This window comes from Faucicola mancuniensis, from assembly GCF_046523945.1.
GTDB lineage: Bacteria > Pseudomonadota > Gammaproteobacteria > Pseudomonadales > Moraxellaceae > Faucicola > Faucicola mancuniensis.
In genome coordinates, this window is the sequence record NZ_CP171363.1 from 2,364,158 (window position 1) to 2,594,843 (window position 230,686).

At 40.7% G+C, this 230,686-nt stretch carries 220 protein-coding genes, 1 other RNA gene and 4 pseudogenes (2 of these 225 cut by a window edge); 89 read left to right on the top strand and 136 right to left on the bottom strand.

Annotation, left to right across the window (positions count from 1 at the left end; genetic code table 11):
* The 7 genes from ACGTJS_RS11650 to dacB form a co-directional block, all read left to right on the top strand.
* On the top strand, positions 1–952 hold the 3' portion of the coding sequence (locus ACGTJS_RS11650) for an adenylosuccinate synthase (protein ID WP_410472189.1). Its footprint begins 338 nt before the window's first position; the window shows 952 of its 1,290 coding nt (coding positions 339–1,290); the start codon falls outside the window, past its left edge; its stop codon occupies positions 950–952.
* A gap of 93 nt (positions 953–1,045) precedes the next feature.
* A complete protein-coding gene (locus tag ACGTJS_RS11655) occupies positions 1,046–2,419 on the top strand; it encodes a Na+/H+ antiporter family protein (RefSeq protein WP_410472190.1) in 1,374 nt (457 codons plus the stop codon).
* 4 nt (positions 2,420–2,423) lie between these two features.
* Entirely contained in the window at positions 2,424–3,176 is a 753-nt protein-coding gene (locus tag ACGTJS_RS11660; protein ID WP_410472191.1) for a sulfite exporter TauE/SafE family protein, read from the top strand.
* 173 nt (positions 3,177–3,349) lie between these two features.
* Positions 3,350–4,090, top strand: a complete 741-nt coding sequence (locus ACGTJS_RS11665) for a hypothetical protein (protein ID WP_410472192.1) — start codon at positions 3,350–3,352, stop codon at positions 4,088–4,090.
* Positions 4,091–5,257 (top strand): DUF294 nucleotidyltransferase-like domain-containing protein, encoded by a 1,167-nt coding sequence (locus ACGTJS_RS11670; RefSeq protein ID WP_410472193.1) that lies wholly within the window; start codon positions 4,091–4,093, stop codon positions 5,255–5,257.
* A 45-nt stretch (positions 5,258–5,302) separates the two neighbouring features.
* Entirely contained in the window at positions 5,303–5,824 is a 522-nt protein-coding gene (locus ACGTJS_RS11675; RefSeq protein ID WP_410472194.1) for an exonuclease domain-containing protein, read from the top strand.
* 181 nt (positions 5,825–6,005) lie between these two features.
* Positions 6,006–7,487, top strand: a complete 1,482-nt coding sequence (gene dacB, locus ACGTJS_RS11680; RefSeq protein ID WP_410472195.1) for a D-alanyl-D-alanine carboxypeptidase/D-alanyl-D-alanine-endopeptidase — start codon at positions 6,006–6,008, stop codon at positions 7,485–7,487.
* Between the two features lie 41 nt (positions 7,488–7,528).
* Here dacB and ACGTJS_RS11685 read toward each other — a convergent pair.
* The 8 genes from ACGTJS_RS11685 to ACGTJS_RS11720 form a co-directional block, all read right to left on the bottom strand.
* Positions 7,529–8,348, bottom strand: a protein-coding gene (locus tag ACGTJS_RS11685) for an IS5 family transposase (protein WP_410471559.1) whose coding sequence is annotated in 2 segments (ribosomal slippage) — positions 7,529–7,964 and positions 7,963–8,348 — 822 coding nt in all. Because the reading frame shifts where the segments join, the coding sequence is not laid out codon by codon here.
* A 45-nt stretch (positions 8,349–8,393) separates the two neighbouring features.
* A complete protein-coding gene (locus ACGTJS_RS11690) occupies positions 8,394–9,242 on the bottom strand; it encodes an RsiV family protein (protein ID WP_410472196.1) in 849 nt (282 codons plus the stop codon).
* Positions 9,243–9,285: 43 nt separating this feature from the next.
* The gene (locus ACGTJS_RS11695) at positions 9,286–9,738 is read right to left on the bottom strand and encodes a hypothetical protein (protein WP_410472197.1); all 453 of its coding nucleotides are present in this window, start codon (positions 9,736–9,738) and stop codon (positions 9,286–9,288) included.
* A gap of 16 nt (positions 9,739–9,754) precedes the next feature.
* Entirely contained in the window at positions 9,755–10,192 is a 438-nt protein-coding gene (locus ACGTJS_RS11700; RefSeq protein ID WP_410472198.1) for a DUF6636 domain-containing protein, read from the bottom strand.
* Between the two features lie 27 nt (positions 10,193–10,219).
* The gene (locus ACGTJS_RS11705; protein WP_410472199.1) at positions 10,220–10,729 is read right to left on the bottom strand and encodes a hypothetical protein; all 510 of its coding nucleotides are present in this window, start codon (positions 10,727–10,729) and stop codon (positions 10,220–10,222) included.
* 4 nt (positions 10,730–10,733) lie between these two features.
* Entirely contained in the window at positions 10,734–11,600 is an 867-nt protein-coding gene (locus ACGTJS_RS11710; RefSeq protein WP_410472200.1) for a tetratricopeptide repeat protein, read from the bottom strand.
* Positions 11,601–11,680: 80 nt separating this feature from the next.
* Positions 11,681–12,501 (bottom strand): IS5 family transposase gene (locus tag ACGTJS_RS11715; protein WP_410471559.1). Its coding sequence is split into 2 segments (ribosomal slippage): positions 11,681–12,117 and positions 12,117–12,501, totalling 822 coding nucleotides; the frame shifts between segments, so codons are not numbered across the junction.
* Between the two features lie 84 nt (positions 12,502–12,585).
* Positions 12,586–13,284 carry a hypothetical protein gene (locus ACGTJS_RS11720; RefSeq protein ID WP_410472201.1) on the bottom strand — a complete coding sequence of 233 codons (699 nt, stop codon included), beginning with the start codon at positions 13,282–13,284 and terminating at the stop codon, positions 12,586–12,588.
* A 247-nt stretch (positions 13,285–13,531) separates the two neighbouring features.
* On the opposite strand from ACGTJS_RS11720, the gene ACGTJS_RS11725 reads away from it, so the two are divergent.
* The 4 genes from ACGTJS_RS11725 to tgt all read left to right on the top strand — a co-directional run bounded on the left by ACGTJS_RS11725 (position 13,532) and on the right by tgt (position 17,873).
* Positions 13,532–14,635 carry a hypothetical protein gene (locus tag ACGTJS_RS11725; RefSeq protein WP_410472202.1) on the top strand — a complete coding sequence of 368 codons (1,104 nt, stop codon included), beginning with the start codon at positions 13,532–13,534 and terminating at the stop codon, positions 14,633–14,635.
* Positions 14,636–14,732: 97 nt separating this feature from the next.
* Entirely contained in the window at positions 14,733–15,896 is a 1,164-nt protein-coding gene (gene mnmA, locus ACGTJS_RS11730; RefSeq protein WP_410472203.1) for a tRNA 2-thiouridine(34) synthase MnmA, read from the top strand.
* Positions 15,897–15,909: 13 nt separating this feature from the next.
* Positions 15,910–16,665, top strand: a complete 756-nt coding sequence (locus ACGTJS_RS11735) for a response regulator (protein ID WP_410472204.1) — start codon at positions 15,910–15,912, stop codon at positions 16,663–16,665.
* Positions 16,666–16,739: 74 nt separating this feature from the next.
* Entirely contained in the window at positions 16,740–17,873 is a 1,134-nt protein-coding gene (tgt, locus tag ACGTJS_RS11740; RefSeq protein WP_410472205.1) for a tRNA guanosine(34) transglycosylase Tgt, read from the top strand.
* Positions 17,874–17,886: 13 nt separating this feature from the next.
* On the opposite strand, the gene ACGTJS_RS11745 is transcribed toward tgt, so the two are convergent.
* Positions 17,887–19,086: an enoyl-CoA hydratase/isomerase family protein gene (locus tag ACGTJS_RS11745; RefSeq protein ID WP_410472206.1), complete on the bottom strand. Its 1,200-nt coding sequence runs from the start codon at positions 19,084–19,086 to the stop codon at positions 17,887–17,889.
* A gap of 332 nt (positions 19,087–19,418) precedes the next feature.
* On the opposite strand from ACGTJS_RS11745, the gene ACGTJS_RS11750 reads away from it, so the two are divergent.
* Positions 19,419–20,918 carry an alanine/glycine:cation symporter family protein gene (locus ACGTJS_RS11750; RefSeq protein ID WP_410472207.1) on the top strand — a complete coding sequence of 500 codons (1,500 nt, stop codon included), beginning with the start codon at positions 19,419–19,421 and terminating at the stop codon, positions 20,916–20,918.
* 298 nt (positions 20,919–21,216) lie between these two features.
* Here ACGTJS_RS11750 and ACGTJS_RS11755 read toward each other — a convergent pair whose 3' ends face one another.
* The 16 genes and pseudogenes from ACGTJS_RS11755 to ACGTJS_RS11830 form a co-directional block, all read right to left on the bottom strand.
* Positions 21,217–21,699: a hypothetical protein gene (locus tag ACGTJS_RS11755; protein WP_315042516.1), complete on the bottom strand. Its 483-nt coding sequence runs from the start codon at positions 21,697–21,699 to the stop codon at positions 21,217–21,219.
* A 100-nt stretch (positions 21,700–21,799) separates the two neighbouring features.
* The gene (locus tag ACGTJS_RS11760) at positions 21,800–22,246 is read right to left on the bottom strand and encodes a hypothetical protein (protein WP_410472208.1); all 447 of its coding nucleotides are present in this window, start codon (positions 22,244–22,246) and stop codon (positions 21,800–21,802) included.
* 90 nt (positions 22,247–22,336) lie between these two features.
* On the bottom strand, positions 22,337–23,203 hold the full coding sequence (locus ACGTJS_RS11765; protein ID WP_410472209.1) for a DNA adenine methylase: 867 nt from the start codon (positions 23,201–23,203) through the stop codon (positions 22,337–22,339).
* Between the two features lie 71 nt (positions 23,204–23,274).
* A pseudogene (locus tag ACGTJS_RS11770) lies at positions 23,275–24,225 on the bottom strand (DNA cytosine methyltransferase).
* Between the two features lie 158 nt (positions 24,226–24,383).
* Positions 24,384–24,902, bottom strand: coding sequence for a D-Ala-D-Ala carboxypeptidase family metallohydrolase (locus ACGTJS_RS11775; protein ID WP_410472210.1), 519 nt, complete (start codon positions 24,900–24,902; stop codon positions 24,384–24,386).
* A gap of 21 nt (positions 24,903–24,923) precedes the next feature.
* Entirely contained in the window at positions 24,924–25,379 is a 456-nt protein-coding gene (locus ACGTJS_RS11780; protein ID WP_315042506.1) for an enoyl-CoA hydratase, read from the bottom strand.
* A complete protein-coding gene (locus ACGTJS_RS11785) occupies positions 25,372–25,953 on the bottom strand; it encodes a DUF4376 domain-containing protein (protein ID WP_315042503.1) in 582 nt (193 codons plus the stop codon). The genes ACGTJS_RS11780 and ACGTJS_RS11785 overlap by 8 nt, the downstream gene beginning before the upstream one ends.
* Positions 25,953–28,286, bottom strand: a complete 2,334-nt coding sequence (locus ACGTJS_RS11790; protein WP_410472211.1) for a hypothetical protein — start codon at positions 28,284–28,286, stop codon at positions 25,953–25,955. The genes ACGTJS_RS11785 and ACGTJS_RS11790 overlap by 1 nt, the downstream gene beginning before the upstream one ends.
* 18 nt (positions 28,287–28,304) lie before the next feature.
* Positions 28,305–28,919: a phage tail protein I gene (locus tag ACGTJS_RS11795; RefSeq protein ID WP_315042498.1), complete on the bottom strand. Its 615-nt coding sequence runs from the start codon at positions 28,917–28,919 to the stop codon at positions 28,305–28,307.
* Positions 28,879–30,018, bottom strand: a complete 1,140-nt coding sequence (locus ACGTJS_RS11800; RefSeq protein WP_410472212.1) for a baseplate J/gp47 family protein — start codon at positions 30,016–30,018, stop codon at positions 28,879–28,881. The genes ACGTJS_RS11795 and ACGTJS_RS11800 overlap by 41 nt, the downstream gene beginning before the upstream one ends.
* A gap of 24 nt (positions 30,019–30,042) precedes the next feature.
* Entirely contained in the window at positions 30,043–30,393 is a 351-nt protein-coding gene (locus tag ACGTJS_RS11805) for a GPW/gp25 family protein (protein WP_410472213.1), read from the bottom strand.
* Between the two features lie 89 nt (positions 30,394–30,482).
* Positions 30,483–31,028: a phage baseplate assembly protein V gene (locus ACGTJS_RS11810; RefSeq protein ID WP_410472214.1), complete on the bottom strand. Its 546-nt coding sequence runs from the start codon at positions 31,026–31,028 to the stop codon at positions 30,483–30,485.
* The gene (locus ACGTJS_RS11815) at positions 31,012–32,070 is read right to left on the bottom strand and encodes a phage late control D family protein (RefSeq protein ID WP_410473269.1); all 1,059 of its coding nucleotides are present in this window, start codon (positions 32,068–32,070) and stop codon (positions 31,012–31,014) included. The genes ACGTJS_RS11810 and ACGTJS_RS11815 overlap by 17 nt, the downstream gene beginning before the upstream one ends.
* Before the next feature lie 21 nt (positions 32,071–32,091).
* Positions 32,092–32,307 carry a tail protein X gene (locus tag ACGTJS_RS11820; protein WP_410472215.1) on the bottom strand — a complete coding sequence of 72 codons (216 nt, stop codon included), beginning with the start codon at positions 32,305–32,307 and terminating at the stop codon, positions 32,092–32,094.
* A 14-nt stretch (positions 32,308–32,321) separates the two neighbouring features.
* The gene (locus ACGTJS_RS11825; RefSeq protein WP_410472216.1) at positions 32,322–33,209 is read right to left on the bottom strand and encodes a phage tail protein; all 888 of its coding nucleotides are present in this window, start codon (positions 33,207–33,209) and stop codon (positions 32,322–32,324) included.
* Positions 33,209–35,998, bottom strand: a complete 2,790-nt coding sequence (locus ACGTJS_RS11830) for a phage tail tape measure protein (RefSeq protein ID WP_410472217.1) — start codon at positions 35,996–35,998, stop codon at positions 33,209–33,211. The genes ACGTJS_RS11825 and ACGTJS_RS11830 overlap by 1 nt, the downstream gene beginning before the upstream one ends.
* A 48-nt stretch (positions 35,999–36,046) precedes the next feature.
* Here ACGTJS_RS11830 and ACGTJS_RS11835 point away from each other — a divergent pair, with 48 nt between their 5' ends.
* Positions 36,047–36,229, top strand: a complete 183-nt coding sequence (locus ACGTJS_RS11835; RefSeq protein ID WP_410472218.1) for a hypothetical protein — start codon at positions 36,047–36,049, stop codon at positions 36,227–36,229.
* Here ACGTJS_RS11835 and ACGTJS_RS11840 read toward each other — a convergent pair.
* From ACGTJS_RS11840 to ACGTJS_RS11945, 22 genes are all read right to left on the bottom strand, one after another.
* Positions 36,226–36,456, bottom strand: a complete 231-nt coding sequence (locus ACGTJS_RS11840; RefSeq protein ID WP_410472219.1) for a GpE family phage tail protein — start codon at positions 36,454–36,456, stop codon at positions 36,226–36,228. The genes ACGTJS_RS11835 and ACGTJS_RS11840 overlap by 4 nt on opposite strands.
* A complete protein-coding gene (locus ACGTJS_RS11845; protein WP_410472220.1) occupies positions 36,407–36,706 on the bottom strand; it encodes a phage tail assembly protein in 300 nt (99 codons plus the stop codon). The genes ACGTJS_RS11840 and ACGTJS_RS11845 overlap by 50 nt, the downstream gene beginning before the upstream one ends.
* 105 nt (positions 36,707–36,811) lie before the next feature.
* Positions 36,812–37,324 carry a phage major tail tube protein gene (locus ACGTJS_RS11850; protein WP_410472221.1) on the bottom strand — a complete coding sequence of 171 codons (513 nt, stop codon included), beginning with the start codon at positions 37,322–37,324 and terminating at the stop codon, positions 36,812–36,814.
* 11 nt (positions 37,325–37,335) lie between these two features.
* Positions 37,336–38,724: a phage tail sheath family protein gene (locus ACGTJS_RS11855; protein WP_410472222.1), complete on the bottom strand. Its 1,389-nt coding sequence runs from the start codon at positions 38,722–38,724 to the stop codon at positions 37,336–37,338.
* Between the two features lie 29 nt (positions 38,725–38,753).
* Positions 38,754–39,260: a Gp37 family protein gene (locus ACGTJS_RS11860; protein WP_410472223.1), complete on the bottom strand. Its 507-nt coding sequence runs from the start codon at positions 39,258–39,260 to the stop codon at positions 38,754–38,756.
* Entirely contained in the window at positions 39,250–39,723 is a 474-nt protein-coding gene (locus tag ACGTJS_RS11865) for a gp436 family protein (RefSeq protein ID WP_410472224.1), read from the bottom strand. The genes ACGTJS_RS11860 and ACGTJS_RS11865 overlap by 11 nt, the downstream gene beginning before the upstream one ends.
* Positions 39,724–39,726: 3 nt before the next feature.
* A complete protein-coding gene (locus ACGTJS_RS11870; RefSeq protein ID WP_410472225.1) occupies positions 39,727–40,047 on the bottom strand; it encodes a hypothetical protein in 321 nt (106 codons plus the stop codon).
* Between the two features lie 11 nt (positions 40,048–40,058).
* Positions 40,059–40,388, bottom strand: coding sequence for a DUF2190 family protein (locus ACGTJS_RS11875; RefSeq protein ID WP_410472226.1), 330 nt, complete (start codon positions 40,386–40,388; stop codon positions 40,059–40,061).
* Positions 40,389–40,400: 12 nt separating this feature from the next.
* Positions 40,401–41,330, bottom strand: a complete 930-nt coding sequence (locus ACGTJS_RS11880; RefSeq protein ID WP_410472227.1) for a hypothetical protein — start codon at positions 41,328–41,330, stop codon at positions 40,401–40,403.
* Between the two features lie 26 nt (positions 41,331–41,356).
* Positions 41,357–42,424, bottom strand: coding sequence for a hypothetical protein (locus ACGTJS_RS11885; protein ID WP_410472228.1), 1,068 nt, complete (start codon positions 42,422–42,424; stop codon positions 41,357–41,359).
* Positions 42,425–42,667: 243 nt separating this feature from the next.
* Complete coding sequence (locus tag ACGTJS_RS11890) at positions 42,668–43,009, bottom strand: Mor transcription activator family protein (protein WP_410472229.1); 342 nt, start codon at positions 43,007–43,009, stop codon at positions 42,668–42,670.
* Between the two features lie 15 nt (positions 43,010–43,024).
* Positions 43,025–43,498, bottom strand: coding sequence for a gp16 family protein (locus tag ACGTJS_RS11895; RefSeq protein ID WP_410472230.1), 474 nt, complete (start codon positions 43,496–43,498; stop codon positions 43,025–43,027).
* 67 nt (positions 43,499–43,565) lie between these two features.
* Positions 43,566–43,841: an HU family DNA-binding protein gene (locus ACGTJS_RS11900; protein WP_410472231.1), complete on the bottom strand. Its 276-nt coding sequence runs from the start codon at positions 43,839–43,841 to the stop codon at positions 43,566–43,568.
* Positions 43,842–43,866: 25 nt separating this feature from the next.
* The gene (locus ACGTJS_RS11905; protein ID WP_410472232.1) at positions 43,867–44,382 is read right to left on the bottom strand and encodes a host-nuclease inhibitor Gam family protein; all 516 of its coding nucleotides are present in this window, start codon (positions 44,380–44,382) and stop codon (positions 43,867–43,869) included.
* A 23-nt stretch (positions 44,383–44,405) separates the two neighbouring features.
* Positions 44,406–44,651, bottom strand: coding sequence for a hypothetical protein (locus ACGTJS_RS11910; protein ID WP_410472233.1), 246 nt, complete (start codon positions 44,649–44,651; stop codon positions 44,406–44,408).
* 9 nt (positions 44,652–44,660) lie between these two features.
* Positions 44,661–44,876, bottom strand: coding sequence for a hypothetical protein (locus ACGTJS_RS11915; RefSeq protein ID WP_410472234.1), 216 nt, complete (start codon positions 44,874–44,876; stop codon positions 44,661–44,663).
* 10 nt (positions 44,877–44,886) lie between these two features.
* Positions 44,887–46,026: an ExeA family protein gene (locus ACGTJS_RS11920; RefSeq protein ID WP_410472235.1), complete on the bottom strand. Its 1,140-nt coding sequence runs from the start codon at positions 46,024–46,026 to the stop codon at positions 44,887–44,889.
* A gap of 9 nt (positions 46,027–46,035) precedes the next feature.
* Positions 46,036–47,817 carry a hypothetical protein gene (locus tag ACGTJS_RS11925; protein ID WP_410472236.1) on the bottom strand — a complete coding sequence of 594 codons (1,782 nt, stop codon included), beginning with the start codon at positions 47,815–47,817 and terminating at the stop codon, positions 46,036–46,038.
* A gap of 24 nt (positions 47,818–47,841) precedes the next feature.
* The gene (locus ACGTJS_RS11930) at positions 47,842–48,747 is read right to left on the bottom strand and encodes a hypothetical protein (protein WP_410472237.1); all 906 of its coding nucleotides are present in this window, start codon (positions 48,745–48,747) and stop codon (positions 47,842–47,844) included.
* A 59-nt stretch (positions 48,748–48,806) separates the two neighbouring features.
* Positions 48,807–49,094 carry a helix-turn-helix domain-containing protein gene (locus ACGTJS_RS11935; protein ID WP_410472238.1) on the bottom strand — a complete coding sequence of 96 codons (288 nt, stop codon included), beginning with the start codon at positions 49,092–49,094 and terminating at the stop codon, positions 48,807–48,809.
* Positions 49,084–49,437, bottom strand: coding sequence for a DNA-binding protein (locus ACGTJS_RS11940; RefSeq protein ID WP_410472239.1), 354 nt, complete (start codon positions 49,435–49,437; stop codon positions 49,084–49,086). Before ACGTJS_RS11940 ends, ACGTJS_RS11935 begins: the two co-directional genes overlap by 11 nt.
* An 81-nt stretch (positions 49,438–49,518) precedes the next feature.
* Positions 49,519–49,716 (bottom strand): hypothetical protein, encoded by a 198-nt coding sequence (locus tag ACGTJS_RS11945; RefSeq protein WP_029103634.1) that lies wholly within the window; start codon positions 49,714–49,716, stop codon positions 49,519–49,521.
* A 110-nt stretch (positions 49,717–49,826) separates the two neighbouring features.
* On the opposite strand from ACGTJS_RS11945, the gene ACGTJS_RS11950 reads away from it, so the two are divergent.
* The 13 genes from ACGTJS_RS11950 (at position 49,827) to ACGTJS_RS12010 (ending at position 58,471) form a co-directional block, all read left to right on the top strand.
* Positions 49,827–50,258, top strand: a complete 432-nt coding sequence (locus ACGTJS_RS11950; protein ID WP_410472240.1) for a helix-turn-helix domain-containing protein — start codon at positions 49,827–49,829, stop codon at positions 50,256–50,258.
* 44 nt (positions 50,259–50,302) lie between these two features.
* Entirely contained in the window at positions 50,303–50,764 is a 462-nt protein-coding gene (locus tag ACGTJS_RS11955) for a hypothetical protein (protein WP_410472241.1), read from the top strand.
* Positions 50,761–51,240, top strand: a complete 480-nt coding sequence (locus tag ACGTJS_RS11960) for a hypothetical protein (RefSeq protein ID WP_410472242.1) — start codon at positions 50,761–50,763, stop codon at positions 51,238–51,240. The genes ACGTJS_RS11955 and ACGTJS_RS11960 overlap by 4 nt, the downstream gene beginning before the upstream one ends.
* A gap of 3 nt (positions 51,241–51,243) precedes the next feature.
* Entirely contained in the window at positions 51,244–51,969 is a 726-nt protein-coding gene (locus ACGTJS_RS11965; protein WP_410472243.1) for a hypothetical protein, read from the top strand.
* 206 nt (positions 51,970–52,175) lie between these two features.
* Positions 52,176–52,403, top strand: coding sequence for a hypothetical protein (locus ACGTJS_RS11970; RefSeq protein ID WP_410472244.1), 228 nt, complete (start codon positions 52,176–52,178; stop codon positions 52,401–52,403).
* The gene (locus ACGTJS_RS11975; RefSeq protein WP_410472245.1) at positions 52,400–52,624 is read left to right on the top strand and encodes a TraR/DksA C4-type zinc finger protein; all 225 of its coding nucleotides are present in this window, start codon (positions 52,400–52,402) and stop codon (positions 52,622–52,624) included. The genes ACGTJS_RS11970 and ACGTJS_RS11975 overlap by 4 nt, the downstream gene beginning before the upstream one ends.
* Positions 52,617–52,922: a hypothetical protein gene (locus ACGTJS_RS11980; RefSeq protein WP_410472246.1), complete on the top strand. Its 306-nt coding sequence runs from the start codon at positions 52,617–52,619 to the stop codon at positions 52,920–52,922. The genes ACGTJS_RS11975 and ACGTJS_RS11980 overlap by 8 nt, the downstream gene beginning before the upstream one ends.
* An 11-nt stretch (positions 52,923–52,933) precedes the next feature.
* The gene (locus ACGTJS_RS11985; RefSeq protein ID WP_410472247.1) at positions 52,934–53,239 is read left to right on the top strand and encodes a hypothetical protein; all 306 of its coding nucleotides are present in this window, start codon (positions 52,934–52,936) and stop codon (positions 53,237–53,239) included.
* Between the two features lie 8 nt (positions 53,240–53,247).
* Complete coding sequence (locus tag ACGTJS_RS11990) at positions 53,248–53,793, top strand: DUF3486 family protein (protein WP_410472248.1); 546 nt, start codon at positions 53,248–53,250, stop codon at positions 53,791–53,793.
* Between the two features lie 31 nt (positions 53,794–53,824).
* Positions 53,825–55,144, top strand: coding sequence for a terminase large subunit domain-containing protein (locus ACGTJS_RS11995; protein ID WP_410472249.1), 1,320 nt, complete (start codon positions 53,825–53,827; stop codon positions 55,142–55,144).
* Complete coding sequence (locus ACGTJS_RS12000; RefSeq protein WP_410472250.1) at positions 55,145–56,632, top strand: DUF935 domain-containing protein; 1,488 nt, start codon at positions 55,145–55,147, stop codon at positions 56,630–56,632.
* Position 56,633: 1 nt separating this feature from the next.
* Positions 56,634–57,860 carry a phage minor head protein gene (locus tag ACGTJS_RS12005; RefSeq protein ID WP_410472251.1) on the top strand — a complete coding sequence of 409 codons (1,227 nt, stop codon included), beginning with the start codon at positions 56,634–56,636 and terminating at the stop codon, positions 57,858–57,860.
* Between the two features lie 128 nt (positions 57,861–57,988).
* On the top strand, positions 57,989–58,471 hold the full coding sequence (locus tag ACGTJS_RS12010) for a phage virion morphogenesis protein (RefSeq protein WP_410472252.1): 483 nt from the start codon (positions 57,989–57,991) through the stop codon (positions 58,469–58,471).
* A gap of 171 nt (positions 58,472–58,642) precedes the next feature.
* On the opposite strand, the gene ACGTJS_RS12015 is transcribed toward ACGTJS_RS12010, so the two are convergent.
* On the bottom strand, positions 58,643–59,293 hold the full coding sequence (locus ACGTJS_RS12015) for a substrate binding domain-containing protein (protein ID WP_410472253.1): 651 nt from the start codon (positions 59,291–59,293) through the stop codon (positions 58,643–58,645).
* 11 nt (positions 59,294–59,304) lie between these two features.
* Between ACGTJS_RS12015 and ACGTJS_RS12020 the strand changes: the two genes are divergently transcribed.
* Positions 59,305–59,658 (top strand): DoxX family protein, encoded by a 354-nt coding sequence (locus ACGTJS_RS12020; protein WP_410472254.1) that lies wholly within the window; start codon positions 59,305–59,307, stop codon positions 59,656–59,658.
* A gap of 72 nt (positions 59,659–59,730) precedes the next feature.
* Here the strand turns inward: ACGTJS_RS12020 and ACGTJS_RS12025 are convergent, their stop codons facing one another.
* Both ACGTJS_RS12025 and ACGTJS_RS12030 read right to left on the bottom strand, forming a co-directional pair.
* Entirely contained in the window at positions 59,731–60,084 is a 354-nt protein-coding gene (locus ACGTJS_RS12025) for a BrnA antitoxin family protein (protein WP_410472255.1), read from the bottom strand.
* A 100-nt stretch (positions 60,085–60,184) separates the two neighbouring features.
* On the bottom strand, positions 60,185–62,125 hold the full coding sequence (locus ACGTJS_RS12030) for an ATP-binding cassette domain-containing protein (protein WP_410472256.1): 1,941 nt from the start codon (positions 62,123–62,125) through the stop codon (positions 60,185–60,187).
* Between the two features lie 52 nt (positions 62,126–62,177).
* Between ACGTJS_RS12030 and ACGTJS_RS12035 the strand changes: the two genes are divergently transcribed.
* Positions 62,178–62,426, top strand: a complete 249-nt coding sequence (locus ACGTJS_RS12035) for a SlyX family protein (RefSeq protein ID WP_315042864.1) — start codon at positions 62,178–62,180, stop codon at positions 62,424–62,426.
* A gap of 63 nt (positions 62,427–62,489) precedes the next feature.
* Here ACGTJS_RS12035 and ACGTJS_RS12040 read toward each other — a convergent pair whose 3' ends face one another.
* Together ACGTJS_RS12040 and ACGTJS_RS12045 are read right to left on the bottom strand one after the other, a co-directional pair.
* Positions 62,490–63,161: a carboxylesterase gene (locus tag ACGTJS_RS12040; RefSeq protein ID WP_315042863.1), complete on the bottom strand. Its 672-nt coding sequence runs from the start codon at positions 63,159–63,161 to the stop codon at positions 62,490–62,492.
* 36 nt (positions 63,162–63,197) lie between these two features.
* Complete coding sequence (locus tag ACGTJS_RS12045) at positions 63,198–63,905, bottom strand: SIMPL domain-containing protein (RefSeq protein WP_315042862.1); 708 nt, start codon at positions 63,903–63,905, stop codon at positions 63,198–63,200.
* Between the two features lie 230 nt (positions 63,906–64,135).
* On the opposite strand from ACGTJS_RS12045, the gene ffs reads away from it, so the two are divergent.
* From ffs to ACGTJS_RS12060, 3 genes are all read left to right on the top strand, one after another.
* Positions 64,136–64,232, top strand: an RNA gene (gene ffs / locus ACGTJS_RS12050) — signal recognition particle sRNA small type.
* Positions 64,233–64,443: 211 nt separating this feature from the next.
* Positions 64,444–65,264 (top strand): IS5 family transposase gene (locus tag ACGTJS_RS12055; protein WP_410471559.1). Its coding sequence is split into 2 segments (ribosomal slippage): positions 64,444–64,828 and positions 64,828–65,264, totalling 822 coding nucleotides; the frame shifts between segments, so codons are not numbered across the junction.
* Positions 65,265–65,296: 32 nt separating this feature from the next.
* The gene (locus tag ACGTJS_RS12060; protein ID WP_410472257.1) at positions 65,297–66,727 is read left to right on the top strand and encodes an L-serine ammonia-lyase; all 1,431 of its coding nucleotides are present in this window, start codon (positions 65,297–65,299) and stop codon (positions 66,725–66,727) included.
* A 52-nt stretch (positions 66,728–66,779) separates the two neighbouring features.
* Here ACGTJS_RS12060 and ACGTJS_RS12065 read toward each other — a convergent pair whose 3' ends face one another.
* Complete coding sequence (locus ACGTJS_RS12065; RefSeq protein WP_410472258.1) at positions 66,780–68,474, bottom strand: sigma 54-interacting transcriptional regulator; 1,695 nt, start codon at positions 68,472–68,474, stop codon at positions 66,780–66,782.
* A gap of 48 nt (positions 68,475–68,522) precedes the next feature.
* The gene (locus ACGTJS_RS12070; protein WP_410472259.1) at positions 68,523–69,719 is read right to left on the bottom strand and encodes a two-component system sensor histidine kinase NtrB; all 1,197 of its coding nucleotides are present in this window, start codon (positions 69,717–69,719) and stop codon (positions 68,523–68,525) included.
* A gap of 197 nt (positions 69,720–69,916) precedes the next feature.
* Between ACGTJS_RS12070 and rimO the strand changes: the two genes are divergently transcribed.
* Both rimO and ACGTJS_RS12080 read left to right on the top strand, forming a co-directional pair.
* Positions 69,917–71,380 carry a 30S ribosomal protein S12 methylthiotransferase RimO gene (gene rimO, locus ACGTJS_RS12075; RefSeq protein WP_315042855.1) on the top strand — a complete coding sequence of 488 codons (1,464 nt, stop codon included), beginning with the start codon at positions 69,917–69,919 and terminating at the stop codon, positions 71,378–71,380.
* A gap of 81 nt (positions 71,381–71,461) precedes the next feature.
* The gene (locus tag ACGTJS_RS12080; RefSeq protein WP_410472260.1) at positions 71,462–71,650 is read left to right on the top strand and encodes a hypothetical protein; all 189 of its coding nucleotides are present in this window, start codon (positions 71,462–71,464) and stop codon (positions 71,648–71,650) included.
* 384 nt (positions 71,651–72,034) lie between these two features.
* On the opposite strand, the gene acnB is transcribed toward ACGTJS_RS12080, so the two are convergent.
* A complete protein-coding gene (gene acnB, locus ACGTJS_RS12085) occupies positions 72,035–74,659 on the bottom strand; it encodes a bifunctional aconitate hydratase 2/2-methylisocitrate dehydratase (protein WP_410473270.1) in 2,625 nt (874 codons plus the stop codon).
* A gap of 630 nt (positions 74,660–75,289) precedes the next feature.
* On the opposite strand from acnB, the gene lipA reads away from it, so the two are divergent.
* Positions 75,290–76,318 (top strand): lipoyl synthase, encoded by a 1,029-nt coding sequence (lipA, locus tag ACGTJS_RS12090; RefSeq protein WP_410473271.1) that lies wholly within the window; start codon positions 75,290–75,292, stop codon positions 76,316–76,318.
* Positions 76,319–76,461: 143 nt separating this feature from the next.
* On the opposite strand, the gene ACGTJS_RS12095 is transcribed toward lipA, so the two are convergent.
* Positions 76,462–77,295, bottom strand: coding sequence for an HpcH/HpaI aldolase/citrate lyase family protein (locus ACGTJS_RS12095; protein WP_410472261.1), 834 nt, complete (start codon positions 77,293–77,295; stop codon positions 76,462–76,464).
* 195 nt (positions 77,296–77,490) lie between these two features.
* Here ACGTJS_RS12095 and ACGTJS_RS12100 point away from each other — a divergent pair, with 195 nt between their 5' ends.
* Genes ACGTJS_RS12100 through pgeF form a run of 4 tightly spaced genes read left to right on the top strand, consistent with a single transcriptional unit; the run spans position 77,491 to position 79,527 of the window.
* A complete protein-coding gene (locus ACGTJS_RS12100) occupies positions 77,491–77,757 on the top strand; it encodes a hypothetical protein (protein WP_410472262.1) in 267 nt (88 codons plus the stop codon).
* 31 nt (positions 77,758–77,788) lie between these two features.
* A complete protein-coding gene (locus ACGTJS_RS12105) occupies positions 77,789–77,986 on the top strand; it encodes a MipA/OmpV family protein (RefSeq protein WP_410473272.1) in 198 nt (65 codons plus the stop codon).
* A gap of 56 nt (positions 77,987–78,042) precedes the next feature.
* Positions 78,043–78,720: a putative quorum-sensing-regulated virulence factor gene (locus tag ACGTJS_RS12110; RefSeq protein WP_410472263.1), complete on the top strand. Its 678-nt coding sequence runs from the start codon at positions 78,043–78,045 to the stop codon at positions 78,718–78,720.
* 12 nt (positions 78,721–78,732) lie between these two features.
* Entirely contained in the window at positions 78,733–79,527 is a 795-nt protein-coding gene (gene pgeF, locus ACGTJS_RS12115; RefSeq protein ID WP_410472264.1) for a peptidoglycan editing factor PgeF, read from the top strand.
* A 19-nt stretch (positions 79,528–79,546) separates the two neighbouring features.
* Here pgeF and ACGTJS_RS12120 read toward each other — a convergent pair whose 3' ends face one another.
* Complete coding sequence (locus ACGTJS_RS12120) at positions 79,547–80,911, bottom strand: peptidylprolyl isomerase (protein WP_410472265.1); 1,365 nt, start codon at positions 80,909–80,911, stop codon at positions 79,547–79,549.
* A 47-nt stretch (positions 80,912–80,958) separates the two neighbouring features.
* Positions 80,959–83,745, bottom strand: a complete 2,787-nt coding sequence (locus tag ACGTJS_RS12125) for an LPS-assembly protein LptD (RefSeq protein ID WP_410472266.1) — start codon at positions 83,743–83,745, stop codon at positions 80,959–80,961.
* A gap of 388 nt (positions 83,746–84,133) precedes the next feature.
* On the opposite strand from ACGTJS_RS12125, the gene ACGTJS_RS12130 reads away from it, so the two are divergent.
* The gene (locus ACGTJS_RS12130) at positions 84,134–85,156 is read left to right on the top strand and encodes an aminoglycoside phosphotransferase family protein (RefSeq protein ID WP_410472267.1); all 1,023 of its coding nucleotides are present in this window, start codon (positions 84,134–84,136) and stop codon (positions 85,154–85,156) included.
* A gap of 136 nt (positions 85,157–85,292) precedes the next feature.
* Positions 85,293–85,979 (top strand): N-acetylmuramate alpha-1-phosphate uridylyltransferase MurU, encoded by a 687-nt coding sequence (gene murU / locus ACGTJS_RS12135; RefSeq protein ID WP_315041635.1) that lies wholly within the window; start codon positions 85,293–85,295, stop codon positions 85,977–85,979.
* Between the two features lie 49 nt (positions 85,980–86,028).
* Here the strand turns inward: murU and ACGTJS_RS12140 are convergent, their stop codons facing one another.
* Both ACGTJS_RS12140 and ACGTJS_RS12145 read right to left on the bottom strand, forming a co-directional pair.
* Positions 86,029–86,334: a hypothetical protein gene (locus ACGTJS_RS12140; RefSeq protein WP_315041633.1), complete on the bottom strand. Its 306-nt coding sequence runs from the start codon at positions 86,332–86,334 to the stop codon at positions 86,029–86,031.
* Complete coding sequence (locus ACGTJS_RS12145; protein WP_410472268.1) at positions 86,318–86,761, bottom strand: hypothetical protein; 444 nt, start codon at positions 86,759–86,761, stop codon at positions 86,318–86,320. Before ACGTJS_RS12145 ends, ACGTJS_RS12140 begins: the two co-directional genes overlap by 17 nt.
* 180 nt (positions 86,762–86,941) lie before the next feature.
* Between ACGTJS_RS12145 and ACGTJS_RS12150 the strand changes: the two genes are divergently transcribed.
* Genes ACGTJS_RS12150 through ACGTJS_RS12180 form a run of 7 tightly spaced genes read left to right on the top strand, consistent with a single transcriptional unit; the run spans position 86,942 to position 92,571 of the window.
* Entirely contained in the window at positions 86,942–87,829 is an 888-nt protein-coding gene (locus tag ACGTJS_RS12150; RefSeq protein ID WP_410472269.1) for an ATP-binding protein, read from the top strand.
* Between the two features lie 15 nt (positions 87,830–87,844).
* Positions 87,845–88,126, top strand: a complete 282-nt coding sequence (locus ACGTJS_RS12155; protein ID WP_315041629.1) for a hypothetical protein — start codon at positions 87,845–87,847, stop codon at positions 88,124–88,126.
* A gap of 3 nt (positions 88,127–88,129) precedes the next feature.
* Positions 88,130–88,537, top strand: coding sequence for a type II toxin-antitoxin system VapC family toxin (locus ACGTJS_RS12160; RefSeq protein ID WP_410472270.1), 408 nt, complete (start codon positions 88,130–88,132; stop codon positions 88,535–88,537).
* Between the two features lie 14 nt (positions 88,538–88,551).
* The gene (locus ACGTJS_RS12165; RefSeq protein ID WP_315041624.1) at positions 88,552–89,913 is read left to right on the top strand and encodes a DUF2868 domain-containing protein; all 1,362 of its coding nucleotides are present in this window, start codon (positions 88,552–88,554) and stop codon (positions 89,911–89,913) included.
* 23 nt (positions 89,914–89,936) lie between these two features.
* Positions 89,937–90,452, top strand: a complete 516-nt coding sequence (locus ACGTJS_RS12170) for a hypothetical protein (protein ID WP_410472271.1) — start codon at positions 89,937–89,939, stop codon at positions 90,450–90,452.
* A gap of 40 nt (positions 90,453–90,492) precedes the next feature.
* Positions 90,493–90,966, top strand: a complete 474-nt coding sequence (locus ACGTJS_RS12175) for a hypothetical protein (protein ID WP_410472272.1) — start codon at positions 90,493–90,495, stop codon at positions 90,964–90,966.
* Between the two features lie 33 nt (positions 90,967–90,999).
* Positions 91,000–92,571 (top strand): DUF3482 domain-containing protein, encoded by a 1,572-nt coding sequence (locus ACGTJS_RS12180; RefSeq protein WP_410472273.1) that lies wholly within the window; start codon positions 91,000–91,002, stop codon positions 92,569–92,571.
* A gap of 11 nt (positions 92,572–92,582) precedes the next feature.
* Here ACGTJS_RS12180 and ACGTJS_RS12185 read toward each other — a convergent pair whose 3' ends face one another.
* Positions 92,583–93,269: a ribonuclease HII gene (locus ACGTJS_RS12185; protein ID WP_315041617.1), complete on the bottom strand. Its 687-nt coding sequence runs from the start codon at positions 93,267–93,269 to the stop codon at positions 92,583–92,585.
* Between the two features lie 58 nt (positions 93,270–93,327).
* Here ACGTJS_RS12185 and purD point away from each other — a divergent pair, with 58 nt between their 5' ends.
* Together purD and ACGTJS_RS12195 are read left to right on the top strand one after the other, a co-directional pair.
* The gene (gene purD, locus ACGTJS_RS12190) at positions 93,328–94,611 is read left to right on the top strand and encodes a phosphoribosylamine--glycine ligase (RefSeq protein WP_410472274.1); all 1,284 of its coding nucleotides are present in this window, start codon (positions 93,328–93,330) and stop codon (positions 94,609–94,611) included.
* Positions 94,612–94,769: 158 nt separating this feature from the next.
* Entirely contained in the window at positions 94,770–96,302 is a 1,533-nt protein-coding gene (locus ACGTJS_RS12195) for an acetyl-CoA hydrolase/transferase family protein (RefSeq protein WP_410472275.1), read from the top strand.
* A gap of 77 nt (positions 96,303–96,379) precedes the next feature.
* Here the strand turns inward: ACGTJS_RS12195 and ACGTJS_RS12200 are convergent, their stop codons facing one another.
* On the bottom strand, positions 96,380–97,363 hold the full coding sequence (locus tag ACGTJS_RS12200; protein ID WP_410472276.1) for a mechanosensitive ion channel family protein: 984 nt from the start codon (positions 97,361–97,363) through the stop codon (positions 96,380–96,382).
* 176 nt (positions 97,364–97,539) lie between these two features.
* The gene (gene glnA / locus ACGTJS_RS12205; protein WP_410472277.1) at positions 97,540–98,949 is read right to left on the bottom strand and encodes a type I glutamate--ammonia ligase; all 1,410 of its coding nucleotides are present in this window, start codon (positions 98,947–98,949) and stop codon (positions 97,540–97,542) included.
* Positions 98,950–99,426: 477 nt separating this feature from the next.
* Here glnA and ACGTJS_RS12210 point away from each other — a divergent pair, with 477 nt between their 5' ends.
* The 4 genes from ACGTJS_RS12210 to ACGTJS_RS12225 all read left to right on the top strand — a co-directional run bounded on the left by ACGTJS_RS12210 (position 99,427) and on the right by ACGTJS_RS12225 (position 102,552).
* On the top strand, positions 99,427–100,038 hold the full coding sequence (locus ACGTJS_RS12210) for an anthranilate synthase component II (protein ID WP_410473273.1): 612 nt from the start codon (positions 99,427–99,429) through the stop codon (positions 100,036–100,038).
* Between the two features lie 35 nt (positions 100,039–100,073).
* The gene (gene trpD, locus ACGTJS_RS12215; protein ID WP_410472278.1) at positions 100,074–101,192 is read left to right on the top strand and encodes an anthranilate phosphoribosyltransferase; all 1,119 of its coding nucleotides are present in this window, start codon (positions 100,074–100,076) and stop codon (positions 101,190–101,192) included.
* A 22-nt stretch (positions 101,193–101,214) separates the two neighbouring features.
* Positions 101,215–102,024 (top strand): indole-3-glycerol phosphate synthase TrpC, encoded by an 810-nt coding sequence (trpC, locus tag ACGTJS_RS12220; protein WP_315041606.1) that lies wholly within the window; start codon positions 101,215–101,217, stop codon positions 102,022–102,024.
* A gap of 105 nt (positions 102,025–102,129) precedes the next feature.
* Positions 102,130–102,552: a prolyl-tRNA synthetase associated domain-containing protein gene (locus ACGTJS_RS12225; RefSeq protein WP_410473274.1), complete on the top strand. Its 423-nt coding sequence runs from the start codon at positions 102,130–102,132 to the stop codon at positions 102,550–102,552.
* Between the two features lie 61 nt (positions 102,553–102,613).
* On the opposite strand, the gene ACGTJS_RS12230 is transcribed toward ACGTJS_RS12225, so the two are convergent.
* From ACGTJS_RS12230 to ACGTJS_RS12255, 6 genes are all read right to left on the bottom strand, one after another.
* Complete coding sequence (locus ACGTJS_RS12230; protein ID WP_410472279.1) at positions 102,614–103,747, bottom strand: ABC transporter permease; 1,134 nt, start codon at positions 103,745–103,747, stop codon at positions 102,614–102,616.
* Positions 103,747–105,054, bottom strand: coding sequence for an ABC transporter permease (locus tag ACGTJS_RS12235; protein WP_315041601.1), 1,308 nt, complete (start codon positions 105,052–105,054; stop codon positions 103,747–103,749). Before ACGTJS_RS12235 ends, ACGTJS_RS12230 begins: the two co-directional genes overlap by 1 nt.
* A gap of 31 nt (positions 105,055–105,085) precedes the next feature.
* On the bottom strand, positions 105,086–106,177 hold the full coding sequence (locus tag ACGTJS_RS12240) for an HlyD family secretion protein (RefSeq protein ID WP_410472280.1): 1,092 nt from the start codon (positions 106,175–106,177) through the stop codon (positions 105,086–105,088).
* Between the two features lie 63 nt (positions 106,178–106,240).
* The gene (locus ACGTJS_RS12245) at positions 106,241–107,905 is read right to left on the bottom strand and encodes a TolC family protein (protein ID WP_410472281.1); all 1,665 of its coding nucleotides are present in this window, start codon (positions 107,903–107,905) and stop codon (positions 106,241–106,243) included.
* A 154-nt stretch (positions 107,906–108,059) separates the two neighbouring features.
* Positions 108,060–108,368: a septal ring lytic transglycosylase RlpA family protein gene (locus tag ACGTJS_RS12250; protein ID WP_410472282.1), complete on the bottom strand. Its 309-nt coding sequence runs from the start codon at positions 108,366–108,368 to the stop codon at positions 108,060–108,062.
* 83 nt (positions 108,369–108,451) lie between these two features.
* The gene (locus tag ACGTJS_RS12255) at positions 108,452–109,981 is read right to left on the bottom strand and encodes a CHAD domain-containing protein (protein ID WP_410472283.1); all 1,530 of its coding nucleotides are present in this window, start codon (positions 109,979–109,981) and stop codon (positions 108,452–108,454) included.
* Positions 109,982–110,137: 156 nt separating this feature from the next.
* Here ACGTJS_RS12255 and ACGTJS_RS12260 point away from each other — a divergent pair, with 156 nt between their 5' ends.
* The 9 genes from ACGTJS_RS12260 to ACGTJS_RS12300 all read left to right on the top strand — a co-directional run bounded on the left by ACGTJS_RS12260 (position 110,138) and on the right by ACGTJS_RS12300 (position 118,570).
* A complete protein-coding gene (locus ACGTJS_RS12260) occupies positions 110,138–110,854 on the top strand; it encodes a hypothetical protein (protein ID WP_315041588.1) in 717 nt (238 codons plus the stop codon).
* Positions 110,855–110,864: 10 nt separating this feature from the next.
* Entirely contained in the window at positions 110,865–112,682 is a 1,818-nt protein-coding gene (locus ACGTJS_RS12265) for a monovalent cation:proton antiporter-2 (CPA2) family protein (protein WP_315041585.1), read from the top strand.
* Positions 112,683–112,815: 133 nt separating this feature from the next.
* The gene (locus ACGTJS_RS12270; RefSeq protein WP_315041641.1) at positions 112,816–113,811 is read left to right on the top strand and encodes a lipid A biosynthesis acyltransferase; all 996 of its coding nucleotides are present in this window, start codon (positions 112,816–112,818) and stop codon (positions 113,809–113,811) included.
* A gap of 52 nt (positions 113,812–113,863) precedes the next feature.
* Entirely contained in the window at positions 113,864–114,922 is a 1,059-nt protein-coding gene (trpS, locus tag ACGTJS_RS12275) for a tryptophan--tRNA ligase (RefSeq protein WP_410472284.1), read from the top strand.
* 76 nt (positions 114,923–114,998) lie between these two features.
* On the top strand, positions 114,999–115,289 hold the full coding sequence (locus tag ACGTJS_RS12280; RefSeq protein WP_410472285.1) for a hypothetical protein: 291 nt from the start codon (positions 114,999–115,001) through the stop codon (positions 115,287–115,289).
* Between the two features lie 112 nt (positions 115,290–115,401).
* On the top strand, positions 115,402–115,719 hold the full coding sequence (locus tag ACGTJS_RS12285) for a hypothetical protein (protein ID WP_410472286.1): 318 nt from the start codon (positions 115,402–115,404) through the stop codon (positions 115,717–115,719).
* On the top strand, positions 115,706–117,148 hold the full coding sequence (locus ACGTJS_RS12290; RefSeq protein ID WP_410472287.1) for a sodium:solute symporter family protein: 1,443 nt from the start codon (positions 115,706–115,708) through the stop codon (positions 117,146–117,148). The genes ACGTJS_RS12285 and ACGTJS_RS12290 overlap by 14 nt, the downstream gene beginning before the upstream one ends.
* A 28-nt stretch (positions 117,149–117,176) precedes the next feature.
* Entirely contained in the window at positions 117,177–117,791 is a 615-nt protein-coding gene (locus ACGTJS_RS12295; RefSeq protein ID WP_315041575.1) for a nuclease-related domain-containing protein, read from the top strand.
* Complete coding sequence (locus ACGTJS_RS12300; protein WP_410472288.1) at positions 117,788–118,570, top strand: segregation and condensation protein A; 783 nt, start codon at positions 117,788–117,790, stop codon at positions 118,568–118,570. The genes ACGTJS_RS12295 and ACGTJS_RS12300 overlap by 4 nt, the downstream gene beginning before the upstream one ends.
* Before the next feature lie 41 nt (positions 118,571–118,611).
* Here the strand turns inward: ACGTJS_RS12300 and ACGTJS_RS12305 are convergent, their stop codons facing one another.
* The 8 genes from ACGTJS_RS12305 to ACGTJS_RS12340 all read right to left on the bottom strand — a co-directional run bounded on the left by ACGTJS_RS12305 (position 118,612) and on the right by ACGTJS_RS12340 (position 124,902).
* Entirely contained in the window at positions 118,612–119,301 is a 690-nt protein-coding gene (locus tag ACGTJS_RS12305) for a hypothetical protein (protein WP_410472289.1), read from the bottom strand.
* A 122-nt stretch (positions 119,302–119,423) separates the two neighbouring features.
* On the bottom strand, positions 119,424–119,960 hold the full coding sequence (locus ACGTJS_RS12310) for a GTP-binding protein (protein WP_315043200.1): 537 nt from the start codon (positions 119,958–119,960) through the stop codon (positions 119,424–119,426).
* Between the two features lie 55 nt (positions 119,961–120,015).
* A complete protein-coding gene (locus ACGTJS_RS12315; RefSeq protein ID WP_410472290.1) occupies positions 120,016–121,248 on the bottom strand; it encodes a hypothetical protein in 1,233 nt (410 codons plus the stop codon).
* Positions 121,249–121,312: 64 nt separating this feature from the next.
* On the bottom strand, positions 121,313–122,032 hold the full coding sequence (locus ACGTJS_RS12320) for a hypothetical protein (protein WP_410472291.1): 720 nt from the start codon (positions 122,030–122,032) through the stop codon (positions 121,313–121,315).
* Between the two features lie 154 nt (positions 122,033–122,186).
* Positions 122,187–122,933 (bottom strand): PhnD/SsuA/transferrin family substrate-binding protein, encoded by a 747-nt coding sequence (locus tag ACGTJS_RS12325; protein WP_315043204.1) that lies wholly within the window; start codon positions 122,931–122,933, stop codon positions 122,187–122,189.
* Entirely contained in the window at positions 122,930–123,427 is a 498-nt protein-coding gene (locus ACGTJS_RS12330) for a PAS domain-containing protein (RefSeq protein ID WP_410472292.1), read from the bottom strand. The genes ACGTJS_RS12325 and ACGTJS_RS12330 overlap by 4 nt, the downstream gene beginning before the upstream one ends.
* 55 nt (positions 123,428–123,482) lie before the next feature.
* Positions 123,483–123,845: a roadblock/LC7 domain-containing protein gene (locus tag ACGTJS_RS12335; protein WP_315043206.1), complete on the bottom strand. Its 363-nt coding sequence runs from the start codon at positions 123,843–123,845 to the stop codon at positions 123,483–123,485.
* A 190-nt stretch (positions 123,846–124,035) separates the two neighbouring features.
* Positions 124,036–124,902: a lysophospholipid acyltransferase family protein gene (locus tag ACGTJS_RS12340; RefSeq protein ID WP_315043207.1), complete on the bottom strand. Its 867-nt coding sequence runs from the start codon at positions 124,900–124,902 to the stop codon at positions 124,036–124,038.
* Between the two features lie 187 nt (positions 124,903–125,089).
* Between ACGTJS_RS12340 and hflX the strand changes: the two genes are divergently transcribed.
* The 5 genes from hflX (at position 125,090) to htpX (ending at position 130,065) form a co-directional block, all read left to right on the top strand.
* Positions 125,090–126,496 (top strand): ribosome rescue GTPase HflX, encoded by a 1,407-nt coding sequence (gene hflX, locus ACGTJS_RS12345; RefSeq protein WP_410472293.1) that lies wholly within the window; start codon positions 125,090–125,092, stop codon positions 126,494–126,496.
* A gap of 248 nt (positions 126,497–126,744) precedes the next feature.
* Entirely contained in the window at positions 126,745–127,167 is a 423-nt protein-coding gene (locus ACGTJS_RS12350; RefSeq protein WP_410472294.1) for a CidA/LrgA family protein, read from the top strand.
* A 78-nt stretch (positions 127,168–127,245) separates the two neighbouring features.
* Complete coding sequence (locus tag ACGTJS_RS12355) at positions 127,246–127,917, top strand: LrgB family protein (RefSeq protein WP_410473275.1); 672 nt, start codon at positions 127,246–127,248, stop codon at positions 127,915–127,917.
* Between the two features lie 403 nt (positions 127,918–128,320).
* Positions 128,321–128,980 carry a lytic transglycosylase domain-containing protein gene (locus ACGTJS_RS12360; protein WP_410473276.1) on the top strand — a complete coding sequence of 220 codons (660 nt, stop codon included), beginning with the start codon at positions 128,321–128,323 and terminating at the stop codon, positions 128,978–128,980.
* A gap of 194 nt (positions 128,981–129,174) precedes the next feature.
* Positions 129,175–130,065 (top strand): protease HtpX, encoded by an 891-nt coding sequence (htpX, locus tag ACGTJS_RS12365; RefSeq protein WP_315043210.1) that lies wholly within the window; start codon positions 129,175–129,177, stop codon positions 130,063–130,065.
* A 65-nt stretch (positions 130,066–130,130) separates the two neighbouring features.
* Here the strand turns inward: htpX and ACGTJS_RS12370 are convergent, their stop codons facing one another.
* The 4 genes from ACGTJS_RS12370 to ACGTJS_RS12385 all read right to left on the bottom strand — a co-directional run bounded on the left by ACGTJS_RS12370 (position 130,131) and on the right by ACGTJS_RS12385 (position 133,112).
* The gene (locus ACGTJS_RS12370; RefSeq protein ID WP_410472295.1) at positions 130,131–131,480 is read right to left on the bottom strand and encodes a glyceraldehyde-3-phosphate dehydrogenase; all 1,350 of its coding nucleotides are present in this window, start codon (positions 131,478–131,480) and stop codon (positions 130,131–130,133) included.
* A gap of 225 nt (positions 131,481–131,705) precedes the next feature.
* Positions 131,706–131,846 (bottom strand): hypothetical protein, encoded by a 141-nt coding sequence (locus ACGTJS_RS12375; RefSeq protein WP_410472296.1) that lies wholly within the window; start codon positions 131,844–131,846, stop codon positions 131,706–131,708.
* Between the two features lie 16 nt (positions 131,847–131,862).
* Complete coding sequence (locus ACGTJS_RS12380; RefSeq protein ID WP_410472297.1) at positions 131,863–132,045, bottom strand: hypothetical protein; 183 nt, start codon at positions 132,043–132,045, stop codon at positions 131,863–131,865.
* A gap of 83 nt (positions 132,046–132,128) precedes the next feature.
* Complete coding sequence (locus ACGTJS_RS12385) at positions 132,129–133,112, bottom strand: NUDIX domain-containing protein (RefSeq protein WP_410472298.1); 984 nt, start codon at positions 133,110–133,112, stop codon at positions 132,129–132,131.
* A 248-nt stretch (positions 133,113–133,360) separates the two neighbouring features.
* On the opposite strand from ACGTJS_RS12385, the gene hemP reads away from it, so the two are divergent.
* Positions 133,361–133,522, top strand: a complete 162-nt coding sequence (hemP, locus tag ACGTJS_RS12390) for a hemin uptake protein HemP (protein WP_410472299.1) — start codon at positions 133,361–133,363, stop codon at positions 133,520–133,522.
* A 61-nt stretch (positions 133,523–133,583) separates the two neighbouring features.
* On the opposite strand, the gene orn is transcribed toward hemP, so the two are convergent.
* Positions 133,584–134,135, bottom strand: coding sequence for an oligoribonuclease (gene orn, locus ACGTJS_RS12395; RefSeq protein ID WP_410472300.1), 552 nt, complete (start codon positions 134,133–134,135; stop codon positions 133,584–133,586).
* Positions 134,136–134,246: 111 nt separating this feature from the next.
* Here orn and rsgA point away from each other — a divergent pair, with 111 nt between their 5' ends.
* Entirely contained in the window at positions 134,247–135,338 is a 1,092-nt protein-coding gene (rsgA, locus tag ACGTJS_RS12400) for a ribosome small subunit-dependent GTPase A (protein ID WP_410472301.1), read from the top strand.
* A 55-nt stretch (positions 135,339–135,393) separates the two neighbouring features.
* Here rsgA and ACGTJS_RS12405 read toward each other — a convergent pair whose 3' ends face one another.
* From ACGTJS_RS12405 to rpiA, 4 genes are all read right to left on the bottom strand, one after another.
* Positions 135,394–136,338 (bottom strand): branched-chain amino acid transaminase, encoded by a 945-nt coding sequence (locus tag ACGTJS_RS12405; RefSeq protein WP_410472302.1) that lies wholly within the window; start codon positions 136,336–136,338, stop codon positions 135,394–135,396.
* A gap of 303 nt (positions 136,339–136,641) precedes the next feature.
* The gene (locus ACGTJS_RS12410; protein ID WP_315043190.1) at positions 136,642–136,869 is read right to left on the bottom strand and encodes a hypothetical protein; all 228 of its coding nucleotides are present in this window, start codon (positions 136,867–136,869) and stop codon (positions 136,642–136,644) included.
* A 38-nt stretch (positions 136,870–136,907) separates the two neighbouring features.
* Complete coding sequence (glnE, locus tag ACGTJS_RS12415; protein WP_315043191.1) at positions 136,908–139,700, bottom strand: bifunctional [glutamate--ammonia ligase]-adenylyl-L-tyrosine phosphorylase/[glutamate--ammonia-ligase] adenylyltransferase; 2,793 nt, start codon at positions 139,698–139,700, stop codon at positions 136,908–136,910.
* A gap of 141 nt (positions 139,701–139,841) precedes the next feature.
* Positions 139,842–140,519 carry a ribose-5-phosphate isomerase RpiA gene (gene rpiA, locus ACGTJS_RS12420; RefSeq protein ID WP_410472303.1) on the bottom strand — a complete coding sequence of 226 codons (678 nt, stop codon included), beginning with the start codon at positions 140,517–140,519 and terminating at the stop codon, positions 139,842–139,844.
* Between the two features lie 130 nt (positions 140,520–140,649).
* Between rpiA and ACGTJS_RS12425 the strand changes: the two genes are divergently transcribed.
* The 5 genes from ACGTJS_RS12425 (at position 140,650) to htpG (ending at position 146,384) form a co-directional block, all read left to right on the top strand.
* Positions 140,650–141,470 (top strand): IS5 family transposase gene (locus ACGTJS_RS12425; RefSeq protein WP_410471559.1). Its coding sequence is split into 2 segments (ribosomal slippage): positions 140,650–141,034 and positions 141,034–141,470, totalling 822 coding nucleotides; the frame shifts between segments, so codons are not numbered across the junction.
* A gap of 367 nt (positions 141,471–141,837) precedes the next feature.
* Positions 141,838–143,376 (top strand): threonine ammonia-lyase, biosynthetic, encoded by a 1,539-nt coding sequence (gene ilvA, locus ACGTJS_RS12430; RefSeq protein WP_410472304.1) that lies wholly within the window; start codon positions 141,838–141,840, stop codon positions 143,374–143,376.
* Between the two features lie 106 nt (positions 143,377–143,482).
* Positions 143,483–143,953 carry a pyrimidine dimer DNA glycosylase/endonuclease V gene (locus tag ACGTJS_RS12435; RefSeq protein WP_315043194.1) on the top strand — a complete coding sequence of 157 codons (471 nt, stop codon included), beginning with the start codon at positions 143,483–143,485 and terminating at the stop codon, positions 143,951–143,953.
* 83 nt (positions 143,954–144,036) lie between these two features.
* Positions 144,037–144,363 (top strand): hypothetical protein, encoded by a 327-nt coding sequence (locus ACGTJS_RS12440; RefSeq protein WP_315043195.1) that lies wholly within the window; start codon positions 144,037–144,039, stop codon positions 144,361–144,363.
* Positions 144,364–144,461: 98 nt separating this feature from the next.
* A complete protein-coding gene (gene htpG / locus ACGTJS_RS12445) occupies positions 144,462–146,384 on the top strand; it encodes a molecular chaperone HtpG (RefSeq protein ID WP_410472305.1) in 1,923 nt (640 codons plus the stop codon).
* A gap of 40 nt (positions 146,385–146,424) precedes the next feature.
* Here the strand turns inward: htpG and ACGTJS_RS12450 are convergent, their stop codons facing one another.
* From ACGTJS_RS12450 to sohB, 4 genes are all read right to left on the bottom strand, one after another.
* The gene (locus tag ACGTJS_RS12450; RefSeq protein WP_410472306.1) at positions 146,425–147,513 is read right to left on the bottom strand and encodes a type I glyceraldehyde-3-phosphate dehydrogenase; all 1,089 of its coding nucleotides are present in this window, start codon (positions 147,511–147,513) and stop codon (positions 146,425–146,427) included.
* 105 nt (positions 147,514–147,618) lie between these two features.
* Positions 147,619–148,125, bottom strand: a complete 507-nt coding sequence (locus ACGTJS_RS12455; RefSeq protein WP_410472307.1) for a hypothetical protein — start codon at positions 148,123–148,125, stop codon at positions 147,619–147,621.
* Positions 148,079–150,004 carry an AAA family ATPase gene (locus ACGTJS_RS12460; protein WP_315043678.1) on the bottom strand — a complete coding sequence of 642 codons (1,926 nt, stop codon included), beginning with the start codon at positions 150,002–150,004 and terminating at the stop codon, positions 148,079–148,081. The genes ACGTJS_RS12455 and ACGTJS_RS12460 overlap by 47 nt, the downstream gene beginning before the upstream one ends.
* Before the next feature lie 135 nt (positions 150,005–150,139).
* Positions 150,140–151,096, bottom strand: a complete 957-nt coding sequence (sohB, locus tag ACGTJS_RS12465) for a protease SohB (RefSeq protein WP_315043675.1) — start codon at positions 151,094–151,096, stop codon at positions 150,140–150,142.
* Positions 151,097–151,287: 191 nt separating this feature from the next.
* Here sohB and aspS point away from each other — a divergent pair, with 191 nt between their 5' ends.
* Genes aspS through ACGTJS_RS12495 form a run of 6 tightly spaced genes read left to right on the top strand, consistent with a single transcriptional unit; the run spans position 151,288 to position 157,987 of the window.
* A complete protein-coding gene (aspS, locus tag ACGTJS_RS12470; protein WP_315043673.1) occupies positions 151,288–153,066 on the top strand; it encodes an aspartate--tRNA ligase in 1,779 nt (592 codons plus the stop codon).
* Positions 153,067–153,105: 39 nt separating this feature from the next.
* The gene (locus ACGTJS_RS12475; protein WP_410472308.1) at positions 153,106–154,029 is read left to right on the top strand and encodes a lysophospholipid acyltransferase family protein; all 924 of its coding nucleotides are present in this window, start codon (positions 153,106–153,108) and stop codon (positions 154,027–154,029) included.
* Between the two features lie 32 nt (positions 154,030–154,061).
* Positions 154,062–154,832, top strand: a complete 771-nt coding sequence (locus ACGTJS_RS12480) for a glycosyltransferase (RefSeq protein ID WP_315043671.1) — start codon at positions 154,062–154,064, stop codon at positions 154,830–154,832.
* A complete protein-coding gene (locus ACGTJS_RS12485; protein ID WP_410472309.1) occupies positions 154,829–156,427 on the top strand; it encodes a glycosyltransferase family 2 protein in 1,599 nt (532 codons plus the stop codon). The genes ACGTJS_RS12480 and ACGTJS_RS12485 overlap by 4 nt, the downstream gene beginning before the upstream one ends.
* A gap of 2 nt (positions 156,428–156,429) precedes the next feature.
* Positions 156,430–157,212, top strand: coding sequence for a glycosyltransferase family 25 protein (locus ACGTJS_RS12490; RefSeq protein ID WP_410472310.1), 783 nt, complete (start codon positions 156,430–156,432; stop codon positions 157,210–157,212).
* The gene (locus ACGTJS_RS12495; protein WP_410472311.1) at positions 157,199–157,987 is read left to right on the top strand and encodes a glycosyltransferase family 25 protein; all 789 of its coding nucleotides are present in this window, start codon (positions 157,199–157,201) and stop codon (positions 157,985–157,987) included. Before ACGTJS_RS12490 ends, ACGTJS_RS12495 begins: the two co-directional genes overlap by 14 nt.
* A gap of 91 nt (positions 157,988–158,078) precedes the next feature.
* Here the strand turns inward: ACGTJS_RS12495 and ACGTJS_RS12500 are convergent, their stop codons facing one another.
* Positions 158,079–158,885 carry a glycosyltransferase family 25 protein gene (locus tag ACGTJS_RS12500; protein WP_410472312.1) on the bottom strand — a complete coding sequence of 269 codons (807 nt, stop codon included), beginning with the start codon at positions 158,883–158,885 and terminating at the stop codon, positions 158,079–158,081.
* Between the two features lie 32 nt (positions 158,886–158,917).
* On the bottom strand, positions 158,918–159,709 hold the full coding sequence (locus ACGTJS_RS12505) for a hypothetical protein (protein ID WP_410472313.1): 792 nt from the start codon (positions 159,707–159,709) through the stop codon (positions 158,918–158,920).
* Positions 159,710–159,840: 131 nt separating this feature from the next.
* On the opposite strand from ACGTJS_RS12505, the gene msbA reads away from it, so the two are divergent.
* A complete protein-coding gene (gene msbA / locus ACGTJS_RS12510; RefSeq protein WP_410472314.1) occupies positions 159,841–161,691 on the top strand; it encodes a lipid A export permease/ATP-binding protein MsbA in 1,851 nt (616 codons plus the stop codon).
* 34 nt (positions 161,692–161,725) lie between these two features.
* Positions 161,726–162,778 (top strand): annotated as a pseudogene (locus ACGTJS_RS12515) (GDP-mannose 4,6-dehydratase).
* A gap of 148 nt (positions 162,779–162,926) precedes the next feature.
* Here ACGTJS_RS12515 and ACGTJS_RS12520 read toward each other — a convergent pair.
* From ACGTJS_RS12520 to ACGTJS_RS12540, 5 genes are all read right to left on the bottom strand, one after another.
* Positions 162,927–164,909 (bottom strand): extracellular solute-binding protein, encoded by a 1,983-nt coding sequence (locus ACGTJS_RS12520; protein WP_315043231.1) that lies wholly within the window; start codon positions 164,907–164,909, stop codon positions 162,927–162,929.
* A 9-nt stretch (positions 164,910–164,918) separates the two neighbouring features.
* On the bottom strand, positions 164,919–165,704 hold the full coding sequence (locus tag ACGTJS_RS12525) for a ParA family protein (RefSeq protein WP_315043230.1): 786 nt from the start codon (positions 165,702–165,704) through the stop codon (positions 164,919–164,921).
* Between the two features lie 39 nt (positions 165,705–165,743).
* On the bottom strand, positions 165,744–166,382 hold the full coding sequence (gene rsmG, locus ACGTJS_RS12530; protein ID WP_315043229.1) for a 16S rRNA (guanine(527)-N(7))-methyltransferase RsmG: 639 nt from the start codon (positions 166,380–166,382) through the stop codon (positions 165,744–165,746).
* Between the two features lie 26 nt (positions 166,383–166,408).
* Positions 166,409–168,010: a Si-specific NAD(P)(+) transhydrogenase gene (gene sthA, locus ACGTJS_RS12535; protein WP_410472315.1), complete on the bottom strand. Its 1,602-nt coding sequence runs from the start codon at positions 168,008–168,010 to the stop codon at positions 166,409–166,411.
* A gap of 62 nt (positions 168,011–168,072) precedes the next feature.
* A complete protein-coding gene (locus tag ACGTJS_RS12540) occupies positions 168,073–168,948 on the bottom strand; it encodes a pyruvate, water dikinase regulatory protein (RefSeq protein ID WP_410472316.1) in 876 nt (291 codons plus the stop codon).
* Positions 168,949–169,151: 203 nt separating this feature from the next.
* Here ACGTJS_RS12540 and ppsA point away from each other — a divergent pair, with 203 nt between their 5' ends.
* Positions 169,152–171,530, top strand: coding sequence for a phosphoenolpyruvate synthase (gene ppsA, locus ACGTJS_RS12545; protein ID WP_410472317.1), 2,379 nt, complete (start codon positions 169,152–169,154; stop codon positions 171,528–171,530).
* A 16-nt stretch (positions 171,531–171,546) separates the two neighbouring features.
* Here ppsA and ACGTJS_RS12550 read toward each other — a convergent pair.
* The 4 genes and pseudogenes from ACGTJS_RS12550 to ACGTJS_RS12565 form a co-directional block, all read right to left on the bottom strand.
* Positions 171,547–172,366: pseudogene (locus ACGTJS_RS12550) on the bottom strand (IS5 family transposase).
* A 149-nt stretch (positions 172,367–172,515) separates the two neighbouring features.
* The gene (locus ACGTJS_RS12555; RefSeq protein WP_410472318.1) at positions 172,516–172,761 is read right to left on the bottom strand and encodes a transposase; all 246 of its coding nucleotides are present in this window, start codon (positions 172,759–172,761) and stop codon (positions 172,516–172,518) included.
* 213 nt (positions 172,762–172,974) lie between these two features.
* Positions 172,975–173,148: a hypothetical protein gene (locus tag ACGTJS_RS12560; protein WP_315044014.1), complete on the bottom strand. Its 174-nt coding sequence runs from the start codon at positions 173,146–173,148 to the stop codon at positions 172,975–172,977.
* A gap of 91 nt (positions 173,149–173,239) precedes the next feature.
* Complete coding sequence (locus ACGTJS_RS12565; RefSeq protein ID WP_410472319.1) at positions 173,240–173,437, bottom strand: hypothetical protein; 198 nt, start codon at positions 173,435–173,437, stop codon at positions 173,240–173,242.
* Positions 173,438–173,621: 184 nt separating this feature from the next.
* On the opposite strand from ACGTJS_RS12565, the gene ACGTJS_RS12570 reads away from it, so the two are divergent.
* A complete protein-coding gene (locus ACGTJS_RS12570; RefSeq protein ID WP_315044012.1) occupies positions 173,622–174,536 on the top strand; it encodes an RDD family protein in 915 nt (304 codons plus the stop codon).
* 51 nt (positions 174,537–174,587) lie between these two features.
* Here the strand turns inward: ACGTJS_RS12570 and ACGTJS_RS12575 are convergent, their stop codons facing one another.
* The 4 genes from ACGTJS_RS12575 to ACGTJS_RS12590 form a co-directional block, all read right to left on the bottom strand.
* Complete coding sequence (locus ACGTJS_RS12575; protein ID WP_410472002.1) at positions 174,588–175,430, bottom strand: integrase core domain-containing protein; 843 nt, start codon at positions 175,428–175,430, stop codon at positions 174,588–174,590.
* Positions 175,431–175,464: 34 nt separating this feature from the next.
* The gene (locus ACGTJS_RS12580; protein WP_410472320.1) at positions 175,465–176,292 is read right to left on the bottom strand and encodes a hypothetical protein; all 828 of its coding nucleotides are present in this window, start codon (positions 176,290–176,292) and stop codon (positions 175,465–175,467) included.
* A 65-nt stretch (positions 176,293–176,357) separates the two neighbouring features.
* Positions 176,358–177,479 carry an ISAs1 family transposase gene (locus ACGTJS_RS12585; protein ID WP_410473277.1) on the bottom strand — a complete coding sequence of 374 codons (1,122 nt, stop codon included), beginning with the start codon at positions 177,477–177,479 and terminating at the stop codon, positions 176,358–176,360.
* Positions 177,480–177,500: 21 nt separating this feature from the next.
* The gene (locus ACGTJS_RS12590) at positions 177,501–178,343 is read right to left on the bottom strand and encodes an integrase core domain-containing protein (protein ID WP_410472002.1); all 843 of its coding nucleotides are present in this window, start codon (positions 178,341–178,343) and stop codon (positions 177,501–177,503) included.
* Positions 178,344–178,507: 164 nt separating this feature from the next.
* Here ACGTJS_RS12590 and repM (ACGTJS_RS12595) point away from each other — a divergent pair.
* Positions 178,508–179,338 (top strand): annotated as a pseudogene (gene repM, locus ACGTJS_RS12595) (replication initiation protein RepM); the annotation flags it as partial.
* A 104-nt stretch (positions 179,339–179,442) separates the two neighbouring features.
* On the opposite strand, the gene ACGTJS_RS12600 reads toward repM (ACGTJS_RS12595), so the two are convergent.
* The 11 genes from ACGTJS_RS12600 to ACGTJS_RS12650 all read right to left on the bottom strand — a co-directional run bounded on the left by ACGTJS_RS12600 (position 179,443) and on the right by ACGTJS_RS12650 (position 197,275).
* The gene (locus ACGTJS_RS12600) at positions 179,443–179,922 is read right to left on the bottom strand and encodes an Imm42 family immunity protein (protein WP_410472321.1); all 480 of its coding nucleotides are present in this window, start codon (positions 179,920–179,922) and stop codon (positions 179,443–179,445) included.
* A gap of 121 nt (positions 179,923–180,043) precedes the next feature.
* A complete protein-coding gene (locus ACGTJS_RS12605; RefSeq protein WP_410473278.1) occupies positions 180,044–180,094 on the bottom strand; it encodes a hypothetical protein in 51 nt (16 codons plus the stop codon).
* A 21-nt stretch (positions 180,095–180,115) separates the two neighbouring features.
* Positions 180,116–180,831 (bottom strand): IS1 family transposase gene (locus tag ACGTJS_RS12610; RefSeq protein ID WP_410472322.1). Its coding sequence is split into 2 segments (ribosomal slippage): positions 180,116–180,468 and positions 180,468–180,831, totalling 717 coding nucleotides; the frame shifts between segments, so codons are not numbered across the junction.
* Complete coding sequence (locus ACGTJS_RS12615) at positions 180,794–180,925, bottom strand: hypothetical protein (RefSeq protein ID WP_410472323.1); 132 nt, start codon at positions 180,923–180,925, stop codon at positions 180,794–180,796. Before ACGTJS_RS12615 ends, ACGTJS_RS12610 begins: the two co-directional genes overlap by 38 nt.
* Positions 180,926–181,055: 130 nt before the next feature.
* Positions 181,056–184,037: a Tn3 family transposase gene (locus ACGTJS_RS12620; protein WP_410472324.1), complete on the bottom strand. Its 2,982-nt coding sequence runs from the start codon at positions 184,035–184,037 to the stop codon at positions 181,056–181,058.
* A 62-nt stretch (positions 184,038–184,099) separates the two neighbouring features.
* Positions 184,100–184,711, bottom strand: coding sequence for a recombinase family protein (locus ACGTJS_RS12625; RefSeq protein ID WP_410472325.1), 612 nt, complete (start codon positions 184,709–184,711; stop codon positions 184,100–184,102).
* 217 nt (positions 184,712–184,928) lie between these two features.
* On the bottom strand, positions 184,929–185,480 hold the full coding sequence (locus tag ACGTJS_RS12630; protein WP_410472326.1) for a polymorphic toxin-type HINT domain-containing protein: 552 nt from the start codon (positions 185,478–185,480) through the stop codon (positions 184,929–184,931).
* 106 nt (positions 185,481–185,586) lie between these two features.
* Entirely contained in the window at positions 185,587–186,021 is a 435-nt protein-coding gene (locus tag ACGTJS_RS12635) for a hypothetical protein (protein ID WP_410472327.1), read from the bottom strand.
* 471 nt (positions 186,022–186,492) lie between these two features.
* Positions 186,493–189,588: a hemagglutinin repeat-containing protein gene (locus ACGTJS_RS12640; RefSeq protein ID WP_410473279.1), complete on the bottom strand. Its 3,096-nt coding sequence runs from the start codon at positions 189,586–189,588 to the stop codon at positions 186,493–186,495.
* Positions 189,483–190,553: a hypothetical protein gene (locus ACGTJS_RS12645; RefSeq protein ID WP_410472328.1), complete on the bottom strand. Its 1,071-nt coding sequence runs from the start codon at positions 190,551–190,553 to the stop codon at positions 189,483–189,485. The genes ACGTJS_RS12640 and ACGTJS_RS12645 overlap by 106 nt, the downstream gene beginning before the upstream one ends.
* A gap of 53 nt (positions 190,554–190,606) precedes the next feature.
* Positions 190,607–197,275 (bottom strand): filamentous hemagglutinin N-terminal domain-containing protein, encoded by a 6,669-nt coding sequence (locus ACGTJS_RS12650; RefSeq protein WP_410472329.1) that lies wholly within the window; start codon positions 197,273–197,275, stop codon positions 190,607–190,609.
* Between the two features lie 408 nt (positions 197,276–197,683).
* Here ACGTJS_RS12650 and ACGTJS_RS12655 point away from each other — a divergent pair, with 408 nt between their 5' ends.
* Positions 197,684–199,504: a ShlB/FhaC/HecB family hemolysin secretion/activation protein gene (locus ACGTJS_RS12655; RefSeq protein WP_410472330.1), complete on the top strand. Its 1,821-nt coding sequence runs from the start codon at positions 197,684–197,686 to the stop codon at positions 199,502–199,504.
* Positions 199,505–200,018: 514 nt separating this feature from the next.
* Positions 200,019–200,951, top strand: coding sequence for a replication initiation protein RepM (gene repM, locus ACGTJS_RS12660; RefSeq protein ID WP_410472331.1), 933 nt, complete (start codon positions 200,019–200,021; stop codon positions 200,949–200,951).
* A gap of 97 nt (positions 200,952–201,048) precedes the next feature.
* Here the strand turns inward: repM (ACGTJS_RS12660) and ACGTJS_RS12665 are convergent, their stop codons facing one another.
* The 15 genes from ACGTJS_RS12665 to ACGTJS_RS12735 form a co-directional block, all read right to left on the bottom strand.
* A complete protein-coding gene (locus ACGTJS_RS12665; RefSeq protein WP_410472332.1) occupies positions 201,049–201,591 on the bottom strand; it encodes a hypothetical protein in 543 nt (180 codons plus the stop codon).
* Between the two features lie 17 nt (positions 201,592–201,608).
* Positions 201,609–202,004, bottom strand: a complete 396-nt coding sequence (locus ACGTJS_RS12670) for a hypothetical protein (RefSeq protein ID WP_410472333.1) — start codon at positions 202,002–202,004, stop codon at positions 201,609–201,611.
* A gap of 214 nt (positions 202,005–202,218) precedes the next feature.
* A complete protein-coding gene (locus ACGTJS_RS12675; protein ID WP_410472334.1) occupies positions 202,219–202,713 on the bottom strand; it encodes a hypothetical protein in 495 nt (164 codons plus the stop codon).
* 102 nt (positions 202,714–202,815) lie between these two features.
* A complete protein-coding gene (locus ACGTJS_RS12680) occupies positions 202,816–203,331 on the bottom strand; it encodes a hypothetical protein (protein WP_410472335.1) in 516 nt (171 codons plus the stop codon).
* Between the two features lie 17 nt (positions 203,332–203,348).
* Entirely contained in the window at positions 203,349–203,690 is a 342-nt protein-coding gene (locus tag ACGTJS_RS12685; protein WP_410472336.1) for a hypothetical protein, read from the bottom strand.
* Positions 203,691–203,766: 76 nt separating this feature from the next.
* The gene (locus ACGTJS_RS12690; RefSeq protein WP_410472337.1) at positions 203,767–204,183 is read right to left on the bottom strand and encodes a hypothetical protein; all 417 of its coding nucleotides are present in this window, start codon (positions 204,181–204,183) and stop codon (positions 203,767–203,769) included.
* The gene (locus tag ACGTJS_RS12695; protein ID WP_410472338.1) at positions 204,180–204,542 is read right to left on the bottom strand and encodes a hypothetical protein; all 363 of its coding nucleotides are present in this window, start codon (positions 204,540–204,542) and stop codon (positions 204,180–204,182) included. The genes ACGTJS_RS12690 and ACGTJS_RS12695 overlap by 4 nt, the downstream gene beginning before the upstream one ends.
* A gap of 177 nt (positions 204,543–204,719) precedes the next feature.
* Positions 204,720–205,145, bottom strand: coding sequence for a hypothetical protein (locus tag ACGTJS_RS12700; RefSeq protein WP_003668954.1), 426 nt, complete (start codon positions 205,143–205,145; stop codon positions 204,720–204,722).
* 3 nt (positions 205,146–205,148) lie between these two features.
* On the bottom strand, positions 205,149–205,577 hold the full coding sequence (locus ACGTJS_RS12705; RefSeq protein ID WP_410472339.1) for a polymorphic toxin type 47 domain-containing protein: 429 nt from the start codon (positions 205,575–205,577) through the stop codon (positions 205,149–205,151).
* Between the two features lie 45 nt (positions 205,578–205,622).
* Positions 205,623–206,285 carry a hypothetical protein gene (locus tag ACGTJS_RS12710; RefSeq protein WP_410472340.1) on the bottom strand — a complete coding sequence of 221 codons (663 nt, stop codon included), beginning with the start codon at positions 206,283–206,285 and terminating at the stop codon, positions 205,623–205,625.
* Complete coding sequence (locus ACGTJS_RS12715) at positions 206,282–207,550, bottom strand: polymorphic toxin-type HINT domain-containing protein (protein ID WP_410472341.1); 1,269 nt, start codon at positions 207,548–207,550, stop codon at positions 206,282–206,284. Before ACGTJS_RS12715 ends, ACGTJS_RS12710 begins: the two co-directional genes overlap by 4 nt.
* The gene (locus ACGTJS_RS12720) at positions 207,537–208,016 is read right to left on the bottom strand and encodes a VENN motif pre-toxin domain-containing protein (protein WP_410472342.1); all 480 of its coding nucleotides are present in this window, start codon (positions 208,014–208,016) and stop codon (positions 207,537–207,539) included. The genes ACGTJS_RS12715 and ACGTJS_RS12720 overlap by 14 nt, the downstream gene beginning before the upstream one ends.
* Positions 208,017–208,027: 11 nt before the next feature.
* On the bottom strand, positions 208,028–208,384 hold the full coding sequence (locus ACGTJS_RS12725; RefSeq protein WP_410472343.1) for a hypothetical protein: 357 nt from the start codon (positions 208,382–208,384) through the stop codon (positions 208,028–208,030).
* The gene (locus ACGTJS_RS12730; RefSeq protein ID WP_410472344.1) at positions 208,381–212,601 is read right to left on the bottom strand and encodes a hemagglutinin repeat-containing protein; all 4,221 of its coding nucleotides are present in this window, start codon (positions 212,599–212,601) and stop codon (positions 208,381–208,383) included. Before ACGTJS_RS12730 ends, ACGTJS_RS12725 begins: the two co-directional genes overlap by 4 nt.
* Before the next feature lie 53 nt (positions 212,602–212,654).
* Entirely contained in the window at positions 212,655–219,320 is a 6,666-nt protein-coding gene (locus tag ACGTJS_RS12735; RefSeq protein ID WP_410472345.1) for a filamentous hemagglutinin N-terminal domain-containing protein, read from the bottom strand.
* Between the two features lie 409 nt (positions 219,321–219,729).
* Here ACGTJS_RS12735 and ACGTJS_RS12740 point away from each other — a divergent pair, with 409 nt between their 5' ends.
* Positions 219,730–221,550: a ShlB/FhaC/HecB family hemolysin secretion/activation protein gene (locus tag ACGTJS_RS12740; protein WP_410472330.1), complete on the top strand. Its 1,821-nt coding sequence runs from the start codon at positions 219,730–219,732 to the stop codon at positions 221,548–221,550.
* A gap of 513 nt (positions 221,551–222,063) precedes the next feature.
* Entirely contained in the window at positions 222,064–222,996 is a 933-nt protein-coding gene (gene repM / locus ACGTJS_RS12745; protein WP_410472346.1) for a replication initiation protein RepM, read from the top strand.
* Positions 222,997–223,036: 40 nt separating this feature from the next.
* Here the strand turns inward: repM (ACGTJS_RS12745) and ACGTJS_RS12750 are convergent, their stop codons facing one another.
* The 5 genes from ACGTJS_RS12750 to ACGTJS_RS12770 form a co-directional block, all read right to left on the bottom strand.
* The gene (locus ACGTJS_RS12750) at positions 223,037–223,174 is read right to left on the bottom strand and encodes an IS630 transposase-related protein (protein WP_410472347.1); all 138 of its coding nucleotides are present in this window, start codon (positions 223,172–223,174) and stop codon (positions 223,037–223,039) included.
* 5 nt (positions 223,175–223,179) lie between these two features.
* Positions 223,180–223,401, bottom strand: a complete 222-nt coding sequence (locus ACGTJS_RS12755) for a hypothetical protein (RefSeq protein WP_410472348.1) — start codon at positions 223,399–223,401, stop codon at positions 223,180–223,182.
* Positions 223,402–223,485: 84 nt separating this feature from the next.
* Positions 223,486–223,905 carry a hypothetical protein gene (locus ACGTJS_RS12760; RefSeq protein WP_410472349.1) on the bottom strand — a complete coding sequence of 140 codons (420 nt, stop codon included), beginning with the start codon at positions 223,903–223,905 and terminating at the stop codon, positions 223,486–223,488.
* Positions 223,902–227,549: a polymorphic toxin-type HINT domain-containing protein gene (locus ACGTJS_RS12765; RefSeq protein WP_410472350.1), complete on the bottom strand. Its 3,648-nt coding sequence runs from the start codon at positions 227,547–227,549 to the stop codon at positions 223,902–223,904. Before ACGTJS_RS12765 ends, ACGTJS_RS12760 begins: the two co-directional genes overlap by 4 nt.
* On the bottom strand, positions 227,527–230,686 hold the end of the coding sequence (locus tag ACGTJS_RS12770; RefSeq protein ID WP_410473280.1) for a filamentous hemagglutinin N-terminal domain-containing protein. Its footprint extends 4,109 nt past the window's final position; the window shows 3,160 of its 7,269 coding nt (coding positions 4,110–7,269); its start codon lies beyond the right edge, outside the window — the gene reads right to left on this strand; the stop codon is at positions 227,527–227,529. Before ACGTJS_RS12770 ends, ACGTJS_RS12765 begins: the two co-directional genes overlap by 23 nt.

The following is a 230,686-nucleotide window of genomic DNA, read 5'->3' on the forward strand; positions in this document are numbered from 1 at the left end:
CCTAGACCAGGCTCGTGAAATCAAACGTGGCAATGCCAAAATCGGTACAACTGGGCGTGGCATTGGCCCTGCCTATGAAGACAAGGTCGCTCGCCGTGCGTTGCGTTTTGCCGACCTATTGCGTGCAGATTTTGCCGATAAATTAAAAGCCAATTTGGAATATCACAATTTTGCATTGACCCAATATTATGGCGTGGAAGCGGTGGATTTTGACAAAACTTTAGCCTTAGCCAATGAATGGCGTGATGCGTTAAAAGACTTGGTCGCTGATGTAACAGGCGAATTAAACACCCTTCGCAAACAAGGCAAAAACTTGATGTTTGAAGGGGCTCAAGGCACACTACTTGACGTTGACCACGGTACTTATCCGTTTGTTACTAGCTCAAACACGACCGCAGGTGGCGTGGCGACTGGTACAGGTCTTGGCCCGCTATATTTTGATTATGTGTTAGGCATTACCAAAGCCTATACCACCCGTGTCGGTTCAGGCCCTTTTCCAACCGAATTGTTTGATGAAACTGGGGCACATTTGGCAAAAGTCGGACAAGAAATCGGTGCTTCTACAGGTCGTGCTAGACGTTGCGGTTGGTTTGATGCGGCGATTTTGCACCGTGCGGTGGTGTTAAATTCATTGTCGGGCATTTGTTTAACCAAACTGGACGTACTTGATGATTTGGAAGAAATCAATATTTGTACAGGTTATGAATTGCCAGAAAGCGAGTTTGATGGCGCAAGCGATGCCGAGTTTTATGAAAATGTTAAACCGATTTATGAAACTGTCAAGGGCTGGAAAACCAGCACTGTTGGTATTACCAATTTTGATGATTTACCAGAAAATGCCAAAATCTATATCAAACGCATTGCAGAAATCATTGAATGTCCGATTGATATCATCTCTACAGGCCCAGACCGTGCCGAAACTATCGTATTGCGAGACCCATACGATGCGTAATTTTTAAAAAAGTATTGATAAAGGACGGTTACTATCGTCCTTTATTTTTTTTGTTTTTTAAATAGTGTGTTAATTTTTTATAAAAGGTGGTTTATGCTAACAAATCCTGTTTTGTGGGCGGTCGTTGTCATGCTTGGGCTGTCGCTTGCCCGTGTCCATGTGGTGTTAAGTTTGTTAATTGGGGCAATCGTGGGCGGAATGTTAAGCGGTATGCCCTTGTCGGATATCACGGACGCAGGTGGTGAAGTGGTCAAATCTGGCATTTTAAACAGTTTTCAAAAAGGCTTGTCAGGTGGGGCAGAAATTGCATTATCGTATGCGTTATTGGGTGCGTTTGCGGTGGCGATTTCGCATTCAGGTATGCCAAAAGCCTTGATTAACAAGGTTGTCAAAAGTATTAACAGCAGTGATGGCGATAAAAATGCCAAAAAAATCAAATGGACGCTGTTTTTGGCATTACTAGTGATGAGTTGTTTTAGCCAAAATTTGATTCCGATTCACATTGCTTTTATTCCGCTGTTGATTCCGCCGTTGCTACTGGTGTTTAACCGTTTGCAAGTGGATAGACGGCTGTTGGCGTGTATTATGACGTTTGGTCTGGTCAATACTTATATGTTTTTGCCGTATGGTTTTGGCGATATTTATTTGAACCAAATTATCATCAAAAATATTACCGATGCGGGCATGAATGTCAAAAATGTGTCCATCGTGCAAACCATGATGATTCCTGCGTTGGGTATGCTTACAGGCTTACTGGTGGCGATGTTTATCAGTTATCGTAAGCCCAGACACTATCAAAACCTTGCCATTGACAACGAAAAAAATGGGCAAGCTATGCACACGACTGTGCCAAGCTATCATATTTGGGTGGCGATTGGGGCGATTTTGATTGCCTTTGGGGTGCGATTGTTTACAGGTTCGTTGATTTTGGGGGCATTGTTTGGTTTTTTAACCTTTATGGCGACAGGCGTTGTCAAATGGAAAGACGCTGATGGCGTGTTTGACCAAGGCGTTAAAATGATGGCGATGATTGGTTTTGTGATGATTACTGCACAAGGGTTTGCCGAAGTAATGAAGGCTACAGGACAGATTGAACCACTTGTTACCGCAAGTGCCGATTTGTTCGCAGGGTCAAAACCTATGGCGGCGTTTGCCATGTTGTTTATTGGGCTGGTGGTGACAATGGGCATTGGTTCATCATTTTCTACTGTGCCGATTATTGCTTCTATTTATGTGCCACTTTGTATCACGATGGGATTTTCACCGATGGCAACGGTCGCTTTGATTGCGACTTCTGGGGCGTTGGGCGATGCAGGTTCGCCAGCGTCTGATTCTACACTTGGTCCTACGATGGGCTTAAATACAGATGGACAACACAATCATATTTGGGATAGTGTTGTGCCGACTTTTATTCATTATAATATTCCGTTGTTAATTTTTGGTTGGATTGCGGCGATGGTGCTATAATTTTATGATAAATGATATCTTACTTGCTTTAGCCAATTTACTCACTTCCGCCTTAACCGCCATTACAGGCGTGGGCGGTGGTATGATTTTGATTGGGCTTATGCCCTTTTTTATGCCTGCGGCGGCGGTTGTCCCTGTGCATGGCGTTACCCAATTTGTCAGTAATGCCAGTCGTGCATGGTTTGGGCGAAAAGATGTCGCCCTTGAACATTTTTGGTCGTTTTTGTTTGGCTCTATCGGTGGCTTGGTGGTGTTTGGCATACTCATTCGCTTTGTTCAATTAGAGCTTGTGCCTTTGTTTATCGGCATTTATATTTTGCTGATTACTTGGTCGGATAAATTTAACCAACTGATTCGCAAATTTGAAAAATTTTGGCTCGTTGGTTTTATTCAGACAGGTTTGGGCGTATTTGTCGGAACGCCCGGTCCTTTAAACATTGCGGTTTTAAACAAACATTATGATGACAATCATGTGGTGGTTAGCACTGGGGCATTGATGATGGCGGTGGTGCATTTTGCCAAACTGATTGTCTATGTCAGCGTGGGGTTTGCGTTTGCCGATTATTGGCAACTGCTTGTGATGATGATTGTCATGGCGACGCTTGGCTCGTGGGTCGGTACAAAACTTCGTCATAAAATCAAAATGAGTTGGTTAAAAACCATATTGCCCTATATTTTAACATTGTTGGCAATCAAATTGATTATAGGGATTTTGTTAAAATTTGGTATTTTTGAAAAATTATTCACATTGTTTTAAAAAATACTGCCAATCCCAATGTGATTCATTTTAGCCAATGACTGACAAAGAAAAATTTGCCCCCCCTTGCCCAAAAAAAATTATCATTTTATAATAAATCAATCCAAACCTTTAAAGATTAGCCTTACTTTTAAATGTTTTTTGCCTTTTGATTGCTTTGACAAGGAGATGTCATGACCACCGATTTTTTTGCTTTAAGCCAACCACCTTTTGATACGCTGGATAAAGAGCAACGTGAACGCTTGCAACGCCATAGCCAGATTGTATATTTGGACAGTTTGCAACCGATTGACAAACAATGGTACGGTGATTTTTTTATCATTATCAAAGGGCAAATTCATCAATTACAAGGCGAAGAATTTGTTGCCAATCTCAATGTTGGCGACTGGTTTGCCACCCAAATTGCCCTAGACAATCCACTTGATGACACAACCACCGATTTTCAGTTTATTACCCAACAACAGTCGTTACTTTATCGTTTTGACAAAAATGTTTTTAACCAAATTATTGAAGAAAATACCGCGTTAAAAAATTTGTTATTTGCTGATTTATCCGCTCGGCTTGCCACTCGCCAATCTCGCCTTGCTCAAAGCGAAAGCCAACAATTATTACATCAACCGATTAGCCTATTGGGGCAACACATCAAACCGCCTCAATTTATTGACGGTAATGCCAGTTTACGTCAGGCGGTTGTCGCAATGAACCAAGTTCACGCCAAACATATTTTAGTAAAATTAATATCAGAATTAAGACAAAATGATATTGATAAATTATTAAAAGCAGGCGTAAATCCGTCTGATATTCCCAAAATGTCTAGCAAAATCGGCATTTTTACCCAAACTGATGTTTGTCATGCCATTGAACAACAAGCGGATTTTGATACCACTGCGGTTAAAGATTTTTGTCATTTGTAATTGTCCACCATTTTAGCCAGTCAAGATGTGAGCGAAGCCTTATTATTAATGCTACATGAACGGGTTCATCGTTTACCGATTATCAATGCGTTTGGCGAAATTACGGGCGTATTGGGACAGACTGAACTGTTAAGCTATTTGACCAACCATTCTCATTTGATTGTCGCTCGGATTGAACAAGCCCAAAATCTTGATGATATCGCCCAAGCCGTTGAAACCATTGGTAAATTTATACGTGGACAACAACAAAACGGCACAAAAACCCATGTGATTAGCCGTATGGTACAAAGCCTAAATGCGCAAGTATTTGCAAAAGTTTGGCAATTGCTTGTGCCAAGTGTTATTTTTCAAAACACTTGTTTGTTTGTGATGGGGTCGGAAGGGCATGGTGAACAAATCATGCGTACCGACCAAGACAATGCGTTAATTTTGCGTGATGATTTTTTTGATGAACAAATATTAATAAAATTGAGCGAATTTGCCGAACAGTTTAATCAAACCTTAGCCAACATGGGCTATCCGTTGTCCGATGGCAAGATTATGATAAATAATCCACAATGGCGAAAGCCGTTGGGCGATTTTCAAAGCCAAATCAATCACTGGTTTTCAAGCGGTCAAAGCGAAAATATGATGTGGCTTGCGACTTTTCAAGACGCACATTTTGTCTGTGGCGACAAGGCATTGTTTGAGCCACTCATTGAGCATTATCACCAAGCATTTCATCATCATGCCAGTAGCAATTTTATTAACCGTTTTGCCAAGTCTGTGTTACAGCTTGACACCGATGGCAACTGGTGGCAACGCCTAACAGGTGGCACAGGCGACAATATTGACCTAAAAAAAGCAGGGATTTTTCCGATTGTGCATGGGGTGCGAGCCTTGTGCCTTGAACATCATATCACAGCGACCAACACCAAATTACGCTTACAAATATTGGCAGAACGTCAGATTTTACCCGAAAAAACCAGTCAAAATCTCGCAGAAGCGTTGGACTTCTTTTTGGCAAAACGCCTTGAAGTTGCTTTAACGACCGCAGATAAATCCGCTCGCAAAGTCAATCCAAACAATCTATCGGCATTGGACAAAGATTTATTAAAAGAGTGTTTAGCCATTGTAAAATCGTTTAAGATTTATTTAACCCATAATTTTAGATTGGACATTTTCTAAACCATCAGCGTTAAAAAACCGAATAAATGTTAAAAGGATTGCATAATGTTTGATAAATTTCGCCAATTTTTTAGTCCCCATTTTTTTAGCCAAAGCGGTAAAAAACAACGACAAAAAAGTCAATTAATCCGCCCAGAATTTGGCTTTTTATTTGATGAAAAACCCGCCCAAGAATGGGTGAGCCTTGACCTTGAAATGACAGGGTTAAACCCAAAAACTGACCATATTTTAAGCTTTGGTGCGGTCAAAATTTATCAACAAAATAACAGTTTTCACATTGATACGGGCAATGCATTGTCGCTGATTTGTTGTCCACCTGTCATGCCAAGCCATGATAGCATTGTGATTCATGGCTTGCGTCCGCAAGATGTGGCAAATGGTATCAGCTATGATGAAATGTTACCAAAACTGTTTGAATTTGTTGGCAGTCTCCCAATTATCGGCTTTTGTGTATCAATGGACATGGGCTTTATCAATCAGCTTGCCAAACCATTGATATCAGCCAGTTACATCAGCAAATTTTACACAAAAAAGACCCCAATTTGGTCGCAAGTCCCAAACATTTAACGCAACTATTAACTGATTTTGACATTCCAAAACTGCCTACACACGATGCCCTAAACGATGCCATCATGACGGCGATGTTATTTTGTCATTTGCAAAAATACGCTAATTTTGCAAAGTTTTTTTCATCTTGTCAAAAAATATGCTAAAGTGAGTTTTTTATTTGGGCTTAAGGTTTGGCAATATGTTTTTTTTAAAATTTTATAAAAAATATCTGTTTGGCATGATGTTGTTTGTTTGTCAAAACAGTTTTGCCGATATTGCCAATTTGCCTGTGCCGATTGCCGAGCGTATCGCCACCGCAAACCTTGACCCCAATGCGGTAAGTATCGTGATTCGTCCCATCGGCGAGCCGTCTTTGGTGAGTTTTAACGCCAACACGCCCAGAATGCCAGCATCCACGCAAAAGGTGATTCCTACTTTTATCGCTTTGGAGACGCTTGGCAAAGATTTTATTTGGCAAACCAAACTCTATCAACAAGGCTTTGTGTGGAAAGACACGCTGTACGGCAATATCATCATCAAAGCGTCAGGCGACCCAAAACTTGGGGCAGAGCGATTGGCAGATTTGTTAAAAATGGTCAAAAATTTGGGCATCAATCACGTTGATGGCGATGTGGTGATTGATAATCGCTTGTTTCACAATGTGCAATTTGACAATCAAGCCTTTGATAATAAAGGCTTACGCCCTTATAACGCTTCGCCAAATGGACTGTTGTTGAATTTTGGCACAATTAACATTCAGCTTAAAAAACAACAAAATGCTGATAAACAAACGGTTTTTGCGGTGCAATCTTCGCCAAATTTATCGCAATTTTCGCCACAAAATTTTGTCAATACTGATAAAAAACCTTGTCCAAGCAATCAAAAAGATTTGCCCATTGATTTGAGCGTTGATACTTTGACATTTCACGAAAATTTGTCCGATAAATGTCAAGATGGCGAATATTGGCTAAGCTATCCCAATGCGGACGAGTATATTTATCGCTTTGTCAGTGCCGAATGGCAAAAAATCATGCCTGATTTTACAGGTAAAATTATTTTTCCAGAACATATCACCCCACCCAAAAAATGGCAGTTTTGGCGGTACAAATTTGCTCCAAAATTGTTGGGTTATATCAACTCTGCCCCACTTGATGAACAAATCCGTGATATCAACCATTATTCTAACAATGTGATGACCGAGCAAGTCGCTTTGTCATTGCCGATTTATGCCGACAAACAGGCGGTGAGTGATTATCCAAAGACGTTTGATTTTATCAAAAACTGGTGGCAAAAAAACCTAAAAACATCTACCCCACCGACCATAAGCCGAGCATCTGGGCTGTGTCGTGATTGTTTGATTTTGCCAAATAGTATGGCGGATTTTTTGGGTTTTGCCTTTGTGCATAAAGATTTTGACACCTTTAAACAATCGTTAAGCGTGGCTGGCGAAACAGGCACGATGAAAGATTTACGCTATAGGCAAAAGTCCAATTCTGCCATCGGCAAGGCGTGGATAAAAACAGGGACATTGGAAAATGTTACCAGTATGGCAGGCTACGTGCAGGGGGATTCTGGACGGTGGTATGTGGTGGTGGGTATGATAAATTCGCCAAAAGTCATGTACGACCCAAAAGCCAAAGCGATTTTAGATGAAATGTTGGATTGGACGGCGAAGCAATAATCCGTTTAATTTTTACTCCAATCATTAGACCTCTTTCCAAACTAACCCAACTCGAAATTATAAATGGCACAAATCAAATTAACCCTTAAGCCAAAGCGTTTTCTGCGATTACGATAACGACAGGCTAGGATTTTAAAACGTTTGATTTTGCCGATAACATGTTCATTGGTTACCCGTTCAGAAGCTAATTCTCGATTGGCTTGTTTGTCAACTTTAGATAGTGGATTAAGCTTGGTTTTCTTTTTTGGGAATTTGCTATTGGCATGGTGTTTGTGTATGCCTTGATAGCCCGAATCTACTTGGATTAAGATACTAGGCTTTATACGCATTTTTGAGTATTGGTAAAGTTTAAAGTCATGGGTTTTACCTTTGCTAAAATGGGTACAAAGTATTTTTTTGCTGTTTTTATCGACAACGATTTGTGCTTTTAAGGTGTGGTGTTTCTTTTTACCTGAGTATTGCCTGCGTTGCTTTTTTGGGTCGCTCACAAGGTACTTCGGTTGCGTCTATCAGTACGGTTTCAAGGTTTGGGTCTTGCCATAAAGCCTTTTTGCTAGGTAGGGCAAAGTCTTTGTGGGCTATCAGTATGCTTTCTACCCATTTGATGGTTTTACAGACAGCACTTTCACTGATACCAAAGTCTTGCCCTAGGTGAAATTGGGTGCGATATTCTCGGTAGTAACTCAAAGTCAGCATGAGCTTGTTTTCTAGGCTGATTTCATTTTTCCTGCCACCTTTTTTGTGTTGTTCGTTGTATGCTTCTTGTAGTATGGTGAGCATATGAGTATAGGTACTTCTTTGGATGCCAAAGTAGCGTTTAAATTGTGCGTCACTGAGTTTTTCTGCTTGTTCGGGTATCATGCTTTTGCTGTTTTTTCTAAAAATCAGTATTATACCAAATCACTATTAAGGTTTGGAAAGAGGTCTATTATCAAATTTATCAAACTTTTGGTTTAAATATTCATTTTTAACAAAACCTTTTAATTCTTTATTGGTCAATTGTAGCTCAATAAATCCATCAGCATAAGGTGCAATTTCATAGACATTGTAGGCAAAAGTGATACCTTGTGGGGTCAAATAAAAATTATCAGTAATGTCAAAACCAAAAAATGCCAAATGATGTGCAATTTCTTCATCGGTCATTTTTTCGTCATTTTTTAGATAATTAATAAACTTTTGCTTAAGCATGGCGGTTAATTTCGCCTTGTCGTTAGGCGAAATATGAATATCGTCAAGTTTTAACTCTTTTTGTTTTTGCATATCAAAGACATAAAATGCTCTTGCTGGTATGCCGTGAGGCCCGCCATTATATTCAAAATCATCTCGGCTGATTTGCACTAGATTTGCTGATGTGGCAATGAGTTTTAGTGTAGATGAGCGTTCGTATTGATTGAGTTTGGTGTTTTCTTTGTCTTGCAATTCTTCATAGACGTACTCGGCATCTTCGTCATAGCTTTGCTTGAGTTCTTTTTTGCCTTTGGCATCGTTATAATCGCCATTGACGACTTTATCAATGAACGGATAGTTGGTTTTGATAAGTTCAATATCCACACGCATACATTGTTTTTCAGTGTACCATTCTTTATCTTCTTCTGGTGCTGTGTTTATACGCTGTTGGCACAAGTCGGTGACTTTTTTGGGGATTTGGTAGTCAAATTTATGGGTGCTAAATTGAAATTCGGCAGGTTTGGCAAGGGCGATAGAGCTTAGGCTTGCGATACTTGCGACAAGGGCTGTGATAATAATTTTTTTCATAAATCATTCCGCTGATTGTGGTTAAAACGGATAAAATCAAAAATTAACGGCTAATCACCCCAAAAAATGACGGCGAGCCAAGACTGATAGAAAATCCACTTTTATTATCCAAGAAATAATAAGTCGTCCCACCATCCGCACAGTCAAACTGTAAGGTGCGGTAGCTTGCTTTTGTCAATTTTTTTAACATGGCTTTGGCGTTGGTGATGTCGGCTTTATCGTAGCTATCATCACCTTCAGCATAGCTAGTCGCTTCATTGATAAAGGCGGTGACATCGGCTTTGACAGCTTTTTGGGTTTGGGTTTTGTAGTGATAGCCAAAACTTGAGCCACATTCTTTTTTGGCGTTGCTAAGGTCGGCTGATTGTTCTTGGTAAAGTTTGATGGTTTCGCCTGTGCTATCGTGCCAAGTCCCTGCGTAGGTTTCAGTATTTTTGGCAAAAGTTGGTTGGACAAATGTGGCGAGTAACATAGCAGTGATAATGAGTTTTTTCATAATATTTTCCTGTTAATTATTTATTAATCAAAATTTGTTTGCTTTTATTTAAAATAAAACCATGCTTTTGATTATTCGCTATACATTTTATACCATCGCCTGCAATTGCCGTACACGTCCAGCCATTGCCTTTGACCGTTTGCCCTACTTTGAGCAATTTGCTACCATCAACACCGATATAAGTATCGCCTGCACATTCAATTTCAGCTTTGCCTGTTTTGGCATTTAAAGCAAAGTTTTGCCCCCAGTCTAGCTCGCACTCTTCGGTTGGCTTATAGTGGTGCTTCACATAATCGCCTTTGATAGAGCAACCGACAAAAATAGGTTCGTCAGAATCTACCGAACAGCCGACTGCGTAGCCTTTTGAGTGAAAATGTTGGTATTCAGCGTGAGCGACATTGGCAAATGCAAAGACATTGCTTGTAGCCAGTAAAGTTAAAATTAATTTTTTCATGGGATTGTTTCTGTTTAAGTTAAAAAATTATTGATAAAGCGATTTATCTTTTACCAAATTAGTCGCATTACATTCTTTTACCAATTTTTTGCTGTATTTGGCACGGCTTTGAGCTGTTGGATTAAACTCTAGCACCAAATCATTATCTTGCATGAGTTTAATGGTTTTGGCATTGGCAAGTTTGTTAATCCACGCATTCCAATTGGCTTTTGGCGTTGTGCCAATATCAGCGTTAATCGTGTAATGTTTTGGGTCTTGGTCAAACAAAAAATACACATTTGGCAAGCTTAAATCATACGCATCGCCATCATGCCCATCGACATAAATGCCCAAGTCATGACCCAATCCACCGCTAACATCACACGACAGCAACAGATATTGATTAACCGTGCCTACGCTGTACTCTTGAACGCCTTGAGCGAAGCTACTGCTCCATTTGTCTTGTATAATGGTTTTTGGCTTGGCAAATGTGGGTTGCACCAAAGTGGCAAGCAATAGAGCGGTTAAAGCAAATTTTGTTAAAGAAATTTTTTTCATAAAATTACTCCTGTGTTTGTCGTTTCTCTAAATCTTTTTGTATCTCTTCTAAAATCACTGGCAACTCTTTGAGATACTCTTGATATTGGCAAGCTATTGGGTGTTCGTTTTTGCAACCACGTTTTGCCCAATATTGTGCTTGCTCGGCATTATAAATGCGTTCATTGACATCAAGTGTCGCCAATCTGCCCATATACGCTTGCACAAGAAAATTTTGAGCATCCACAAGACCGCCTTCGGCTGATTTTTTAATCAATTCAAAGCCTTTCTTTCTATCGTCTGGGTTGCCAAGATAATAATAAATCGTCCCAAGTGTAAACTGTGCAGGTAAAAAGTTTTCATTGGATAATTGCTCTAGGGTGGTCATAGCGGTTTTGTTGTCTTGGTCGCTATTTAATACCAAATTGAGTTTTGCTGACGGTACGGTTTTGCTCGCCTGTGTCCACAACTCAATCGCCTTTTTAGGGTCTGACTTTACATTTTCATTACCAGTAAGATACATACCTGCCAAATTATTTTTGGCATTATTATTGCCTTGTTCGGCGGATTTGCTGTACCAATCAAAGGCTTGTTTGGTATCTTTTTTTACTTGAATACCCAAATCATACATTTTGCCAATTTGAAATTGAGCGACCGCATCGCCTGTTTTGGCTTTGGCAAGCGTTTGTTCAAAATTAATGGTTTTGAGATATTCACGGCTGTTTTGCGGTGTTTCTGCATAGGCGTTAAATGTGCCGTATGGCGTGGTAAAGTGGTCGTATTTGGACGATTTGATTAGCTCCATTTCGCTTGGCGTGGGCGTTACTGTTTTGGCAATGGTGGGTTGTACCAAAGTGGCAAGTAGAAGGGCGGTTAAAAGGGGTTTTTTCATAAAATCTCCTTTTGTTTAAAATTTGATAAAAACGGATAAAATCACAATTTATCCGTTTTTTTAATAGACCTCTTTCCAAACTAACCCAACTCGAAATTATAAATGGCACAAATCAAATTAACCCTTAAGCCAAAGCGTTTTCTGCGATTACGATAACGACAGGCTAGGATTTTAAAACGTTTGATTTTGCCGATAACATGTTCATTGGTTACCCGTTCAGAAGCTAATTCTCGATTGGCTTGTTTGTCAACTTTAGATAGTGGATTAAGCTTGGTTTTCTTTTTTGGGAATTTGCTATTGGCATGGTGTTTGTGTATGCCTTGATAGCCCGAATCTACTTGGATTAAGATACTAGGCTTTATACGCATTTTTGAGTATTGGTAAAGTTTAAAGTCATGGGTTTTACCTTTGCTAAAATGGGTACAAAGTATTTTTTTGCTGTTTTTATCGACAACGATTTGTGCTTTTAAGGTGTGGTGTTTCTTTTTACCTGAGTATTGCCTGCGTTGCTTTTTTTGGGTCGCTCACAAGGTACTTCGGTTGCGTCTATCAGTACGGTTTCAAGGTTTGGGTCTTGCCATAAAGCCTTTTTGCTAGGTAGGGCAAAGTCTTTGTGGGCTATCAGTATGCTTTCTACCCATTTGATGGTTTTACAGACAGCACTTTCACTGATACCAAAGTCTTGCCCTAGGTGAAATTGGGTGCGATATTCTCGGTAGTAACTCAAAGTCAGCATGAGCTTGTTTTCTAGGCTGATTTCATTTTTCCTGCCACCTTTTTTGTGTTGTTCGTTGTATGCTTCTTGTAGTATGGTGAGCATATGAGTATAGGTACTTCTTTGGATGCCAAAGTAGCGTTTAAATTGTGCGTCACTGAGTTTTTCTGCTTGTTCGGGTATCATGCTTTTGCTGTTTTTTCTAAAAATCAGTATTATACCAAATCACTATTAAGGTTTGGAAAGAGGTCTAATGTTAAAAGTTAAAACTTAATCAATCTCAGTTGTATCGCCATATTGCCCAATGATTTCACAATTGGTCGCTTCGGCTTGGCATTTGGCAAGTAATTGTTTAAATTCAGGTTGCTGTTGTGAAAATAAATGGTATTTATCTTCACGAGTTGTCCAATATACAGCGTATTGACCGTTGCTTTTTTGACCACGCAAAATCGCAATTAAATTTTCGCCCAAATTTTCGGTTTTTTTGACGACTTGGCAATCACTTTTTTTGCCGTATTTTTTGATGATTTTTCTTACAACATCATGATTATAACTTTGGGTGTTTAGATGATTGGTTTTGTCAAGGCAAGACGCAAGGGCAAAATCCTCCATGCCCCATGTCATGGATTGGTTGAAACTTGCATCGTCCCATGAATAAGAAGCCACACCCACCACACCTGTGCTAGGGCTTAACGCCACCGCAATATCGCTTTGCCCCCGCAAAACGGTCGGGTCGGGTTCAGGAGAAGGGGTGTAACCACCACTATCAGCGGTACAGACTTTCTCAAATATCGCATCCATTTTGCCAGTTACGAAGTTGGGTATGCCACATAAATTGCCACCCATATCTATACCACGGTCTTGACAAGTACAACCTGCCATAGCCGATTGACTGACCGCCAATCCACCAAACGCACCGATAGCCAATAGGCTTGATAACGCAAATTGTGTGAAAGAAGGTTTTTTCATGGGATTGCTTCTGCTTGTTAAAAAAATGGTTGTAGCTTGGGCAAAAAATAACACCCAATATTTTAAAATGAATTTTATTTGATAAATGTTTTATCATTCATTTATTATAGACCTTTAATATATTGGTTACAACCAATTATCAGTGTATTTTAACAAACAAAACTTGACACTTAACAATGTTTACCATTTATCTAATAAATTGTGAAATTTAAGTTTATTTTTATCAAAACAAATTAATGAGGTCTTTATGAAAAAACTTGCCACATTGCCTGTCATCATCGCTACCGCCTTGACAATCACAGCGTGTAATAATGATAACAACAGCCATAACAGCAACGCCAACAACAACCCAACTAACCCAACAACTAACCCAACAACTAACCCAACAACTAACCCAACAACTAACCCAACAACTAACCCAACAACTAACCCAACAACTAACCCAACAACTAACCCAACAACTAACCCAACAACGAATCCAACAACGAATCCAACAACGAATCCAACAACGAATCCAACAACGAATCCAACAACGAATCCAACAACGAATCCAAATAATGCAACCCAAACAGGCATATACCAACTGGACGCAATGCCACAAACAAAAGACCAATATATCCAACAAGCCAACGACCGAGCCAAACAAGGCTATGCCATCGTAACACCTACGACCGAAGGTATGCTAAGCTACAAGCCAAATACCGCCGTTGGCATTGAATATAAAGCGTTGGACGCAAATACCAATGACATTAATGTACTCAATGACATGGGAAAACAAGGCTATTTGTTTAAATCGCCAAGTTATGACAACGATTTTAAACTGTTTGATTTGTACATGAAAAATACCAGCAGTCCAAAAACTTATGAATACCAAGCCTTCAGCATGAATGACGACTTTTTGACCCAAGCCAACGAAGCAGGCAAAAACAGCTGGCGTTATCTCACCATGTTGATGATTCCTAATCCACAACATTTGTATGTAAAAGACGGCTCTAACGTCAATTATCAATACGCCACCGAGCCTGATTTGAATAGTATCGAGAAACTGCGTGAACAAATTACCAATCGTGCTAAAGACGGCTGGGTGTATCGTGGTGGTATGGTGGTTGGTACAACACATTCGCAAGTGTTTGAAAAAGCGTCTAACCAATCCCAAGCGATTAGCTGTGACGTAGTGGATATGCCAAATGACAAAGTAGATATTAATGTGATGAATGATTATGCAAAAAAAGGATATCTGTCTTTGGGTAAACAAACAGCCGTTACAAATACAGGCATGCAATCCACTGAAATATTTTGTAGTGGCTTAAATAATGTGATTTGGCAACTATCAGGTGCGATGTTGCCATAAACACCAAAAAGTTCATAACATTATCAAAACCCACTTGGTGTTATCCTTGCCAAAATTTGTTATAATAGCTCTTAAATTTTAACAATTAAGAAAAAATATGACAAATTCAAACGCTTTTAATTTATCTGATATCAAAAACCCTGCCGATACCAAAGTGATTGTCGGTATGTCTGGCGGGGTTGATAGCTCCGTTTCCGCAGTTTTGCTCAAAAATATGGGCTTCAACGTAGAAGGCTTGTTCATGAAAAACTGGGAAGAAGATGACGGCACAGAATATTGCACCGCCATCACCGACCTAGCCGATGCCCAAGCCGTAGCCGACAAAATCGGCATAAAACTGCACACAGCAAATTTTGCAATGGAATATTGGGACAGAGTTTTTGAGCATTTTTTGGCAGAATACCAAGCAGGTCGCACGCCAAATCCCGATATTTTGTGTAATAAAGAAGTCAAATTTAAAGCCTTTTTGGATTATGCTTTGACATTGGGGGCGGATTATATCGCCACAGGGCATTATACACGGCGTGGATTTACCGATGAAAACGGCAAGGCGGAACTTTTGCGTGGTTTGGATAACAACAAAGACCAAAGTTATTTTTTGCACGCTGTTAGTGGCGATAAAATCGCCAAAACGCTCTTCCCTGTTGGCGAATTGGAAAAACCCGAAGTCCGAAAAATCGCTGAAGAATACGACCTTGCAACCGCTAAAAAGAAAGACTCAACAGGCATTTGTTTTATCGGTGAAAGACGCTTTAAAGACTTTTTGCAACAATATTTACCTGCCAAAAAAGGTGATATCTACACCGATGACGGCATAAAAATCGGCACGCATGACGGCTTGATGTATTACACACTTGGGCAACGTGGTGGAATCGGCATTGGTGGCGTGAAAAATCGCCCAGAAGAGCCTTGGTTTGTGCTATATAAAGACCTTGAACAAAACCGCTTAATCGTGGGACAAGGACACGAACATTCTATGCTACAATCAACCGAATTGACCGCCTATAAATTGGATTGGATTGTAAATCCGCCGAGTGAAATTTTTAGCGAAAATGGGCTAAAATGCACCGCCAAAACTCGCTATCGTCAGCCAGACCAGGCTTGTACGGTGTATGCGATTGATAATGGCGAAAAGGTAAAAGTCGTATTTGACGAACCACAAAGAGCCGTTACGCAAGGGCAATCGTGTGTGTTTTATATTGATGACGTTTGTCTTGGTGGTGGGGTGATTGATAGCATTAATGCACCAACGCATTTATAAAAGATTAAAGCACATGAACGCACCGCATATTTTACTGATTGAAGACGACCCAGCGATTGCCAGTACCTTACAATTTGCCTTAGAACGTGAAAATTGGCAAACCACATGGCTTGAAACCGCCAATCAAGTCGTTCCTTTTTTGCAAAAAACCGAACAATTATCAGCCATTATCATGGACGTGGGTTTGCCTGATGGTGATGGTTTTAGCCTTTGCCAAAAAGTGCGATTTGGTGAATATCATAATCATGTGCCAATCCTTTTTTTGACCGCTCGTGATGATGAGTTGGATAAAATCATTGGGCTAGAAATGGGTGCGGATGACTATATTACCAAGCCTTTTAGCCCAAGAGAAATCATCGCTCGTATCAAAGCAATTTTACGCCGAGAAGAAATTTACCAACAAAAATCTATTAATAATGAATTAGATAAACATTTGGATAAAAAAATTGTCAATTTATGTCAAGATTTTGACAAAAATTTGGCGTGCGGACATTGGCAATACCAAGATACCATTTATCAATTAATATTAAATAATCATATTTTACCATTAAGTAAAACTGAACTGTCAATCATGCTAACTTTGATAGAACGACCCAATCATATTTTTAGCCGTGAACAGATTTTAGCCAATATCAGCGATTTTCCAGAACATCGCCTAGCTCGCACCATCGACAGCCATATCAAAACTTTACGCCAAAAAATTGCCGAAATTTCGCCCCATGTTGAGATAATCATTACCCATCGTGGCTTGGGCTATAGTTTGCAATGATGTTTGTTTGATGAATTTTTGCAAAATTTCTGTTATAATCGTGCGTTCTTACAATCAATCAATTTAACAAACCTATGAAATTTACCTTACACAAAACCGATAAAACTTCTCGTGCCAGACGTGGTACGGTTCATCTCGCTCATGGCGACGTGCAAACCCCAGCTTTTATGCCTGTCGGCACGTATGGTACGGTCAAAGGTATGTTGCCACGAGATATCCATGAGATTGGTGCGGATATTATTTTGGGCAATACCTTTCATCTATGGCTACGTCCGACCACGGCAGTGATTGACACCTTTGGCGGATTGCATGATTTTATCGGTTGGAACAAGCCGATTCTGACCGATTCTGGCGGATTTCAAGTGTTTAGCCTTGGGGCAATGCGAAAAATCAAAGAAGAAGGTGTGTATTTTCGCTCACCTATTGATGGTGCAAAAGTGTTTTTGTCACCAGAAATTTCTATGCAAATCCAAAAATCGCTTAATTCCGACATCGTTATGCAGTTTGACGAATGTACGCCCTACCCTGCCACCCATATTGAAGCGGACAAATCACTTGAATTGTCTTTGCGTTGGGGCAAACGTTGCCTTGATGAACATCAAAAATTAGGCAACAAAAATGCGTTATTTGGCATTATTCAAGGTAGTATGTATGCCGATTTACGCCAAAAATCATTGGAAGGCTTGTTAAATATTGGCTTTGACGGCTATGCGATTGGCGGATTGTCCGTTGGCGAACCCAAAGAAGAGATGATAAAAGTCTTGGACTACCTGCCAGACGATATGCCCCATGACAAGCCAAGATATTTGATGGGCGTTGGCAAACCTGAAGACATCGTGGAAGCGGTTCGCCGTGGTGTGGATATGTTTGACTGCGTCATGCCAACTCGTAACGCTCGTAATGGGCATTTGTTTGTCAGTACAGGCGTGGTAAAAATCAAAAACGCAAGCCACCGTTTTGACGAAAATCCGCTAGATGAAGAATGTGATTGTTATACTTGTAAAAATTTTAGCCGTGCTTATCTGCACCATTTGCACAAATGTGGCGAAATGCTATCGGCACAACTGGCGACCATTCACAATTTACGCTATTATCAAAACCTCATGCAACACATTCGTACCGCGATTGAAAATGATAATTTTGACGAATTTGTCAAAACCTTTTATCAAAAACAAGGGCGAGACGTGCCAGCGGTTGAGTTAAAATAGCTAAAACTTGTATTTATAAACTTAACTGCAATGCTTTGCCTTGCAACATAATCGGCTCAAAATGCGATAAAATATAGCTTTTATCGCAATTCTCAACAGCCCTACTCCAGTTCGGCTTTTTGTCTTTGTCCACAATTAACGCTCGCACTCCTTCACGAAAATCGGCATAATAACAGCAATGCACCGCCACGTTAAATTCTAATTGCAAAATCTCGGCAAGCGACAGCATTTTTGCTTTGACAAAAAATTCATAGGTCAAATGTGCGGTAACAGGACAGCCATACTCATAAGTGTCAATCGCTTGGGTAAACCACTCGTCATCAGCAAATTGTTGTCGCAACGCTGGATTTTTTAACGCCTTATCAATGTCTAACATATCACCTTGATTGACGATAGTTTGAATGGTTTGCCAATGCTTGATAACTTTGCTATCGGCTAAATGTGTGAGCGTGTGCAGTTGGCTCAAGGCGTGGCTGACAATGGCATGAGCGGTTTTTTGGCTGTGCCAATCGGCATTTAACAAGCTGTCAATGGCGTTTTGTCTGTCTTCACTTTTCATGGCAAATTCGGCTAAATTTAACAACAATGCGTCTTTGGCATTGCCATTTGCCCCTGTCAAACCAAAAAACAAGCCAACTTGGGCGGGCATTTTTTGTAAAAACCAACTGCCTGTCGCATCAGGAAATAAACCAATGTTGATTTCTGGCATAGCAAAGCGTGTCGTTTCGGTAACGATACGATGACTACAAGTCGCCACCAAACCCAAGCCACCGCCCATCACAATGCCAGTCGCCCAAGCGATAATCGGCTTTGGATAAGTCGCCATGTAGTGATTAAGCTGATATTCATGGCGAAAAAAAGTGGTAAAATAATTTGGCTCGTCCATGATAATGCTCGCATTATCGACGATAATCGGCTGAGTTATCATGGCTTCGTACAGTTTTCGGATATTGCCACCTGCACAAAATGCCTTTTCGCCTGTGCTTTGTAAAAATACGGCGACAATTTGGCTATCGTTTTGCCATTGTTTTAAGGTTTGGAAAATGGCTTGACACATCTCAAGACTGGCAGAATTTAAGGCTTTAGGTTCGTTTAGGGTAATCACGCCCAATATTTTGCCGTCTTTTGTGGATAATTTTTCAAATAATACTTTATCAAAGTCTGTATCATCATAATTGACAAGCTGATTTTTGGTTGTATTCGCTGATATCATGTGGTTTTTTATCCTTTATTGTCTGTCTGATAAGCTAAATATCATAACTCAAATTTTTATCTAAAAAAAGCGTGTTTTTTAAATAAGCCAAACTAACGATATAAAATGCTACACACATTGAACCAAATGCTTTAAAAAACACTATATTCATAAAAAAAATAGTTATCACTTTTACATTTATTTTTGTGATTTTTCAAAAAAAAATGATTGCAAAATATTTTTTTTTGTTTAATACTAATCCGATAAGTTAAAGTTTGCAAATTTTTGTAAATTTGCGTAACGTTAATCAAATTTTTAAACATTTTTCCTTTTTAAAGACTTCGGGAGGAAGTATGGATTTAGAAACGCTGGTGGGTAAAATTAACGATGTGATATGGAGTCCTGTCTTTATCGCTATTTGTTTGGGCGTTGGGCTGTGGTTCTCGCTTCGTGGGCGATTTTTACAAGTCCGCCATTTTGGTAACATGATTCGCCTGTTAATGGACGGCAAAAGCACCGACCAAGGCGTATCATCGTTTCAAGCCTTAGCCATGTCGCTGGCTGGGCGTGTGGGCACAGGGAATATCGCAGGGGTCGCGACTGCTATCACCTTTGGTGGTCCAGGTGCGTTGTTTTGGATGTGGATGGTGGCGTTTTTGGGTGCAAGTACTGCATTTGTAGAATCTACCCTTGCCCAAATTTACAAAGAAAAAGACGAGAACGGCTTTTTTATTGGTGGTCCTGCGTATTATTTTGAAAAAGGTTTGGGACAAAAATGGTATGGCTTGTTGTTTGCCATTTCGATGTTTATCTCCTCAGGTCTGTTATTACCTGGCGTACAAGCCAACTCGATTGCCTCTGCAATGACTAATTCATTTGGTATGCCATCAACAGTTACCGCAGCCATTTTGGCGATTTTGATTGGTTTTATCATTTTTGGTGGGGTAAAACGTATTGCTGCGGCGGCTGAATTGATTGTGCCGTTTATGGCGTTAGCGTATATCATTGTTGCTTTAGTTATTATTATTTTACACATCAGTCAATTGCCTGATATTTTAGGCTTGGTTTTCCGTTCTGCATTTGGCTTGGAAGCAGGTTTTGGTGCGGTTTTAGGGTTGGCAATTCAATGGGGTGTTAAACGTGGTTTATACTCTAACGAAGCAGGTCAAGGTACAGGCCTACACCCATCGGCAGCCGCTGACGTGTCGCACCCAGCCAAACAAGGCTTGGTACAAGCGTTCTCTGTTTATGTTGATACCTTATTTGTCTGTTCGGCGACAGGTTTTATGTTGTTAATCACAGGCTTTTACAACGTACAAGACCCTAGCAAGCCTGACTCTTATTTATATCAAGGCGTAAAAGGCGTAGCGGCAGGACCAGGCTATGTGCAAACTGCAATGGAAAACATCATGCCGGGCTTTGGCTCTATCTTTGTGGCAATTGCGTTGTTTTTCTTTGCTTTCACCACGATTATGGCTTACTACTACTATGCTGAAACCAATATCCGCTATTTACAACGCACCTTAAAAATGGACTGGGCAATTCCTGTGTTAAAAATCATCTTTTTGGCGGTTGTTGTGTATGGTACGGTGAAAACGGCTAATTTGGCGTGGGCGTTGGGCGATGCAGGTGCTGGCTTAACAGCTTGGTTAAACATTTTGGGTATTTTATTTTTACAAAAACACGCTTTTAATGCGTTAAAAGATTATGAAAATCAAGTCAAAGCAGGCAAAGACCCAATTTATGATGCAAAAGCCAATGGCGTAAACAATGCCCCAATTTGGGACGAAATCGGCGAAAAATATCGCAAAGATGAAATTGAACACCCAAATAAAACGCATTTTGTGCCTTAATTTTCAACTATTTTTAACAAAAACAGTTGTAAAAAAAAACGCTATTTTGACAATGGCGTTTTTTTTATTAAGCTTCATCACCATTCAAATATTTATGCAAAAAATCAATTAGCAAGCGAATTTTTGAGCTTAAAAACGCCCGACTCATATACACAGCGTACAATGGCACAGCATTATGATGCCCGCCGCGAAAAATCTCGCTCATTTTTGCAATAAATCCCTTCATTAACTTCTTACACTGGGTGCAACACCCTTTCATTTGTGGCTTAGGTAGGGTCAGATAATTTCTTTTGTATTCCTACCTAACAACCAAATAATTCACAAACCCCATATCGTCCACGCAGCTGACCGCACGAAAGCCCAATGTATCAGCTATTCTGCCCCTTAACCGCCAAATTTCACTGTCATACTCATTTTCATCACCAAAATATTCACCCCTAAAACGAGGGATAAGATGAGGTAGAATTTCATGAGTGTTGTGTTGGTAGGCAACAGCAAAGGTGATTTGTTTGGCAAGGGCGTCATCGTCTATTTTAAGCTCTTTTTTGATGACTTCTACCGCTTTATCCCCAACCAAATCTTGATTGTTAGCGATTTCTTTGATGGGTATGCGGTAGCTGTGCAAATATTCGCCATAACGCTTGGCAATTTCCTTGTCTTGTGTGGCACAAATACCATCATAGCGATTGGCAGACCGAGTGCATCCGATAAACAAGCTACCGTTTTTGATTTTGACTTTGGTTTTATTAAAACTGCCGTGATATAGGGTAAGATAGTTCATTGTAAGATTTTTTGGTTAATTTGTCTCATTATAGCAGGATAAAAAGCCAAAAACAAAGCACCCCAAACTTTACGCTTGGGGTGCTTTTTGTCCTACTTGGCTACTGCAAAAACTTGATAATCTCCACCAGTTTATCCTCGATGTGACGAACGACGAGCTTTTCGACTTGGCTTTGTTTGTCAAAATTAAGGTTGATTTGATGTTCCGCTAATTTTTCTTTGATGAGCTTAAAGTAGATGTCAATCATCGTGGTGTCGGTTGGTTCTTGGATTGTTTCATCTTGCTTAGTGCTTGCCCGAGCAATCAAGGCGTATTTCTTTAAGCAAACATTCAATTCATCAAGGTTCTGGATTTCAAAGTTTTCAATGACTTCATTACACTCATCGTCTTCCCAAACCGTCAAAAACACCTGCTTGTCAGTAACTTTGCCAATAATCAAATAACAATTGACACCCCGAAACCAAAGCACGCCATCGTCCATCTCGCAGTCAAAATCTACCACACCATACTCTTGGATAAAATTTGAAACCGTTTGAATATCTAACATCGCATTTACCTTTAACTTGTTAATTTATAAGGCACATACTGCCGTACTCATAGAGCGTAGTCCAGTCTTTTTGCAATGAATTTTCACTTTTTAAAACTTAACCAAAATATTATCCTCATAGCCAATTTGTGCGTTAATGCGAGCATTGACAACAATCCGCTCAAAGCCCCCAACTCTTTGCCAAGTCGGTGGCTCGTACTGCTCTACATAAGCCATATAATCCATCAACTCGCTTTTGGTGGAGCTAAAAAAGATAAAGGGTGGACTCACAAACTGCATAAGCCTTAAAAACTTCGTCATACCAAAATAGCCGTGCTTGGCATAAGCCCCCTGTGCGGTGCATAGATAAGGTGGGTCAAGTAGAAGCAAGCAATTTGGCGTATCTTGGTATTTTTGTAACAGCTTTTCAAAATCTAGGCATTCAATGATAAGACCTTCCAGATAGCCATCTGCATTTGGATAATCAGTTTTGACAATGCGGTTGTAAAAGGTACTTTCGGCTAAAAATTCGTCCAAATTAGCAACTTGACGACCGCTAAACAATAGCCAACCTGCCAAGGTTTGCACATCAACAAACGTCCCGTTGTCAGCACTTTTACGGATATGGTCTAGGACTTTGGTTTTGGCGGTAGACGATAGTTTGATATTTCTTGGCTCGTCTTTTAAGATTTCAAACAGCTCTTGGCGTAAGCGATTGGTGGCGGGAATATGAGCCAAACGCTCGACATAGCCATCAAAGTCGTTATAAATAACAGTCGCCTTTGGCAAGATACGCTTGGCATTGTGAGCAAGTAGCCCAGAACCGCCAAAGACATCAAGCACGGTCAAGCCCTCTCCATCATTTGAGACATTGTCTTTTAAGATTTTTTCAAAGTGCCTTAAAAACATTCGCTTTTGCCCTGTAAATGGCAAAGGGGCGGTTTTGTGGTGTTTGGTAGAAAGTGAATTGAGTGTCATAAACTTATCCTTTTAAAGTTAAAGGCGTTCAGGACACTCAAAGCGTTTGGATTATTGGGATTTGGGTTAGGTTAGGAATAAAAAGCTGTCATCAAGTGGCTTGCGATAAACTGTGCAACTTGCGGACAGACGGCGTTTCCCGCAGCCCTAGCTTCACAAGCGTTGGTCTCATCCAATCCTTTGCAAAGCCCATCATTGATAGTCGTTCGCTCCCTGACAGCCATCTGATGCCGTCCGTTTGGCACAGCGACGATATCGGCACAATTGATGTTGATGGCGGATGAGCCGACCCCTGCCAGTAGCGTATGGTGTGCGTCCGCCCAGCACGATTGCGATTCAGTCTTGCCACAAATGCGTTCCACTGACCCCAAGTCAGCCATAAACTCAGCTGGTGGGTATGCTCCCAAACCTGCGACCAAGAATACCCTACGGCGTTTTTGGGGGACTCCGAAATAACGGCTGTCCAGCACTCGCCAAAATCCCACATACCCGCATTGGGCAAGCGTTTAAATGACTGTTTGTAGGTCTTTGCCATCGTTGGAATTGATGAGACCTGTGACATTTTCAAGCACGACAAATCTTGGCTTAATTGCTTGGATAATACCGACAGCGTCAAAGAACAAGCCTGTGCGTTTGCCGTTAAGTCCTGCTCGTTTTCCTGCCATTGACACATCTTGGCAGGGGAAACCACCGATGATGACATCAACGGCTCCGCCATTTGGCAAGGCTTGGAGTTTGGGCAAACAGGTTTGGACATCGTCAAACTGGGTGGCGTGTGGGAAACGGTCTGATAAAACCGCTCGGCAAATGGGGTCAATTTCCACTTGCCAGCTGGTTGAAAAACCTGCCCACTCAAATCCCAAGTCAAATCCGCCAATGCCAGCAAAGAGACTGCCGACACTGGGTTTGGATTTTGGGGATTGTTTGGTATTAGGGGCGGACTGGGTCGATTGGCTTTTGATTTGAATTTTACCTAAGCCAATGGCAAGTAGTTTTTTACAATTTGTGCAACGAAGTTTCATTTTTTGCGTAATCCTATGGATTTTGTGGTAGAATAATACCGCTTAGCTAAGCAGGCGGTTCTTTGGGCTTACGCACTCAACCTGCGTGGCTGGTATGGCAATGCTCCAACATTGTCATACCGACCGTCTTTATCTTTTTTTGCTTAATCTAAATCACTTTACTCTCCTTGCAATCCCTGTAAATACACGGTCTTACTGCCTTTTTTGATGGCGGTCAAAACTTGATTTCTTTGACCGATACCATCTTTTTTAAAGCCAATATGCACCCACGCCCCATCTCCCCTTTCAGGAAACTCCAAAATCAGCTGGTCAAAGGCAATCAAGCCTTTGTCTCGCATTTGCAAAATTTCTTTGGCAAAATCACTTGATATAAAGCCTGTGGCATCACAATCGGCTGCTAAACCAAAACGATGAGCCGATGTGGGGCTACCACCTACCAGCTTATTCACTCTTTCACTGCGATAACAGGAAGTTACGATGATGGCGATGGGCTTTTGGTATTTGTCATTTAAATAAGCACGCACCTTTTCTAATTGTTGGGCGGTATAGATAAGGTTGGCAAGCTCATCGGGGTTTGGCGTGTTATCGATGCCGTGCCGTCTGGCAGTTTCGCTTCTTGTCAGCTCACGGTAGCTAAAATGCGGTGTGATTTGGGTTGGGTAAGCGTTTGTTGGCATTGATTTCTCCTAAATAAAAAATTAGTTATCCAAAATGGATAAATGACGGACAATCTCGGCAAGCTGATTGGGGCTAAACCGAAAGCCTTGATTTGACCCAAAAATGGCGTTATAGCACCACTCAGAACAAAAGAATTTATCTGCGTTTTGTGGTAGTCCCGCCACACAGCCCAACGCCCCTAAAAGGTCATAATCCGAGCCGTGATTTTGTCGGTAATAGCGGGTAATTTGTTCGGGCGAAATGCCGTCAAGGGCGATTAAGTCCCATTTGTCAGGACTTAAGGGCATTATTTTGGTGCGGACACCACCTTCACGCACGCTTGATGAATAGCATTGATAGCGTCCGTCAGGCAAGGCAATGGCAATCTCAGTATGACTGTATTTGCCACGAGTAAAAAAGCGGGTAATGCCATCGCACAGACGGTGAGCGAGCTTATCGCCACGCCCACGGTAACAGGCAAGATAGACTTTATTCATTGGTTACTCCTTGTTCGTAAATGGCTGTCCACCCCTTTGAATAATCGTATTCCAAGGGATTTTGTGCCTGCAACATTGCCAAACGGTGCTTTTCGGCATTGGCAAAGTCAGCTTGTTCAGCTTGCAAAATCGTCATCGCAAGTTCAGTCAAAAGTGGTTTGGTTAATTTGACAAAACTGTTATCCATCGTTTTCCACATCAAATCTGCTGGCAATTCTGGCAAGATTTGCAAGGCTAGGTACTGCGTACGAGAGCTGTCATCAGTATGAAACCATTTGCCCACCGATTTGACATAGACCCCGCCACGAGTGATGGTGTGGCGTTTTTGTTTTATTTGTTCCCAAATGTCGGCTTGGTGTCGTTTTTTGATGGCTTTTGGGTCAATCGGTGCGTCATTAAAAACAAATTTACCATCAATAAAGCGTGTGTCGCCCTTGTGATTTTGGCAATATTGCTGATAATCTTCATCGCTCACAGTAATCAAATTGTCTATATCTATGTTGTATAGAAATAACAAATCGCCATCAATCAACTCAAAACGCCCATCATCATCTATCAAATGAATGTAATACATTAATAACCCTCCACAATCACAAATAAGTCAATATGTTCAGACGCACCACCGTGCATTCTTGATAAGTTGAGCCAGACATTGCTTTTATCGATACCTTGATTGCGAAATGCCCAAGCCACTTCGTGTTCGGCTGCTTCTGATGAAAATTGAGCTGATGAAGTGGTGTTGCTACTTCGCATTGTTTGAGCTTGTACAGATAAGATTTTGTTTGGCATAGCCGTCCATAGAGCAATTGGAATTCTATAGTTGGCAATATTGTGATTTTGATAGCCTACCGCATTGTCATCTCGCCCAAACCACAAATCCCTAAAATGTTTCAAGTGAAAATATTGTCTAATTAAGCCATCAGCGGACACCACCACTTGACCTGTCATCTCTATGTTATTGGTTTCGTCGTCAAATGCTATTGCCCAACCGCTTATGGTGCGATTGAAGTATCGTACGGTTGCCTTGGTTAATGTAGTCGCCAAACTCACATTCCCCGACCCATCAAAATTCACACTGCCAGTTACCGCCCCTGTTAAGGAAATGTTACGGGCGGTTTGAAGTTTAGTGGCAGTGGCAGCATTGCCATTTAAGATCACATTGTTGTTTCTGGTGTCCCACAAAAAAGGACGAGTATCATCCCATTTGCCATTTGGGTCTCCATCTGGTGTTTTAAGCAGATAAAACACATCGCCATCATAACGAAAAAATACCGAACGGTTTCTGTAGAAGTTTTTAATGCGAAAGCCATTGTCTTGAGTTGTGACCACTTCTTGACTAAAAGTCTTGTTACCGTCAATGGTTTGATTATCACGAGTTTTAACAAAATACTCATGCAAATGTCCATAAGCGTGAGAATGTAAGCCTTCTGCATATACAGTCAGTCCTGCCACACGACGGTCTTGGGTATCGTTACCAGCAGGGGTAACAAGTAACTTGGTGTCGTATTTTCCATTACCTAGTGATACTACTTGCATACCACCCTTACAAATACCGCCAACGCAAGCGTCATAAAAAATGTGTTTATTTGGGGTTTTATTATTGATTGACATGCCAACCCACTCATTACCATAATCCAATCGTAAATGCCCCGTCATTGTGTCGCCAGTTTTATTGGTTTTTCCTGCAATATCCTGCAACATAGAATTGGTTGCCCAAATAACACTATTGTTAGTATCATAAAAGACTAGATTTTTATCATTTTGTAATGCAAGTCTATGACCGTGTACGCTATATAGGTTTACCGCGTCAAAATTGATAAGAATTCGGTTTTTATTATCAACTTTGATATTAAGTATTCCATCTTGTGGAAATTCAATCCCTGTGTCATTGTCATTTGCACCCTTAACACCTGAATTTGGAACATAAAGCGTACCTGTCAAGACTCCGCCTGCCTTATCCAATTTGCCATCTTGCAAGGTTTTGCCCTGCAAAGCAGTCAAGGCTTCGCTCTGGCTAGTGCTACTTAGGGTATTGTTGAGTCTTACAATACCTATGGTATTCGTGCTTGCACTTGGTACACCTGTGATGTCGCCCCAAGCATGATTATGGTTGCTTGGTGTAAAAGTGCTAGGCTTGCCATCAATCGCACTCCAACTGTGGCGGTGCTGACTATTGGCTTTTTTAATAAGTTCGGCATTCGTCCAGCTTTGGTAAGCAATGGTCTCGTCTTGATCGGATTTAACCAAGTCATAAAATCGTCTTGTGCCATTATCGTCCTGTAAAAAACGAATACCAAGACCGCCATTTTGGGCAGATTTATAGTTGGGGTTTGCTTCAATAAACCATTGACTACCATCTGACAAGGGGAAATGAAGTTTTGCCCATTCATTATTTGTAATATTTAATCTGCCAGCTAAAATTTGATGACCTTGATTGCCAAGTTTTCTATCATTCAACACCTTACCCTGATTGGCTGTCAAAGCCTGATTGGTTGCCGTACTTGTCAAGGTATCGTTGAGCTGAACAATGCCTTGCGTTGTAGTGCTTGCCTTATCAATCTCGTGGCTATGGGTGTTGGAGATAGCGGTGTTAATACTGGTGGCGGTGATTTTACTTGGCGTGCCAAGAGCAAGGGTGCGAGAGGCTGACAAATCACCACCGCCTGTCAAGCCATTGCCTGCAGTAAATTGTACCGCTTTGTCTGCCTTGGCGTTATTAGCATTTGCAATCGATTGATTGATTTCGCCAATCTGCCTTGCCAGCTCATTTTTTAGCCACAGCGTGCGATTGGCAAGCTGTCTTGGAGCTCTATTGTCAATACCGTTTTCGCCGCCCATCACAGGGTCTGAAGTTTCAAGCTGATAAATACCAGCTTCCCAAGTGCTTGTTTCTCTAAGGTTTGCCATAGTCATTTTTCCAAAAAATTAAGCTGTACCACGGGTGTATCTGCCATCTCGGACAATTTTGCCATTATGCCGAATGCTTGCTTGGGTAAAATCAAGAGCTGACAAGATACAGCGAGCAGGTGCAAAGGCAGATAGGGTTTTACGAAGTAAGTTCGCCTGTTCAAGGGTGATGGGTTCATGGATAATAATGCGATAATACGCCCAGCGGTCAGAATGTCCGTAGTTGTACACACCATCTCGCCTGATAATCTCACCATTATGCCGTTTACCACCAAAACCCTCTTCAAGCGTGGCATTACCAAAGCCAAGCCGCCTGACAATCTCTTTAACTGCCCACGGCGTGCCTTTATAGCGATGTAGGTCATACGCCCCTTTGATGAGATTTCGCCTTGCTTCATCGCTCTCGGCAAGCCAATAACCATCTACCCCTGCCACGCTCATACTCTGTGCCAAAATTGGCAAATGATGGCTGTCCACCAAATCAATCAGCCTTAAAATGAGCTTATCAATAGGCAACTCATCAAGCGATAGCCCCAAATCCGCCAAAGCAACAAATAAAGGCTCTTTGGCAATCACATCAGCATATACCAAATCAGCCATCGGCTTGCCCCACGATGGTAATGTTAATGGCATTGCACATTGCAACGCAGTCAGGGGCGATGGCAGTTAGGCTTGGACTAATCAGATGAACATCATAAACACCAGCTACTTGTAAAGTTTTGGCAATGTTAAGTGGCACAATGTCTTGCCCAAGTCGGCTTTCTGTTTGTTTTTGATAAGTTTTAAACGCATTTTTGGCATTTGCCAAAATTTCATCATGGTTTGCCCCTGTAAAGGCGGTCAGCTCAGCATTTAGGGTAAAATTAACCACTTTTGCAGAATTGACCGTAACCGTATCACATAAAGGGCGTACCTTTTCATCATTTAGAGCTTTACCCACTTCACGAATCAGATTGTCCGAAACTGGCATAGACTTGCCAAGCAAATGCACTGCCACTGTCCCGCCAATCGGTTGCCCCTGACGATCTATGGCATTACCCACATAGACATCAATAATCTCTTGGCTGACCGAACGGGCAAAATACGCATACGCCCCTTTTGAGCCTGCGTTACTAAAACGCTCAAAGGCAAGCATAATCCGCTCTCGGTAGCTGTCGTCATTTTCCACATCCGCCCCATTTTGGCTAATCGTGGTGTTTTTGGCGGACACGGTGATGGTGGGGTGTGGGCGAGTTGCCAGCGTGCTGATTTGCCCCACCGCATAGCCATTGCCAACTGTACCTGTTTGAGTGCAAACAGCAGGCAATGTAATGCTTGGGTGGTTTTGAGTCAGTTGCCCGTTCTCTGTGGTAGCAAAAGCGACATTGCCTGCCAAGATTTGTGTACCTTTGCCAATTTGAATGGTTAAATTGCCAATCTCAGAAGGACTAACACTAAATTCCAAAACAGTATCCGCAGGCTGTGCAGAAAGCCGATTTGTGCCAAAATCCGCCCCAGCGACATCAAGCATTAGCCCTGTAGCGTATGGGATATGTTGCTGACGGTAGGCTTCATTGATCTGTTTTCTAAGCAATAATTCACGAAACGCAAAGGTGTTGATGAGTAGGCGTTCAATATGAGCAGGTTGCAGCACTTTGCCTGCTCGGTGTTCGTAATCTTTAATTGTTTGGCTTAAAATCGTGCCAATGTCATCGTCCACAATTTTAAGATTTTCTCGTTTTGGTAATGCCACGCCTTGCCCCTATGCTCTTATGTTTTAAAGTATAAATTCGCTTTTATAAATCTCGCCCTTAACACCGTCCGCCACTTGCCAATCCAGTATCATCGTCAAATGCGGTGCTTGCCCCATAAAATAAATGTCTTTGATGATGGCTCGTTTTTCCCAAGTTTGGATTGCCAAATGCACTTCTCGCACCACATTAGGGATAAGAATTTCAGTCGGCGTGTCCAGATAATCCAAATGAGCCGAGCCAAAGGTCGGGCGAAGGACATCAGAGCCTTTTTTGGTGGTCAAAATAATCTCAATGCAGCGATGAATGTCGTCAATGTCAGTCATTGCCGTGCTGTCGTGTGAGAGTTGCCAATGGCGGTGATTGGTGGCTGTCATTTTGACCTACAAAAAAATACACCCAAAGTGATTGGGTGTATTGTAGGAGGTTTTGGAATTTGGGTCTTTTAAAGGGTTTTAAGAAAAATCTAGGGTGTGCCAGTTTTGCTATTGCCACCAGCGACACCGCCGTGCGTGTGTTTTTTAAGGCTTGTGCCACTTGCAATTACATCATTGCCCGCTCTAACTGTGCCTGCAACATTCATATCGCCTGTGCATTCAGTAAAAGGCGTATCTAGTTTTAGTTGGTTGGCGGATTTTATTAACACATCGCCACTTGTTTCTACGATGATTTGTCCGTTTTGGCGGTTGTGGCTGATGGTTGTACCGTTTGTGAATTTTTTAATCCATAGCTCACCATTATCGGTTGGTGAGGTATCTTGGTCATTATAAATCACGCCAAGCACCACGCCACCGTCGCCACTCGCATTCATCAAGCACACAGCGATTGCCCCCACATCGGGCAAGGCGTAGAATTGATTGCCACCTGCTCCCATTGTGATGACAGGAAGCCAGTCGCTTGTCATACCGTCCAAAGCACCCAAGATGACTTTCACTTTGTGTGTCTTTGGGTCAATTTCACTGACTTCGCCAAATTGGAGCGTGGCGGATAGATTGTTATGGGCGTAATTCATTGGTGTTTTCCTGTGTTTTGTTGTCTTTTGGGTCAATATATTCAAGCATTTTAATCTCAATCGTGGTTAAAAAACCTTGATTGCTTAGGGTATGGCGAGCTTGTTTCACCAAATATTTGCCACTAAATTTGCCAAAGTCAGCCACCAAAATCGTCTGACCCGCCACCAACATAGCATTACCAATCAGCTCAATCTCCCCTGCAATTTGCTCATCAGCTTGGTTTTGGGCGTGGGCATTTGCCATTGCTTGTGCTTCGCCATCTGTGGCATTGTTGGGGGCGGTGATTTTTAGGGTGTCGGTGGTGGTAGGTTTTGCCCCTTTTCTTTTGGGTTTGGGCTTGGCGGTTTTGGTAATAGTTTGTTTACTTTGGGTGTTGTAGGTGGAAACCTGTACTTCACTTGGCGTGTCTTTGATGACATCACGAAAACGCACATCAATGACCGAAGTTTTATCCAGCACCGCCACCGCCTCATTTTCGCCCAGTTTTTCATTATCATAAAAGACCAGCGTTTTATCCACAATCTTAAAGCTATGCCCATAGGTCTTGGCAAGACGGGTCAAAAACTCCACATCTCGCTCTTGATACTGGGTTACGGTGGTGATTTTAATGTCTCTGATTTGCCCAGTTACGGACAGATTTAGGCGTTTTGCCACCGTGCGGACAATGTCGGCAAGGGTGGTGTCTTTATAGACTTTGGCTTGATTGGTGCGATTTGCCTTGCTAATGCCTGTGGAGAGTGCCTTTAACACCACCACAGACGGTGGATAGCGGTATTCAATCTCGCTAATCTCAAATCGCCCAAGCAACATAAGCTCGCCTGTATCATCAGCCAGCGACAGCTCCACGCCATCGCCATTGTCAGGATACCAATCATACAACCAGTCGCCATTCACATCTTCAAGCGTTAAAGTAATCTCGTCCGACTGGTCAGACAAATAATCAGTATAAGTGATTTCTAAAAGATAAGGCGTGATGGCGTTGGTGATGTCTTTTTGCTCATAGATGACGGCAAATTTGGGCTTGTCGGTATATTGTATCATTGTCAATCTGTTCCTTAAAACCTATCTAAACCAAGGGGGTAAGTTGGTGTTCTTAGCCTGTGATTTTTGGATAATCGGTACAAGCACGGTCGTGCCTGCGGTCAAGGTCTCAGATAGCGCAAGCTGTGGATTGGCGTCCATAATCCGCCCAATCTCATCCACCGTGCCATAATAGCGATGGGCGATTAAATCAAAGCGGTCGTGTTCATTGCAGGTGTGGATTAGTACGCTACTCATTTTTTTAAATAATCCTATCTTTTAAATGGTTTTAGGGGTTTTTTACTGGCAATTTTGGCGGTCAGTTTAGACACGGTGGATTTACCCACACCCATTGCACCGATTGCCCCTGTAAAGGCGGTCTTTGCCCCAGTTAAATTGCCTGCTTGCACCGCCCCAATACCTGTGCCTACCTTACCAAGCGTATCCGCCACCGCACTACCAAATTTGCCCATACCGTCCAATTTATCAGCATAAGTAGATAGGGCAGGAATGTTTGATAAACCTTTAACAATATTTGAGCCGTCCGACACAATCTCGGACAAAGTCAAAGCATAACGAGCAGGGTCATTGCCAAGTTCGCCAAGTAAGGCGATTTTTGCTCTAATGCCGTCAAGCAGTCCTTCACTTCTATGCCACGCCCCCACATCCGCCATTAGGCTTGCCGTTTCTATATCAATGGGTGCATTGATACTATCCTCTTTTTGTGATAAAAGTGGCACACCATCAAGGGTGGCAAGAGCAGGGGTATCATTAGAAGCAGTGGGGTTGCCCACAAATTCGGTCAGCTCAACTTCAATATCCATCGCCAGCACATCGCCTGTCTCATTGGTGGCAGTGGTGGTAACACTCATTTTATCAAGGGTAAAAAAGCCCATCATCTGCCCTGACCCTGATACCAGCCCTAGTGCATCTTGATTTTCTAAGGCTTTGTGCAAAGCCTGATAACTTGCCCCCACATCGCCCAGTCGCCAATGCAGTCTTAATGAAAATCGTAATTTGGCAAGGTCAAGCCCCAAGCCTTGTGTTCTGGATTTACCCACAATCACATCGTGATAGGCAAAACGGGCGGTGTGGGTAGCACTCATCGCAGTAAACGATTGGGTCAGCTCAAAGCCAATTTTCCCAAGCATTGCATACATCAGTAGGCTCTCCGTAATCTATCCGCTTGCATACGGTTAAACAGTTTTTCAAATTCAACTTGGGATAACTGCAAGGCTTTTTCAATTTTACCCACATCAAAGCCACCTGCATTGATGGTAGGGTTAAAATGAATGGTAATGTTGCCTTGACTTTGAGAATTGATGGCGTTGGTGTTTGCCATTCTTGCTTGGTGTTCGCCCACGCTTGTGCTGATTTGGGCGGACAGATTGCCCATTTTTGTGCCAAAGCTTGCCGTCACGCCCTTGGCAAGTGAGCCGACGGCGGACACAGGTTTTTGACCGCCCTTATCAATACCGATCGCCAAGCCTTCGGACACCCACGAGCCAAACTGACGAAACACACGGCTAGGACTGTTAATGCCAAGCATTCTTTTGGCGGTGCCAGCGACATTACCAACCGTGCTACTAATCGCTCCTACTACCGTCCCAGCCATTGATTTGATACCACCAATAAGCCCCTGAATGATATTAACCCCAAAGGTGCGAAAGCGTCCAACCAAGCCACTCAAGAATCCCCACACCGCTGAAAAAGCAGTGGAAAAGGCAGAGACAGGACTAAATCCAGCGATAACTGCACGCGGCCCTGCCACCGCCACCGCAAAGAGTGAACGAATGCCATTCCAAATACTGCCTGCCACCGCAAAGAGCGTGGATAACGCACCGCTCCACACACTAATGATGGTGCTTGCTACTGAGGCAACAATATTAACAATGCCAATAATGACCACCCCAACGGTTTGACCCATTGACCTTGCCCCATCGCCTGCCATTTGACTTTGGGCAAAAAATTGACCGAACCAATCTATGATTGGGGCAACAAGTGGGGCAATACTCGCCCATAGTCCACCAAGCACCGCCACCACAGGGGCGAAAGTGGCTGATAATTGACTGCCAATGCCGCTAAAAGTTGCTAATAATGGGGCAACGCCTGTCATAATGCCGTCCCACAGACCCATAAAGAATGAGCTAATCGGCGTCCAGTATTTATAAATCACCAACGCCACGCCTGCCAACGCAAGGGCAAGCCAGCCAATCGGCGTGGTTAAAAGTGCCTTACCAAAGCCCATTACTGCCACTCTAAGGACATTGAATACACTAGAAAGCGAACCAAGCCTGCCAAAGGTAGAAGTTAGGGTGGTAATGCCTGATTTGATAAGGTTAAACCCACCTGTAAACAGACTAATCGCAGTGCGAGCTTGGCGAGCAGATAGTCCAAACAACCGCAAGGCTGAGACAGCTCTGCCCATCTGAAAAAGACGAATGGATGCATTGACCAGCCTAAACGCCCCAAATACTCTAAGTAATGAGCCGTAAACTGACAAAAATCCACCAACCAATAGGTTAAGTCCAAACCGTACCGCCAATGAGCCTACCTTAAAGGCAAAAAGAGCAGCCACCACCTTAAATAATGTACCAACAAGCACAGGGTTAGCTTTAGCAAATCCAATCACGCTTTCAATCACGGGCTTGATGTCGTTAATCAGCCCATTTAAGGCAGGCAATACCACCGAACCAATGGCAATGCCCAAATGAACCATATTGTTTTTAAGAAGTTGGATATTGTTGGCGGTGGTTTCAGCACGAGCTTCATATTCCTTGCTCATTGAACCGTCAAAGTTACTGGCATTTTTTATGCCTGCCAGTCGCTCTTCAATCAGCCCCAAATTAGCAAGCAAAGGGGCAATGCCCAGCAAAGACTCAGAGCCAAACAGCTCTTTTAAGGTAGAAGCCTGCTCGTGTTTGTCCAATTTGCTAATGGCTTTTAAGACTGCAAGCGTTGTCCCTTCGGCATTGGTTTGCATATCTTTGGCGACTTGTTCGTGGTCAAAACCAAGTTTTTTCCACGCACTAATCTGCCCCTTAGTGGCGGTCTCGCCTGCCACCAAAGACAACATCATATTTTTGATGGAAGTTGCTGCCACTTCTTCGGCGATACCAAAGCCCTTCATACTCGCCCCAAGCACCGCCACCGTGCCTGTGCTATAACCTGCCACTTCGCCAAACGCTCCCACTCGCTGAACAATTTCCATAATGCTTTTGGCGGCGGCAGGAGTGGTATTGCCAAGATAATTGATTTTGTCGGCAAGGGTTTCCACACCTTTTTGGTCTAACTGAAAGGCGGAGCGAAGTTCCGCCATTGATTGACCTGCTTGCTGGGCGGAAATGTCAAACGCCACACCCATTTTGACGGCACTGTCAGCAAACTGCATTAACTGCTCTTTGGCAATGCCTGACTGACCGCCCAATGCCACAATATTGGCGATGTCGGTAGCCGACATAGGACGAATGGATGATAACCTTAAAATCTCATTGGATAAGGCTTCTACGCCTTGTTTGGCAATAATGGGATTGTCGCCAAAATCCACGACTTTTTTGACATCTGCCATTGCACTTTCAAAATCAATGGCAAGTTTAATCGGCACACTTAGAGTCAAGCCTGCCCCCACCAAGCCCATTATTTCGCCTTGCATATCGGCACGAGCCTGACGGTTATTTTCTAAGCGAGTTTGGATACCTGCTTGCTGAACAGCATTCATTCGCAAATCTCGCATTGTCCTGCCAAGCCTGTCATACTGGCGTTGCAGGGTGGGAACGGCAGATGATGTGCCTAAGCGGTCTATTTCGCTTCTAAGGCGTCTTTGTTCATTGCCTAAGATATTTGAGCTACGGCGAACGCTGTCCAGTCCGCCTGTTAGTGTACGAATGGCAGACATCGCCCCACCAATCATTGCAGACGCACTAATAACAATTGATAATTCGGTCGCCATAGGTTACAATATTCCTAAGTTGTTTTAATTAGATAGTAGGGGTAGGATATGGCTTGGCTAATGATACCTTTTATGATTTTGATGTTCTTCTTGGCGTTGTTTGTTATCTTATTGCCTTTTGTGGTTGTGGCTTTCATCTACGACCAATACCAAATTTCAAAACGTAATAAACAAGCCGTCAAAAAAGACTGGGCAAGGTTGGTAGCCAAACTTGAAAACCAACCCACCTAAACCCCACCCCTTCCATATCCCGCCTTGACTTGGCGGGATAATTGTTTTAGCCACACATCAAAGTCATCAAGACTAAGCTCATCAATGGTTTGACTGCTCCACCCATACCACCACGCAAGGTCGGCAATGGCATCGTAGAGCTTATCAAGCCAGTTGGGGTCAGGTTGTCCGTTTTTGTTATTCGCTAAACTTGCGAAAAGTGTCTTGGACTTGCTTGTAATCAGCAAGGTCAATCAGCTCAAAATCTTCTGGCACTGTGCCTGTTAATCGTGCAAATAAGGCAATCTCTTGCTCCACTTCGCTTTTGATATGACCCACCGCTTTTAAGTCCCCCACTTTGGCACGACGCATTTTCAGCTCACTTACCGTTTCGCCAAGCCCGTTTTTAAAGGGCAATTTAAGCGTGATGGTGGCGTGTGAGCCAAGTTGTTCTTGGACAAGATGGGCAGGGTTTGGGGTGGTGTTTTGGTTTGACATAAAAAAACTCCATAAGATTAAAAGAAAAATACGCCTATCAAGCGATAAGCGTATTTTAGAGAGTTTGGGCTTTTGGGTCTTTTAAAGGGTTTTAAGAAAAATCCTTTAAGCACCAACCACACGGCGAAAGTTCGCCAGCACATCCGTGCCATTGACACGGTATTCATTTTTAAAGGCATTAAAATAAAAGATTTCTTTGCCGTCCACCAGCTGACGCACTTCGTGGGCTTGGAAAGTACTGGCAAACTCCGCCTTTTCTTTGGGTTTATAACTTCCCAAAGGGTTTTTACTAAATGTGCCTGTCAGGATTGTAACCAATGGCACTTCCGCCGCCAAGCCTTGTGCATCGTGCTTTTGAATGTCGGCACGCACCATCAGCTGAACCGCTTTAAATGGATGATAGACAGTGGCAAAGACATTTTCATAAAAGCTGTTCCAAGTAATCTCCCCCTCCATCGCCTCTACACCGCTTGGCAGTTTAATCGTGCCGACCAGCCCAAGCCCCTTGTATTCATCTTGGCTGACTTCCACATCGGGCAGCTTGATTTCGCTGGCTTGACCTAGTAGGCTGTTACCATTGACATAAATGTTGGCGTTAAAAATGGCGTTAATTTGCATTGCTTTTCCCCTTATTTCTTACCAGTCAGATTGACCAAGTATTTTCTTGTCATTACGCTGGCATTGGTAATGCGTTCGGCAGGCAGTTTTGGTGTGTAGTCATAGACCAGCGGAATTTGACCTTTGCTAAATGCGTCCACCAAATCATAATCGTGGTCTAGTCCTACCGAATAGCCGACAATGGATTTTAGCGTTCCCAAATAAGTACGGATAGACTCAATTAGGCTGTCAATCAACGCATCATCAATCGGTCTATCCACATATTGCAACTCAAACTGGCGAATAGACTCATCAATGATGTCGCCTGTTCTTTGAGCCACTTCAAAGTTTTTGATATGACTGACGGATGGAAAGCACGCCAAGCGGTTGCCCCACGCCCGAAAGCCAGTACCATAGCTGTTAAAGACGGTGGTAATGCCTTTTTCGTTCAGGCGGTTGGTCTCGGACTGCGGGTCATCAATGCGAGCAGTGAGCGGAATTTCTAGGGCGGTTACGCCAAGTAGCTCGTGGTTGGACTTTGAGTGCCAGTAGCCTTTGTCCACATCCACTTTCATACGCAGACCCGCCAAATGCGTGGCAAGGTGTTCTGTACCCAAAATACCCACGACATACGGATAGCACAGCTCGGCTCTATCGCTACTGGTGTTAAAGTTAATCGTGCCACTTGCCCCACGCCCTTGCAGGACGGCAGATAGAGTTGTCCCTTTAGGGGCATTATAGTAGGTGATGGCGTTTAGCTTATTTGCCATAGCAATCATTGCCGAGCTTGCCGTAGCGGTCTTGTCATACTCTGGCACGATGATGATTTTGGCGTCCGCCCCAAATTTACCAAAGCCTTCGGTTAAAAGTTCAAGACCTGTGCGTTTGCCACTGCTTGCCACAAACCCGCCCAAAATGTCGCTTTCGGTAACTTTGGCAGGGTCGGTGTAGGTGTAGCTAATGGTTGGGGCAGTGGGGCGAGCGTTAAAGGTAATCTCACCTGTCAGCGTGTTAATGGTGTATTGGTTGGCATTTAGCACGGTTTGACCATCTTTGACGGTATAGCCTCGTTGAATGGCAGGTTTACGAGTTTTGGCAGTTAAGGTATTGACATCAACCGTCAAAACTTCGTCAGTCACGACTGTCTTGTGGCGAGCAGGGTCGCAGACATTGACGACATAGGCAATACCTGCCTTGTAGCGTGTCCAGATATGACCAGCATCAGGAATGGTAAAGCCTGCTTTGGTGATTTCATCGCCGCCAAACTTGGCAAAGTCTTTGGCGGTTTGGCATAGGGTTAGCACATTAACATCGCCAATAGGGGCAGTCCCCACAATGGCGGTAATCGCCCCATTAACGCTATAAACAGGACTAGAACCACCGTCAATGCGAAAGGTTTCGGTGCCGTGATGAAAAGACATAAAATACTCCTTTTAAGGGGTTTTTGGTTTTAACTTTTTGGTTTTAACTGGGGATTTAGCTCGTATGTGGGCTGTCTTGTGTGGACTTGCACCACTTTGGGGCGGTTATCAGGCTGGCAAACTTCCACGCTTTGGGTCTCGGTGCGTACCTTTAACTCATATTGCCACGCCCCACCGTCTTGGTGCAGATAGCGTTCGCTTAATAGATGAATTTTGTTGCAATGCTTAGGGCGAAAGCCTGTGATGACCGCTCGCACCTTATCAAGCAAGGCAATAGCCCCCTTATCGTGATGGACACCACGCCCAAAAATGGTAAGCGAAAAGGTTAATTTACGAGTTTGGGCAATGCCAAAAGTGTCGTCTGTCATCTCATAGTCTGACCCCTGATAACCAATCAATACCGCCCCCACAGGGTGGATAAAGCGATAAGTAGCAGGATTATCAGGAAATAAATCCACTTCTACGCTGGGCAAATCCTGACGGAGCTTTTCTTGCACACTTGCCAAAATCGCCAAAGTAATGCTATTACCCATCATAGCCACTCCAATCACTCTTGCCACGAGAGCGAACACGATACGCCCCACGCTCTTTGTGTAAGGCGTTTTCGTTTTTGGCTAGGTCGGTGGCAAATAGGTGCATTTTGCCATTTTGAACGAGATTTAACATTTTTAAAGCATCGTCATAGGCAGTCTGCAAGGTTTTTGGCATTTCACTAGCGTTAATCCGCCGTTTGTGTAGCCAATAGCGGGCAATGTCGCCACACCAAGTATTTAAAAGCGTTGGCACAGATTGCAAAGGCAGAGCATAACGCCCCGCCAAATAACCGTCCGCCACTTGGCAAGCGTGGCTGATTGCCTTATCCACCACCGCCCAATCAGGCTCTAAACCTTGATAATCATAATGGTTTGTCAAGTCATCACGACTAAGCTGGATAAGCTCTACCTTGCTACACAAGGCGACCATATCTTCACGGCTGATATAAGGGGCGGTGTGGTTCATGGGTTAAGCCTTTTTGCGAGTGGGTTTTTTAGGTTCGGCAGTTTCGGTGGTAGCCGCTTCATCGCTGACTGTGTCGCGATTAGCGGTTTCGTCCACTTGTGGAGCAACTTCATAAGTTGGCTCATCTTGAACCTCTGGTGTTGGCTGTGGCTCAAAAACTGGCTCGGATATAGGTTCATCTGACACATCATCAAGTAGCCTGGTATGGGCAGATACCTTGCTATACACTTCATCTGTCAAATCAATGATTTGACCTGTTTCAATGCGTACCAGCTCGCCATTTTGTTCAAGGATTAAAGGCGTGTTTACTTGGACTTTTTTCATTGGTTTTCCCCTTATCTTAATAGAACTTTGACAGATTCGTTTGCACCGCTTGCCGATGATAGGGCAAGAAATTGCCCTGTTTCGGATTTAATGGCACAGCCTTGGGCGTCTGAGCCGACTTTGTCGCCTTGCTCAATCGCACCGCCAGATTCCACAATGCCCACGCCCAAAATTTCTACCGCCACGGACTCACCTTGTTTTGCATCCACAGGCACAATACCAAAAATAGGGTCATCGGCTGTGGCTTGTTTGCCTTTGGCGGATACAAAACGGTTGCCGATAAGTTCGCTCATTGCCAGCATAGTAACGGCAACGATTGCTGATTTGGTTGGATTTGCCATTGTTATTCCCCCTTAAATCACATTTTCAAATAAGAAACCGCACGCACCGCCTACGACAGCAGCCTTTCTGATGTCGGTATAACGCACATATTGCACCTTACCGCCTTCACCATCATATCTGTCCACGACAGGCAAGCCACGACGGCGGAAAGTATAACCAAACGCAGGTACGCCCTCATCATTACCGCCTGGTACTTGGTCCGGGCGGACGATAAGGCTGGCAAAATTGCCCCAAATCGGTTTGGTTTGCTTGTTACCCACTGGGATTGATACCGCATTACCGATTAAAATTTCATCAAGTTCAAGTAACTGTTTAAGCGTAGCGATATTCAATAACGACTTATTGGCATTATCGCTAATCAAGGATCGAAGTTTGGCACTTCTGCGGATTTGGGTGTAGACCTGACCGCTTAGCACCAATGTCTTAGGCGTTACGCCTGTTGCACTTCGCACCTGCTCTTTGGCATCGTCAATGATGGTCTGAATGTCGGCATCATCGCTTGTCCACTTGGCGGACGCAAAGTCCTTGCTGTGAGCATTGGCATAGACCGATTTTGTTTGGGTAAGGCGAGCGATTTCGGCTTCTTGGCGAAGTTGTACGCCTTGGGTGACACGGCGGGTGGCTTTGGCGTGTTCGTCAAACTGGCTCTCGTGCTGTTCACGGTAGTCCACGCCTGCAGCTAAGTCGTGTTCTTCTAGCACCACAGGCATTGTCGTGGTTTTATCTAGCGTGATGATGTTGCTTGCTGCACCGACCGCTCGCTCGGTTTCATATTCCACGAGCGAACCCTTGCCAAAAATCGGCACTTTAATGCCTTCTTTATCGGTATAAACCACAGGCATAATCCGCTCGCCAATAAAATCCGACTGCATATAGCCCAAGGCAAGATTGGTTAAGACTTCATCTTTGCCACGCAGATGTGATAGATGTGTTGCACTCATCATATACTCCTAAATTATTTTTAAAATTAAGCCGTACGGCGGGCGGCTTCTTCGTAGCTAATATTCTCGGCTTTCATCAAAGCGACCGCTCGCTCGTGGTGGCTCATATTCTCGCTAAAATTGACCGTGCTTTTGGTAACTTTGTCGGTCAGATGTGAATGCTGTTTTGGTAAGTTGCCCAAAAATTCTTTAAATGCCGCCGCCAATGGCTTTTTGTCATCGCCTTCGCCAAAGTCAGCGGTGGTGTCATTTGGAAATTCGGCAAAGTTTAACACTTGGGTTAATAGCTCTTTGTCGCACGGCTTAATCTTGCCGTCTTTGACCAGAGTTTCGGCAAAATTGGCATTGACGGTATTTGCCACATCTCGCTCTTTTTTGGCTTGCTCGGCTTTAAATTTGGCAAGTTCGGCTTCGGCTTTTTCGGCTCGTGCCACAGCGTCATTTAATTCATTCATTGCAGTCTCGCTTTGGTTGTTGGGGATTGGGTTTGGGTTATCGGATTTATCACCATCGGTGTCAGTTTTTGATGGCTCATCTGTGCTTACGCTTGAATTGGCGTTGTCGCCTTCGCTTGCAGGTGGCTTGCTTTCACTAAAATTAAAAAATCTGGCAAAGATACTTTTAATATCAAAAACAAGTTTTTCACTCTCGGACAGCTCGCCAAAGCTGACAACGCCGTCGCTATTATCATTAAAGCTGACAGGCGATAAGCCTTTGATCGCAGGGGGCAACGCTCCTAAAAACCCAATATGGCGTAAATACCAGTTATCTGGCTTAGGGTTGCTTGGGTGTTTGGGTGGGTAGAAACTGGCGGAGAGTTTTTTGTAACGCCCTGATTTAACAAGACTCACAAAGCCTTCGTCCATTTCGCCAAATTCTGCATACAGTTTGTCGCCTTTGGCGGATAGGGATTTGACCCAGCCATAAGCAGGAGCGTTGTCATCAGGGTGTCCGATGACGATGGGGGCTTCGTGAAAGCTCGGATTGTAGCCATTTGCAATGGCATTAAGGTCATCAGGCGTGATGGTAACTTCTTTGCCTGAGTTATCGGTTCGTGTGCCAGCGATAAAGATTTCGTGTTGTATGGTTTGCATAACAAAATCCAATGTAATTTTGGGCTATTATGCAAAATTTTGGTATTATGGTCTTTTAAAGCGTTTTAGGAAATTCGGTGGGAAATTTAAGGATTTTAATAGGATTTGAAAATGGGCGATTTTAGGGGCTATTTTGGGGGTTTTGGGGCGATATATAAGCAAACATGGGGAATTTGGTGGGGCAAGGGCGTTAAAAGCGGTTTTGACCGTTTTTGACCGCATTTGTGGGGCGTTTAGATAACATCAATCGTCCCACAAGGAGAATTGGCGGGTATTAAACTCAAATTGGCGTTGCTCTTTGATGATGGCGTAAATGCGTTGCAAGGTTACGCCATACTTTTTGGCAAGGACTTCGTGGTTGTCGCCTGTGAACTCATCATAGATTTGGCGGTTACGGCGGGCGGCTTTGCCTGAGATGTTTTTGGGAATGTACAAATTCTCACCGCCAAACTCATCAAGCACGGTGTCGGTACTCTCTTCAGCAATGGCGGTCGCCTGTGTCTTATCCACGCCTTGACCGAGCAGGGCGTGATAAATGATGTCATATAGGGCTTGACTAAATTCGTGTTGGCGGGATTTGCTCATTTTGGCTTCCTTTGGTTAAGTGTTGGTTTGGTTTGGTTTTTCTACCCGTTTACGCCAGTTTTTTAGACGTTCTATGACATTACTGGCTTGCTCACTATCCAAATCATCTATGGCGGTTTGGGTTTGATTTTTGATATAAGTTGCCAGTGCTTGCTCACTCTCATTTCTAACCGCTCCCAATGCGTGTAAATCCAGCCACAGATGGCGGATAAGTTTGATTTGTTGTTCTATGTCAAGACTTGCCTTATCATCTATGGGCTTTGGGTCTTTTTTCTGGCTGGTTACCACAAACCCAAGCTGTTTTAACCTTGCCAATACCTTGTTTAATTCACTGACATTCATCGCTTTGGTGCTGTCTTTGCCAGTCATTGCCACAAGGAGTGAGCGGTAAGTGTCATCATCAAGGCACAGTTTACTTTTGCCAATGTGAATCAACTGAATGAGTTTGGGTTTATTTAACGCAGTTCTTTTGGTTTTGTGTTGGCTCATTTTGATTTTCCTTAATGGATGATGATAAGCAAGGCTTAACCCTGCTTATCATTTGGGCTTGGTAGGCTTAATTAACCGCTTCTTTTAGCCCTTTACCTGCCTTAAAGCTCGGCACTTTTTTGGCTGGCACTTGGATTTTTTCGCCTGTTTTGGGGTTACGGGCGGTGCGTTCTTTGTGGGTTTTGATGGTAAACGAGCCAAAGCCCACCAGATTGACTTCGCCACCTTTTGCCAGTTCGTCTTTAATGCTATTTAGCACCGCATTGACCGCATTCTCGGCTTGTTTTAGGGGCAAGCCGTCCATTTTGTCATAGACAGATTTGATAAGTTCTTGTTTGTTCATAAGAATTTTCCTTTTAAGGTTAAAATTAAGGTTTGACATCAATTTCAAAGGGCGAAACGATAAAATCTTCCACGCCTGTGCTGATGGTAATGCCGTTGATGTCGGTGACGGCATTGGGTTCATTTAAAATAGCGTCTTTGTTTACCTCCTTTTTGGTGCGGATAAAATGGTGCAGTCCAAAGCGTTCTAGCCGTTCAATCACTTCATCAATCTTACGCAAGCTCACAGACGGTGGACGGATACGCCACGACACTTCGCCTGTGATAAGGTTTGCGGTTTTGCCACCGTCTTTTAACAGCATTGCACGGTTTGCTTCGCACCAAATTTGTAGCTTGGGTGTCAGTTCGTCAATGGCAAGTTTTAAAGGATTGATTTTTTCGGCATAGCTTTGGGTAATGTCCGCCACTTCATCGTTCATTTGCCCTGTGAGCCGTGTGATTTCACGGTTATGCTCGCCAATGGTTTTGATGATGGCTTGAGCCTCATCAAGGCTTTGGCACGCTTGCAGGGCTTGCGTTTTAGTTTTGGTGGGTTTTTTCATAATTACTCCGTTTGGTTGGGGGGTTAAAATTCAAAATAACGACATTGCAAAGTGTGAGCAGTCATAAACAGTCGCATTTTTAGCAGGTCATCGTCATTGTCTTGGTTGAGTTTGAATAAATCATCTTTGGCGGTCATAATCGCCGTTGCCAGTTTTTCTTTGTCAAGCTCGCCACGCTTAATTAAAATTTGCAAGGCTTCATCTAGCATTAGCATACCCAGCGAGTTTTTAGCATCGGTATTATCATCAATGTGTAAAATCATTGGCATAAGTTGCTCCTAGAATATCAGCGTAAACACCAAGCCAATCGCCAGTACAATCACGGTCAAGATAAGCAAGGCAATCCACGCAGACTGGCGGTCTTGGCGGTATTGCATACGCACAATGTCCATATCCATTTGTGCCAAACGCTTTTTTTCGTGTTGTAGCCATAGGTATTCGGACACCGATAGGCTCGGGTGTTTGTCTTTGGATTTGGGGTTTTGAGTGTTCATTTTTTGCTCCTTAAATACTTTTGATAATATCGCCATCTACCTTGTCAAAACCCAAATAAACGGTTTCGTTCATAGCGTGGGCGACTAGGTTATTGACCGCCAAAGGATAAAGTAGGCTATGCTCGTGCGTGCCAGCTTTGGTGCGAGATTTAACGGTTAGACGCTGACTGATGGCATCAAGGGCGGACTCATCTAGGATTTGTTTAATATCGCCCCCTGCTCGCTCAAATTTATGCTTTAAGTAACCCGCCAATTTACCATCGGTCAAAGGTTCTAAGGTGGCAATCTCACAGCGTTGCACCACTTCACGCACCGCAGGGTTATTTTCAGCCAGCTTGGTGGCAAGCTCGGTCTGTCCAATCAGCACAATGCCAAGCAAGCGGTCAAAGCCTGCTTTTAATTCATAAAAGCGTTTTAGGTGCTTTAAGGTGGGGATGGGCAAGCCGTGAGCTTCCTCAATGACAATCAAGTGGCGATTGCCCGCCTTGTGGCTTTCAGTCAGAGCCTTGTGGATTTGGCGAAAACGAGCTTCTGGACTTCTCTTGGGTTTTTCGCTTGGGGCGACTGCTTCTAGGATAGCCTCGGCAATGTGTACTGATTTTAAGGTTTTGCCCTTGATGTCATTATCCTCCATCGCCAGCACATACGGCTCAATGAGAGTAGTGGCTTTGCCGTCCTTAAAAAGTCGGTCGTGCAAATCCTCACGCAAGGTAGATTTGCCTGCACCGCTCTCGCCAATGACCGCAAGAAACCCGCCATTACTCGCCACATCATATAGGCGTTCACGGATATAGCGGACATCGTCAGATTTAAAAATATCGTCCGATGAGCGGATTTCGTCATCAAAGGGGTCTTTGGCAAGCCCAAAATGGCGACGAGTTTGGGGGTTTAGGGTGGATTTTCTAAGTAGCATAAGTTCATCCTTATCTTGACTTATGGGGGTTTTGGGGTTTTCGGTTTGGGTCAAAATGCTTGGCACGCTGACCCTATTTTTTATAAAATACTCGGCAAGATTTGCCTTAAATTGTTTGGTATTTTTGCTTGGAAAAACACCGTGAACCACAGCATTGACAAGAGCGGTTTTGCTAATGCCCAGCTCATTTGCTACGATCTGATAAGATTTTCCAAGCTCGTTAAAGGCGGTTTTCATTCCTAATCCTTATGCAATTTTTAAAATCGTTTTTAGCACGCTACTTTCGGTCAAAACCTCAAACACTTCATCAAGACCGCTTGCGTGAATGCCATTAGGATAGCGTTCTTGTAGTACCTTGACCGCCAAGCTCCAATCCGCTCCGAGTGCTTCTAGGCGTGGTTTTAATTGCTTGGCGATGTCCACTTTGGATAGGACAGGCTCGGCAATCACTCGCTCATAACGGCTTTGTTCTACGCTTTGTGTGCCTTTTTTGGGCATATACAGCGTGTTATCATTGTCAAGTACCGTATCGTTGTGCTTATAGGGGTCAAGTTTGCCATCAAACGGTAAAGCCTTGGCTTTGCGTTTGGCTTCGGCTTGTTCAAGCGTATCTGTCCCCATAGCGATTTTTTGAAGTTCTTTGGCGTGGGTTTGGGCTTTGGTGTCATTGTGAGCCTTATAGCCTTGACCCACGATGACGGCATTTTCACGAAAGCCCATTTCATCAAAGACCACTTCTGGCACAGCCACCCAAGTTTCTTTACCGTCCGCCATTGGCACGCACACCCTAGCACCGTCCACTTCCCACGGATTTTGGGCGACTAGGATTTTTTGTCCGACAAGTACAGGCAATGCCGACACATCATAAACTTTGCCTTTGTAGCGAATTTCAAGCTCTGGGGTAACTTTGGCTTCTTTGGGTACAGACAGAGCGAGCGATTTGCAATAGTCGGCTGGCGGGGCAATGATAAGTTCGTCCGACTTTATCTTTTGCCACGCTTTATAGCGGGTTAAACCATGCCGTGAATGAATGGCTTGGCTGTTAAAATAACGAAGCCACTTATCACACAAGGCATTTAGGGTATCAATGTCATTCACTTCCACAAACTTTAAGCCAGACTCAAAATGCGTCTCCACAATGTCGTTGGCTTTTTCCACCTGCCCTTTGGCTCGTGGGTTATTGGGTTTGTTGATTTGCACCACTACATCTAGGGCGGCACACAGTGTCTTAAAGGCACTGCTGGTATTGGCACTGCCAGGGTCTAACATGACCATTTTTGGTACACCACGAATGGGGTCTTTACCGATACTCTCTTTGGCAGACATCATACGAATAAAAAAGTCGCACAAATTTGCCGAAGTTTCCCCGCCAAAATAATAATGGCAATAAATTACCCCACTGGCGTGGTCTGTCCCTGTGTATCGCCACACACGGTCATTGATGATTTTGACAAGATTGCTTGGCTTATTCTTGTAGAACTCATCGTGGCTTGCGACACGCAGTCCTGTGTCTTTACCCACTCTTGGCAAGTAGTACAAAACGCACAGACTGGGGTCAATTTGCCACAGATGATTGGGGTGCAGACTTTTCATAGACACCACGGGAGCGGGTTCTAACAGCTGGTCTGGGTGCAGATGATAGGCTTTTAGCCCACGCACAATCGCTCCCACCGACAACGCTGTTCCGTCCGTATGGCACGCACTAATCATACCGTTGGCACGAAGCATCATTACCGCTCGCTCCACTGTCATAATGCGTTTGCCATTTTTTCGCATACCTTCCATCACCACGCTACTGATGAGTTTGGCATCATCAAGGGTCAAAGTCATCTCGCCTTTATCACTTCTTGCTTTGCGAGTGGGCTTCACCGCTACGCTTTCTAGCTTGCGATATAGGGTTGAGACACTCATACCCAGTTCATCGGCTTTGGTTTGTAGGTAGCGTGATTTTTCGCCACGCCCTAGATTTTGGGCGGTTTTGGCAATTTCGCCTAGGCGTTCTATCAATGCTGGATTGTCGGTTGCCATTGTTTTGACCCTTATGATTGTTTATTACACTTCGTCTTCTGAATAATCAAAAGGCAACGGCATATCTCTATCATCCGCTCCCACAGGCTCATCTTGTGTTAGCCAAACAGGGACTTCGCCTGTCGGAGCGTCCGTTGGTAGCAGGTATTGCCCACGCAGGATTTCACAGTCTAGGATAAGCTGATTGATAGCCCCCACCATCAGAGCGGTATGGTCGCTTCCGTGTGCTTCTTTGTGAGCGACAAAGCCGTCAAAAATATCTTTTAGTTTACTAATCTCGGAGCGAGCCGATACCTCTGCACTTGCCAGCTGTGCCGATAATTCACGAGCGACATCGGCAGGTTTGGGTTGTTTGTTTTTGTTTTTGGCAAGTTTTTCGGCAAGCTCATCAATCTTGGCATTTTTCTCGCTCATCACCTTGTCTTTGGCTTTACTGTCTTCACGGGCTTCTCGCAGGGCTAGGCGTAGCTCTTTGATGGTCATTCTGTCCACATCGTCCAGCTTATTACCGTTAATATCGCCACCTTCGGCAAGCTCCACTAGGGTGTCGTCATCTTCTACCAAAAGCTCAAGCAGTTTGGATTTACCAAGTGTGATAAGTTTGGGCTGAGCTTTTTGCATTTGTGGGGTGGCAAAGCGTTTGGTGGCGTTCATCAATCTTGCCACTTCGGTCTTTTTAATGCCAAATTCTTGCTCCGCCAACTCAACAAAACGACCGTGTTCAGTATGTTCTTTTAGGACAATCAACGCCTTGCCAAGCTCAAACATACCCTCTAAGGTTTTGACAACCGCTTGGCGACCTCGTTCAATCCAAGTGGCTTCGTTATACACCTCGCCATTACCCCATTGCTCCATCACCTGCATACTGTGCAGGGCTTGTTGGTTAATGACATCAGCGGTGATGACTTCTACGCTTGTGGCTTCACTCATTTTTGATACCTTTTGCTTTGGTTAATTTTTTTTAAAAATCCCGACATCGGGATTTTTGCCTAATAGCCGATACCGACATTGCGTTGGATTTCGTCCATTCTCGCTTTTAGCTGTTCGTGCTGTTTACGATAATTTTCAGCGATTTGCAGGGTACGGATAGAGTAGGCATAGTTACCATTGTCCAGTTTTTGCACCAAGCCTTCACTGATTAAATCCGCCAAATCACGGCTGACTTGGGTGGGAGATAATTCCAAGTTATCGGCAATTTCTTTATTGCTAATCCCAATCAAGGGGTGGTTATGCAATGCCTTAAAAACTTGCAGAATACGGGTGCCTTTACCGCTCATCGCCATCTCCCCAACTGTTTTCCAAATCCATCAATGACAACAGGCGTTCAATGGTGTTTCTATCCTCGTCATTTAATGAACGATAAATGGACAAAAACCATTGCTCCATCTGGGTTAAATCAGTGGAACGGATACCCAAATCCACTTCATCGCAAGAGCTGTTGTTATCAATCAAACCAAGTTCAATGGCGATTTTGTGAGCCTTGCCATATTTGGCTTGTACCGAGCCATTGATGATACGGCTGACATAAGTGGGGTTGTAGCCTCGTTCATTTGCCCAAGAGACAAAAGTTTTACCTTCTGTGGCAAATTCGGCTTTAAGTTGTTCAACTGTTTTAGCCATAATCTTTGTTCCTAAAAACCTTATAAAATAAGGGGTTGAAGTAGTAAAATGTGCAAATGTGTGCTAGAATATACCGAAATTTTAGACACGCATTTCGCCCTGTTTTAAACCAAAAAATACCGCAATATCGTGCGAACGCCCAAAATGTCCTTTGGCTTGTCCATTAAAGACTTTGTAGACTTCTTGCGGTGTCCAGCCTTGCTCACGAGCAACTTTGGCAATAGGAATGCCTTTGGCACGGTACTCGGCTTTGACCTGTTCAACGGTTTTGGTAGTCATAACAACTCCTGTGGATAAATGTGTGATTTAAGGTAAGTTTGTGTGATGTGTGTATTTTAATCCGAAAGGATTAAATTTGTCAATAATTTTTATCAATTTGGGTTAAATTTATGGAAGACTGGGAAAAATTAACCATTGGTCAGCGGATTTTGGCGATTCGCGGCAAAGAGCCACGCCATTCGTTTGCCAAAAATCTCAACATTGGCACAGCCACATTGCAAAGATATGAGAATGATGAGCGTCAGCCAGACATAGATTTTTTAACCAAACTTCAAGAGCTGACAGGCTACTCATTAGATTATTTGGTATATGGCAAAGATAGGAATATGGGTAGGGGTGATTGCCAACCCAATTTGAGCAATGAAGAACAGCTTATTGTAGAAAAGTATCGCATCGCCAACGAACAAGTACGCAAACAGATATTATTGATGCTACTGGCGGATAGTCCCAGCATAGGCAACAATGAAGGGGTAACTTTCCAAAATACCGTTCACGGCAGTATCGGTTCACAGGTACAAGCAAAAGGCGATATTTATTTATGATTAAAAATTGATAAGACCGCCATTTTGGACGGTACAGGAGTGTTATGAATAATAAATTTTACGGCAACATTAACAAGCTCATACAGGCAGGAACAGCCAACATCACACTCAGCACGGCAGGGGAAAGCGTTTGGCAAATGTTTGGGCATTGTAGCGATGATGAGATTTTACAGATACAGGCACAAATGCAAGATGAAATCATTGCTTTTGAACGCAAGCGGTTTCAGCTTGTTTTATCCACAGTTGCGGTTGCCTTGATGTATGCTGGCTTATTTTACTTTGATGTTTATCAATGGGTTTTGGGCAAGGACAGTCTGTGGGGAATGGGTGTGGCAGTGCTTTGCCTTGTCGCTTGGGTCTCTGCAATGGGTAATGCCATCAAATGCGATATTGAGCCAAAAATAGACAAACTCAAAAAAGACCGTGAATGCCTAGATGATATTCTAAGATACCGAAAATATCTACTTTCAACCAACAACCATTCAAATGACAAGGATTTACAATGAAAAAATTCACACTTCTACTACTCCCATTGGCACTCATCGCCTGTGGCGAACCTAGCACTGACACCACCAAAGAGCCTACCACAAACACAGAAACCACCGAACCATCAAAAGAACCCGAAACACCCAAAGCAAACAAACCCACCAAGCCGAGCAGTGAAGACTTTGATAGCCTGCAACTTGCCTATATTCAGCTTAAACAAGGCACGGTAGATTGCAGAAGCAAAATCGTGGGCAATTATTCTTATTCGGCTTGTCGTTATGTCTCATTAAATGGCAATTCCGCTTGGCAAGTTTGGTATTATGACACCCAAAAAGACCCACAAAAACGCTATTACGCCTTAAATGGCACGGCTCGTAGCACCTACGAAACACATTTACAGTCCAATGCTGTGCTTGGCGATTATGAAGCAGGGTTTGGCTTGCCAATGCCTGATGATATGAAATTGGATGAAGTGATTGGAGCGTTTGGCGAGTAACCTATGACAAATATGGAATTGGACACATTAAAAAATGACAGTCAGGCAATCATTGATGAAGCCATCGCATTATTAAAGCCCAATAAACCCTATCTTAGAAAGTCCTTTGATAATGATTTATTGTCCACCAAGGATATCTCCAAATTAAATGGCTATGCCACAAAATTCAAAGAAGATAAGGAGTGGGACTTAGCCATAGAATGTTTGTTTTTGGTTAAAGAATATGGCTTTTTGGATACCGCTTATCCTGCAAAAACTTTTACCAGATTACCTTATTTTTTATCACAATCTGGACAATTTGACGAAGCCAAACACGAATTACAATGGCTCTTAGAAAATGTTCACACTTATGCAAAATCTCGCTCCTACAAGCGTTCAGATAATGAGCCTAAGACGACACAACAAATCCGAATGTTGTTTTATACCGAGCTTTTTCTTGCAACAGTTTTTGAATGGTCGGCAAGAATTTTTAAGAAACATAAAGACTTGGATAAGGCAAGCATATTTGAAAAACTATCCATTGAATGTTCTGATAGAAGTCAGGCAATCCGTGAAGTCTTAGACCAGTCAAGAAAAACACATCTTACTAATCAAAGAGAGCAGTTAAACTTACCTACACCAACTCATTCAAATAACTCTCCCAGTCAAGGCTGTTTGGGTGTGATTGTATGGTTTGGTATTTTTGGCATTACCGCCAGTTATTTTGCGATAGATAAATTCTTATTTTAATTCCAAGAAAACAAGCCCCCAAGCGTAAACTTGGGGGCTTTGGCTATCTAGTAGCTCTGTTCATATCATACCAACAAGACTTGTTTTTGGCAAGTCTTTTTTTGTTGTCATCAAACCACCCACCCAAGCAATTTTTAAAACGCTTTAAAGGACTTGTCACACTCATCTTGGCATAATATCCCCCAAATTTTAGCATAAGTTTGACAATGAAAATTCTTGACCTTATCACAAACCCACAAACAGGACGACTGTCGCACACCCGCCTTTGGGCAAATGTGGCAAGCCTGATTGCCAGCGTTCAATTTGTGCGATTAAACACCACCGACTGGCAATTATGGCTGGTTTATCTTGGGTGTGTTGGCGGTTATGCGGTTGCTCGTTGTCTGATTGCACAGGGCGGTAGCGTCCCACCCACCAAAGGAGAGAGCCTATGAGCGACACCATAGACCAAGCCCAAATACAAAGTGAGCTGATTTTGGAGCATCAAATCAGACAAGCTACCCAGAGAACACCAATGCCCACCCGCACCCATTGCATTGACTGTGATGAACCCATTCCGCTTTTAAGGCAACAAAAAGTCTCAGGTTGTCAAAGGTGTGTGGCGTGCCAAACCGAATTTGAAACTGGGAAAGCAAGGGGGGTAATAAGTGGATAAGACTTTTATTAACATTGATTTTTGGCAACTTGTTGGCTTTTTATTGTCATTTTTGGGCGTGTGCTGGGGTTTTGGCAAAATGCTCCTTGCTCAGTTTCAAGCCCAACAAGACGAACGCCAAAAAGCCCAAGACAAATTATCCGACAAAGTTGAGCATTTAGAAACCCTATTTGCCGAACAAAAAGCCGTCTTGCCTGAAAAATTTGTCCTACGAGAAGATTATATCCGCAACCAAGCCGTCCTAGAAGCCAAAATGGACAGCATTCAAAAGACCTTGACCGACCTGTACAAAATGTAGAGCCAAAGACAATGAACGAAAAAGCACGCCGTGAAGGTATGCGTTGGCATATCATCAATACCCTGCACAAGGCTCGCCCGTACACCACCAGCGAGATTTTTTTGCTGGATGTGATGCGGGGGATTTATGCTGACATTACCGCCTTAGAACTTCGTCAGCAACTTGAATACTTATCCAATGCCAGCTTTATCCAACTTACTAAACAACCCAATGGCGTATGGTATGCCGACTTGACCTATCAAGGCGTGGACATTGCCGAGTACACCACCGATTGTCCGCTGGGTATTGGACGACCTGACAAATACTGGCAATCTTAGGGGGCGGTATGGCACAAAGAAGCAGTGTGGAAAAACTTCCCACCGATGTCCGCCACGAGTTAGAACGAAAACTTGCCGACAATGGCTTTGGCAATTACACCGAGCTTGCCGAATGGCTAAAATCACAAGGCTATGAAATCAGCCGAAGTGCTGTTCATCGCTACGGCTCAAAGGTGCAAAAACGCTTTGCCAGTATCAAAGCAAGCACCGAGGCGGCACGGCTGATTGCAGAGGGTGCGTCTGATGAAGGCGACACTCGCTCGGAGGCGGTCATTGCTATGCTACAAACCGAAGTGTTTGATGCCCTGATTGCCATTGGTGAATTATCCAACAACGAGCTTGATGAAGTAGCAAGACTTGATTTAATGGGCAAAGTTTCCAAAAATATCGCCCCTTTGATGACCGCCAGTACCAGACTAAAACAGTTCCAAAACAAGCTCAAAGCAGATATGGATAAAGCCTTTGAAAAACTAGAAGCCCAAAGCAAACAAGGCACACTAGACGAACACACCCTAAAACGCATTCGTACCGAAGTGTATGGACTGATTGGCTAAAAGTTGGCTTAAATTAAATTGGTTAAAAAAAATGACAAAGTCCACAAACAAAGACCCTGCCATCGTCTTATATCCTTACCAACAAAAATGGCTAAATGACACAAGCCGTTTTAAGGTGGGTATGTTTGCACGGCAAACAGGCAAGACTTTTACCACCACGCTTGAAATTGTATTAGATTGTCTAGGCAAAGAAAGCAAAGGTCAAAAGGCTCGCTGGGTTATCTTGTCAAGGGGCGAACGCCAAGCCAAAGAAGCGATGAACGAGGGTGTCAAAAAGCACCTTGAAGCCTTTGGTATGGCGTGCGAAGTCCTAGAAGTCCCCTTTGATAACACTACCAATGCCTTAGAGGTCATCTTAGCAGGTGGTAGTAAAATTACCGCCTTGCCCGCCAATCCCGACACCGCTCGTGGTTTTAGTGCCAATGTCTTTTTGGACGAGTTCGCCTTTCACGCTGACAGTCGCACCATTTGGAAAGCTCTATTTCCTGTCATTAGTGCTGGTTTTAAATTGCGTGTGGTCTCAACGCCCAATGGCAAGGGTAATAAATTTTATGAGCTGATGACTGATTTAAATAATAAAGCGTGGTCTCGCCACATCGCTGACATTTATACCGCCGTGGCAGACGGCTTACCCCGAGACATTGATGAATTAAAAGAAGGCTTAAATGACGATGATGCTTGGCAACAAGAATATGAGCTTAAATGGTTGGACGAAGCGTCCGCTTGGCTGTCTTATGATTTGATTGACAGTGTAGAACACCCCAACGCTGGCAACATTGACAACTACACAGGCGGTGCGTGCTTTGTTGGTGTGGACATTGGCATTAGAAATGACTTATTTGTGATTTGGGTAGTTGAGCAGGTGGGCGATGTATTTTGGACAAGGCAAATCATTGCAAGACAAAGGATTAGCTTTGCCGAACAGGACGCTCTGCTTGATGAAGTGTTTGACCATTACCGTGTCGTCAAATGTTGTATTGACCAGACGGGGCTTGGCGAGAAACCCGTGGAAGATGCCAAGTTTCGCTATGGGTCAAGCCGTGTGGAAGGTGTGATTTTTAGTAGCTCCACCAAGCTAGTCTTAGCCACCACAGGCAAACAAGCCTTTGAAGATAAGCAAGTGCGTATTCCAATGGGCGACACCGCCTTGCGAGCTGATTTGCACAAACTTAAAAAAGTAACCTCCCCGACAGGCACGCCAAGATTTATCGCTGAAAGTGACAATAGCGGACACGCTGACCGAGCTTGGGCGTTATTTTTGGCTCTATATGGAGCAAGCAATGATACAGGCACAGTGCGAGTATCTAGCCGAAACCCTAAAAAGAAAAGCAAACTCACCCAAGGATTTTAAATGACCACACCAAACCATAGCCAAAACCAAGCCCCAAAACTGGACAAAAAAGAACTCTCCACCCAAATCGCCACTGCCCACCGTTATTTTGGGTTATATGGATTTAGCCAAATCCTCCCAAACCCTGACATTATCCTAAGACGACTGGGTAAATCCAGCTTGTCTGCGTATCGCGAGCTTTTGATTGACCCCATTGTGAGCGGTGCGGTACGCCGTCGTAAGGCAAGTGTGGCGGGCTTAAATTACCGCCTTGACAGCGATTTGTCTGACAAACAGCAAGCCGTCATAGACCAGATTTTTGACAGCCTAGACATTTATGGGTTGATTGGACAGATTTTAGAGGCGGTGTTGTATGGCTACCAACCCATTGAAGTGATTTGGCAGTTTAAAAATGGTGTTTGGATACCTGTCAAACTCATCGCAATCCCCCAAGAATGGACAGGCTTTGACGCTGATGGCGAGCTTTTACTGATTGACGGCATTACCAAGACCACGCCACCACCCTTTAAAATCCTTTGCCCGACCAACAACGCCAGCTTTACCAATCCTTATGGCACAGCCGAGCTGTCTTGTGTGTATTGGGCGACCGTCTTTAAGCGTGGCGGGTTAAAGTTTTGGGCAGAATTTGCCGAAAAGTTTGGCTCACCTTGGATTATTGGACACGAACCACGCTCCAACACAGACGAGGACACCAACAAGCTCCTTGACGCCCTAGAAGACTTAATGGGCAATGCGGTGGCGACAATCCCCAACGACAGTAGCGTGGAAATCAAAGAAGCCACAGGCAAAACAGGCTCATCGCAGGTGTTTGACGACTTTATCCGTTATTGCCGTAGCGAGATTAACATCGCCTTACTGGGTCAAGACCAAACCACCGAAAAAGACACAAGCCACGCCAGTGCAATGGCAGGACTTACCGTAACAAAAGACATTCGTGATAATGATTGCCGAGTGGTAGAGAGCTGTTTTAATACGCTTTTGGCGTGGATTTGTGAGCTTAATTTTCACAATGTGAGTCCACCCAAATTTGTGCTATATGAAGACGAGGTGGGCGACAAAACCCTAGCGGAGCGAGACCAGATTTTGACCGCTCTTGGCGTGTCTTTTAATCAAAGCTATTATGAGCGGGCTTATAATTTATCGGCTGATGAATTTACCCTAAATGCCAAGCCAATGCCTACAAACACCGTACCAACCACCCCCAATTTTAGTGAAAAATCCTTAGCACCACAGGGCGATTTGTCTGATAAATTGGCGATAGGCGTGCCAAGTGATGATGATTTGACCGCCCAAGTGGGGCAAATGCTGGGCGATTTTTCCAGTTTGGACAGTGTTAATTTGGACAATGAAACCGCTCTTTTGGAAAAATTAGCCAGTCTTTATCCCAAAATGAACATTGATGAACTCCAAGACAAGCTGACCCAAATGCTGTTCATTGCCGACACGCTGTCACGCCTACACACCCAAGAAGAAATGGGGCTAAATTAAGATGAGTAGTATTGATAAACTCACAAATAAAGAGCTAAAAGCCTTATTTGATATGCCGCCCGAGCGAGCCATTGAACACCTAAAATCCAAAGGCTTGCACATCGGCTGGGATTGGACGGACACGCACGCCCTTGCTCACGCACGAAGTTTCACAGTAGCCAAAATGACCGCCCTTGATATGCTCTCCACCACCAAAAAAGCCATTGAGCAGGCAATGACGGACGGCACAGGCTACAAGGGTTTTGAAAATACCATTAAGCCGTATTTGATACAGCAGGGTTGGTGGGGTGAAACATTGGCAAGAAACCCAAAAACAGGTCAGCTTGAACAAGTTAAATTAGGTTCAAATCGCCGTCTTAGAACCATTTATCACACCAATCGCCGAACGGCTGTAATGAGTGCCAAATACGAGCGAATGAAAGAAGCGGCTCACACCCACCCTTATTGGCAATATTCCGCTGTCCTAGACCGCCGTACCCGTCCAAGCCACTCGGCAAGGCACGGAGCGGTCTATGCCCACGATGACCCCTTTTGGTCGCATTCTTATCCGCCAAACGGCTTTGGTTGCCGATGCACTGTCAAGGCAATCACAACAAAACAAGCCGAAAAGGTGGGCATCAAACAAGGCAGTGATGAGCGAGTTTTGGGCGAAAATGGCTTTGGTGGCAATCCTGTTGCCAGTCATTTGTTTGATAAACTTTGGTATGACAAAGCCAAACAAGCCCTAGGGCAAAAACAGGCTCTCGCCCAAATTACCAAAGATATGGCATCTGATGTGCGAGTGGCGGGGTTTTTGGCGTGGGTCAGGCAAAGCCAAATCAATGGACAAGTGCAGGGGCGGACTTATGGGGTGGGAGTATTGCCCCAAAAGTCCTTTGAAAGATTGGCAGAGAAAGAAGGGCTTGATTTGGACGAACTGTCGCCTGTGGTTGGTTTTCGTGATAAGGTCATTACAGGGCGTAAAAACACACGCCATACCGCCCATAATGACGCATTGGACGAAGTGGCGTTAGAAAAAATTGTGCGTGAGTTTGGCAAGCCAGATTGGGAACTTTGGGACACCCAAAATAACAATTTATTGCTTGTTTATAAAATGTCTGATGATAAAGTGCTTAAGCTGACGGTGCAGATGACCAAGAATGGGGCGGAAGTGATAAGTGGGTTTTATCAAGATTTAAACAGCATTAAAGGGTCTATTAATGGCAATGTATTTGCCAAAATCCAATAAAAAAAATCTGCAACTTTGACGGACTCGAACCGTAACCGAACTGGCACACCTAAGTGTGTTACTCCCCCCGCCCACGCAGGACTCGTTGCAGAATATCCACATTATACCAAACTTAGGAAACTTTGCCAATGCTCATTATCAACCTAGACGACAGCCAAGCCCACAGCACCTTAGCTCAATTACTAAGAAATGCCAGTAATAGTCGTGTTATTATGCAACGACTTGCCACAGAATTAGAGACAATGACCGCCGATAACTTTGAAAATGAAGCCTTTGGTGGACAGGCGTGGGTGCGTAAAGCCTTTGGTAATGGCAAAACCTTGACCGATACGGGTGAGTTAAAAGACAGCGTTACAAGTTCGGCAAGCAGTACAACCGCCACCATTGGCACGAATATGATTTATGCCCGCATTCATCATTTTGGTGGCACAATCAGACCAAAACAAAAATCCCATCTTGTTTTTGCCACGCCAAACGGCTTTGCAAAAGTCAAATCAGTAACGCTACCCGCTCGCCCATTTTTACCCATTTCCCCTGACGGGCAATTACAAAGCGATGGCAACAGACGGCTAATAGAAGTCGCCTTATCCGCCCTGACATCTGGCACATAACCCAAAGCCATCCACCTAAAAAAAATCGATCCGCCATCGTGAGCTTATGTGCTAAAATAGGACAATAAAAAAGACAGGTGTTTTTACCTGTCTTTTCCCAAAACTCAAAATTATACCCCACCCAACTTGTTGCACCCAGTGTAACGCCCTTGCAAAATGGTCTGTCTTAACTTATCCCACATTGTTTTGAATTATCCCATTTATTGCAGAGTGTATGGTTGGTTTATTGTGGTGGGGTTTAGCATTAAATTCTTCAGCAAATATTTTGATAAGCCTGCCATCAGCAACCGCATCGGCAATCAACCATTCTGGCAAAATAGCAATACCCATGCCAGCCATCGCCATTTGAGCTAACATTTGTGTATTATTGCTATCGTGAAAGGCGGTCAAAGGCGTGATTAATTGCGTATAATTTGGCAAAACGCCTTGCCAATGTTGCAAATCATTTTGATTTTTTGGGTAGCCATGTTTTGCCAAAAAAGACGGACTTGCCACATGAAAAAACTTGATTTCACCCAAAAGTTTCACAATCAGATTTTCCTGCGGGCTACCCACCACACGCAACGCCAAATCATAGCCTTCAGCGACCAAGTCGGTAAAACGATTTTCCAAATCAATGCTAAACTGAATATCTGGATATTGCTCGCTAAACCGTGCCAACAATGCCGTAAAATAGGGGGTCGCAAACCACACAGGCACAATCAACCGCAACCGCCCTGTCGGTAGCACCGTCCCTGCGGTCGCCTGTGTCTTGGCATCGCTAAGAATATCAAGGGCTTGCACCGCATCGACATAATATTGCTGAATCACAATACCAATCATACGCTTTAGCCGTGTTCCGCATGGTGTTTGGCTATACCTTTATGCTACATGGCATGGCAAAACTGTTTGGCTTGCCACACGTTGAGATGTTTAACGGTCTACAGTTGTTTTCATTGATGGGCTTTGCAGGCATACTTGAATTGGTTGGTGGTTTGTTGCTATTAATCGGTTTATTTACTCGTCCTGTGGCATTTTTGTTGTCAGGCATGATGACGGTAGCGTATTTTATGGCTCATGCTGGCGTGGATAATTTTTGGTTGCCGTTGTTAAATGGCGGTGAGCCTGCGGTGTTGTTCTGTTTTGGCTTTTTGTACTTGTTTTTTGCAGGGGCAGGGGCTTGGTCGGTGGATAATCGTAAAAAATAATCCTTGTAAAAACGAAACCTTTTTAAATAAGTTAAGTAAAAAAAGACCGCAGTTAGGGTGGTCTTTTTTTGTTTATTTTAAATGTGCATTCTCTTGCATTTGTTTAGCAACATATTCCTGCAATACCGCATTAATACGAGTTTGCCAACCTTTGCCTATACTTCTAAAATAATCACTAACTTCTTTTGATAAGCGGATATTTATTGGCGTTTTAGTCGGTGCAAGTTGTTTGCCACGAGTATGTCCAATCACTTTATCACCAACTTTCATGACCGCACCTTGCCAATCGTCTTCTGTTGTAAAAAGATTATCTTTGTCATAGCTGATTTCATCATCTGTCATTTTAGCTAATCTTACCCAATCTGTTTGATTGCCAAGATTATTTTGAAAATTAAGGGTGTTGTTGCCAGTAATATTTTTCTTCATTTTTAGTCGCCTTTCTAATAGAAATAATTCTATCGCTATCATTTTTTGGAGTGTGTACCATTAACACAACAATAACGCCTTGATAAAACCATCTAAAAAATCAACCGCCCAATTCTTCCCACCGCTCCATTTTTTCTAGCAAAATTTCATCAATTTCGTTTAAACGTTCGCTTGCCTTGGTCGCACTTGCCAAATCGGTGGTAAACCAACTACCGTCTGCCAATTTTTTATGCAGTTCGGCTTGTTCTTTTTCTAGTTCAGCAATTTCATTGGGCAAACTTTCCAATTCTCTTTGCTCTTTATAACTTAACTTTTTCTTAACAGTGTTTTCATTTTTTGGCGTTGCAGTTTGCGTTTCGGCTTTTGGTTTTTCAACTTTTTCTCTCACTTCTTTGGGTTTATTGGCTTCTTCTCGTGCTTTTTGTTCAAGGTAATCTTGATAACCGCCAACATATTCTTTGACAATGCCGTTGCCGTCTTTGTCGGTGTCAAATACCCAAGTTGAAGTTACCACGTTGTCCATAAAACTACGGTCATGGCTGATGAGCAAAATCGTGCCGTTAAAGCTATCCACCGCTTCTTCAAGTAGCTCAAGCGTTGCCATGTCTAGGTCGTTGGTCGGTTCGTCCAATACCAAAATATTGGCAGGTTTTAACAATTGTTTGGCAAGTAACACACGATTGCGTTCGCCACCTGATAGGGCTTTCACAGGCGTTCTGGCACGCTCTGGGGCAAACAAAAAATCTTGCAAATAGCCGATAATGTGCTTTTTACGTCCGCCCACTTCCACATAGTCAGAGCCTTCCGCCACGTTTTGCACAACGGTAGCTTCTAGGTCTAGTTGGTCTCGCAATTGGTCTAAAAAGGCGATTTGTAAATTTGTGCCGAGTTTTATCGAGCCTGTTTTGGTAATATCCGCTTGTGGTAAATCTAGTAAAGCATGGATTAATGTTGATTTTCCTACACCATTTTGTCCGATAATGCCAATTCTATCGCCACGCATAATGGTTGCGGTAAAGTCTTTGACCAGCGTTTTATCGCCATAACTTAGGTTTAAATTTTTGACATTACACACCAATTTTCCGCTCGTTTCGCTGTCATTCATGCTAATATTGACCTGTCCGACTTGCTCACGGCGTGCCTTGCGTTCTTCTCGTAATATTTTTAACGCACGAACACGCCCTTCGTTACGAGTACGGCGAGCCTTAATCCCTTGGCGAATCCACACTTCTTCTTCGGCAAGTTTTTTGTCAAAATTGGCGTTGGCTTTTTCTTCGGCTTGCAGTTGCATTTCTTTCAATTCTTGATAACGTGCATAACCTTTTACACCTTGCGTAACGTCATAACTGCGTAAAATGCCACGGTCAAGTTCCACAATGCGAGTAGAAATTTTGTCAATAAACGAACGGTCATGCGAAATAAACAACAGGGTCAAACCTTGCCAATTGAGCAAAAATTGCTCAAGCCACTCAATGCTATCCACGTCCAAATGGTTGGTCGGCTCGTCAAGCAACAGCACATCAGGCTTGGTAATCAAGGCACGAGCAAGCAACACTCTGCGTTTACGGCCGCCAGACAATTCGCTAATATCGCTATCGCCGTCTAGCCCCATGATTGACAATAACGTCTGCACTTCTCGGTGCAATTCCCAACCATGCACATCGTCAATTTTGTGTTGCAAATCTGCCATGATTTCGCACGCTTTCATATCGCCATTGGCACACGCAACGCTTTGATTATCATAGTCTTTTAGCCAGTTTGCTAAATCGCCCGACCCCGCCATGACGATGTCAGCGACTTTACCCGATGTTTCGGGAATATCTTGCTCAAGCATGGCGATTTTTAAGCCGTTAGTCATGCTAAAATCGCCACTATCGGCTTTCACCTGTCCGCTAATTACTTTTAACAAGGTAGATTTGCCTTCGCCATTGCGACCGATGATACAAACTCGCTCGCCTTGCTCAATGTTAAAATCCACACCGTCCAAAATCGGTGCGATACCAAATGCTAAATGAATATCTCGTAAATGAATGAGTGCCATAAAATTTCTCAATATGTTATAATTAAAATCCGTCTATTTTAACAGAAAAATCATGCCAACCCTAAATTTACTTGAAGAAAAAATCACAAATTTGCAAAATTCGTTGATTGAGTTGCAAACGCAAACGGCTTTTATGGAAAACACGATTGATGTGTTAAACGACATCGTTACCAACCAAAGCCAACAGTTAGCCGACCAACAACGAATGTTGCAGTTGCTTTATCAAAAATTAAACGCCTTGCCAAATGATAGCCAAATTCAGCCGTTTGATTTGTTCGCAGATAAACCACCGCATTATTAGCCATAAAAAAACCAATTAAAAAATTGGCTTTTTTGCAAAAATTTAAACAATATTTTAAAAAACCTACTCAAACAATCCATTTAACCACTTGCCAATCGCTTGAATCTGTGGCAAACAGACCTGATGTGCCATTGGATAAGTCTGATAAACAGGGACAAACCCTTTTGACAACAGCCACGCAGTCGCCTGCCGTCCTAACACTTCTGGCACGACAGGGTCATGTGTACCATGACAAACAAAAATCGGCAAATCTTGTCGCACCGATGGGTTAATTTGTAGCGTATCTTTGGTCGCCAAATAAGTGGACAACGCCAACAAGCCTGCCAACGGCTTATCAAAGCCCAACACCGTCTGATAAGCGACCGCCCCACCCTGCGAAAATCCTGCAATCACAATATTCTCACTTGGCACACCACGCTCAATTTCTCGCTCAATCAAGGCATGAATACTTTTGGCAGACTGCTCAATCTGAGCCACGTCAATTTTGCGGTCAAGCGTCATCTCAATAATATCATACCAAGCGGGCATGACATAGCCACCATTCACCGTCACAGGGATACTCGGGGAATTTGGAAACACAAACCGCACGCCACGCTCGCCTGTCAGTCCAAGCTCTGGCACAATCGGCTCAAAATCATGTCCATTCGCCCCAAGACCATGCAACCAAATCACAGCACAGTCAAGCGGCAAATTTTTGGGATTAAATTCTACTTCAATACAATCTAACAACGGCATTTTTCACCTTTTTTTAATCAAAACAAATTGTTAAAATTATTTAATCAATTGAATCACGCCATTTGCCGTAACAGTAATCGTACTTTCCCCTGTTTGAAAATCTTGGCTTGGCATACTAGCGTCAACAACCGCCATTTGTGGCATGGCAAGTGCGTAAGATTTTGAATAACGTTGATAACCACCGCCTTCATTAAAATCAAGGCTTACCAACTGATAACCTTTTGCGTTCCATGCAGGTAGTAGGTTTTGGGCTTGTTGTTGAAAGTTTTTTGACGCTTCTGACATCAATGCTTGATTGACGGTTTTTTGTTTGGCTTCGGATACCGAAAAATCCAACCCATCTAACTGCATGATATTTTGTAATTCGGCGATTAATTGACTGGTGGCGACTGTGTCATTACTTTGTAGGTTTAGACTGGCGTTGCCTTGCCAACCGATGATTTTTTGGTTTTTGTCGTATTGCGGATAGGTGTTTTGGTTGCCTGTTGCGACTTTGACGTTGGGGTATTTTTTGGCGATGATGTTGGCTTGGTTAAGCGTTTCGGTGATACGTTTGGCAAGCTCTACATTGGATTTATTTTGCAAGGTTTTGGTCATGGTCGCATTGACTTGGTCGTTTTCTACTTTTTGACTGGCGTTTGCAGAAAAGTTAATCAAGTTATAATTAATTGGATTATTGTTCGCCGTATTGGCGTGAGCGGTCATCGCAAGGGTGGCTATTGCCAAAGTTAATAATTTTTTCATAGTTTTTCCTTTTTTTAAAAGTTTTTAAAATCTGAAAGTTTGTAAAATCTGTTGGTTGGTTCAAAAAATGATAATAATTATAAAAATTTTTAATCAAATTATCTGTTGAAAAATTGTTATCTATCCATATTTTTACTTTTAAAAACAAAAACTTATAAAAATATGATAAAAAACAAAAAATAAAATTTGCATTTTGAATAATTTTTGTATAAAATACCATCCTGTAACCCCATTGGTAGCTTCGCAACTGGCTACTGTGAACCCCGCCAGGACCGGAAGGTAGCAACGGTAGCAGTTTGTCAGTGTGCCGAAGATTTGCTAATGGGGTTACTCTATTTTTAACGAATACTTTTTTAAAAATCGCTATATAACACAAATATAAAAGCAATAAAAAAACCAAGCCATGATAATTGTCATGGCTTTTTTTGAATTTGATTTTTAAAAAAAGTATTATTTATCAATGATTTATATTAGACCTCTTTCCAAACCTTAATAGTGATTTGGTATAATACTGATTTTTAGAAAAAACAGCAAAAGCATGATACCCGAACAAGCAGAAAAACTCAGTGACGCACAATTTAAACGCTACTTTGGCATCCAAAGAAGTACCTATACTCATATGCTCACCATACTACAAGAAGCATACAACGAACAACACAAAAAAGGTGGCAGGAAAAATGAAATCAGCCTAGAAAACAAGCTCATGCTGACTTTGAGTTACTACCGAGAATATCGCACCCAATTTCACCTAGGGCAAGACTTTGGTATCAGTGAAAGTGCTGTCTGTAAAACCATCAAATGGGTAGAAAGCATACTGATAGCCCACAAAGACTTTGCCCTACCTAGCAAAAAGGCTTTATGGCAAGACCCAAACCTTGAAACCGTACTGATAGACGCAACCGAAGTACCTTGTGAGCGACCCAAAAAAAGCAACGCAGGCAATACTCAGGTAAAAAGAAACACCACACCTTAAAAGCACAAATCGTTGTCGATAAAAACAGCAAAAAAATACTTTGTACCCATTTTAGCAAAGGTAAAACCCATGACTTTAAACTTTACCAATACTCAAAAATGCGTATAAAGCCTAGTATCTTAATCCAAGTAGATTCGGGCTATCAAGGCATACACAAACACCATGCCAATAGCAAATTCCCAAAAAAGAAAACCAAGCTTAATCCACTATCTAAAGTTGACAAACAAGCCAATCGAGAATTAGCTTCTGAACGGGTAACCAATGAACATGTTATCGGCAAAATCAAACGTTTTAAAATCCTAGCCTGTCGTTATCGTAATCGCAGAAAACGCTTTGGCTTAAGGGTTAATTTGATTTGTGCCATTTATAATTTCGAGTTGGGTTAGTTTGGAAAGAGGTCTATTAAAAAGGAAATTTAATGATTAGTGTGTTTGATTTGTTTAAAATTGGTATTGGCCCTTCTAGCTCACATACAGTAGGGCCGATGAAAGCGTCTAACTTGTTTTTGCAAGCCTTGCTTGATAACAATCAGTTGGCACAGGTCAATAGACTACATATCGTGCTATACGGCTCGCTTGGGGCGACTGGGCGAGGGCATGGCAGTGATATTGCCGTCATGCTTGGGCTGATGGGCGAACAGCCTCATTTGACCGATGTTAAAACCATCGCCCAAAAAATTGACACAATTTATCAAACCAAAACTTTATCATTAAATCATCAAAAAAACATCGCTTTTGACCCTGCAACCGATTTAATTTTAAATGGGGCAGAATTCTTGCCTTATCACCCCAATGCCTTGATAATTCAAGCGTTTTGCGATGATAATTTGGTGTATGAAAACACTTATTATTCTATCGGTGGTGGTTTTGTACAGACCCAAAAAGAAGTCAAAAACGAAGTACCAGTCATAGAAAATGTCAAAAAAAGCGTTCCTTATCCATTTCATAATGCCGAACAATTACTCAAAATTTGTCAAGAAAATAATCTATCCATGGCGGACGTGGTGCGTGCCAATGAACTTGCCAATATTAGCGAACAAGATTTGACTAATGGTTTAAATGCAATTTGGCAAGTAATGCAAGACTGCGTGACTAATGGTTGTCAAAATGATGGTATTTTACCGGGTGGGCTAAATGTCAAACGCCGTGCCAAAGCTATTTATCAACAATTATCAGGTATTGACAGCCGAAAACTGGTGCATGATTTGTTAAGTGTGATGGATTGGGTCAATCTGTATGCGTTGGCGGTCAATGAAGAAAACGCCAGTGGCGGACGAGTGGTAACAGCACCGACCAATGGGGCGGCGGGGGTTATTCCTGCGGTCATGCACTATTATCGGGACTTTTGCCAAAGTTATCAGCCAAAAAAAATTGAAGATTTTTTATTAACAGCGGCGGCGATTGGCATGATTATCAAGGAAAATGCGTCCATCTCTGGGGCAGAAGTCGGCTGTCAAGGCGAGGTCGGCTCGGCGTGTGCGATGGCAGGGGCAGGGCTGACCCATGTGTTAGGCGGTACGCCAGCCCAATGTGCCAATGCCGCCGAAATTGGCATTGAACATCATCTTGGCATGACGTGCGACCCGATTGCAGGCTTGGTGCAAGTGCCTTGTATTGAGCGAAATGCGATGGCTTCTATCAAGGCGATTAATGCTTCACGCCTTGCCCTAAAAGGCGATGGCTCGCATATTGTGTCGTTTGACAAAGTGATTGAAACCATGAAAGAAACAGGGCAAGACATGATGGCAAAATATAAAGAAACCGCACTGGGCGGACTTGCCACCCATGTCATGAACAGTCCAAATCAAATCCCTATGCTAGACGTAACGGTCAATTATAGTCAATGCTAATCTGCTAAATCATTGATTTTTATCAATAATGAAATGCTCATTATCATTCCTTTTATTCATCGTCTTTATTGTCAATCAGTTGCTGATATTTTCTGGTTAAAGTATTACGCCCCCACCCCAACAATTCCGCCGTTTTGCCTTTGTGTTGATTGGTAAAATCTAATGTAGTTTGTAATAGTTGGGTTTCAAACATTGGCAATGCCTGTTGCAAAATTTCAGGTTTTCCTTGTGCCAAGGCTTGTTTTGTCCAGTTTTTTAACGGTGTTTGCCAATCGGTATTTTCATCATTGACATCATCAGCATTAACAAAATCATTATCATAAATAACATCAGTTTTTACATCTTTATCAATCTTGTTATCAACAATTTTGTTATCAAATATGATTTTTTCATTGGTTTTATCAAGCTGATTGTTTAAATTTTTTTGACTGTTTTGTAAATTATTTTCATTAAAATTATATGTTGAATGAAACTCTAAATTATCAGACAATTGCACTTGTGCCAAAATTTCTGGTGGCAAGTCGTCAATATGCACGTCATTACCTGTCGCCATCACCATCAGCCATCGGCAAGTATTTTCTAATTGGCGGACATTGCCTTGCCAGCCATAGTTTTGTAATGCTTGCATGGCATCAGGTTGGATATTTTTGACAGGCAGTTGCATGGATTTTGCGATTTTTTGCATAAAAAAATGGCACAACAACGGAATATCTTCTTGTCGCTCTCGCAAGGCAGGCAGATTTAGGCGAATGACGTTTAAGCGATAAAACAAATCTTCTCGAAATTTGCCTTGTTTTACCAAATTTTCCAAATCTTGATGGGTGGCTGCTATAATCCGCACATCTACTTTTATCGGCTTTTGTCCGCCAATACGAAAAAATTCGCCATTGGCAAGTACACGCAAAAGACGAGTTTGGGTAGATAGGGGCATATCGCCAATTTCGTCCAAAAACAGTGTGCCGCCGTGAGCCTGTTCAAAGCGTCCTTGCCGTGTTGCTGTCGCCCCTGTGAATGCCCCTTTTTCATGTCCAAACAGCTCCGATTCTATCAAATCATGCGGAATCGCCGCCATGTTCAAGGCGATAAATGGCTTGTTTTTGCGTGGGGAGTGTTCGTGCAGGGCGTTGGCAATCATCTCTTTGCCAGAGCCTGACTCACCTGTAATCAGCACCGTCATGGCGATGTTTGACAATCGCCCAATCGCGCGAAATACGGTTTGCATGGCAGGGCTTTTGCCGATAATGCCCGAAATATTAGTATCATCAGCATTGTCATTTTTGACAACATCGCTATTGTCCATAGTCAATATCACATCATCATGATTATCCATATCATTTTGATGATTTTTATCCATTTTTTCTACATTATAAGTTAAGGCTTTATTTACCATTCCCAGCATTTCATCAAGGTCAAATGGCTTTGGCAAATAGTCAAACGCCCCTGTCTGATAGCTATCTACCGCCGATTGCACATCGGAATGGGCGGTCATGACAATGACAGGAATGTTGCCAAATTGGGTTCTGATTTTTTCGCTCAACGCCAATCCGTCCATCATTGGCATACGAATATCAGTCAAAATTACATTTGGTAACTCATTAATATGATTGATTTTTTCAAGATTTTTCCAAGCGATTTTGCCATTACCAAAGGTTATCACATCATAGCCCATATCGGACAGACTGTCTTGCAAAATCGTCCGCAATGTGACATCATCATCTACTACCCAAATTCGTTGCCCAGCGTTCATTGTTTATCCTTGTTAAAAAACATTTAAAAAAAATTAAAGAAAAATTGGTTAATTTGGTTTTATTGCTCGCATTTCAAACGGCAAATAAATGTGAAAAACCGTTTGCCCTTTTTTTGAGGAAACCTTGATTAGCCCTTGATGACGTTGAATAATATCTTGCACCAACGCAAGCCCAAGCCCTGTGCCATTGGCTCGCCCCGTTACCAACGGATAAAAAATCTGTGGCAACAACGCCTTATCAATCCCCATGCCGTTATCAATCACGCTCACTCGCATCACGCTTTTGTGGCGAATCTCGCCAATGGTGAACTGATACTCAATGCGAGTTTGCACACTGATGATCGGATTGTCCACCATCGCTTCATTTTGAGCGTTAAATAAGGCCTGCACCGCATTGTTAATCAGATTAAAAAAAACTTGTATCAACTGGTCTTTATCCGCAGTGATTTCGGGCAATGACAAATCATAATCTTTCACAAAATCAACCGCTTGGTGCTGATTGGCAAGTAACATCAAAACCTGCTCAATCGGCTCATGAATGTTCACTTGTTGCCAATTTGGTAATTTTGGCGTGCCTAATAATTGGCTTACCAATTCGCTTAAACGTTTGGTTTCACTGCTGATAATATTAAGATAATTTTCAATCTTTTCTAACTGTGGTTTTACAATCGGATTATCATCTATTTTTACCAATTTTGGCAAATGGCGTTGTAACAACTGGGTCGCCCCCAAAATCCCCGCCAACGGATTTTTGACTTCGTGTGCCATATTGCGTATCATTTGGCGAGTAACGGCGTGTTGGGCTTGTTGCTGTTGCTCTTGTTGAATCAGCGTTTGGCGGTCTTTCGCCCACAGCTCAATCATATAAAAAAACCTGCCATCTATCTCCATCGGCGACACACCATAATCCATCAACACCGCATGATAAATACCTTGAACCAACACATCATGTTGAATAAAGGCTTGGTATAATTGTTTAGCATGGATTAATTGATTTGAAAATTTTTGTTGAAAATTGTCGTCATCATCAACCGCTTTTAAAATATGAAAAATTGATGACTGCAAAATCTGACTTTGTCCTGAGGATAACACTTGCTCACTGGTCGCATTGCTAAAACAAATGTTAAACGTATCATCAAGAATAATAACACCTGTCAAAAGTTGATTAATAAACGAATTTTTGTTAAATTGCTCGGCAAAATTTGGCACAATACTTGGCATAATATTTGACGTAGTATTAGACATAATTATCCAACAAAAAATGATAAATCGTGCTTTACAATTTAGCACATTTTGCAAATAAATCAAGCCAACTTTTCGCCCATTCATAAATTTTTGCCTTTGACAATAAAATGGTTTTATAAATTGTGAAAAAAGGTTAGAATAGTCGGTTTAGCAAGGTTTTTTGCCAATTTTACAAAATTATTTAAGAAGTACAAGCTATGTCAAACCAGCCACAAGTTTTTATTCCACCCCCAAAAAACGAACCTTATCACCACCAAGCCAACCACAACGAAAACCGTTCAGTTAGCCAAACCGCAAGCCAAATCGGTGATTTACCAAAAAGCAAGCAAGCCCCAAAAATCGGTTTTGTATCGCTCGGTTGTCCAAAAGCGTTGGTAGATAGTGAACGCATTATCACCGAACTTACTCGTGATGGCTACCAAGTCGCCAATGACTATGATGGTGCGGATTTGGTCGTGGTGAACACTTGTGGATTTATTGAATCTGCGGTGCAAGAAAGCCTAGATGCGATTGGCGAAGCGATTACCAAAAACGGCAAAGTCATCGTAACAGGCTGTCTTGGTAAAGATGCCGAAAAAATCAAAACCATGCACCCTGCTGTGCTTGCGGTTACAGGCGCTCATGCGTATGATGATGTCATCAATGCCGTCAGCCACCATGTGCCAAAACCGCAAAAACCCAAAAATTACGACCCAAAAATTGACTTAATCAATGACGCAGGCATTAAACTGACACCAAAACATTACGCCTATGTCAAAATCTCTGAAGGCTGTAATCATCGCTGTACGTTCTGTATTATTCCGAGCTTGCGTGGCGACTTGGTTAGCCGTCCGATTGATGACGTGATGAAAGAAGCGTCCGCCCTTGCCAAAGCAGGTGTAAAAGAATTGTTGATTATTTCGCAAGATACGTCTGCGTATGGCGTTGATTTAAAATATAAAATGACGTTTTGGGACGGAATGCCTTTAAAATCAAAATTTTATGATATGTGCGAAGCGTTAAATCGTCTTGGCATTTGGGTGCGTTTGCATTACATTTATCCATATCCGCACGTTGATGACGTGGTAAAACTGATGTCAGAAGACAAACTTTTGCCGTATCTTGACATTCCGTTCCAACACGCAAGCCCAAGTGTGCTAAAAGCGATGAAACGCCCTGCACACAGTGAAAATGTGCTAGAACGCATTAAATTATGGCGCGAAATTTGCCCTGAAATTGTTATTCGCTCAGCTTTTGTTGTTGGATTTCCAGGGGAAACCGAAGAAGATTTTGAATATTTGCTTGATTGGCTTAAAGAAGCACGCCTTGACCGAGTTGGCTGTTTTACCTATTCGGAAATTGAAGGGGCAGTTGCCAATGACTTGCCAAATCCTGTGCCAGAAGACGTTAAACAACAGCGTTATGAGCGTTTAATGGCGTTGCAACAACAAATTTCTGCTGAAAAATTGCAAGAAAAAGTCGGCAAAACCTTAAAAGTATTGGTTGATGAAATAGATACCGAAGAAAATATTGCGATTTGCCGTAGTTATGCCGATGCCCCAGAAATTGACGGTCATGTCTATGTTGATAATATTGATAGTAGCGTAAAAGTGGGTGAATTTTTAACCGTTACCATTGATGAAGCAAGTGAATATGATTTATTCGCAAGTTTTAAGGTTTAAGTGATGGAAAAAACAGCCTTACTAATTATAGATGTATAAAATGCGTTATTAGATTGAAACCCTTACAACGCAGAAGTTATGATGTCCGCTATACAAACTTTATTACAAACGGCTCGGCAAAATCAGCAAGAAGTGACTTTTGTGCGACATCAATCAGACAATGAGCCGTTAAAACCAGACTCGCAAGGCTGGCAGAACGTAAAACTTGCTCATGCTTATCAATATTTGAATATGGATTTGGAGTCAAATTGTAAAGACGGTGATTATTAAATTTTTTTGTTATTTGTTATATACTAATTTTTAAAAGGAATAATAATGACAACGTTAATGTTAAATGAAAATGGGACAGTGCCATTCTCTGCCAGTCTTTTGGAATTATTAGGCTGGAAAACAGGGAATCGACTAGAACTTAAAGCGAATAAAAACACGGTTACTTTGATAAATTAGTCACCTATGGCACAACCTATGACAGATTTTGAGCAGGAAGTCGAAGAAAGTTTTGGTATAGTAACCATATTTATCCGACAATAGAAATGACAAAACCACATTAATGTTCAACTTTTGTCATACATGTATTTAGCACCTTTTTTATCAAACCTATTATCAAAAAAAATCCTGCCAAATTGACAGGATTTTTTTATGACTTTATGCAAATTAAGCCAATTGAGCAACCTTGATTTCATCAGGGTTAATCGTATTTGCTTCTTCTAAATACGCTGTCATACGGTCAAAATTCATGTATTTGTAAATTTCTGCCGACATACTATTTAGTTTACCTGCGTATTGTTGGTATTCTTCGTTGGTTGGCAATTTACCCAATACAGATGCAACCGCTGCAAGTTCCGCAGAAGCCAAGTACACATTTGCACCTTGACCTAGACGGTTCGGGAAGTTACGAGTTGAAGTAGAAACCGCTGTTGATTTTGGTGCGATACGAGCTTGGTTACCCATACATAGTGAACAACCCGGCATTTCCGTTCTTGCCCCTGCTTGTGCAAATACGTTGTACAAGCCTTCGTCCATCAATTGACGTTCGTCCATTTTGGTCGGTGGTGCAATCCATAGACGAGTTGTCAAGCTACCTGCAGGTACTTCTGTCAATAGGTTCGCCGCCGCACGGAAATGTCCGATGTTAGTCATACATGAACCGATGAATACTTCATCAATCTTGTCGCCTGCTACGTCTGCCAAGGTTTTGGCATCGTCTGGATCATTTGGACAGCATAAAATTGGCTCTTTAATCGCACTCATGTCAATGGTAATGTCAGCTGCGTATTCCGCATCAGCGTCCGCACGCAGTAGGTTTGGTTTTGCCAACCAGTTTTCCATGCCTTTGATACGGCGTGCCAAGGTACGTGCATCGCCATAGCCTTCAGCAATCATCCATTTTAACAAGGTGATATTAGAAGTTAAGTATTCTTTAACAGATTCCTCAGATAAAGTAATCGTACAACCTGCAGCCGAACGCTCTGCTGACGCATCAGACAATTCAAACGCTTGTTCAACGGTTAAATCTTCCAAGCCTTCAATCTCTAAAATACGACCGTTAAAGACGTTTTTCTTACCTGCTTTTTCAACAGTCAAAAGACCTTCTTTAATCGCTTGTAGCGGAATTGCATGAACCAAATCACGCAAGGTAATGCCCGGTTGCATCTCACCCACGAAACGCACACGCACAGATTCTGGCATATCTAACGGCATAACGCCTGTCGCTGCAGCGAATGCCACTAGACCAGAACCTGCAGGGAACGAAATACCCATAGGGAAACGAGTGTGCGAGTCGCCACCTGTACCAACAGTATCAGGCAATAGCATACGGTTCAACCATGAGTGGATAATACCGTCCCCCGGACGAAGTGAGACACCGCCACGATTCATGATAAAGTCAGGTAGTGTGTGCTGAGTTTCTACGTCAATTGGTTTTGGATACGCAGCGGTATGACAGAAAGACTGCATAACTAAATCAGCCGAGAAACCTAAACACGCCAAATCTTTTAACTCATCACGAGTCATCGGGCCTGTGGTATCTTGTGAGCCGACCGTTGTCATTTTTGGTTCGCAGTATGCACCTGGGCGAACGCCTTTGCCTTCTGGCAAGCCACACGCACGACCAACCATTTTTTGAGCTAAAGTAAAGCCTTTGCCTGTGTCTGCAGGTTGTTCTGGTTGTGCGAATACGTCTGATTGACCTAAGCCAAGATATTCACGAGCTTTATTTGTCAAACCACGACCGATAATTAGCGGAATTCGACCACCTGCACGCACTTCGTCAAGTAGCGTTGGTGATTTTAATTCAAACGTTGATAACACTTCGTCAGAGTCGTGTTTAGTGATTTTACCATCATGTGGGTAAATATCAAACACATCGCCCATATTTAGCTTGCTTACATCAACTTCAATCGGCAATGCACCTGCATCTTCCATTGTGTTAAAGAAAATCGGTGCGATTTTACCGCCTAAGCATAGACCGCCTGCACGTTTGTTTGGCACGCCTTTAATGTCATCGCCCATTAGCCACAATACTGAGTTTGTCGCTGATTTACGGCTTGAGCCTGTACCGACAACATCACCAACATACGCCAATTGAATGCCGTCTTTCTTCATTTCTTCAATTTGTTTCATTGGTCCAATCACGCCGTCTTGGTCTGGATTGATACCATCACGAGCATTTTTTAACATTGCCAAAGCGTGTAGTGGAATATCTGGACGGCTCCAAGCATCTTGTGCTGGCGATAGGTCGTCTGTATTGGTTTCGCCTGTTACTTTGAACGTTTTGTAAGTGGCTTTTTTAGGCACTTCTGGACGGCTTGTAAACCATTCTGCATTCGCCCAAGATTGAATGACATCTTTGGCAACTTCGTTACCTGCGTCTGCTTTATCCGTTACATCATGGAACGCATCAAATACAAGTAGCGTGTGTTTTAACGCTTCACCTGCATCTTTTGCCAATTCTTTGTCGTCCAATGCGTCAATTAACGGCTGAACGTTGTAACCGCCTTGCATTTGACCCAATAATTCAATCGCTTTTTGTTTGCTAACCAGTGGTGAAGTCGCTTCACCTTTAACAATGGCTGCCAAAAATCCTGCTTTAACATATGCCGCTTGGTCCACCCCCGGTGGGATACGATTTTCTAATAAATCAACCAAAAACGCCTCTTCACCTGCAGGTGGATTTTTTAACAAATCAACCAAACCTGCAACTTGATTTTCGTTTAGTGGCTGTGGCACAACGCCTTGAGCCTCACGCTCGGCAACGTGTTTACGATAGTCTTCTAACATCGACATAAAATCGTCCTCTTTATCATGATTTGGCATAATACTTGGGTGGCAAATAGTTAAATAGTTATATGCGACCTCATATTATGCGTGGGGTTAAAGCTAAGAACCTGTATTCACAACATTACGCAGTAAAATTTTACAGATTTTTAACAAAAATTTGTTTGCTTTTGCATGAAAAATGGCTAAATCTTGCTTTTCTTTGTCAAAAACTTGCCTGATAGAATGACTATCAGTCTGCGTTTTTTCCTTGAAAAGCTGGCGATTTATCTCATTTTTCATTGCAAAAACGTTGTAAATACAGGTTCTAAAAATTAAGTGTAATGATACGTTAAAACGCCAAAAAAGTTAATGTAAAAAATGTAATTTTCGGCATATAGCCATTATTTATTAAATAAATGACAAAATAGCTTAGCCAAATATATTACCCAAAAATCTTACTATTGTCTATCTTTACACCCTAAAATATTCAAAAATCTGTATCAAATCATTGCCAAATAGATAAAAAATTAAAAATTTACTGCTTTTTCTGTTATACTATGACGATTTTAAATTGATAAAAATAAGGACACACCCATGACGCAAACCGTCCAAACACATACGCCAAACACATCACCAACCGCTATCCCACCTATGGCTAAACCCAAACGCCCAGAAGTCGGCGAAAAACTGCGTGGTCATGACAAAGTGGCTCGTATTCCTGTCAAAATCATTCCAACGGTAGAAGCCCCAAAAAAACCTGACTGGATTCGTGTCAAACTTGCCAATCCGTCCGAAGTCGCCCAACTCAAAGACACCATGCGTAGCAAAAAACTCTACACCGTCTGCGAAGAAGCGGCTTGTCCGAACCTGCCAGAATGCTGGAGCGATGGCACGGCAACCTTTATGATTATGGGCGATATTTGTACTCGCCGTTGTCCGTTTTGTGATGTGGCACATGGTCGCCCAAATCAGCTTGATAAAGACGAACCACGCAACACCGCCGAAACCATTGTCAATATGAACCTAAAATATGCTGTCATCACATCGGTCGATAGAGATGACTTGAAAGATGGCGGTGCGGGGCATTTTGCCGAAGTGATTCGTGAAACTCGTGCATTGTCACCAAACTGTTTGATTGAAATCTTAGTGCCTGACTTTCGTGGACGTGAGCAAATCGCACTTGATACCTTGGTAAAAGACAATCCAGACGTGTTTAACCACAATATTGAAACTGTGCAACGCCTTTATAAAGCGTTCCGTCCCGGCTCTGATTATCAACATTCGTTAAGTTTGTTAAAAGACTATAAAGCTCGCCGTCCAGACATTGCGACCAAATGCGGATTTATGGTGGGTCTTGGCGAAACGGAAGAAGAAGTTTATGCTTTGCTTGATGATTTAAAGGCTCATGATGTGAACATTATCACCATTGGACAATATTTACAGCCAAGCAAATCACACGCCCCTGTAGACCGTTTTGTTCACCCTGACGAATTTGACCGCTATATGGAATACGGCAAAAAATTGGGGTTTTTTAGTATTTGGGCGGGTCCTATGGTGCGTTCAAGCTATTTTGCGGACAGGCAATATTATGGCGAGCCTTGTCCAAAACCTGTGCGTGGTAAAAACCCAATTTCCGAAGCTGATTTAAAAGCAGGGCAACTCAAAAAAGGTGGTTGTTAATTTAACCGTCTGTTTTTAAACGTTTTTTAAATAGGCAAATGTATAGTCATTTAAAATAAAAATGAGACAAGGCGACAATGTCCGCAGTGTACAAGTAGTACATAAGGGCGTTGGCAACGCAGTATCATTGCAATTTTAATTGACTATAACAACCGAAAGGCTTGCTTAATCACAGGCAAGTCCACCATTTCGCCATCAATAGCAAAAGCAAAACTGCCTGTTTGTTGGTAATAATCCACCACTCTTTTGGCAAAAATAAGCTGTTTTTCGCTGATTTTTGCCAATTCATTGACAATGGCAACTTGATTTGGGTGAATACAAAACATCGCTGAAAAGCCCAAATTTTGCCAAAAAATCACTCTTTGCCGTATCAAATCTTTGTCATGAAAATTGGCAAAAACGCCTTCTATCGGTGCTTGCAAATTATTGATTTTACTGTGAATTGATAACTGATAACGCAATTGATTTAACAGCATTTCTCCTGACGTACTGTTGGCGACCACGTTTAACTGTTCACAAATATCCAAAAAACCAAAACTCAACGCTTGTAATCCTTGAGCGGTGGCGATATTGGCAATGTTTGCCATGCCTTGAGCATTTTCAATCAAGCCAATGATGGGTTTGTTTAATGCAAAAAATACTGTTTGAATATCATCTACCGATTGCACTTTTGGCAGTACAATCCCTGAAATTTTGTCAAAATAAGTTGTGTTTTTTAGGCGTTGTAATTGCCCGTTGTCGTTGTTAAAAAATTCACTCTGTACCGCATTGATGCGTAGCCAAATCGGTGGATTGTTGTCAATTTTTAAATAATCAACAATATTTTGCCAAGATTGTTGTTTTTGTAGGTCGCTAACGCCATCTTCCACATCAACAATCACCGCATCAGCCCCTTTGTCAAAGGCTTTGGCAACTCGTTCAATGTGGGTAGCAGGGACAAATAAATAACTGGTTGGGGCAAGCGTATGAGTTGGCATTTGACACCTAAATTTTAAAAAATGTGAAAAACTTTTGATTATTTTAGCCAATTGCCATGGTTTTTAACAGTACGATTTTTTAAAAATATTTGTATAAATTTTGATTGGCAAAATGAAATTTAGTGGTGTTTGTTAAACCAATTTGTAGTAAAATGGGCGTTCATCTTATTTTATCCGTTTTTTTAAGGTATTTTTATGAAAATTACAACACTTGTTATCGCCATGACATTGGGCTGTGTGTCATCTGTGGCATTTGCCGAAGATATTCAAAACAGTGCCAAAAAATCCAATTTACAAGTTGGTATAGGCGGTATCGTGGGCGATAAAGGCTTTCGCAATTATGATACGGACAGCATGTTAATCCCTGCGGTAAGCTATGACAATGGCAAGGTGTTTTTTCGTGACAATCAGTTGGGTATGAATGTGATTAAAGATTCTCAACAAAATTTAAAGGTATTATAGGGTAACAGCTGAAGAGTCCGCCAAATCTGGCATTGACGCATACAGCCCATCATCAAGCGTTCAACCGTTTGTCAGTGTACCTGCGTTTTATCGTGTCAATCCAAAGGTAAATTTGTTTGCAATTCCAAGCGTCACTTATTATGCTGATGAAATTTATAATAACCCAAAAGTAGACAGCCGAACGTCTTGGGGTGTGGCATTGGGTGCAAATTATGCATTTGATTTTTAAGAAAAAAACAAACAAAAATACACTATCATTTTTAATCCAATATTGTTCAAAAAACCATGACTGCTTATATTTTAGACACCGAAGCCCACGATATTATCAATCCACACGCTACCGAAATCGCCTATATCAAAGTTGGTTTTGTGGAAGAGATGTTGATTTACCTTGAACCAAAAGCCTTTGAACAACGCTACAATCCTGAACAAAAAATCAGTCTTGGCAGTCAAGCCATCACACGAATTTTTGATGACGATGTCGCAGACCAGCCAGTTCATACGACTTTTGAATTGCCAAATGACTGTGCGTATTTGATTGGGCATAACATTGACTTTGATTGTGAAGTGCTAAAAAATGCCGAATGCGATGTCAGTTCTATCAAAAAAATCTGCACGTTGGCACTGTCTCGCTATTGTTATCCAGATATTGACAGCCATACGCTTGGGGCGATGTTATGCTATTTGCACAGCGATATTGCCAAAAAAAATCTCAAACACGCACATGGTGCAAAATATGACATTTGGTTTACCTTTTTGATTTTAAAAACCATGTGCGAAAAATTACACATTACCGATTTGCCAACGCTGTATGACATGAGTGAAAAAGCTCGTAAACCTACACATTTGAACTTTGGCAAATACAAAGGCACAGCGATTGCCGATTTGCCTGATGATTATGTGCAATGGTTACTCAAACAACCCGAACTAGACCCCTATTTAAAACTGGCACTCACACAATGATAAGCAACCGTCATGTCAAATTTTATTTTTTTACCCAGCCCTAGCCCATTCACCGTCTTGCAAACCATCAGCCACACTGCCATGACAGCACAAAATCTGTATGGCGATTTTAATTTGGGCTTGCACGTTTTGGACGAGCCAATAAACGTTCATCAAAACCGTATGACATTGCTAAACTCATTGAAAACTACTTACCCACAGTTAAACAGCATTCATTGGCTTAACCAAGTTCATGGCAACGAAATATACGACAATCAAGGCAAATTGTTAGCAATACCCATCAATGCCGATGCCCAAATCACCACACAAAAACACACGGCATTGGCGATTATGACGGCAGACTGCGTGCCTGTGATGATTGCTGATGGGGCTGGGTGTGTGGTTGGGGCGGTTCACGCAGGTTGGCAAGGGCTTGCCAAAGATATCATTCGCTTGACCGTCAAAAAAATGCAACAGCAGTCCGATAATGTAAGCGTTTTTTGTGCGTGGGTGGGTGCGTGTATCGCTCAATGCAATTACGAAGTTGACGAAAAAGTCAAAACAGCCGTGTTAGCAACGCTTGATTTAACAGTACAAAATGATGAATCATTGATAAATCGTTTGTTTATTCGCACAACGGACGGACATTATTTGGCAAATTTGGCAAAAATTGCCGAATTACAGTTAAATGCGTGTGGCATTCATCAGGTATATCAAAGCCAACTTGACAGTTATGCTGATGATAGACTGTATTCTTATCGTTTGCAAAGCCAAAAAAAATACGTTGCCACAGGTCGTATGGCAACGTTGATTTTTATCAATCAATAATTTTGTAAAACTTTGTCAATCATTGCAAAATTTTGACATAAGACTGTGCTCTCAATTCTTGCAGCCAGTCTTCCAATGCCTGTGGTGCTAGGCGTTGATACAATACTTCACGAGCCACATTACGGCGGTAAGTATCGGTAACATCTTGCTTGCGTTTGGCATCTACTTTTAGAATATGCCAGCCAAACTGAGTTTGAAATGGGATAGAAAAATCATTGGCTTCGGTCTTTTTCATCATCGCTTCAAACGCAGGCACCATCTCGCCTTCACTCACCCAGCCCAGCGAACCGCCATTGCTCGCACTGCCATCTTTTGAGTAAGTCGCTGCCAATGTCGCAAAGTCTGCACCTTTTAATAATTGTTGATAAATTGCTTCAATTTGTTGTTTGGCGAGCTCTGCTGACACAGTGGTTGATGGGCTAATCAAAATATGACGGGTTTGCCATTGGTCAATGATGTGTTGTCCGCCGTCTTTTTTATCCAACAATTTGACAACATCAACGCCTTGCTCGGTCAAAAGCGGTTTGCTAACTTGTCCAATATTTAGACTGGTAATATGCTGTGCAATATCTGTTGGCAACTCTTTCACTGTATGATAACCGACATCGCCGCCTTGAATTTGGGTGGTGTAGCCTTTTTGGGCGTTTGCCACGATTTGCTCAACATTGGCATTTTCCGCTTGTAAGGCTTGGGCAATTTTTTCGGCAACCGTCATCGCAGACTGTTTTTGACGTTCAGTTGGTGTCTCGCCTGCCTTACTGGTAAAAGGCACACGAATGTGTAATGGGCGATATTGACTTTGCTCTAAGGCACTGCTCTCTGGTGATTTTAAAAAGGCATCAACATCTTGTTCGCTAATTTTGACACGGCGTGCGATTTGTTGCTGTTGCAAAGTCTGAATGGCTAAATCTTCGCTCACTTGTTGGCGTAATGCTTTGTATGAACCTGCTTTTTCGCTATCTAACTTTTGTTGAAATGCAGTCAAACTGCTCATACCGTTTTGTTTGGCAATATGACTTAAAGCCACATTTAACTCATTTTCACTGACCGAAAATCCTTGTTTTTTGATTAAATCCAACTGAATTTGTCGGCTAATCATTTGATTTAACACTTGCGAATACATCTGATTGGCTGGCGGAATGGCTTTGTTTTCAGCTTTGAGCTGACTTGCCACCATTGCCACCGCATTGTCAAGCTCGCTGTTTAAAATCGCTGTGTCATTCACCACGGCAATCACGCCATCAAGCGTTTTGTCAGTCGCTTTCACCACTTGTTTATCAGTGGTTTGGTCGCTGTTGATGGTTTCTGCCATCGCATTTTGGCTTGCCAAAGCAAAGACAGACAACATCGCAACGTACAAAAATTGTTGGTTAAAAATACGCATATATTTTTCCTTTTGTAAAATTCATATGAAATATAAATTAAAATAAATTAAAAATTGTTAAGTTGATTAACACCCAGCACCCTATCACCAATCAAACTTGCCAATCTGCCTTGGCGTTTGTTAAATGCACTGTTTAGGCTTAACTCTGCTATGATGGCTTTGTTGGGTTTGTCATCAAATTCGTTATAATAACTGCGACCATAGACCGAAAAACCATAACAACAGCTATCATAAGTAAAACCTGCCAACACATCGCTATAACGGTTTTTTAGGTTGTCATATTGCACCGCCCCCAAAAAGCCCCAGTTTTGGCTAATCGGAAAAATCGCTGATGCAGTGGTCGCAGATAGTTCTCGTTGCCCAAAGTCTTGTGCTTTACGCTTTATCACGCCCACATTGTACAAGGCATTGTTATTGGGTTGGTAACGCAATTGGGCATTATAATAATTCAGACCGCCATTGTCATTGACTGCACCGTCCAAATCCACCCAAAAATCTTGATAAGGCTGTGAGCTTAACTGAAGCACCGTCCCCGAACTATCAAGCGTCATTGGACTGGTATTATTTAACCCAACTTTAATATCACTTAAATAAAACTGCTGACCAATACTTGCATCAAGACGTGTCAAACCTGATGCATCAATATAGCGATAATTGATTGATGGCGTTAAGTGATTGTTGTCCGCCAAACGGTCATAACCCAAAAACCACGAATTTTCATACAATTGTGGAAAGTTCAAAGATGCCAAACGAGTGTTAAAATTTGGCACATCGCTTTGGTCTTTAAAGGGTGAATACACATATTTTAAACGGGGTGAAATCAGTTGATACCCCCCCCATTTTTGGTCAAATTTGCCAAATGGCGAACCTGCTTTATAAAAAATTAGACCTGTATCAAGGCTAAACTCTGGCACAAAAACTGATTGGCTTTTGTTTTCATCAGTGTAGTTATTGGCAATCGTTGTTTCTTCATCAAACTGAGTATAAAGGTGCTGAAGGCTTGCCGTTGGGGTGATATAGCCCCATCTACGCTTGATAGGATAAGACGCACTTAACTTGTTATACAGTCTGCCACCGCTTTGCTCTGGTGCAGAATTGTCATCAATGGGGCGTTTAAAATACGCAAAATCACTCACCCCTGTGATATACACATTCTCATTTTCAAAATAAGGCAAACGATAGTTCAACGACAACTGTGGCAAACGTTGGTACGGTTTGTCTTTATCCAAAACAGTGTCTTTGTCTACCGTTTGAAAAGTTTCCACTTTGGCGGACGCTGTCAAATAATCGTTAAAATAATCGGCTTGGATACGGCGTGGCAAGTTTAAATGATTGTTTTCAAGCCCCAAAGTATCAAAATCATCAAAATACGCTGGGTCTGATACATACTGGTACAAGGCGTGAGCGGTTAAATTGGGAATAGTTTTTGATTGCCAAAAATGGTTATATAACACATGAGAGCGGTCTTCATTTTGGTATTCCTTATCACTTGGCAAATACGAAGCAATGACTTCCCCTGCCCCAAAATCTTTTGTCAAATAACGAAAATCGCCTGTAAGCATGGGATTTCTGGTGCTAAAAATCGTTGGCGTTAATGTCAAGTCATAATTGGGGGCAAGGTTAAAATAATAAGGCGTTTCTACACGCAAACCGCCGTCATTACTAAACCCTGCTTTTGGCACTAAAAAACCACTGGCACGTCTGTCATCAACAGGAAAATTAAAATATGGCAAATAAAAAATGGGCTTATCTTTGATTTTAAAGGTAGCATTATAAACTTCGCCACGCCCTGTTTCGGTGTTAATATCTAAGTTTTTGGCATTGATTTGCCATGTTGGATTTTCTGGAGCACAGGTGGTAAACATGACATCATCAATTTCGTAATGGCTGTTATCCACTTTGTTCAACTGTTTGGCATAGCCATGAGCCTGCATTGGCACGCTGGCAAAGGCGACATCTTTGGCGGTAGCTTTGGTAGAGTTGGTTTGGTAAGCGATTTCATCAGCAACGCTAATCAGCCCTTGTGAATTTAACGATGAGCCTTTCTCCGTACTGACCATATTTTCAGCATTATTGCCACTGTTTTCACCCGAATCCATCACCATCACATTGCCATGAGCGACCGCTACATTGTCTTTTAAATTTATGGTAACTTTATCAGCGTTAATCTGCTGATCACCTTGATTTACCTGAACATTTCCCGCCAATTCAGCATAATCTTCGCTGTCATAATAGCCATAATCGGCTTCGGCATACAAAGGAAAATCGCTGTTTTGGGCATTTGGATTTTGACTTATCGCATTATCGGTGGTGGTATTACGTTGTTTTAGCGTACTTGTTGTCGTTGGATACACCCATTGACCATAGCACACAGGAGCTTTAGGCTGTTTGCCAAGTAGATTATCAGCAAAGTTTTGCGTGATATTTTTAAACTTTTGTTCGTTCGTTAAGGATTCTGCTGTGTTATCAGTTTTTGGCGTGGCTTGATAATATTGTTTTAAGCGTTGCAAATTGGCTTGTTGAATATCCGTTGGGGCAAAATTTGGGCGTGCGTCGTCCGTTTTTGTTACCGTTTCAACGTCAATCGTTTGAATACTTTCGTCATTTTCATTAACGAGCATTGACGAATTTTGCACAGAACTATCCGCCAACAAAGCGGTAGGATTTTGGTTTTCCAATGACTCAATACCATCATCAGCCCATGCAGTCTGCGAGATCATGCCTGCTGTGGTTAATAAACCCAAAACCGACAAAGCATAAGCACGATGCAACGCCAAACTCAATACCGAGCGTTTTGGCAACTGTTGGAAAGAAGATGAGGTTTGACCAGTCATAGCAAAATTCATAAATTTAAATAAAAGATAAATGTGTATTTTATACAAACATCAAATAAAACGCTTGCATAATATCATTAGCCGTCAAATTATACTATCTTTTAACCAAAAATTAACGGTAAATTTGCAAAAAATACCAATTTTTTGTCGTTTTTAGCAAATAAATATCAATTAGTATAATTAATTTTCACATTTGCCGAAATTTGCTTGAGAAAAATAGCAAATTTGGTTAGCATAATCAAGTTTTTTAGAACTTGTATTCATAACGTTTTTGACAAAAAAGCAAACAAATATTCATCAAATATTGATAAGATTTTAATGCGGAATGTTATGAATACAGGTTCTCAATCATTTTTAAAACAATTTAAATAAACAAAAGTTGAAAAATATGCAAAACCAACGAGATACCGACCTACACGCATGGCTTAGCCAAATTTTTGCCGACCAACATTTTGAACATCACCGTTTGGCAGGTGATGCGAGCTTTCGCAGTTATCACCGTTTGACCGTAGATAATGAAAAATATATCGTCATGGACGCACCGCCCGCCAAAGAAAGTGTGAAAGAATTTATCGCTGTGGATACGCTGATGGCGGATTTTGTTCATGTGCCAAAACTTGTCGCCGTTAATGAGACGCAAGGTTTTATCGTGCTTGAAGACTTGGGGGCGACTGATTTTGCCGATAAAATCGGAGTTGATACGACAACGACCGAAAATCTGTATCAAAAAGCCATGCAAACGATTTTAAAAATCCAACAAATTCCGCTAGAAAATGCCAAAAATTTACAAAATCATGTTTTACCAAATTATGATGAAACGCTGTTAAAACGTGAAATGGCGTTGTTTGATGAATGGTTTTTGCCGTATATTAACGTAACATTGGACGAAAAAAGTCAACAGCTTTGGCAAAATGTACAAAATACAATTGTAGAGCAAGTTACCAATCATCAGCAAGTCGTAGTACATCGTGATTTTCACAGTCGTAATTTAATGATTGTGAATAATGACTTAACTCAAGATTTAGGCGTAATTGACTTTCAAGATGCGGTAATCGGTAGTTATACTTATGATTTAGCGTCTTTGTTGCGTGATGCGTATATTAATTTTGATGAAAATTGGGTTAATGAAAAATTAACAAAATTTTATGAATTAGCCAACATTGACGTTGATTTTAATCAGTTTAAAACTGATTTTAATGTGATGAGTATGCAACGCCATTTGAAAGTTTTGGGGATTTTTGTGCGATTATTTCAACGTGATGGCAAAAACCGTTATTTAGCCAATTTACCAAAAGTTTTTGCTGATTTGTTATTTTCTTTAGAAAATTTAACCAATAATAATGTAGATTTTAATAATTTTTATCAATGGTTAAATGATGAAGTTATGCCAAAATGTAAAGATATTCTTTAATTTTATTTTAGATAATGTCAAAATTTAAGTTTTTAACCGTAGATTGAGTAGAAGTATGATACCCAACAAATTTTTAAAATAAAACTTATCACATTGACATTATTTTTTTTCAAAAAATTGTTTTTAAAGGTAAAAAATGTCAAAAATCACCCAAGCCATGATTTTATCCGCAGGCAAAGGTACTCGCCTACGCCCTTTAACGCTCACCACGCCAAAACCGCTCGTTGAAGTTGGTGGTAAACCCTTGATTGTATGGCATATTTTGGCATTAAAACAAGCAGGGATTAGCGATATTGTCATCAATGTATCTTGGCTTGCCGACAAACTTGTGGAAGCGTTGAGCGATGGCAGTCAGTTTGGTGTCAATTTAAAAATCTCTCGTGAAGATGGCGAACCGCTAGAAACCGCAGGCGGTATTAAAAAAGCGTTGAGCGAAAATTTTCTCAAAAATGAACCGTTTATTTTGGTGAATGGCGATGTGTGGACACCGTTTGATTTTGCCAAATTGGTGAATTTTGACTTAGGCGATAAGCTCGCTCATTTATTTTTAACCGATAAAGCCACGCACAATCCAAATGGCGATTTTGCATTAATTGACAATTTTATCAAAACTGACGGCTCGCCAAAATACACCTTTGCAGGGATTAGCGTTTTATCGCCAAAATTGCTAGATAGCGTTGCGGTTGGTGATATTGCTCCGCTTGCACCGCTGTTAAAACAAGCGATGATAAATGAACAAATCACAGGCGAATTGCTCGCTGATGATTGGGTTGATGTTGGCACGGTGGAGCGATTAAATAACTTAAATCAAAAATTGGCTTGATTGTTAACAAGCCGATTTTTGATAGGTTGATTTTGTATAAAACGTCAGTTTATTTTCCAAACACCAACTCATACACATCACGATAAACATAAGTATCAAACAAAGTTCGCCCAATACTACGGTTAGCATTGTTTTGCGGATTTTGGTCTGGCTCTTTGCCAATCGCTACCAAGTTTTTGACGGCTTCGCTATGTTGTTGCAAAAATTGATTAAATTCTTGTGCGGTCATCAATTTATCCGTTTTGTATTGGTCAAATTGTTTTAACGCTTCATCAAATTTATCTTTTTCTTCAGTGCCTTCTGCGTTAGCAACGTCATCGGTACTGGCAACCGCCATATCATCGCTGTTTGCCATTTGCATATTCATCAGATGAACAATCGCAACCGCCTGATTCTGAATCTGCCGTTTTTGGATGTGGCAATTCTGACAACGTTTTTTCCAAACGAGATGACGAACCATACGCCAAATCATCGGTATCAAATACATCACCAATGATAGACTTGGTGCTATAAGATGAATTTTTTAAAAATAGTAATTCATAGCCTTTTTGCTTGTCGGCTTGGGTCAAAGGTAAGTTTTGATAATCGCTATCATTGGATACCGCCACTTCAAGCAAGGCGGTTTGTTTTAACAACGGCAATAATTTTTTGATGTCAATTTTTTTAAAGGCGACATTGGTTGATTTATCCGTCGGTTCGCTGTCCTTATTCAAACTGTCTTTGTTTAGATAATCGCTATAGTCAATCGCCACATAACGCCCTGTGTAAGCTGGGTCAATCATATAGTCAGCAAAAGTGGGAAAAAATTGTCAATAAAAAACTGTTTACTACTTTATGCTAAATTTTAACAAAATACAAGTGTTTACATTGTGAAAAAATGATGAAAAATTTTTCAAAAATCTGTTAAGATAAGCGATTGTATTGATATCCCTTGATTTTAACCATAAATGAATAAAAAAATCATGACAAATTTAACTTTATCCCAAGATTTACACGATTTATTAACCCAATTTTTAAGCCAATCTATTCCACAACCGATAACGCTTGACCCAAAAGTTTTGGCGTATCGTTGGCATTCTAATAGCCGAACTGGTAGCGGTGAACTTGTGCCTTTAACGGTGGATTTGCGTTTGACATTGGACGATTTGTACGGCATTGATGTGCAAAAAAATAAGCTAATGCAAAATACTCGGCAATATTTGGCAAACTTGCCTGCCAATCATGTGCTGATGACAGGCACTCGTGGGGCGGGCAAGTCGTCTTTAATCAGGGCGTTGTTAAACGAATTTAAAGATGACGGATTGCGGATTATTGAAGTGGCTCGTGATGATTTGGTGATGTTAGAACCCATTCGCCAAGCGGTGCGTGAATTGAATGAACGACTGCCCAATCATGGTTGTCATTATGTCATTTATTGCGATGATTTGGCGTTTAATGGGCAAGATGAAAATTACCGCACGTTAAAGTCTATTTTGGACGGTGCATTGGACAGCGAACAGGATAAACTGCTCGTGTATGCGACAAGTAACCGCCGTCATCTGCTACCGCAACTGATGAAGGACAATGTGAGCATTTATAATGGGCAGACCGATGAAGTCAATCCGTATGAAACGATTGATGAAACGGTGTCTTTGTCTGACCGTTTTGGGTTGTGGCTGGCGTTTCATCCGATGACACAAGATGTGTATTTGCAGATTTGTGCACATTATTTGGCACAGGCGGATTTGGCATTTGATGATGAAGCAAGGGCGACTGCGTTACGCTTTGCCAGTGAAAGGGGCGGACGGTCTGGGCGTGTCGCCTATCAATTTAGCCGTTCGTTTATTGGTATGAAAGGTTTAGCAAAATAATTTAAAGGATAAAATATGACAACGATTACTTTATCAGAAACAGGCACATTACAACTACCGCCTAACATTATGCAACTATTTGGCTTAACCAAAGGCACAGAATTTGAAGTCATTGCGTCAAAAAAAGGTATTACGTTGGAATCAAAATCCCAAGAGCAACAAACCGCAGAATATTTAGCTTATAAACGTCAAAGAATTAAAGCTGTGTCAGGCATGGTTACAGTTACACCGCCTAAAGATTTTAATTTATTTGAATTTGATGTTGCCGACCATATCACCTTATTTGATGAGGATTAAGCCATGAATGCCCTCGACACCAACATTCTTGTTCGGCTTTTTATCAACGACCCAACCGACAAAGAAGCCCAAGCCCAACGCCTAATCGCTGAAGAGCTTTTTTTACAGCCCAGTTTTATTGCTTTAACTGTAATCCTTGAATTTGTTTGGGTAATAAGTAAAGGTTATTTGTTGCCAAGAGCAGGTGTGGTAGAAATTTTGCAAAATCTTTGCGATTTACCTGATATTTTTATTGAAGATATAGAAATGGTAAAAATTGCCACCAGTTTATATGCTCAAGGAATGGATTTTACCGATGCGATACACTTGTTAAAAACCCAACATTGCGACAATTTTTATACCTTTGATAAGAAATTTATTAAAAAGTCAAAAACGCTTTCACTACACCTAACTGCAAAAGAACCAACATAAAAGACAACTAAAAAATGTACACACCCCAAGACCAACTGACCGAACTTGTCCGCCGATTAGAAGAAAAAAACCACATTTTTTCGGCTGACCCCTTACTTATCACCGAAAAACTGCAAAACGAACCGAGCGACCCACTTACCAAGCTTCGCCACCGAGCCACTCGCATAGACAGCGATGGCAAACTCGCCCACCTGCTTGCCACCATTGACAGCCGTATCAACGGCACGATTTGGGGCGGTACACTGCTGTGGTTTGTGTTGGGCTTTATCGGCTTGTTCGGTATCATGCAAGCCCATGTCGTGAACTTTTTTTATGTGTTGGCAAGTTTGCTTGGATTTCATACCTTGATGTTACTGGTTTGGCTGATATTTTTATTGTTTTCGCCAAAAAACAAACCCAGTCTGTTCGGTTCACTGTTTAGCCCAGCCACGCTAATGCGTGGCAAAGACCCTGTTACCCAAACGGCGGTAGAAGTGTACCAAGAACAGCTCAATCACACAGGCACAAAGTGGTTTATCAGCCGAATTAGCCACCAATTTTGGCTCGCAAGCCTATGCGGAATGCTCGTTTCGCTGATTTTATTATTGCTTGTCAAAAACTATAATTTTGTTTGGGAATCCACGCTTTTACAAAACTCAACCGTTGTTGAACTCGTTAAAATTATGGCTTGGTTGCCAAATCTTGTCGGCTTTCCCACACCGACCGCCCAAGACATCATCACCGCCCAAACCCACACCGACATCACACCGCAAATGGTTGCCTTTCGTTGGGCGATGTTACTTATCGGTAGTTTGCTGATGTACGGCATTGTGCCACGCCTTGTCGCTTGGTTGTTTTGTCTTGTCATGGTAAATTCTAGCCGAATGAAATTGGATATCAAACAACCTTATTACCAAAAAATTATCGACTTTTGGCAACGAAAAGTCATCGACCCAGACGATAGCCCCACCGAATTAAAACCTGTCGCTCCCACCGCCCAAATCAGCCAAGCCAAAAAATTGGTCGTACTGCTAGAATATCCGTATGCCGATGAACATTGGTATCAGTTTGCAGTCGGTCATGCTTTTGATAAAAACAGCATTGAGTATATGGGCGTGATTGACGACAGGGACGATATGGCAAAATTGCAAACGTATTTGGCGGATAATGCGGTTCAAGTATTGGTCGGTATTCCACCGCAAGCCTTGCCAGACCGTGGCACAATGCGAAAATTAGACACGATTGCAAGTCATGCCAAAGGTGGTTTAATTGTGCAATTATTGGATTTTAAACAAGACTTTTTGCCTACACCTGCCGAATTAGCTCAGTTTAAATCTCGTAGAGAACAATGGGAAAATGCGTTAGCAGAACGGCAAATTGCATTGGTAAGAATTTAAAAAACAACGATTTAGGAAAAATTATGAAAACTTATAACGATGTTACCAATTTTATTGGCGACAAAGTTCCGCAATTATCGCTTGCCGAACAAATCAACTTTGTTCAAAAGTTAATTTATCAATTTGTTAAAGATTTACCAAATGATTGGGTAGACGGTGAATTGGACAGCGAAAAGCCATTTTACAAAACTATTTTTGACGAAATTATCAATCAAAGTTGGCAAGATGATGTCATTGAACAACAATTATCCGACCTTGATAATTTGATGTGGGATATGGGCGAAGATTATCCGCATTGCACTAGCGAAGCGATTTTGTTGTTAATGGAGTTGTTGGATAATTGGTTAGTGTTAAGCAAAATTGAACAAAAGTCGGAAGATTCAGATAATATGACTTTGCAATCGGCGGTGAGTTTTTTGAATTATTTTGATTTATTGGTTGATGAAGAAACTGGTGAATTGGCAGATAATGATGATTGGTTGCAGTATTCGCAGACCAAACAAGGGTTTGATTTGTTAAAATCAGCGTTAAATAGTTGATATTTTTATAAGTTTGTATGTTGATTAATGGGTCGCTAAAATGACAAAAATATTCATCAAGTTATTGTATTTTATCAGTTTTTCTTTGCTATCTGTGTTGAGTTATGCCGATTTAAACTGTGCTAACAATATTGATGCAAAAGACGATAAACAATGGATTTTGTCTAATATGTGTCATTATGACCATGTTGTATTGGCAAATATTGGCATTGGTAAATTAGAAAAACTGTATAATCCAATGAGATTGTTTAATCAAACGAATGCTTTTCGTTATCAAATGCAAATTCTTGATATTTATAAATCAAAAAACCCATCAACCAAAATGCAACTGAGCAATATTTCCTGTATCACGCAAAACTTAGAAACATCAAAACCTACTGCAAATAATCTAACAGGAACAAGGATTATTGCATTTAATGATTTTGATGATTGTGCTTATGTTGATATAGGTGTTTACCCCAAAGCTGACTTTAACTTAATCAACTTTACGCAAAATTTGTCAAAAAATTTTTAAATTTAATCTTAATACTTAATCAGGTTGTTAAAAATGAACGAAAACAATAAAAATATTGACGTGTATCAAACCGTCAATCCAACAAAACCCCCTATTGATGTGGATTTTGATAATAATTTTGACAATAAAACACTTGTTGTTAAAAATCAAAACGACATAACCATAGGTGAACCAAATAAAGAATTAACAGAAACATCGAATCAAAACTTTAACCGCAAAGTCAGCATTGGCGAAAACGAACCGCTCAAACTTGCCGTTGTCGGACACACCAACACAGGTAAAACGTCCATCTTACGAACGCTACTGCGTGACGTGTATTTTGGCGAAGTCAAAAACGCCCCCGCCACCACTCGCCATGTGGAAAAAGCCATTATCAGTGATAGCCAAACGGGTCAAAATCTAGTCGCATTATACGACACGCCAGGACTTGAAGATGCCACAGGATTGATGGACTGGCTAGAAGACAACACCGCAAGTCGCCGTGATGGTATAGAACGCTTGCAACAGTTTTTGGCAAGCGAGCCTGCTCAAAACGACTACAGCCAAGAAGCCAAAGTCATTCGCCAACTACTCGCAAGCGACATCGCCATTTATGTAGTGGACGCTCGTGAGCCTGTGCTTGGCAAATACAAGGACGAATTAACCGTCTTGTCGTGGTCTGCCGTTCCTGTCATGCCTGTGTTTAACTTTAGCCATGACAAAGACAGCCAAATTGCCGATTGGCAAACCATGCTCGCTAGACGCAATTTGCACGTTTCTACTCGCTTTGACTCGGTGGCATTTGAATTTGATGATGAGATGAAACTTTGGCAAAACCTTGCAACCATGCTTATTCAGCCCGATATGTTAAATCAGTTAATGGCTCGCAGAACAGAAGATTGGGCGACTTTGTATGAAGAATCCAATATCAAAATCGCTCATTTTTTGCTCAATGTCGCAAGTTTTGTAGAAACCATTCATGAAGACGACGACCCATTGCCGACTTTAACCAAAATGCAAGAAAAAGTACGACAAGCCGAACGCAGTTTGCAAGATGACTTGTTAAATTTGTACAAATTTTATGACAACACAGTCGCCACCACACCGCTTGAGCTGACCGAATATCGGCGAGACCCATTTGACAGCGAGTTATTAGCAAGTTATGGCTTGCGAACAGGTGGCGGGGCTGCGGCAGGTGCGTTGATTGGCTTAGGTATTGATGCGATGTCGCTTGGTACAACGCTTGGGCTTGGTACGGCGATTGGAGGCTTGCTTGGCGGTGTGGCTGGCAATACAGGGGCGATTGCCGATAAAATCAACGGTGTCAAACGCTTGTACATTGACCCTGCCACGCTTGCATTATTGGCAACAAGGGCGACTGATTTGCTTATGACTTTGCGACATCGTGGACACGCCAATGTGGAAAAAGTGGTAAAAAATACCACGCAAGCCATGCCGATTTTTTCGGCGGATAAATTGCCTGATATGCTCAAAAAAGCGCGTGGCAAACCGCAATGGTCATCGCTGAATGACGGTAAACTTGCTAAAAGTGCGTATGATTTGCGAGATGAAACGGCTTGGCAATTGGCGGATAAATTAATCAAATTGCAAACAAAATTTGAATAATAAAAATCCATTCACAGCCTATGTTTTATCGGTGCAAAACTTTTGCGGTGCATGGGTAAAATACCATATTTTTCAATCGCTTGGATATGCACAGCCGTTGGATAGCCTTTGTGTTTTTCAATGCCATAATCAGGATAAATCTTGGCAAGCTCAACCATATCTCGGTCTCGCACCACTTTGGCAAGCACGCTCGCCCCACTGATACAGGCGTGTTTGCCATCGCCTTTGACCACCGCCATTTCACAGACAATTCGCTCATAAAACGGCAAATCAAATAGCACAGGTAGTTTATTTCCGTCCACCATCACACTAAAAGTGGCGTTTGGGTGCGTTTGCAAAATTTGCTCTATCACGCTTGCAATTGCTTGTTTCATACCAAGAAGCGTTGCTTGCAAAATGTTTAGCTCATCAATCAAACTTGCTGAAATTTTGACAATTTTATGATAAGTTGCCGTTTGTTCAATAATGGGAAACAAAGTTTCTCGCTTTTTATCGGAGAGTTTTTTTGAATCAGTTAAAGCGGTTAAAGCATGATTTTCTACCAACCCCACACTGTCAGCTTTGGATAAATCTTTGCTGAGGCTATCTTGTTTTACCGTTAAAATATCGTTATCAAAAACCAACGCACACACCACCACATCACCCAAAAGTGGACCACGCCCTACTTCGTCCACACCAATAATAAAGTGATTTTTCATTTAATTTTGTTCCAAATTTGCTATAATGGTTATCATTTTAACATCATTTGGAGCAATTATGAAAATTTTAGTCATCGGTACAGGCGGACGTGAACACGCCCTAGCTTGGCAATGTGCCAAGGACAGCAAAGTGGACACCGTCTTTGTGGCAAATGGCAATGCAGGCACAGATTTGGAAGAAAAATTACAAAACATCAACCTTGATGTGAAAAACCACAATGCGGTGATTGAATTTTGCCAAAACAACGCCATTGCTTTTGTGCTTGTCGGACCTGAAGCACCGCTGGTTGCAGGATTGGTTGATGATTTGCAAAAAGCCAACATCAAAGCGTGGGGACCAACAAAGTATTGTGCCCAACTTGAAGGTTCAAAAGCCTTTGCCAAAGATTTTATGATTAAGCACAACATTCCAACCGCAAAATATCAAACTTTTAGCAATGCCGATGAAGCGATTAATTATGTTAAGGCCGAAGGTTCGCCCATTGTCATCAAAGCGGACGGACTTGCCGCAGGTAAAGGCGTGATTGTGGCGATGACCGAGATTGAGGCGATTGATGCGATTAACGATATGCTCTCTGGCAATAAATTTGGCGATGCAGGTAGCCGAGTGGTGATTGAGCAGTTTTTACAAGGCGAAGAGGCGAGCTTTATTTGTATGATTGATGGCGACAACATTTTGCCAATGGCGACCAGCCAAGACCACAAACGCATTGGCGAAGCTGATACAGGCTTGAACACTGGCGGTATGGGTGCGTACTCGCCTGCCCCTGTCGTCACCCAAGACGTGCATGATAAAGTGATTGAGCGTGTCATTCGCCCTGTAGTGGATGCGATGAAAACGGGCGGCACGCCTTATACGGGCTTTTTGTATGCAGGCTTGATGATTGATGAGAAAAACGACCCGTATGTGATTGAGTTTAATTGTCGATTTGGTGACCCAGAAACTCAGCCGATTATGATGCGTTTAAAAGGCTCTATGGTTGATTTGATTCAAGCAGGGTTAAATGGCAATTTACCTAGCGAAACCGAATGGGACAACCGTCCTGCTTTGGGTATTGTACTGGCAAGTAAAGGCTATCCAGAGAGCTCAAGTAGTGACGATGTGATTCGTGGGTTACCTGCGATTGCCGACCAACAAGGCGATATTAAAGTTTTCCATGCAGGCACAAAAAACGGTGAAAATGGCGAAATTTTGACCAATGGCGGTCGTGTGCTGTGCGTTACTGCATTAGGCGACAATATTTTGGACGCACAGACTAAAGCATTGGCGACTTGTGGGGCGATTAGTTTTGATGGTATGCAATACCGCCGTGATATTGGCTGGCGTGCGATTGCACGTTAAAAATATCTTAACAAAGCCTTGAATTTTGACAATATTTTGGCTATATTAACAAAAATTTTATTTGATATTTTTTTTGAGAATATGCTCAAAATCAAATAAAATTCTTTCACATTTTTTTATTAATGTTTTATTCACTCACCTTTAATTTGGAGTAAAAAATGAGCAACGCACATGAACGTGTTAGACACGAGGGACTTCGTAGTAAAATCATGACAGCTGACCAAGCTGCCGAATTTATCCATGACGGCATGACCGTTGGTATCAGTGGCTTTACAGGTGCAGGCTATCCAAAAGCCTTGCCCACAGCGATTGCCAATCGTGCAAAACAAGTCCACGCAGATGGCAAATCATTTGGCATTAATATGTTAACAGGTGCTTCAACTGCTCCTGAATGTGATGGCGTATTGGCAGAAGCAGGTGCGATTAAGTTTCGTAGCCCATTTCAGTCTGACCCAACCTTGCGTAACAGCATTAACGCAGGCAACACCGAATACCAAGATATGCACCTATCGCACGTTGAGCAACAAATTCGTCAAGGATTTTATGGCGAAATGCAAGTGGCAATCATTGAAGCAACAGGCATTACCGAAGATGGTAAAATCATTCCATCAATGGGTATTGGTAACAACAACGAAATTTTAAAAGTAGCCAAACAAGTCATCATTGAAGTGAACGTCGCTCAAAATACCAAGCTTGAAGGTATGCACGACATTCAATTTGACATCGGCACACCGCCAAACCGCCAACCAATCCAAATTATCGAACCTTTTGACCGTATCGGAACGCCGTACCTTGAGTGTGATTTGGACAAAATCGTGGCAATCGTTATCACAGATGGTGGCGACCGTAACAGCAAATTTGCTAAACCTGATGACACATCAAAACGTATCGCAGCACAAATCATTGATTTCTTTAGCCATGAAGTAAAAGCAGGTCGTTTGCCAAAAAATCTACTACCACTACAATCAGGCGTGGGTAACGTGGCAAATGCAGTATTGGCAGGTTTATTGGACGCACCGTTTGAAGATTTGACAGGTTATACCGAAGTATTACAAGACGGTATGCTTGACTTGGTGATTGCAGGTAAGATGAAAACCGCATCAGCAACTGCCCTATCATTTAGCCCAGATGCATTGCAACGCTTTAACGACAACATTGAATTTTTGCGTGATAAACTGATTTTACGCCCAATGGAATTTACCAATAATCCTGAAGTCATTCGCCGTTTGGGTGTCATCGGCATGAATGCGATGATTGAAGCGGATATTTACGGCAACGTAAACTCAACGCACATCATGGGTACAAAAATGATGAACGGTATCGGTGGTTCTGGCGACTTTACTCGTAATGCGTTCTTCTCATTCTTTGTTAGCCCATCAACGGCAAAAGACGGCAAAATCTCAGCCATCGTGCCAATGGTTAGCCACCACGACCACACCGAGCATGACGTGATGTTTATCGTAACTGAACAAGGTATGGCGGACTTGCGTGGTAAATCACCAAAACAACGTGCCAAATTAATCATTGAGAACTGTTCTCACCCTGATTATCGTGATATGCTTCGTGATTATTACGACCATGCCGAAGCATTAAGTGCCAAAACAGGTGGCGTACACACCCCGCACATTTTGACAGAAGCGTTATCATGGCACCAACGTTTTGTTGAAACAGGCGATATGCGTATCAAATAACGTTTTGATAAATATTATTTTGATAAAAATTGATAAAAAACCACTGAATTTTCGGTGGTTTTTTATTTATCATCATGTTAATTTTTATTGTCAATTTGAATCGGCAATGGACGACTAACGTCCAACGTTGTAATAGGAAATGGAATGCCAATGGCTTCTTTATCCAACGCTTGTTTGACAGCGATAATGACATTGTTAATAGAAGTTACTCGGTTAGACTGTGTGCCATCATCAATAAACCAACGCACTTTTAACATCACACTACTATCCGCCAATGCTGTCGCAATCACAGACGGCTCAGCAAGTTTTGACACGGTTTCTTCATTGTTTAGCACGTTTAAAATAACTTTTTGGGCATGGGTGATATCGCTGTCATAGCTAATGCCAACTTCAAATTCCAAACGGCGTTTTGAATAGGCGGTATTTACCGTCATTGGTGCGGTATAAAGCTGTGAATTAGGAATGACGACTTGTCTACCATCATACGTACGAATCTTGGTTGCACGGATTTGGATATCTTCTACTGTCCCTTCAAAATCCCCCGAAATAATCTGGTCGCCAATGCGAAACGGCTCAGATAATAACAACAAAATACCTGATAACAAATTTTGAAAAATATCTTTAAAAGCAAAACCAATCGCAACCGAGCCTATTCCCAAACCACCAATCAGTTTGGCAGGGGTAAAACTTGGTACAGCGATAATCATCGCCATCATAAAGCCCAAAAACAAAATTAACGCTGTTCCCACTCGTTGAAATACGGTAATCAAGTTTTGGTGTTTTTTCTGTTCGCCTAAGGCTTTTTTGACCCCTTTTCTAAACAGAATTGATAGCAACCAAAACACCACAAATACCACCGTTGCCACGATTAAATATGGCACACGTTTGATGAGTTGTTCCAGCATTTTTTGAGCAGATGTGGTAATGGTTTGGTATTCGTTGATTTTGTCGCCCACACTACCGATAGTCGTTTGGCTTAAAACATCAATTTGCATTGCATTGTGTAATAAGCCATAGCCCATATTTATCACATCATTGACATTAACAGTCTCAAAAAACATACAGTTACCTAACAATTTATTTGAGTAAAATCACAAATTATGAAATAATTTTGCAAAAAAATCCACTACATTTTGTTTTTATTGTAAATTTTTGTTAATTATTTTAAAAAAATCCCATAAAAAACCATCATCTAATTATAGACGATGGTTTTTTATTAAATGCTAAAACTATCAGATTAACAACTGTAGTACATATCAAACTCAATTGGGTGAACAGTTACGTTGTAACGCTCTACTTCATCACGTTTTAGCTCAATGTAGGCTTCTAGCATTTCTTTGGTGAATACACCACCTTTTAACAAGAACTCATGGTCATCTTCTAACGCTTTTAACGCAACTTCCAAGTTTTCTGCAACCGTTGGGATTAATGCTTCTTCTTCTGGTGGTAAGTCGTACAAGTTTTTGTCCGCCGCTTCACCGGGGTGGATTTTGTTTTGAATACCGTCAAGACCTGCCATTAACAAGGCTGCAAAGCATAGGTATGGGTTACACGCTGGGTCTGGGAAACGGGCTTCAATACGTTTACCTTTTGGACTTGCCACATAAGGAATACGGATTGATGCAGAACGGTTTGACGCAGAATAAGCCAATTTAATCGGTGCTTCGTAATGTGGTACTAGGCGTTTGTAGCTGTTGGTTGATGGGTTGGTAATCGCATTTAACGCACGAGCGTGTTTGATGATACCACCGATAAAGAACAAGGCAGTTTCTGACAAGCCTGCGTATTCGTCGCCTGCAAAGGTGTTTTTACCGTCTTTTGAGATTGACATATGCACGTGCATACCAGAACCGTTGTCGCCTACGATTGGTTTTGGCATAAAGGTTGCTGTTTTGCCGTATTCGTGTGCCACGTTATGCACAACGTATTTAAACTGTTGCACTTCGTCCGCTTTACGCACCATGGTATTAAATGACACGCCGATTTCTAATTGGCAAGAAGCAACTTCGTGGTGATGCACTTCTACACGACCTTCGCCCATGATGTCCTCAATGGCTTTACACATATCCGCACGCATATCTTGTGCAGAATCTACTGGTGGTACCGGAAAGTAACCGCCTTTTACACGTGGACGGTGCGCATAGTTTCCGCCTTCCATTTCTTTGTCAGTACTCCAAGCCGCTTCGTCCGCAGAGATGGTGTGTCTTGCACCTGACATATCAATTGACCATTTAACATCGTCAAATACAAAAAATTCTGGTTCAGGGCTAAAGAATGCAGTATCACCAATGCCTGTTGATTTTAGGTACTCTTCGGCACGGCGAGCGATAGAGCGTGGGTCACGGTCATAGCCTTGTAGCGTTGCAGGCTCAATCACATCACACGTTACCACAACGGTGGTATCACGGAAAAATGGGTCAATAAATGCAGTTTCAGCATCTGGACGTAAAATCATGTCTGATGACTCAATCCCACGCCAGCCAGCGATTGACGAACCGTCAAACATTTTGCCATCTTCAAAAATATCTTCGTCCATCGTAGATGCTGGATAGCTGACATGATGCTCTTTACCACGCGTATCAGTAAAACGAAAATCTACCCATTTGGCTTCGCTTGATTTGATTAAGTCTAAAAATTTGTTTGACATAACGTTTCCTTTTTGAGAAAAATTGATAAATTCGTATGAATTATCATGGTGAAAAACTGATGTAACTTTATACCGTTTTAAACAAAATGACAAGAGATAATATAACTTTTTTTGGTTATCTTAGCTATAATCTTTTGTTATCAAAAAATAATTGTTACACATTAATTTTAGCATACAAGGCTATATGCAAATATACATTCAAATAGCGTGCCAAGATTTTTTAGCTAATTTTTGGGCTTTGTTGCCCAAAAAAACAGTTTTTTTAGCTAAAAATTTCTCTATTTTGGTGCAATTTCAAAAAAATCTTGCACCAAATCGATGCAATGCAATTTTTTCACCATTTTTGTGCAAATTATTTTTGGTGCAAGGGTTTATCAAAATCCAATAAATTTTGATAAAATATTTATCCGCTAGGCATTTAATGATAAGCCATTTAATGATAAACTAAGACGTTTTGATGGATTGATGTTTGCCAAAATGTTGTTGTTTATTGATAATTTTGACAGTTTTACTTATAACCTTGTGCAATATTTTCAAATACTTGGACAAGATGTGCGTGTTTGCCAAAACAATCAACCAACAATTGCCGACATTCAAGCGTTAAACCCACAATATATCGTGATTGGACCTGGCCCTTGCACGCCAAGCGAAGCAGGGATTTCGCTAGGCATTATCCGTCAGTTTGCAGGGCAAATACCGATTTTGGGCATATGTCTGGGTCATCAAGCCATCGCCCAAGCCTTTGGTGCAAAGATTGTCAAGGCAAATACCGTCATGCACGGTCGCACTTCGCCGATTTATCATGATGATACAGGGATTTTTCAGGGTTTGCCCAGTCCATTTTTGGCGACTCGTTATCATTCGTTGGTGATTGACAATCAAAGTTTAAGTGATGATTGGCTTGTCAATGCGTGGACGTTTGAACAAACCCATAAAAATCAAGTAGACAAACCAGATTTTTCACAAAAAACTATCATGGCAATCCGTCATCAAAGCCTTGCTATTGAAGGCGTGCAGTTTCACCCAGAGTCAATTTTGAGTGAAAATGGATTAGCCTTATTACACAATTTTTTAAACAAATATCAATAGTTTTTTATCAATAATTTTTTTAAAAGGACAGTTGAATGAAACCCCATGATTTAAGCCAAATTATCAAACTTAGCCAATCAAATCAACCACTTAGCCAACAACAAATTGACACCCTACTCACCACCGCCCTTGACAAAGCGATTAATCATCTTGATTTAACCTTTGATGAAATGCGTGCGGTCATGCTAGTGATTATGCAGGGCAACTGCTCGGATACCATGATGGGGGCGTTGCTCACCGCTTTGCGTATGAAAAGCGAAAGCATTGATGAAATCAGTGCGGATGCCAGCGTCATGCGTGAGCTTGCCACCAAAGTAGATTTGGGCGATACACCAAACTTGGTGGATATCGTAGGGACAGGGGGCGATGGGGCGAATTTATTTAACGTATCTACTGCCTCCATGCTCGTTGCGGCAGCGGCGGATTGTCATGTGGCAAAACATGGCAGTCGTGGCGTATCTACCAATTCTGGTAGTTCAAATTTATTAGAACAAGCAGGCGTTTATTTAAATCTTACGCCAGAACAAATGCAACAATGTATTAAAAATCAAGGCTTTGGCTTTTTGTACGCACCCAATCACCACAGTGCCATGCGTTTTGCCGCCCCTGTACGTAAGGCATTGGGCGTAAGAACCTTGTTTAACATTTTAGGACCTTTAACCAATCCTGCAGGGGTCAAAAATGCACTCATTGGCGTATTTAGCCCAAAACTGTGCGAACCGCTTGCCCATGTGTTTAAAAATCTAGGCGATAATCATGTGATGGTGGTCGCTTCTAGTGATGGTTTGGACGAAATTTCGTTAGCCACGACCACTTTTGTCGCAGAACTCAAAAATGGCGAAGTCACAACTTATGAAATCTCGCCAGAAGATTTTGGCATTGCGTCCCAAAGTTTGCACGGTTTGACCGTTGAATCATCGGCTCAAAGCCTTGAATTGATTGAACAAGCCCTTGTCAATAATCCAAAAAAACCTGAAAACGCCCAAAAAGCCATGAATATGATTGCGTTAAATGCAGGGGCAACGATTTATCTTGCTGGGCTTGCCGATAGCCATCAACAAGGCGTTGCCAAAGCGTTAGAGATTATCCAGACAGGGCAAGCCCTTGAAAAATTGCACAGTTTGGCAAAATATACCCAACAATTTGCAAAATAATGTTTAAAAATTTGGAAAAAATATGACACACGAAGTCCCATCAGTTTTAAAAAAAATCGTTGAAACCAAAAAACAAGAGCTTATCAAAGCAAAACAACAACAGTCTTTTTATGACCTTGAACAAATTGCCTTGAGCAAAAAAGACGATATCCGAGATTTTGCAGGCAGTTTACGCAAAGAAGGTATCAGGGTGATTGCTGAAGTCAAAAAAGCGTCGCCATCAAAAGGCATTATCGCCCAAAACTTTGACCCTATCGCCACCGCCAAAGGCTATGAACAAGCAGGTGCAAGTTGCCTGTCGGTTTTGACTGATGTGGATTATTTTCAAGGCTCTAACGAATATTTGCTTCAAGCACGTGAGGCGGTGAGTTTGCCTTTATTGCGAAAAGATTTTATGATTGAGCCGTATCACATCATGCAATCTCGTGCTTTGGGGGCGGATTGTATTTTGCTGATTATGGCGTGTTTGTCGGACGCTCAAGTTGCCGAATTGCACGAATTGGCATTAAATCTTGGCATGAGTGTGTTGATTGAATGTCATGATAAAACGGAAGTTGAACGTGCGTTACGTTTGCCAAAACACACGCAAAATATTTATGGGATTAATAATCGTAATTTAAATAACTTTGAAACCAGTCTTAACACCACGTTAAAGTTGCGTGAGATGTTTGATAAGTCGTGTTTGTTGGTAACGGAAAGCGGTATTCATTCATCTGATGATGTGAAGTTAATGCTTGAGCATGATATTCATGCGTTTTTGATTGGTGAGCAGTTTATGAAAACGGAAAACGCAGGGCAAGCATTGGCAAAATTGTTGGCGGATAGTCAATGATTTTTGTACGCTTGTATTACCAAGTTTGACGATGTTAATTGGAAATATAAATGAATAAATCCGAAACGCTTAATTTTTTAAATCAAAAAAAATATTTGGTATGAAATTACCGAACATGAAGCCGTTTTTAACATGGCTGAAACGGTCAATATCGCCTTACATTATCCAGACGCTGAAGCTAAAAATATTTTTGTCAGAGATGATAAAAAACGAAATTACTATTTGATTACTGTTAAAGGCGATAAAAAAGTTAATTTAAAATATTTTAAAGAAAAATATCATACTCGTTCACTGTCTTTTGCGTCAGAACAAGATTTAATGGCAATTTTGGGATTACAAGCTGGTTCTGTTACACCGTTGGGATTAATCAATAATACAGAACACAAGGTACAATTTTATTTAGACCAAGATTTTTTAGACGAACCAAAATTGATAGGCATTCACCCCAATGACAATACTGCTACTGTGTGGCTAAAAACGGATGATTTGATAACACTTATAGAAGAGCTTAGAAATAGAAGAGCTTAGAAATTTCATTCATATTGTTGAGTTATAGAGTTTGTTCGCTCCAAAACTCCAAAATGTAAAATCATAACTCTTCTGTCTCACCGCCAAACCATGTCAAAATCACCAAACACACCAACAAAATCAACATCAACGCCAAAAAATATACTCTTGTCATCGCAACGCTTGCCCCCATTTGGTTTAGCATGACAGACGCATTCATACCTGCTGTGCTTGGAAACGCCCAACGAATGTAATGAAACGGTTCTGGTAACATCTGCACAGGCCAAGTAATCCCAGAGATAAATAACATTGGCATAGAGCTAACAACAAGCACCTGCATGGCACGCTCACGTCCTGCAAACCACAGCCCAACGACACAGCCTAATGCTACCACCGCAGGGAAGAATATCGCAAGTAACAACAGCGAACCTGCCAAATTTTGGTTGCGTGGGTAGTCATTCATAGAAAACACCCAACCATAATAAAAACAGCCGAGCAACACGCCAAATACTGAAATGCCAACAATCCGAGCTAGCCAAGTTTTGAGCGGTGCATGGTGGCTTTTTTGTTCCACCCAAGTGCCGACCAACATCGCTGTCGCTATCAAAAACATCTGTTGCAAAATCAAAATAGACACAGGTGGCACGACATAGCTACCGTAGCCTTCGGTTTGATTGTAAAGTGGGTTAATGGTTAAATTGACAGGGCTTAGGTTGGCTTTGGCAAGGGTTATATCATTGCCTTGCATGACGGATTTTTGGATTTCCACCCCTGCCGACACCGTGCCGATGATTTCCAAAAAGCCTGTTTGCACTTGTTTATTTAACAAAAAATAGTTACCGTTGGCAAGCACGCTCACCTTTGCCAATTGCCCTGTGCTGACCTTTTGGTACAAGCCTGACGGTATCACCATGTAGCCGACAATTTTGTTTCGCCAGACCAAATCTTTTGCCGTATTTTCATCAGTTACCACGCTGACATCTAGGCGTGGACTGCTTTGGGCGTAGCTGATGATTTTGGTGGATAAGGTGGAATGGTCGTTGTCAATAATGGCAACAGGCACGTTTCGCACGATTTCTTTGGAATAAGGCCAAGGGTAAAAAAAGCCGTAAATAATCGGTGCGATAATCATCATGGTTAGCACACCTTTGTCGGTAAAAACTTGTTTCCAAACGGTTAAAATTTCTTTAAAAAAACTATTTTTTGGCTTTAACATTAACGTTGCCCCCATTTTTGTGGCGTTCGCAACGCTTTTTTGGTTAAAAGACTGGCAATCAATAAACTCACAATGACCGCAATAAAAAAGCCGTAAAACGTTGGCATGGCGTAGCTAATCGGAGCGGACATTTGTAACTGATTGGTCTGCATACGCAAATAATGGGTCAAAGGCAGGGCGTTTGACCAATGTTGTGCAGCGGGCGACATTGCCAAATAAGGAAAAGTTACACCCGAAAATGCAAATGACGGTGCGGAGATAAACCCTGTAAACGATAAGCCTTGACGATAAGAAAACGTGCCAACGGTTACGATAACGCCCATCCAAAATGATACCATCATAAACATCAAAAAAATCAAATAGGTAATCAATAAAGCGGATAATTGCACCGCAAAAATCTGAGTAATTAACACCAACACCACCGCTCCCCACAAGGCATAGGCAAGCATAGGGGCGATAAGTTTGCCGTTAAGCCCTGCGATAATCCGCCAAAGTTTTGGGTTTTGTTCGTTAAATACAATTGTTTGATTGTGTTGGTTTTTTTGTGTTTTATTGCTAATATCTTGATACCATTCGCCAAGCGTTTTATCACGCAATTCTCGTCCGACCGTTGAAGCACCGATAACCATTGACAAAATGTGCAATAATGCGGGCAAAACGGTAACAGCCAAAAATTGTCTGTAGTTATTACCTGCGTTAAATAACGTGATAGTTTGTGTTTGGATAGGGGCGTAACTGCTACGCACGAGCGTGGTGTCTTCGCCTTTTGCCACACGTCTTTGCATTTCTGCTCCTGCCGAAAAGGTGCTGACAGCGGTTTGTACGCCTTTTTGTATCATGCCTGAATGCGTGCCAAATTGGGCATTGACATTTAACAAAACACGAGTGGACTTTTGTCCTAACAATTGCCGAGAAAAATCATCAGGAATTTCCACCACTGCATATACTTCGGTGGCTTCTATGGCTTTTTTGGCGGTCGCTGTGTCGTAAAATTGTTTGACCACGTTTACTTCTGGCGTAGCGTCAATATAGCGGATTAGGGTCGCTGATTGGGCGGTGTGGCTGTTGTCAATGACGGCAATCGGCAAATCAATCGCCGAGCCTTTGGCAAACACCCACCAAACTGAAAATACGAGCATAATCGGCAACCAAAACATCATGGCAAAATCCCAACTATGATGACTTAAAAAATGCCATTCATGCTTGGCACTTTGCCAAAATGCCCCAAAAAAATCGGCAAGGCTAAAACGGTCGTTTTGGCTCAAATCTTGGCTAAGATTGGACGGTGGATTTGTTGAATTTGGCATACCGAATTAAGCTGATTATTGGTTAAGTTTTTTATTGATTTTGCTGATTCGCAGGGACATCAACCAACACGCTCATGCCTTGACGCAGACGGCTGTCAGGGTTTTGCGGACGGGCTTTAATTTCAAAAGTTCGCATATCAAAGCCGTCTTTGCTGTTGGTTTGTCGCCATGTCGCAAAGTCCGATAGCACCGAGCTTGCGTACACCGTAAAGGTCTGTTTGTACGGCTGATTGTTCGCAGACAAGGCAGGGACGGTAGCGGTAAATTGGCTACCCACAGCAAAATGTGCCAAGTTATTTTCGGTAACGTTTAACACGACCCATTGGTCGTTGGGGTCAATCACGCTGATTAACGGCACACCTTGACCGACCACTTGCCCAGATTTGACAATCACATCATCAACCATGCCTGTGATTGGGCTTTTTAGATTGGCTTCGTCTTTGGCAATCATCGCTTCTTTTAGTTTACCTTCCACTTGTTTGACTTGGGCTTCGGCTACGGATTTGTCTTCGTTTCTCGCCCCTGTAACGGCAAGGCTATATTGGGCTTTTGCCATTTTTGCCTTGTCGCTACTTGCGATATAGTTGGTGTAGGCTTCATCACGTTTTTGGCGGGACATCAAGCCTTCACTTGCCAAGCGGTCAATGCGTTCAAAGGTCACTTTGGCAAGGTCAGCAGCCGATTGGGCGGCTTCATATTGGTATTTTGCCATTTCAATTTCTTGAGGTCTTGCCCCGTTGTTGGCTTTGTCAAGCTGACTTTGTGCCATTGCTTTGCCTGCTTCGGCTTGTTCAATTTTGGCATTAATCTCTGGGCTGTCCATTTCAATGAGTAACGTACCAACGCTGATTTTGTCGCCTTCTTTGACATGAATATTGGCAATTCGCCCTGCGACTTTGGCGGCAACAGGCGTTTGCTCTACTTCCATATGCCCTTGAATGATGGTCGGTGCTTGCGAAATTTGCCGTTTATCTTTGATTAAACCCCAAATTACCAAACCAATTAACCCCAATAAAATCAACGTGATAACAATCAATTTGATTTTATTTGGTTTTGGTTTTTGTGGTTGATAAGTGGTATTATCTGTGCTAACGGTTTGCGAATGGTTAATAGGGTCAGCCATAATGTTGCCATGTAAATTTTATAAAAAATTAAATTAAAAAAATAAAAATTGAAAAAAAATCAATTATTGTTCGTTTTTATCAAGATAAATCGCAGGCAAACGTATGTCCGCATCTTGCATATAACGGTTAAATTCTAGCGGTGTGCCACAGCTTTGCATCAAATCGGCTAGGGCTTGGATATAGTCATTGGCGGATTTGGCTTGCTCAGTTTTGGCTTTTTCAAGGTTGGCTTCTGCTTGCATGACTTCCACCGCCGTGTTCACGCCTTCTTTAAAGCCCAACTGACGAAAACGCAACATTTCTTTTGCTAATTCAATATTGGTGTTTAAAGATAAATAATTGCGTTGGGCGTTTTTGACCGATTGCCAATTTTTTTCTACCAATAACATAATATTGTCGGTAATTTCAATTTGGCTAAATTCCGCTTGGTGCAGTTTGGCAAGGCTAGATTCTGTACTTGCCCCACGGTCAAGACCGCCCCACAGTTTCCAATTTGCCGACACACCTGCAATCCAATTTGGGTCGTTGCCAATTTCCGAACGCCCAAATACCGTTACTGTCGGTTTAAAATTGGACTCGCTAAAAGCGTGCAAGGCTTTGGCTTGCTCGTATTTGGCAGATACTTTTTGAAACGCTGGGTGGTGCTGTTTGGCTTGCGCTTGAAAATAGCTTAAATCAGGCAATGGCTTGCTTGATACAAACAACGGCGAAGTCGGCTTAATACGATACGGCGTTCGCATGGTGCGTTGCAACGCGGTCATGGCAAGGTCGGCATCGTTTAACGCCTTGCTGTTTTCATACTCAGCATTTGCCAAAGCGTTTTGGGCCTCTAGGCGTTCCACTTTGGAAATTAACCCCACGTCTAAGGCACGTTTGGCGGCGTGGTCGGTTTCTTGAATTGCTCCTAATGCCTGCGTTCGCAAATACGCTACCATAATGGCAAGTTGTGCTTGAAAATAACGTTTGGTGAGCGTGGTGTACTGCTCATCAAGCGACAAATCGGCATCGGCTCGGCTTTCGTCCGCACGCCCGTTTAACAGTTGCGTGAGCGACTTGGTTTTGCCACCATTATACGCCGACCACAGCACAGTCACATTGGCACTGGTGTGATTTTTATCAACATTGACAGGATATGGGTTGGGTATTGGGTTGGTCAGCATACCGCCGATATTGGGTGGTAAGGGTATCGACAAATTACCCGTTTGGCTATTAATCATTGAGCCTAAGCCATCTTTTAACTTGCTAGTATCTAGCTCATCATCAATATGAATGTGAGACGCTGTCGCCCCTAGAAAAATCACAGGTTTATTTAAATTGGCAGTCGCTTCGGCTTGTTTTTCGTTACTGACAATATTGGCGTTATCACTGGCGACTTTTGGCGAAATTTGGGTAAAATATTGTTGGGCTTGGTCAAGCGTTAAATAGCTTGGCACATCAACCTGCGTCATCGGTGGAAACGGCACGCCATTATTGATGGTAGTATCAAAAACTGGCTCACCAACAGGCAAAACGTGCTGTGTATCCGTAGGTTCTGCATTTTGGGGTTTATTTGGCGAAACGTCTGTGTTTGGCACAGTATCTGTATTGGGGACAGTGGGTATGTCCGTCTGTGCGATTGCACTGCTCGTCAATAACAACCCAAAGCATAACGCACCCAATGCGTGTTGACATGGTTTGGCAAAATAACATGACGGTTTTTTTGAAAAAAAAGTTTGAGAAAATTGCATAGCGATGAAACGTTTAGAATTTTTAAAATACGTTATTATAACACCAAAAAAAAGTGTTGCCATGATAAAAAAAGTGACCGGCAAAGTCAATGCTTTTTGACTTTTATATCATTAACACCGTTATCAAAAATTTGATCAAAAAAAAGAGACATCGCTATCTCTTTTTTTTGTGAAAAAGCGTACGCCCATATTTGCCAAAGCCCCCACGGTCAGTTACACGCACGATGACGCTTTTGCCGTTGGCTTGGTTGGTTATTTTAAGTTTACTGCCAAGTTTGTGAATATTGCTGGCGGCGGTCAAGCCATTTTGGTTAAAATTTTCGCCCGATGCAGTGCGTTTGCCGTGATGTTTGCCACCATGCCAAGAAGCGATATCCGCATGAACGGCGGTCGTGGCGATAAGGGTTGATAAGAATAAAGTTGATTTGGCAAATTTATTTTGTAACCATGTTGCCAAAATCATAAGCAAATATCACTTGGCGTAATTTCATGTAAAACTAAACAGTTATCATTTAATATTAAGAAAAACCAATAAATTCAGCTTTTTTATTTTTTCCAAAAGATTGGCGTATACCGAATCATTTTTAGCGTTTCGGCACATTGTTTGGCATGGCTTGCCTGTCTGCCTGCAAACCACCCGACCGCAAATAACGCATTGCGGTCATATTCGGCACGTTCGGCATAATACTGCCGTCCGACCACATTGTCATTATAATCGCCCAGCACGTCTTGGGCGGGTTCTAAATATGCCAAAAATTTTTTGACGGCTTGTTTGTTTTTGCGATAGGTTGCTTGTTTTTTGTTTTGATAAAATAGCGGTGCGACAAACTCGGTCAAATATCGCAAAGTTTTTAAATCTTTGCGGATTTGGTGTTGACTGTCGGTATCCAACTCGGCAAATTTTTCGCTGTTTTTACGTACTTTTTTAAACCATTTATTTAACTTTTGTTTGGCAATTTGTTTTGCTTTTGCCTTATCCATTTTATCCGTCATTGGCAAATGGGTAAAATTTATCAAATCCAATAACAATAATTGAAAATCGCTATCTTTGACCGCTTCCACAGGCAAAACCGCCACATCAAGCGACCAATGAATCGGCGCTGCGTTGTGCTGTTGTAGCATGGGCTGCGTTTTGGTCTGTAAAATCTGTTTATCCCGATATTCGCCAAGCTGTGCAAAGGTGCGTTTGAGTGTGGTTTGCCACGCGGGATTGATATGCGAATTGTCAAAAACTTTGAACACCGTTCGCAAACGGCGAATACCAACACGTAGCTGATGGATATGCTCGGCATTTTGACTACCGTTGGCAATCGCTGTGGCATTTGGCAAAATCTGCGACAAACAATGATGAACAATTTTTTGCAAAAATACCAATTCGCCAATATGTTTGTCAAATTGTAACGCTGTCAAATCGGCTTTTACAGGGTCAATATGTTGTTTTTTGGCTAATAACAAACTGCCACGATGGGCCTTGGTAACGGTGGAGAGATACAGTTTTTGCGATATGCACCACGATTTTGTGATGTCAATCAAATCGGCAACTTCACCCGTTATCAGCTCAAACTCAAGCTCATGAATGGGATAGCTGTCTTTGGGGGCTTTGCCAATGGCGACCTTGCCAATATCATACGCCACTTCAATTTGGCTATTATTTTTTTTGATAATCCGATAAATCCGCTCAATATCGGTAAAATATCGCACTTGCAAAGTTTGATTGAGTATATCAATCGGCATAATCTTCGTTAGCTGTGCGATGACGGTTAGGTTGGTGATATGGGCTAAGTCGGGTTTTAAAGTAGTTACGTCAATTTGTGTCGGTGTTTGACGAATTGGCAACACAGTATTTAATTCAATACGTTTGGCAATGCCATCGCCATGCGTTTTTAGGGTTTGCACCCATTGCCCATTTTCATAGCGGATACGCAAAGCAATTCCCTGCTTTGCCAAAAGATTGTCCGCTGTGTCAAAATAATACGCCGACAGCCGTTGTTTTTTGGCGGTGGTGGTGTTGATTTGTTGTAAAGTGCTGGCTTGATAATGGCTGGGAACGTTAAATTTAAGCTCTATTTCGTGCATGGGAATTTCCTTTGCAATTTTTTAAATAATATTTATCATACCACAGTCAAATTTTTTTTGGTATTAGCAATCGTTATCATGTTATCAATTTTCACTTTATTGCTTAGGCTAAATATGCTAACATGATAAAACTTATAAAAAAATAAGGACTTCGCCATGTCGCACCGCTCTGCCCCATTTGTCGTCCCCAGTTTGTTTGGTGATGACGATCAGCCACTTGATGAAAAATCCACAAAAAAACAAACAAAAGTTTTATTATCAACTTTGCTCGCCGATATTGCTCAATTTCGCGATGATTATTTTCCACCGCCGATTTTGGAACAAATCCAAGATATGCCGATTTATGCAGGCAATATGGACGAAGTCAAACACTATGAACAGCAGTGGCAAGGCTTGATTGAGCGTGCCAAAGGCTTTTATCCGTCTGCCTACTTGCCACCTGATTTTTTGCCATTGCCAGCAAGTCTTGAAATTCCGCAGTTTATTTATCATGTACAAAAATTGCATTTGACACGCACAAAGGCAAAAGAGTCAAAAAGTTTTGGCTCAGTCGGTGCGTTGATTGCCAAATGTGGCGAGTATCAGATGCATGAAGTGCTGGCGATGGAGCAGGCATTAGCAAAAAATCCCAATGCCAAATTGGTCGCTCATCGTGAATTTATTGATTTGCGTGCGTATGTTTTTTGCCGTGATGCTAAAGGCGGAATGTTAGAGCCACAGCGAGTTCGCTTTTATCGGACGGGGTTGATTGTGCATAAGTTGCCAAATTTTAAGTTGGTGGACAGTCGGCAAACGCCCCGTAAAAAACGCAATGATGCGTATAACAATCCGATTGCGAATAATGATGTGTGGAAAATTTTTGTAAAATATTAAAGGACACACCATGCTAACCTTGGTCGCCAACATGACAAACAGTTTATTGGTTGAAGTTACCATTTTTCTTGGCACGGCAATTGTAATTATTCCGCTTGCCAAACGCTTTGGCATTGCCACCGTTTTAGGTTATCTTTTTACAGGTTTATTGCTAGGCCCTAGTTTTTTAAAAATCACGCAAAATCCTGCCGATTTGTTGCATTTTTCTGAATTTGGCGTGGTGCTGTTGCTGTTTATCATTGGGCTTGAGCTACAACCATCACGACTTTGGACGCTTAGACACGCCATTTTTGTGCTGGGTGGTTTGCAAGTGCTGGTAACTGGCGTGGTGCTAATGCTTATCACGCATTTTTTGTTTGGCATTCGTCTATCTAGCGGTTTTGTCGTTGGTTTTGGTTTGGCATTGTCGTCCACCGCTTTTGTGTTGCAACTTTTGACCGAAAAACAACAACTCACCGCCACGCACGGACAAAAAGCCTTTACCATTTTGCTGTTTCAAGACATTGCCGTCATTCCCTTGCTTGCGATTTTGCCGTTTTTGTCAGGCGTGCAAAATCAACATTATGACTGGATTTATTTTGCCAAAGTGCTGGCGATTTTTTTAGGATTGATTGTTGCCAGTCGTCATGTGGTGCGTCCGTTTTTTAAATTTGTGGCATCAAGCGGAGCAACCGAACTGCTCACGGCAGTGGCGTTATTTATCGTGCTTGGCGTATCCATTTTGATGGAATATGTCGGCTTGTCTATGGCATTGGGGGCGTTTTTGACAGGCGTTTTGCTTGCTGACAGTGAATATCGCCATGAGTTAGAAGCGAGCATTGAGCCGTTTAAAGGCTTGCTGTTGGGCTTGTTTTTTATGTCGGTGGGCATGATGACCGATGTTAAGCTCATTTTGGCAAAACCTGCCATCATCATTGGCGGTGCGTTGGCGTTGATGGTAGTCAAATTTTTCATTTTAACGCTCATTGCCAAAGCCCTAAACCACCGCACACCAACAAGCATTCGACTTGGGACGACTTTGGCTCAAGGCGGTGAGTTTGCCTTTGTGCTGTTTAGCGTGGCTCAAAACCAAAATCTGTTAAGCAGTACCGAGCATAATGTGCTAAATTTGATTGTTACCACGTCTATGGCATTGACCCCTTTGGCGTTTTTGTTGCTTGAAAAAATCGGTGAACCAATGTTTTCCAAAGCCACGCCAAAACGAGAATATGACAACATTCCAAATCACGCCCACCCTGTGATTTTGGCAGGTTTTGGGCGTATGGGGCAAATCATTGGACGAGTGCTAAGAATGCACAACATTGAATTTACCGCCATTGACAAATCGGCAAACCAAGTGGACTTTGTGCGAAAATTTGGTAATCAAGTGTATTATGGCGACCCCAAAAACCCCGAAGTATTGCGAGCGTCAGGCATTGCCAATGCCAAATTGTTTGTTTTGACCATTGGTAATATTGAGCATTCCATTTTGGTGGCGGATTACGTCAAACGCAATTATCCTGATTTGCCAATTTTGGCACGAGCAACCAACCGTGAGCATTATCACCGTCTGCGAGATGTGGGTGTGCGTTATATTTGGCGAGAAACCTATTTGTCCGCCCTTGATATGTCCAGAGAGTCTTTACAAAAATTGGGGTTTAGCGATGACGTTGCCAAAAAAAGCGTGGAGATGTTTAGGACTTATGACGATGAACTCATTGAACGCCAGCACGCCATTTATCAAGACGAACTGCAAATGATTGCCTCGGCAAAATCGGCAGTGGCGGAGCTTGAAAGTCTGTTTGACAGTGATATGAATGAATCATGCAAAGAAAAACTAAACCCATAAAAATATTGTGAAACTAGGAAATATTGTGAAACAACCCCAACAATTTGACCCAAAAAATTCCTTTGGCAAAAGTTTTAATGACAATCTAAAAACCATACAATCCACACAAAAACCGTTGTCAATTCCCAAAAATATGCCAATGGTAAGTCAAATTCACAAAACACGCCAGTCTAGCCAAACCACCAAAAAACCTTTTCAATGGCAATTTTTATTACCAAAATATTGGGGCATTTGGCTGATATTTTTGGTGTTTTTGCCACTCATTTATTTGCCTTTAAAATATCAATTTAAAATCGGTAAAAATTTGGGGAAATTGATTTTTAAAACAGTAAAACGCCGTCAAAATGACACACTTGTCAATTTAAAACTCGCCTTTCCCCAAAAAACTGACGAAGAACGCTACCAAATGGCAGAACAAGTGTTTATCAATGCAGGCGTGGGTTTGTTTGAAAGTCTGTGTGCGTGGTTTCGCCCAGATATTTTTACCAGACAAGTTACTGTATCGGGTTTGCAACACGTTATCAACGCCCAAAACCTCAACCAATCCGTGATGTTATTGGGGGCACATTATACCATGTTGGACTTGGGCGGTCGCTTGGCAAGTATGTTTATTCCTGTGGATATCGTTTATCGTCCGCAAAATAATGCATTGCTTGAGTGGTTTATTTATAATGCTCGCACTCGTATTTTTAATGAACAAATTGCTCATCAAGATATGCGAAAATTAACCAAAAATATCAAAAATAAACACATCATTTGGTACACGCCAGACCAAGATTTTGGCTTAAAACAAGGCGTGATGGCGGATTTTTTTGGCGTGTCGGCTGCTACTTTAACCGCTCAACGCCGATTGATAAGGTTGGCGGATAAACAAAATCCATCGGCAGTAATTGCCATTCATTTTTATCGTGAAACGCCTGTGGATATGCCAAACGGTCGCCGTCCGCATTATCATATTCAGTTTACACCTATGCTTGATAACTACCCAAGTGACGATGAAATTGCTGATGCCAATCGTGTTAATGCCTTGTTAGAACGTCTAATTCGCACTGACCCAACGCAATATATGTGGTTTCACAGACGCTTTAAAACCCAGCCGACTGGGATTAATTATTATCAATCTTCCTAAAAATTTGATATAATATTAAAATTTTTAATCAATACAAATAATGAGAATTTTTATGACAGAAGCAACCAAAAAACGCATTTTAACAGGCATTACCACATCAGGTATTCCACATCTTGGCAACTATGTGGGTGCAATTCGCCCTGCCATTCAATCGGTACAAAATAACGATGATGACGCATTTTTCTTTTTGGCGGATTTGCACGCCTTGATTAAATGCCAAGACGCAGATGCCGTCCACGCCAGCACCAAAGCGATTACCGCAACTTGGCTTGCTTGCGGACTTGACCCAGAGCGAGTAACTTTTTATCGCCAATCGGACGTGGTGGAAATTCCAGAGCTTGCGTGGGTGCTTAACTGCAACTGTGCCAAAGGCTTGATGAACCGAGCACATGCCTACAAAGCCCAAGTAGATATTAACACGGCAACGCCTGACACCGACCCAGATTTTGGCATTTCAATGGGCTTATTTAGCTATCCTGTGCTAATGGCGGCGGATATTTTGATGTTTAACGCTACCCACGTCCCTGTTGGCAAGGACCAAATTCAACACATTGAAATGGCTCGTGATATTGCAGGTACGTTTAATTTTAAATATAGCAAAGAAAATCCGATGTTTGTATTGCCAGAAGCGATGGTTGACGAAGATACGCCACTTTTGACAGGGCTTGACGGTCGCAAAATGTCAAAAAGTTATGGCAATACTATTCCGTTATTTGGTGATGACCCACAAGTGGACGGCGAAAAGGCGTTGAAAAAGGCGATTGCTCGTATCGTTACCAATTCGCAATTGCCAGAAGAACCAAAAAATCCAGACGAAAGCACGATTTTTGAGATTTATAAAGCGTTTGCCACACCTGCCGAACTTGAACAAATGCGTCAGCGTTTTGCGACAGGCATTGGTTGGGGTGAAGCGAAAGATATTTTATTTGATAAAATCAATGGCGAAATCGCACCGTTTCGTGAGCGTTACAATCACTTGATGGCAAATCCAAAAGAGATGGAAGAGATTTTGCAAATGGGGGCGGAAAAAGCTCGCAGAGAAAGCCGAAAACGCATGGAAAAAGTGCGTAAAGCTGTGGGGATTAAACCATTGGCGAAGTTGAAAAAATAATTTTAGAGAATAAAACAATGCCAATTATCAGCTATGAGCAACCAATTTCGCATTATTTCAGTCGTTTAGCTAGAGCGTGAAACCACCGCAAGAATTATTACTGCATTTAAACCAAGCATTCAACAACAAAGGAGATATGATAATGCAAGACGTACAAGACGTTATTAACCATTATGAAGACTTTGATTTTGGCAATGCCAAAGAAGTTGAGCCAAATTTTATCAAAGAATTACGCAAACGTAAGGCGGATTTTTTGGAAAGTCAAAAAATTTTAGGACTTGATGAAGAAGTCTTAACTTGGCTAAGCCAACAAGATAATAACACCAAACAGGCAGTTAATGGCTTTATTAAAAGCCTTATCCAATAGCAAAAAAACAAATTATATATCTTTGTCAAGCAAATTATTGTATAATGGCAAACACAGTGTACCGACAGACGGAAAAACACTGCCTATACATTGCAAACAGAGGAGTTCTGCTATGCACCACATTACTCAGACGAGCTTACGCAGTCTGCTAAAGACGTGTGTCTATTTACCACTAATTATTGCCTTGACTGGCATTTTTTCCACTAACTTATCCTCCACTATCCAAAGTCAATTTATTTTTGGCATTCCCTTAATTTTATGGGTTTGGTTACTTTTCTCTGTGCTGATTTGTCTGTTAGCCGTGATTTTTGGCTCACGTTTGACATTTGATGATAATGATGATTTTGGCAATAAAACGCCTATCATTCACAACAAACAGAAAAACCAAAATTTCATCAATCAAGGAGAAAACGCTAATGTTTCAAAATGATAAACAATTATTAGTTATCCTTGTTTTGACAATTTATTTACTTTTTTTGGCAGGGGTGGCTTGGATAACCGCAAAAAAATCCAGTAACAATCGTGAATATCTGTTCGGTACAGGGTTTGGCTCTGTGCTGTCTTTATTTGGCATATCTGCTAGTTTATTTAGTTCGTTTACCTTACAGGGTATGCCAGAGTTTTTCAAAAACCATGGGATTGGGGCTTGGGTATTTTTGGGTATTACTGATGTCTGTTTGGCAACATTACTGCTGTATTTTGGCTTAAAAATGCGAAAATTTAGCCGTTTGTTGGCCCATAAAAATCAAGGATTTGCCACCAATAATCTGACAGAGTGGTTAAAACAAAGCCAAATGCCAAAGTGGGTGATTTTGTTTTTTGTGGTCGCATCAACGATTTTTATGATTCCTTATATTACCATTGGCATTAAAGGTTCAGCGGTGTTGTTACAAAATGCCGTGCCTTTGGGTGAAAATTATTTTATTTGGTCGGTGATTATTGTGCTGATGATGCTTGGTTATTCATGGTTTGGCGGTATTCGTGCTGTGTTTATCACGGACGTGGTGCAGGGTGTTATTTTGATGTTTGCAATTTGGGCGGTTGCTGTATTTGCTATTCAAGGGGCGAATGGCATTACCGCATTATTTAGTGATATTCAACAGATTGAACCAAAATTATTATCCGCTCCCGTCCCTGTTGGTTTGATTAATTGGCAATTTTTGTTGGTCAGTTTTATTTCCATTGTGACCATTCCTTATGTACAACCACAAATGACCACACGGATTTTTGTTGCAAAAAATGACAGGGCGTTTACCCGTTCGACTATGGGTCTGGCGGTGTTTGCACTTTTGGTGATTTTACCAACGTTGTTTGTCGGTTTGCGAGCTGTACAATTGCAACACGAAATGGGTAATATCACAGGCGATTTTTTGCTAAACCTTATCAGCCATGATGCCCCTGCCATATTTTTTGCTATATTTATTGTGGGCGTTTTGGCATCGAATATGTCCACCACCGATAGCCAACTGTTGGCAATTGGCACAGAATGGCGGTCAGCCATGCTAACAGAAGACATTCAAGCCAATGCTACTGCCAAATCTGGCGTTAAAACCGTTGGGCTAATCGTGGCAATCTTGGCGTTATTATTGGCACAAACGTCATTTCAATCGTTGATTTTGTTTGCGATTAATTCATTCATTGCGACATCTTTATTATTGCCGATTGTGGTGGCGGTAACCTATCAATCATCAAAAATTCGACTTGTGTTGTCTATTATTTCGGTCGTTACGGTGTGCATTTTTTCCTTGTCTATGTTTAATATTGTGCCAAAAATGATTGTTGGCTATCGTATCGAGTTATTCCTTTATGCTATAATTGGCTTTTGTTTGTTATTAACCTTTATTAAGGAAAAAAAGTAACCTTATGTCGTCAATGTTATTTTGGAGCATGATAAAACCTTTATTATGGCTTTTACCCATTTTTATTATCATTGCAATTTTAAAATCGCCTATGTTCAAAGGCTGGTTTGGCGAAAAATTGGTTGAAAAAGTCGCCAATCATAAACTATCCAATGATATTTATCATGATTTTCAAAATGTTACCTTACCAACGGATAACGGCACAACCCAAATTGACCATATTTATGTATCTGAATTTGGCATTTTTGTGGTAGAAACCAAAAATTATAAAGGTTGGATTTATGGTAAAATCAAAGATGCCAAATGGACGCAAAATATTTATGGCAAAAAACACTATTTCCAAAATCCATTACGCCAAAATTATAAACATATCAAAACTTTAGAGCATTTATTCGGATTAACAAGCGATAATTTTCATTCTGTGATTGTATTTACAGGTGATTGTGAATTAAAAAGTAATTTTCCGCCAAATATTTGTCGTTTAGGAAATTTTACCAATTACATTTTATCATTTAACGAACCCAAACTTGATAAAAATCAAATTAATCAGATTTGTCAATTATTAGCCGAAAATCGTCTTGAAGATACATTTGAAACTCGCCAACACCATATCCAAAACCTAAAAAACCAACATCGCCCATGACCGATTTAGCCATTCGCATTTTTGAAACGCCTATCCAAAGCCTACCCGAAGACCTATACATACCACCAGAAGCTTTTGCTATTTGGCTTGAGCAGTTTGAAGGACCTTTGGACTTTTTGCTCTACCTTGTCAAGAAAAACAACTTTGACATTACCACCACCGCTATTTTGCCGATTACCGAACAATATTTAACTTATATCAAAGAATTGGATGGACAGCATTTTGAATTGGCAGGCGATTATCTGCTGATGGCAAGTACCTTAATCGCCATTAAAAGCGAACTGTTGCTACCCACGCCAGAGCTACCAACGGACGAGAAAAATCCGACCAAACAACTGATTCAACGCTTAGAAGAATACGCCCAAATCAAAGAAGCCAGTCGCCGACTAGATAACCTAATTCGCTTAGAGCGTGATGTATTTTTGGCGTTTGCTAGTTTGCCAAATGCCGATGTACTCGCTAAGGAAATACCGCCCTACCCTGCGACCTTGCTTGCCGATAGTTTGATAAAAATGCAACTCAAACCTGACTATCAAATGCACCACGTCAAAGCCGACAGCGTGCCATTGGCGGATAGAATGGCGAGCATTAGCCGAATTTTGGCAAGTCGTGGACGAGGCTCATTTCATGAGATTTTGGACAAATCACAAGGAAAATTGGGCGTGGTGGTGAGTTTTGTGGCGATTTTGGAATTGGCAAAACAGCGTTTGATTGATTTTGTATTTGATGAAAATAATCATGTTGATATGGATAATTTAACATTGGTTTGGACGAATTAAAAAAACCCTAAAGAACTTAGGGGTTTTTTTATCAATACTCGCTATTTCTTTTGTTCTTCTGCTTGTGCTTGCTGGTCGGATTCTAACTGGGCTTTTTTATCCAATACTTGTTCAGCAAGTAGGTTAAAACGCTCCCCTGTGGCTTTAATGCCCCAAACCAACTCAACAAACGCTCGGTTATTTAGTAGTGGTTCATCTTCAATGATAATCCAGTAGCCTTGATTGTTAATCCACAAGAAAATAAAACTGGTGTTTGGCATGAGCATATCAATGGTTGAAAAGAATGAGATGGCATGACCATGCACTGCCCAACCACGTTGCTGTTGACGTTTTAAGAAATCAAAGAAATCCGCTGCCGCCACACACAAAGTATCGGCTTCTTGTTGGGTAAAGCCCATTTTTGCCAAACAAAACCCTTCATCAGAACCAATCGCCACACGGCGAGAACCCGACAAACTTGCCGACACATAACGCAAAAAGTCATCAAGCTGTACGTGCGGTGCGATAATCGCCTTATCTACTACTTCTACCCAGCCTTCTTCAATAAACATATCTAGCCAAATTTCGCTATAACGCTCGACCCATTCGTGGGCGGTCATGGTTTGTTCTGGTGCAAGCATGGCTTGCAATGCCAGTTGTTGCTCTGATGGTTCTACTTGTGAAAAACCATGCAATACCCCTTCTGGGGTTAAAATCACATAGTTTGTCGTTGGTTCGTTGACATTTGCCATGATAATTCCTTGAAATTTTCAAAAATTTGTACGATTTTATCGTAATTTGTGTAAAATAAAAAGTAGGTTACGATAAATGGTTATAAAAAATTAACAAAAGTTTGTTTTTAACTGTTTTAGCATTACATGATGGAATAAATGAGTACGCTTACCAGTTGCGACATTTGCTCTTTCTCTCTGGCATCAACCACAATCACATTGGCAGGGATATTCATTTTTACCAGTTCATCTGTTAAGCGTTGGTGCAAGTCCCAAGGCATATTTTCTGCATGAGTTACGCCCACAATCATCGCACTGCTATGGATTAGTGGCAAAAAACTTTCCATATAATCTTTCATGTCTTGCACAGGGTCTGGGTTGGTTGCATTGATTAATAAAATTAAACCCAACGCATTTTCGCTTAAAATTTCCCACATAAAATCAAAACGTTTTTGCCCCGGTGTGCCATACAGTCGCACCTGCTCGCCTGTTGGTAGTTTCATGATACCGTAATCCATCGCCACGGTTGTGGTTTTTTTCATCATTTTGACATCATCACTGGCAAGCTCTTCTGTCGTCACCACTTCTTTATCAGATAATGAGCGAATGGCTTGTGTTTTACCTGCACCGACAGGTCCTGCAAAAATAATTTTGTACGTATCATTCGTTGTTATAGACATTATTTTATCCTAAAATTTACCAAATATATTTTTATTTATGTTGCTACATTTACGATTAAACACCCAAGCGACTTAATAAGCGTTTTAAAAATCCCGTTTTTTGTGCTTTTTGAATGCCTGTATTGTTCGTTGTATCTACTTTATTAGCGACTGTTGATGCGGTTGTTGCATTGGCACTTTGCACCAAGATATCTTTATTAATGTTATTTGACATAGCCAATAAAATCAAAATTTGGTTGACTTGTGCATTGGTCAGTTGTGGAAATAGTGTGCCAAAATCCACTAAACTTCTGGCTCTACCCAAGCAACTTGCAATCAAAGGAGTTAGGTAGTTTGGTGTAAATTTTATCCCTGCAAAATTTGGCATATAGCGAGCTTCAAATTTGAGATGGTGTGACTGTCCAAAGGCATTACGATTGACTTGCATCATCTCAAGCCCAATAAACCAGACCACTTGTGCCAGTGTGTATTGTTTTGCACCTGCGGCGAGTTGGCTTGCGGTTTTTTGCCGAAAACTGCTGGCATCCATTTGTACAAACACAATGTTTTCGTTTCGCACTCCTGCACCGACCATAAAGTTATCACTAATTCGCTCTAAGCTTGCGGTAATAATGCTTTTATCAATTGGGTTTAAATACATTTGATAATTGTTAATCGTAACGCTATTAAAATCATTCACACTTTGTAAACGTTTAATAAAATGAAAAAACTGTTGTTCATTAATTTCAGGAAATGCACGGATTAACACATCAAAAATTGCTTTAATATCGTCATTATTTGCTTTTACTGGGGAAATATTCGCCGTAGTGTTCACATCAATCACAGGCTCTTCTTTGGGTGGTTTTTGAGTTGCTACAGGTGGTTTTTGTATATTTGGTTCATATGTATTGGGCTTAAGTGGTTGTACGGTAACATTGCTTAATACTTTTTTTACTCGCTCTGTCATCTGTTGGCGATTATAAGGCACAGTCAACCACTCATACTCCACCAAAGATACAGGCACAACGCTATTTTGACGACTGACAAATAAAATTGGTTTGCCACGTGTATAAATTTCAAGATTTTTTGCAATATTTTTATCGCTTAAATCCAGACCAGCCCCTTCAAAATCAATAATAAAAACGTCATTTTTATGATGCTCTTCTGTCAATACAGGCAATGATAATGGGCTATCGTTCAAATGCCGAATAATGGTATCCACATAAATATCTTTAAAAGTCATTTCAATAAAAATTTGAATTACATTGGCATTGGTTTCTGTAAAGCCAATCAAAAGTAAATTTGCCATATAATTTTTTTCCTACTAAACTCAAAATTTACCAAAAATAAAAAATCATACCATCTGCTAATTTTTAAGCGTTTGATGTTTCGTTATTTTCGTTATCTTGTGACTCGTTGATTTTCTCATCACTTGAATCATCATTAAGATGTTGCGTATGTTGAATTTTTTCTTCAAAGGCATGGCGAGTTTGCGTCCAACCTTCATTAAACTGCCATTTATTTTTTGACAACTCCCACCAAACAATAGAAAATGCCAAACGGTCATCACACGCCAAGCAATGTTTAAAGAACTCTTGTTCAATTTGAACAATTTCTTCGCCAACCTCTTCTGGGTCATCATCAAATTCGGCCTTTAGCTCTAGCAATGCAGACACGACAATATCCGCCACCGTTCGTGAGTCATCAGGCGAAATAAACATTTGGTTTTCAAATACACCCATAGACGGCGACACCAACACACTCCAACGAGTTGCCAAATTGCTACTTTCTAACACATAGGCTTTATTAAAAATGCACTGTTCAAAGCCTTCAATCACTTTTGGGTTTAATTTTTCTTTGACTTGGGATAACATTCGTTCACCAAAATACGGCACATCATACCAACAGCCAAAAAACATATCCGCCAACGCACCTTGTAATGGTTCTTTTTCATCAAGCTCCATCGCTGTCATGATACGACTGGTGTGCAAGTCCATATTCATCGGTTGCGTCATAACTTGACGGCTGTAACGGCGATAATTTAGCCAATGTTTGTTTTGTTTTTTATGGGTATGAGAAGATAATGAAAACATGAAAATTCCTTGTTAATATCGCAAGGTTTGCTTAAAATAAATTTGCAACATTTTAACACAAATTGTACCAATACCACTAAAATTTTGTCGTAAAAAAAGCGTCATTCATGCTTGATAAATGACGCTTCAGCACTTTTTAGTTGTTTATCATTGATTAATCCAACAAAGTATCCATCAAATCAATCATAAACTCACCGTCTTCTTCGCTCATCGCTTCAAAGCCATCTGTAATGCCTAGCTCTTGCAACACTTCTTTGCCGTCATTACTATCTGTCAATGCTAGTAATGCATCAACAAATTTTTGGCTTTCAGCAAAATCTTCTTTTACCAATACCACGTGGGTGATATCACTCAAATCACTTTCAATCAACACATGAAGCTGTGATAATGTCAAACGTGACAAGCTGTGATACACTTCTGACAAGAAAAAGCCCACGTCCGCATCGCCTTTAATCACTTCACGAGCGGCTGCTTGATAAGTTTCGGTAGTGTGCCAAGACAAATCACTTTCGGTCAAATCCACCGCTTCTAACAAACGTAAACCAATTAATTTGACATCACGGTTATCCGCCATCGCAACTTTTGCACCGCTTTTCACATCTTCAAGATTTTTGTACTGACCTTCGGCTTTGGTAGCAATGACCATTTCGTCCGCTTTACCTTTTGGACGAGCAACAGCACGGTAGCCTTGTTCACGGATCATCGTTGCCGCGTCAAATGGATTGGCATAGATGATTTCAATGTTTTTGTTTGCGATTTGTTCACTTTGCTCTTGTGCTGATGCTGGCGTTTCTAGGTGAATGTGCAAATCCGCACGTTTTTGTAGCAAAGTATTGAGCATATGCCAACCTGCAAAACGCTCTGGGGCAAAGTCTGGGGCAATTAGTAGATTTAATTTCATGCCTTTTCCTCCGCTAGCATTTTTGCGTACAGTTGTTCAGTTTCTGCGATTTTTGTGCGTGATGGTTTACGACGAACTGATGTATAGCCCACAGTTTCGCCACGGCGTACGTTTGGCACAGCAGTTGCGTATACCCAATAATAACTGCCATCTTTGCACAGGTTTTTGACATAGCCATGCCATTTTTTGCCTGATTTTACGGTTTCCCAAAGGTCTTTAAACGCCCCTTTTGGCATTTCTGGGTGGCGTAATACGTGGTGTGGTTTGCCGATTAACTCTTCACGAGTATAACCACTGATATCAACAAATGCGTCATTAGCATGAGTAATCACACCGTCCAAATCCACACGAGATACGATTAATTTGCCATCTGGATAAGGTAGTTCGTTACTGGTTGCATAAACGGTACGCTCGCTACCGTCATTAAATTTTAGGCGGTATTCAGTTGATTCGCCTGCTGGTTTTTGCATATCTGGAAGTTCAATTACTGCCATGATGATTCCTTAACAAAAAGTTAAACGTTAAGTTAAACTAACTTGATTTGATAGATTAGATTAATTTTGCCAAAGCTTCTGACGCACGTTTAATATCTAAGAATACCAAGCCCAATTTTGCATTTGGTTTTGTTAAAACAGTCAAAACTGCTTCTGTACCAGATGAAGACATAATCACATAGCCTTTTTCACCTTGTACCAATACACGCTCAATCGTGCCACGAGCCAACTCACGGCCTGCACGGTCACCCAGTGATAACAAGGCAGCTGACATCGCACCAACACGGTCTTCGTCAATCCCTGCTGGCAAAGCTGATGCAATCATCAAACCGTCAGTTGAGATAAGGGCAGACGCTTCTACATCTGATGATGAGCTGTTTAAATCATTTAAGATTTGTTGAAACATTTCGGTACGCATGGCGATTTTCCTTTTTATTTAAGTTAACGATGAATTTAAAAATTTTAACGATAATTCAATTAACAAAAAAATATTTATTTACAACATTGTATCAATTTGTAATTATTATAAGCGAATTTGTAAGATTTTGACTGGTCTATTATCGGTTATTTACCAAGTTTTATCGTATTTTGTCAAAATTTATCAACATTTATTTGGTTAAAACTTGTTCATGCAGTTGTTTTAACCCTTCATTCATTGCCTGTTGCAAAATAGCAGTCAATTCATCACGGCTTTTGCCGATAGGACTAATCGGTCCAAGCGGTAAAACATAGGCTTTGGCAGGGCGATTGTCAAGCACACGTTTGACACTGTCCAAAAAGTTCATGTCGCCAAAATACGGAATTTGGTCGTCCAACTGCCCTTTTTCGTTCACATAAGCAATCACAATCGGCTGAATATTCACGCCTGTGTCAAGTGAGGCTTGTAACAATTTACCATAGATTTTTTTGATTGTCGTGCCGTCTGTGGTGGTCGCTTCTGGAAAAAACACCACAGGCGAGCCGTCTTTTAAAAAGCTCGCCATTTGGTCGCTGACACTGCCTGTATCGCCAGAACCACGATGAATAAACAAGGTATTGCCCACTTTGGCAAGCCAGCCAATCAAGGGCCATTTGGCGATTTCTGCTTTTGATAAAAAAAACGTCGGAATCACACTACCGACCACAGGAATATCCAGCCATGAGATATGGTTGCTTGTCCATAGGGCATGGGCTTGCGGAATGGGTTTGACAGGGACGACTTCCACATTGACCGATTGGCAAAATGAACGACAAAAGGTCTGAATTTGTTCAATGATATAGCTGTTTGGTGTGTCTGGCGTGTGGCTGATTTCGTAGGCTTTTTGGCTCACTTTTGCCAAAGCGGTTACTGCATTGCCCACTCGTTTGGTGCGTGCCAGTTGGGTTTTGATGGCAGATGGTGTGTAGTTTTTTGGGTTTATCAGTTGTTTTGTGGTGCTGATGGCAAGTGATTTTATTGTGCTTTGATTGGGCTGATTTTGTTGGCGATTTGCCATAAGGTTACCTTTTTTAAGTTTACAGTTGTTTTTGCTTATTATAACAAGTTATGGCTTGTTTTGGCAAAAAGTTTGGCAAAAATACACAAAGCATGATAATTTTAACAAATGTTTGTGTCAAATTGATTGCAATTTTTGCACTTAGCATTATTATAAGGGTAAGTTTTGACAAAAAAAGGACAACTATTTGGAATATTTTGACCGACATCAAGGGGGCGAAAATGCGATTTTGGTGCATTTGACGCTCACTAACATGACCGACCCAGACGATTTAGAAGAGTTTCAACTGCTAGTAGATTCGGCAGGTGCAAGCCAAAAAGCCATTGTAACAGGCACACGCAGTAAGCCTGATGCCAAATTTTTTGTCGGCACAGGCAAAGCCGAAGAAATCGCCGAATTGGTCGCAGAACACGAAGCGGATATTGTGATTTTTAATCACAGTTTAACGCCATCGCAAGAGCGAAATTTGGAAAGACTTGTCAAATGCCGAGTACTTGACCGTACAGGGCTGATTTTGGATATTTTTGCCCAACGTGCCAGAACCTATGAAGGCAAACTGCAAGTGGAACTGGCACAGCTTAACCATCTGGCAACTCGTCTGGTGCGTGGTTGGACGCATTTGGAACGGCAAAAAGGCGGTATCGGCTTGCGAGGGCCTGGCGAAACCCAGTTAGAAACTGACCGTAGACTACTCCAAATCCGTGTCAATCAGCTCAAAGCCAAACTGGACAAAGTCAAACAAACCCGCTCACAAGGGCGAGCCAAACGCCAAAAATCCGACATTCCAACTATCTCACTGGTCGGCTATACCAATGCGGGCAAATCTACTTTGTTTAACCGATTGGCAAATGAAAATATTTATGCTGCCAATCAATTATTTGCGACCCTTGACCCCACGTTACGCCGTGTTAATTGGACTGGTTTGGGGGCGGTGGTGTTGGTGGATACAGTCGGTTTTGTGCGTCATTTACCGCATGAATTGGTAGAATCGTTTCACGCCACACTTGAAGAAACTTTGGAAGCCGATTTGTTGCTACACGTCATTGACAGTAGCCGAGAAGACATGCACGAACAGATAGATGCGGTAAAAAATGTATTAAGTCAAATTAACAATGATGTGCCAGTTTTAAATGTGTTTAACAAAATTGATATCACAGGCGAACCGCCACATATCGGCTACAGCGAAGAAAATACGCCCAATCGTGTCTATGTTTCCGCCCATACTGGAGCTGGGATTGATGAGCTAACCCTTGCGGTGCAACAACTGATTGCAGGACATTTACAGTCGTATCAGTTAGTTTTGCCTGTTAATTTGGCACAAGCGGGCAAGCTGTTAAACGAACTGCACCAACTTGATGTGATTGACAGCCTAAATTATGACGACAATGGACAAACCTTAGTTACCGTCAATATCTCAAATGCAAAACTGTTACAACTATTAGGACAATACCAGATACAGCCTGAACACGTGTTATCAGACGCTAATGTCAAACGCTTAGTACCACGGCTTGAACCATTTGAAAAAGCACAAAAAGAAAAACAAATACAAGCATTTGGCTATGACCCAGATGTTTGGTTGGGTGGCGATTTTTGAGCGTTTTTACTAAACCATTTTTTGAATAAATAGGTTGTATTTTTTGCTTTTATTTTGGCAATGGCTTGATTATAATAAAACTTTTTATAGTTAAGTAATTTGACAAAATTAAATCATATTCTTATTCCCTCCCAAAGGGAGGGGAACTCCCTCCCCATTAGGGGAAGGGTTGGGATGGGGGAAATTGATAAGAATTATTTAAAACTGTCTTATTACTTATGTCAAAATCCAGCCATCAAGGAGTGATTATGCCAACCATTGCCGCGATAAAACAACGCTTTTTTCCCATGCTTGTAACCTTGCTGATGGTGATTGTCGTACGTGAAAGTTGCATGGTGTTTAACCGTGCGATTGGCTTTGAATCCGCTGGCAACATCATTGGCATGGTGGTGATGTTTATTTTGCTGATGATTTGGCGATTTAGCAAAGGTTTGCCAACGTGGCTCACCGATTCTACCAATATTTGGCTAAAAGACAGTGGCTTTGCATTTTTACCGATTACCGCAGGTGCTGGACTTTTATTGTTTAATTTGGGCGATGAATTGCTCAGCATGGTAGCGATTATGGCGATTAGCACACTCTTTCCGCTATGGGCAATCGGACATTTGGCAGAACGTTGGCTAAACGGTCGCACCCTTCGCCAAAAATCATTTTCCCAAAAAAAACAATAATTTGGAAGAAAATTCATGATTTTAAGTGCCTTAACTTCCAACTTACCACCCGAATATTTGCAAAATGTCAGTTCTGGCATGGTGATTTTTTGCGTATTGTTGCTCACATTGGTGGCTCATATCGGCTCTCGTGTGTTAAATAGCAAAATCAAAAGCGTCCCTGCCATTATTTTTGCTATGTGCTTAACTTTGTTATTATTATTTATCAGTCAATGGGGCTATCATCATTATTATCAGGTCGCACAGCCGATTTTTAGCCACTTTTTGGGCTATGTAACCGTCATGCTTGCCATTCCATTGGCATCGCTCAATTTTGACGGTATTCCGTTAAAAAAATTAAGCAAAATCATTCTGTTAGCGACTACTACAGGTGCGTTATTTCCCATGTTATTGGCGACAGGTTTAAGCCTAAACCATGACACCATTATGGCGTTTTCGGCTCGTTCCGTTACCACACCGATTGGGCTAAACATTGCAGTTTTAGTCAATGCACCGCTTGCGATGGTAAATCTGATTATTGTAGTATCTGGTCTGATGGGTGCATTTGCAGGCAAGTTTTTGTTAAAAGATGTGCAAGACGATAGAGCCAAAGGCTTGGCATTGGGACTGGTCGCTCATGCGTTTGGTACGGTGGAAGCGTGGCAAATCAGTCCTGTTGCAGGACGTTATGCCGCCTTTGGCTTGGCTATCAATGGCATTATCACCGCCATTTGGTTTCCGCTCGTGTATTTGGTTTGGCAAAATATTTAAAAAAAGTATTGTAAAATCAATGAATTATACTATTTTCCACAAAATCTGTGGATAACCTTGTGGATAACTTAAAAACTTGACAAGTTAAAGATGATAACCACAAGGCTTTGCTTAAAATTGTATATTTTTTAACCAAATTTTGGATAAAAATTTTGTTAAAAAAACCAATCAGTTAGCGTTAAACAAATTTTTTTTATGGTTTTTTTGACATTTTTTTGGCTTATTTTTTAACCATTGGTAACAATTGTTTCTACCAATTATCCAAATTTTGACAAAAAATTCGCCATTTTTGTTGATTTTGTGATATATTTAGCACAACTTAATGAGCATGTGAATTTTTAACAAAATAGGTAAACTTATGTTTGTAAAACAGACAGGCTTTTTGACTGCCAAGACTTTGCGTATGGCGATATTGGGCGTTGGTTTGTTGTCCTTATTTCCAATGGCAAATGCTGGCAATATGTATGTTTTTAAAGACAGTAAAGGTCAAGTGTTATTAACCAATGTGGTGAATAATGGTCGCCCTGCTGGGGATAATTTTCAAAAATTTACCCAAACGGTGAAAGTAACTTATTATCCTGACACCAATGTGCATAGCTATAGTAACTGGGGAAGCAATGAAGCGGCTGTCCCTGCAAGCGGTAGCAAAAATAAAAATGCGTATGATAGCTTGATTGTGGCATCAGCGTTGCGTCATGGTGTAGACCCTGCTTTGATGAAAGCGATGATGCACACCGAATCAGGCTTTAATCCCAATGCTCGCTCGCCTGTCGGCGCTCAAGGGTTAATGCAACTCATGCCTGCCACTGCTCGTCGTTTTGGTGTCACCAATGCGTGGGACCCTGCTCAAAATATTGAAGGAGCGGCAAAATATATCAAATATTTAACCAATCGTTTTAGCAATCTGCAACACGCCGTCGCAGGCTATAATGCAGGTGAAGGCAATGTGTCAAAATATGGTGGCATTCCGCCATTTCGTGAAACTCGTGATTATGTACAGCGTGTGATGAGCCGTTATAATAATCTGTATCGCAATGACCCAAATTTGCAAGCTCGCCGTTAATATTATCAAACCTTGTTAATATTTAAAAACCAGTTTTTTGACTGGTTTTTTTATGGTGAAAATTTTGATTTAAATCCAAATTTTGCAAAATTTTTACGAAAATATACAATTTTCTGCAAAAAATATCTTGTTATTTGGGCAATTTATGCTTATAAATAAGCTATCTTTTTTTATCCATCTTTTTGGGAGCGTATATGTTAAGAATTGGGTTGTTTTTATTAACCAATATTGCCGTGATGGTCGTGTTTACCATCGTGATGAATATCATTGCACCAATGCTCGGTATTCGCTTAGGCTCAGGTGGCATGGCAGGACTTATGGTCATGTGTTTTATGTATGGCATGATTGGCTCAATGATTTCGCTATTTATGTCAAAATGGATGGCAAAAAAATCCACAGGCACGCAAGTAATTGAACAACCGACAAGCCAAATGGAAGTGTGGCTTGTGGAAACCGTCCGTAAACAAGCCCAAATGGTGAACATTGATATGCCAGAAGTGGGAATTTTTGATAACCCATCGCCCAATGCGTTCGCAACAGGTTGGAACAAAAACAAAGCCTTGGTTGCTGTGTCCACAGGTCTGTTACAAACCATGAACCAAGACGAAGTAGAAGCAGTGCTTGCTCACGAAATCGGACACGTTGCCAATGGTGATATGGTAACGCTTGCATTGGTGCAAGGCGTGATGAATGCCTTTGTGATGTTTTTTGCTCGTGTGATTGGGCAAATCATCGACCGTGTCGTCTTTAAAAGTGAAAACGGCTATGGCATTGGCTACTATATGACAACGATGGTGCTAGATATTGTCTTTGGCATGGTGGCATCGGCGATTGTGATGTGGTTTTCACGTTTTCGTGAATTTCGTGCAGACGAAATGGGGGCAAAATTGGCAGGTCGTGAAAAAATGATTTCTGCGTTAAATATGTTAAAACCTGCTAGCCAACGCCCTGACCATATGCCTGAAGGAATGAAAGCGTTCGCCATCAGCGAAGGCAAGGCAGAAGGCTTTAGTTTTGCCAAACTATTTGCCAGCCACCCAAGCCTTGATGATAGAATTGAGCGTTTACAAAAACAATCGGCTTAATCATAAACTTGAACAAACAAAAAAGACAGCCATTTGACTGTCTTTTTATTTTTTACAGCTAAAAATTAACCATTCTTCGCCATTGTTTCTGCCACACGAATCACTTGCGTGCTATAACCCATTTCATTGTCATACCACAAATACATCACCGCACGGTTATCGGTAGCAAGTGTAGATTTTGCGTCCCAAATCGCCACTTTTTCACAGCCCACAAAGTCGGTAGAAACCGCTTCATCAGAATTTGAATACGCAATTTGCTCTTGCCATTGTTCGCTCTCGCTTGCCTTTTGGATAAAGGCGTTTAGCTCATCTACCGAACCAACCGATTTTTTGAAATTCAAATTCAAAATCGCAAGTGAAACGTTTGGCGTAGGCACACGGATTGAACTGCCAGAGAGCTTGCCTTTTAGCTCTGGAATGGCTTTGCTCACCGCTTTTGCCGCCCCTGTGCTGGTCATCACCATGTTTAGTGTTGCTGCTCGTCCACGTCTTTCGGCTTTGTGGTGGTTGTCCACAAGGTTTTGGTCGTTGGTAAAGGCGTGAATGGTTTCCATGTGTCCATTTTCAATGCCGTATTCATCATTTAGTAGCTTTAAGGTTGGCGTGATGGCGTTGGTGGTACAACTTGCCGCCGATACGATGGTATCCGTGCCGATGGTGTTGTCATTAACACCCCAAACGATGTTTTTAATCTCGCCACTGGCAGGGGCGGTGAGAAGCACTTTTTTAACGCCTTTTGATGCCAAGTGCTTGCCAAGTCCTGCCTCGTCTTTCCATTTGCCCGTGTTGTCAATAACGATGGCGTTGTCAATGCCGTGTGCGGTGTAGTCCACTTCGCTTGGGTCGGACGCATAAATCACCTTGATAAAACGCCCATTTGCCACAATACCGCCATTAGCTTTGTCCACCACCACAGAACCGTCAAACCAGCCGTGTACGCTGTCTCGCTCAAGTAGGCTTGCTCGCTTGTCAAGGTCGGTATCGCCAGCAGGACGCACCACGATGGCTTTTAGTTGCAAGCCCTTATCAGATGCAGGACGGCTCATTAGCAGGCGTGCCAAAATACGCCCAATACGCCCAAAACCATACAGCACCACGTCTGTCGTTGGAATGCTCTCGCCTGTGGCAAAGTCGTCTGCTTTTTTACCCGCTTTTACCGCTTGAGCCAAATCAAGGGTCAAATCCGCCACGCCCTTTTGCACCAATGCCTGTGCCAATGCTAGGCTATCCGCCACATTGACGCCATTTTGGTCGTGTTTTGCCAAAATTTGTGCCACGTTTAACGGCAAACGCTCACCAAAAAACAGCACATTGACATTATTTGCACCCAGTTGTGCCAACGCCACTAACAGATTGGTTGCATTTGATTCTTGGGTTTGACGGTTTTGAAGATGGGATTGATAGATATTTGACATAAGTTTACCTTTAGATGTGATTAAAAAATAAAAAAACATAAAAAATCGGCTAAAACTGTCAAGATTATAAAATAAAATGATAGATTTGGCAAATTTTATTTATTGTTAAAATAAGGGTATTTTTTAAATAAATAATCAAAATTTTATACAAACTCCATACCCCATCAAAAAACTGATAATTAGCCAAAACAATAGTTTGTTACTTCCCCACCAGTCCGCTTCATACTAGCCACGAAGCCAGCTGATAATATCGGGTGTAAACCAAAATCGCAGACATTCCAAAAACTCGTCCATCGTTTCAAACAACAGCCGAAATAGCAAAAAAGCCGTTATCAAACTTGTTAAAATTGCCAAAATTAAGTTCACTTTTAATTACCTTGATTTATTCAATTGAAGATTGATAAATCTTTTCTAATTTTGCCACCAATTTTAGCAATTTTTCTCGATTTTTGCCAAGTTTTATCCAAAGTGGTAAACGTGAAATCGTGCTTCCATTCCCCACAAGTCCATGACGCTCTCGCAAATCCGCCTGCAAAAATCGTTTTAATTCAAGCAAATTGGACATTTCACCAACGCAGGAAAGGTATAGTGTGACCAATGTGAGAACCATCGTCAAGATAACGAAACTGTTGTTTTTCTTGTATCATACTAAAAATCACCGATTAACCGAATACCAGCCACGCCAACTGCTCCATATTGCCAAGCCGTTGCCAAATCATCTTGCCCCACGCCACCCAATGCAAACACAGGCACATCACTCAATTTTGTCAATTCGGCAAACCTCTGCCAGCCCAACGTTTTAACATCGGGGTGTGTCGGTGTTGGCAACACAGGCGACACAAAACAGCCCAACACATTGCGAATTTTTGCCAAATCATTAATTTTGCTTAGGCTATTTTTATCATGACAACTGGCAAAATATTGACAATTTTTTGGCAAATCTGCAAAATCCAACGTCATTAACTGCTCATGATTCAGATGAATAATCATATTTTTGAACACCAAATTTAACACCAAAAAAGTTTGACATTGAATTAACGGCGTAATATCTTGTCGCTGTTTTTGCAATTCATCAATCAATTGAATGGCTTTTTTATTTTCGGTTTGGGAACGGCTATAAAAATGGGCGTTTGTTGGTAGATTTTTGGCATAAAAATTCACCCAGTCGTTGTCATTGGCAAATTTGTCCAAACTTTGCGAAATAAAAATCGTATTTGGCAAAGTTAGCCAATCCAAAATCCGTGCATTTGCGTCTGGTAATGGATATTTATTGGCTAATAAATCCGCCTTATCCACCCAAATTATCGTTTGCCCTTCACTGCCCTGCTCGCTTTGCAGACTTTCAAATTGCTCTTGGCTCACGTCAATGTTAAAAATATGCAATGCCACCGCTTTATCTCCATAATCATGACGAATTACACCCATTTTAACAAGACAATTGTTTGACAAATCACAGCCGATTTCTTCTGCTACCTCTCGGGTTAAGCCTTGTTTTGGCGTTTCGCCATGCTCAATTTTACCACCGATAAACTCATAACGATTGCCTTGATGTTGATTGGCATTGCGATAACCAAGCAAATATTGATTTTGATAATAAATCACCGCCACCGCCACATGAATGATTTTTTGCATTATTTTTTTCTCTTTTTAACAAAATTTTTATAGAATTAAACCATTGATTTTACAATCTTTTTTAAATTTTTTATCTCATGTTTAAAAAAATCACTTGACGAAATTTAAAATTTAAATGATAATCATTATCAACAAGAGTAAAGATTGCAAAAAAAACATCAAACCAACTTTATTCTTGTTATTTTTAAATTTAAAATCAAATTTTATTAAACAAACGCATCAGCGAAAAGCCAAGCAAGGAGTTTAAAATGTACCACTTACTAAACCGTGTTATCCCACAAAGCCAAGCCCTACCAACATTGCAATCTAATCATCTGTTTGCCTTGACCAAAGAAATCCGTATTCAACACGAAGGCGAAGAGTACCGTTTGCGTTTAACTCGCAATAATCGTTTGATTTTAACCAAATAATTATTTAGTTTTTTAAAAAAACTTAAAAAGCCAAGTGATTGTTTTACTTGGCTTTTTTGATTTAAGCAATAAATTTAAAAAAATGCTCTTTATAATGACGCAATTCTCGGATTGAATCACGAATGTCGTCCAACGCCAAATGACTGCCCTTTTTTTCAAAACTGTCTAAAATATCTGGTCGCCAGCGAAATGCCAACTCTTTGACGGTGGATACGTCAAGATTTCGGTAATGAAAAAATCGCTCAAGCTCTGGCATTTGGCGAGCCATAAATCGGCGGTCTTGGCAGATGGAATTGCCACACATGGGCGAGCGTCCTTTTTCAACATATTTTGATAAAAATGCGATGGTTTCGCTTTCGGCTTGTGCCAATGTGATGGTGCTACGGCGGATTCTGTCCACCAGTCCTGATTGGTTGTGCTGGCGTGTGTTCCACTCGTCCATGGCGTTTAGCACCACATCTGGCGTGTGAATGGCAAATACAGGACCTTCTGCCAAAATGTTCAATTCACTGTCGGTAACGATGGTTGCGATTTCAATGATGGTGTCGTTCATGGTGTCAAGCCCTGTCATCTCAAGGTCTACCCAAATCAGATTTTTTTTATCAATTGCCATAATATTTCTCAATATCCAATTAAAAGTTTTAAAGTTTTTACGAAATAAATTACCATATTAACAGATTTTCAAGGTAAAATAAGCGTTTATTTTTATTTTTTTCAAATTATTATGGCATTAATCCGCAAACGCAAACTCACCGACCAACAAACTCGCCGAATTATCAAACAACAAAAACAACAACAAGCCGTTGAACTAGACGACTTGATGGACGGCGTGGTGATTGCCAACTATGGCAAACAGCTTGAAGTACAGGCGACATCACTACCCAACATTATTCCAGAACGCCCCACGCCAAAGGATAACGAGCCAGAACCGTTTTGGCAAGCGATAGAACTGCATAGCGTTTGGCGGTGTCATACTCGCACCAATCTGTCGCTGATTGCCACAGGTGATAAGGTACGATTTAGTGCCGACCCAAACACAGGGCTTGGTCGGATTGAAGCGATTTATGACCGCAAAAATGTGATTTTTCGTCCTGACCGTTATCACAAACTCAAACCGATTGCCAGTAACGTGGATATTTTGGCGATTGTGTTCGCCCCTTTGCCGTTGCCGTCTGCACAGCTCATTGACCGTTATTTGGTGGCGTGTCATACTGCCAATATTAAGCCATTGTTAATTTTAAATAAAGCAGATTTGTTAAATAATGATAACAATGCTGATAGTCAAAATTCATCGGATACTGCTTTGCAATTGTTAAAAGATTATCAAAAATTGGGCTATGATGGCTTGATTACCCAATCTGATGGCGATTTGGTCGAATTAAAAAATGTGATTGATAAAAAAACGGTGATTTTTGCAGGGCAGTCGGGCGTTGGTAAAAGTAGCTTGGTTAATCAGTTATTGCCAAATGTGACACAGTTGATAAACGAAATTTCGGTCATTTCACAGTTAGGGCAACATACTACGACTACAAGTCGTTTTTTGCCATTTGTTAGCACCGATTTGGCTCAAGGGGCGATTATTGATACGCCTGGTATTCGTGAATATAGGCTTTGGCATTTGCAGGCTGATGATATTTTAAGTGGTTTTGTGGAGCTTGCTCCGCTTACGGGTGAGTGTCGTTTTCGGGACTGTAAACATACGCAAAATACGCCAAATTGTGCGATGTGGCAGGCGGTTGAGCGTGGTGATGTGTTGGCTCGCCGTGTGGAAAATTTGGTGTTATTAATCGAAGAAACCAAACAAGATTTTGGGTAAAAAAAGGCGTAAATTAATCACGCCTTTTTTGTTATATTGATAAATTTACATAATATTATTCATCAACATAAGTTAGCCAATGGGCGCATTTTTCATTGCGACCTTCCACAACATCAAAGAATAATTTTTGAATTTTGGTGGTAATCTCACCCCTTGCCCCACAACCAATCACATGGTCATCATACTCACGAATCGGCGTAACTTCGGCGGCTGTACCTGTCATAAAGATTTCATCAGCGATATAGAACTCATCACGAGTGATACGGCGTTCATGCACTTTGATACCCAAATCTTTGGCAAACTCAATAATGGTACGGCGTGTGATACCGTCTAACGCACCGCCTGATAAATCTGGTGTGTGCAATTCGCCATCTTTTACCAAAAATAGATTTTCGCCAGAGCCTTGACACACATAGCCTTGTGGGTCCATCAAAATCGCTTCGTCATAGCCGTTGCGAGTAACTTCTTGGTTTGACATGATAGACACAGGATAATTACTCACCGCTTTGGCTTTACACATGGTAACGTTCGGCATATGGTGGGTAAAGCTAGACGTTTTGACACGTATACCTTTTGCCATGCCTTCTTCACCAAGATACGCACCCCAAGTCCATGCAGCGACAATGGCGTGAATGGTGTTGTCTTTGGCGGCGATACCCAATTTTTCTGAACCGACCCAAATTAACGGACGAATGTAAGCTGATTCTAGGTTGTTTTGGCGAACGATGTCTTTGTGGGCTTGGTTCAATTCTTCAAAAGTATAAGGCACGTTTAAATGAAAAATTTTTGCTGAGTTTAACAAACGTTTGGTATGGTCGTCTAAGCGAAAAATGGCGGTGCGTCCGTCATGGGTTTTATAGGCACGCACGCCTTCAAATACACCCATGCCGTAGTGTAGCGTGTGCGTTAAAACGTGGATTTTGGCATCACGCCAGTCTACGATTTCGCCATCTTTCCAAATGACACCGTCTCGGTCTGCCATACTTGGGATAATTGCCATATGATTGTTCCTTATTGCTATGTAGCAAGTTTATATTAAACTAAAAATTTTCTATTTGCGATTTTATCAAAATAAAAGTTTTGAATAAAGAGAATATTATCAAATTTTAGCCGTTTCATGTGAAAAAATTTTCGCCCCAACTTAATTTTTGGGAATATAAAATCACCATTATTATGCACATAATAGTTTTTACCATAAAATTTTGACAGCATAATTTTTAAATTGGTTATCTTTGCTAATCAATCATAATATTTCTTTCATTAATCTTTTTCCAAACTACTCAAAAAATCATGGTGTATGTCATTAGCAATATTTAACACGATATGCATTCCTTCTATCTATATAGCTACCATCACGATTACAGTTATTGGCAGAATTTATAAATACATTGTGAATTTCATCATTCAAATAGCAAACCAATTTCTTAGCCACATCATATATAAAATGGTCTAAATCCATGCTACCATTATTTTGTAGATTTTCTTTACAACCAGTCGCTAGAGCAATTTCTTTAAAATCTTGTTTACTCATTTAACCACTTCAAAATTTATGCTTTATCATATCGTCAATCAAAAATCAGTCGGACGTTGTCCAATCAATTTTTGCCACTGCTCATCAACAAAGTTTCTCAAATTTTGCCATTCATCATCATTTACCACGCTTGACTGCTCCGCCAATGCCAGAGCATGGCTTTTGGCTCGCAATTGCAAATAACTGTCGGTTAATTTTTGACAAATATCTGCCGATAAAATATCGGTTTTGCCAAGCTCTTCAAAAATCCGTACATTGTCGCTCCACACCGCCAATTGCGGATAATCGTGAGCATACGCCAACACCGCAAATTGCGCCATAAATTCAATATCCACCATACCGCCAGCGTCTTGTTTAAGGTGAAACAAGCCTTGTTCACGCGTGTGTTTATCACTGCCAAGGTGGTCTTGCATTTTGTGTCGCATTTCAGCAACGTCAATCCGCACCGCATCAAGCTCTCGTGGCATACACAGAATTTGTTCACGAATTTTGTCAAATTGTTTCATGACATTTTTATCACCACAAATCGCTCTGGCACGCACCAATGCCTGATGTTCCCACGACCATGCTTTTTGTTCTTGATAAATCTGATAGGCATGAGCCGACACCACCAGCATACCTGCCTGCCCAGACGGACGCAGACGCATATCAATCTCATAGACACGCCCATCACGAGTTTGGGCGGTCAGATAATTCATCAACCGCTGTGCCAAACGTGTGGCAAATTGCATACCGCTAATCGGTTTTTCACCGCCCATCGTCATCGCCTGCTCGTCAATATCATGGATAAATACCAAATCAAGGTCGGAGCTATAACTCATCTCCAGTCCGCCCAACTTGCCATAACCAATCACGGCAAAACCGTTATTTTTTTCGTTCACAGGTTCGCCACGAGCATTGACAGGAAAACCATGTTTTTTTACCAAAGATAAAAATACCCGTTCCAACGCTTTTTCAAGCACCACTTCGGCGATAAAAGTCAAAGAATCCGACACTTTCATAATCGGACGTTCCGCCAAAATATCGCTTGCTGATACTGCCAACACTTGGGTTTTTTTGAAAAAACGAAATGCGTTTAACACGCCTTCTTCATCATTTGGTTCAACTCTTAACAATTGTTGGCGTAAAATATCACGCAATTCGTCTTTGTTTGGCAAATGGCGGTATTTTTCACGCAAAAACGAATCGAGCAACACAGGGTGGCTTGCCAATTCGGTCGCTATCCAAGGGCTTGATGCCAACATTGGAATCAGTTTGGCGGTCGCTTGTGGGTTTTCGCTAAACATCACCAAATAAATAGAACGGCGACTAACCGCTTCAAGCAAGGTCAAAAGGCGTGGCAATGCCAAATTCAATGCGTCATCATCAACTTGTAACAACGCATGAACGAGCAAGGGGTAAGCGGTTTCTAAACGGTTTTTGGCTTCTTCGCCCAGTTTTTTTACCAAATTACTTTGCCAAAAATCTTGTAATTTTTGGCGGTTTTCTTCGGTCAAACGTTTATCCAAACCTTGCAAGTTGTCATCATGATTGACTTCAATTTTTTCGTTAGACTGCTGACGGTCGGCAACCAAATTATCAAACGGCACTTTTACCATTTTTCGATAACTATTTAACTGATTAAGCAAGGCTTGCCAATCATCAAAGCCCAACACTTGGGCTAAATTGTGTTGCCAAAATGGGTCGGTCGGCAGGCGTTGGGTTTGCTCGTCATTGATGGCTTGAATACCATGTTCCAATCGGCGAAAAAATCGGTAGGCTTGTTGTAAATTATCAAACGTTTGTTTGTCAATATAGTCCATTTCGTGCAATTTTTGCATGGCGATTAGACAATTTTTTACTTTTATCGGGGTTACTCGTCCGCCATAAATCAGCTGAAACGACTGCACAATAAACTCAATATCCCGAATCCCGCCTGCCCCAAGTTTGACATTGTCAGTGTCTTGGCGTTGTTCCACTTGGTTTTGAATCAGTGATTTCATCTCACGCAAGGCGGTAAACGTGCTGTAATCCACATAATAACGAAACACAAAGGGCTGAATTAACGCTTGTAAATTATCATTAAAATCAATGGGATTGAGCACGCGAGCCTTGAGCCACGCAAAGCGTTCCCACGCTCGTCCATGTTGGGCAAAATATTTTTCAAGTGCGGACAAATGTATTGCCAAATCACTGCCATCGCCCCACGGACGCAGTCGCATATCAATGCGAAACACAAAGCCGTCTTGGGTCGGCTTGTCCAACAATTCAATAATGCCTTGACCCCATTTTTTCATAAAAGTTTTGGTGTCAATGCACTTTTTACCATCGGTTTCACCTTGCCCTTTATGCACAAAAATCAGGTCAATATCGCTGGATAAATTCAGCTCTTTCGCCCCCATTTTTCCCATCGCAATAATGGCTAAATCGTCCTTTTTTTGGCGATTGCCATCATAATAATACGGCTCGCCATAGCGTTTTGTTAAGTTTTGATAAACAAAATCTTTGGCAAAAATCAAACATTCATCGGCAAATCTGGTCAGCTCTAAAGTCAGTTGTTCCAACGAAATCAAGTTTAACGCATCTTGCCAAATCCAGCGTAACATCAATAAGTTACGCAACACTCGCAAGCCACGCATGACACAAGTTTCATCACCAATCACACAATCATCATCTAAGGCATAATCTCGGATTAAATCTTTAATCTCTTGCTCAGTCAAAGTTTGGTTAAGCGGATAACTTTTGATAAAAGATTGGGTAACCAAAGGCTTGTTTTGCCAAAGTTGATAGGCAAAATGGCTGGCTTTTTGTAATTGTAAAATTTCGTCCGAAGTTGGCAATGACGCTGGCATCGTTTTTTTCCATAATTCACTATTGCAAAATTTAACAATAACACATTTAGCCATTGTTTTAAAAGTTTTTTTGTGATTTTTTTAAAAATTTAAGTTTATCAATCAAAAACTTTTATTTATAAAACACAAAAATCACATTGATTATTTTAACATTTTTACGCCATCAGCATTTGCCAACAAAAGTATATCTGCTTTTTGCTTGGCAAAAATACCGTTACACACCACGCCAACGATGTTGTTAACACGGCTTTCTATCGCTACAGGGTCGGTAATGTCAAGGTCGTACACGTCCAAAATCAGATTGCCATAATCGGTAACAAAGCCTTCACGATAGACAGGCTCACCGCCCATTTTGACAAGTTCACGAGCCACATACGAGCGAGCCTGTGGCAATACTTCAATCGGTAAGGGAAAGCCTACGCCCAATTGTTTCACCCATTTGCTTTCGTCCACCATACAGATAAACTGTTTTGACGCTGCCGCCACGATTTTTTCACGGGTCAAAGCACCGCCACCGCCTTTAATCAGTTGCAAATTTTCATTGACTTCGTCCGCCCCATCAATGTACAAATCAAGCTCGCCTGTTTGGTTTAAATCCATGACTTCAATGCCTAAGGCTTTAAGCTTATCTTCGGTAACTTTTGAGCTTGCGACCGCCCCTTTAAGATTTACTTTTGGTAACAGGTCAATCAAGCAATTGACGGTACTGCCTGTGCCAACGCCTAAAATCATGCCTTGTTCAATCATGGTTAAGGCTTTTTCGGCAACGGCTTGTTTGAGTTGTTGTTGGGTCGGTTGTGTGTTCATAGTGGTCTTCATCGTTGGTTAAAAATTGACGTATTTTAACAAAATTTTTGACAAATAACAGGGTTTTTCAAAAAATAGACCTCTTTCCAAACCTTAATAGTGATTTGGTATAATACTGATTTTTAGAAAAAACAGCAAAAGCATGATACCCGAACAAGCAGAAAAACTCAGTGACGCACAATTTAAACGCTACTTTGGCATCCAAAGAAGTACCTATACTCATATGCTCACCATACTACAAGAAGCATACAACGAACAACACAAAAAAGGTGGCAGGAAAAATGAAATCAGCCTAGAAAACAAGCTCATGCTGACTTTGAGTTACTACCGAGAATATCGCACCCAATTTCACCTAGGGCAAGACTTTGGTATCAGTGAAAGTGCTGTCTGTAAAACCATCAAATGGGTAGAAAGCATACTGATAGCCCACAAAGACTTTGCCCTACCTAGCAAAAAGGCTTTATGGCAAGACCCAAACCTTGAAACCGTACTGATAGACGCAACCGAAGTACCTTGTGAGCGACCCAAAAAAAGCAACGCAGGCAATACTCAGGTAAAAAGAAACACCACACCTTAAAAGCACAAATCGTTGTCGATAAAAACAGCAAAAAAATACTTTGTACCCATTTTAGCAAAGGTAAAACCCATGACTTTAAACTTTACCAATACTCAAAAATGCGTATAAAGCCTAGTATCTTAATCCAAGTAGATTCGGGCTATCAAGGCATACACAAACACCATGCCAATAGCAAATTCCCAAAAAAGAAAACCAAGCTTAATCCACTATCTAAAGTTGACAAACAAGCCAATCGAGAATTAGCTTCTGAACGGGTAACCAATGAACATGTTATCGGCAAAATCAAACGTTTTAAAATCCTAGCCTGTCGTTATCGTAATCGCAGAAAACGCTTTGGCTTAAGGGTTAATTTGATTTGTGCCATTTATAATTTCGAGTTGGGTTAGTTTGGAAAGAGGTCTAATGTTATAACAAAAGTTAATGCGCTAAATAACGATTTTTACGCATTTTTTGGTGAAAAAAACTTGCAAGCGGTGCATAAAAGTCCTATAGTGGTTAGCAAATTTTTTAAGAACCTGTATTCATAACGTTTTTGCAATGAAAAATGCGATAAATCGCCCGCTTTTCAAGGAAAAAACGAAGACTGATAGTTATTCTATCAGGCAAGTTTTTGACGCAGAAAAGTAAGATTTAGCCATTTTTCATACAAAAGCAAATAAATATTTACTTTTAAAACTCGTAAAATTTTACTGCGTAATATTGTGAATACAGGTTCTAAAATTATTTTTACAATTTTTTTTAAAGGAAAATTCTATGTCATCAAATTGGGTACGCCTTATCCTACAAGCCACCGTCTATGACGCAGCCATTCAAACCCCACTTGAACCTGCCAAAAAATTAAGCCTAAAATTTAACAATGATATCCGTTATAAACGTGAAGATTTGCAACCTGTTTTTTCATTCAAATTGCGGGGGGCGTACAATCGCATTAGCCAGCTTTCTGCCGAAGAACAAGCCCGTGGCGTTATTTGTGCGTCCGCAGGCAACCATGCCCAAGGCGTTGCTTATTCAGCAACACGGCTAAATTTAAACAACATTATCGTCATGCCGACCACCACGCCAGATATCAAGGTGAGTGCGGTTAAAGCGTTGGGCGGAAATGTGGTATTGCATGGCGATAGCTTTGATGAATCAAACCGTTACGCCATTGAACGAGCCAAAACAGACGGCTTGACCTTTATTCCGCCTTATGATGACGAATTGGTGATTGCAGGGCAAGGCACAATTGCGATGGAATTGGTACAACAATGGCGAAAAATGGATTATGTGTTTGTTGCTGTTGGCGGTGGTGGCTTGATTGCAGGGATTTCGGCATTTTTGGGTGAAGTTGCACCGCACGTCAAAGTCATTGCCGTTGAGCCTGAAAATGCCGCTTGTTTAAAAATCGCCCTTGAAACAGGCGAACGCACACGCTTACCGCAAGTTGGGCTATTTGTGGACGGTGTTGCCGTTGCCCAAATTGGCGAATTGCCCTTTAAAATCGTCAATATGCCAAAAAGCGACAACTCTGGCAACGTCATCGAGCCTGACGTGGTGACTTGTAGCAATGACGAAGTCTGTGCTGCCCTAAAAGACGTTTACGAAGACACTCGCAGTATCGTTGAACCTGCTGGGGCGTTGGCGGTGGCGGGCATGAAAAAATATATCCAAGAACATAACATTCAAGGCAAAAACTGCGTAGCAATCTTGTGCGGTGCAAACATGAATTTTGACCGTTTACGCTATATCGCTGAACGCACCGAAATTGGCGAGAAAAAAGAAGCCATCTTTGCCGTTACCATTCCTGAAAAAACAGGGGCATTTTTGGACTTTTGCCGAGCATTAAAAGGACGCAACATCACCGAATTTAACTATCGCCTAAACCCGAGCCAAGCCGATGCCAATATTTTTGTCGGCATTGCGTTAAAAGAAGGGCAAAAAGAACGCCAAGCGATTTTTGAACTGCTTACCACCGAAGGTTATCAAGTCGTTGATTTAACCGATGATGAAATTGCCAAAACCCATATCCGTTATTTAATCGGCGGTCATGCTAATTTAAACGACGAACAAATTTTTAGAATTATGTTTCCAGAACGTCCAATGGCGTTGTTAAACTTTTTGGAAAAATTGGGACAAAATTTTAATATTTCGCTATTTCATTACCGCAATCATGGGGCGGCAGAAGGGCGGATTTTGGCAGGGATTCAAATGGGTGAACAAACGGCGGAAACCTTGCAAAACACCCTACAAAATATCGGCTATGAATGTGAAAATATTACCGATAATTTGGGGTATCAAATGTTTTTAAAATAATTAATTATTTTTTAAATAATTATTAAAATATTTTCACAAAATTAAGGCTTATCACAGCGATAAGCCTTGTTTTTATTAAACTTTTAAACAAACCCTTAAAAAAATTATGACTAGAATTAACATCATTAACGTAACGCTTTTAACAGACCAACATCTGTTCGCTGAATATCGTGAAATTACTCGCATTTTTGCCCTTGTCAAACAGGCGTGCGACAAGTATAGCTATGTTGAAATTTGCAAAAAAATCGTGCCGACTTACCGCATGAGTACGGGGCATGTGCTGTTTTTTTATGATAAATTGGCGTTTATTGAAAACCGCTATTTTGCCTTGCGTGATGAAGTGTTAAAACGTGGTTTTAACATTACGCTTAAGGACGATATTGTCGATTTTCGGCAAGTGATTGACGAACGGTTTTATGGTGATTTTTTGCCAAATAACGCTGATAAAGCGGTGAATATTGAGCGATTAATTGAAAAAATCCACGCCAAGCCAAATTGGTATAAGATGAATGGCGTGGTGATTGATGATAAAAAATATTGTGTTGAATTAACAAAATACGGAAAATTATCGCCATGATGAAACCATATATTTTTAAAAAACGTCATATTTTTTATCTAATAATTTTCTTATTTATCAATTATTTACATTTTGTTTTCTTTATGACAGATATTTATCGGCAATGCTTTGATGGTAAATGCGTGAGCGTGGCTAGACTGACACAGGGGCGAGATACATTTTTGCGAGTTTATGACCAAAAACTGTACACAACTTTATTTAATAATTTTTATAACCATGCTCAATATCCACTTGAAACAGGCGTTTTGATTGGTAAACAAACACAAAATGATAAAATTGTCGTGATTAGTGATGTGTTACCAACAAGAAAAGGCGATTTATCAAATCATCTGATTTTTAAAGAGCAAACAAATGCTTATTATACAGATAATCCTAATGCCATTGCATTTGACAAATTACCACATTTTTAAATCACTTTTTATTAAAAAGCTTGAAAACTTATCCAAAACCCATAAATTATCCTTGTTAAATAAAAAGCTAAATTTTTGAAAAAACAACGGAGAAATTTATGACCCAACAAACACATGTTTTTGAAACCGAAGTCGCCCAACTTTTACACCTTGTAACTCACTCACTCTACTCAAATGCCGATATTTTTGTGCGTGAGCTGGTGTCAAATGCGTCTGACGCTTGCGACAAGTTGCGTTTTTTAGGCAATGCCGATGACAGCCTTTTTGAAAACGACAGCGAGTTAAAAATCCGCATTGACATTGACAAAGATGCCAAAACCATTAAATTTATTGACAACGGTATCGGTATGAACCTAGCCGATGCGATTGAAAATTTGGGTACGATTGCCAAATCTGGCACAAAATCATTTTTAGAAAAACTTAGCGATGCTCAAAAACAAGACGGCAATTTAATCGGACAATTTGGCGTGGGTTTTTACTCAGGCTTTATCGTTGCCGACACAATTACCGTTGAAAGCCGAAAAGCAGGCGAACTAAGCTCGCAAGGCGTACGTTGGGTGTCAAACGGCACGGGCGAATTTACCACAGAAGCCATTGACAAAGCCGAACGTGGCACAACCATTATTTTGCACGTCAAAGACGAACACGCTGAATACCTTGACCGCCATAAAATCAAAACATTAGTCAATAAATATTCTGACCACATTAGTTTGCCCATTCAAATGCGAAAAGAAGTGTGGCAAGAAGAAGAATTGACCGAAGAACAAAAAACCAATGGCGAAACCGCAAACGGTCAAATGGTCGCAACCGATGAATGGGAAACGATTAACCAAGCCAATGCCTTGTGGACACGCTCGGCAAGCGAAATTGAAGACGAAGAATACAACGAATTTTACAAAAACTTGACGTACGATTATGACGAGCCATTGACTTGGTCGCATAACCGTGTGGAAGGGCGTTTGCAATATACTCAACTTTTATATATTCCTAAAAAAGCCCCATTTGACCTGTATCAACGTGAACAACAACGTGGTTTAAAATTGTACGTCAAACGTGTGTTTATCATGGAAGATGCTGAACAATTGTTGCCTATGTACTTGCGTTTTGTCAAAGGCGTGATTGATACCGCCGATTTACCACTTAACGTTAGCCGTGAAATTTTGCAAGAAAGCCGTGATGTCAAAGCCATTCGGGACGGCAATGCACGCCGTATTTTGACCGTTTTGGCAAGCTTGGCAAATAGCGATGAAGCCGAAAAACAAGAAAAGTTCAAGCAATTTTATGCCGAATTTGGCAATGTGCTAAAAGAAGGGCTTGGCGAAGATATGCCAAACCAAGAAAAAATCGCCAAATTGCTCCGCTATGCGACTAGCACCGATGACAACGTGGTGACAAGTTTTGCCGATTATAAAGCTCGCATGAAAGACGGACAAAAGGCGATTTATTATCTGACCGCTGAAAATTTGGCAAGTGCCAAAAATAGTCCACAATTGGAAGTGTTTAAGAAAAAAGGCATTGAAGTTATCTTGATGACGAGCCATGTGGACAATTGGGCGATGAATTTTATCCACGAATTTGACGGCACACCACTACAAAACATTGCCAAAGGTGCGGTAGATTTGGACGATTTGACCGATGAAACGGAAAAAGAACAAGCCAAACAAGCCGAAGAAAACTTAAAACCAATTGTAGAAAAACTTAAAAGTGTGTTAAGCGGACGTGCCAAAGATGTGAAAGTGTCAAATCGCTTGGTGGATAGCCCTGCGTGTTTGGTGGTTGGCGAAGGCGAACTTAGCCCACAAATGGTACAAATGCTCAAACAAATGGGGCAACCTGTGCCAGAAAGCAAACCAACGCTTGAAGTCAATCCAAATCACCCTTTGATTCAAAAGTTGGAAACGTCAGAGCAGTTTGATGACCTAGCTCAAGTGGTGTTTGACCAAGCGGTATTAGCGGACGGTGGTCAGCTTGACGACCCTGCAGGGTATTTAAAACGTGTAAATGCGTTGTTGTTAAAATAATGTGCATTAACAAAAAGCGAAAACTTCGGTTTTCGCTTTTTTATTTTATCGCCAATTTTTGACAAATATCCAACATACGATTGGCATAGCCCCACTCGTTATCATACCACGCCAGCACTTTAAACTGCTGACTATTAGTATTGCCAACTGACATAGTCTGCAAGCTATCAATCACCAGCGAATACGGCTCATGGATAAAATCGCTAGACACAAGCGGTTCATCACTAAGCCCCATAATATCGGCAAAATCCTGCTCGCTTGCCTGTTTTAGCACTTGGTTAATTTTATCAATATTTGTTGGTTTTTTAAACACAAAATTCACGTCAATAACCGCCACATCAACGGTCGGCACACGGATAGAATAACCGTTAATTTTGCCAATCATATTCGGCAACACTCGCCCCACCGCCCCGATACTGCTTGACGTGGTCGGCACGATATTATGCCCAGACGCTCGCCCACGCCTAAAATCTCGGTGGGCTTGGTCTAGCACGGTTTGGTCGGCAGTTACGGCATGGATTTCGGTCATCATGGCGGTGTCAATGCCAAAGGCGTTATCAAGTACATACAGCAACGGCACGACCGCCTGCGTGGTGCAAGATACGCTGGATAAAATCGGCTTGTTACGGCTTAATTCGCTGTCATTCACGCCTAGCACGATACTTGCGTCCACTCGGTCAAATGGGGCTGACCCAATGATGACTTGGTTCGCCCCTGAGGTGATATGCTGATAGGCTTGTTCGTAACTGCGAAAATGCCCTGTACTTTCTAACACCAAATCCACTTGGTAATCTTTCCAATCAATTTTTGTTGGGTTTGGTTGTTGTAAAATGGCGATTTTTAAAATTTTATTGGCAATTTTGATGATAAAATGCGAATATTGTGTGTCATTTTGCCATTCGGTTTGTAGTTCAATTTGTAAATCAATACGTTGGTGCAAACGTCCATGCGTACTGTCATATTTTAGTAGGTATAAAAGCGTTTCGGCATCGGCGATGTCGTTAATAGCAACAATGTCAAAGTCAAAAGTTTGCGGATTTTTGGCAAAACGTTCAAGGTAGGCTCGCAAGACGTTGCGACCGATACGACCAAAGCCGTTAATGGCGATTTTTAATTTTGGGCTTTTCAATTTTTTTCCTTTACAAATTTATTAATTACCAATGAATACAATGCCTTTATTTTGTTGATTTAGCCATTTCGCCAATTCTTCAAATGATTTTTTAATTATCAATATTTATTTAATAAATTTATCTGATTGAACCGAATTATTAAATATTTCTTCGCCCAATAATCTAAAATAATGACAATTTAAAACCGTAGAATAAAAATGACTTTTTTCCAAATCTTTGTTATGTTGAACATCTGATAAATAATTTGCGATTTTTAATGATTTTTGAGAAAATCTTTCAATATTATCGGTATAAATATTATATATTTCAAGAAAATCATCATTTGTTATACATTCTTCTGCAGGCACATCAAAATATTGTGTCCATGTATAACCATGAATATAAACAGATTCTTTTTCCCAAAAATTATATACATAATTGCCTAAATCTTTATCATAATCCAACGTATGATTTTGTAATTCAATATAATAAGTACCACCAAAATTTTTAACATCTTGTGAAGTTAAAATATAAGATGAATTTAGTTTATTTAATTTTATAAAATACTTTTCAAAATCACCAAATTTATTTTTCAATAAATAATAAAGCAAGACGAATTTCATTATACCCATATTTAGCCGACAAAAAATCATAAATTGGCTTAATCTTTATCGCCCCATTCTCATCTTTATCATCAGCCTTATCACGCTGTTTTATCCTATCATACGCCTGTTGCACATTGTCAATCATCTGCTCATCAGTATCAGAGCGAATATGCTCAATCGGCAAATCCGAAAATTGCGTCTGCAAACGGCTAATATGGTTCATAATCGTGGATTGGGCAAGGTTGCGAATATCAGCAATTTCAGTGATTGACAAATTTTCTTCTAGTAATTTTTTGGTTTCCAAATAAGTATCAGACAACTTACCATCATCATCAGCGTGCTTTTCGGCTAACAGTTTGGCTTTGCGTTTTAGAGCGAGATTTTTTTGTTCAATGATTTTTTCATTGGCTTGAATACGGATTGGGTCATTTGTGCCAAAATTTTTGATGATAAAATCTTTTTGTTCATCGGCAATTTTTTCAGGATTTTGACGTAAAAATGTATCTGCAAATTCTTCGGACAACGCCATAAAACGGTTATCTGCCCCACGAGCCGTTGGGTCAAGTTGCAAACTTTTGTCATTTAATCCCAACAATCGCAAACCCGACAACTGTTTTAACCGAGATAACGCCACATAACCCTGCCCTTTTTCAAAGGTTTTTGACAAATCAATCTCCGCACTGTCCAGCGTCATGCCTTGACTTTTGTGAATGGTAATCGCCCACGCTAGCGTCAAAGGAATGTGATAATACGCCGCCAAAATTTCGCCTTCTTCGTCTTCCACTTTCCAAGTGTCATATTCGGCAATCACTTTGCGACCGTCATTGAGCAACACCACAGGAAACAAGGTTTCGCTCATTTTGCTTTCATGGTGGATATTTTCATCGTCTTGGGTTTCGGTGTCGCTGTCGGCATTTTTATTTTTTTCAGATTTTTTGTCCTTGCTTTTGTCATCGTCCTTTTCAATAAAAGTCGGTTGAAAATCAACAATTGTTCCCATCGTACCGTTTGACACGTTTAAATCGTTGTTATTTTTGATAAACATCACTTTTGCACCGATTTTTAGCGTTAATTCTGGCGTGGTGCGTACCGATTTTTTTAAATTTTCCAACAATTTTTCATCACCTTCACCCCAAGCGGTAAAAAGTTTGGCTTCGGTGGTTAAATTTGCCAATTCTTTATCATTGATGTTTTGTACATTAATATTGTGGGTATAAAGTCGGGTACGAGATTGATTTAACTCATGATTTTTGGTGGCTAATAACGCAGGAATGATGTCTTGGGTAAATTGTTGTGTGCGGATTTGGTTTAAAATCGCAATCAAATCCAAGCCAAAATAGGTATTATTTGGCGTTTCATCATCGGATTTTTGGCGGTGCTGTTCGGTCAAATAACACACGGCAAAATCGGCATCTAGCCAAGATTTTGCCATAAAAGCAAACTTTTCTCGGTTGGTTTCTTCGTTTTTGCCAACAGGGGGCAACTGAAAAAAATCGCCCGCCACCAGCAACTGCACGCCACCAAATGGCAAATCGTTGTCTTTGACCGCTTGTAACATTTGATTTATCATGTCAAATTGTTTTAAATGCAACATAGAAATTTCGTCAATCACCAATACTTTGGTGCGTTGTATCCGCTCAACCAGTTGGGTTCGGCGTTTGACACGGTTGATATCGCTGGTCGTCAATTCGTCCAAAATACCAATGCCAGACCAGCTATGAATGGTCATGCCGTTCATGTGCGTGGCGGCGATGCCAGTGCTTGCAGTAACGGCAACGTCAATGTTGCGGACACGCAGATAATGCAAATATTGGTTGATGGTGTAGGTCTTGCCTGCCCCTGCCGAGCCTGTCAAAAAGACGTTTTTGCCTGTTTTTAAGATATCAAGTGCGGTGGATTGTTTCATGTTGGCTGATGTTTGTTATTTGTTAAAAATTGTGCTGTTAAAACTTGCTACTATAACAAAAAAAAGGGCTAAACGATAGCGTTTAACCCCAAAATCAAGCCAAATAATCAACTTTTTTAAACGATTTTTAAACAATTATTTTTTAAACATTGGCAACTTGCTGTTTTCTAATTTCATCACAACGTCTGGTAATTTGTCCAATGCCGTTTCAATCACCGCTTGACTTGCTTGAGCAAAGCCCAATTTTTCGGCTAAGGTTGGTTTTTTACGAGTTTGCAAGGCATATACTTGATGGGTTTTTAACAAATCAAGCAAATAACTGTCAGACGTTTTTAATTCATCAACCAATTTTAAATCAATCGCATCTTCACCGTACCAATGCTCGCCTGTCGCCACTTTGTCAAGTTCAAGCTGTGGGCGATATTTGGTTACAAAATCTTGGAAAAGTTTGTGCGTTTGTTCCAATTCTTCTTGAAATTTTTGTTTGTCTTCTTCGTCATTTTTGCCAAAAACAGTTACAGTGCGTTTGTATTTACCTGCGGTGAATACTTCCACGTCGATGTCATGTTTTTCTAACAAATCGTGAAAATTTGGCACTTGGGCGACCACGCCGATTGAGCCGACCACCGCAAACGGAGCAGACAAAATTTTATCCGCCACGCACGCCATCATGTAGCCACCGCTTGCCGCAACTTTATCCACACAAACTGTTAAAGTCAAACCTGCGTCCTTGATGCGAGCGAGCTGTGCCGCAGCAAGCCCATAACCATGCACCATACCACCTGCTGATTCAAGGCGAACCACAACTTCATCACCTTGATTAGCGTTACTTAACAATACATTAATTTCTTCACGCAATTGAGCGACATCACTTGCTTTAATATCTCCATGAAAATCAAGCACATACACATTGTTTGGTTCGTCTTTGTTTTTGGCAAATTTGGCTTTTTCTTTTAAGGTTTGTTTAATAAATTGTTTAACAGCTTTTTTGTCCGCCGTTTCTAACATAAACTGTTGTTTTTGGTGGTTTTGCACTTTGTTTAGATGAATGATTTTTAGTTCGGTTGGGTGTTTGTAGGATTGAAATAACATGGATTATCCTTTTTTTGGTTCAATTTTTTGCTTAAATATCTGTTATGTATGTAGGCAAAACTTGGATTTTTCAATATTTTTGACAAATAAAATGACAATTTTTAAAAAAATCGGTGCAATATGGTTGTGAAACTTTGGCAAACAAGGCATAATATCCGTTTAAATTTTTTTAATTAAGTTGGATAAAAATTATGATGCGTACACATTATTGCGGTAGCGTTACCGAAGCATTAAATGAACAAACCATTACCGTTTGCGGTTGGGTACACCGTCGCCGAGACCACGGTGGGGTGATTTTTTTGGATATGCGTGACCGTGATGGGCTACTGCAAGTGGTGATTGACCCAGATACACCAGAAGCCTTTGCCACAGCCGACTCTGCCCGTTCTGAATATGTATTAAAAATCACAGGTCGTGTGCGTAACCGTTACGCAGGTACAGAAAACAAAAACATGACAAGTGGTAATGTGGAACTTTTGGCAAAAGAGATTGAAATCATTGCCAAATCAGAAACACCGCCATTCCCACTAAACGATGACTTTACCAACGTATCAGAAGAACTTCGTTTAAAATACCGTTTCTTGGACATTCGCCGTCCAGAAATGCTTGACCGTTTGCGTTTTCGCTCAAAAGTTACCACATTAATCCGTAATTACCTTGATGAAAACGGCTTTTTGGACGTGGAAACGCCAATTTTAACTCGTGCCACACCTGAAGGGGCAAGGGATTATCTTGTGCCAAGCCGTGTGTCAAATGGTGAATTTTATGCCTTGCCACAATCGCCACAATTATTCAAACAATTGTTAATGGTTGGCGGTATTGACCGTTATTACCAAATCGCCAAATGTTTCCGTGACGAAGACTTACGTGCTGACCGTCAGCCAGAATTTACCCAAATTGACATTGAAACATCATTCCTAGATGACAACGACATCATGGACTTGATGGAAGGCATGACGGTTAAATTGTTTGACGAGCTAATGGGTATTAAATTTGACAAATTTGAACGTATGCCGTACAGCGTTGCTATGCGTGATTATGCATCTGACAAGCCAGATTTGCGTATTCCGTTAAAATTAGTGGACGTGGCTGATTTGATGCAAGACGTTGAATTTAAAGTATTTGCAGGTCCAGCCAAAGACCCGAAAGGTCGTATCGTTGCCTTGCGTGTGCCAAATGCAGGTAGCTTGCCACGTAGTCAAATTGATGAATACACCAAATTTGTCGGCATTTATGGGGCAAAAGGTTTGGCGTACATCAAGGTGAATGAACTTGAAAAAGGCATTGAAGGCTTGCAATCGCCAATCGTGAAATTTATTGAACCAATCGTCTTAGAATTGTTACAACGTGTTGGTGCAGAAAACGGCGACATCGTGTTCTTTGGTGCGGATAAAGCCAAAATCGTTAATGACGCTATGGGGGCGTTGCGAGTTAAAATCGGACATGATTTGAACCTTTTAACAAAAGAATGGGCACCATTGTGGGTTGTGGATTTCCCAATGTTTGAGGAAACTGATGATGGCAAATGGACATCGGTTCACCATCCATTCACCAAGCCAAAAGGCACGGTTGATGAGATGAAAAATAGCCCAGAAACTGCCCTATCTATCGCCTATGACATGGTGCTAAACGGTACAGAAATCGGTGGCGGTTCACTGCGTATTAACACGCTTGAAATGCAAAAAGCCGTATTTGAAGCGTTAGGTATCAGCGAAGAAGAAGCCGAAGAAAAATTCTCATTCTTGCTAAATGCGTTAAAATACGGTGCACCACCACATGGCGGTCTTGCCTTTGGTCTTGACCGTTTGATTATGCTGATGACAGGTGCAAGCTCAATCCGTGATGTGATTGCCTTCCCGAAAACCAAAACCGCAGAATGTCCATTAACCGAAGCCCCTGCCGAAGTGGACAGCAAACAACTGCGTGAACTTGGCATTCGTGTGCGTGAAAAAGAGAAAAAAGTGGAATAAATTTTATCCGCTCTTTTATAGCATATTTTTATTCAAACTATGATGAACGCTTTTTCATTCATTCGTTATGTGCCAATGTGGTGTTTGTACCTGTTGGCACATTTTGTCAGTTTTATTATCAGATTACGCCCCCATACAGGCGTAATGCGTGTTGTTCATATGAATTTGCAGTTGGCTTATCCAGCATTGTCTGAGCGTGAGCGACATGTATTGGCAAATCAAGCCATACGTAATCAAACACTCAATATGGCAGAATCACTAAAAAGCTGGGCAATGCCACCGCAATGGGCAATCAAGCAAATCCACACTGTTCACAATCAAGAAATATTGACACAAGCCCTAGCCAACCCCAACGGTATGCTTGCCATTGTGCCACATCTTGGCACTTGGGAAATGATGAATGCGTGGCTTAATCAATTTGGCTCACCGACCATCATGTACAAACCTGTCAAAGGCGAAAAAGCCAACCAATTTGTACTACAAGGACGGCAACGCCTCAATGCCACGCTTGTACCCACTGATGGCAGTGGCGTAAAGGCGATTTTTAAAACCCTAAAAGACGGTGGTTTTAGCATTATTTTACCAGACCATGTGCCAGATTTATCAGGCGGTGTGGTTGTGCCTTTTTTTGGCATTCCAACATTAAGTAGCACCCTTGCCCCAAAACTTGCCAGCAAAACCCATTGTGCGTTAGTCGGTTTAACTTGTGTTCGCCGTGATGATAGACAAGGTTTTGATATTTATTGTGATAAACTGGATAATCCCGCGTTGTATGACAAAAATATTGAGATTACTACCAGTGCGTTAAACGATGAAATCAAAACCATGATAAACCGTTTTCCAAACCAATATATGTGGGGCTATAAACGCTTTAAACACGTGCCAAATTATCCAAATTTGTATAACGATACAGCCGATTTTAACAATTTGGTCGCCCATTTAAAACGCCCACAAATACCTTAAAACTCCCACCCAATCAAAAAAGTAAAACAACCATGAACCACACCAACCAACCAACTGACAATGAAAACCGCTACATTATTTGCATGAAATGGGGTGCAAAATACGGTGCAGAATACGTCAATCGCCTGTATAACATGGTTAAACGCAACTTAACTTTACCGTTTCAAATGGTCTGCCTAACGGACGACAGCACAGGCATTGACCCCAATGTCAAATGCTACCCCATTCCAGAGCTTAACTTACCGCCAAATCTGCCCGAGCGTGGCTGGAAAAAACTCACCACCTTTAAGCCAGAATTGTATGACTTAAAAGGCACGGCATTGTTTTTGGACATTGATATTGTCATTGTAAATAACATGGACTGCTTTTTTACCCATAAAGCCGAGCATGACGATAGCGTGATGATTATTCGGGATTGGAAAAAACCGTGGCGAATGGTGGGCAATTCATCGGTTTATCGTTTTAAAGTTGGGCAAAATACCTACCCCAATTTATTAAGCTATTTTGAGCAAAATTTTGAAAAAATCCGTGGTGAAGTACGTCACGAACAGGCATTTTTATCCAACTATTTGCGAGAACATCATCACCTAGAATATTGGGACAGTTCGTGGTGCGTAAGTTTTAAATATCAATGCGTACAGCCATTCCCAATGAGTTTTTTTAAAGCACCAATCTTGCCAAAAGATGCCAAAATGGTGATTTTTCATGGCGAAGTCAATCCACCTGATGCCATTATTGGCAAAAGTGGCAAATGGTATCGCAAGGTATTGCCAACGGATTGGATTAAGGATTATTGGAAATGAGTGATTCTAAATTATCCGTGGTGATGATAGTCAAAAACGAAGCCGAAAACCTAAAAATATCCCTACCTGCGGTGGTGGATTTTGCCGATGAAATCATCATTTTAGACAGTGGCAGTACGGATAACAGCCAACAAATTGCCGAAAAATATGGGGCAAAATGGTTTGTCAATACCGATTGGCAAGGCTTTGGCAAACAACGCCAACTTGCCCAAAGTTATGCCACAGGGGATTGGATTTTGGCATTGGACGCTGATGAAGAAGTTACGCCACGCCTAAAACAAAGCATTTTAAACGTTATTAACAGCGAACCGCAAGATACCGTCTATGGCATTAAACGCCTTGATTTTGTTTTTGGTCATCAAATTGACAATGCCTTGTGGAGTGTAAAAGCCCATTGGCGATTGTATCCCAAAAAGTTTAGTTATGACAATAACTTAGTGCATGAATCTGTGGTGTTAAATGGGGCAACGACCGCAAAATTAGACGGATTTTTACATCATCATACCGCACCAACACCACTTTTTTGGTTAGAAAAACGCCTATTTTATGCCAAAGCATGGGCGGACGACAGACACGCACAGGGCAAAAAAGGCAAGTTTTCTAAAGTAATTTTAAACCCACTTTGGGCGTTTATTAAACAATACATTATTGATGGGCGGTTTTTGCAAGGCAAATATGGGCTGATTTATTCGCTATTTTTTACGCAATACACCTTTAATAAATACGCCATTTTGTACGATTTAACGCACAATCAAGCTGAAACGGCTTTTTTACAATCGGTGAAAATGGCAAAAAATTTACAACCGATTGATTTATCAAATAAAAAATCCACACTTTCGCTGGTGATGATTTTAAAAAACGAAAGCAAACATTTATCCGCTTGTTTGGAAACGGTTAAAGATTTGGTTGATGAGATAGTCATTTTAGACAGCGGAAGTAGCGATAATACCGAACAAATTGCCAAAAGTTATGGGGCAAAATGGTTTGTGAATACCGATTGGCAAGGCTTTGGCAAGCAACGCCAACTCGCCCAAAGTTATGCTACGGGCGATTATGTGTTGGTGCTAGATGCCGATGAACGCCTTGACCAAACCTTACGCCAAGCCATTGCCGATGTGCTTTGTGAGCCTGTGCAGACCGATAAAGTGTACAGTCTTGCTCGTGTGAATACGTTTTGCGGTGTGGAAGTGCAAAAACGCTTTTGGTATACCGATAAATTGGCTCGGTTGTACGCCAATTCTCAGTTTAAATATTCCGACCTTGAAGTGCATGAATCGCTTGACCAAAAAGGCGTGCCAAGTGTAGTGTTAAAGGGTTATTTACCGCATATTACCAACGATAATTTGTATCATTTTTTGTTAAAAAATGTGCGTTATAGCAACGATTGGGCAAATGAAAAATATAAACACGGCAAAAAAGTTGGGTTTATCGGTTTGATGTTTCGTGCGTGGTTTTCCTTTATCCGTGAATATGTGATACGTGGCGATATGCTGACAGGGGTGTATGGCTATATTTTAGCAGTGGCATCAATGGGTTATACGTTGGATAAATATATTATTTTGTGGTGGCTTCATCATTCACAGCAGGAAAAATAATCATGAAAAATTTCGTCATCAGTCTTACTACCGCCACGCAACGTCGTGAACATATCACGCAAGAATTTAGCAAGCAAAATATCCCTTTTGAATTTTTTGATGCCATTACCCCAGACACAATGGTGCAAGCGTGCGAGCGATTAAACATTGATTTAATCAATAATCAATGCTTATCAGGTGGGGAAAAAGGCTGTTTTTTAAGTCATGTGATATTGTGGCAAAAAATGCTTAATGAAAATTTGGATTATATTGCCATTTTTGAAGATGATATTTATTTGGGTAAAAATGCACAGTTATTTTTTAATGATGAAAATTGGTTAAAAAACAATCAAATTGATTTTATCAAAACTGAAACTTTTTTACAAAAACGCAAATTAGGCTCTGAAAGTGTTCTTTTAGTAGATAATAGAAGTGCTAAACCATTAAAAGAATATCATCTTGGTACAGCAGGTTATATTATTAGTCAAAAAACAGCTTTGTCTTTGTTAAATTTTATTAAAACACTTGATTTAGCGAATGAATATTTTGCGATTGACCAACTTATGTTTGATAGATATATGCAAATTAAAGATAGTTTACCAATTTATCAATTATTTCCTGCGATTGTTGCTCAAGAGTTTATACTTTATCCATCACAAAATGCAATGCCAAGCGATATAAAAAATGCTCGTGAACAACGAGTAAAGCCAAAACGCACCTTAAGTCAAAAACTAAAAGGCGAGTTATCAAATGCCTATCGCAAAACATTTGGGAATTTGAGTAGAGAGTTAATTGAGTTTAGATAAAATGAAAAATTACGTTATTAGTCTAGCCACAGCTCAAAACCGCCGTGAGCATATTACACAAGAATTTGCTAAGCAAAATATGCCATTTGATTTTTTTGATGCCGTCATACCAAAAACTTCTTTTGACATGGCAAATAAACTAAATTTAGACATAAATCATCATAATGATTTATCGCCTAATGAAATTTCTTGTTTTTTAAGTCATGTGTCATTATGGCAAAAGGCTATTGATGAAAACTTGGATTATATTGCGATTTTTGAAGATGATGTATATTTATCAAACACCGCTAACCAATTTTTATCCAACACAAATTGGATACCAAGTGATGTTCATATTATTAAGATTGAAAAAATTAATGAAAAAATTAATAAACTCAAAAATACAAAAATGATTAATAAACATCAGCTTGGCAAATTATCTTGTGTGCATATTGGTGCAGGTGGCTATATTTTATCAAGCAAAGCTATAAAATCCTTATTAAATTTTATTAAAAATAAGCCAATTGAGCATATTGACCAGATTTTGTTTAGAGATTATTTTACTAGTGGAGAGTATGATATTTGGCAGATTAATCCTGTGTTATGTATTCAAGATTGTATTTTATATCCAGATAATCAAAAATTTCAAACATATTTACAATGGCGAGAAAAAATTGATAAACCAAATAAAATAAAACTGTCATTTTTCAGAAAGCTTATCAGAGAGGTTATCCGACCTTTTAAACAATTATGTTTTAAAATCTTTTACCCCAAAATTACACTAGTTTTTAAATAAAAAAATTATTGATAAAAACTCGACTCTGTTGAGCATTTGACACTTAAAACCTTTTAGTATAAAAGACTGGAGTGTAAAAGTTCAACTTATTCTAATTAAAATTGAGTGTCTTGGTGAATATTTTTTTATGTGCCTGCTTAAAAGGTCTGGTTAATTCTCGAAAAATTTTTTGCCAAAGATTTAAATGAATGTTTTTAGGGATTAATCCCATATTTTGTGGGTGAGTTCTTTCTTTCCGTTCTTTTTGAATAATGCTTTCAAATGTACTATTACTATTTAATACAGCATCTTGAATACAAATAGGCTTAAGCATTTGAAAAACGTCAACTTCTGATAAGAATTTATCAAATATAACATGATCAATAGGCATTAGTTGCTTGTTTTGAGATAAATTTCCAAGAATTTCCAAAAAAATTTTAGCCCATTTTTTGGTAATTAGGTAACCAGCTGTACCGAAATGCACACTTTTGAGTTTGGATATTTTTATATATTGGCTAATCGATTGTGTTTTTGCTAAATATACAGGCATTTGAAAAGTCTCTATTTTTATCACATTCAAAAGCTTAATTTGATTTAATACTTTTTGCCTATTTATTTCTTCAAAAAAATAAGAGCAGTCTTGTGATAAAAAAATATCATCTTCAAAAATACAGAAATAATCATACTCACTATTTAATAATTTTTGCCACAAACTAATATGGCTAAAAAGGCAAGCTATTTCTGAATTTTTTAGAAAAGTATCAGTTAAAGATATGTCAAATTTTATAGATAAGTTATCAATTTGGTTCGGTGTGATAGCATCAAAAAACTCAAATGGTATATTATATTTACCAAATTCATTACAAATATGTTCTCTTCGGTCTTGAGAAGTCGTTAAGCTAATCACAAAGTTTTGCATATAAATATTCTTGTTGTCAAATAAAATGATTACTATCTATAATTTTCTAAACTTGGGCGTAAATGATTTTCATAGCCTATTTTTTGCATATATTTTAAACATAATGGGTGAAAAATATCCCCTAAAATATTTGTCCAAGCGATTGGATAGCCTTCATTATCACCCCAAATATTACCACGATTTTGCTCTAATTTATCTGCATAAAAATCCATGCGGTGCAATAATTCAGCATACCACTCTTGAGTGAAAGGCGTATTGGGACGACAAATATAAGCCACATTGCCAATAATTCTTGAAAAATTCGCCTTTAAATCTTGTCCTAATTGACCGTCAAGTCGTGCAACGTCATTTTTTTTCAATTCAGGATAACCAAGTATATAATGGTTGCTACTATTTAATTTATCAAAATAAGGTTGCCATGAACTTTGACATTCTTTTATATCACTATAGCCACCGCCAAAATGGTGCATAAAATAACATCTTAAATAATCTGCTTTATGGACTAACGACAAATAAGGATAAGCTGGATGTAAAGGTGCATTGGGTAAAATATAATCTTGTAAATTTTGTGGTGTGATTAACACAATTTCAACATCAGATTTATCTTTGAGTGCTTGCAAACAACGCTGACGATTTTCTGTTAATGGGTTATCGCCTGTCCAAAAAACATAAATTTTTTTATCAACTTTTGTATCAATATCTACATAATTAGGAGCATGATGATTTAAAAAAGTATCTTGGTACAATTTTTGATTGTAATGATAAGGAAAAAATTTTGATTTTTGTTGATTAATAAATAATCTAATCTTATGCTTGAGTTCCATTTTTCACCACAGATAAAGGAGTATACTAACAAAAAATTGTTTTTAAAAAAACACATTTCTTTTTATTTTAGCATAAAATACCAATATATGATAGAATTATGCAAAGATTATAGCAACAAAGAAATTTAATAATGCTCCACAAACTCACCTTCGGCACATTTTCCGAGAAAGACACCGCCAGTTTTATGCGATTGATGATGTATATCAAACCCTACAAAACTCGCATCATCATCGCCCTACTGGCAATTTTGGGTATCGCCATTTGTGAAAGCTACTTATCTGCCTTTATCGCCCCCTTAATCAATCAAGGCTTTGCCATACCTGACAACATCGCCCCTGTACAACAAAATAGCGGTTTGATGGCTGACTTAATCCATTTAAAAGACCAATTTCACCACTTAATTTGGGGAACAGAAAATAAAATTTGGATTGTGCCGATTTTTTTTATGGTGTTGGTCGTGTTTCGTGGCGTTTGTCGTTATGTCAGCAGCTATCTATTGACGTGGGTGTCTATCATGGCGGTCAGTCATTTACGCCGTGATATGTTTGATAAAATGCTGTCGCTGTCGGTAAAATATCACCAAGAAAAGTCGGCTGGCGATATGCTGATGAACATCTCGCACATGGCAACCACCGCCCTGAGCAGTGCAAGCGATGTCTTTATCACACTCGCTCGTGATACGCTGATTGTCGTGGGTTTGGTGTGCGTGCTGTTTTATTTAAACTGGCAATTGACCTTGATTATTTTGGTGATGTTTCCGATTTTATCTTTTATTTCAAAATATTACCGCAATCGTCTAAAAAACATCATTGACACTTCGCAAAAAAGCGTGGGCGTGTTAAATACCGTCATCAATGAAACACACGAAGGCAACCGTGTGATTAAACTGTTTGGCGGTCAAGGTCAAGCTCGTGATAAATTTACGCAAGTCAATGAGTTAATTGTACATTTAAACAAAAAAATTACCCAAGCCAACGTAGCTCGCTCGCCAATTAATGAAATCATTGGTTCTATCGCCCTTGCTATTGTTATTTTTATCGCACTTTGGCAAAGTCAAAACGGCGTAACCACTATTGGTGAGTTTATGGCATTTATCGTGGCGATGATGCAGATGTTTGGACCAATTAAAAATTTGGCAAACATCAGCGTCCCTATGCAAACCATGTTTTTGGCGGCGGATTCGGTCTGTGAATTTTTGGACACCAAGCCAGAAGAAGACAACGGAAAGATAGAATTGACAAACATCACAGGCACTTTAGAGTTTTGCCATATTAGCGTACAATACAATGCCGATAGCAAAAAAGCCCTTGATGAGTTTAACCTATACATCAAAGCAGGCGAAAAAGTCGCCCTAGTGGGCAAATCAGGGTCGGGCAAAACCACGGCAGTAAACTTGCTCCCACGTTTTATTTTGCCAACTGATGGCAAAATTTTGCTAGATGGTGTGGATATTCAAGACGTAAAATTGGATAATTTGCGTTCACAATTTTCGCTCGTTTCGCAAGATACCTTTTTGTTTGATGATACGTTGTTTAACAATGTGCGTTATTCTCGCCCTACTGCTACCGAAGAAGAAGTCATTAAGGCGTTAGAATCAGCTAATTTGATGGAAGTGGTAAAACAATTACCGCAAGGCATTCATCAGCCGATTGGGGCAAATGGCAGTCAGCTCTCTGGCGGTCAGCGTCAGCGTGTGTCTATCGCAAGGGCAATTTTAAAAGATGCACCGATTTTATTACTTGATGAGGCGACCAGTGCGTTAGATAACGAGTCCGAACGCCTTGTACAGCAAGCCTTAGAACGCTTAATGCAAGGGCGGACAAGTATTATTATCGCACACCGTTTAACTACCATTGAACAAGCCGACCGCATTATCGTGATGGACGAGGGCAAAATTATTGAACAAGGCTCACATGATGAGCTGATGATGGCGAATGGGTATTATGCTAAACTTAAGAATTTAACCAATTTGACTAATTAGTTAAGCAACGAAACAACATAAGGATTATAATACAATGAAAATCCTACTCACAGGCGGTGCAGGCTTTATCGGTTCTGCAGTTATTCACCATTTAATCAACGACACCGACCACAGCGTTTTAAACGTAGATAAACTCCCTATGCAGGCAATTTAGAATCGCTCATCAGTGTGGCGGACAATCCACGCTATCAATTTAGTCAAACTGACATTTGCAATCAAGCCGAAATTAAACTTTTGTTTAATGAATTTACCCCTGACATTGTCATGCACCTAGTGGCAGAGAGTCATGTAGACCGCTCTATTACAGGCTCTCGTGAGTTCATTGAAACCAACATCATCGGCACTTACACCCTACTGGAAGTGGCTCGCACCTATTATGCCAAGTTGTCGGACGATAAAAAGGCAACTTTCCGCTTTCACCACATTTCTACCGATGAAGTGTATGGCGATTTGCACGGCACGGACAATTTATTCACCGAAACCACGCCTTACGCCCCCAAGCTCGCCCTATTCGGCAAGTAAAGCCAGCTCCGACCATTTGGTGCGTGCATGGCACAGAACCTATGGCTTGCCTATGGTGATTACCAATTGTTCAAACAATTACGATCCGTATCATTTCCCAGAAAAACTCATTCCACTGATGATTTTAAACGCCCTAAACGGTAAAAACCTGCCTGTTTATGTTAATGGCAAGCAAATCCGAGATTGGCTGTATAAGGCGGTAAACAAGGAATCAGCTGAGATTGCTCTTGATGAGCTTGATAGAGTCTAGGGTGGCAAATACCCCACTGTTATTGCTTCTTGGCGGGATAAGTGGCATTTACTCAGTGCTTATTTCAAATACCCTGAAGCGGTGAGAAAGCCAATCTATACCACGAATGCGGTTGAAGCGGTTCATCGTCAATTCAGAAAAGTTACCAAAACTAAAGGAGCATTTCCTAATGAAACAAGCTTGCTAAAATTACTGTATGTTGGTATGCTAAATGCGTCAGAGAAATGGACGATGCTAATTAATAACTGGGGTCAAACAATGATGCAGTTGTCTATCCATTTCCCTGATCGTTTAGATACTGTGATGAAACTATAATTTAACTGACACAGAGTTTTGAACGCCCTCCTAGCCTTGCATAAAAAAATTCTTAGAAAATATTTGAGTTTAAAAAATCAGTTATATTCCTTATTTTAATATAAAATTAGTTTGAATAAACTGTCTTTATCATATTCTTGTAACATGATTATTTTCCCAAATATTGTTTGACCTTTTTTTCTTTTTCTGAATTGACCCACCAATAATCCAAACCAATCGCATTGGTCGGTAGCTCGCCATGCTCATACTGTTGCCAATGGGCGATGGTATCATACGGCTTGCCATAAGTCGGTATCATATAAAACCCCGCTCGCAACAATCGGTCTAACACCTTGCTATACAAAATAATCTCATCACGATTTTGCGATTTGATAAGTTTGTCAATCACCGTATCAATCACAGGATTTTTGATACCTGCGGAATTTTGGTTGCCCTGCTCGTCCGCCGACTGACTACCCCACATATAGCTTTGCTCCGCCCCCGGTGATGTGCTTTGTGCAAAAATATCCACAATCATATCATAATCAAACTTGCGAACTCGCTCCAAATACTGCGGTGCATCCACACCACGAATATTCACATCAAAGCCCAAACGCTGTAACTGTCGCACATAGGGCAAAATAATGCGGTTTTGCTGGTCGCCTGTTAATAAAATTTCAAATTTGGCAGGTGTGCCATTGGGCTGAAATAATTTGCCATTTTGATAATAAAATTTGGCTTGTAATAATAATTCTCTGGCTTTGAGCAGATTTTCACGATTAAAACCATCGCCTTGACTTTTTGGAGCTTGCCAATTGGATAACGTAAATTGTCGTTGAATGGGTTCAAGTTTTGACAATAATGGCGTTAAAACTGCCATTTCATCGGCATTTGGCGTACCTGTCGCCTGTAATTCTGAGCCATGAAAAAAACTTTGCAAACGTTCATATTGTCCATAAAACATAGATTTGTTTAACCATTCAAAATCATACGCCAATGTCAAAGCCTGCCTTACACGAATATCTTGAAAAATGGCTCGGCGATTGTTCATCACCAAGGCTTGCATCGGCACAGGATTTTTGTTGGTGATTTTTTCTTTGACCACCATCTGATTTTTCACCGCAGGAAAGTCATAACCTGTCGCCCACGTTCTGGCTTTATTTTCTGGGCGAAACTGATACTCGCCAGCCTTAAAACCTTCAAAAGCAATCTCTTGACTTTGATAATACACAAATTTTATCGTATCAAAATTAAAACGCCCCACATTTGCCATCACACCAGCATCGCTTTTTGCCCCCCAATAGTTTGGGTCTCTCACATAACTGACGTTACGCCCTGCTTCAATCTGACCGATTTTGTACGCACCGCTGCCCATTAGAGGTGTTAAAGATACTTTTTCAAAATTTTCATCAATGCTTTTTTTAGACCAAATCGGCATTTGCCCCACGGTCAACAGCAATTCGGCATTGTCCGCCCCATCAAAAATAAATTTGACACGGTGTCTATCCAAGGTTTCAATTCTTTTGACCCCTGATAAATAGCTTCGCATACTCATCGTGCCTTTGGTTAAAATCGCTTCCAGACTGGCTTTAACATCATCAGCCGTTACAGGCGAACCGTCCCAAAAATAGGCTTTGGGATTGACGTGATAAATTACCCAACTTTTATCATTTGGGTCAAAGGTAACTTTTTCGGCAAGTTGTGGATACATGACAAAGCCTTCGGACAGTGAGCCTGTCATCAAGGTATCGTATAAATAAAAGGTGCCTATGGCTGGCGTACCCTTGTCAATCCAAGGGTTCATGCTATTAAACGTACCTTGTGCCGATAGGCTTAACGTGCCACCTTTGGGGGCGTTCGGGTTGGCATACGGCAGATGACTTAATCCTACAAATGTAGGTGTGCTATTATGTCCCAGTGCAGTAACGGTTTGAACGCCTGTTTTTTGCGGTGGTTGTTTTGTTGTGTTTTGGTTGATAAGATTTTGGTTGCTAGAATTTTCGTTGGTTGAATTTTGGTTTGTAAAGATTGGATTGGTTGTGTCGGTTTTTTTATCGGTTTTTGGCGTGGCGACACTTTGGGCAAATAATGGCAAAGACGCACCTGCCACCACAAGGCTGATAATGTATGCTTTTTTTTGCCACACGCCCATAAAAAATCCTTAACGTTTTTGTTTGATTAATTCATTCGCCAGTTTGGTATAAGCATACGCACCTGTAGAATTTTGTTCATAATCAATCACCGACATACCGTGGGCTGGGGCTTCCGCCAAACGCACATTTCTTGGGATAATGGTGTGAAACATGATATCGCCAAAATGCTGTACCAACTCACGAGATACATCATTGGCAAGCGTATTTCTTGGGTCAAACATGGTACGCAACACGCCACGAATGTGCAAATTTGGGTTTAATTCTTTTAATCGCTCAATGGTATTTGACAAATCCGCCAAACCTTCTAAGGCAAAATACTCGCATTGCATCGGAATAATCACACCGCTGGTCGCATACATGGCATTAATCGTTAATAAACTCAAACTTGGGGCACAGTCAATAATCACATAATCATAGGCTTTTTGTGGCTTGCCGTTTTTGTTTGGCAAATCATTTAACGACTGCATGGCAGTATCCAAAATCGCATAATTATTGTCAATTTGGCTCAACGATAAATCAATGCCAGACAGTTCGCCATTTGCCCCCACCACGTCATAACCTGCGTCCGATTTGACAATCGCATCCAGCAATGGCACATCATCAAGCAATACATCGGCAATGCTATATTCTAGTTCACGTTTGTCAATGCCTGATGCGGTGGTGGCGTTGCCCTGTGCGTCAAGGTCAATTAACAACACTTTTTTGCGTTTGTGTGCCAAAGCACTGGCAAGGTTTACAGCGGTGGTAGTTTTGCCAACACCGCCTTTTTGATTGGCAATTGCTAAAATATCCATGAAGTTTCTCTAAAAGTTTATTTAAATATATTTTGCAAATTATGATTTTGTCAAATGAATCAAATGGCGTTCTTCGTCCAAAAATGGCACAGTCAAGCGAATGCTGTCAATTTGCCAATTGGCTTGTAATTGAGCAATTTCGTCTACAGGATTTACGCCTTTCATCGCCCAAAACTCGCCGTTTGGCTTTAATTTATCTTGTCCTAATGCCACAAAATCCAACAAAGACGCAAACGCACGAGAGGTAATAATATCATAAGTTTGCGTGTGCTCTTCTATACGGCTGGCAATCGGATTGACATTTTTTAGTCCCAATTCGCTTGTTATCTGTTTGATAAAACGTACTTTTTTACCATTGCTGTCTAAAGCGGTAACTTGGCGTTCTGGCTGACAAATCGCCACAATCACCGATGGCAAGCCTGCCCCAGTGCCAATATCTAACAAATCACCTGTTGGCAAATGTGGCACAATGCTTAGGCTATCTAAGATATGCTTGATTAAAGCAGGTTCGGCTTGTTTAATCGCTGTCAGATTGTAGGCTTTATTCCAAAACAACAACTGTTGTAAATAATACAATAGTTTATTTTGTTGGATTTCGCTTAAATTTAAATTAAGCTGTTCTAAACCATTTTGCAACTTTGGTAATAATTGTTGATACGAATTGTCAATTTTTAACATTGTTTTTACCAATTATTTTTTACCAATTAAAATACACGATTTAGACCGTTTAACGCCGCTACACGATAGGCTTCCGCCATTGTTGGATAGTTAAAGGTGGTATTAACAAAATATTCTAGCGTGCCATTTAACAACATCACCGCTTGTCCAATGTGAATAATCTCGGAGGCTTGGTTGCCATAGCAGTGAATACCCAAAATTTGTAAGGTTTCACGATGAAACAAGATTTTTAATACACCACTACGCTCGCCAACAATCTGTGCTCTTGCCAAATGTTTAAAAAATGCTTGACCGACTTCGTAAGGCACTTGTTCTGCGGTCAACTCTTTTTCGTTTTTGCCGATACTGGAGATTTCTGGAATGGTATAAATCCCTGTTGGCACGCTACGCACAGGCTGGGCGTTTTCATCGCCGACCATATATGCGGCTGCACAACGCCCTTGGTCATAAGCAGCTGATGCCAATGATGGCCAGCCAATCACATCACCTGCGGCATAAATGTTATCAATGTTGGTTTGATAAAATTCATTGACGCTTAATTGTCCACGTTTGTTGGCTTCTAAACCGATATTTGCCAAGTTTAGGCTATCGGTATTACCTGAACGTCCGTTACACCACAAAATCGCATCGGATTTGATTTTTTTGCCAGATTTTAAATGCAAAATTACACAATCATCAAAAGTTTCTAAATAATCAATTTCTTCGTTATTGCGAATTAACACCCCAAATTGGCGGAAGTCATGCGACAATGCGTCCGAAATTTCGTCATCAAGGTAGCTTAACAGTTGCTCTTGGGTGTTAATCAAATCCACTTTATAACCCAAACCTGTAAAAATAGACGCATATTCACAGCCAATCACGCCTGCCCCATAAATAATAATACGCTGAATGACGTAATCCATCTGCAAAATTTGGTCAGAATCAAACACACGTGGATGGTCAAAGTCCAAAATATCAGGGCGATACGGACGGCTACCCACCGTGATAATGGCTTTGTCAAAAGTGATGTTGCGTTCTGTGCCGTCATTCATGTCAATATGCAGACAATGTTTATCTTTAAAACTCGCCCAGCCATTAATCAAATCAATACGATTACGCTCATAAAAACGGGTGTGCGTATCTACTTGGGCTCGCACCACATCACGGGCTTTGGTCAAAATTTTGTTCAAAGGGATTAAATGATAATCCACGCCTTGATTAAGCACAGGGTCTCGGCGGTTACTGATAATGTTAAACACCGACTGACGCAAAGCTTTACTTGGAATCGTCCCTACGTGAGCACAGTTTCCGCCCACTTGTTTTCGTGGGTCAATCACGGCAACTTTTTGCCCAGATTTGGCAATTTTCATTGCCGCTGCTTCACCAGCAGGACCCGCCCCAATCACAATCGCATCATAGTCATAATTATGCTGGGCATCTTGGCGTTTTTGGCGTTTGATACTGATACGTGTGCTGTCAAGCGGGCTAATCACATCAAAATGTTTTGAGCCATCGTCAAAATGATTGGGCTTGTCATCTTCGCCAATGCTGGCAGTGTTGGCGGTTTTGTCGGATTCGGACAAATCGGCTTTGGTTTTTGGTTGCTCTATTTTGTCTTGTGTGATGTCATCTTTTTTTGACTTTGGCATAACTTTTTCCTTTACTTACAATTAAAACTTTTAAATAATACTTCAATATTTTTACAATAAATTTAACCAATACGGCGTTTTAATCCTGTCATTTGCAAAATGCGTGTGGCAATTTCTTCAATCGACATGGTGGATACGTCAATATTTGGAATACCTTGTGAAATATAAATGCCTTGAATGGCTCGCAATTCTTGTTGGCATTGTTGATAACTGGCATAACGGCTACCTGCACGGCGTTCTTCTCGGATTTTTACCAGACGGTCAATATCAATGACCAAACCAAACAATTTGTCTTTATAAGGTTGCAAGGCTTTTGGCAAAGTATTTTCGTACAAATCATCTTCGGTCAAAGGATAATTTGCCGCACGAATGCCAAACTGCAACGCCAAATACAAAGATGTTGGCGTTTTGCCAGAACGTGAAACACCGACCAAAATAATATCTGCCGCTGCATAATGGTGTGTTCTTGCCCCATCATCATTATCAAGGGCGAAATGCACCGCATCAATGCGTTCTTTATACACTTCTGAATCCACATCACCGTGTGCATTGACGGTATGTGGTGCAGGTGCAACTTGTAATTCATCAGCAATTTTACCGATTAACCCTTCATAAATATCCAAATTAAAAGCGGTCGCCTGATTGATATGTTCACGAATTTTATCATCAACAATGGTATCAAACACCAAAGGCATCATGCCTGTTTTTTGGTACAAAAAATTAATCTGTTGTACCGCTTTGTCGGCTTTTTCAATGCTATCCACATAGGGAATGACATATACTTCAAACGGCACATTGGGAAAACGAGTCAGCATAGACCGTCCAATGGTTTCGGAGGTAATGGCTGTTCCATCAGAAATATAAAAAACCGCTCTGACATTGTCCGCATTGTCATTTAATGCGTGTTTATTTTGAATCGTGGATTTAATAAAGTCCATAAAATATCACTTGTTTCCTATAAAAAAACCGAAAAATAAAAAATGAAAAACAAAATCTTTGGCTATTATACCTAATTTATTGTATAAATTCTAATTATTCAAAAAAATTTGCAAAATAAAATAAAACGCTTTTGTTATCAGCAATTTTTAGGTAAAATAGCATTATCAATTTTTAAAATATCCTTATTTCACGGAGTTATTATATGAACCCACAAGTTATCCCTTTTGAAAAACTTGGTAAAAATGACATTGACAAAGTCGGCGGCAAAAACGCATCGCTTGGCGAAATGATTAGTCATTTGACCGACCTTGGGGTCAGCGTGCCGACTGGTTTTGCCACCACGTCAGAAGCATTTAACAAATTTTTACATGACACAGGCTTAAACGACAAAATTAACCAAGCATTAAAAGGCTTAAACGTTGATGACGTTCACGCCCTTGCCGAAACGGGCAAAAAAATCCGTGAAATGATTATCGCCCAAGAGTTGCCAAAAGATTTGGAACAAGAAATCCGTGATGCATTCGCAACCTTAAGCGAAGGCAAAGACATTGCGGTGGCGGTGCGTTCATCTGCAACTGCCGAAGATTTGCCTGATGCGTCATTTGCAGGTCAGCAAGAAACGTTTTTGAACATTCGTGGCATTGACAATATTTTGGTGGCGATTAAAGAAGTATTTGCGTCACTTTACAATGACCGTGCGATTGCTTACCGTGTGCATAAAGGCTTTGAACACGCTGGCGTTGCCTTGTCAGCAGGTGTTCAACGCATGGTGCGTTCAGAAACTGGCACGTCAGGCGTTATGTTTACCATTGACACCGAAAGCGGATTTAACGATGTAGTCTTTATCACTGCAAGTTACGGTTTGGGCGAAATGGTCGTTCAAGGTGCGGTAAACCCTGATGAATACTACATTTCAAAAACTTTATTAAACAATGGCAAACCTGCCGTTATCCGTAAAAATCTTGGCTCAAAACAACAAAAAATGGTGTATGCCGACAGTTTTTCAGCAGGAAAATCGGTAAAAGTCGTCCCTGTTGATAAAGAAGAGCGTAACCAATTTGCCCTAAGCAATGCCGAATTGACCGAACTTGCCAAACAAGCCTTAATTATTGAAAAACACTACGGTCATGCGATGGACATTGAATGGGCAAAAGATGGCGATAGCAACAAATTATTTATCGTACAAGCTCGCCCAGAAACCGTCAAAAGCCGTGAAAATAGCAACGTCATGGAGCGTTATATCCTAAAAGAAAAAGGTGAAGTTATCTGTGAAGGTCGCTCAATCGGTCAGCGTATCGGTGCAGGTAAAGTGCGTATCGTCAATTCTGTTCACGAAATGGACAAAGTCCAAGACGGCGATGTGTTGGTGTCTGACATGACCGACCCAGATTGGGAACCTGTGATGAAACGTGCATCAGCGATTATCACCAACCGTGGCGGACGTACCTGCCATGCAGCGATTATCGCACGTGAATTGGGTGTGCCTGCGATTGTCGGCTGTGGCAACGCAACTGAACTTTTAACAGATGGTCAAGACGTTACCGTATCATGTGCCGAAGGCGATACAGGCTTTATTTATGAAGGTCAATTGGCCTTTAAAATCCAAAACAATTCTATCGATTCTATGCCAGGGCTTGCCTTTAAAGTCATGATGAACGTGGGTAATCCTGACCGTGCCTTTGGTTTTGCCCAAACCCCAAACAAAGGCATTGGCTTGGCTCGTCTTGAATTTATCATTAACCGCATGATTGGCGTTCACCCCAAAGCCTTGCTAAACATGAACACCCTACCACGAGAAATCGTACAAGCGATTAACGAGCGTATCGCAGGTTACGCAAGTCCTGTTGATTTTTATGTGGATAAACTGGTGGAAGGCATTTCTACCCTTGCTGTCGCTTTCCACGACAAACCTGTTATCGTGCGTATGAGTGATTTTAAATCCAACGAATATGCCAACCTAATCGGCGGAAAACTGTACGAACCTGTAGAAGAAAACCCAATGCTAGGTTTCCGTGGGGCAAGCCGTTATGTATCAGAAAACTTCCGTGATTGCTTTGAATTAGAATGCCGTGCCTTAAAACGTGTGCGTGATGACATGGGTTTAACCAATGTAGAAATCATGATTCCATTTGTGCGTACCACAGGCGAAGCCAAGCGTGTGATTGAGCTACTTGCCGAAAATGGTTTAAAACGTGGTGAAAATGGCTTGCGTATCATTATGATGTGCGAATTGCCAACCAATGCGTTATTGGCGGACGAATTTTTGGAATACTTTGACGGTTTTTCAATCGGCTCAAACGACTTGACCCAATTAACACTAGGGCTTGACCGTGATTCTGAAATCGTATCGCATCTGTTTGATGAACGTGACCCTGCGGTCAAAAAAGTGCTAAAAATGGCGATTGATGCGTGTAATAAAGCTGGCAAATATATCGGTATCTGCGGTCAAGGTCCTTCTGACCACCCTGATTTGGCGTGCTGGTTAATGGAACAAGGTATCACATCAGTATCGCTAAATCCTGACTCGGTACTGGATACTTGGTTCTTTTTGGCAAATGATAAAAATGCGAAAAACGCATAATAGACCTCTTTCCAAACTAACCCAACTCGAAATTATAAATGGCACAAATCAAATTAACCCTTAAGCCAAAGCGTTTTCTGCGATTACGATAACGACAGGCTAGGATTTTAAAACGTTTGATTTTGCCGATAACATGTTCATTGGTTACCCGTTCAGAAGCTAATTCTCGATTGGCTTGTTTGTCAACTTTAGATAGTGGATTAAGCTTGGTTTTCTTTTTTGGGAATTTGCTATTGGCATGGTGTTTGTGTATGCCTTGATAGCCCGAATCTACTTAGATTAAGATACTAGGCTTTATACGCATTTTTGAGTATTGGTAAAGTTTAAAGTCATGGGTTTTACCTTTGCTAAAATGAGTACAAAGTATTTTTTTGCTGTTTTTATCGACAACGATTTGTGCTTTTAAGGTGTGGTGTTTCTTTTACCTGAGTATTGCCTGCGTTGCTTTTTTTGGGTCGCTCACAAGGTACTTCGGTTGCGTCTATCAGTACGGTTTCAAGGTTTGGGTCTTGCCATAAAGCCTTTTTGCTAGGTAGGGCAAAGTCTTTGTGGGCTATCAGTATGCTTTCTACCCATTTGATGGTTTTACAGACAGCACTTTCACTGATACCAAAGTCTTGCCCTAGGTGAAATTGGGTGCGATATTCTCGGTAGTAACTCAAAGTCAGCATGAGCTTGTTTTCTAGGCTGATTTCATTTTTCCTGCCACCTTTTTTGTGTTGTTCGTTGTATGCTTCTTGTAGTATGGTGAGCATATGAGTATAGGTACTTCTTTGGATGCCAAAGTAGCGTTTAAATTGTGCGTCACTGAGTTTTTCTGCTTGTTCGGGTATCATGCTTTTGCTGTTTTTTCTAAAAATCAGTATTATACCAAATCACTATTAAGGTTTGGAAAGAGGTCTAATCATTTATCAAAGTTAAAAAAGTGGGCGTTTGATACGTCCACTTTTTTATTGTATTGCCAATCGTTATAGTCAAAACTTAATTATACCAAGCAACTTTCAATACAATCCTTAAGCGAGTTAAAGTTGCTTAGAGTTAAACGAACTTTTTGCTTGATTACCGCCCACAACTGTTCAATTGGATTGAGTTCAGGCGAGTAAGGTGGTAAATACATCAGCATTATATTGTATTGCTTGGCAATTTTTTGTAAATCGCCACCATAATGAAACCTAGCATTATCCATTATCAAAATACGTTTTGGATACTCACCTTTTTCATCTTTTGGCAAAGATTGACCTAATGTGTGTAACCACCGTCAAAGGTAACAGGGGCGATGATGTTAAAATCATTTAAAAGTAATAATCCAAGCATCAGTTTAAAGCCAATTTTTTTATTGGGTCTGCTTGCTTAAAGTATGTGGTCTTTTTTTTAAATGTCCAGTTTATGCGATGCAGTGTTTGTAAAAAAGCATTATACGAAATACTGACATCAGCATGGTCTTTTAAGTATTGTTTTCTAAGTTGTTTTGCTGTGCCAAACTTTTGAGATTTGACGTAATTTTCAAAGGCGGTGTTACGGTTGATTTCAAAGAATCTGGCTGTTTTGCTTTTGTTGCCTGTCTTTTGCCAGTTGCTGATGGCTTTGTCTCGTAGGTCTTGGTCGTATATTTTGGCATGATATTACTCGTGATAAAATTGATTATTATATTGCAGTTTTAACTATAGTTGAAAGATAAGGCGTGCTATTTGGTGTTCATTTAGGGGTGTTTAGGCGAAAAAGCATTGTATTCTTCGGTAGTTGCTGTCATTTGTTGTGCTGTTGGTAAAGTGCCTTGCTATTTTTTTTAGGTTACTGCTTTGGGCGGTAATGATAGCTATTATCATTAGGCTTAAACAGGTAATTCTTGACTTGTTCATGTTAAGGTTTTGGGTTAAACTAGTTTCTAGTCTGTTAAGGTTTGGCATGGTGGTGGTTCGTGAGAAAAATTGTTATTATGACATGGCTTTAACAGACTTTTTTGTTTTTTTGTTGTGTGCTGAGAAAAATGATATAAAAGTTTAACAATAAAACTGTATTTTACAAACCCAATCAACTTGCAATTTTAACAATCACCCCAAAATACTACAAAAAAGCAAAAAAGAGAACACCATGCAGATTTATTTGGCTCGTAACAACGTCCAAGCAGGACCGTACACCCTTGAACAATTTAACCAAATTTTGGCAACAAACCAACTTTTGCCGAATGATTTAATGTGGCACGAAGGGCTTGCCAACTGGCAAAGCGTGGGCGACACCGTACAAAACCGCACACACTACAACCCAACGGCAACAGACGAACCCGACTACATCATCAACAACACGCCACAGCCTGCCGAACCTGTGCAAGAAGAAAAAAAATCCTCAAGCATATGGGACAAATACAACGCCAACAATCCGCACAAAACCCCAAAAAATAACGAAAAACCAAGCCTTTTTAAAACCGAAAAAAAGGACATGGATATCGCTCACGCTAACAAACAGCTCACCCTTGCCCCGATTGGCAGTCGGATTTTGGCAAAATTGATTGATTTTGGTTTGATGGTATTAGCGTCATCGCCTTTGGTGATTGCGTTGATGAACAGCCCAAGTTTTGACAAAATCAAAACCATGGCAGAGCAAGGCGTAACCCAACTTAGCACCGCTCAACAGATGGAACTTTTGTCAGTTGTGCCACAGCATATTTTGGTTTTGACCAATATTTTGGTTTGGGGAACTTTATTTGCTCAGATGTTATTACTGATGAAGCGTGGACAGACGCTTGGCAAAATGGCTATGGGTATTCGTGTGTTGGATATTAACAGCAATGCCATTCCTAACTTTTTAAATTTGATTGTATTACGCAGTATTTTACCGATCTTAGCATATTCGTTGTCGGCGTTTGGTTTAGCATTTTTGCTGGTGGATTTTGTGTTTATTTTTATGAATGAAGATAGACAAAGTTTGCATGACAAACTGGCAAAAACTTATGTCGTGGTAGCTGATGATACCCAAATCAATCCACTTGAACTCAAGCCAAAAGCCTAATCTATCAATATTTTCAATAAAATTTTGTAGCATGGGTTAGCTGTAAGAACCTCAAGCGTTATTTACACTTTGTTTAAAATAAAACTCCAACCACTCATAAGGAGTAAAGGTTTGAGTTTTGCCAGTAATATCATCTTTTTTAGTTAAAGATGAATGGGGTTTAACGGTATTATAGAAATTAAGAAATCTTGTTAATTCTTGCTTTCTATGTTCACTACCTGTAAATTCACATTGTTCATGCCACATTTCCATGAGCGTACGTATTACTCGTTCTGCTTTACCATTGGTTTGTGGTTTGGCAACTTTGGTGAATTTCTGATTGATGTTGTTATTATAACAGGCTTTGACAAATTCATGGTCTTTTGTGCCTTTATATTCTGTGCCATTGTCAGAATAAATCACCTCAATCGTATAAGGGCAAGGTTTAATAACTTGTTCTGTCAGAAACTTAGCCGCACTAAAAGCTGTTTTGTCTGGCATAATACAAGCATACAGTTCACGAGAATAATCATCAATGGCAACAAACAGATATTCTCTAGGGCTGTTGCTATTTTGTCCTTTGAGCAGTGGTAGGCGTTTTGTATCTACGTGTACCATCTCACCAGGATAGGATTTATTATAACGCTTGGCTTGTTTTTTGAGTTTGTCTTGTATACTCTTTTCAACTTTAGCTAAGCGTTTAATGCCAAATTTCGCTTGTTTAAAGCGATTATTGACACTGGTTTGTGGTTTTAGTAACTTCACTCTGGCAAGTTTCAATACCTTGTAGATTGTTGGTCTTGATACTTTGTATTCTTCAGCAAGTGATGTTACGCTTTGTTTGTTTTGATGATAGGCTATCCAAATAGCTTCTCTTTCAAACGGTAGCAGTCTGGTGTTTTTATGTATGTTCATTTGCAGTATTTTATCCTAAATACTGTAAATAACGCTAGGATATCTTACATCTAATAAGATAACCGCCTGTAGCATTATTTATTTTAACACTATTGATGGTGGTGCTTGCATTAGTGCCACCCAATCTTGATATGTCAGTATAAAGACCTGGCAAGTGTTTTAGATTGTAATCTCCCTGTGTGCCATTTTGGAAACGACTGATGAGATTAGAGCATCTTTGAGTATTAAAGTTAATTGTACAATAATCCTCAAAATGATGAAAGCTTGTTTTATTTAGATTGTCATATTTGGCATTTACTTTATCAATACATTGTTGATTACCAGAACAATTGATAAGGCTAGTTTTCCATGCAGATAATTCTGTATGCGTCAAATAATTCCACTGTGTTTGCCCAACATTGTTAGCAGTACTTGCTGTATCACCGCCAACAGTCGCACCAATGCCTGCTGATAGGGCAAGCAGGGCAGCATCTCTGACTTCTTTGTCAAAGCCTTGTTCTGCCAGATACTCATCAATCTTTGGAATGGCGTAAGCGGTTGTGCCTGCTGATAATCCACCCTGAGCAGTGCCTGTAGCTAGGGCAGTGGCTGCAGTATGCAAAGCAACACGGTAGATACCGCCTTTACTCCATTTATCAATCTCTTTGATGGTATTTTGATACTCATCAAAGGTGATGTCAATATTTTTGTCATTAAGTTCATCTAGGTTTTGAATGAGTTTAAAAGTTTGCTTGTCAGCAAACTCCGCCACTGCTTTCGGTGCTTCTTTGCCAAACTCTGTGGTGATAGTCACCTGAGCATTTAATTCTTTAAGTGCTTGTGCTTGGTTAAAGTCATTGGTATAGGCTATGGACTGATACACAATGATTGATACCTGTCAATCAGCTATTGCATTAATCAGAATGCGGATACAGGGCAAAATCAAACTTACCCAACAAAAGTTTTACCGAATACAACTTGCTCAAGAATATCATGATTCCAACCACAACGCTTAACAATAGACTTAACACTACCCTTGATACCTGAAGACTTAATTAAAGACACCGAAGCCCTTCTAAACAAAGCCATATTCTTAGTAGCTTGTTGCTCACGAATACGACAGCTATCTTCTTTAAAAGTCACATCAAGCACATAATGTAAACTATTTTCAATCGCCCAATGTCGTTTGATAACATAATTAAGCTGTTCTGGATTAATAGATAATGAGCTAATGTAATACGCAGTTTGGGTCGTCTGTTCACCTGTTTTTTTATCATGTCTGATTCTGACAATCTCAATGATACTGTTTAGATTTGTCCATTCTTTAGCATTCTCAATCCAGTCACTAATAGCCAATTGTGTACATTGTCTTGTTTCAATCAGTCCATGCCCTGCATCAATGTTTTCATGATAGCCTTGTTCAATTAAGTTTGGTTCATCTCGGCGTATTTTGTGAAAGTAGGCTTTGACTTCTGCTAGTAGTTTACTTTGAGTGGCTTTTAGCTGTAAGACGTAGTCTCCTTGTTTATCCGTAATGGCTTTGGTTATTTTTTTGTTGCAACTCATGGCATCTGCGGTAATGATTGTGCTTTTGAGTTCTAATATTTCAATTAGTTCAAGTACGCCTTGTATTTCATTTGTTTTGGTTTTTGAGTCTGTTAGTGTTAATGTGATTCCTTCTTCGGTGGCATAGGCACTGATTGAGTGGAGGGCGGTTAGTTTGTCATCACTGTTTTGGTAGCTTTGTTTTAAGGTTTTGCCATCAATGGCGATGATGGTTAGGTCTTGTTGTTCTCTGATACTGTTTATCCAGTTGATGTAGCTGTTTAGTAATGTTTCAGCTTCAATTAGGCTTATTACTCGTTTTATGGTTGAGGCGGATGGGATGCCGTTGTCGTAGCCCAAAAATTTTTTTAGCCATGTTTGTTTTTGTTTGCCAAATTCGCTAATTTCTTCCCAGCCTTCTGCTCCAGATAATATGCCACATAGTGTTAAAAATAGTATGTCTATTAGTCTGTGTTTGATGTTGATGTCTGTTCCTCGGTCTTCGATCTTCGATGATACTGAAATGTTCTATAAAGTGTAAGAACCTCAAGCGTTATTTACACTTTGTTTAAAATAAAACTCCAACCACTCATAAGGAGTAAAGGTTTGAGTTTTGCCAGTAATATCATCTTTTTTAGTTAAAGATGAATGGGGTTTAACGGTATTATAGAAATTAAGAAATCTTGTTAATTCTTGCTTTCTATGTTCACTACCTGTAAATTCACATTGTTCATGCCACATTTCCATGAGCGTACGTATTACTCGTTCTGCTTTACCATTGGTTTGTGGTTTGGCAACTTTGGTGAATTTCTGATTGATGTTGTTATTATAACAGGCTTTGACAAATTCATGGTCTTTTGTGCCTTTATATTCTGTGCCATTGTCAGAATAAATCACCTCAATCGTATAAGGGCAAGGTTTAATAACTTGTTCTGTCAGAAACTTAGCCGCACTAAAAGCTGTTTTGTCTGGCATAATACAAGCATACAGTTCACGAGAATAATCATCAATGGCAACAAACAGATATTCTCTAGGGCTGTTGCTATTTTGTCCTTTGAGCAGTGGTAGGCGTTTTGTATCTACGTGTACCATCTCACCAGGATAGGATTTATTATAACGCTTGGCTTGTTTTTTGAGTTTGTCTTGTATACTCTTTTCAACTTTAGCTAAGCGTTTAATGCCAAATTTCGCTTGTTTAAAGCGATTATTGACACTGGTTTGTGGTTTTAGTAACTTCACTCTGGCAAGTTTCAATACCTTGTAGATTGTTGGTCTTGATACTTTGTATTCTTCAGCAAGTGATGTTACGCTTTGTTTGTTTTGATGATAGGCTATCCAAATAGCTTCTCTTTCAAACGGTAGCAGTCTGGTGTTTTTATGTATGTTCATTTGCAGTATTTTATCCTAAATACTGTAAATAACGCTAGGATATCTTACATATAAAGCTCATGGGTTCTCCTTTTTAGAAGTATTTTATGAGTTTTTTGTCTTTTTGACAATTTGTAAACTTTATTTTATTAATTTTGATTTTGCCCTGATTAAAAGCTAGAGAATTCTGCGATAATATTGAGCAATTAAAAGATAAAGAATTAATTATTCATGCCAATGATTATATTAATGCTTTTAATGTAGAAAGACAAAGTGCATATAAGGCTTTAAAACAAGCTGTACTTGGTTTATATAGAGCTGAATGGGGATATAGATATATTAACAATAGGGGTAATTTAGCGGTACGTTACGAACGTTTCACCCAATCTGCCGAATATGTAGAAAATGAAGCCACCGTTAAATTTATGTTTGCCAACGCCATTATTCCGATGTTGGTGGAGCTTGAAAGAGCGTTTACAACTTATGAAATAGAACAAGTAGCAAAATTGCAAAGTCGTTATTCTATGCGATTGTATGAATGTTTAATACGTTTTAAAACCACAAAAATATTAAAAATTAGTTTAGAAGAATTACGTTTTAGATTGGGGTTATTAAGTCATGAATATATTCGTATGAGTGATTTTAAAAAAGATGTATTGAACTTAGCGGTTAAACAAATTAACCAACATACCGATATTGACGTAAAATACGAACAACAAAAACAAGGGCGGAAAATTGTTGGCTTTACTTTTAGTTTTAAGCAGAAAAAAGATAAACAAAAATCTACTAATGATAATGGTAAACAAAATTTCATGATTAAAATGACTGATAAACAGCGTCTAATGTTTGCCAAAAAACTGGCGAGTTTGCCAGAGTTAGGGAGCTATGCCCCTGTTGGGGCTAGTACTGATGAGTTTGTAAATAAAATCGCTGATGAACTGCTAGACCCCACCAAATCCGAGTTTTATTTGCCTTTTTTGGGTAGGGTGGAGTTTAATTTTGGGGCAATTTATTAATGCCAAAATATTGAAAACCCCACAACAATCCGCATTATGCACCCACACACCCAATCTACCCACATGATAGGTGTGAAAGTCATCTGCTTTTGTGTTGTAGACAACTATTTTATATTAGTAGACATCCACTCTATGCAACTATTTAAAATTTCTAGAAAGTCATCTTTTTTTAAATCAATAGAATTAGTAATTTCATTAATTAAATAAATAATCTTTATTTTATCATCATATGAAACAGCAAATATTGGTTCTGAATCATCAATCATCTCTCCTATCAAAATTAAAAACTTTAATTCTTGATTATCATTTGATTTAAAAGACAAACTATACAAAAAATTATATAACTGTTCATTGTTCATATGAAATATAGAAAATGAATCTAATAATCCTTTTTGTATGTTTTCTTTTAACAATATTAAATCTCCATGATAAACCCCAAGAGTAGATGATTTGAAAAAAATATTTTTTGGAAAAAGCTCATTTTTCAAGATATATGCAAATGCACCTTCATCAAAGTTGTCATAAGACCAATTTGTAATCTTATCAGCATAAATAGCAAAATAATCAGGATTACCAAAAATCATTTTTTACTTACTCCTAGTTTTTTCTGAACATCATTAGGTATTTTTGCATCATACTCATTTTTTTTAACCATCCCAGACCAATGATAAGCGTTTGTTGCAGGGGTATAACTAAATTGTTGAACTACTTCAAATTAGCATCGTACGTACCATCACGAGTTTCTTTTTTATTAATATTTTTGGCATTGTTAAAAAACTATACATAACTCAACCTACCATTCCACTTAGCAAAAAGTAGATTTAAAGAATTCTCCACCATCTTTTTGCATTTAGAATAACATTTGGTTCTACGCTTAAACCTTGCAAGATAGTGGCGTATTCTACTATTGTAGCTCTCTATGGCAAAGGTTTGTGTTTTGCTTTTTAAGTGTTTGCGTTTTGGGATAATCTCTTGATAAGACTTCCAGTAATCACTACAAAACAGCTTGATATTGCTTGCATTTAGTTTGTTGTATAGCTTTTTAAAGGTCTTAGTGTCTCGCTTACCACAGACAAAGCCTAAGACTTGTTTGGTGTTTCTGTCAATGGCAATCCAAGTCCAACAGTAGTTTTTTTGTGCTTGGTATAACTGTGAATCTCATCAAGCTCTACAATGTCAATCGCTTCATCATCTTGGTCTGAATGTAGATTGGTATTATAGGTGTTTTGATGTGCTGTGCCAAGCTGTTTTATCCATTGATAAACAGTACCATAGCTAATACCCAACACTCTACCAATGGCACGAAAGCCTAAGCCTTCAAGATACATATCAACAGCCATTCTTTTGACCTTATCATCTTTTTTGGTGCTTTTGCGTAAGACAGTAAAGTGATGAATACAGTCTTTGCACCGATACCGCTGTTTGCCACTTGCAAAGCCTGCTTTGACAATGTGGTTAGATTGGCATTTTGGGCAATGGTCTAGGGATAACATAGATTGTTAAGCCTTTGGTTGTTGTGGTAGAATGAGTATTATAGCTTAGGTATTTTTTATTAACAATGCCCAAATCTTTAATAGAATTAGCCATTTTCCACACCTCATCATTATTTAATTATCCTATTTCATGATAACTTAAACTTTCTCTAATGAAAACTTTCTCTATAGGGGTCATCTGAGAATTCGGACCATATTGTACGCTAAGGAATTTTGTCGAGTATTTAAAAATTATCTATGTTTCTCAGTTGCCTGAACCTCCCGTTCCCCAAACCAGTTTCGGTTTTCCAGATATAATCGCCCGTTAGATTAATATGCTCCCAACCCAAGGGTGACAAGTATTGAAGATGATTATCATCAAACGCATAGCCACTCATCCGCAACGCATTTACCGCTCGCTCGATATACACTGTATTCCACAGCACAATCGCCGCCGTAATCAAATTTAAACCACTGGCTCGATACTGTTGTTGCTCAAAGCTTTGGTCACGAATTTCACCCAATCGATTGAAGAATACCGCACGAGCCAACGCATTGCGGGCTTCGCCTTTATTCAATCCTGCTTGCACCCGTCGTCTCAATTCAGCATCTTGCAACCACGCCAGAGCAAACAAGGTGCGTTCGATTCGCCCAATCTCTCGCAATGCCTGAGCTAAACTATTCTGCCGTGGATAGCTACTCAGTTTTTTAATCAAGAGAGAAGCGGTTGCCGTCCCTTGTTTAATCGAAGTCGCTAACCGCAAGATATCTGCCCAATTATCAATAATACGCTGGCTATTAATCGTACCGCCTATCATGGATTTTAGCAGCGGATAGCTTTGCTCGGTATTTGGTACATACAGCTTAGATTCTTTAAAATTACGAATACGAGGGGCGAATTTAAACCCCAGTAAGTGCATCAAAGCAAACACATGGTCAGTAAATCCTGCGGTATCCGTGTAATGTTCTTCGACTTTTAAATCTGATTCATGATACAACAAACCATCCAATACATAGGTCGATTCTCGAATACCCACATTGATAAGCTTACTGTGAAACGGGCTATATTGGTCAGAAACGTGCGTATAAATCAGCCGACCAGGTTCTGAGCCATATTTAGGATTGATATTGCCTGAATTTTTTGCAAAGCTACCTGCCTTAAAGCGTTGCCCATCCGATGACGAACTTGTGCCGTCACCCCAGTTTTGGGCAAACTCATGGGCTAATTGGGCATTGGTCAGCACCGCCAATGCTGATGTATAAGTCTCATCCCGAATATACCACGAATGAAGCCATGACAGCTTGTTATGGGTCGTACCAGGACAAGATTCTGCCATTTTAGTTAAACCCAAATTAATACCATCGCTTAAAATGGTGGTCAGTAGCAAGGTCTTATCATCCGCCGTTTCATCGGTTTTTAAATGGGTAAACTCATTGCTAAAGCCTGTCCAATCATCGACTTCTAGCAGTAAGTCAGTGATTTTCACCCTCGGCAATAAGCGGGATACTTGGCTAATCAAGTCTTCGGCAGATTTAGGCATTACCGCTTCGAGTGGCGTGATTTTTAATTCAGATGTGGCAGTAATACTCACATCAGGTAAGCGATTGGCTTTGGCAAGTTGGTGGGTTAGCTTAAATTGTTGCTCAAGCAAAGCAAACCGTTCATTAAGATAGGTTTTGCAATCCGTATTGATGGCTATTGGCAATGCTTGGCTTTGTAAAAGCGTTTGGAAATTGTCTTTAGGTAGCAGATAGTCATCAAAGGCTTTAAACTGCCGAGAACCCTGTACCCAAATATCGCCTGAGCGTAACGCATTGTTGAGTTCCGATAAAACACACAGCTCATAATAACGAGCATCCATACCCGTATCGGTATAAATCAGCTTGTGCCAGCGTGGCTTGATAAATTTAGTCGGTATAGATTTGTCGTTATCGGGTAATTTACGAATGCCCTGACGATTCATGTCTCGCAACAGTTCCACCGCTTGCATCAGATTATTGGAGCTTAATGTGGCTTGAAAGGGCAATATTTCTAGCATGGTAGGGGCATATCGGCGGATAGTTTGGTAGCTATCATTGATTCTGGGCAGAAAGTCAAAACTAGCAGGCTGAATTAAGCCTTCTGCCTGTTTTGCACTGTCTTCAAGAGCTTGCCATGAGGGAATCACCTTTTCAATCGCAGAAAAAGCATCTAGGTCATGGTGTTTTGCATCAAGTAAGGCATTGATAACTGATTGATACAGCACCATTTTTTCATTGATGGCTTTGCCTGATTCGGCAAAGGCTTGACGGTGATTGTTCTTGGCTTTGTTAAAGATTTTATGAATCATGCGGTCATGTAATTCAATGATTTCATCAATCACCGTGGCTTTGCCTTCAGCTACAAGGGCAACTAACGTGGCATAGCGTCGGTTTGGCTCGAATTTAGCAAGGTCGCTTGGATTCATTTGCCCACCTTCACGGGCGATTTTCAGCAAGCGGTTTTGATGAATCCGCCGTTCTATGCCGTCGGGTAAATCAATGGCTAGGTAGTATTTTAAGCGGTCAATGTGGGTGAGAATTTGGGTGGAGCTGAGTTTTAGCGATGTTTGGCGTAACCAGCCAAGATGGGTGAATTTGGTATTTTCCTTGTGCTGGAGCAGTTTATCGAGCTTATCGAAATGACTTTGACTAAGCCCAAGGGTTAGGCGTTCATAAATGATTTTGTTGGCACGGGTGATGGCTTCGGCACACAGTTTGTCGATGACAAGCACCGTTGGTAGTAAGGTTTTATTTTCTCGAAGATGGCTCACTAACCATTCGGCTAACAAAACTCCTTTGTCTGTCTCAATGGCAGTGTTTGTCACATAGTCAACATATTGCTGATAGTCTTGCCTTGCAAAAGGCGTAAAGCCAAATAGCCGTTGCAATTCTAGTGCATGTTCTCGTTTAGTGACCTCCCTTAATCCGTAAGTTTCCCAGTCGCTAGGGTGGCAATTTAACTGAGTAGCGATAAATTTCAATAACTCCCTATCAGGGGTTTGCGTGTCAGGTAATACGATGCCAGGATACCGCATATAGCAAAGCTGTACGGCAAACCCCAGCCGATTGGCATTCCCCCGTTTTTGTTTAATGAGTGATAGGTCGGTTTCGCTTAAACTGTAGTGACGGATAAAATCGCTTTGGTTGTCAGGCAATGCCAGTAATGACTGCCTTTCTTGGGCAGTTAAGATAGAGCGACGAGCCATGAGATTCCTTATTGCTAAAGGTGGCTAGTTAATAATGGTGAGCTGAGAATAAGCGAAAATCGTTAAGGTGTGGTAATGCCGAGCAGTTGTCTGCCCAGTTGTTTGAGTTCGCCTTTGCCCGTGACATATTGATACAGCGTACTGACAGGCATATCATCAAGTTCTTTACAGATATCAGCAATGCTACGGGTTTGATCGCTCATTAGATGCTGTGCGTAACGCAGTTTCTCCGCCGTCATTACTCTCGGTCGTCCGCCTTTTCGTCCACGAGCCCGAGCAGCAGCCAGTCCTTCTTGTACCCGCTGACGAATGATGTTACGCTCCATCTCGGCAAACGCTGCCTGAATTTGTAAAAAGGCTCGACCTGTCGGGGTAGTGGTATCCATCGGTGAGTTGATGGCTTTAAATCCAATGTCTTTACTGGCTAATTCATCAATTAGAATAATCAAGTCTTTAGCTAGTCGTCCCAATCTGTCCAAGTCGAGTACGACCAACGTATCGCCCTTTCTCAAGTAGGCTAAACATTCGGCAAGTCCAGGTCTTTCCGAGTTGCTACCCGAAGCGGTATCGGTGAAAATCTTGTCACAACCAATCTCATTTAACGCATCAAGCTGACGGTCAAGCAATTGTTTGCCTTCGGCAGTCGATACTCGGGCATAGCCGATTAAACTCATATAAAATCCTATGGCAAACCTGTTTTTCAGTATTTTAACAGAATTTGATTATATTGATTTTATTAGATAGCAAAAAGCTGATAAGCAGGCAGAAATTTAAGCAAATAAAAAACCTATGGCAAACAGATGTTTTCCATAGATTGCTTGGATTATCACGCAGATTTATAACGAAAAAATACTCGACAAAATTCCTTAGCGTACAATATGGTCCGAATTCTCAGATGACCCCAACTTCTACTTCTTGATTATTTCTATCAAGCAGTATCATCCCTTGTTCTAGTAAGGAGGCTTTTAGCCAGCCTGTCTCTTTAATCCAAAAGGGGTGTTCTGCTGTGGTTTGTAGGGTTTCTATGTCTCCTTGATGGTTTTTGACTGTGACTTGGAAAATGGGTTGATCAGGCGTTGCTTTGGTGGCAATAACAGGACGATAGCTATATTCTAAGGTAATGTCATTTCTTGTCCAAATTAACTCACCACCTGTAAAGGTTTCAACGGCTTTTAAGCCATCTTTGGTTTCAATGAGTGTGCCTGCGGTAAAGCAAGAGATGCCAGTAGTACAGGTTGCTTTGGCGGTTGTCGATCCACTTGCCTTATCAGTATTGCGTGCTTCACCTAAATCTGTCTTAGAATTTTTTGTGCTTACCGTGTTTCGACCACCGCCACCCATTAGTTCAGCATGCCAAGCCTCTCCAACCATAGCCTGAATAGGTTGATTGTTGGCTCTGTGAACTTGTGCGATGGCTAAATCAACTTGGCTTAGAGCCATCATATTGCTATGATCTATCGCCCCATGTGAAACATTAATACCACCTGCTTTATCTATCCTATTATATAAATCAACTGGACTGCCTTGCTCTCTTGCTTGTTTAGCATCTTCACGATACGCCTCTGCTTTTTTGGTACTGAGTTAAATAGGACAACAGAGCCATAAAAAGCAATGTTGATGGTATTGATATCGAAAGATAAGACAGTGTTTCATCTATAATATCAAGTAAATTTGTATTGTAGAAACGAAAACTAGGGGCTTTAAAAATCAGAAAACCATAAATGATTATCAATAAAAATGAAATCACATTTTTTAACCATTTATTTCTTATTCCCCATTGAATAAAAGACACAAGAAGCAAGACTGGAGAGAATAGCAAACTGCTAACTAGACTTATTGCAAATGCCGTACACAACATAGTAGCTATATCGGCAAAATGATCTGTAGTTGTAACAAAAAAAAACAACCAAATCATCAGTGCTGAAAAATAGAAAGCTACAAAAACTAAAAATAATGTTTTAAAAAATAAAGCTTCAGTTCTCATGGCTTGCACCTCTGTTGTTCTTATTGTTTAAATATCCGTTATTTAGCTTTATACCCACATAGTTAACATCGATTATAAATACAATCAATAAAAAAATAACTGTCATCGGAATAGAATATATAAAATACTGTGTCTGTAATACATATAACAATGATCCATTGAAGTAAGTAGTATCTGGATAACCGAATAAAAAATAACCATAAATCTCAAATAATAAAAAATTAATGAGATAACTTATTTTATTATTTATTAATAATCTGACCAGTGCAAGCAAAATAAAAACTGGAAATGAAAATATCAGCATTATAATTAGAAAAGCTATCAATACTTTTAAATTCAAAATAAATTCCATACTAAAATTATCAAAAAATTTTGGATACATTAAGTAAAAAAATGGAATAATACAAATTGAGTAACAAATGGAAAACCCTGCTATAATCTCCAAAAGAATGTAAAAATAATTTTTTCTTCTCATGGTTTACATCCTTGTTGTTCAGTATAACCCAAAAGTTTACACCCATATTTTATACGTGAGTTTTTATCAAGTATATTTATTCCACCAGGTTGGGTTTGCTCTTCTTCAATAAATTTTCCTGTGTATTTACGATTTTCACTATCCGTCATCCAGCTTGAAAATCCTCTAAATTTATCTTTGTCAGATAAATACTTTTCATGAATCGGTTGTAACAATGTTTGCTCATCATGCAATTGTTTAATATCCCATTGCGTGGCATTTGGACGATTATTATACAAATACCTAAAATTATCAAATCCTCCTTTCATCAAGGTGTCGCCAGCTTCTTTTCGCCAATCATAAATATGTTTTGGATTGCCAGAAAAAACACTACCCACACCAAATGTTACATAGGAAAGATTACCATCAGCCCCCAAGCCTGTGAATTTTGCACGAGACACTTTATCAGCTCCACCAAACCATCTAGCACCCACACCCAAGTTTTTTTCATACTGATTACTTGCGGCAAAGAAATTTGCTCTATTATCAATGGTATTAAAATAATTAACAAATCTTGTATTGGCATTAGGAGTATTATATAAATAATTAAAAGTTTGTTTAGAAGTTCGTGAAACATCACTTTTCATTACCGACCAAGCTTCTTGCATTGCAATGTATTGAATTTGACTTGATATGGCTGTACGACACGCGTCACTGGTTGGATTATTTGAGCATAATCGTTCAACTTCTTTATCTAAACGCTGGCTAAGTTGTTCAGCTTCTTCAATAGTCAATTGCCCTTTTCTAACTTTTTCTAAGGATACATGCGTCAAATAATTCCCTTGCGTCTGCCCCACATTATTAACAGTACTTGCTGTACTATCGCCAATGCTTACTCCTAGTCCTGCAGAGAGAGCAAGTAGGGTGATGTCTCTTGTTTCTTTGTTAAAGCCTTGTTCTGTGAGATATTCGTCAATTTTTGGGATGGTGTAGGCGGTTGTGCCTGCAGACAGTCCACCTTGTATTGTTCCTGTCGCCAACAATCCAGTTGCTGTATGCAGTGCCACACGATAAACACCACCCTCACCCCATTTTTCGGCTTCTTCAGTATTTCCTGCATGAATAAGTTCAAGTTGTTTTTGTCCTGCATAATCTCCGACCATTTTCGGAGCTTCCTGCCCAAACGCTTGCGTAATCTGAGTTTGATTGTTAAGTTCAGCATTTAACTGACCTGCATTAAACGTATTTCTTAACGGCTCATTGAGTATGCCTACAGTCTTATTCGTCACCTGCGACTGCCCTGCCATCCCTGTCACCGCCCCATACGTGGTACTGGTATCACTATCCCCCACCTTACCATAACCAATACCGCTGATAGACGGCGAAGCTAACCCTGTTTTGTTGGCATTTAACCCTGCACTGATACCGCCACTTATCGATTGACCGTGATAATGAATGTGGTTTTGTATATCACCGACTTCTAACCCACCTTTAAACTGAGTCTGATTCGCTTCAGGGGTGGCAGTGGTAAAATATGCCCCATTAAAAGAGCTTTTACCATCAACCACCATATCAGAAGATTGGTACTGTAGCCCTGTCTGCTCAGTCACTTGGGCTAAGTCCATGGAGAGATTGGATTTACCGCCATTGATACTCACATTTTGTGGGATGCCTTGCATAGACACGTCGGCACTAAAGCCTACATTTTTTTGTTTACCGTCATATTTAGCGGTATCTTGACGACTGGTCGCAATAATCCCGCCACCGATGTGACCTGTGGCATAATCACCTTTCACCACCGCACCATCAAGCACCAAGTTACCACCGATGTTTTGATAGGTTGTACCACCGACATTGATATGAGAGTTGGCATTGGTGGTGGTTTCGCCATTGCCATAACCTTTTGCCATATTGGCATTGGCAGTAATACCTGCTCCATTTTGCGTGCTGGCATACACCCCAATGCCAAAGCCATTAGATTTATTACTGGTACGGTCATAGCCTGTACTGGATGCGGCTTGGTAAATCACATCACCTTCAACGTTATTATACAAGTCTCCCACTAAGTTGATGTCACTGCCTGTCACAGTAAAGTCACTGTCTTTACCTTTGCCTGCAATGTTTAACACTAAGTTATTGGCATCAATGCTTGATGCCTCATTTTTACCTGATAGGCTATCTTGCACGCTTTTGTTGGATTGACTGCCAAGTGTGGCTTGAATGCGAGTATTGCCTACCCCAGCTAATCCTTCTTTGCTTAACTCACTTTTTTGTAAGCTATCAACAGCACCTTGTACGCCTTTATCTAAGGTACGCAGCTTACTAAAGCCTGCAATACCCGCCATGACTTTCATTTTCTCACTGTTGGTGGTTTCACCCGCTTTCAGTAGACTATTAATGCTTTGAGCCTGATCGATTAAGCTATTAGACACACTCACGGTTAATCCGCTGGTTTTTTGGCTTTGGATATTGTGTGTTTGCGTTGTGGCAGTAGTATTACTCACGTTTGCCGATTTGGCATTAATCACCACCGTGCCATAATTGAGATCATGCACATTGTTCGTGGTTTGGTTTTTGGCATAGACTTTACTGCCAGTTTGCTGATAATGCTCACCTGCCGTGATAATGGTGTTACCATTTTTAGTTCCGACAATGCTACCAGTATGTGACACACTGTCCGTGCTGTTTTGATTTTGGGTTCTTTGTGTGCCAATGGTGAAGCTGGCACCCCCATTGCCAAATAGCCCAGATTTTTTCTCGCCATGACTGCTACTTTGATGTTCAGTGTTAGTCGCTGCATCAATGGTGACGTTTTTTCCACCCTTGATATAGGTGCCTTGCTGACTGATTGCATCGGTTGCCGTTAAATGCACGTTGTTTTTGGCATCAATGATGACACGGTTACCATTAATACTGCCTTTGATGGCTAAATCATTGTTATAACTGTAGTTGTCTTGGTTGGTTTTCTTACTTAACCAGTTTCTTTGGGTGGAGCGACTAGCAGTTTCTACGTTATTGGTTTCTCGACCTTCTTTAAAGCTGATATCCCCATTGTCCGCTTTAAGATAGGTTGTCCCATCTTCACTGTGAATGGTCGCTGCCGTACCAGTAATGTTGCCGTTTTTTGAGCGGATGATGGTGTCACCTTGGTTACCACCACACTGCCAACATCTTCAGTATGCCCAGCTTTGATATAGTTGTTGTTATCATGAATGGCGTTGGTTTGATAACCAGTGTTGACGGCATTAAAGGCGATATTGCCACTGCTAATCAGTTGGGTGCTACCACCATGGTTAATCAGCTGACTGGCATTGAAGCTCGTGTTACCTGCCACATCAATGGCTAACGTGGTCAGTGGGTTGCCTTCATTATCCACTTGACCTTTTAAGCCATCTCCCACGTAGATGCTGGCAATTTGGTCAAGCCCAGTACGCCAAGTATTACTTTTGTTTTTTGAGCTTTCTGTGTGATATGTCGTTGAGGTGTTGTTTAAATTACCGCCCACACTCATTGACATAGCACTGTTAGCTTTGATGGTACCACCAATGTTGTTGGTGTCTTTTTTACTATTGATTTGGATAAAGTTACCTTGAATGACACCGCCAGCATTGTTATTGACATTGTTGGCACTCACACGCAAGGCATGATGTCCCACAATGTTACCTGAATTGCTTAAATCCCCTGTGAGTTGTAGGTCAGTGTTGTAACCCGCTACTAAACTGCCATCCCCTTTGATGTCACCAACATTGGAGCGTACATAGACTTTAGGGACGAGGGCTTTTTGGGTTTGTCCATTAGGTAATGTCATGTCTTGTTCAACCAGCCAGACAATATCGGTGGTGAGCTGTGCCACCTGAGAAGCGGTCAGGGCAATACCTGGGCGTAGGTTTAACGCATTGGCACTGGTAATCCCATTGTCCATCAAGGCTTGGTACATGGCATCGTCACTGCGGTAGTCACCTAAGAAGCGTTTACCAGTGAGCACCATGATTTGATCACGAATCATGTGTTGTTCATAGTAGCCATCTCCCAGGCGTTTGTGCATATTGTCCTGATTGAGCCCCAAGCGTTTCATCATGTAGTCGGATGATAACCAGTTTTTATAACCGGCAAACGCAGGGTCAGTGACGATTAGATAGCCGTTGGGGTTGTTGGGGTCGATTTTGTAGAGAGCACTGTTGGGTAAGCTGACAGCGTACCTTGGGTGCGAATTTCTTGAGCTTTTTGGGTATTGATGCTTTGGTTTAGTTGGTTGATAAGGTCACTTAAGGTGGCGATATCAACTTTTTGTCCTCCTTGTTGGGCAACCACTAAGTCAGCTAGCTGTTTTTGTTGCTCAGCGGTTAGGTTGACTGGGTTGGTTTTAGTGAAGTCCTGTAAGGCTTTGATGGCGTCTTGGACCCTAGCAAGGCTTGCACGGTCAACTTGTGTGCCGTTATTGGCTGTTTTGACGACTGTTAGGAGCGTTTGTAAATTGCCAATCGCTTGGTTGACAGCTGCCACTTGTTTGGTATCAATTTGAGCTTGATTGGCTTGATTTTGATTGGCAACTGTGACCGCGGTGACATACACGCCACTAACTGGATTATTAATGTTGAGAATTTTTAAATCATAAGGAGTACCTGTTGTTTTAGGATTCAGCGGTTGAGCCATATCTAATGGGGTTGAATTAGTATTTGTACCCCATTTTCCTTTGTAACACCAATTCCCTATACTCCTCCGACAGGTTTCATAAGGGCTATAATGGGTACCATTAAAATTCTCGTAACTGTATTTGGGAGTGATAGTTGTGGCTTCAGCATCCACATTGCCTGCTTGACCATTTACTTTAATGGTACCGCCAGCAATAATTTGGCTTTTATTGGTGTTAAATTTACCCAAGTCAAATACCATGTTACTACCCGAAACAATTCGACTCGGGTCACTAGTCACGGTGTCTTGCCCACTTAATAGCTCTGTATATTTGTAGCCATAATAATTATCATATAGCTCACCCGTTTTTAGAATTTTTAATCTATGGCGTCCGTCATTGTTATCTTCAGACGTAATTTCAACTACTTTTTCATTATAAATTGGATTACTACCATCACCTGAAATGCTATACTCAACTATCGGATTATTTTCAAGGACCTTTAACGCTGTTTTAAAATCCGCATTGATATTATTGAGTGTTTCAGTGGCAATCTGCATCGCACCCAATGACTCAATGGTTGCCCCACGGTTGGTCACGGTGGTGGCTTTGCCAGTGGCATGATTCTCGCTGTCTAAATCACCCCCAATGTGCAACTCACCATTACTTAAAATCTGAGCTTGACCATTAAAATCACTGTTAAATTTACCACGACGTGCCGTATTTGGGTTATTGTTTAAGGTTTTTACCCCAATGTCCAAGCGTTCACGAGCGGCAATTACTGGGGCAGAATTAAGCGTATTGCCTGGGGTGTTATTAAGCGTATCGGCTTTAATCGCTAAATGCGTGCCATAGATACGACCCTCACTTAAATTATTCACCGCATTGCCAGCAGTAATCAAGGTGTCATTACCATTAATTAACCCATGATTGTTGATATCACCAGTGGCGTTTAATAACGTGGAGGCATTACTGACTAATTCACCGGTTTGGGTGTTGTTAATGTCTTTGGCATTGACCGTCAGTTGTTTGTCAGCAGATAACGTACCGTCATTATTTACATTGCCTTGAGTGGTGATGGTTAATTCATTGGCGAGTAATTTATCACCTTTGGCATTGGTATAGTCAACCATTTGGTTAAGTGTCAGGCGATTGCCGCTGATTTCGCCGTTGCTGATAGAACTAGCACTCAAGCTCGTCTCATTAGCTCGAATCACACCGCCAGCATTGGTAATGTTGCCCGTACTGCCTTGAGTGGTAATGGTTTTGGCTTCAATATGTCCGTTAGTGTTAGTTAGGCTTTGTCCCATCGCAACCTGGATGCCTTGATTGGCTAATAGTTGCCCTTGGATGTTATTCAAGGTTTGGGCATGAATCACTAAGTCATTACCTGCCACAATACCTTGATTGAGACTAACTTTGGTTAAATCTTGTTTGGTGTTTTGGTTATCAATACTATTGACGTTTAAAGTCATATTCTTAGTGGCACTGATAAGGCTACCGACTCCCGTGTTGGCTAAACCATTGGCGGTAATCGTGGTACTATCGCCCCACAGTTTACCGCTTTGGTTGTTGAGTGTGGCACTGGTGCCTGTGATGATTAACTGCTGATTACTGCCTATCACTCCTTGTTGATTGTTAATCTCATTGCCTGTGCTGGTGAGCGATAAGGCATCAGTAGCATTGATTAGACCTGATTGGTTGGAGATATCGCTTGCTTGCAATACGGCTTTGCCGTTGGCTAAAATCCCCCGACCTTCGCCTTGGGTGTTTTGGTTATCTAGCAAACCAGTCGTGGTTAAGGTTAGTTGACCATCTTTATCCGCTTGTTGGATACTGCCACCTTGGTTATTTAGGCTTTGAGCAGCTATAGTCACATTATTACCAATGACTTGACCAGCATGGTTGTCCATGACGCCTTGCGTGCTTGAGTTGATATTGGTTTGCGTGCTGATCACACCTTGGTTAGTTAAGGTTTGTTGGGTTAAGTTGATATCTTTGCCCGCTTGAATATTACCGCTCGCTTGGTTAGTCAGTTTTTGGCTGCTTGCGGTAATGGCATCTTGGCTGCTGATGGTAGCATTATTGTTTAAGGTGTCACCGCCGATGTTTAATGCTTGATTGCTATAAATTAAACCAGCATTGGTATTATTGAGGGTGTCTGCGTGGATATCAGCGGTGGTATTGGCTAATAGCTGAGCTTTCGTATCATTATTTAAGGTTCGTGCATTGACGTACAATGCTTGAGCACTTTGGAGTACAGCTTTTTCACCGCTGTTGGCTAGAATGCCAGCGTTTACGGTTAAATCACCTGTGCTGGCAATGACCTGACCTTGGTTATTATTTAAACTGCCTGCGGTGACGGAAAGTTGATCGGCTTGTATACCCCCAATATCATTGTTAAGCGTACCAGACACCGTGGCAGTTAGTTTGCCATTGGATAGCAGTTTGCCCGTTTGGCTATTATCAAGATTTTGGGCAATTAGCGTCGCTGTGCCAGTCCCGGCATGAATGACTTCGCCACCTTGGTTCTGGATATCGCCCGTTGCCATTAAGCTAAGATTGGTGGCATTGCCGCCTAAGTGACCTTGCTGATTGTCAATGGTACCCGTGGTTAATACAAAGTCTTGAGTGCCTGTTTGCTCAAGGGTGCCTCGTTGGTTGGACAGTGATTGCACTTTAAGTTGGTAACTATCGGCTTGCGTTATAGCGGCATTGTGGTTAAGGGCGTTGGCGGTGAAACTGGCTTGTTGGCTAACTTTGTTTTGTGATTGACTTAAATCGATATTACCCAAGGTGTTTAATGACAGATTAACCACTTGATTACGACTGCCGTGGTAGTCGAGTGCTGAACCCGTGACTGTCATACCCCCACTGGCAACATTGTTACCTTGGTTATGCTGTACACCAGTACTGGTGATGGTCAAGTGTTGTGGGGTGGTTGATAAGCTATTATCAGGGCTTAATCCTGCCACCAATCGACTACTTTGGGCTTGATTAAGTTCACCGGTTTGAATTGCTAAACGACCTTGGGCAATCGTTGCTGTGTTGCTCAAATTAGTTTGGTTGTTGATATGCGTATTGGCTAAACTTGAAATGCTGCCACGATTGTTCAAGATTTGACTGTTAAGGTTTAAGTCCCCACGACTGGTTAGCTGAGCTGAGTTGGTGACCGCTTGAGCCGTTAGGACCAAGCTGCCATTATCACTGTAAATAACCCCGTTACCGGTATTGTTTAAATCACCCTTGAGGTTAAGTTGATTGGCTTTTACGGTTCCTGTGGTATTGCTAGCAACCACTTGACCGTCGGTATTGATTAGGGTATGTGCACTAACGGTTAAGCCATCCCCTTGAATTTGTCCTTGGCTATTATCAATATCGCCAGCAATCTGCCAGGTTTGATCGGCTAGGCTTAAGATATTGCCCTTGTCGCTGTTATTTACATTATTTGCGGTTAAACTTAACTGACCATTACCTGCATGTTCAATACGACCCGCTTTATTTTTTAACGTTGGGGTATTGATTATGAAGTTTTGGCTATTGGTGGCAATCTGACCTTGTTGGTTGCTAATACCGCCAGCGAAATTAAAGGTTAAGTCAGCAGTACCACTTTGTCTAATTGAGCCGCGTTGGTTATTTAGCTGGTTGCCTGTTAGTTGCAGGGTTTGACCACTTAGTGTACCGTCTTGGTTATTTAGCGTGCCTTTAGCAACCAGCGTCAACTGATGGATGGCGGTAAGGCTTGCCCCTTTCGTTGATAAATCCCCTTGGCTTGCCATCTCAATATCCGCTGCTTGGGTTTTGCTGCCATTTAAGTCAGTTGGATTGCCTTGTAAGCTAGCTTTGCCGGTCGCAATATGGGTACCACTACTGGTGAGTATACCCACTGCATTCATGGTTAGGTTGGCTGGGGTGGTGCTTAAATTGCCTTGGGTGTCAATGCCTGCGGCTAATATGCCGGTGTTGTTGACGGTTTGGGCGTGAATATTGGTGTTGCCTTGAGCGGCGATTAAACCCGTAGCCGTGTTGGTCAGACTGCCCATGGTAAGCGTATTACCTGTGGTGCCATACAGTTGCCCACTGTTGGTAAGTGTCTGGCTGGTGGTGCTGAGTTTACCACCTGCTACCACACTGCCTTTGTCATTTTTGATATCGGTCGCATGTAAGCTCGCATCACCTTGAGCCATGATATGACCATTTTGGTTGGTCAGGTTGCCTTGGCTATCAAGGTTTAAATTGCCCTCCGCTTGAATCGTGCCTTGGCTGTTGTAAACTTGGGTAGCCGTGATGGTGGCTTGTTTGCCTTGAATACTGCCTTGTTGATTGTTTAATTCACTTGTGCTAAGGCTAATATCGCCTAGGGTGGCTAAGACACCTTGTTGGTTGTTAATTTGCGGGGCGGTGAGGCTAATCCCTTGTTTGGCAACAATTTGCCCTTGTTGGTTGTTAAAACGGGTTAACTGCCAATCGAGTTTGTCAAGTTGGATACGACTGTTGATGTTGTCAATTGCTTGGGTGTTTAATCCATTAACCACAATACTACCTTGGCGTTGATTGGTAACGCTTGGGCTGGTCACTGTCATGGCACCATTGGCAGTGATGACGGCATTATTGCCTTGGTTGACTAAATTGTCCGCTTGGATATTGCCATCGGCGGTTATGGGTGCAAGCACCGGTTGATGGCTGTCCGTTGTCGGTGTGGTAGCGGTTGAGTTTGCCACTTGCTTGGTTGATCCAGTTTGTGCGGTTGATGGGGCAGTGGCTAGGGTTGGGGTAGTCGTCGCTGGGTGCTTGTCGTATAGGCTTTGACCAATGACGGCGTTGTCTTGGTTGGTTAAGTGTTGACTGGTCACATCAAGTTTACCACTGCCGGTTTGTTCAATACGGCCTTGGTTGGCCAGGCTTGGGGTTTTTATATTGACTTGTCCGGCACTGATGAGCCCTGTGTTAGTGATTTGGCTTTGAGTAGTGGCATCGGTTTGGCCATGACTGCTAATGACGCCGCTGTTTTTAAGGGTTGGGCTGTCCAGTTTGACACTATCGGTGCTGCTGCTAACGGTGCCTTGGTTGTCAATACTACCGGTGTGTTTTAGATTTACCCCTTGTTTGGCGTTCATGGAGCCGGTGTTAATGAGGTTACCTTGGTTGTCTAGCGTGAGTGTGCTACTACTGCTGATGTCACCAGCATTGGTCACCCCCATACCTTTGTCGGTACCAATCAGACGAATTCTGCCAGCATACATGCCGCCTAGGCTTGAGATGTCTAAAGCCACGCCCGTGCTTTGATTGACACCGTTGTGACTAATTTTAGTGGTGGCTGGATTGGTTTCATAGCTAACCGTGTTGTTACCCGTAATGACATCAAGCTGTTTGCTGTAAACTTTAGCGTTAAGGGCAGTGGCTTGGCTAATCAGCTGGGTATAGTCGCTTTGGCTATCATCTAAGCCTTTGCCTTCAACGGTCATCTTACCGCTACCTATTTGAAATCCGGTTAAAGTGTCGTTGTTAAAGGTGGGTTTACCGGTGGTGAGCGTGGTACGAGCAGCGTTGATAAAACCACAGCCTGAGCAGGTGATACCCGCGGGATTGGCAATCACCAGTTCGGCTTTACTACCCGTAATTTCGGTGTAGCCAGCTAACTGGCTTGGATTACTAGAATTGACTTGGTTTAAGATGAGTTTGGCTTCACCTTTGGCAAGCCATGGGTTACCCTCTACCCAACCCGCAGTTTGGGTTTGTACATTGGTACGGCTGTTGTTAATAATAGCCCCATGCCCACCGATATCAAATTGACTAAAGGTGTTTTTAGAAACCCCTTGGCTATTTGGGCTTTGAATGTTAATTTGGGCTAAGCCATTGGCAGTGTTTAACACCGTGGCTTGCTCATTTTTAGGAGCACCCTTATCTGCAATGATTTGGGTCTGTATCTCAGCATAGGCAACGTTTGCTACTCCTATGCTGACAAGGACAGCAGCAGTGAGACTAACCCATTTGCTATAGCAGTAGTACACGACCTCATTGCTTCCATCTAGTTGGCTGTCAGCTAAAACTACCTTGTTACTATTCGCACCTTGACTACCGGCTTTGCCTTGTGCCACAGTTTTTTCTGAGACAACAACTAATCGACCTAGGTGTTTGTTAAAGATAACACGATACAGACGGCTGTTCATATGGGGTTTCCTAATTTTTATCGGTATTTTAACCCCTATCCGTGTTTTTGTATAGTTTTTTTAATAAATTAATAGGGTCTGCTATCGTTAAATTTAAGTTTAGTCTTTGATAAACAGTTGATGGCTTTTTCAATTTATAGTTATTTAAAATAGTAACTGGACAAAAAATAATGATAGAACAATTGGTATGGGTGGAAATAAGTCAAAACAAAAATCAGGTAAACCTAGAAAATCAATGACAAACTCATAGGTTGTGTTGATATATTGTTCTATCTTTTTTAAAATATACATTATTAATAAAAAAACAAAATTTGACATTTTTGTTTTTTTATTAACTTAATGAACTATACAACAAGTACCTATATGATGATAGTTAATCACCAAGTACAGTAAAATCAAAGGTTTAAAATGAATTTATCCATTCAAAAATCCAATTTAACAACCAGTCAAACCATACTTTCAAAAACCTTGATTGCTATATTTGGTGTATCATTGGGACAAGTCAGCTATGCCCAGACACCTGAACAAATTGCCAATCAACAAGTCCAGTACCAACAACAAAAACAGGCTGAACAACAACAAAAGCTAATCCCTAACACCAATGTTCAGATTGAGCTACCAAATGCTAAAGTTGAACCACCAACACCAAAAATGGATGTACATAATCCTTGTTTTGTCATTTCCAAAATCGCCTATACCACATTGGATAAAACCCATTTATCCATTTTGGGGAACTTTGATTTTGCTTTAACACCATTAACACATGGCAAACAGCGTATTACTGGACAATGTTTAAACATCCATGATATCAATCGTATTGTCAGCGATGTACAAAATCGTATCATTCAACGTGGCTATAGTACCACACGTGTATTGATTGGCAATCAAAATTTAAAAAATGGTACATTACAATTAACCATTATTCCTGGCTTTGTGGATAAAATCAAGGCAGATACAGCAGATAGTCCTTTAGCAATCTATACCAATCCCACAGGGCTACCTGCTAATTTTGCGACTGCATTGCCTATTAAATCTGGTGATTTATTAAATATTCGTGATTTAGAGACAGGGCTAGAAAATCTAAAACGTGTTCCTACTGCCAATGCTGATTTTACGATTAAGCCAAGTAGTTTACAATTTGCAGGCTATAGCGATATTGAGATTAAGTATCATCAGACCAAAAAAGTGCGTTATGGTGTTACCATTGATGATTCTGGTTCAAAATCTACAGGTAAATATCAGGGTGGCTTAACAATTAGTATTGATAATCCAACATGGCATAATGATTTATTTTATTTAAGTTATAGCCGTGATTTGGGCAACAAAGTTAATGATAATCAATATGGTGATAAAGGTAGTGAAAATTATTCGTTAGGCTATGTTGTGCCTATCAAAAATGTATTATTTTCTGCCAATGCAAGTCATTACACTTATAAGCAAACAGTCGCAGGAGCAAACCAAGATTATCAATATAGTGGTGAATCAAATAATGCTAATCTTACCGCAAGTTGGTTAGCTTCTCGTGATAACAAAAGCAAAACTTTATTGAATTTTGGTGGGTTTGTTAAGTCGCAAAAGAATTTTATTGATGATACAGAGGTTGATGTTCAACGTAGAAAAGTCGTAGGGTTTAATGCAGGTGTACGACATGAGACACGCTTTGGACAAAAGCAGTTAATCTCTGATTTTAGTATACAACGTGGTACAGGTGCTTTTGGGGCTTTAACACCACCTGAAAGTTTGTTTAATGAAGGAACGGTTCGGACACCAATTTATAAGTTAAATGTAAACTTTATTACACCGATTGCGTTGGGGGATTATCAGTTGGGCTATCAGGCAAGTTTAAAGGGACAATATGCGAATACAGCTCTTGTTCCAAGTGAGAGGTTGGCGATTGGTGGACGTTATACGGTGCGTGGTTTTGATGGTGAGCGGACATTATCAGGGGATATGGGGGCGATTTTTCGTCAAGATTTTAGTTTTCCTATCAAGCAGTCTAATCATAATCTATATTTTGGGTTAGATGCTGGTACAGTGGCGATGCAGAACAAGGAACAGGATAATTTGTTACTGGGTCATACGTTGGTTGGTGGTGCGGTTGGGTTTAAAGGTGAGTTTAAGCCGTTACGGTTAAGTTATGATGTTTTTGCAGGTTATCCGATTAGACAACCTGAGTACTTTGGTAAAAAGGAATGGACTGGTGGGGTAAGTTTGGGGTTAGAGTTTTGAGCGTTTTTTGTTGAGTTTTTAAGTTCATTGAAAATCAAATAAGTAAAGGCAATGGGGTTAACTATTTAAGTTTGTTATAGATTAAAATCTATAAATAGAAATATTTTTTTAAAGACTACTACAGATTTACCACTCCCTCCCACGTGCTGATGATTTACATAATTATGCGATTAAGTTGCATTAAAATATGGGATAAAGCCTTAATAAATAACAGATTTAAAAATAGTTTACCTATACAACATGATGCAAATTTATGCAAATATCAGGAGTATAATTTTATCTAAATTCATCTATCATAGAAAATATTATAAAAATTTTTTTCTTTTATTATTTTAATAATTTTAAATATTTTAGACCAAATTCCATTGGTATAAGTATTTGATTTTATTATTTATTTTCTAGGTTTTTTAATGAATATAACACCGTTTAAGGGACGATATAACACCGTTTAAGGGAAATTTGACAACAAAAAAAATAAGGTATAATAACAACATATTTATTTTTGGTTATAAAAATGTCAAAGAACCTGATTGTTAAAGATAATGCTTTAATTAACGCCAGTTATAATCTTGAACTTATAGAGCAACGGTTGATATTACTTGCCATAGGTCAATCAAGGAAGATTGGTCAAGACTTTAATGCCCATAGTAGATTAAAAATTAGTGTATCTGATTATATTAATATTTATAGTACTCACGGTAAAAGTGTATATGAAAATATAAAAAAAGCATGTAAAGTGCTTTTTGAAAGGCAATTCACTTACATGGAAAACACAGCAAAAGGAAAGAGAATAGCTACAACTCGTTGGGTATCTGAAATAGCCTATATTGATGAAGCAGGTATGATTGATTTAACTTTTGCTCCTGCAGTCATACCGTTGATTAATTTGTTAGAAAAGCATTTTACCAGTTATGAATTAGAACAAGTAGCAGGATTAAATAGTAAATACGCAGTTAGACTGTATGAATTGGTTATTGCTTGGCGTACAACTAGTAAAACTCCCATGCTTTCTGTTGATGAATTAAGGCAAAAGTTAGGCGTAGTTAATGGTGAATACCAAAAAATGGAAGTGTTGAAACGCAGGGTTTTAGATTTCTCCGTGCAACAAATCAATGAAAAAACAGATATTGACGTAAAATACGAACAACAAAAACAAGGGCGGAAAATTATTGGCTTTACCTTTAGTTTTAAACAGAAAAAGAATAGACAAAAATCTACTAATGATAATAGTAAACAAAATTCTATGATTAAAATGACTGAAAAACAGCGTCTAATGTTTGCTAAAAAACTGGCGAATTTGCCAGAGTTAGGCAGTTATGCCCCTATTGGAGCAAGTATTGATGATTTTGTGAACAAAATCGCTGATGAACTGCTAGACCCCACCAAATCCGAGTTTTATAAGCCTTTTTTGGGTAGTATGGGGTTTAATTTGGGGGCGATTTATTAATGCCAAAATATTAAAAACCCCACAACAATCCGCATTATGCACCCACACACCCAATCTACCCACAGGGTTATTTATCTGCTTGAAAATTAAATATTTTCTAATTATTAATATTATTGCTAAGTAATTTTACATACTTAAAATTTTGAAAATTATCTTTTATAGATATTAAATCTTTGATAAATTTTTCTGTCTTTTCTGACGTTTCTACTAACCAATCATTTATATCAATTTCTGAACTTGATATTATTTCACATAAAGGATGTGAAATAATATCAATCGGATTAGATGTATTAAAATTTTTTTCATACTTTATATCATATATTTTTAATTTATTACCAATTCTATTAAATAAAATAGAATTTACATACTGGTCATTATCCAAATCATAATCAAGCATGTTACAATTATTATTGCTTAATAATTTAATATTAATTAATTGAATACTAAAAAACCAATTGAACAAATCATCATTAAATTTAAGTAAATCAAATAATTCATCGTCAAGCATACATCTATCTCTTAAGGATAGACCAGAATCACTTTCAATCACAAAAACGCCATATATGATTGGTTTTTCATAAATATTACTACTGCAGTCATATATAGATTCTTCGTTTATCCTATATTCAATATTTATCATATTATACTCTCCATTAATTAAAAATCTTTTAAATCATATTTATGATTTCCGTATGCTGTAGAAACTTTACCTTCATTGGATATATTTATGGTAATCTTTTCTCCACGATATAATACACTATGATTTCCACTTAATACATTGTTCTTTATAGCATCTTGTCTTGCGTATTCAGTTGCTTTTATAATAGTTTCATTACTCCAATTCTTATTAAAAAAAGTTCTATCACCAATATTTAACATCTTAATAGCTTCTTCTTTTGTTTTACCTGTTTTATTAACAATCGCTTCTATTTGCTTTTTAACTAAATTATAATCGTGTCTATTGCTGATATGGTCTGTTGTCGATTTACTTAATGGTTTTGAAAGGTTATCTATCAGCTTTTGCTGAACCCCACAACACTCATCATTATGCACCCACACACCCAATCTACCCACATGATAGGTGTGAAAGTCATCTACTTCAATATTATAGACGGTATCGGTGTGGTTTGGAATCAGAAATTGGCTTAATACCTCTATTCTTGATTGTTTCTATCAAGCAGTATCATGCCTTGTTCTAGCAAAGAGGCTTTTAGCCAACCACTGTCTTTAATCTAAAAGGGGTGTTCTGCTAAAAGCTCACTTTGCTTCAGTCTATTTTATCATCAGTTACCCATCTAATTCTTGATGATGGCATGTATGGATTATCCAAAAAATCTTCTGTAGCCAACCAAGCATCCTTAACAGAAATGTAAATTCCTTGTGGCATTATCATTTCATGTGAATTTTCTACAAATACATCCAATAAACTTTCATTTCCAAGAGAATAACAATTGATGTTTTTTGAACTATAAATTAAATTAAATTCATATTTTTCATCCTCTGATATAACCAAACTGTATTCTATAGATAAATCATCCACAAAAACAAATGATGCTCCATTTTCCCATTCATCATGCTTGTAATTAATAAAATATTTTTCAAACTTGGCTTTATCTGGGTCGTGTATATTATATGGAATATCCAAAAATACAATATTAAACTCTAACATATTTCTCTCCAATTTATGGCTTAAGTGTATATTTACCATTCTCAATAATGGCTTCTGAGCCATCCTTGAAAAATAAGTTGAATTTTTTAACACCCATAGCCTCTGCTAATTTTGGTAATTGAACTCGACAGTTTGGACAAGTCTTTCTATCAATAAACATATTGATTTTAGATGCTAATTTCCCACCCACAACATTTATAAGATAGATTGTTTTATAATATCAATATCATCAAATGGTATGTTGTTTATAACAATAGAATTTAAATTTCCAAAAACATTAAATCCAAAAAAAACATTATTATTTTGAACATATCTTTCTGTCAAACTTTCATCCATACTTACACATAAATGTTGGGTTCCTATAAATAGTTTTATATCACTATAAAAACAATCAAAATATGATATATCACCAATTATTAATGAATTATCATATGTTATAATCGGAAAACCAATATCAAAAATTTTATTATTTTCTATTTTTTCTTTATTGCACAAAACTATATTCATGGTATTGATGCTAACAAGAGTAATATTGTATATTTCAAATGTGTTTTTGTTCACATATATTTCCAGCAATGAAGTATCTCCATTCCCAAATCTAAAACAAATAAACTCGGAATAACTTTTTGAAAATTCAATAGAAAAAGGAATATATTCATCAATATTCAAAATATATTCTTTTACTTCATTTATGCGATTTAGCTTTAACATGTTTATTCCCCCAAAAATCACTTATAAAGAGCATGTTTAATTACTGGAAGCCTATCTCCACTTCTACCTTTAGTGAAAATAAATTCCCATCCATCAATATAAATCATTTTATCATACTCTATACCTTTTGTAAGAGCCTTATTAACAGCAGAATGAAAACTTGTCAAAATTGCTTGACTTCGTATATTTTGAGTTTCTGGATCCATACCTTTTCTTGTCACATTTTCTACCATATGCTTTGTAGCATTGGGGTGAACCCAAAACCTGCCTGATGATGTGGCTAATTCAAAGGATTTTGGTATACTTGTGCCTGTTACAAATTCTTGTGTTGGCGTAATATTATTGTATACCGTACCCATTCCGCAACAATCCGCATTATGCACCCACACACCCAATCTACCTACATGATAGGTGTGAAAGTCATCTACTTTTGTGTTAGTTATTTCTCAGAAGCATCATAGAATTCTCAACAATATTCAATCCAAGAAATTCCTTATTATCATCATACATTTCAATAATATCAACATTAAATATGCTACCATTATCATCAATGACGATGTATTCTGCATTTGAATTTATAAGAGAGTAGGATTCGGTGAGAATCAAACAGGAGAATTTTTTAGCAAAATCCTTAAACAGCTGTAATATATAATTACAATCTATAGTTTTTGATATAAGCATGATTTCTGTTGAAAATGAGCATTTGTAATTGTTATACATAACAAAAAAATCAGCACCATTGTTTGGGAAATCCATAGACTCAAATGTGTAATAACTATGATTATTTAAATAATGCATAACTTCACACTCTGTTATATACTTATTTGTAAAAAATAAAAAACTATCACTCATTTTTTATCCCTAATCATGTCTATCAACATCTTTGTTCTATCATATTGTTCTTTATTGATTATTCCTTTTGAATATTGAATATCCAAGGATCTATAAGCATTAGGTAAACCACCCTCTTTTTTTGTCAATGCTAAAATTTTATACTCAATAGATGTTATATTAATGGTTTTAGGACCACTAACTGGATGAACTGAATTACCATGTATTTCATACACTCGACCGCTAGATACCTTGAATGTATTACCAGATCTAATAGATTCACCTTTTTCTCTAATTTCCTGAATATCAGCATTAATGTCTTTTTTATCGGCATATACTATAGTATTACCAGTTTTCTTGGGGATGCTTAAGCTATCCAAAGAATGTCTAGAGCTAAATTCTATATTGCTCCATTTGGAAGCTAACGATGTATTATTCCCACAACAATCCGCATTATGCACCCACACACCCAATCTACCCACATGGTAGGTGTGGAAGTCATCTACTTCGATGTTATAGACAGTATCGGTGTGGTTGGGTAGTAGGTATTGGTTATTTTAAACAATTAAATATTTCTTTGCCCCATCTGTCAATTCTATAACATACCAATTAACAACTATAAGATAATTAAAATACTCATCAAAGAGAAAATATTCCATACCGAAACTTTCAGACATAACATCACATATATCTTGTACATTATTAAAAATAAAAATATTATTTCTATCTTTAGATTCTAAGTCAAAAAAAATATAACCCTTGCATTTGGGTAATTTTTTTGAATATGTAAACTCATTGCCCTCCAAAGGAATTTTTAAAGCCTTATTGCTGTCGTTAGAAATTGATAAATGACCTGTTGTTTGTTCTGGATTAAAAAATTTTATTACTTGTGATATTATTTGATTGGCTTCATCTCCATTTATCATATTAAATGAAATGTCTAAATCATTACAAACCCGTATAAGTTCAGAAATATTACCCATATTTTATCTCCTAGTAGCAGGTATTTCATCAACAAAGATATGTCCTCTGATACGATTAGAACCTTTTCCAGTATTTTGATAACCAATGTGTGGTTGGTGTGGGCTATTCCCCAAAACACCATTAGTCACATTATTAAATTTTGGAATATCTATATTTACATTAGCACCATTTGGTGCTGAATATTCAACAGGAATTGATTTACCATATTTATCTTTTACCCATTTTGTGATAACAAACTGTTCTTTTGGCACACCAGTTCTTTTAAATGCTTCATCCAATGCATCTCTGTAGCTTTTACCAGTTCCCCTTAAATCCACATCTTTATTAGGATTAAATGTCCAGTTATTGCCAGTTAGCCCCCTTCCACAACAATCCGCATTATGCACCCACACACCCAATCTACCAACATGATAGGTGTGGAAGTCATCCATTTCTATATTATAGACGGTGTCGGTGTGGTTGGGTAGTATGTCAATTTATGGTAAAAAATAAATAAAATCAAATATATATTGATTTTTTTCACCAAACAAATTATAGGTATCTCTTTTGCTATTATATTTTTTATAGTAAGACATAGCTACAATCTTTTTTTGAGTTATTGAAACGCCAGACTTATCATTAATTGATAAGTAACTTTTAAAATCGTCAAAACCTTCTAGCATATAAGAAAAATTTAAATTTTGTGATAACTTTTCAAATATAATTAAGTCCTTTAATTCCAGTCTAAAAAGGTGAGTTAAAGCAATATCTTGTACAGGAATACTATCTGATTCTATCAATAAATCTATGTACGATATATAATCAATGTCCCTATCCATTACATATAATAAGCTTTCAGAAAAGTAAAAATTAGCTCTATCATAGCCTTTTTTTATTGCCTTAATGATAATATCAGCGATTTTATTTTGATTCTCTTTCATAAAATCTCTTGAGGTGTGTTCAAGGATATATGATAGTGCAAAAATTACCGAATAATCATCAGATTTTGACATAAATTCTAAACATTCTATTGGATTATTTATACAATCAATAAATATCAATGTTTCCAATAATTCAGAGTATTTGTCACTATTAAATTCATATTGATTTGAGATAATTTTTTCAAAACTATCTTTGATTAAAAAAATATCTTTCATCACTCTAGCTCCTTTAACATGTTATCAATTTTGCTTAAGATGCCTTCTTCCATTTTTATCCTATCATTGTGCGGCTTATCCAGTCTGCCACCAAATTTTTGTTTTTCAGTTTTCCGCACTTTAATACTATGCTCCAAAATTGCCTTTGCTTTTAACAATTCATCTTTATTATAACCAATATCTAATATTAATTGCTTTAGCTCAGGTTCTGTAATATGATGAAGTTTTCCTGTGCCTCTCGCTGATTTTTCAACATGAGATTCAAGTGTAGAAAGAGCAACCCCACAACAATCCGCATTATGCACCCACACACCCAATCTACCCACATGATAGGTGTGAAAGTCATCTACTTCAATATTATAGACGGTATCGGTGTGGTTTGGAATCAGAAATTGGCTTAATACCTCTACTTCTTGATTGTTTCTATCAAGCAGTATCATGCCTTGTTCTAGTAAGGAGGCTTTTAGCCAGCCTGTATCTTTAATCCAAAATGGGTGTTCGGCTGTGGTTTCTAGGGTTTCTATCTGACCTTGCTGATTTTTGACCGTGACTTGGAAAATTGGTTGGTCAAGTGTTGCCTTGGTGGCAATGACAGGACGATAGCCATATTCTAGGGTAATGTCATTTCGTGTCCAAATTAACTCACCACCTGTAAAGGTTTCAACGGCTTTTAAGCCATCTTTGGTTTCAATGAGTGTACCTGCGGTAAAACAAGAGATGCCAGTGGTGCAGGTTGCTTTGGCTTGGGTGGTTGTCGGCTTGTCGGCTTTTTTGGTATCAGTTCTAGCAACCCTATTAGTCCCCCCACTCCCATTGGTTACTGCACCACCTCCCCTAATACCTATCGCTGCATAAGCACCCTCCTGCATAACTTTTATGCCGTCAGCAGTAATAATGCAATTTGCAAAATTGGTGTTAGCACATGAAAGAAGTGAGTTGTTACGAGATTCATAACCACTTAAAATGGTATAGGTACCTTGATATTCACGATAAGCATCTTGTAAACCAGCAAAATTTACATCTTTGTATTCTGTTTTTATTTTACTTATACACTCGGGTGTGGGGTGGTTCTGACAGGCTTCAATTTGTTTAAAGTTATCGTGAGCTAGCTTTGCAGCAAGACTTCTGATTCTAATCATCTCCTCATTAAGTTTGACACTATCATAATGGCTTTTAGCGTAGGCTATCTGTCTTAATAAATCATCAACATCGCTTTTCTTTAATGTATTATTCTCAACCGCCACTTTTGCCACTTCACCAGCACTCACCAGCACTCACCACACTAGCCACATCGCCAGTTGTAGCCCCTACCCCAATCCCTGCAAGGCTTACAATACTAGTCACCGTCTGCTTCTGCTCAGCCGTCAGCTCGCTTGGCTTATCCACCCCAAACAGATACTTTGACACTGCCTTAGCACTCGCCTCAGCCCCCATTGCCGACAATGCCCCTGTGGTAACATCATTCCCCGACGCTGCACTCACTGCTGCCGCTAAAACACCATGAGCGAGAATATGAGGAGCTGACCCCTCGCCATTTCTATCACCGCCATCAAGACCATTTAGGGCATCATTACCTTTAAAATACTGTCCAATCTTATAAGCGACTTGTGGGCTAACTGCTCTTGCTGTGTCGCCTAGTATACCATTTGAGTTGGGAGCGTACAAGGCAGAAGTGATACCATCAAACAATCTTAGATTGCTGTCTATTTGTTGGGCTTTGGTTTCAACCGCCACCTAAACAACCTTCAAAATTTAATCCAACTCTCAAAATCATCAAAATCCATTAAAAAAAGATTGTCATTATTAATGATTTCTCCATTATCATTGTCAATGAAAAAAATTATATCTAAGTTCATTCTTTTTAATACATCATATAGTGAATATAGATTTTTCCAAATAATTGAATAGGCAACAAAATCGCTAATGTAATTTTCAATATAAATGATTTCATCATAATCCAGTTCAACCAAGATAAACTCATTGATATCGATATAAAAATCATTGTGATAAAAAATATTATTTATTCTTTCACAAAAAATCATTAAACATTTCTCAAAATAATCTTGGTCACCTTTTGAAACATACAATGTTAGTATATTCATTGATTACCCACCATTTTTATCAATTCTTCTAACGACTTTGTCGCTTTTCCGTTTGAGTTCTGTATGATTGATGGTTTTAAGTCAGGACCATAGCCAATAGTTTTTAACCCTGTTCCAGTCTCCGTTCTTGATACTTGGGAAGTAAGACCCTTTCCACCACCAGATTTAACTTGAATAATAATACCGTTATTGAGCAAGATATCAGCATCCGTAATTAATGAGTTGTCAGCTCTACGCATCGGAACATTAACATCTTTAACCAATCCTGGATAAGCTCTTTCAATAGCATTGGCAACGTCTGCCACATGAGGATCTGATGATTGAAAAGTTCGCTGAAAATATGATTTGGAACTTGGTTTTGAACCAAACTTAGCTCCACCCACCAACACCGTACCAGTCCCAACCGCATTCTGTGCTAATCTGCCAACATTAGCTTCTTCTTCATTACTGTAAGGAAAGGTAGGCTTGACTTCTCTATGGAATATATTAGCAACACCATTAGCGGCATCAGATGGTATATTGCCAACACCTTTTGCAGCACCCACAGCACTTGTTTTTGCTATTTGTGTTAGCACCGCCTGACTAACTTGCTGTTGTGTTTGTTTTGGCGTGTTTGATAACACAGAATTTAATAATGACTTATATCTTTCATTGCTGATATTTTGATCGCTGTCAGCTCTCTCCTGTGCTGTCGTTTTAATATATAAATCATTTTTTCTCAAAAAATCCTCTGCTGCTTTTGATAACTTAGATTCTGCACTACTTTGGTGAGTTTTTCTAAAATTATCATCAGCATTTCTATAAGCCTGAGCTAACACAGCTCGCCAAGCTTCTTCATAGGTAACTCCCTGCTCTTTGGCAAATTGCTCTAATTGTGTTTTTTTACCAAATATTTTGATAATTTCGCTATCATGTAGCCAGCGATTATTCACATCCGTATTTACCGCATAGGCTGTGCTACTGGTGTCAAGTCCTGTGCTTGCACCTGCTCCCATAATTGCAAGAGTTAGGGTGAATTTACCGACACTTTCGGCGGTATCTTTTTCAAAGCCTTTTTCTATGAGTTTGGTGGTAAGTGTGTCTTGCCACTCATTCAGTTTTGAAGCAATGGTAGCAACACCACCTGTGGTTAATGCACCCTCCATACCCCCAGTCGCCAACAATCCAGTTGCTGTATGCAAAGCCACACGGTAAACACCGCCTTCATCCCATTTTTTGATTTCAGCCAATTTTTGTTCAACGGTCAGATTCGCGTCATTTTTAATCGCATTGATACGGCTTTGTGAGAATTCAGCCACAGCCTTCGGAGCTTCCTGCCCAAACGCTTGCGTAATCTGAGTTTGATTGTTAAGTTCAGCATTTAACTGTTCTGCATTAAACGTATTTCTTAACGGCTCATTGAGTATGTCTACAGTCTTATTCGTCACCTGCGACTGCCCTGCCATCCCTGTCACCGCCCCATACGTGGTACTGGTATCACTATCCCCCACCTTACCATAACCAATACCGCTGATAGACGGCGAAGCTAACCCTGTTTTGTTGGCATTTAACCCTGCACTGATACCGCCACTTATCGATTGACCGTGATAATGAATGTGGTTTTGTATATCACCGACTTCTAACCCACCTTTAAACTGAGTCTGATTCGCTTCAGGGGTGGCAGTGGTAAAATATGCCCCATTAAAAGAGCTTTTACCATCAACCACCATATCAGAAGATTGGTACTGTAGCCCTGTCTGCTCAGTCACTTGGGCTAAGTCCATGGAGAGATTGGATTTACCGCCATTGATACTCACATTTTGTGGGATGCCTTGCATAGACACGTCGGCACTAAAGCCTACATTTTTTTGTTTACCGTCATATTTAGCGGTATCTTGACGACTGGTCGCAATAATCCCGCCACCGATGTGACCTGTGGCATAATCACCTTTCACCACCGCACCATCAAGCACCAAGTTACCACCGATGTTTTGATAGGTTGTACCACCGACATTGATATGAGAGTTGGCATTGGTGGTGGTTTCGCCATTGCCATAACCTTTTGCCATATTGGCATTGGCAGTAATACCTGCTCCATTTTGCGTGCTGGCATACACCCCAATGCCAAAGCCATTAGATTTATTACTGGTACGGTCATAGCCTGTACTGGATGCGGCTTGGTAAATCACATCACCTTCAACGTTATTATACAAGTCTCCCACTAAGTTGATGTCACTGCCTGTCACAGTAAAGTCACTGTCTTTACCTTTGCCTGCAATGTTTAACACTAAGTTATTGGCATCAATGCTTGATGCCTCATTTTTACCTGATAGGCTATCTTGCACGCTTTTGTTGGATTGACTGCCAAGTGTGGCTTGAATGCGAGTATTGCCTACCCCAGCTAATCCTTCTTTGCTTAACTCACTTTTTTGTAAGCTATCAACAGCACCTTGTACGCCTTTATCTAAGGTACGCAGCTTACTAAAGCCTGCAATACCCGCCATGACTTTCATTTTCTCACTGTTGGTGGTTTCACCCGCTTTCAGTAGACTATTAATGCTTTGAGCCTGATCGATTAAGCTATTAGACACACTCACGGTTAATCCGCTGGTTTTTTGGCTTTGGATATTGTGTGTTTGCGTTGTGGCAGTAGTATTACTCACGTTTGCCGATTTGGCATTAATCACCACCGTGCCATAATTGAGATCATGCACATTGTTCGTGGTTTGGTTTTTGGCATAGACTTTACTGCCAGTTTGCTGATAATGCTCACCTGCCGTGATAATGGTGTTACCATTTTTAGTTCCGACAATGCTACCAGTATGTGACACACTGTCCGTGCTGTTTTGATTTTGGGTTCTTTGTGTGCCAATGGTGAAGCTGGCACCCCCATTGCCAAATAGCCCAGATTTTTTCTCGCCATGACTGCTACTTTGATGTTCAGTGTTAGTCGCTGCATCAATGGTGACGTTTTTTCCACCCTTGATATAGGTGCCTTGCTGACTGATTGCATCGGTTGCCGTTAAATGCACGTTGTTTTTGGCATCAATGATGACACGGTTACCATTAATACTGCCTTTGATGGCTAAATCATTGTTATAACTGTAGTTGTCTTGGTTGGTTTTCTTACTTAACCAGTTTCTTTGGGTGGAGCGACTAGCAGTTTCTACGTTATTGGTTTCTCGACCTTCTTTAAAGCTGATATCCCCATTGTCCGCTTTAAGATAGGTTGTCCCATCTTCACTGTGAATGGTCGCTGCCGTACCAGTAATGTTGCCGTTTTTTGAGCGGATGATGGTGTCACCTTGGCCTACCACCACACTGCCAACATCTTCAGTATGCCCAGCTTTGATATAGTTGTTGTTATCATGAATGGCGTTGGTTTGATAACCAGTGTTGACGGCATTAAAGGCGATATTGCCACTGCTAATCAGTTGGGTGCTACCACCATGGTTAATCAGCTGACTGGCATTGAAGCTCGTGTTACCTGCCACATCAATGGCTAACGTGGTCAGTGGGTTGCCTTCATTATCCACTTGACCTTTTAAGCCATCTCCCACGTAGATGCTGGCAATTTGGTCAAGCCCAGTACGCCAAGTATTACTTTTGTTTTTTGAGCTTTCTGTGTGATATGTCGTTGAGGTGTTGTTTAAATTACCGCCCACACTCATTGACATAGCACTGTTAGCTTTGATGGTACCACCAATGTTGTTGGTGTCTTTTTTACTATTGATTTGGATAAAGTTACCTTGAATGACACCGCCAGCATTGTTATTGACATTGTTGGCACTCACACGCAAGGCATGATGTCCCACAATGTTACCTGAATTGCTTAAATCCCCTGTGAGTTGTAGGTCAGTGTTGTAACCCGCTACTAAACTGCCATCCCCTTTGATGTCACCAACATTGGAGCGTACATAGACTTTAGGGACGAGGGCTTTTTGGGTTTGTCCATTAGGTAATGTCATGTCTTGTTCAACCAGCCAGACAATATCGGTGGTGAGCTGTGCCACCTGAGAAGCGGTCAGGGCAATACCTGGGCGTAGGTTTAACGCATTGGCACTGGTAATCCCATTGTCCATCAAGGCTTGGTACATGGCATCGTCACTGCGGTAGTCACCTAAGAAGCGTTTACCAGTGAGCACCATGATTTGATCACGAATCATGTGTTGTTCATAGTAGCCATCTCCCAGGCGTTTGTGCATATTGTCCTGATTGAGCCCCAAGCGTTTCATCATGTAGTCGGATGATAACCAGTTTTTATAACCGGCAAACGCAGGGTCAGTGACGATTAGATAGCCGTTGGGGTTGTTGGGGTCGATTTTGTAGAGAGCACTGTTGGGTAAGCTGACAGCGTACCTTGGGTGCGAATTTCTTGAGCTTTTTGGGTATTGATGCTTTGGTTTAGTTGGTTGATAAGGTCACTTAAGGTGGCGATATCAACTTTTTGTCCTCCTTGTTGGGCAACCACTAAGTCAGCTAGCTGTTTTTGTTGCTCAGCGGTTAGGTTGACTGGGTTGGTTTTAGTGAAGTCCTGTAAGGCTTTGATGGCGTCTTGGACCCTAGCAAGGCTTGCACGGTCAACTTGTGTGCCGTTATTGGCTGTTTTGACGACTGTTAGGAGCGTTTGTAAATTGCCAATCGCTTGGTTGACAGCTGCCACTTGTTTGGTATCAATTTGAGCTTGATTGGCTTGATTTTGATTGGCAACTGTGACCGCGGTGACATACACGCCACTAACTGGATTATTAATGTTGAGAATTTTTAAATCATAAGGAGTACCTGTTGTTTTAGGATTCAGCGGTTGAGCCATATCTAATGGGGTTGAATTAGTATTTGTACCCCATTTTCCTTTGTAACACCAATTCCCTATACTCCTCCGACAGGTTTCATAAGGGCTATAATGGGTACCATTAAAATTCTCGTAACTGTATTTGGGAGTGATAGTTGTGGCTTCAGCATCCACATTGCCTGCTTGACCATTTACTTTAATGGTACCGCCAGCAATAATTTGGCTTTTATTGGTGTTAAATTTACCCAAGTCAAATACCATGTTACTACCCGAAACAATTCGACTCGGGTCACTAGTCACGGTGTCTTGCCCACTTAATAGCTCTGTATATTTGTAGCCATAATAATTATCATATAGCTCACCCGTTTTTAGAATTTTTAATCTATGGCGTCCGTCATTGTTATCTTCAGACGTAATTTCAACTACTTTTTCATTATAAATTGGATTACTACCATCACCTGAAATGCTATACTCAACTATCGGATTATTTTCAAGGACCTTTAACGCTGTTTTAAAATCCGCATTGATATTATTGAGTGTTTCAGTGGCAATCTGCATCGCACCCAATGACTCAATGGTTGCCCCACGGTTGGTCACGGTGGTGGCTTTGCCAGTGGCATGATTCTCGCTGTCTAAATCACCCCCAATGTGCAACTCACCATTACTTAAAATCTGAGCTTGACCATTAAAATCACTGTTAAATTTACCACGACGTGCCGTATTTGGGTTATTGTTTAAGGTTTTTACCCCAATGTCCAAGCGTTCACGAGCGGCAATTACTGGGGCAGAATTAAGCGTATTGCCTGGGGTGTTATTAAGCGTATCGGCTTTAATCGCTAAATGCGTGCCATAGATACGACCCTCACTTAAATTATTCACCGCATTGCCAGCAGTAATCAAGGTGTCATTACCATTAATTAACCCATGATTGTTGATATCACCAGTGGCGTTTAATAACGTGGAGGCATTACTGACTAATTCACCGGTTTGGGTGTTGTTAATGTCTTTGGCATTGACCGTCAGTTGTTTGTCAGCAGATAACGTACCGTCATTATTTACATTGCCTTGAGTGGTGATGGTTAATTCATTGGCGAGTAATTTATCACCTTTGGCATTGGTATAGTCAACCATTTGGTTAAGTGTCAGGCGATTGCCGCTGATTTCGCCGCCGTTGCTGATAGAACTAGCACTCAAGCTCGTCTCATTAGCTCGAATCACACCGCCAGCATTGGTAATGTTGCCCGTACTGCCTTGAGTGGTAATGGTTTTGGCTTCAATATGTCCGTTAGTGTTAGTTAGGCTTTGTCCCATCGCAACCTGGATGCCTTGATTGGCTAATAGTTGCCCTTGGATGTTATTCAAGGTTTGGGCATGAATCACTAAGTCATTACCTGCCACAATACCTTGATTGAGACTAACTTTGGTTAAATCTTGTTTGGTGTTTTGGTTATCAATACTATTGACGTTTAAAGTCATATTCTTAGTGGCACTGATAAGGCTACCGACTCCCGTGTTGGCTAAACCATTGGCGGTAATCGTGGTACTATCGCCCCACAGTTTACCGCTTTGGTTGTTGAGTGTGGCACTGGTGCCTGTGATGATTAACTGCTGATTACTGCCTATCACTCCTTGTTGATTGTTAATCTCATTGCCTGTGCTGGTGAGCGATAAGGCATCAGTAGCATTGATTAGACCTGATTGGTTGGAGATATCGCTTGCTTGCAATACGGCTTTGCCGTTGGCTAAAATCCCCCGACCTTCGCCTTGGGTGTTTTGGTTATCTAGCAAACCAGTCGTGGTTAAGGTTAGTTGACCATCTTTATCCGCTTGTTGGATACTGCCACCTTGGTTATTTAGGCTTTGAGCAGCTATAGTCACATTATTACCAATGACTTGACCAGCATGGTTGTCCATGACGCCTTGCGTGCTTGAGTTGATATTGGTTTGCGTGCTGATCACACCTTGGTTAGTTAAGGTTTGTTGGGTTAAGTTGATATCTTTGCCCGCTTGAATATTACCGCTCGCTTGGTTAGTCAGTTTTTGGCTGCTTGCGGTAATGGCATCTTGGCTGCTGATGGTAGCATTATTGTTTAAGGTGTCACCGCCGATGTTTAATGCTTGATTGCTATAAATTAAACCAGCATTGGTATTATTGAGGGTGTCTGCGTGGATATCAGCGGTGGTATTGGCTAATAGCTGAGCTTTCGTATCATTATTTAAGGTTCGTGCATTGACGTACAATGCTTGAGCACTTTGGAGTACAGCTTTTTCACCGCTGTTGGCTAGAATGCCAGCGTTTACGGTTAAATCACCTGTGCTGGCAATGACCTGACCTTGGTTATTATTTAAACTGCCTGCGGTGACGGAAAGTTGATCGGCTTGTATACCCCCAATATCATTGTTAAGCGTACCAGACACCGTGGCAGTTAGTTTGCCATTGGATAGCAGTTTGCCCGTTTGGCTATTATCAAGATTTTGGGCAATTAGCGTCGCTGTGCCAGTCCCGGCATGAATGACTTCGCCACCTTGGTTCTGGATATCGCCCGTTGCCATTAAGCTAAGATTGGTGGCATTGCCGCCTAAGTGACCTTGCTGATTGTCAATGGTACCCGTGGTTAATACAAAGTCTTGAGTGCCTGTTTGCTCAAGGGTGCCTCGTTGGTTGGACAGTGATTGCACTTTAAGTTGGTAACTATCGGCTTGCGTTATAGCGGCATTGTGGTTAAGGGCGTTGGCGGTGAAACTGGCTTGTTGGCTAACTTTGTTTTGTGATTGACTTAAATCGATATTACCCAAGGTGTTTAATGACAGATTAACCACTTGATTACGACTGCCGTGGTAGTCGAGTGCTGAACCCGTGACTGTCATACCCCCACTGGCAACATTGTTACCTTGGTTATGCTGTACACCAGTACTGGTGATGGTCAAGTGTTGTGGGGTGGTTGATAAGCTATTATCAGGGCTTAATCCTGCCACCAATCGACTACTTTGGGCTTGATTAAGTTCACCGGTTTGAATTGCTAAACGACCTTGGGCGGCAATCGTTGCTGTGTTGCTCAAATTAGTTTGGTTGTTGATATGCGTATTGGCTAAACTTGAAATGCTGCCACGATTGTTCAAGATTTGACTGTTAAGGTTTAAGTCCCCACGACTGGTTAGCTGAGCTGAGTTGGTGACCGCTTGAGCCGTTAGGACCAAGCTGCCATTATCACTGTAAATAACCCCGTTACCGGTATTGTTTAAATCACCCTTGAGGTTAAGTTGATTGGCTTTTACGGTTCCTGTGGTATTGCTAGCAACCACTTGACCGTCGGTATTGATTAGGGTATGTGCACTAACGGTTAAGCCATCCCCTTGAATTTGTCCTTGGCTATTATCAATATCGCCAGCAATCTGCCAGGTTTGATCGGCTAGGCTTAAGATATTGCCCTTGTCGCTGTTATTTACATTATTTGCGGTTAAACTTAACTGACCATTACCTGCATGTTCAATACGACCCGCTTTATTTTTTAACGTTGGGGTATTGATTATGAAGTTTTGGCTATTGGTGGCAATCTGACCTTGTTGGTTGCTAATACCGCCAGCGAAATTAAAGGTTAAGTCAGCAGTACCACTTTGTCTAATTGAGCCGCGTTGGTTATTTAGCTGGTTGCCTGTTAGTTGCAGGGTTTGACCACTTAGTGTACCGTCTTGGTTATTTAGCGTGCCTTTAGCAACCAGCGTCAACTGATGGATGGCGGTAAGGCTTGCCCCTTTCGTTGATAAATCCCCTTGGCTTGCCATCTCAATATCCGCTGCTTGGGTTTTGCTGCCATTTAAGTCAGTTGGATTGCCTTGTAAGCTAGCTTTGCCGGTCGCAATATGGGTACCACTACTGGTGAGTATACCCACTGCATTCATGGTTAGGTTGGCTGGGGTGGTGCTTAAATTGCCTTGGGTGTCAATGCCTGCGGCTAATATGCCGGTGTTGTTGACGGTTTGGGCGTGAATATTGGTGTTGCCTTGAGCGGCGATTAAACCCGTAGCCGTGTTGGTCAGACTGCCCATGGTAAGCGTATTACCTGTGGTGCCATACAGTTGCCCACTGTTGGTAAGTGTCTGGCTGGTGGTGCTGAGTTTACCACCTGCTACCACACTGCCTTTGTCATTTTTGATATCGGTCGCATGTAAGCTCGCATCACCTTGAGCCATGATATGACCATTTTGGTTGGTCAGGTTGCCTTGGCTATCAAGGTTTAAATTGCCCTCCGCTTGAATCGTGCCTTGGCTGTTGTAAACTTGGGTAGCCGTGATGGTGGCTTGTTTGCCTTGAATACTGCCTTGTTGATTGTTTAATTCACTTGTGCTAAGGCTAATATCGCCTAGGGTGGCTAAGACACCTTGTTGGTTGTTAATTTGCGGGGCGGTGAGGCTAATCCCTTGTTTGGCAACAATTTGCCCTTGTTGGTTGTTAAAACGGGTTAACTGCCAATCGAGTTTGTCAAGTTGGATACGACTGTTGATGTTGTCAATTGCTTGGGTGTTTAATCCATTAACCACAATACTACCTTGGCGTTGATTGGTAACGCTTGGGCTGGTCACTGTCATGGCACCATTGGCAGTGATGACGGCATTATTGCCTTGGTTGACTAAATTGTCCGCTTGGATATTGCCATCGGCGGTTATGGGTGCAAGCACCGGTTGATGGCTGTCCGTTGTCGGTGTGGTAGCGGTTGAGTTTGCCACTTGCTTGGTTGATCCAGTTTGTGCGGTTGATGGGGCAGTGGCTAGGGTTGGGGTAGTCGTCGCTGGGTGCTTGTCGTATAGGCTTTGACCAATGACGGCGTTGTCTTGGTTGGTTAAGTGTTGACTGGTCACATCAAGTTTACCACTGCCGGTTTGTTCAATACCTTGGTTTACCAGGCTTGGGGTTTTTATATTGACTTGTCCGGCACTGATGAGCCCTGTGTTAGTGATTTGGCTTTGAGTAGTGGCATCGGTTTTATGACTGCTAATGACGCCGCTGTTTTTAAGGGTTGGGCTGTCCAGTTTGACACTATCGGTGCCGCTAACGGTGCCTTGGTTGTCAATACTACCGGTGTGTTTTAGATTTACCCCTTGTTTGGCGTTCATGGAGCCGGTGTTAATGAGGTTACCTTGGTTGTCTAGCGTGAGTGTGCTACTACTGCTGATGTCACCAGCATTGGTCACCCCCATACCTTTGTCGGTACCAATCAGACGAATTCTGCCAGCATACATGCCGCCTAGGCTTGAGATGTCTAAAGCCACGCCCGTGCTTTGATTGACACCGTTGTGACTAATTTTAGTGGTGGCTGGATTGGTTTCATAGCTAACCGTGTTGTTACCCGTAATGACATCAAGCTGTTTGCTGTAAACTTTAGCGTTAAGGGCAGTGGCTTGGCTAATCAGCTGGGTATAGTCGCTTTGGCTATCATCTAAGCCTTTGCCTTCAACGGTCATCTTACCGCTACCTATTTGAAATCCGGTTAAAGTGTCGTTGTTAAAGGTGGGTTTACCGGTGGTGAGCGTGGTACGAGCAGCGTTGATAAAACCACAGCCTGAGCAGGTGATACCCGCGGGATTGGCAATCACCAGTTCGGCTTTACTACCCGTAATTTCGGTGTAGCCAGCTAACTGGCTTGGATTACTAGAATTGACTTGGTTTAAGATGAGTTTGGCTTCACCTTTGGCAAGCCATGGGTTACCCTCTACCCAACCCGCAGTTTGGGTTTGTACATTGGTACGGCTGTTGTTAATAATAGCCCCATGCCCACCGATATCAAATTGACTAAAGGTGTTTTTAGAAACCCCTTGGCTATTTGGGCTTTGAATGTTAATTTGGGCTAAGCCATTGGCAGTGTTTAACACCGTGGCTTGCTCATTTTTAGGAGCACCCTTATCTGCAATGATTTGGGTCTGTATCTCAGCATAGGCAACGTTTGCTACTCCTATGCTGACAAGGACAGCAGCAGTGAGACTAACCCATTTGCTATAGCAGTAGTACACGACCTCATTGCTTCCATCTAGTTGGCTGTCAGCTAAAACTACCTTGTTACTATTCGCACCTTGACTACCGGCTTTGCCTTGTGCCACAGTTTTTTCTGAGACAACAACTAATCGACCTAGGTGTTTGTTAAAGATAACACGATACAGACGGCTGTTCATATGGGGTTTCCTAATTTTTATCGGTATTTTAACCCCTATCCGTGTTTTTGTATAGTTTTTTTAATAAATTAATAGGGTCTGCTATCGTTAAATTTAAGTTTAGTCTTTGATAAACAGTTGATGGCTTTTTCAATTTATAGTTATTTAAAATAGTAACTGGACAAAAAATAATGATAGAACAATTGGTATGGGTGGAAATAAGTCAAAACAAAAATCAGGTAAACCTAGAAAATCAATGACAAACTCATAGGTTGTGTTGATATATTGTTCTATCTTTTTTAAAATATACATTATTAATAAAAAAAACAAAATTTGACATTTTTGTTTTTTTATTAACTTAATGAACTATACAACAAGTACCTATATGATGATAGTTAATCACCAAGTACAGTAAAATCAAAGGTTTAAAATGAATTTATCCATTCAAAAATCCAATTTAACAACCAGTCAAACCATACTTTCAAAAACCTTGATTGCTATATTTGGTGTATCATTGGGACAAGTCAGCTATGCCCAGACACCTGAACAAATTGCCAATCAACAAGTCCAGTACCAACAACAAAAACAGGCTGAACAACAACAAAAGCTAATCCCTAACACCAATGTTCAGATTGAGCTACCAAATGCTAAAGTTGAACCACCAACACCAAAAATGGATGTACATAATCCTTGTTTTGTCATTTCCAAAATCGCCTATACCACATTGGATAAAACCCATTTATCCATTTTGGGGAACTTTGATTTTGCTTTAACACCATTAACACATGGCAAACAGCGTATTACTGGACAATGTTTAAACATCCATGATATCAATCGTATTGTCAGCGATGTACAAAATCGTATCATTCAACGTGGCTATAGTACCACACGTGTATTGATTGGCAATCAAAATTTAAAAAATGGTACATTACAATTAACCATTATTCCTGGCTTTGTGGATAAAATCAAGGCAGATACAGCAGATAGTCCTTTAGCAATCTATACCAATCCCACAGGGCTACCTGCTAATTTTGCGACTGCATTGCCTATTAAATCTGGTGATTTATTAAATATTCGTGATTTAGAGACAGGGCTAGAAAATCTAAAACGTGTTCCTACTGCCAATGCTGATTTTACGATTAAGCCAAGTAGTTTACAATTTGCAGGCTATAGCGATATTGAGATTAAGTATCATCAGACCAAAAAAGTGCGTTATGGTGTTACCATTGATGATTCTGGTTCAAAATCTACAGGTAAATATCAGGGTGGCTTAACAATTAGTATTGATAATCCAACATGGCATAATGATTTATTTTATTTAAGTTATAGCCGTGATTTGGGCAACAAAGTTAATGATAATCAATATGGTGATAAAGGTAGTGAAAATTATTCGTTAGGCTATGTTGTGCCTATCAAAAATGTATTATTTTCTGCCAATGCAAGTCATTACACTTATAAGCAAACAGTCGCAGGAGCAAACCAAGATTATCAATATAGTGGTGAATCAAATAATGCTAATCTTACCGCAAGTTGGTTAGCTTCTCGTGATAACAAAAGCAAAACTTTATTGAATTTTGGTGGGTTTGTTAAGTCGCAAAAGAATTTTATTGATGATACAGAGGTTGATGTTCAACGTAGAAAAGTCGTAGGGTTTAATGCAGGTGTACGACATGAGACACGCTTTGGACAAAAGCAGTTAATCTCTGATTTTAGTATACAACGTGGTACAGGTGCTTTTGGGGCTTTAACACCACCTGAAAGTTTGTTTAATGAAGGAACGGTTCGGACACCAATTTATAAGTTAAATGTAAACTTTATTACACCGATTGCGTTGGGGGATTATCAGTTGGGCTATCAGGCAAGTTTAAAGGGACAATATGCGAATACAGCTCTTGTTCCAAGTGAGAGGTTGGCGATTGGTGGACGTTATACGGTGCGTGGTTTTGATGGTGAGCGGACATTATCAGGGGATATGGGGGCGATTTTTCGTCAAGATTTTAGTTTTCCTATCAAGCAGTCTAATCATAATCTATATTTTGGGTTAGATGCTGGTACAGTGGCGATGCAGAACAAGGAACAGGATAATTTGTTACTGGGTCATACGTTGGTTGGTGGTGCGGTTGGGTTTAAAGGTGAGTTTAAGCCGTTACGGTTAAGTTATGATGTTTTTGCAGGTTATCCGATTAGACAACCTGAGTACTTTGGTAAAAAGGAATGGACTGGTGGGGTAAGTTTGGGGTTAGAGTTTTGAGCGTTTTTTGTTGAGTTTTTAAGTTCATTGAAAATCAAATAAGTAAAGGCAATGGGGTTAACTATTTAAGTTTGTTATAGATTAAAATCTATAAATAGAAATATTTTTTTAAAGACTACTACAGATTTACCACTCCCTCCCACGTGCTGATGATTTACATAATTATGCGATTAAGTTGCATTAAAATATGGGATAAAGCCTTAATAAATAACAGATTTAAAAATAGTTTACCTATACAACATGATGCAAATTTATGCAAATATCAGGAGTATAATTTTATCTAAATTCATCTATCATAGAAAATATTATAAAAATTTTTTCTTTTATTATTTTAATAATTTTAAATATTTTAGACCAAATTCCATTGGTATAAGTATTTGATTTTATTATTTATTTTCTAGGTTTTTTAATGAATATAACACCGTTTAAGGGACGATATAACACCGTTTAAGGGAAATTTGACAACAAAAAAAATAAGGTATAATAACAACATATTTATTTTTGGTTATAAAAATGTCAAAGAACCTGATTGTTAAAGATAATGCTTTAATTAACGCCAGTTATAATCTTGAACTTATAGAGCAACGGTTGATATTACTTGCCATAGGTCAATCAAGGAAGATTGGTCAAGACTTTAATGCCCATAGTAGATTAAAAATTAGTGTATCTGATTATATTAATATTTATAGTACTCACGGTAAAAGTGTATATGAAAATATAAAAAAAGCATGTAAAGTGCTTTTTGAAAGGCAATTCACTTACATGGAAAACACAGCAAAAGGAAAGAGAATAGCTACAACTCGTTGGGTATCTGAAATAGCCTATATTGATGAAGCAGGTATGATTGATTTAACTTTTGCTCCTGCAGTCATACCGTTGATTAATTTGTTAGAAAAGCATTTTACCAGTTATGAATTAGAACAAGTAGCAGGATTAAATAGTAAATACGCAGTTAGACTGTATGAATTGGTTATTGCTTGGCGTACAACTAGTAAAACTCCCATGCTTTCTGTTGATGAATTAAGGCAAAAGTTAGGCGTAGTTAATGGTGAATACCAAAAAATGGAAGTGTTGAAACGCAGGGTTTTAGATTTCTCCGTGCAACAAATCAATGAAAAAACAGATATTGACGTAAAATACGAACAACAAAAACAAGGGCGGAAAATTATTGGCTTTACCTTTAGTTTTAAACAGAAAAAGAATAGACAAAAATCTACTAATGATAATAGTAAACAAAATTCTATGATTAAAATGACTGAAAAACAGCGTCTAATGTTTGCTAAAAAACTGGCGAATTTGCCAGAGTTAGGCAGTTATGCCCCTATTGGAGCTAGTACTGATGAGTTTGCAAACAAAATCGCTGATGAACTGCTAGACCCCACCAAATCCAAGTTTTATTTGCCTTTTTTGGGTAGGGTGGGGTTTAATTTGGGGACGATTTACTAGTACCAATACAAAGAATTTTGCCGTTAAGCTGATGTTTTAACTACTTTATGTTCTGGTTGTTTTTCCAGTTTTGTAAAGTGGTCTTGCTGATTTTGTATTCACTTGCTAGCTTTCGATAGGATATACCTGATTCGAGTTTCGCTAGTATCATTTGTCGGTAGTCAGTTGAGTATGCCATATATTTTATTGTACCAGTTTTATTTTTCTTTTACTATAGTATAAATTTGCAGCTAGCTCCCTATTTAGAGTTTCAGCGTCTACCAAACTTTCATATAGCTTGATAAGAAAATATTCCAATTTCCAATATTTATCCATATCCCAAATGTGTTTCTTTTCTAAAGAATAATTAAAAGACTCTTCATTCCAAAATATTTCATTACACTCATTATAATGATTAGCAATCATCTTTAATCACCTATCCTTTTCAAATTAGCATCTAAAAAACCATCAAAAATATCCTGTTAGATAAAATATTCTTTTAACAGATAGCTAATCTAATATTAAGTAAATATTTGGCATCTTTTCTGTTAGGACAGACAATAGATTTTCATTTGTGAAGGAACTTTTTCCTCTAAGCACCATTTTGATCTCTCCACTCACACTAGAAAAATAAGAATCAGTTAAAATAGTTAGAACTTTTTGAGAAAATATTGGCTCTTTATTGCTAAAATAACCCCATCCGTCAATATATATATCATGCCATTTTAACCAATTTTCTATAAAATAATCAGAAACAACATCTGCTAAGGCATCTAGACTCGAGCCTGTTTGTAGTTTAGGGCTAGATTGACCACACAACTTATTCCCTATTTCTTTAATGAAATCTTCCTTACGGACACATTTTAATAAATTTATACTTATTTTATTTTTACTTTTTGGCGTTTCATTTTTTTCATAGAAATAAATCATTTGATTCTCCCGAAAGGTTTACCACCTGTATCTCCATAATGAGTTCCAGTATAGTACATACGCCCATCACTCCCAACTACTATTCTATCTATACCTGCATTAGTTCCACCTCTGTTATTAGCAATGTCGTACTCTTTATAGGTAATTATATTACCGTTAGCAGTCGTAGAAGGTAAATCTCCATTACGATTCCCAAAATCTGAACCCCATTTTTTCTGTCTATTAGCAGGTAAATTTTCTGGTATAGTATTCTTATTTATATGGGAAATAGTTTCATTTGCTGCATCTTTGATATCTTTAGGTAATCTGTTTAAATTAAAATCAACTTTATCAAAGCATTTATTATGAACCCAAACACCTTCGACCTTATAATTACCCGCAATAAAGTAAGTATGGTCATTATCAACCGTCAGATTATAAGCAGATAATGGTTCATCTTTTACCTCCACATGCTGTACTACTTGCCATTTACCATCTTGTGATAAAAGCTCATATCCCGCTTTAAGATTACTCGCATCTACCCATTGAGCATTTTTAATATCACCTTGATAATTATGACCCTCTGATGATGGCGGTAGAGTTGAATTGTCTTCATTGGTGATACGAGTAAAAAATGGATGAATTTTATTGGAAACAATAGCTTGCGAGTTACCATTCTTATCTTTAATAGTTATATAAACTGTTTGTTGATAAGAATTATTATATTGATTCAAAACTTTTTGATAAGAAACTTCACCTGTAAATTCATTCTTCGCTAAAACCATATCGCCAATTTTAATATCGGCAATCGGTTTATAACCATTTTGAGTTTCTACAATCATGTCGCCACGGAAGGAGCATAAGCCTTTGGCGGGTTTTTGCTGAACAGCAGGTTTCGCCTTACTTACCGTACCTAATCTACCAGTTCCACCACCCCAAAGCTCTGCATTCATTAAATCTGCTGCAATAGCATCCATAGTTCTATTTTCAGCTCGAGCAACATTACCTATACCACGAGTAATAGTGTTACTAAAAGCAAAGTCATTACTCATTGTTACATTTGCTCTAAGATTACCACCTCCTAGAGATTCAATTCTTGTATAATCGCTTGCAAAAGGTGATGTTTTATTTTCAGGAAACCCTGCATAAAAATTAGCAATTTCAGCTTTACATTGAGCATTATTAAATCTGGTTATACAAACGTTTTGAAGCCTCGCATCTTGTTGCTTACTTAAATTCTGATAGTAAGCATTTATACCCTGCTTACAATAATTATCATTTCCACAAGCTTTAAGCTGATCTCCCCATTTTTGTAACTGGACGTGATTTAAATAATTGTTCTCCGTCTGATTAACATTATTAGCAACACCACTTATCTCACCTGTAGTCCCACCAATACCAGCCGATAATCCAACTAAAACAGCTTTTCTAGTCTCATCATCATAGCCTTGATTTTTCAAATACTCATCAACTTTTGGTATCACAAATGCTGTACCACCACCAGCCACAGCCCCTTTAATAGAGCCTGTGCCTAACGCACTAACTGCGGTATGAAGTGCCACACGATAAACACCACCCTCACCCCATTTTTCGGCTTCTTCAGTATTTCCTACATGAATAAGCTCAAGTTGTTTTTGTCCTGCATAATCTCCGACCATTTTCGGAGCTTCCTGCCCAAACGCTTGCGTAATCTGAGTTTGATTGTTAAGTTCAGCATTTAACTGTTCTGCATTAAACGTATTTCTTAACGGCTCATTGAGTATGTCTACAGTCTTATTCGTCACCTGCGACTGCCCTGCCATCCCTGTCACCGCCCCATACGTGGTACTGGTATCACTATCCCCCACCTTACCATAACCAATACCGCTGATAGACGGCGAAGCTAACCCTGTTTTGTTGGCATTTAACCCTGCACTGATACCGCCACTTATCGATTGACCGTGATAATGAATGTGGTTTTGTATATCACCGACTTCTAACCCACCTTTAAACTGAGTCTGATTCGCTTCAGGGGTGGCAGTGGTAAAATATGCCCCATTAAAAGAGCTTTTACCATCAACCACCATATCAGAAGATTGGTACTGTAGCCCTGTCTGCTCAGTCACTTGGGCTAAGTCCATGGAGAGATTGGATTTACCGCCATTGATACTCACATTTTGTGGGATGCCTTGCATAGACACGTCGGCACTAAAGCCTACATTTTTTTGTTTACCGTCATATTTAGCGGTATCTTGACGACTGGTCGCAATAATCCCGCCACCGATGTGACCTGTGGCATAATCACCTTTCACCACCGCACCATCAAGCACCAAGTTACCACCGATGTTTTGATAGGTTGTACCACCGACATTGATATGAGAGTTGGCATTGGTGGTGGTTTCGCCATTGCCATAACCTTTTGCCATATTGGCATTGGCAGTAATACCTGCTCCATTTTGCGTGCTGGCATACACCCCAATGCCAAAGCCATTAGATTTATTACTGGTACGGTCATAGCCTGTACTGGATGCGGCTTGGTAAATCACATCACCTTCAACGTTATTATACAAGTCTCCCACTAAGTTGATGTCACTGCCTGTCACAGTAAAGTCACTGTCTTTACCTTTGCCTGCAATGTTTAACACTAAGTTATTGGCATCAATGCTTGATGCCTCATTTTTACCTGATAGGCTATCTTGCACGCTTTTGTTGGATTGACTGCCAAGTGTGGCTTGAATGCGAGTATTGCCTACCCCAGCTAATCCTTCTTTGCTTAACTCACTTTTTTGTAAGCTATCAACAGCACCTTGTACGCCTTTATCTAAGGTACGCAGCTTACTAAAGCCTGCAATACCCGCCATGACTTTCATTTTCTCACTGTTGGTGGTTTCACCCGCTTTCAGTAGACTATTAATGCTTTGAGCCTGATCGATTAAGCTATTAGACACACTCACGGTTAATCCGCTGGTTTTTTGGCTTTGGATATTGTGTGTTTGCGTTGTGGCAGTAGTATTACTCACGTTTGCCGATTTGGCATTAATCACCACCGTGCCATAATTGAGATCATGCACATTGTTCGTGGTTTGGTTTTTGGCATAGACTTTACTGCCAGTTTGCTGATAATGCTCACCTGCCGTGATAATGGTGTTACCATTTTTAGTTCCGACAATGCTACCAGTATGTGACACACTGTCCGTGCTGTTTTGATTTTGGGTTCTTTGTGTGCCAATGGTGAAGCTGGCACCCCCATTGCCAAATAGCCCAGATTTTTTCTCGCCATGACTGCTACTTTGATGTTCAGTGTTAGTCGCTGCATCAATGGTGACGTTTTTTCCACCCTTGATATAGGTGCCTTGCTGACTGATTGCATCGGTTGCCGTTAAATGCACGTTGTTTTTGGCATCAATGATGACACGGTTACCATTAATACTGCCTTTGATGGCTAAATCATTGTTATAACTGTAGTTGTCTTGGTTGGTTTTCTTACTTAACCAGTTTCTTTGGGTGGAGCGACTAGCAGTTTCTACGTTATTGGTTTCTCGACCTTCTTTAAAGCTGATATCCCCATTGTCCGCTTTAAGATAGGTTGTCCCATCTTCACTGTGAATGGTCGCTGCCGTACCAGTAATGTTGCCGTTTTTTGAGCGGATGATGGTGTCACCTTTATACCACCACACTGCCAACATCTTCAGTATGCCCAGCTTTGATATAGTTGTTGTTATCATGAATGGCGTTGGTTTGATAACCAGTGTTGACGGCATTAAAGGCGATATTGCCACTGCTAATCAGTTGGGTGCTACCACCATGGTTAATCAGCTGACTGGCATTGAAGCTCGTGTTACCTGCCACATCAATGGCTAACGTGGTCAGTGGGTTGCCTTCATTATCCACTTGACCTTTTAAGCCATCTCCCACGTAGATGCTGGCAATTTGGTCAAGCCCAGTACGCCAAGTATTACTTTTGTTTTTTGAGCTTTCTGTGTGATATGTCGTTGAGGTGTTGTTTAAATTACCGCCCACACTCATTGACATAGCACTGTTAGCTTTGATGGTACCACCAATGTTGTTGGTGTCTTTTTTACTATTGATTTGGATAAAGTTACCTTGAATGACACCGCCAGCATTGTTATTGACATTGTTGGCACTCACACGCAAGGCATGATGTCCCACAATGTTACCTGAATTGCTTAAATCCCCTGTGAGTTGTAGGTCAGTGTTGTAACCCGCTACTAAACTGCCATCCCCTTTGATGTCACCAACATTGGAGCGTACATAGACTTTAGGGACGAGGGCTTTTTGGGTTTGTCCATTAGGTAATGTCATGTCTTGTTCAACCAGCCAGACAATATCGGTGGTGAGCTGTGCCACCTGAGAAGCGGTCAGGGCAATACCTGGGCGTAGGTTTAACGCATTGGCACTGGTAATCCCATTGTCCATCAAGGCTTGGTACATGGCATCGTCACTGCGGTAGTCACCTAAGAAGCGTTTACCAGTGAGCACCATGATTTGATCACGAATCATGTGTTGTTCATAGTAGCCATCTCCCAGGCGTTTGTGCATATTGTCCTGATTGAGCCCCAAGCGTTTCATCATGTAGTCGGATGATAACCAGTTTTTATAACCGGCAAACGCAGGGTCAGTGACGATTAGATAGCCGTTGGGGTTGTTGGGGTCGATTTTGTAGAGAGCACTGTTGGGTAAGCTGACAGCGGTACCGGTGCGAATTTCTTGAGCTTTTTGGGTATTGATGCTTTGGTTTAGTTGGTTGATAAGGTCACTTAAGGTGGCGATATCAACTTTTTGTCCTCCTTGTTGGGCAACCACTAAGTCAGCTAGCTGTTTTTGTTGCTCAGCGGTTAGGTTGACTGGGTTGGTTTTAGTGAAGTCCTGTAAGGCTTTGATGGCGTCTTGGACCCTAGCAAGGCTTGCACGGTCAACTTGTGTGCCGTTATTGGCTGTTTTGACGACTGTTAGGAGCGTTTGTAAATTGCCAATCGCTTGGTTGACAGCTGCCACTTGTTTGGTATCAATTTGAGCTTGATTGGCTTGATTTTGATTGGCAACTGTGACCGCGGTGACATACACGCCACTAACTGGATTATTAATGTTGAGAATTTTTAAATCATAAGGAGTACCTGTTGTTTTAGGATTCAGCGGTTGAGCCATATCTAATGGGGTTGAATTAGTATTTGTACCCCATTTTCCTTTGTAACACCAATTCCCTATACTCCTCCGACAGGTTTCATAAGGGCTATAATGGGTACCATTAAAATTCTCGTAACTGTATTTGGGAGTGATAGTTGTGGCTTCAGCATCCACATTGCCTGCTTGACCATTTACTTTAATGGTACCGCCAGCAATAATTTGGCTTTTATTGGTGTTAAATTTACCCAAGTCAAATACCATGTTACTACCCGAAACAATTCGACTCGGGTCACTAGTCACGGTGTCTTGCCCACTTAATAGCTCTGTATATTTGTAGCCATAATAATTATCATATAGCTCACCCGTTTTTAGAATTTTTAATCTATGGCGTCCGTCATTGTTATCTTCAGACGTAATTTCAACTACTTTTTCATTATAAATTGGATTACTACCATCACCTGAAATGCTATACTCAACTATCGGATTATTTTCAAGGACCTTTAACGCTGTTTTAAAATCCGCATTGATATTATTGAGTGTTTCAGTGGCAATCTGCATCGCACCCAATGACTCAATGGTTGCCCCACGGTTGGTCACGGTGGTGGCTTTGCCAGTGGCATGATTCTCGCTGTCTAAATCACCCCCAATGTGCAACTCACCATTACTTAAAATCTGAGCTTGACCATTAAAATCACTGTTAAATTTACCACGACGTGCCGTATTTGGGTTATTGTTTAAGGTTTTTACCCCAATGTCCAAGCGTTCACGAGCGGCAATTACTGGGGCAGAATTAAGCGTATTGCCTGGGGTGTTATTAAGCGTATCGGCTTTAATCGCTAAATGCGTGCCATAGATACGACCCTCACTTAAATTATTCACCGCATTGCCAGCAGTAATCAAGGTGTCATTACCATTAATTAACCCATGATTGTTGATATCACCAGTGGCGTTTAATAACGTGGAGGCATTACTGACTAATTCACCGGTTTGGGTGTTGTTAATGTCTTTGGCATTGACCGTCAGTTGTTTGTCAGCAGATAACGTACCGTCATTATTTACATTGCCTTGAGTGGTGATGGTTAATTCATTGGCGAGTAATTTATCACCTTTGGCATTGGTATAGTCAACCATTTGGTTAAGTGTCAGGCGATTGCCGCTGATTTCGCCGCCGTTGCTGATAGAACTAGCACTCAAGCTCGTCTCATTAGCTCGAATCACACCGCCAGCATTGGTAATGTTGCCCGTACTGCCTTGAGTGGTAATGGTTTTGGCTTCAATATGTCCGTTAGTGTTAGTTAGGCTTTGTCCCATCGCAACCTGGATGCCTTGATTGGCTAATAGTTGCCCTTGGATGTTATTCAAGGTTTGGGCATGAATCACTAAGTCATTACCTGCCACAATACCTTGATTGAGACTAACTTTGGTTAAATCTTGTTTGGTGTTTTGGTTATCAATACTATTGACGTTTAAAGTCATATTCTTAGTGGCACTGATAAGGCTACCGACTCCCGTGTTGGCTAAACCATTGGCGGTAATCGTGGTACTATCGCCCCACAGTTTACCGCTTTGGTTGTTGAGTGTGGCACTGGTGCCTGTGATGATTAACTGCTGATTACTGCCTATCACTCCTTGTTGATTGTTAATCTCATTGCCTGTGCTGGTGAGCGATAAGGCATCA

Bases quoted from the DNA above. Each gene is read 5' to 3' on its own strand.
- ACGTJS_RS12490 (WP_410472310.1), top strand. From the start codon at position 156,430: ATGAAAAATTTCGTCATCAGTCTTACTACCGCCACGCAACGTCGTGAA.
- glnE (WP_315043191.1), bottom strand. From the start codon at position 139,700: ATGCCAGCGTCATTGCCAACTTCGGACGAAATTTTACAATTACAAAAA.
- ACGTJS_RS12080 (WP_410472260.1), top strand. From the start codon at position 71,462: ATGTCCGCTATACAAACTTTATTACAAACGGCTCGGCAAAATCAGCAA.
- ACGTJS_RS12200 (WP_410472276.1), bottom strand. From the start codon at position 97,363: ATGTTTTTTGAGACTGTTAATGTCAATGATGTGATAAATATGGGCTAT.
- ACGTJS_RS12620 (WP_410472324.1), bottom strand. From the start codon at position 184,037: ATGGCTCGTCGCTCTATCTTAACTGCCCAAGAAAGGCAGTCATTACTG.
- ACGTJS_RS12300 (WP_410472288.1), top strand. From the start codon at position 117,788: ATGACCGATTTAGCCATTCGCATTTTTGAAACGCCTATCCAAAGCCTA.
- ACGTJS_RS12065 (WP_410472258.1), bottom strand. From the start codon at position 68,474: ATGAACGCTGGGCAACGAATTTGGGTAGTAGATGATGATGTCACATTG.
- ACGTJS_RS12110 (WP_410472263.1), top strand. From the start codon at position 78,043: ATGACTGCTTATATTTTAGACACCGAAGCCCACGATATTATCAATCCA.
- ACGTJS_RS11695 (WP_410472197.1), bottom strand. From the start codon at position 9,738: ATGAAAAAACTCATTATCACTGCTATGTTACTCGCCACATTTGTCCAA.
- repM (WP_410472331.1), top strand. From the start codon at position 200,019: ATGTCAAAGAACCTGATTGTTAAAGATAATGCTTTAATTAACGCCAGT.
- ACGTJS_RS11835 (WP_410472218.1), top strand. From the start codon at position 36,047: ATGGCTTGGCTAATGATACCTTTTATGATTTTGATGTTCTTCTTGGCG.
- ACGTJS_RS11810 (WP_410472214.1), bottom strand. From the start codon at position 31,028: ATGAATTACGCCCATAACAATCTATCCGCCACGCTCCAATTTGGCGAA.
- ACGTJS_RS12070 (WP_410472259.1), bottom strand. From the start codon at position 69,719: ATGTCTAATACTACGTCAAATATTATGCCAAGTATTGTGCCAAATTTT.
- ACGTJS_RS12140 (WP_315041633.1), bottom strand. From the start codon at position 86,334: ATGGCAAACAGCGATGATATGGCGGTTGCCAGTACCGATGACGTTGCT.
- rimO (WP_315042855.1), top strand. From the start codon at position 69,917: ATGTCAAACCAGCCACAAGTTTTTATTCCACCCCCAAAAAACGAACCT.
- ACGTJS_RS12440 (WP_315043195.1), top strand. From the start codon at position 144,037: ATGACAGATATTTATCGGCAATGCTTTGATGGTAAATGCGTGAGCGTG.
- ACGTJS_RS11965 (WP_410472243.1), top strand. From the start codon at position 51,244: ATGACAAATATGGAATTGGACACATTAAAAAATGACAGTCAGGCAATC.
- ACGTJS_RS11855 (WP_410472222.1), bottom strand. From the start codon at position 38,724: ATGTCTTTTCATCACGGCACCGAAACCTTTCGCATTGACGGTGGTTCT.
- ACGTJS_RS11815 (WP_410473269.1), bottom strand. From the start codon at position 32,070: ATGATACAATATACCGACAAGCCCAAATTTGCCGTCATCTATGAGCAA.
- sohB (WP_315043675.1), bottom strand. From the start codon at position 151,096: ATGTTATTTCAATCCTACAAACACCCAACCGAACTAAAAATCATTCAT.
- ACGTJS_RS12505 (WP_410472313.1), bottom strand. From the start codon at position 159,709: ATGGAACTCAAGCATAAGATTAGATTATTTATTAATCAACAAAAATCA.
- ACGTJS_RS12130 (WP_410472267.1), top strand. From the start codon at position 84,134: ATGCAAAACCAACGAGATACCGACCTACACGCATGGCTTAGCCAAATT.
- ACGTJS_RS12315 (WP_410472290.1), bottom strand. From the start codon at position 121,248: ATGGCAAATTTACTTTTGATTGGCTTTACAGAAACCAATGCCAATGTA.
- ACGTJS_RS12095 (WP_410472261.1), bottom strand. From the start codon at position 77,295: ATGCCAACTCATACGCTTGCCCCAACCAGTTATTTATTTGTCCCTGCT.
- ACGTJS_RS11785 (WP_315042503.1), bottom strand. From the start codon at position 25,953: ATGTATTACATTCATTTGATAGATGATGATGGGCGTTTTGAGTTGATT.
- ACGTJS_RS12040 (WP_315042863.1), bottom strand. From the start codon at position 63,161: ATGCCGTTGTTAGATTGTATTGAAGTAGAATTTAATCCCAAAAATTTG.
- tgt (WP_410472205.1), top strand. From the start codon at position 16,740: ATGAAATTTACCTTACACAAAACCGATAAAACTTCTCGTGCCAGACGT.
- ACGTJS_RS11805 (WP_410472213.1), bottom strand. From the start codon at position 30,393: ATGACAGCCACCAATCACCGCCATTGGCAACTCTCACACGACAGCACG.
- ACGTJS_RS12500 (WP_410472312.1), bottom strand. From the start codon at position 158,885: ATGCAAAACTTTGTGATTAGCTTAACGACTTCTCAAGACCGAAGAGAA.
- ACGTJS_RS12145 (WP_410472268.1), bottom strand. From the start codon at position 86,761: ATGATTGACCCAGCTTACACAGGGCGTTATGTGGCGATTGACTATAGC.
- mnmA (WP_410472203.1), top strand. From the start codon at position 14,733: ATGACAAATTCAAACGCTTTTAATTTATCTGATATCAAAAACCCTGCC.
- ACGTJS_RS11825 (WP_410472216.1), bottom strand. From the start codon at position 33,209: ATGTATGCAATGCTTGGGAAAATTGGCTTTGAGCTGACCCAATCGTTT.
- ACGTJS_RS11895 (WP_410472230.1), bottom strand. From the start codon at position 43,498: ATGAGCCAACACAAAACCAAAAGAACTGCGTTAAATAAACCCAAACTC.
- ACGTJS_RS12160 (WP_410472270.1), top strand. From the start codon at position 88,130: ATGAATGCCCTCGACACCAACATTCTTGTTCGGCTTTTTATCAACGAC.
- ACGTJS_RS11735 (WP_410472204.1), top strand. From the start codon at position 15,910: ATGAACGCACCGCATATTTTACTGATTGAAGACGACCCAGCGATTGCC.
- ACGTJS_RS11705 (WP_410472199.1), bottom strand. From the start codon at position 10,729: ATGAAAAAAATTTCTTTAACAAAATTTGCTTTAACCGCTCTATTGCTT.
- ppsA (WP_410472317.1), top strand. From the start codon at position 169,152: ATGAACCCACAAGTTATCCCTTTTGAAAAACTTGGTAAAAATGACATT.
- ACGTJS_RS12725 (WP_410472343.1), bottom strand. From the start codon at position 208,384: ATGAATATACTAACATTGTATGTTTCAAAAGGTGACCAAGATTATTTT.
- ACGTJS_RS11850 (WP_410472221.1), bottom strand. From the start codon at position 37,324: ATGCAAATTAACGCCATTTTTAACGCCAACATTTATGTCAATGGTAAC.
- ACGTJS_RS12455 (WP_410472307.1), bottom strand. From the start codon at position 148,125: ATGGGTATAATGAAATTCGTCTTGCTTTATTATTTATTGAAAAATAAA.
- msbA (WP_410472314.1), top strand. From the start codon at position 159,841: ATGCTCCACAAACTCACCTTCGGCACATTTTCCGAGAAAGACACCGCC.
- ACGTJS_RS12250 (WP_410472282.1), bottom strand. From the start codon at position 108,368: ATGATTTTGGCAACATGGTTACAAAATAAATTTGCCAAATCAACTTTA.
- ACGTJS_RS11960 (WP_410472242.1), top strand. From the start codon at position 50,761: ATGAAAAAATTCACACTTCTACTACTCCCATTGGCACTCATCGCCTGT.
- htpX (WP_315043210.1), top strand. From the start codon at position 129,175: ATGTTAAGAATTGGGTTGTTTTTATTAACCAATATTGCCGTGATGGTC.
- ACGTJS_RS11780 (WP_315042506.1), bottom strand. From the start codon at position 25,379: ATGAATAAAGTCTATCTTGCCTGTTACCGTGGGCGTGGCGATAAGCTC.
- ACGTJS_RS12755 (WP_410472348.1), bottom strand. From the start codon at position 223,401: ATGATTGCTAATCATTATAATGAGTGTAATGAAATATTTTGGAATGAA.
- ACGTJS_RS12645 (WP_410472328.1), bottom strand. From the start codon at position 190,553: ATGATGAAACGCTTGGGGCTCAATCAGGACAATATGCACAAACGCCTG.
- ACGTJS_RS12125 (WP_410472266.1), bottom strand. From the start codon at position 83,745: ATGACTGGTCAAACCTCATCTTCTTTCCAACAGTTGCCAAAACGCTCG.
- ACGTJS_RS12765 (WP_410472350.1), bottom strand. From the start codon at position 227,549: ATGTTGGCAGTGTGGTGGTATAAAGGTGACACCATCATCCGCTCAAAA.
- ACGTJS_RS12240 (WP_410472280.1), bottom strand. From the start codon at position 106,177: ATGGCTGACCCTATTAACCATTCGCAAACCGTTAGCACAGATAATACC.
- ACGTJS_RS12460 (WP_315043678.1), bottom strand. From the start codon at position 150,004: ATGAAACAATCCACCGCACTTGATATCTTAAAAACAGGCAAAAACGTC.
- dacB (WP_410472195.1), top strand. From the start codon at position 6,006: ATGTTTTTTTTAAAATTTTATAAAAAATATCTGTTTGGCATGATGTTG.
- ACGTJS_RS12210 (WP_410473273.1), top strand. From the start codon at position 99,427: ATGTTGTTGTTTATTGATAATTTTGACAGTTTTACTTATAACCTTGTG.
- ACGTJS_RS12180 (WP_410472273.1), top strand. From the start codon at position 91,000: ATGAACGAAAACAATAAAAATATTGACGTGTATCAAACCGTCAATCCA.
- ACGTJS_RS11750 (WP_410472207.1), top strand. From the start codon at position 19,419: ATGGATTTAGAAACGCTGGTGGGTAAAATTAACGATGTGATATGGAGT.
- ACGTJS_RS12325 (WP_315043204.1), bottom strand. From the start codon at position 122,933: ATGAAATTAAATCTACTAATTGCCCCAGACTTTGCCCCAGAGCGTTTT.
- ilvA (WP_410472304.1), top strand. From the start codon at position 141,838: ATGTCATCAAATTGGGTACGCCTTATCCTACAAGCCACCGTCTATGAC.
- ACGTJS_RS11945 (WP_029103634.1), bottom strand. From the start codon at position 49,716: ATGACTACCAAAACCGTTGAACAGGTCAAAGCCGAGTACCGTGCCAAA.
- ACGTJS_RS11755 (WP_315042516.1), bottom strand. From the start codon at position 21,699: ATGAACTATCTTACCCTATATCACGGCAGTTTTAATAAAACCAAAGTC.
- ACGTJS_RS12245 (WP_410472281.1), bottom strand. From the start codon at position 107,905: ATGCAATTTTCTCAAACTTTTTTTTCAAAAAAACCGTCATGTTATTTT.
- ACGTJS_RS12650 (WP_410472329.1), bottom strand. From the start codon at position 197,275: ATGAACAGCCGTCTGTATCGTGTTATCTTTAACAAACACCTAGGTCGA.
- ACGTJS_RS12015 (WP_410472253.1), bottom strand. From the start codon at position 59,293: ATGATTGGTATTGTGATTCAGCAATATTATGTCGATGCGGTGCAAGCC.
- ACGTJS_RS11870 (WP_410472225.1), bottom strand. From the start codon at position 40,047: ATGAAAAAAGTCCAAGTAAACACGCCTTTAATCCTTGAACAAAATGGC.
- orn (WP_410472300.1), bottom strand. From the start codon at position 134,135: ATGGCAATTGATAAAAAAAATCTGATTTGGGTAGACCTTGAGATGACA.
- ACGTJS_RS12230 (WP_410472279.1), bottom strand. From the start codon at position 103,747: ATGTTAAAGCCAAAAAATAGTTTTTTTAAAGAAATTTTAACCGTTTGG.
- aspS (WP_315043673.1), top strand. From the start codon at position 151,288: ATGATGCGTACACATTATTGCGGTAGCGTTACCGAAGCATTAAATGAA.
- ACGTJS_RS12615 (WP_410472323.1), bottom strand. From the start codon at position 180,925: ATGGCTAATTCTATTAAAGATTTGGGCATTGTTAATAAAAAATACCTA.
- ACGTJS_RS12175 (WP_410472272.1), top strand. From the start codon at position 90,493: ATGACAAAAATATTCATCAAGTTATTGTATTTTATCAGTTTTTCTTTG.
- ACGTJS_RS12335 (WP_315043206.1), bottom strand. From the start codon at position 123,845: ATGCGTACCGAAATGTTTCAACAAATCTTAAATGATTTAAACAGCTCA.
- ACGTJS_RS12600 (WP_410472321.1), bottom strand. From the start codon at position 179,922: ATGATTTTTGGTAATCCTGATTATTTTGCTATTTATGCTGATAAGATT.
- ACGTJS_RS12520 (WP_315043231.1), bottom strand. From the start codon at position 164,909: ATGGGCGTGTGGCAAAAAAAAGCATACATTATCAGCCTTGTGGTGGCA.
- ACGTJS_RS12760 (WP_410472349.1), bottom strand. From the start codon at position 223,905: ATGATTTATTTCTATGAAAAAAATGAAACGCCAAAAAGTAAAAATAAA.
- ACGTJS_RS11955 (WP_410472241.1), top strand. From the start codon at position 50,303: ATGAATAATAAATTTTACGGCAACATTAACAAGCTCATACAGGCAGGA.
- ACGTJS_RS12260 (WP_315041588.1), top strand. From the start codon at position 110,138: ATGTCGCACCGCTCTGCCCCATTTGTCGTCCCCAGTTTGTTTGGTGAT.
- ACGTJS_RS12340 (WP_315043207.1), bottom strand. From the start codon at position 124,902: ATGGCAAATCGCCAACAAAATCAGCCCAATCAAAGCACAATAAAATCA.
- ACGTJS_RS12410 (WP_315043190.1), bottom strand. From the start codon at position 136,869: ATGAGTAAACAAGATTTTAAAGAAATTGCTCTAGCGACTGGTTGTAAA.
- ACGTJS_RS11905 (WP_410472232.1), bottom strand. From the start codon at position 44,382: ATGAAAAAACCCACCAAAACTAAAACGCAAGCCCTGCAAGCGTGCCAA.
- ACGTJS_RS12700 (WP_003668954.1), bottom strand. From the start codon at position 205,145: ATGGGTAATATTTCTGAACTTATACGGGTTTGTAATGATTTAGACATT.
- ACGTJS_RS12625 (WP_410472325.1), bottom strand. From the start codon at position 184,711: ATGAGTTTAATCGGCTATGCCCGAGTATCGACTGCCGAAGGCAAACAA.
- ACGTJS_RS11790 (WP_410472211.1), bottom strand. From the start codon at position 28,286: ATGGCAAACCTTAGAGAAACAAGCACTTGGGAAGCTGGTATTTATCAG.
- ACGTJS_RS11865 (WP_410472224.1), bottom strand. From the start codon at position 39,723: ATGAACCACACCGCCCCTTATATCAGCCGTGAAGATATGGTCGCCTTG.
- ACGTJS_RS12010 (WP_410472252.1), top strand. From the start codon at position 57,989: ATGCTCATTATCAACCTAGACGACAGCCAAGCCCACAGCACCTTAGCT.
- ACGTJS_RS12100 (WP_410472262.1), top strand. From the start codon at position 77,491: ATGAAAATTACAACACTTGTTATCGCCATGACATTGGGCTGTGTGTCA.
- ACGTJS_RS12185 (WP_315041617.1), bottom strand. From the start codon at position 93,269: ATGAAAAATCACTTTATTATTGGTGTGGACGAAGTAGGGCGTGGTCCA.
- ACGTJS_RS12665 (WP_410472332.1), bottom strand. From the start codon at position 201,591: ATGATAAATATTGAATATAGGATAAACGAAGAATCTATATATGACTGC.
- ACGTJS_RS11990 (WP_410472248.1), top strand. From the start codon at position 53,248: ATGGCACAAAGAAGCAGTGTGGAAAAACTTCCCACCGATGTCCGCCAC.
- ACGTJS_RS12170 (WP_410472271.1), top strand. From the start codon at position 89,937: ATGAAAACTTATAACGATGTTACCAATTTTATTGGCGACAAAGTTCCG.
- ACGTJS_RS12355 (WP_410473275.1), top strand. From the start codon at position 127,246: ATGGTGATTTTTTGCGTATTGTTGCTCACATTGGTGGCTCATATCGGC.
- ACGTJS_RS11665 (WP_410472192.1), top strand. From the start codon at position 3,350: ATGACCACCGATTTTTTTGCTTTAAGCCAACCACCTTTTGATACGCTG.
- ACGTJS_RS11925 (WP_410472236.1), bottom strand. From the start codon at position 47,817: ATGGCAACCGACAATCCAGCATTGATAGAACGCCTAGGCGAAATTGCC.
- ACGTJS_RS12350 (WP_410472294.1), top strand. From the start codon at position 126,745: ATGCCAACCATTGCCGCGATAAAACAACGCTTTTTTCCCATGCTTGTA.
- lipA (WP_410473271.1), top strand. From the start codon at position 75,290: ATGGCTAAACCCAAACGCCCAGAAGTCGGCGAAAAACTGCGTGGTCAT.
- murU (WP_315041635.1), top strand. From the start codon at position 85,293: ATGTCAAAAATCACCCAAGCCATGATTTTATCCGCAGGCAAAGGTACT.
- ACGTJS_RS12750 (WP_410472347.1), bottom strand. From the start codon at position 223,174: ATGGCATACTCAACTGACTACCGACAAATGATACTAGCGAAACTCGAA.
- ACGTJS_RS12285 (WP_410472286.1), top strand. From the start codon at position 115,402: ATGCACCACATTACTCAGACGAGCTTACGCAGTCTGCTAAAGACGTGT.
- ACGTJS_RS12575 (WP_410472002.1), bottom strand. From the start codon at position 175,430: ATGAACATACATAAAAACACCAGACTGCTACCGTTTGAAAGAGAAGCT.
- ACGTJS_RS12485 (WP_410472309.1), top strand. From the start codon at position 154,829: ATGAGTGATTCTAAATTATCCGTGGTGATGATAGTCAAAAACGAAGCC.
- ACGTJS_RS11720 (WP_410472201.1), bottom strand. From the start codon at position 13,284: ATGAAAAAACCTTCTTTCACACAATTTGCGTTATCAAGCCTATTGGCT.
- ACGTJS_RS12005 (WP_410472251.1), top strand. From the start codon at position 56,634: ATGAGTAGTATTGATAAACTCACAAATAAAGAGCTAAAAGCCTTATTT.
- ACGTJS_RS12680 (WP_410472335.1), bottom strand. From the start codon at position 203,331: ATGTTAAAGCTAAATCGCATAAATGAAGTAAAAGAATATATTTTGAAT.
- ACGTJS_RS12045 (WP_315042862.1), bottom strand. From the start codon at position 63,905: ATGAAAAAATTATTAACTTTGGCAATAGCCACCCTTGCGATGACCGCT.
- ACGTJS_RS12150 (WP_410472269.1), top strand. From the start codon at position 86,942: ATGACAAATTTAACTTTATCCCAAGATTTACACGATTTATTAACCCAA.
- ACGTJS_RS12560 (WP_315044014.1), bottom strand. From the start codon at position 173,148: ATGCCAAAATATACGACCAAGACCTACGAGACAAAGCCATCAGCAACT.
- ACGTJS_RS11725 (WP_410472202.1), top strand. From the start codon at position 13,532: ATGAAAAAACTTGCCACATTGCCTGTCATCATCGCTACCGCCTTGACA.
- ACGTJS_RS11875 (WP_410472226.1), bottom strand. From the start codon at position 40,388: ATGGCAAATCCAACCAAATCAGCAATCGTTGCCGTTACTATGCTGGCA.
- ACGTJS_RS12435 (WP_315043194.1), top strand. From the start codon at position 143,483: ATGACTAGAATTAACATCATTAACGTAACGCTTTTAACAGACCAACAT.
- ACGTJS_RS11830 (WP_410472217.1), bottom strand. From the start codon at position 35,998: ATGGCGACCGAATTATCAATTGTTATTAGTGCGTCTGCAATGATTGGT.
- ACGTJS_RS12255 (WP_410472283.1), bottom strand. From the start codon at position 109,981: ATGCACGAAATAGAGCTTAAATTTAACGTTCCCAGCCATTATCAAGCC.
- ACGTJS_RS11700 (WP_410472198.1), bottom strand. From the start codon at position 10,192: ATGAAAAAATTAATTTTAACTTTACTGGCTACAAGCAATGTCTTTGCA.
- ACGTJS_RS12035 (WP_315042864.1), top strand. From the start codon at position 62,178: ATGCCAACCCTAAATTTACTTGAAGAAAAAATCACAAATTTGCAAAAT.
- trpD (WP_410472278.1), top strand. From the start codon at position 100,074: ATGAAACCCCATGATTTAAGCCAAATTATCAAACTTAGCCAATCAAAT.
- ACGTJS_RS11970 (WP_410472244.1), top strand. From the start codon at position 52,176: ATGAAAATTCTTGACCTTATCACAAACCCACAAACAGGACGACTGTCG.
- ACGTJS_RS12635 (WP_410472327.1), bottom strand. From the start codon at position 186,021: ATGAGAACTGAAGCTTTATTTTTTAAAACATTATTTTTAGTTTTTGTA.
- ACGTJS_RS12480 (WP_315043671.1), top strand. From the start codon at position 154,062: ATGAACCACACCAACCAACCAACTGACAATGAAAACCGCTACATTATT.
- ACGTJS_RS11880 (WP_410472227.1), bottom strand. From the start codon at position 41,330: ATGAGTGCAACACATCTATCACATCTGCGTGGCAAAGATGAAGTCTTA.
- ACGTJS_RS12730 (WP_410472344.1), bottom strand. From the start codon at position 212,601: ATGATGAAACGCTTGGGGCTCAATCAGGACAATATGCACAAACGCCTG.
- ACGTJS_RS12405 (WP_410472302.1), bottom strand. From the start codon at position 136,338: ATGGCAATTATCCCAAGTATGGCAGACCGAGACGGTGTCATTTGGAAA.
- ACGTJS_RS12120 (WP_410472265.1), bottom strand. From the start codon at position 80,911: ATGCGTATTTTTAACCAACAATTTTTGTACGTTGCGATGTTGTCTGTC.
- ACGTJS_RS11930 (WP_410472237.1), bottom strand. From the start codon at position 48,747: ATGAGTGAAGCCACAAGCGTAGAAGTCATCACCGCTGATGTCATTAAC.
- ACGTJS_RS11885 (WP_410472228.1), bottom strand. From the start codon at position 42,424: ATGCAAACCATACAACACGAAATCTTTATCGCTGGCACACGAACCGAT.
- purD (WP_410472274.1), top strand. From the start codon at position 93,328: ATGAAAATTTTAGTCATCGGTACAGGCGGACGTGAACACGCCCTAGCT.
- ACGTJS_RS12305 (WP_410472289.1), bottom strand. From the start codon at position 119,301: ATGGCAAATGTCAACGAACCAACGACAAACTATGTGATTTTAACCCCA.
- ACGTJS_RS11795 (WP_315042498.1), bottom strand. From the start codon at position 28,919: ATGCCATTAACATTACCATCGTGGGGCAAGCCGATGGCTGATTTGGTA.
- ACGTJS_RS11675 (WP_410472194.1), top strand. From the start codon at position 5,303: ATGTTTGATAAATTTCGCCAATTTTTTAGTCCCCATTTTTTTAGCCAA.
- ACGTJS_RS12030 (WP_410472256.1), bottom strand. From the start codon at position 62,125: ATGGCACTCATTCATTTACGAGATATTCATTTAGCATTTGGTATCGCA.
- ACGTJS_RS11820 (WP_410472215.1), bottom strand. From the start codon at position 32,307: ATGAGTAGCGTACTAATCCACACCTGCAATGAACACGACCGCTTTGAT.
- ACGTJS_RS12735 (WP_410472345.1), bottom strand. From the start codon at position 219,320: ATGAACAGCCGTCTGTATCGTGTTATCTTTAACAAACACCTAGGTCGA.
- repM (WP_410472346.1), top strand. From the start codon at position 222,064: ATGTCAAAGAACCTGATTGTTAAAGATAATGCTTTAATTAACGCCAGT.
- ACGTJS_RS12310 (WP_315043200.1), bottom strand. From the start codon at position 119,960: ATGTCTATAACAACGAATGATACGTACAAAATTATTTTTGCAGGACCT.
- sthA (WP_410472315.1), bottom strand. From the start codon at position 168,010: ATGCCAAAGTCAAAAAAAGATGACATCACACAAGACAAAATAGAGCAA.
- ACGTJS_RS12265 (WP_315041585.1), top strand. From the start codon at position 110,865: ATGCTAACCTTGGTCGCCAACATGACAAACAGTTTATTGGTTGAAGTT.
- hemP (WP_410472299.1), top strand. From the start codon at position 133,361: ATGTACCACTTACTAAACCGTGTTATCCCACAAAGCCAAGCCCTACCA.
- trpC (WP_315041606.1), top strand. From the start codon at position 101,215: ATGACACACGAAGTCCCATCAGTTTTAAAAAAAATCGTTGAAACCAAA.
- ACGTJS_RS12320 (WP_410472291.1), bottom strand. From the start codon at position 122,032: ATGTTTTCATTATCTTCTCATACCCATAAAAAACAAAACAAACATTGG.
- ACGTJS_RS11765 (WP_410472209.1), bottom strand. From the start codon at position 23,203: ATGACACTCAATTCACTTTCTACCAAACACCACAAAACCGCCCCTTTG.
- htpG (WP_410472305.1), top strand. From the start codon at position 144,462: ATGACCCAACAAACACATGTTTTTGAAACCGAAGTCGCCCAACTTTTA.
- ACGTJS_RS12630 (WP_410472326.1), bottom strand. From the start codon at position 185,480: ATGATGGCTCTAAGCCAAGTTGATTTAGCCATCGCACAAGTTCACAGA.
- rpiA (WP_410472303.1), bottom strand. From the start codon at position 140,519: ATGAAGACCACTATGAACACACAACCGACCCAACAACAACTCAAACAA.
- ACGTJS_RS11710 (WP_410472200.1), bottom strand. From the start codon at position 11,600: ATGAAAAAACCCCTTTTAACCGCCCTTCTACTTGCCACTTTGGTACAA.
- ACGTJS_RS11900 (WP_410472231.1), bottom strand. From the start codon at position 43,841: ATGAACAAACAAGAACTTATCAAATCTGTCTATGACAAAATGGACGGC.
- ACGTJS_RS11940 (WP_410472239.1), bottom strand. From the start codon at position 49,437: ATGGCTAAAACAGTTGAACAACTTAAAGCCGAATTTGCCACAGAAGGT.
- ACGTJS_RS12705 (WP_410472339.1), bottom strand. From the start codon at position 205,577: ATGGATGACTTCCACACCTATCATGTTGGTAGATTGGGTGTGTGGGTG.
- ACGTJS_RS11950 (WP_410472240.1), top strand. From the start codon at position 49,827: ATGGAAGACTGGGAAAAATTAACCATTGGTCAGCGGATTTTGGCGATT.
- ACGTJS_RS11860 (WP_410472223.1), bottom strand. From the start codon at position 39,260: ATGATGGGTAATAGCATTACTTTGGCGATTTTGGCAAGTGTGCAAGAA.
- ACGTJS_RS11775 (WP_410472210.1), bottom strand. From the start codon at position 24,902: ATGCCAACAAACGCTTACCCAACCCAAATCACACCGCATTTTAGCTAC.
- ACGTJS_RS12380 (WP_410472297.1), bottom strand. From the start codon at position 132,045: ATGTCCAATTTGCTTGAATTAAAACGATTTTTGCAGGCGGATTTGCGA.
- ACGTJS_RS12060 (WP_410472257.1), top strand. From the start codon at position 65,297: ATGATTAGTGTGTTTGATTTGTTTAAAATTGGTATTGGCCCTTCTAGC.
- ACGTJS_RS11660 (WP_410472191.1), top strand. From the start codon at position 2,424: ATGATAAATGATATCTTACTTGCTTTAGCCAATTTACTCACTTCCGCC.
- ACGTJS_RS11920 (WP_410472235.1), bottom strand. From the start codon at position 46,026: ATGAAAACCGCCTTTAACGAGCTTGGAAAATCTTATCAGATCGTAGCA.
- ACGTJS_RS11690 (WP_410472196.1), bottom strand. From the start codon at position 9,242: ATGAAAAAAATTATTATCACAGCCCTTGTCGCAAGTATCGCAAGCCTA.
- ACGTJS_RS12740 (WP_410472330.1), top strand. From the start codon at position 219,730: ATGAATTTATCCATTCAAAAATCCAATTTAACAACCAGTCAAACCATA.
- ACGTJS_RS12565 (WP_410472319.1), bottom strand. From the start codon at position 173,437: ATGCCAAACCTTAACAGACTAGAAACTAGTTTAACCCAAAACCTTAAC.
- ACGTJS_RS12025 (WP_410472255.1), bottom strand. From the start codon at position 60,084: ATGAAGAAAAATATTACTGGCAACAACACCCTTAATTTTCAAAATAAT.
- ACGTJS_RS12295 (WP_315041575.1), top strand. From the start codon at position 117,177: ATGATAAAACCTTTATTATGGCTTTTACCCATTTTTATTATCATTGCA.
- ACGTJS_RS11745 (WP_410472206.1), bottom strand. From the start codon at position 19,086: ATGATATCAGCGAATACAACCAAAAATCAGCTTGTCAATTATGATGAT.
- ACGTJS_RS11985 (WP_410472247.1), top strand. From the start codon at position 52,934: ATGAACGAAAAAGCACGCCGTGAAGGTATGCGTTGGCATATCATCAAT.
- ACGTJS_RS12195 (WP_410472275.1), top strand. From the start codon at position 94,770: ATGAGCAACGCACATGAACGTGTTAGACACGAGGGACTTCGTAGTAAA.
- ACGTJS_RS12270 (WP_315041641.1), top strand. From the start codon at position 112,816: ATGCCAATGGTAAGTCAAATTCACAAAACACGCCAGTCTAGCCAAACC.
- ACGTJS_RS12385 (WP_410472298.1), bottom strand. From the start codon at position 133,112: ATGCAAAAAATCATTCATGTGGCGGTGGCGGTGATTTATTATCAAAAT.
- ACGTJS_RS12475 (WP_410472308.1), top strand. From the start codon at position 153,106: ATGATGAACGCTTTTTCATTCATTCGTTATGTGCCAATGTGGTGTTTG.
- rsmG (WP_315043229.1), bottom strand. From the start codon at position 166,382: ATGTTAAAAATTGACAATTCGTATCAACAATTATTACCAAAGTTGCAA.
- ACGTJS_RS12570 (WP_315044012.1), top strand. From the start codon at position 173,622: ATGCAGATTTATTTGGCTCGTAACAACGTCCAAGCAGGACCGTACACC.
- ACGTJS_RS12690 (WP_410472337.1), bottom strand. From the start codon at position 204,183: ATGAGTGATAGTTTTTTATTTTTTACAAATAAGTATATAACAGAGTGT.
- ACGTJS_RS12655 (WP_410472330.1), top strand. From the start codon at position 197,684: ATGAATTTATCCATTCAAAAATCCAATTTAACAACCAGTCAAACCATA.
- ACGTJS_RS11845 (WP_410472220.1), bottom strand. From the start codon at position 36,706: ATGTCAAACCAAAACACCACCCCAAACCCTGCCCATCTTGTCCAAGAA.
- ACGTJS_RS11915 (WP_410472234.1), bottom strand. From the start codon at position 44,876: ATGAACACTCAAAACCCCAAATCCAAAGACAAACACCCGAGCCTATCG.
- ACGTJS_RS12000 (WP_410472250.1), top strand. From the start codon at position 55,145: ATGACCACACCAAACCATAGCCAAAACCAAGCCCCAAAACTGGACAAA.
- glnA (WP_410472277.1), bottom strand. From the start codon at position 98,949: ATGTCAAACAAATTTTTAGACTTAATCAAATCAAGCGAAGCCAAATGG.
- ACGTJS_RS12155 (WP_315041629.1), top strand. From the start codon at position 87,845: ATGACAACGATTACTTTATCAGAAACAGGCACATTACAACTACCGCCT.
- ACGTJS_RS12685 (WP_410472336.1), bottom strand. From the start codon at position 203,690: ATGGGTACGGTATACAATAATATTACGCCAACACAAGAATTTGTAACA.
- ACGTJS_RS11975 (WP_410472245.1), top strand. From the start codon at position 52,400: ATGAGCGACACCATAGACCAAGCCCAAATACAAAGTGAGCTGATTTTG.
- ACGTJS_RS12360 (WP_410473276.1), top strand. From the start codon at position 128,321: ATGGCGATATTGGGCGTTGGTTTGTTGTCCTTATTTCCAATGGCAAAT.
- ACGTJS_RS11910 (WP_410472233.1), bottom strand. From the start codon at position 44,651: ATGCCAATGATTTTACACATTGATGATAATACCGATGCTAAAAACTCG.
- ACGTJS_RS11995 (WP_410472249.1), top strand. From the start codon at position 53,825: ATGACAAAGTCCACAAACAAAGACCCTGCCATCGTCTTATATCCTTAC.
- ACGTJS_RS12540 (WP_410472316.1), bottom strand. From the start codon at position 168,948: ATGGACTTTATTAAATCCACGATTCAAAATAAACACGCATTAAATGAC.
- ACGTJS_RS12235 (WP_315041601.1), bottom strand. From the start codon at position 105,054: ATGCCAAATTCAACAAATCCACCGTCCAATCTTAGCCAAGATTTGAGC.
- acnB (WP_410473270.1), bottom strand. From the start codon at position 74,659: ATGTTAGAAGACTATCGTAAACACGTTGCCGAGCGTGAGGCTCAAGGC.
- rsgA (WP_410472301.1), top strand. From the start codon at position 134,247: ATGGCATTAATCCGCAAACGCAAACTCACCGACCAACAAACTCGCCGA.
- ACGTJS_RS12290 (WP_410472287.1), top strand. From the start codon at position 115,706: ATGTTTCAAAATGATAAACAATTATTAGTTATCCTTGTTTTGACAATT.
- ACGTJS_RS12590 (WP_410472002.1), bottom strand. From the start codon at position 178,343: ATGAACATACATAAAAACACCAGACTGCTACCGTTTGAAAGAGAAGCT.
- ACGTJS_RS12165 (WP_315041624.1), top strand. From the start codon at position 88,552: ATGTACACACCCCAAGACCAACTGACCGAACTTGTCCGCCGATTAGAA.
- ACGTJS_RS11890 (WP_410472229.1), bottom strand. From the start codon at position 43,009: ATGAGCAAATCCCGCCAACACGAATTTAGTCAAGCCCTATATGACATC.
- pgeF (WP_410472264.1), top strand. From the start codon at position 78,733: ATGTCAAATTTTATTTTTTTACCCAGCCCTAGCCCATTCACCGTCTTG.
- ACGTJS_RS12525 (WP_315043230.1), bottom strand. From the start codon at position 165,704: ATGGATATTTTAGCAATTGCCAATCAAAAAGGCGGTGTTGGCAAAACT.
- trpS (WP_410472284.1), top strand. From the start codon at position 113,864: ATGACAGAAGCAACCAAAAAACGCATTTTAACAGGCATTACCACATCA.
- ACGTJS_RS12370 (WP_410472295.1), bottom strand. From the start codon at position 131,480: ATGTCAAATATCTATCAATCCCATCTTCAAAACCGTCAAACCCAAGAA.
- ACGTJS_RS11760 (WP_410472208.1), bottom strand. From the start codon at position 22,246: ATGTTAGATATTCAAACGGTTTCAAATTTTATCCAAGAGTATGGTGTG.
- ACGTJS_RS11655 (WP_410472190.1), top strand. From the start codon at position 1,046: ATGCTAACAAATCCTGTTTTGTGGGCGGTCGTTGTCATGCTTGGGCTG.
- ACGTJS_RS12330 (WP_410472292.1), bottom strand. From the start codon at position 123,427: ATGGCAGTAATTGAACTTCCAGATATGCAAAAACCAGCAGGCGAATCA.
- ACGTJS_RS11935 (WP_410472238.1), bottom strand. From the start codon at position 49,094: ATGAGCGGTAAAGGCACCCGTATTCTGCAAGTTTTTAAGGCATTGCAT.